192 protein-coding genes, 2 tRNA genes and 1 other RNA gene (1 of these 195 running past the window's edge) are annotated in these 224,095 nt (G+C 35.3%); 87 read left to right on the top strand and 108 right to left on the bottom strand.

What is annotated here, in order from left to right; translation table 11 throughout:
* The 9 genes from HM983_RS14630 to HM983_RS14670 form a co-directional block, all read right to left on the bottom strand.
* Positions 1–1,852 carry the 5' portion of a PIG-L family deacetylase gene (locus tag HM983_RS14630; protein WP_179346486.1) on the bottom strand. 665 nt of this gene lie to the left of the window's left edge, so only the first 1,852 of its 2,517 coding nucleotides appear in the window; it begins with the start codon at positions 1,850–1,852; its stop codon lies off the left edge, out of view.
* 166 nt (positions 1,853–2,018) lie between these two features.
* A complete protein-coding gene (gene corA, locus HM983_RS14635) occupies positions 2,019–3,098 on the bottom strand; it encodes a magnesium/cobalt transporter CorA (protein WP_179346487.1) in 1,080 nt (359 codons plus the stop codon).
* A gap of 47 nt (positions 3,099–3,145) precedes the next feature.
* Positions 3,146–3,688 (bottom strand): mechanosensitive ion channel family protein, encoded by a 543-nt coding sequence (locus HM983_RS14640; RefSeq protein WP_179346488.1) that lies wholly within the window; start codon positions 3,686–3,688, stop codon positions 3,146–3,148.
* Positions 3,689–3,736: 48 nt separating this feature from the next.
* On the bottom strand, positions 3,737–4,663 hold the full coding sequence (locus tag HM983_RS14645) for a septum formation inhibitor Maf (RefSeq protein ID WP_179346489.1): 927 nt from the start codon (positions 4,661–4,663) through the stop codon (positions 3,737–3,739).
* A complete protein-coding gene (locus HM983_RS14650; protein ID WP_179346490.1) occupies positions 4,660–5,040 on the bottom strand; it encodes a hypothetical protein in 381 nt (126 codons plus the stop codon). Before HM983_RS14650 ends, HM983_RS14645 begins: the two co-directional genes overlap by 4 nt.
* Positions 5,041–5,093: 53 nt before the next feature.
* Positions 5,094–5,687 carry a Maf family nucleotide pyrophosphatase gene (locus HM983_RS14655; RefSeq protein WP_179346491.1) on the bottom strand — a complete coding sequence of 198 codons (594 nt, stop codon included), beginning with the start codon at positions 5,685–5,687 and terminating at the stop codon, positions 5,094–5,096.
* 4 nt (positions 5,688–5,691) lie between these two features.
* Positions 5,692–6,615: a geranylgeranylglycerol-phosphate geranylgeranyltransferase gene (locus tag HM983_RS14660; protein ID WP_179346492.1), complete on the bottom strand. Its 924-nt coding sequence runs from the start codon at positions 6,613–6,615 to the stop codon at positions 5,692–5,694.
* Between the two features lie 52 nt (positions 6,616–6,667).
* Complete coding sequence (locus HM983_RS14665; protein ID WP_179346493.1) at positions 6,668–7,198, bottom strand: KdsC family phosphatase; 531 nt, start codon at positions 7,196–7,198, stop codon at positions 6,668–6,670.
* Complete coding sequence (locus tag HM983_RS14670) at positions 7,195–7,968, bottom strand: Rossmann-like and DUF2520 domain-containing protein (protein ID WP_179346494.1); 774 nt, start codon at positions 7,966–7,968, stop codon at positions 7,195–7,197. The genes HM983_RS14665 and HM983_RS14670 overlap by 4 nt, the downstream gene beginning before the upstream one ends.
* 99 nt (positions 7,969–8,067) lie before the next feature.
* Between HM983_RS14670 and mscL the strand changes: the two genes are divergently transcribed.
* The 5 genes from mscL (at position 8,068) to bshB1 (ending at position 14,227) form a co-directional block, all read left to right on the top strand.
* Positions 8,068–8,511, top strand: a complete 444-nt coding sequence (gene mscL, locus HM983_RS14675) for a large conductance mechanosensitive channel protein MscL (protein ID WP_179346495.1) — start codon at positions 8,068–8,070, stop codon at positions 8,509–8,511.
* Between the two features lie 108 nt (positions 8,512–8,619).
* Positions 8,620–11,823, top strand: coding sequence for a cytochrome c biogenesis protein CcsA (gene ccsA, locus HM983_RS14680; protein WP_179346496.1), 3,204 nt, complete (start codon positions 8,620–8,622; stop codon positions 11,821–11,823).
* 144 nt (positions 11,824–11,967) lie between these two features.
* Positions 11,968–12,156, top strand: a complete 189-nt coding sequence (locus HM983_RS14685) for a hypothetical protein (protein ID WP_179346497.1) — start codon at positions 11,968–11,970, stop codon at positions 12,154–12,156.
* A 188-nt stretch (positions 12,157–12,344) separates the two neighbouring features.
* The gene (locus tag HM983_RS14690; RefSeq protein ID WP_179346498.1) at positions 12,345–13,502 is read left to right on the top strand and encodes a trans-sulfuration enzyme family protein; all 1,158 of its coding nucleotides are present in this window, start codon (positions 12,345–12,347) and stop codon (positions 13,500–13,502) included.
* A gap of 8 nt (positions 13,503–13,510) precedes the next feature.
* On the top strand, positions 13,511–14,227 hold the full coding sequence (gene bshB1, locus HM983_RS14695; protein WP_179346499.1) for a bacillithiol biosynthesis deacetylase BshB1: 717 nt from the start codon (positions 13,511–13,513) through the stop codon (positions 14,225–14,227).
* A gap of 42 nt (positions 14,228–14,269) precedes the next feature.
* Here bshB1 and HM983_RS14700 read toward each other — a convergent pair.
* The 5 genes from HM983_RS14700 to HM983_RS14720 form a co-directional block, all read right to left on the bottom strand.
* Positions 14,270–14,345, bottom strand: a tRNA-His gene (locus tag HM983_RS14700).
* A gap of 125 nt (positions 14,346–14,470) precedes the next feature.
* Positions 14,471–16,048, bottom strand: coding sequence for a M28 family metallopeptidase (locus HM983_RS14705; RefSeq protein WP_179346500.1), 1,578 nt, complete (start codon positions 16,046–16,048; stop codon positions 14,471–14,473).
* 123 nt (positions 16,049–16,171) lie between these two features.
* On the bottom strand, positions 16,172–17,203 hold the full coding sequence (locus HM983_RS14710; RefSeq protein ID WP_179346501.1) for a M28 family metallopeptidase: 1,032 nt from the start codon (positions 17,201–17,203) through the stop codon (positions 16,172–16,174).
* Between the two features lie 65 nt (positions 17,204–17,268).
* Complete coding sequence (locus HM983_RS14715; protein WP_179346502.1) at positions 17,269–17,604, bottom strand: FUSC family protein; 336 nt, start codon at positions 17,602–17,604, stop codon at positions 17,269–17,271.
* Positions 17,605–17,610: 6 nt separating this feature from the next.
* The gene (locus tag HM983_RS14720) at positions 17,611–18,390 is read right to left on the bottom strand and encodes a DUF3108 domain-containing protein (protein ID WP_179346503.1); all 780 of its coding nucleotides are present in this window, start codon (positions 18,388–18,390) and stop codon (positions 17,611–17,613) included.
* Positions 18,391–18,555: 165 nt separating this feature from the next.
* Between HM983_RS14720 and HM983_RS14725 the strand changes: the two genes are divergently transcribed.
* A tRNA-Ser gene (locus tag HM983_RS14725) sits at positions 18,556–18,640 on the top strand.
* 693 nt (positions 18,641–19,333) lie between these two features.
* Here HM983_RS14725 and HM983_RS14730 read toward each other — a convergent pair.
* The 3 genes from HM983_RS14730 to HM983_RS14740 are packed head-to-tail and all read right to left on the bottom strand — an operon-like array spanning position 19,334 to position 23,151.
* Positions 19,334–20,062, bottom strand: coding sequence for an MIP/aquaporin family protein (locus HM983_RS14730; RefSeq protein ID WP_179346504.1), 729 nt, complete (start codon positions 20,060–20,062; stop codon positions 19,334–19,336).
* A gap of 7 nt (positions 20,063–20,069) precedes the next feature.
* Entirely contained in the window at positions 20,070–21,572 is a 1,503-nt protein-coding gene (gene glpK / locus HM983_RS14735) for a glycerol kinase GlpK (RefSeq protein ID WP_179346505.1), read from the bottom strand.
* 13 nt (positions 21,573–21,585) lie between these two features.
* Entirely contained in the window at positions 21,586–23,151 is a 1,566-nt protein-coding gene (locus HM983_RS14740; protein WP_179346506.1) for a glycerol-3-phosphate dehydrogenase/oxidase, read from the bottom strand.
* A gap of 129 nt (positions 23,152–23,280) precedes the next feature.
* On the opposite strand from HM983_RS14740, the gene HM983_RS14745 reads away from it, so the two are divergent.
* The 4 genes from HM983_RS14745 to HM983_RS14760 all read left to right on the top strand — a co-directional run bounded on the left by HM983_RS14745 (position 23,281) and on the right by HM983_RS14760 (position 27,891).
* Positions 23,281–24,054: a DeoR/GlpR family DNA-binding transcription regulator gene (locus HM983_RS14745; RefSeq protein ID WP_179346507.1), complete on the top strand. Its 774-nt coding sequence runs from the start codon at positions 23,281–23,283 to the stop codon at positions 24,052–24,054.
* Between the two features lie 301 nt (positions 24,055–24,355).
* On the top strand, positions 24,356–24,985 hold the full coding sequence (locus HM983_RS14750; RefSeq protein WP_179346508.1) for an NAD(P)H-dependent oxidoreductase: 630 nt from the start codon (positions 24,356–24,358) through the stop codon (positions 24,983–24,985).
* Positions 24,986–25,054: 69 nt separating this feature from the next.
* Positions 25,055–26,248: a DegT/DnrJ/EryC1/StrS family aminotransferase gene (locus tag HM983_RS14755; RefSeq protein ID WP_179346509.1), complete on the top strand. Its 1,194-nt coding sequence runs from the start codon at positions 25,055–25,057 to the stop codon at positions 26,246–26,248.
* Between the two features lie 86 nt (positions 26,249–26,334).
* The gene (locus HM983_RS14760) at positions 26,335–27,891 is read left to right on the top strand and encodes a family 16 glycosylhydrolase (RefSeq protein WP_246277528.1); all 1,557 of its coding nucleotides are present in this window, start codon (positions 26,335–26,337) and stop codon (positions 27,889–27,891) included.
* On the opposite strand, the gene ribB is transcribed toward HM983_RS14760, so the two are convergent.
* The 7 genes from ribB to tpx form a co-directional block, all read right to left on the bottom strand.
* Complete coding sequence (gene ribB / locus HM983_RS14765) at positions 27,888–29,036, bottom strand: 3,4-dihydroxy-2-butanone-4-phosphate synthase (RefSeq protein WP_179346510.1); 1,149 nt, start codon at positions 29,034–29,036, stop codon at positions 27,888–27,890. The genes HM983_RS14760 and ribB overlap by 4 nt on opposite strands.
* Before the next feature lie 29 nt (positions 29,037–29,065).
* On the bottom strand, positions 29,066–31,048 hold the full coding sequence (locus HM983_RS14770; protein WP_179346511.1) for an LptF/LptG family permease: 1,983 nt from the start codon (positions 31,046–31,048) through the stop codon (positions 29,066–29,068).
* 62 nt (positions 31,049–31,110) lie between these two features.
* Entirely contained in the window at positions 31,111–31,752 is a 642-nt protein-coding gene (locus tag HM983_RS14775; protein WP_179346512.1) for a LolA family protein, read from the bottom strand.
* Positions 31,753–31,775: 23 nt separating this feature from the next.
* Positions 31,776–34,187: a DNA translocase FtsK gene (locus HM983_RS14780; RefSeq protein ID WP_179346513.1), complete on the bottom strand. Its 2,412-nt coding sequence runs from the start codon at positions 34,185–34,187 to the stop codon at positions 31,776–31,778.
* A 52-nt stretch (positions 34,188–34,239) separates the two neighbouring features.
* The gene (locus HM983_RS14785; protein WP_179346514.1) at positions 34,240–34,980 is read right to left on the bottom strand and encodes a M15 family metallopeptidase; all 741 of its coding nucleotides are present in this window, start codon (positions 34,978–34,980) and stop codon (positions 34,240–34,242) included.
* A gap of 80 nt (positions 34,981–35,060) precedes the next feature.
* Positions 35,061–35,429, bottom strand: a complete 369-nt coding sequence (locus HM983_RS14790; protein WP_179346515.1) for a diacylglycerol kinase — start codon at positions 35,427–35,429, stop codon at positions 35,061–35,063.
* 39 nt (positions 35,430–35,468) lie between these two features.
* The gene (gene tpx, locus HM983_RS14795) at positions 35,469–35,969 is read right to left on the bottom strand and encodes a thiol peroxidase (protein ID WP_179346516.1); all 501 of its coding nucleotides are present in this window, start codon (positions 35,967–35,969) and stop codon (positions 35,469–35,471) included.
* A gap of 435 nt (positions 35,970–36,404) precedes the next feature.
* On the opposite strand from tpx, the gene HM983_RS14800 reads away from it, so the two are divergent.
* Positions 36,405–37,028, top strand: coding sequence for a peptidase M48 Ste24p (locus HM983_RS14800; RefSeq protein ID WP_179346517.1), 624 nt, complete (start codon positions 36,405–36,407; stop codon positions 37,026–37,028).
* 77 nt (positions 37,029–37,105) lie between these two features.
* Entirely contained in the window at positions 37,106–39,175 is a 2,070-nt protein-coding gene (locus tag HM983_RS14805) for an HAD family hydrolase (RefSeq protein ID WP_179346518.1), read from the top strand.
* A 45-nt stretch (positions 39,176–39,220) separates the two neighbouring features.
* Here the strand turns inward: HM983_RS14805 and pheT are convergent, their stop codons facing one another.
* On the bottom strand, positions 39,221–41,647 hold the full coding sequence (gene pheT, locus HM983_RS14810; protein ID WP_179346519.1) for a phenylalanine--tRNA ligase subunit beta: 2,427 nt from the start codon (positions 41,645–41,647) through the stop codon (positions 39,221–39,223).
* Between the two features lie 118 nt (positions 41,648–41,765).
* Here pheT and HM983_RS14815 point away from each other — a divergent pair, with 118 nt between their 5' ends.
* From HM983_RS14815 to HM983_RS14830, 4 genes are all read left to right on the top strand, one after another.
* Positions 41,766–42,980, top strand: coding sequence for a peroxiredoxin family protein (locus tag HM983_RS14815; RefSeq protein ID WP_179346520.1), 1,215 nt, complete (start codon positions 41,766–41,768; stop codon positions 42,978–42,980).
* Between the two features lie 184 nt (positions 42,981–43,164).
* Positions 43,165–43,317: a YqaE/Pmp3 family membrane protein gene (locus HM983_RS14820; protein WP_179346521.1), complete on the top strand. Its 153-nt coding sequence runs from the start codon at positions 43,165–43,167 to the stop codon at positions 43,315–43,317.
* Between the two features lie 25 nt (positions 43,318–43,342).
* Positions 43,343–43,984 (top strand): SDR family oxidoreductase, encoded by a 642-nt coding sequence (locus HM983_RS14825; RefSeq protein WP_179346522.1) that lies wholly within the window; start codon positions 43,343–43,345, stop codon positions 43,982–43,984.
* A gap of 73 nt (positions 43,985–44,057) precedes the next feature.
* Positions 44,058–44,618, top strand: coding sequence for a type 1 glutamine amidotransferase domain-containing protein (locus HM983_RS14830; RefSeq protein WP_179346523.1), 561 nt, complete (start codon positions 44,058–44,060; stop codon positions 44,616–44,618).
* A gap of 94 nt (positions 44,619–44,712) precedes the next feature.
* On the opposite strand, the gene recG is transcribed toward HM983_RS14830, so the two are convergent.
* Positions 44,713–46,815 carry an ATP-dependent DNA helicase RecG gene (gene recG, locus HM983_RS14835; RefSeq protein WP_179346524.1) on the bottom strand — a complete coding sequence of 701 codons (2,103 nt, stop codon included), beginning with the start codon at positions 46,813–46,815 and terminating at the stop codon, positions 44,713–44,715.
* A 181-nt stretch (positions 46,816–46,996) separates the two neighbouring features.
* Here recG and HM983_RS14840 point away from each other — a divergent pair, with 181 nt between their 5' ends.
* Together HM983_RS14840 and HM983_RS14845 are read left to right on the top strand one after the other, a co-directional pair.
* Positions 46,997–48,958, top strand: a complete 1,962-nt coding sequence (locus HM983_RS14840; protein WP_179346525.1) for a M1 family metallopeptidase — start codon at positions 46,997–46,999, stop codon at positions 48,956–48,958.
* Positions 48,958–49,851 carry a patatin-like phospholipase family protein gene (locus tag HM983_RS14845; RefSeq protein WP_179346526.1) on the top strand — a complete coding sequence of 298 codons (894 nt, stop codon included), beginning with the start codon at positions 48,958–48,960 and terminating at the stop codon, positions 49,849–49,851. The genes HM983_RS14840 and HM983_RS14845 overlap by 1 nt, the downstream gene beginning before the upstream one ends.
* Before the next feature lie 90 nt (positions 49,852–49,941).
* Here HM983_RS14845 and HM983_RS14850 read toward each other — a convergent pair whose 3' ends face one another.
* Both HM983_RS14850 and HM983_RS14855 read right to left on the bottom strand, forming a co-directional pair.
* On the bottom strand, positions 49,942–50,463 hold the full coding sequence (locus HM983_RS14850; protein ID WP_179346527.1) for a DUF7935 family protein: 522 nt from the start codon (positions 50,461–50,463) through the stop codon (positions 49,942–49,944).
* 10 nt (positions 50,464–50,473) lie between these two features.
* Entirely contained in the window at positions 50,474–52,036 is a 1,563-nt protein-coding gene (locus HM983_RS14855; RefSeq protein ID WP_179346528.1) for an FMN-binding glutamate synthase family protein, read from the bottom strand.
* Positions 52,037–52,085: 49 nt separating this feature from the next.
* On the opposite strand from HM983_RS14855, the gene HM983_RS14860 reads away from it, so the two are divergent.
* Complete coding sequence (locus HM983_RS14860; RefSeq protein ID WP_179346529.1) at positions 52,086–53,678, top strand: AsmA family protein; 1,593 nt, start codon at positions 52,086–52,088, stop codon at positions 53,676–53,678.
* Here HM983_RS14860 and HM983_RS14865 read toward each other — a convergent pair.
* Complete coding sequence (locus tag HM983_RS14865) at positions 53,675–54,943, bottom strand: amidohydrolase (RefSeq protein WP_179346530.1); 1,269 nt, start codon at positions 54,941–54,943, stop codon at positions 53,675–53,677. The two genes, HM983_RS14860 and HM983_RS14865, sit on opposite strands and share 4 nt — an antisense overlap.
* A 133-nt stretch (positions 54,944–55,076) precedes the next feature.
* Here HM983_RS14865 and HM983_RS14870 point away from each other — a divergent pair, with 133 nt between their 5' ends.
* On the top strand, positions 55,077–57,407 hold the full coding sequence (locus HM983_RS14870) for an ATP-dependent helicase (RefSeq protein ID WP_179346531.1): 2,331 nt from the start codon (positions 55,077–55,079) through the stop codon (positions 57,405–57,407).
* Between the two features lie 2 nt (positions 57,408–57,409).
* On the opposite strand, the gene HM983_RS14875 is transcribed toward HM983_RS14870, so the two are convergent.
* From HM983_RS14875 to HM983_RS14885, 3 genes are all read right to left on the bottom strand, one after another.
* Complete coding sequence (locus tag HM983_RS14875; protein WP_179346532.1) at positions 57,410–58,351, bottom strand: glycogen-binding domain-containing protein; 942 nt, start codon at positions 58,349–58,351, stop codon at positions 57,410–57,412.
* Entirely contained in the window at positions 58,348–59,322 is a 975-nt protein-coding gene (locus HM983_RS14880) for a hypothetical protein (RefSeq protein ID WP_179346533.1), read from the bottom strand. Before HM983_RS14880 ends, HM983_RS14875 begins: the two co-directional genes overlap by 4 nt.
* A gap of 70 nt (positions 59,323–59,392) precedes the next feature.
* A complete protein-coding gene (locus tag HM983_RS14885; RefSeq protein ID WP_179346534.1) occupies positions 59,393–60,256 on the bottom strand; it encodes an alpha/beta hydrolase in 864 nt (287 codons plus the stop codon).
* A 48-nt stretch (positions 60,257–60,304) separates the two neighbouring features.
* On the opposite strand from HM983_RS14885, the gene HM983_RS14890 reads away from it, so the two are divergent.
* Positions 60,305–60,925 carry an L-threonylcarbamoyladenylate synthase gene (locus tag HM983_RS14890; RefSeq protein WP_179346535.1) on the top strand — a complete coding sequence of 207 codons (621 nt, stop codon included), beginning with the start codon at positions 60,305–60,307 and terminating at the stop codon, positions 60,923–60,925.
* Between the two features lie 98 nt (positions 60,926–61,023).
* Here the strand turns inward: HM983_RS14890 and HM983_RS14895 are convergent, their stop codons facing one another.
* A complete protein-coding gene (locus tag HM983_RS14895) occupies positions 61,024–62,235 on the bottom strand; it encodes a multidrug effflux MFS transporter (protein ID WP_179346536.1) in 1,212 nt (403 codons plus the stop codon).
* Between the two features lie 91 nt (positions 62,236–62,326).
* Between HM983_RS14895 and HM983_RS14900 the strand changes: the two genes are divergently transcribed.
* The 3 genes from HM983_RS14900 (at position 62,327) to HM983_RS14910 (ending at position 67,087) form a co-directional block, all read left to right on the top strand.
* The gene (locus HM983_RS14900; RefSeq protein ID WP_218841872.1) at positions 62,327–62,770 is read left to right on the top strand and encodes a DinB family protein; all 444 of its coding nucleotides are present in this window, start codon (positions 62,327–62,329) and stop codon (positions 62,768–62,770) included.
* Between the two features lie 117 nt (positions 62,771–62,887).
* Complete coding sequence (locus HM983_RS14905) at positions 62,888–65,779, top strand: PEP/pyruvate-binding domain-containing protein (protein WP_179346537.1); 2,892 nt, start codon at positions 62,888–62,890, stop codon at positions 65,777–65,779.
* 3 nt (positions 65,780–65,782) lie between these two features.
* Positions 65,783–67,087 carry a serine hydrolase gene (locus tag HM983_RS14910; RefSeq protein ID WP_179346538.1) on the top strand — a complete coding sequence of 435 codons (1,305 nt, stop codon included), beginning with the start codon at positions 65,783–65,785 and terminating at the stop codon, positions 67,085–67,087.
* Here HM983_RS14910 and HM983_RS14915 read toward each other — a convergent pair.
* From HM983_RS14915 to HM983_RS14960, 10 genes are all read right to left on the bottom strand, one after another.
* Entirely contained in the window at positions 67,084–69,867 is a 2,784-nt protein-coding gene (locus HM983_RS14915; protein ID WP_218841873.1) for an NTP/NDP exchange transporter, read from the bottom strand. The two genes, HM983_RS14910 and HM983_RS14915, sit on opposite strands and share 4 nt — an antisense overlap.
* 76 nt (positions 69,868–69,943) lie before the next feature.
* Positions 69,944–70,942, bottom strand: a complete 999-nt coding sequence (locus HM983_RS14920; RefSeq protein WP_179346540.1) for a serine hydrolase — start codon at positions 70,940–70,942, stop codon at positions 69,944–69,946.
* Between the two features lie 263 nt (positions 70,943–71,205).
* The gene (locus HM983_RS14925) at positions 71,206–71,832 is read right to left on the bottom strand and encodes a hypothetical protein (protein ID WP_179346541.1); all 627 of its coding nucleotides are present in this window, start codon (positions 71,830–71,832) and stop codon (positions 71,206–71,208) included.
* Between the two features lie 223 nt (positions 71,833–72,055).
* Positions 72,056–73,597 (bottom strand): acyl-CoA carboxylase subunit beta, encoded by a 1,542-nt coding sequence (locus HM983_RS14930; RefSeq protein WP_179346542.1) that lies wholly within the window; start codon positions 73,595–73,597, stop codon positions 72,056–72,058.
* Positions 73,598–73,752: 155 nt separating this feature from the next.
* Positions 73,753–75,192 carry an acetyl-CoA carboxylase biotin carboxylase subunit gene (gene accC, locus HM983_RS14935; protein WP_179346543.1) on the bottom strand — a complete coding sequence of 480 codons (1,440 nt, stop codon included), beginning with the start codon at positions 75,190–75,192 and terminating at the stop codon, positions 73,753–73,755.
* A 122-nt stretch (positions 75,193–75,314) separates the two neighbouring features.
* The gene (locus HM983_RS14940) at positions 75,315–75,791 is read right to left on the bottom strand and encodes an acetyl-CoA carboxylase biotin carboxyl carrier protein subunit (protein WP_179346544.1); all 477 of its coding nucleotides are present in this window, start codon (positions 75,789–75,791) and stop codon (positions 75,315–75,317) included.
* Between the two features lie 70 nt (positions 75,792–75,861).
* A complete protein-coding gene (locus tag HM983_RS14945) occupies positions 75,862–76,539 on the bottom strand; it encodes a PrsW family intramembrane metalloprotease (RefSeq protein ID WP_179346545.1) in 678 nt (225 codons plus the stop codon).
* A complete protein-coding gene (locus tag HM983_RS14950; RefSeq protein ID WP_179346546.1) occupies positions 76,536–77,093 on the bottom strand; it encodes an NUDIX hydrolase in 558 nt (185 codons plus the stop codon). Before HM983_RS14950 ends, HM983_RS14945 begins: the two co-directional genes overlap by 4 nt.
* Before the next feature lie 8 nt (positions 77,094–77,101).
* Positions 77,102–78,247: an aminotransferase class V-fold PLP-dependent enzyme gene (locus tag HM983_RS14955; protein ID WP_179346547.1), complete on the bottom strand. Its 1,146-nt coding sequence runs from the start codon at positions 78,245–78,247 to the stop codon at positions 77,102–77,104.
* Positions 78,248–78,354: 107 nt separating this feature from the next.
* Positions 78,355–79,443 (bottom strand): M42 family metallopeptidase, encoded by a 1,089-nt coding sequence (locus HM983_RS14960; RefSeq protein WP_179346548.1) that lies wholly within the window; start codon positions 79,441–79,443, stop codon positions 78,355–78,357.
* 125 nt (positions 79,444–79,568) lie between these two features.
* Between HM983_RS14960 and HM983_RS14965 the strand changes: the two genes are divergently transcribed.
* From HM983_RS14965 to trhA, 4 genes are all read left to right on the top strand, one after another.
* The gene (locus HM983_RS14965) at positions 79,569–80,459 is read left to right on the top strand and encodes an ABC transporter ATP-binding protein (RefSeq protein WP_179346549.1); all 891 of its coding nucleotides are present in this window, start codon (positions 79,569–79,571) and stop codon (positions 80,457–80,459) included.
* 25 nt (positions 80,460–80,484) lie between these two features.
* Positions 80,485–84,132: an ABC transporter permease/M1 family aminopeptidase gene (locus HM983_RS14970; RefSeq protein WP_179346550.1), complete on the top strand. Its 3,648-nt coding sequence runs from the start codon at positions 80,485–80,487 to the stop codon at positions 84,130–84,132.
* A gap of 224 nt (positions 84,133–84,356) precedes the next feature.
* Positions 84,357–85,034, top strand: a complete 678-nt coding sequence (locus HM983_RS14975; RefSeq protein ID WP_179346672.1) for a DUF4294 domain-containing protein — start codon at positions 84,357–84,359, stop codon at positions 85,032–85,034.
* Positions 85,035–85,664 (top strand): PAQR family membrane homeostasis protein TrhA, encoded by a 630-nt coding sequence (gene trhA / locus HM983_RS14980; protein WP_179346551.1) that lies wholly within the window; start codon positions 85,035–85,037, stop codon positions 85,662–85,664.
* Between the two features lie 19 nt (positions 85,665–85,683).
* Here trhA and HM983_RS14985 read toward each other — a convergent pair whose 3' ends face one another.
* The 11 genes from HM983_RS14985 to HM983_RS15035 all read right to left on the bottom strand — a co-directional run bounded on the left by HM983_RS14985 (position 85,684) and on the right by HM983_RS15035 (position 93,883).
* Positions 85,684–86,151 (bottom strand): DinB family protein, encoded by a 468-nt coding sequence (locus HM983_RS14985; RefSeq protein ID WP_179346552.1) that lies wholly within the window; start codon positions 86,149–86,151, stop codon positions 85,684–85,686.
* A 293-nt stretch (positions 86,152–86,444) separates the two neighbouring features.
* Entirely contained in the window at positions 86,445–87,323 is an 879-nt protein-coding gene (locus HM983_RS14990) for a cyanophycinase (RefSeq protein WP_179346553.1), read from the bottom strand.
* A gap of 188 nt (positions 87,324–87,511) precedes the next feature.
* The gene (locus HM983_RS14995) at positions 87,512–88,246 is read right to left on the bottom strand and encodes a fibronectin type III domain-containing protein (RefSeq protein ID WP_179346554.1); all 735 of its coding nucleotides are present in this window, start codon (positions 88,244–88,246) and stop codon (positions 87,512–87,514) included.
* A 181-nt stretch (positions 88,247–88,427) separates the two neighbouring features.
* On the bottom strand, positions 88,428–89,192 hold the full coding sequence (locus tag HM983_RS15000) for an SOS response-associated peptidase (protein WP_179346555.1): 765 nt from the start codon (positions 89,190–89,192) through the stop codon (positions 88,428–88,430).
* A 172-nt stretch (positions 89,193–89,364) separates the two neighbouring features.
* Positions 89,365–90,285 (bottom strand): hypothetical protein, encoded by a 921-nt coding sequence (locus tag HM983_RS15005; RefSeq protein ID WP_179346556.1) that lies wholly within the window; start codon positions 90,283–90,285, stop codon positions 89,365–89,367.
* A gap of 159 nt (positions 90,286–90,444) precedes the next feature.
* Positions 90,445–91,047, bottom strand: coding sequence for a short chain dehydrogenase (locus HM983_RS15010; RefSeq protein ID WP_179346557.1), 603 nt, complete (start codon positions 91,045–91,047; stop codon positions 90,445–90,447).
* 11 nt (positions 91,048–91,058) lie between these two features.
* Positions 91,059–91,328: a hypothetical protein gene (locus HM983_RS15015; protein WP_179346558.1), complete on the bottom strand. Its 270-nt coding sequence runs from the start codon at positions 91,326–91,328 to the stop codon at positions 91,059–91,061.
* A 43-nt stretch (positions 91,329–91,371) separates the two neighbouring features.
* Positions 91,372–91,674 (bottom strand): ArsR/SmtB family transcription factor, encoded by a 303-nt coding sequence (locus HM983_RS15020; RefSeq protein ID WP_179346559.1) that lies wholly within the window; start codon positions 91,672–91,674, stop codon positions 91,372–91,374.
* A gap of 329 nt (positions 91,675–92,003) precedes the next feature.
* Positions 92,004–92,432, bottom strand: a complete 429-nt coding sequence (locus HM983_RS15025) for a DUF4268 domain-containing protein (protein WP_179346560.1) — start codon at positions 92,430–92,432, stop codon at positions 92,004–92,006.
* A 35-nt stretch (positions 92,433–92,467) separates the two neighbouring features.
* The gene (locus HM983_RS15030) at positions 92,468–93,142 is read right to left on the bottom strand and encodes a ZIP family metal transporter (RefSeq protein WP_179346561.1); all 675 of its coding nucleotides are present in this window, start codon (positions 93,140–93,142) and stop codon (positions 92,468–92,470) included.
* A gap of 9 nt (positions 93,143–93,151) precedes the next feature.
* Positions 93,152–93,883 (bottom strand): class I SAM-dependent methyltransferase, encoded by a 732-nt coding sequence (locus tag HM983_RS15035; protein WP_179346562.1) that lies wholly within the window; start codon positions 93,881–93,883, stop codon positions 93,152–93,154.
* A gap of 55 nt (positions 93,884–93,938) precedes the next feature.
* Here HM983_RS15035 and HM983_RS15040 point away from each other — a divergent pair, with 55 nt between their 5' ends.
* A complete protein-coding gene (locus HM983_RS15040) occupies positions 93,939–95,096 on the top strand; it encodes a THUMP domain-containing class I SAM-dependent RNA methyltransferase (RefSeq protein WP_179346563.1) in 1,158 nt (385 codons plus the stop codon).
* A gap of 146 nt (positions 95,097–95,242) precedes the next feature.
* On the opposite strand, the gene HM983_RS15045 is transcribed toward HM983_RS15040, so the two are convergent.
* The 7 genes from HM983_RS15045 to uvrA all read right to left on the bottom strand — a co-directional run bounded on the left by HM983_RS15045 (position 95,243) and on the right by uvrA (position 106,474).
* Complete coding sequence (locus tag HM983_RS15045) at positions 95,243–95,719, bottom strand: hypothetical protein (protein WP_179346564.1); 477 nt, start codon at positions 95,717–95,719, stop codon at positions 95,243–95,245.
* A 78-nt stretch (positions 95,720–95,797) separates the two neighbouring features.
* A complete protein-coding gene (locus HM983_RS15050) occupies positions 95,798–98,209 on the bottom strand; it encodes an alpha-ketoacid dehydrogenase subunit alpha/beta (RefSeq protein ID WP_179346565.1) in 2,412 nt (803 codons plus the stop codon).
* Positions 98,210–98,362: 153 nt separating this feature from the next.
* Positions 98,363–101,155: a gluzincin family metallopeptidase gene (locus tag HM983_RS15055; RefSeq protein WP_218841874.1), complete on the bottom strand. Its 2,793-nt coding sequence runs from the start codon at positions 101,153–101,155 to the stop codon at positions 98,363–98,365.
* 44 nt (positions 101,156–101,199) lie between these two features.
* Positions 101,200–102,468, bottom strand: coding sequence for a hypothetical protein (locus HM983_RS15060; RefSeq protein ID WP_179346566.1), 1,269 nt, complete (start codon positions 102,466–102,468; stop codon positions 101,200–101,202).
* A gap of 22 nt (positions 102,469–102,490) precedes the next feature.
* Complete coding sequence (locus tag HM983_RS15065) at positions 102,491–103,180, bottom strand: LOG family protein (protein WP_179346567.1); 690 nt, start codon at positions 103,178–103,180, stop codon at positions 102,491–102,493.
* 173 nt (positions 103,181–103,353) lie between these two features.
* Entirely contained in the window at positions 103,354–103,521 is a 168-nt protein-coding gene (locus HM983_RS15070) for a lmo0937 family membrane protein (protein WP_179346568.1), read from the bottom strand.
* A 124-nt stretch (positions 103,522–103,645) separates the two neighbouring features.
* Complete coding sequence (gene uvrA / locus HM983_RS15075; RefSeq protein WP_179346569.1) at positions 103,646–106,474, bottom strand: excinuclease ABC subunit UvrA; 2,829 nt, start codon at positions 106,472–106,474, stop codon at positions 103,646–103,648.
* Between the two features lie 270 nt (positions 106,475–106,744).
* On the opposite strand from uvrA, the gene HM983_RS15080 reads away from it, so the two are divergent.
* The 3 genes from HM983_RS15080 to HM983_RS15090 all read left to right on the top strand — a co-directional run bounded on the left by HM983_RS15080 (position 106,745) and on the right by HM983_RS15090 (position 108,583).
* Positions 106,745–107,704 (top strand): hypothetical protein, encoded by a 960-nt coding sequence (locus HM983_RS15080; RefSeq protein ID WP_179346570.1) that lies wholly within the window; start codon positions 106,745–106,747, stop codon positions 107,702–107,704.
* 293 nt (positions 107,705–107,997) lie between these two features.
* The gene (locus HM983_RS15085) at positions 107,998–108,135 is read left to right on the top strand and encodes a hypothetical protein (protein WP_179346571.1); all 138 of its coding nucleotides are present in this window, start codon (positions 107,998–108,000) and stop codon (positions 108,133–108,135) included.
* Positions 108,136–108,292: 157 nt separating this feature from the next.
* Positions 108,293–108,583, top strand: coding sequence for a DUF2188 domain-containing protein (locus tag HM983_RS15090; RefSeq protein ID WP_179346572.1), 291 nt, complete (start codon positions 108,293–108,295; stop codon positions 108,581–108,583).
* 1 nt (position 108,584) lies between these two features.
* On the opposite strand, the gene HM983_RS15095 is transcribed toward HM983_RS15090, so the two are convergent.
* From HM983_RS15095 to HM983_RS15115, 5 genes are all read right to left on the bottom strand, one after another.
* Entirely contained in the window at positions 108,585–109,316 is a 732-nt protein-coding gene (locus HM983_RS15095; protein ID WP_179346674.1) for a hypothetical protein, read from the bottom strand.
* 56 nt (positions 109,317–109,372) lie between these two features.
* Positions 109,373–110,323, bottom strand: coding sequence for an ATP-grasp domain-containing protein (locus HM983_RS15100; protein WP_179346573.1), 951 nt, complete (start codon positions 110,321–110,323; stop codon positions 109,373–109,375).
* 138 nt (positions 110,324–110,461) lie between these two features.
* On the bottom strand, positions 110,462–113,743 hold the full coding sequence (locus HM983_RS15105; RefSeq protein ID WP_179346574.1) for a S41 family peptidase: 3,282 nt from the start codon (positions 113,741–113,743) through the stop codon (positions 110,462–110,464).
* A gap of 207 nt (positions 113,744–113,950) precedes the next feature.
* Complete coding sequence (gene ggt / locus HM983_RS15110; protein ID WP_179346575.1) at positions 113,951–115,654, bottom strand: gamma-glutamyltransferase; 1,704 nt, start codon at positions 115,652–115,654, stop codon at positions 113,951–113,953.
* Positions 115,651–116,253: an acyl carrier protein phosphodiesterase gene (locus HM983_RS15115; protein WP_179346576.1), complete on the bottom strand. Its 603-nt coding sequence runs from the start codon at positions 116,251–116,253 to the stop codon at positions 115,651–115,653. The genes ggt and HM983_RS15115 overlap by 4 nt, the downstream gene beginning before the upstream one ends.
* Before the next feature lie 68 nt (positions 116,254–116,321).
* On the opposite strand from HM983_RS15115, the gene glmM reads away from it, so the two are divergent.
* Genes glmM through HM983_RS15130 form a run of 3 tightly spaced genes read left to right on the top strand, consistent with a single transcriptional unit; the run spans position 116,322 to position 119,930 of the window.
* Positions 116,322–117,710 carry a phosphoglucosamine mutase gene (gene glmM / locus HM983_RS15120; protein WP_179346577.1) on the top strand — a complete coding sequence of 463 codons (1,389 nt, stop codon included), beginning with the start codon at positions 116,322–116,324 and terminating at the stop codon, positions 117,708–117,710.
* 33 nt (positions 117,711–117,743) lie between these two features.
* Complete coding sequence (locus HM983_RS15125; RefSeq protein WP_317166972.1) at positions 117,744–118,382, top strand: transglutaminase-like domain-containing protein; 639 nt, start codon at positions 117,744–117,746, stop codon at positions 118,380–118,382.
* A gap of 45 nt (positions 118,383–118,427) precedes the next feature.
* Positions 118,428–119,930 (top strand): aminotransferase class V-fold PLP-dependent enzyme, encoded by a 1,503-nt coding sequence (locus tag HM983_RS15130; RefSeq protein WP_179346578.1) that lies wholly within the window; start codon positions 118,428–118,430, stop codon positions 119,928–119,930.
* A gap of 29 nt (positions 119,931–119,959) precedes the next feature.
* On the opposite strand, the gene HM983_RS15135 is transcribed toward HM983_RS15130, so the two are convergent.
* A complete protein-coding gene (locus HM983_RS15135; protein WP_179346579.1) occupies positions 119,960–120,850 on the bottom strand; it encodes a lysophospholipid acyltransferase family protein in 891 nt (296 codons plus the stop codon).
* A 55-nt stretch (positions 120,851–120,905) separates the two neighbouring features.
* Here HM983_RS15135 and HM983_RS15140 point away from each other — a divergent pair, with 55 nt between their 5' ends.
* Entirely contained in the window at positions 120,906–121,559 is a 654-nt protein-coding gene (locus HM983_RS15140; protein ID WP_179346580.1) for a rhomboid family intramembrane serine protease, read from the top strand.
* 21 nt (positions 121,560–121,580) lie between these two features.
* Here HM983_RS15140 and HM983_RS15145 read toward each other — a convergent pair whose 3' ends face one another.
* A complete protein-coding gene (locus tag HM983_RS15145) occupies positions 121,581–122,744 on the bottom strand; it encodes a TlpA disulfide reductase family protein (RefSeq protein ID WP_179346581.1) in 1,164 nt (387 codons plus the stop codon).
* Positions 122,745–122,924: 180 nt separating this feature from the next.
* On the opposite strand from HM983_RS15145, the gene mnmE reads away from it, so the two are divergent.
* Positions 122,925–124,319 (top strand): tRNA uridine-5-carboxymethylaminomethyl(34) synthesis GTPase MnmE, encoded by a 1,395-nt coding sequence (gene mnmE, locus HM983_RS15150; protein WP_179346582.1) that lies wholly within the window; start codon positions 122,925–122,927, stop codon positions 124,317–124,319.
* 62 nt (positions 124,320–124,381) lie between these two features.
* On the opposite strand, the gene HM983_RS15155 is transcribed toward mnmE, so the two are convergent.
* The 4 genes from HM983_RS15155 to HM983_RS15170 form a co-directional block, all read right to left on the bottom strand.
* Complete coding sequence (locus HM983_RS15155; RefSeq protein ID WP_179346583.1) at positions 124,382–126,121, bottom strand: alpha-amylase family protein; 1,740 nt, start codon at positions 126,119–126,121, stop codon at positions 124,382–124,384.
* 3 nt (positions 126,122–126,124) lie between these two features.
* On the bottom strand, positions 126,125–127,063 hold the full coding sequence (locus tag HM983_RS15160; protein WP_179346584.1) for a carbohydrate kinase family protein: 939 nt from the start codon (positions 127,061–127,063) through the stop codon (positions 126,125–126,127).
* Between the two features lie 14 nt (positions 127,064–127,077).
* Entirely contained in the window at positions 127,078–128,424 is a 1,347-nt protein-coding gene (locus HM983_RS15165) for an MFS transporter (protein WP_179346585.1), read from the bottom strand.
* A 124-nt stretch (positions 128,425–128,548) separates the two neighbouring features.
* Positions 128,549–131,179 carry a TonB-dependent receptor gene (locus HM983_RS15170; protein WP_179346586.1) on the bottom strand — a complete coding sequence of 877 codons (2,631 nt, stop codon included), beginning with the start codon at positions 131,177–131,179 and terminating at the stop codon, positions 128,549–128,551.
* Between the two features lie 167 nt (positions 131,180–131,346).
* Between HM983_RS15170 and HM983_RS15175 the strand changes: the two genes are divergently transcribed.
* The 9 genes from HM983_RS15175 (at position 131,347) to HM983_RS15215 (ending at position 142,286) form a co-directional block, all read left to right on the top strand.
* Complete coding sequence (locus HM983_RS15175) at positions 131,347–132,372, top strand: LacI family DNA-binding transcriptional regulator (protein WP_179346587.1); 1,026 nt, start codon at positions 131,347–131,349, stop codon at positions 132,370–132,372.
* Between the two features lie 121 nt (positions 132,373–132,493).
* Positions 132,494–132,907: an HYC_CC_PP family protein gene (locus HM983_RS15180; RefSeq protein WP_179346588.1), complete on the top strand. Its 414-nt coding sequence runs from the start codon at positions 132,494–132,496 to the stop codon at positions 132,905–132,907.
* A gap of 108 nt (positions 132,908–133,015) precedes the next feature.
* The gene (locus HM983_RS15185; protein ID WP_179346589.1) at positions 133,016–136,768 is read left to right on the top strand and encodes an efflux RND transporter permease subunit; all 3,753 of its coding nucleotides are present in this window, start codon (positions 133,016–133,018) and stop codon (positions 136,766–136,768) included.
* Positions 136,765–137,985 carry a TolC family protein gene (locus tag HM983_RS15190; protein WP_179346590.1) on the top strand — a complete coding sequence of 407 codons (1,221 nt, stop codon included), beginning with the start codon at positions 136,765–136,767 and terminating at the stop codon, positions 137,983–137,985. Before HM983_RS15185 ends, HM983_RS15190 begins: the two co-directional genes overlap by 4 nt.
* Before the next feature lie 16 nt (positions 137,986–138,001).
* Positions 138,002–138,511, top strand: coding sequence for a DUF3347 domain-containing protein (locus tag HM983_RS15195; protein ID WP_179346591.1), 510 nt, complete (start codon positions 138,002–138,004; stop codon positions 138,509–138,511).
* A gap of 135 nt (positions 138,512–138,646) precedes the next feature.
* Positions 138,647–139,231 carry a DUF2911 domain-containing protein gene (locus HM983_RS15200; protein WP_179346592.1) on the top strand — a complete coding sequence of 195 codons (585 nt, stop codon included), beginning with the start codon at positions 138,647–138,649 and terminating at the stop codon, positions 139,229–139,231.
* Positions 139,232–139,255: 24 nt separating this feature from the next.
* On the top strand, positions 139,256–139,744 hold the full coding sequence (locus HM983_RS15205) for a DUF305 domain-containing protein (RefSeq protein WP_179346593.1): 489 nt from the start codon (positions 139,256–139,258) through the stop codon (positions 139,742–139,744).
* A gap of 6 nt (positions 139,745–139,750) precedes the next feature.
* Positions 139,751–140,542, top strand: a complete 792-nt coding sequence (locus HM983_RS15210; protein ID WP_179346594.1) for a cation transporter — start codon at positions 139,751–139,753, stop codon at positions 140,540–140,542.
* 10 nt (positions 140,543–140,552) lie between these two features.
* The gene (locus HM983_RS15215; RefSeq protein ID WP_179346595.1) at positions 140,553–142,286 is read left to right on the top strand and encodes an efflux RND transporter periplasmic adaptor subunit; all 1,734 of its coding nucleotides are present in this window, start codon (positions 140,553–140,555) and stop codon (positions 142,284–142,286) included.
* Between the two features lie 377 nt (positions 142,287–142,663).
* Here the strand turns inward: HM983_RS15215 and HM983_RS15220 are convergent, their stop codons facing one another.
* On the bottom strand, positions 142,664–144,088 hold the full coding sequence (locus HM983_RS15220; protein WP_179346596.1) for a phytoene desaturase family protein: 1,425 nt from the start codon (positions 144,086–144,088) through the stop codon (positions 142,664–142,666).
* A 223-nt stretch (positions 144,089–144,311) separates the two neighbouring features.
* Between HM983_RS15220 and HM983_RS15225 the strand changes: the two genes are divergently transcribed.
* The 3 genes from HM983_RS15225 to HM983_RS15235 are packed head-to-tail and all read left to right on the top strand — an operon-like array spanning position 144,312 to position 146,639.
* Positions 144,312–145,640 carry an MBL fold metallo-hydrolase gene (locus tag HM983_RS15225; protein ID WP_179346597.1) on the top strand — a complete coding sequence of 443 codons (1,329 nt, stop codon included), beginning with the start codon at positions 144,312–144,314 and terminating at the stop codon, positions 145,638–145,640.
* A 23-nt stretch (positions 145,641–145,663) separates the two neighbouring features.
* Positions 145,664–146,224, top strand: a complete 561-nt coding sequence (locus HM983_RS15230) for a YeeE/YedE family protein (RefSeq protein ID WP_179346598.1) — start codon at positions 145,664–145,666, stop codon at positions 146,222–146,224.
* A 1-nt stretch (position 146,225) separates the two neighbouring features.
* Positions 146,226–146,639, top strand: a complete 414-nt coding sequence (locus HM983_RS15235) for a DUF6691 family protein (protein WP_179346599.1) — start codon at positions 146,226–146,228, stop codon at positions 146,637–146,639.
* 73 nt (positions 146,640–146,712) lie between these two features.
* Here the strand turns inward: HM983_RS15235 and HM983_RS15240 are convergent, their stop codons facing one another.
* Positions 146,713–147,387 carry a HupE/UreJ family protein gene (locus HM983_RS15240; RefSeq protein ID WP_179346600.1) on the bottom strand — a complete coding sequence of 225 codons (675 nt, stop codon included), beginning with the start codon at positions 147,385–147,387 and terminating at the stop codon, positions 146,713–146,715.
* A 1-nt stretch (position 147,388) separates the two neighbouring features.
* Positions 147,389–148,474 carry a DUF4198 domain-containing protein gene (locus tag HM983_RS15245; protein ID WP_179346601.1) on the bottom strand — a complete coding sequence of 362 codons (1,086 nt, stop codon included), beginning with the start codon at positions 148,472–148,474 and terminating at the stop codon, positions 147,389–147,391.
* A 271-nt stretch (positions 148,475–148,745) separates the two neighbouring features.
* Between HM983_RS15245 and HM983_RS15250 the strand changes: the two genes are divergently transcribed.
* Positions 148,746–149,612, top strand: a complete 867-nt coding sequence (locus HM983_RS15250) for a phospholipase A (RefSeq protein WP_179346602.1) — start codon at positions 148,746–148,748, stop codon at positions 149,610–149,612.
* A 56-nt stretch (positions 149,613–149,668) separates the two neighbouring features.
* Here HM983_RS15250 and HM983_RS15255 read toward each other — a convergent pair whose 3' ends face one another.
* Complete coding sequence (locus tag HM983_RS15255) at positions 149,669–150,577, bottom strand: mechanosensitive ion channel family protein (RefSeq protein ID WP_179346603.1); 909 nt, start codon at positions 150,575–150,577, stop codon at positions 149,669–149,671.
* 2 nt (positions 150,578–150,579) lie between these two features.
* Complete coding sequence (locus HM983_RS15260; RefSeq protein ID WP_179346604.1) at positions 150,580–152,391, bottom strand: SLC13 family permease; 1,812 nt, start codon at positions 152,389–152,391, stop codon at positions 150,580–150,582.
* 212 nt (positions 152,392–152,603) lie between these two features.
* Between HM983_RS15260 and HM983_RS15265 the strand changes: the two genes are divergently transcribed.
* On the top strand, positions 152,604–152,966 hold the full coding sequence (locus HM983_RS15265; RefSeq protein WP_179346605.1) for a DUF4870 domain-containing protein: 363 nt from the start codon (positions 152,604–152,606) through the stop codon (positions 152,964–152,966).
* Positions 152,967–153,081: 115 nt separating this feature from the next.
* Positions 153,082–153,864 (top strand): DUF547 domain-containing protein, encoded by a 783-nt coding sequence (locus HM983_RS15270; protein WP_179346606.1) that lies wholly within the window; start codon positions 153,082–153,084, stop codon positions 153,862–153,864.
* A 114-nt stretch (positions 153,865–153,978) separates the two neighbouring features.
* Here HM983_RS15270 and HM983_RS15275 read toward each other — a convergent pair whose 3' ends face one another.
* From HM983_RS15275 to HM983_RS15310, 8 genes are all read right to left on the bottom strand, one after another.
* Positions 153,979–154,728 carry a head GIN domain-containing protein gene (locus HM983_RS15275; RefSeq protein ID WP_179346607.1) on the bottom strand — a complete coding sequence of 250 codons (750 nt, stop codon included), beginning with the start codon at positions 154,726–154,728 and terminating at the stop codon, positions 153,979–153,981.
* A 38-nt stretch (positions 154,729–154,766) separates the two neighbouring features.
* Positions 154,767–155,864 (bottom strand): acyloxyacyl hydrolase, encoded by a 1,098-nt coding sequence (locus HM983_RS15280; RefSeq protein WP_179346608.1) that lies wholly within the window; start codon positions 155,862–155,864, stop codon positions 154,767–154,769.
* Positions 155,865–155,995: 131 nt separating this feature from the next.
* Positions 155,996–157,114 (bottom strand): DNA polymerase III subunit beta, encoded by a 1,119-nt coding sequence (dnaN, locus tag HM983_RS15285; RefSeq protein WP_179346609.1) that lies wholly within the window; start codon positions 157,112–157,114, stop codon positions 155,996–155,998.
* A gap of 131 nt (positions 157,115–157,245) precedes the next feature.
* Positions 157,246–158,931, bottom strand: a complete 1,686-nt coding sequence (gene gldG, locus HM983_RS15290) for a gliding motility-associated ABC transporter substrate-binding protein GldG (RefSeq protein WP_246277530.1) — start codon at positions 158,929–158,931, stop codon at positions 157,246–157,248.
* Complete coding sequence (locus HM983_RS15295) at positions 158,903–159,397, bottom strand: hypothetical protein (RefSeq protein ID WP_179346610.1); 495 nt, start codon at positions 159,395–159,397, stop codon at positions 158,903–158,905. The genes gldG and HM983_RS15295 overlap by 29 nt, the downstream gene beginning before the upstream one ends.
* Positions 159,398–159,399: 2 nt before the next feature.
* Positions 159,400–160,122, bottom strand: coding sequence for a gliding motility-associated ABC transporter permease subunit GldF (gldF, locus tag HM983_RS15300; protein WP_179346611.1), 723 nt, complete (start codon positions 160,120–160,122; stop codon positions 159,400–159,402).
* 41 nt (positions 160,123–160,163) lie between these two features.
* Positions 160,164–160,460 carry a putative quinol monooxygenase gene (locus HM983_RS15305; protein WP_179346612.1) on the bottom strand — a complete coding sequence of 99 codons (297 nt, stop codon included), beginning with the start codon at positions 160,458–160,460 and terminating at the stop codon, positions 160,164–160,166.
* 3 nt (positions 160,461–160,463) lie between these two features.
* Complete coding sequence (locus HM983_RS15310; RefSeq protein ID WP_179346613.1) at positions 160,464–161,300, bottom strand: SAM hydrolase/SAM-dependent halogenase family protein; 837 nt, start codon at positions 161,298–161,300, stop codon at positions 160,464–160,466.
* Positions 161,301–161,421: 121 nt separating this feature from the next.
* Between HM983_RS15310 and HM983_RS15315 the strand changes: the two genes are divergently transcribed.
* Both HM983_RS15315 and HM983_RS15320 read left to right on the top strand, forming a co-directional pair.
* Positions 161,422–162,375: a PhoH family protein gene (locus HM983_RS15315; protein ID WP_179346614.1), complete on the top strand. Its 954-nt coding sequence runs from the start codon at positions 161,422–161,424 to the stop codon at positions 162,373–162,375.
* A gap of 75 nt (positions 162,376–162,450) precedes the next feature.
* Positions 162,451–163,401, top strand: coding sequence for a phosphoribosylaminoimidazolesuccinocarboxamide synthase (locus HM983_RS15320; protein ID WP_179346615.1), 951 nt, complete (start codon positions 162,451–162,453; stop codon positions 163,399–163,401).
* A 1-nt stretch (position 163,402) separates the two neighbouring features.
* Here the strand turns inward: HM983_RS15320 and HM983_RS15325 are convergent, their stop codons facing one another.
* Both HM983_RS15325 and HM983_RS15330 read right to left on the bottom strand, forming a co-directional pair.
* The gene (locus HM983_RS15325; RefSeq protein ID WP_179346616.1) at positions 163,403–163,978 is read right to left on the bottom strand and encodes a c-type cytochrome; all 576 of its coding nucleotides are present in this window, start codon (positions 163,976–163,978) and stop codon (positions 163,403–163,405) included.
* Positions 163,979–163,997: 19 nt separating this feature from the next.
* Positions 163,998–166,838, bottom strand: a complete 2,841-nt coding sequence (locus tag HM983_RS15330) for an ATP-binding protein (protein WP_179346617.1) — start codon at positions 166,836–166,838, stop codon at positions 163,998–164,000.
* Between the two features lie 243 nt (positions 166,839–167,081).
* On the opposite strand from HM983_RS15330, the gene HM983_RS15335 reads away from it, so the two are divergent.
* Complete coding sequence (locus tag HM983_RS15335; protein WP_179346618.1) at positions 167,082–167,576, top strand: hypothetical protein; 495 nt, start codon at positions 167,082–167,084, stop codon at positions 167,574–167,576.
* A gap of 130 nt (positions 167,577–167,706) precedes the next feature.
* Here HM983_RS15335 and HM983_RS15340 read toward each other — a convergent pair whose 3' ends face one another.
* From HM983_RS15340 to rlmD, 4 genes are read right to left on the bottom strand one after another with little or no spacing between them, the layout of a single operon-like run.
* Positions 167,707–168,450, bottom strand: a complete 744-nt coding sequence (locus tag HM983_RS15340; protein WP_179346619.1) for a DUF6048 family protein — start codon at positions 168,448–168,450, stop codon at positions 167,707–167,709.
* Entirely contained in the window at positions 168,431–168,997 is a 567-nt protein-coding gene (locus HM983_RS15345) for a DUF6452 family protein (RefSeq protein WP_179346620.1), read from the bottom strand. Before HM983_RS15345 ends, HM983_RS15340 begins: the two co-directional genes overlap by 20 nt.
* Positions 168,998–169,014: 17 nt before the next feature.
* On the bottom strand, positions 169,015–169,377 hold the full coding sequence (locus tag HM983_RS15350; protein ID WP_179346621.1) for a four helix bundle protein: 363 nt from the start codon (positions 169,375–169,377) through the stop codon (positions 169,015–169,017).
* 36 nt (positions 169,378–169,413) lie between these two features.
* On the bottom strand, positions 169,414–170,868 hold the full coding sequence (gene rlmD, locus HM983_RS15355) for a 23S rRNA (uracil(1939)-C(5))-methyltransferase RlmD (protein ID WP_179346622.1): 1,455 nt from the start codon (positions 170,866–170,868) through the stop codon (positions 169,414–169,416).
* A gap of 241 nt (positions 170,869–171,109) precedes the next feature.
* On the opposite strand from rlmD, the gene rocD reads away from it, so the two are divergent.
* Positions 171,110–172,390, top strand: a complete 1,281-nt coding sequence (rocD, locus tag HM983_RS15360; RefSeq protein ID WP_179346623.1) for an ornithine--oxo-acid transaminase — start codon at positions 171,110–171,112, stop codon at positions 172,388–172,390.
* Between the two features lie 74 nt (positions 172,391–172,464).
* Here rocD and HM983_RS15365 read toward each other — a convergent pair whose 3' ends face one another.
* Together HM983_RS15365 and HM983_RS15370 are read right to left on the bottom strand one after the other, a co-directional pair.
* On the bottom strand, positions 172,465–172,800 hold the full coding sequence (locus HM983_RS15365; protein WP_179346624.1) for a CCC motif membrane protein: 336 nt from the start codon (positions 172,798–172,800) through the stop codon (positions 172,465–172,467).
* Between the two features lie 11 nt (positions 172,801–172,811).
* Entirely contained in the window at positions 172,812–173,105 is a 294-nt protein-coding gene (locus HM983_RS15370; RefSeq protein WP_246277531.1) for a DUF2752 domain-containing protein, read from the bottom strand.
* 92 nt (positions 173,106–173,197) lie between these two features.
* On the opposite strand from HM983_RS15370, the gene HM983_RS15375 reads away from it, so the two are divergent.
* Both HM983_RS15375 and HM983_RS15380 read left to right on the top strand, forming a co-directional pair.
* Positions 173,198–173,422 (top strand): hypothetical protein, encoded by a 225-nt coding sequence (locus HM983_RS15375; protein ID WP_179346625.1) that lies wholly within the window; start codon positions 173,198–173,200, stop codon positions 173,420–173,422.
* Positions 173,403–173,957: a Smr/MutS family protein gene (locus tag HM983_RS15380; protein ID WP_317166973.1), complete on the top strand. Its 555-nt coding sequence runs from the start codon at positions 173,403–173,405 to the stop codon at positions 173,955–173,957. The genes HM983_RS15375 and HM983_RS15380 overlap by 20 nt, the downstream gene beginning before the upstream one ends.
* Positions 173,958–173,959: 2 nt before the next feature.
* Here HM983_RS15380 and HM983_RS15385 read toward each other — a convergent pair whose 3' ends face one another.
* Entirely contained in the window at positions 173,960–174,871 is a 912-nt protein-coding gene (locus tag HM983_RS15385) for a hypothetical protein (protein ID WP_179346626.1), read from the bottom strand.
* 87 nt (positions 174,872–174,958) lie between these two features.
* Between HM983_RS15385 and HM983_RS15390 the strand changes: the two genes are divergently transcribed.
* On the top strand, positions 174,959–176,104 hold the full coding sequence (locus tag HM983_RS15390) for a cysteine desulfurase family protein (RefSeq protein WP_179346627.1): 1,146 nt from the start codon (positions 174,959–174,961) through the stop codon (positions 176,102–176,104).
* Here HM983_RS15390 and HM983_RS15395 read toward each other — a convergent pair.
* Positions 176,094–177,902, bottom strand: a complete 1,809-nt coding sequence (locus HM983_RS15395) for a T9SS type A sorting domain-containing protein (RefSeq protein ID WP_179346628.1) — start codon at positions 177,900–177,902, stop codon at positions 176,094–176,096. The genes HM983_RS15390 and HM983_RS15395 overlap by 11 nt on opposite strands.
* Positions 177,903–178,042: 140 nt before the next feature.
* On the opposite strand from HM983_RS15395, the gene HM983_RS15400 reads away from it, so the two are divergent.
* Both HM983_RS15400 and HM983_RS15405 read left to right on the top strand, forming a co-directional pair.
* On the top strand, positions 178,043–179,470 hold the full coding sequence (locus HM983_RS15400) for a cell wall anchor protein (protein ID WP_179346629.1): 1,428 nt from the start codon (positions 178,043–178,045) through the stop codon (positions 179,468–179,470).
* Between the two features lie 111 nt (positions 179,471–179,581).
* Positions 179,582–180,382, top strand: coding sequence for a hypothetical protein (locus tag HM983_RS15405; RefSeq protein WP_179346630.1), 801 nt, complete (start codon positions 179,582–179,584; stop codon positions 180,380–180,382).
* Here the strand turns inward: HM983_RS15405 and HM983_RS15410 are convergent.
* Positions 180,379–182,844 carry a TonB-dependent receptor gene (locus HM983_RS15410; RefSeq protein ID WP_179346631.1) on the bottom strand — a complete coding sequence of 822 codons (2,466 nt, stop codon included), beginning with the start codon at positions 182,842–182,844 and terminating at the stop codon, positions 180,379–180,381. The two genes, HM983_RS15405 and HM983_RS15410, sit on opposite strands and share 4 nt — an antisense overlap.
* Positions 182,845–182,942: 98 nt before the next feature.
* A complete protein-coding gene (locus tag HM983_RS15415) occupies positions 182,943–184,634 on the bottom strand; it encodes a peptidoglycan DD-metalloendopeptidase family protein (RefSeq protein WP_179346632.1) in 1,692 nt (563 codons plus the stop codon).
* A gap of 176 nt (positions 184,635–184,810) precedes the next feature.
* On the opposite strand from HM983_RS15415, the gene HM983_RS15420 reads away from it, so the two are divergent.
* From HM983_RS15420 to rny, 4 genes are all read left to right on the top strand, one after another.
* The gene (locus HM983_RS15420; RefSeq protein ID WP_179346633.1) at positions 184,811–185,101 is read left to right on the top strand and encodes a hypothetical protein; all 291 of its coding nucleotides are present in this window, start codon (positions 184,811–184,813) and stop codon (positions 185,099–185,101) included.
* An 18-nt stretch (positions 185,102–185,119) separates the two neighbouring features.
* Positions 185,120–185,407, top strand: coding sequence for a cell division protein ZapA (locus HM983_RS15425; protein ID WP_179346634.1), 288 nt, complete (start codon positions 185,120–185,122; stop codon positions 185,405–185,407).
* A 60-nt stretch (positions 185,408–185,467) separates the two neighbouring features.
* Positions 185,468–185,613, top strand: a non-coding RNA gene (ssrS, locus tag HM983_RS15430) — 6S RNA.
* Positions 185,614–185,671: 58 nt separating this feature from the next.
* On the top strand, positions 185,672–187,249 hold the full coding sequence (gene rny, locus HM983_RS15435; protein WP_179346635.1) for a ribonuclease Y: 1,578 nt from the start codon (positions 185,672–185,674) through the stop codon (positions 187,247–187,249).
* 199 nt (positions 187,250–187,448) lie between these two features.
* Here the strand turns inward: rny and xerA are convergent, their stop codons facing one another.
* On the bottom strand, positions 187,449–188,357 hold the full coding sequence (gene xerA, locus HM983_RS15440) for a site-specific tyrosine recombinase/integron integrase (RefSeq protein ID WP_179346636.1): 909 nt from the start codon (positions 188,355–188,357) through the stop codon (positions 187,449–187,451).
* A gap of 220 nt (positions 188,358–188,577) precedes the next feature.
* On the opposite strand from xerA, the gene HM983_RS15445 reads away from it, so the two are divergent.
* The 3 genes from HM983_RS15445 (at position 188,578) to HM983_RS15455 (ending at position 190,061) form a co-directional block, all read left to right on the top strand.
* Positions 188,578–189,099 (top strand): hypothetical protein, encoded by a 522-nt coding sequence (locus tag HM983_RS15445; protein WP_179346637.1) that lies wholly within the window; start codon positions 188,578–188,580, stop codon positions 189,097–189,099.
* 75 nt (positions 189,100–189,174) lie between these two features.
* Positions 189,175–189,591: a type II 3-dehydroquinate dehydratase gene (gene aroQ / locus HM983_RS15450; RefSeq protein WP_179346638.1), complete on the top strand. Its 417-nt coding sequence runs from the start codon at positions 189,175–189,177 to the stop codon at positions 189,589–189,591.
* The gene (locus HM983_RS15455; protein WP_179346639.1) at positions 189,588–190,061 is read left to right on the top strand and encodes a porin family protein; all 474 of its coding nucleotides are present in this window, start codon (positions 189,588–189,590) and stop codon (positions 190,059–190,061) included. Before aroQ ends, HM983_RS15455 begins: the two co-directional genes overlap by 4 nt.
* A gap of 69 nt (positions 190,062–190,130) precedes the next feature.
* On the opposite strand, the gene lpdA is transcribed toward HM983_RS15455, so the two are convergent.
* On the bottom strand, positions 190,131–191,507 hold the full coding sequence (lpdA, locus tag HM983_RS15460; protein WP_179346640.1) for a dihydrolipoyl dehydrogenase: 1,377 nt from the start codon (positions 191,505–191,507) through the stop codon (positions 190,131–190,133).
* 278 nt (positions 191,508–191,785) lie between these two features.
* Between lpdA and HM983_RS15465 the strand changes: the two genes are divergently transcribed.
* Positions 191,786–192,358, top strand: a complete 573-nt coding sequence (locus HM983_RS15465; RefSeq protein ID WP_179346641.1) for a hypothetical protein — start codon at positions 191,786–191,788, stop codon at positions 192,356–192,358.
* A 60-nt stretch (positions 192,359–192,418) separates the two neighbouring features.
* Here the strand turns inward: HM983_RS15465 and HM983_RS15470 are convergent, their stop codons facing one another.
* Together HM983_RS15470 and msrB are read right to left on the bottom strand one after the other, a co-directional pair.
* The gene (locus HM983_RS15470) at positions 192,419–192,970 is read right to left on the bottom strand and encodes a DUF1572 family protein (RefSeq protein WP_179346642.1); all 552 of its coding nucleotides are present in this window, start codon (positions 192,968–192,970) and stop codon (positions 192,419–192,421) included.
* An 11-nt stretch (positions 192,971–192,981) separates the two neighbouring features.
* The gene (msrB, locus tag HM983_RS15475; protein WP_179346643.1) at positions 192,982–193,467 is read right to left on the bottom strand and encodes a peptide-methionine (R)-S-oxide reductase MsrB; all 486 of its coding nucleotides are present in this window, start codon (positions 193,465–193,467) and stop codon (positions 192,982–192,984) included.
* Between the two features lie 157 nt (positions 193,468–193,624).
* On the opposite strand from msrB, the gene HM983_RS15480 reads away from it, so the two are divergent.
* The 7 genes from HM983_RS15480 (at position 193,625) to HM983_RS15510 (ending at position 204,048) form a co-directional block, all read left to right on the top strand.
* A complete protein-coding gene (locus HM983_RS15480; RefSeq protein WP_179346644.1) occupies positions 193,625–195,028 on the top strand; it encodes a glycogen synthase in 1,404 nt (467 codons plus the stop codon).
* A gap of 4 nt (positions 195,029–195,032) precedes the next feature.
* Positions 195,033–196,298 (top strand): glucose-1-phosphate adenylyltransferase, encoded by a 1,266-nt coding sequence (locus HM983_RS15485; protein WP_179346645.1) that lies wholly within the window; start codon positions 195,033–195,035, stop codon positions 196,296–196,298.
* A gap of 3 nt (positions 196,299–196,301) precedes the next feature.
* The gene (glgB, locus tag HM983_RS15490; RefSeq protein WP_179346646.1) at positions 196,302–198,209 is read left to right on the top strand and encodes a 1,4-alpha-glucan branching protein GlgB; all 1,908 of its coding nucleotides are present in this window, start codon (positions 196,302–196,304) and stop codon (positions 198,207–198,209) included.
* 155 nt (positions 198,210–198,364) lie between these two features.
* Positions 198,365–200,776 (top strand): glycoside hydrolase family 31 protein, encoded by a 2,412-nt coding sequence (locus tag HM983_RS15495; protein ID WP_179346647.1) that lies wholly within the window; start codon positions 198,365–198,367, stop codon positions 200,774–200,776.
* 87 nt (positions 200,777–200,863) lie between these two features.
* The gene (locus HM983_RS15500; protein ID WP_179346648.1) at positions 200,864–201,694 is read left to right on the top strand and encodes a M48 family metallopeptidase; all 831 of its coding nucleotides are present in this window, start codon (positions 200,864–200,866) and stop codon (positions 201,692–201,694) included.
* Positions 201,695–201,820: 126 nt separating this feature from the next.
* A complete protein-coding gene (locus tag HM983_RS15505) occupies positions 201,821–203,122 on the top strand; it encodes an MFS transporter (protein WP_179346649.1) in 1,302 nt (433 codons plus the stop codon).
* Positions 203,122–204,048, top strand: a complete 927-nt coding sequence (locus tag HM983_RS15510) for a hypothetical protein (RefSeq protein ID WP_179346650.1) — start codon at positions 203,122–203,124, stop codon at positions 204,046–204,048. Before HM983_RS15505 ends, HM983_RS15510 begins: the two co-directional genes overlap by 1 nt.
* Positions 204,049–204,076: 28 nt before the next feature.
* Here HM983_RS15510 and HM983_RS15515 read toward each other — a convergent pair whose 3' ends face one another.
* Entirely contained in the window at positions 204,077–204,736 is a 660-nt protein-coding gene (locus HM983_RS15515; RefSeq protein WP_246277532.1) for a head GIN domain-containing protein, read from the bottom strand.
* 361 nt (positions 204,737–205,097) lie between these two features.
* Between HM983_RS15515 and lon the strand changes: the two genes are divergently transcribed.
* The 4 genes from lon (at position 205,098) to cmk (ending at position 210,121) form a co-directional block, all read left to right on the top strand.
* Positions 205,098–207,551, top strand: coding sequence for an endopeptidase La (lon, locus tag HM983_RS15520; RefSeq protein WP_179346652.1), 2,454 nt, complete (start codon positions 205,098–205,100; stop codon positions 207,549–207,551).
* The gene (locus tag HM983_RS15525) at positions 207,535–208,299 is read left to right on the top strand and encodes a LysM peptidoglycan-binding domain-containing protein (RefSeq protein WP_179346653.1); all 765 of its coding nucleotides are present in this window, start codon (positions 207,535–207,537) and stop codon (positions 208,297–208,299) included. The genes lon and HM983_RS15525 overlap by 17 nt, the downstream gene beginning before the upstream one ends.
* A gap of 72 nt (positions 208,300–208,371) precedes the next feature.
* Positions 208,372–209,403, top strand: a complete 1,032-nt coding sequence (gene porQ, locus HM983_RS15530) for a type IX secretion system protein PorQ (protein WP_179346654.1) — start codon at positions 208,372–208,374, stop codon at positions 209,401–209,403.
* Positions 209,387–210,121, top strand: coding sequence for a (d)CMP kinase (gene cmk, locus HM983_RS15535; protein ID WP_179346655.1), 735 nt, complete (start codon positions 209,387–209,389; stop codon positions 210,119–210,121). Before porQ ends, cmk begins: the two co-directional genes overlap by 17 nt.
* 42 nt (positions 210,122–210,163) lie before the next feature.
* On the opposite strand, the gene HM983_RS15540 is transcribed toward cmk, so the two are convergent.
* Both HM983_RS15540 and HM983_RS15545 read right to left on the bottom strand, forming a co-directional pair.
* Positions 210,164–210,769, bottom strand: a complete 606-nt coding sequence (locus HM983_RS15540; protein WP_218841876.1) for a hypothetical protein — start codon at positions 210,767–210,769, stop codon at positions 210,164–210,166.
* A gap of 119 nt (positions 210,770–210,888) precedes the next feature.
* Positions 210,889–211,266 (bottom strand): LysM peptidoglycan-binding domain-containing protein, encoded by a 378-nt coding sequence (locus tag HM983_RS15545; protein WP_179346679.1) that lies wholly within the window; start codon positions 211,264–211,266, stop codon positions 210,889–210,891.
* Positions 211,267–211,543: 277 nt separating this feature from the next.
* Between HM983_RS15545 and rpsA the strand changes: the two genes are divergently transcribed.
* From rpsA to HM983_RS15570, 5 genes are all read left to right on the top strand, one after another.
* Positions 211,544–213,388 (top strand): 30S ribosomal protein S1, encoded by a 1,845-nt coding sequence (gene rpsA / locus HM983_RS15550; RefSeq protein ID WP_179346657.1) that lies wholly within the window; start codon positions 211,544–211,546, stop codon positions 213,386–213,388.
* A gap of 184 nt (positions 213,389–213,572) precedes the next feature.
* Entirely contained in the window at positions 213,573–214,112 is a 540-nt protein-coding gene (pyrR, locus tag HM983_RS15555; protein ID WP_179346658.1) for a bifunctional pyr operon transcriptional regulator/uracil phosphoribosyltransferase PyrR, read from the top strand.
* A gap of 85 nt (positions 214,113–214,197) precedes the next feature.
* The gene (locus tag HM983_RS15560) at positions 214,198–215,127 is read left to right on the top strand and encodes an aspartate carbamoyltransferase catalytic subunit (protein ID WP_179346659.1); all 930 of its coding nucleotides are present in this window, start codon (positions 214,198–214,200) and stop codon (positions 215,125–215,127) included.
* A gap of 3 nt (positions 215,128–215,130) precedes the next feature.
* On the top strand, positions 215,131–215,463 hold the full coding sequence (locus tag HM983_RS15565) for a ribonuclease Z (RefSeq protein WP_179346660.1): 333 nt from the start codon (positions 215,131–215,133) through the stop codon (positions 215,461–215,463).
* A gap of 47 nt (positions 215,464–215,510) precedes the next feature.
* The gene (locus tag HM983_RS15570) at positions 215,511–216,416 is read left to right on the top strand and encodes a ribonuclease Z (protein ID WP_179346661.1); all 906 of its coding nucleotides are present in this window, start codon (positions 215,511–215,513) and stop codon (positions 216,414–216,416) included.
* On the opposite strand, the gene HM983_RS15575 is transcribed toward HM983_RS15570, so the two are convergent.
* Positions 216,406–216,822 (bottom strand): hypothetical protein, encoded by a 417-nt coding sequence (locus HM983_RS15575; RefSeq protein ID WP_179346662.1) that lies wholly within the window; start codon positions 216,820–216,822, stop codon positions 216,406–216,408. The genes HM983_RS15570 and HM983_RS15575 overlap by 11 nt on opposite strands.
* 82 nt (positions 216,823–216,904) lie before the next feature.
* Between HM983_RS15575 and pdxH the strand changes: the two genes are divergently transcribed.
* Positions 216,905–217,552, top strand: a complete 648-nt coding sequence (gene pdxH, locus HM983_RS15580) for a pyridoxamine 5'-phosphate oxidase (protein WP_179346663.1) — start codon at positions 216,905–216,907, stop codon at positions 217,550–217,552.
* Positions 217,553–217,765: 213 nt separating this feature from the next.
* A complete protein-coding gene (locus HM983_RS15585) occupies positions 217,766–218,263 on the top strand; it encodes a CAP domain-containing protein (RefSeq protein WP_179346664.1) in 498 nt (165 codons plus the stop codon).
* A gap of 556 nt (positions 218,264–218,819) precedes the next feature.
* On the opposite strand, the gene HM983_RS15590 is transcribed toward HM983_RS15585, so the two are convergent.
* From HM983_RS15590 to HM983_RS15600, 3 genes are all read right to left on the bottom strand, one after another.
* On the bottom strand, positions 218,820–220,724 hold the full coding sequence (locus HM983_RS15590) for an OmpA family protein (protein ID WP_179346665.1): 1,905 nt from the start codon (positions 220,722–220,724) through the stop codon (positions 218,820–218,822).
* Positions 220,725–220,737: 13 nt separating this feature from the next.
* Entirely contained in the window at positions 220,738–221,673 is a 936-nt protein-coding gene (locus tag HM983_RS15595) for a PorP/SprF family type IX secretion system membrane protein (RefSeq protein ID WP_179346666.1), read from the bottom strand.
* 10 nt (positions 221,674–221,683) lie between these two features.
* Positions 221,684–224,095: gliding motility-associated C-terminal domain-containing protein (locus HM983_RS15600; RefSeq protein ID WP_179346667.1), on the bottom strand; the 2,412-nt coding region annotated here is incomplete at its 5' end.

The following is a 224,095-nucleotide window of genomic DNA, read 5'->3' on the forward strand; positions in this document are numbered from 1 at the left end:
TTACGACTTTACTTTCACTTGGCATCAATACGGTTTGAAATGGAATATGTGGGTAATCGATTTCTATCAATTCATCTGTGAAAAATTCACCATCAATATTCACCATGGGTGTAATTAAGCCTTCACTTTGGTTTTTTGGAGGAATCACTGTGAATACGACCGTTTGCTCATCTCCCTTGTTAGCAATTTCTACTTTTTGCTTTTCTGGATAAAAGCTCCAACCATTTGGATATGCCATTTGTACATAGCCATCAATATTATTTTTACCAGCTTTTACAATTACTTCAATATCTTTTTGTTGATCGTTTTCGAAAATGAATACCTTGTTTTTGATACTTGCTGAAACTTGAGGAATGATTTCAAAAGGTCTGTATAATTCCCCTTTATCGGGTTTGGAGTAGCGGTAAATTATAGGTTTAGAGAATGTAATTGGTACCTCTTGTATACTTAAATTGAAAAGCACAGATACAGCTCTAGGAGTTTCAGGTAAACCTATCAATTCTTGGTTTGATACGCTGTACATACCAAGCGTACTATTTTTATTGAGCCAATATGGTGTTGTATAATTAATATCAGATGGAATTCTCATATTTTCTTTAAAATCCAAACTCTGATTAGCGGCCATTTCCATGTTTTTTGAGATATCCTCATTCATGGTAGAAAGTTGATAGGAGACCAGTTTTATATCCGAGTTGCTTCGATTTAATATTTCGAGATTCAATTCTATGGTAGAATTGGGCGAAGCAGTAGGAGAAGACGCAGAAACCTCTAAGTACAGGCCAGCACAGGCTTGGATTATTGTTTTGAGGTCTTTGGTCTTTATAGTTTTCCAATGCTGATTCTCAATATTTTGAAGCAATTTGTAAGCTTCTAATAGTTGAGGTAAATGTGAGGATGGGTTTCTAAAATTAAAGTTGTTTTCAACTTGCATCAAAATTTCTCCAATAGCATTACCTCCTTTTATTCTATTCCACGATGTATCGATACCATCAAATACATTTGTTTTGTTTTCAGGTTGATCACCTTTTAAAAATTCAAGATATTCATCTTGCGAGCCACGACTTGATAAGCGTCCAAATCCTTGACTTAAATGTTGGCTGCTTGCAATGGAGGCAATTTCGTTATTGGATAACCCTTTACTTGGATAGTATTCGCCAATATCGAAAACAGTGAGTTTTTCTTTGTCTCTATCAAAATCTTCTTGATTTCTGTAAAACCATGAAGATGTATTAAAATAAAGACGTTTGGGTTGCCAAGTTTCGGTAAACTTTAATTGAGAAGTAAATTTTGAAGCATCATTTGACAAATCAAAAGCTTCAAAACTTAACATTGCAGAACTTGTATGATGTCCGTGAGTTGATCCGGGAGTTCTGTGATTGAACCTATTAATAATAACATCTGGTTTAAATTCTCGGATTGCCCAAACCACATCAGAGAGCACTTCATTTTTATTCCAAATTTCCAAAGTTTCGTCTGGATGTTTAGAGTAACCAAAATCGTTGGCTCTTGTGAAACGTTGTTCACCACCATCGATTCGTCTTGCTGCCAACAATTCTTGTGTTCTGATGACTCCCAAAAGTTCTCTGATTTCTGGACCAATTAGGTTTTGGCCGCCATCTCCGCGTGTTAACGATAAATAAGCTGTACGTGCCTTTACTTCGTTAGACATATAAGAAATCAATCTCGTATTTTCATCGTCAGGATGTGCCGCGATATAAAGTACCGAGCCTAAAACATTGAGTTTTTGAATGGCATTGTGAATTTCTGAAGAACTATATGTTTTGGGTTGTTGGGCTTGTAAGTTAATTATGGTGCTTAAGAAAAGCAGAAGACAAAGTCTTAATTTGTGCATAGCAGTATGTAGTTTGTTGCGTTTCAAATATATGAAAGTTGGAAACTTATGAGAATGGTTTTAGGTTTTGTTTAACTTGTTATAATTGTTAAACACAGATTTAAAAATTAATACGAGTTTCATTAGATCGGTTAGGTTTTTAAAATCAGTTTGATTGCTAATTTCTCTACAACCACTTCCTCCGTTTAAAGTAAATAAGCAGGCCAATAAATATGAGGACCATTACTCCTAAAAGTACAAAGTAGCCATAGCGGTATGTGAGTTCTGGAATGTATTCAAAATTCATACCGTAGATGCCTGCCAAAAATGTCAATGGAATAAAAATACTTGATATAATGGTTAGTACTTTCATTACTTCATTCATTCTATTGCTAATGGTGGTCATGTACATATCCATTAAACTCCAGATCATCTCACGATAAATATCTATATTTTCCGATACTTGTATTAAATGGTCGTAAATATCCCTATAATAGGTTATTGTGCGTTTGTAGATGAGGTGGTGTTCAATCTTTTCAACACGGCTTATGACTTCTCGGAGCGGAAAAATAGCCCGACGTACTTTTAGTATTTCGCGTTTTAATTCCTGAATTTCTGAGCTCACATCATTCTCGGCATCGCCAGCAAATAGTTGGGTTTCCAAATCTTCAATTTTATTACCCAAAGTTTCAATAATGCTAAAATAATTATCAACTACTGCATCAATAAGCGCATACATTAAATAATCGGATTTCTGGCCCCTGATCCTACCTTTACCGTGACGCAACCGATCTCTAATGGAATCAAAAACATCACCTTCTGCTTCCTGAAATGTGAGCACATAATTTTTGCCAAGTACAAAACTGACTTGTTCTATAACAATCTGTTCTTGTTCATCATAATAGAGCATTTTAAGGACCACGAAAAGATAATCCTCGTATTCATCGATTTTAGGTCTTTGCGTAGTATTTACGATGTCTTCTAAAACAAGTGGGTGTAAATCGTATTGACTGCCAATTCTTTCAATCTCTTCGACATAATGTAATCCATTAACATTAATCCAGGTAACGGAGTCAGTGTCTTTAAAAGGAATTGCGTCTTCGGCCTTAAGTAGGACAGTTTCTTCAATTTCATCCTTGCTGTAATCAAACGATTCTATATGAAGGGCCTTGTCAGATTTTTTGCCTGTGTAAACTAAAGTCCCAGGGACCTGACCAATGTGTTTTTTGTAGTTTTCGGTTCTTTTTTTCTTGAATTTCAGTTTCATATAATGGCAGTACGGGTTTTAAATATGATGCAATTATAATCGACAATTTACAAAATACTGCTATCATCAATGTCGTTCAAGGCGTCTTTTTCTATCAATGTTACAGCCTTTTGTATAATGAGGTTATTGGGATAGGTAGTAAGGTTACCATTATCCTCTCTTAACATGAGCTGAAATGCTCTAATGTCTTCGATAATTGCTTCGATTGGTGCATCTTTATCGTGAATCTTAATTTTATCTCCAACTTTGTATGGAAATGAAAAGAACATAATTACACCAGATGTTATATTGCTCAAAATGGACCAAATTGCAAAGAGACCAATGCCAATGACAGCAAAAACGGAAGAAAATACAAGCGTAATTTGTTGCGGTTCTACACCCCAAATATACGTTTCGACAAGTATAGCGATAAGTACTAAAGTTACTGTAACATAACGACCAATCAATATAGCACGAGCTTCGGTGGTACCACTTCTTTCGCCAATTTTTCTAACGGTAATTACAATAATTTTTCTAATAATAAGTAGTACTACGAGAAGTATCGTAGTATAGATAATTTCGTATAGGTATGGTTGAAAAAAGTTACTCATTTAAAAACTGTTGGTTCAAACAAATATAGTTCGGATTCTGTTAATGCGCTATTGCAATTTTAAGCTTTGCCTCAACGTTTCATCACTATTGCCATTTTTGGTCCAGTAAGCAGATTTTATTGATTCTAATTTTGTTGCTTTAGTTGTTAATGTTTTTGCTGAAGCTCCAAATCCACTGACCATCGTTTCTTCCCATCCGGAAATTCCGTAAGGAAACTCTGGGTTAAAGTATAAGGTCAATGATCGATTTAAATCCGGATAAATGATTGTATAGCTATCATTTTTCAATTCTGCCTGAGCATTGTAAGCTTTAATTTCCTTATGTGCCAAACGTAAGTATTCCAGAGATGGAATTATATTAATATTTCCCGTCGGAAGACTTTGTGGATCGATTCTCAGTTTCGTCCATAATTCGTTTTCAGTCAAAGCTTTTTCTAGATTAAAATCTTCGTCGGCTTCACCCTGAAAATAGGAATGCGACATTACCTCAAAATCAGCTCGGTTATTAATTTGTGCGTAAACCTGCCCGCACCACTCCTGAACTGATGCCGAAATTTTAATGGCATGTTCATTGTTTGTCACAGGGTAAAAGGTACTCTGCATAATGGAATAAGGATAAATTCCCGTATTAAAATTTTTAGTGGCATTAAGTTTCAATACCGAAATATTGTTTTCACTGTAAGTGTCTGCCTTGACTTGTGCTTCGGGTAAAAAGTCTTCTGTGACATAAATTAAAACTGCCGTGCCGTCTCTCATTTCGCCGTAACGCGCTTGTTCTAATTTGTATGACGTGATTTCGGCCTCGCCAGCGTACCAATAATCTTTAAATTCTTTTGAGAGTTGAGCTTTACTTGCGAGTTGTTCGTTTTCCGGACGAGCAGCTTCGCTTAATTTTGATGTGGTCTCAACTGTTTCTTTGCAGGAAAAAGCTAATATTATTAATAGAACTAAACTATAAATTTTAAAAATTTTCATCTGTTTTGTTTTTCTATTGTGATGTGCAACGCTTTTCTAAAAGGTAAGTTTAAATATTTATAAATCATAATTGCAGACATTATAAAATTTACAATCCAGATAGAGATACCTACAAAAATTAATTGTTTTGCTTCACTGCTAAATTCTTTGAATTCATTAAATTCTGATAGTAATGCACCTAAAAAATAAAGATTGACCATAAAGAAAATTGCACCTATTAATATTCCTGAAATTCTGTTTTTAAAGATTAGCTGAAGTATTATAATAGTGGCAATGGCAATAAAAATGGGGTTGATAAAATATGGCGGTGCATATCCTGCTAAAATCAATAAAATGATTAGGTAGTATTCAGGTGATTTAAACAGTAGTTTTTTCATTTTATGAAGTTTCGGCTCTAAATTCTTATCAACTTAAACATAAAGTTACGAACCTAATTACCTTCAGCAATAACGTTTAACGTTTCATAAAGCAAATGGGTCGGCAAACCGACCACATTGTTGTAAGAACCTTCAATGTTTGTGATGCCAATTGCACCAATCCACTCTTGTATGCCGTAAGCACCAGCTTTGTCTAACGGTTTGTAAGCTTCAACGTAATATCTTATTTCTTCGTCCGTAAGTTTTTTAAAAGTGACCTTTGTGATGGTATGAACAACTTCTTGCTGTGATGCTCTTGTGAAACATATTGATGTAACGACTTCGTGGGTTGCATTGCTCAAACTCTTAATCATATTGAGGGCATCTGATTCATCAGTTGGTTTTTCTACGGCTTTACTATCGTGCCAAACAATGGTGTCACTCGTGATGAGAATGTCCTTCTCTTTCAATTCTTCTTTAAAAGCTTCAGCCTTTAGTTTCGCTAAATAATTTGTGATTTCTTGACATTTTAAATGGTTTGGGTAAACTTCGTCAATGGGTTTTAGTCGGACCTCAAAATTGAGATTCAATGTTTTAAAAAACGCATGACGACGTGGCGAGGCGGAAGCCAGAATAAGATTGAAATTTTTTAGTTTTTCGTTCAGCATAAGATTAAATCACAAATTTATAGAGTGCCAATGACAGCATTCCCGTGAGCATGATCAGTTTTAAAATTTGGCTTATGTGGTTGTATTGCCCTTTATGTTCGGCATTAAAGATTTTGATACAAACGTAAATTAATGGTGCAATGACCAATATAAGAAAATAGCCTATGACCAATTGTTGGGTGAACAGGTAGGTGATGACGTAATAGATCACGGAAAAAAGCGTCAGTAACACCACAATAAATGCCACTTTATTAGCGCGCTCGCGACCAATGGCAATAGGCAATGTGTTCATTCCGGCTTTATGGTCACCGTCAATATCTTCGATATCTTTTATGATTTCACGAACGAGATTAATTGCAAAAGCAAAAATCGCATAATCCCTTATAATATTGAAAAACAGAATCTGTACGCTTTTGTTGTTAGCATTCATGATTGGAAATAATTCAAAAATCCCAATTGTTAAAATGGATAATGCTATAACGACTGAAACTACAATATTACCAACCAATAGCATTTGTTTTAGAGCTGAAGCATAAATATAGAGTAGTGCTGAAGCGGCAAAAAATACCACAAACAAGGCAGATTTGCCAACGTGATTAGCCAGATAAAACCCTAAAACAACTCCGATAATATTTAACACCATAAATATAGTAAAGCCATTTTTTTCTGAAATTTGTCTGTTTATGATTATTTTTTCAGGTTTGTTTATGGCGTCAGTCGTGAGATCATAAATATCGTTAATCACATAACCTCCTGCGGCAATACACATTGTTGAAAGGACCAACAGCGCAAAATGAAAATGATCCAAACTGGTCATTACTCCATGAGATTCAGTAAAGGGTAGCAACAACGCATACTTAATTAAGTATTGCACCAGAGCAATCATTAAGAGGTTTTTCCAGCGGATGAGTTTGAAGAAGGATTGCATTTAAAGATATAAAAATTAAGAATTTCTGAAAACTGAGACTGTGAATTAAAAACTAATCATACTTAGCACTAAAATTTCCATTCCATTTATCCTGAACTTTCATTACTTGCTCAATCACATCTCTTACAGCACCTTTACCACCGTTTTTGTGCGACACATATTTTGAAATGGATTTAATCTCTGAAACCGCATCTTGAGGACAACAAGGCAAAGCAACCATTGCCATAACCGGATAATCTGGAATGTCATCTCCCATATAGAGCACTTGGGTTTTTGAAACATTATGTTTTTTCAAATAGGAGTTAAGTTGTTCAATTTTATTATGTGCTCCTAAAAAAATATCTCTTATACCCAGCCCTGAAAGTCGTTTGCGCACTCCTTCGTTTGATCCACCCGAAATTATGCACACATTATAACCTGCATCCACAGCGGTTTTTAGTGCAAAACCGTCTTTGATGTTCATTGTACGAAGAAGTTCTCCATCGGTTGTTACGGAAACGTTTCCATCGGTTAATACTCCGTCCACATCAAAAATGAACGTCGTAATGTCGTTTAGATATTCTTTATAGCTTTTGTCGCTCATTCGTTTTTGTTTTTTAAGCCGTGTGTTTGTTGAATAGATTCCGTTAACAATTTATAAATTTTTTGATGGTCTCTGTTCTCAAGCTGATTCAAATGTCGGTTTATAGTTTTTTTATCATTTCGCTTTGCAGGTCCTGTTTGTGCCATATAGGGCGAGATGTTTTGAACTTTTTTAGCAGTCTCTGAAATTAACGGTTTCAAAATATCAAACTCTATGTTTTTATTATCCGTAATCTCATGTGCAATGCGGTAGAGTTGATTTACAAAATTATTGATGAATACAGCCGATAGGTGCAAGGTCTGTCGTTGTTCAGTATTGATTTTATACGATGGACTACCAATAGCTTTGGCTAAAGTTTTCAACAGCTTATTATTGGATTTTTCTAAAGCTTGGTAACAGATGGGAACTTGTGAAAAATCCACTTTAGCATCTTTAGAAAACGTCTGCAGAGGATAGAAAACTGCACGCTCATTTTTCTTGTCTAAATCATGAATGTTCACGCTTCCCGAAGTATGTGCGACCAAACGATTTTTAAAAGGTAAATTTTCAGAAAGTTTGCCAATGCTATCATCACTAATTGCAATGATATAAATGTCGGCAGTTCTTAATTCATTTAGTTCGTCAGTAATTTCAACTTTATTAACATAAGAAGAGATAGAAGCTTTAGTACGATTGTACCATTGCACCACATCTACATTTTCAGCCTTGTTGAAAGCTTTAAAAAGATGGGTAGCTACATTGCCTGCGCCAAGTAAAACAACTGAAATCATGCTGTAAAAATAGGTAAGAAAAGACACTTGGACGGACTCAATGAGCAAAAATTATCAACTATATTTGCGCTTCAAATTCTCAAAATCAATATCAACAATATGAAACTACTAAAAGAATTTAAGGAATTTGCCGTAAAAGGTAATATGATGGAAATGGCCATAGGCATTATAATTGGAGCATCTTTTAACAAGGTTATTGATGTGCTTGCCAAAAAGGTATTATTGCCACCATTATCGTTGCTCTCAGACGGTGCAAATTTCCAGAACAAAAAAATTGTTTTGCGTGAAGCCCTTTTAGATGCTTCTAACATGGTAATAACAGAAGAAGTGGCTATTGCTTATGGTGAATTGGTTGGTGTTTTTTTAGATTTTTTGATTATTGGTTTTACAGTTTTTATTGTGGTAAAGTTTATGAACCGATTGAAGGATAGAGCACAAGACACCAAAGACCCAACTGTAAAAACACCAAAGGATATACAATTGTTGTCTGATTTAAAAGAGTTGATGGAAGAACAAAACAAATTATTGAAAACGGGTGTATAGCCCTTATAAATATTATCACAAAACTTTAACGATTTCATCTTAATTTTTGGGTCTTCCGAATAGGTAAAAAGACGTATCTTTGCACGAGCTAAAAACAGCCCATCTGCTATGCAAAAGAAAATCGCTAATATTCTATTTTCCACAAGACTTACCGCCGTTTTATTCATTGTTTTTGCCGTTGCTATGGCCACAGGTACCATATTGGACAGAAATATGGAAACCTCGCCAACGCCCTACACACGAGAGTTAATTTATAATGCTTGGTGGTTTGAGGCGATAATGGTCTTTTTTGTTATAAATTTTGTGGGTAATATATTTAGGTTTAGACTGCACAAAAAAGAAAAGTGGGCAACGTTAACACTTCATTTGGCATTTATTCTTATTCTCGTCGGTGCATTCATTACACGTTACACTGGTTTTGAAGGCATGATGAACATTAGGGAAGGTGCTACAGAAAGCGAGTTTCTTTCAGAAAAAACATACATAAAAGCATACATTGTTGGAGATTATAAAATTGATGGTGTTTTACAACGCTATAATTTCGAAGAACAAGTAGACTTTTCCCCAAGACTTGACAACGACTTTGATGAAACGGTTGACTACGCTGGCACACCTGTAAATTTTCAACTGCAGAAATTCGTAAAAGGTGCTGAAAAGGATATCATTCCGGATGAAAGTGGTGAGCGCTATCTTAAGATGGTCGAGGCTGGTGACGGAAGACCACACAATCACTTCTTAAAAGATGGAGAAGTGTCTAGCTTACACAATATTTTAGTATCTCTCAATAAAGAAGTTGATGGAGCTATTAATATATCTGAAACGGAAGAAGGCATGTTTATAAAATCGCCCTACGATGGTGAATTTATGACTATGGCGACCGGACAAACGGGTCAATTAGTGAAGGACAGTTTGCAACCTTTGGCATTACGTTCTCGATATGTCATCGGGAATATGCAGATTGTTTTCCCAAAACCTGTAGTTAAAGGGGTTTTTGATATTGTGAAAAAACCAGTCATTCTAAAAAACGATGAAGATGGGGTAGTGCTAAATGTTACAGCTAACGGTGAAACGAAGCAAGTTAATTTACTAGGTGGTAAAGGAAATTATAGTGGATACGAAGATGTAAATGTTGGTGGTTTGGATGTTTCTGTTCAATATGGCTCCAAGGTTTTAGAATTGCCATTTCAAATAAAGTTAAATGATTTTATAGCTGAAAAATATCCTGGTACTGAAAAAGCATATTCTTCTTACGAAAGTAAAGTGACCGTTATAGATAATGATGATGAAAATTTTGACTATCACATTTATATGAATAATGTCTTAGATCATGATGGTTATCGTTTTTTTCAAGCGAGTTTTGACCCAGACGAAAAAGGAACCATACTTTCCGTTAATCATGATTTATGGGGAACTTATGTGACTTATGCAGGATATATGTTGTTATATTTTGGATTAATGGCCATTCTTTTTGCCAAGAATACACGATTTGATGATATAAGGAATCGACTTAAAAAGATTAAAGTCAAAAAAGCAAAAATGGCCACTGTCATTTTAATGCTTTTAAGTTTTTCTACTTTCGCTCAAGAACATTCTGAGGACGATGGTCATGACCATTCTACAAAAACAGAAAAGCCTTTAAAGGTACAATTGGATTCTGTTCTAAAAGCCAATATTGCACCAAAAGAGCATACAGATAAGTTTGCAGAAATGGTGATTCAGGATTACAGTGGCCGTATGATGCCTATCCATACATATGCTTCAGAAATGCTCCGAAAAATTAGTAAGAGTGACGTTTATGAAGATTTAGATGCCACCCAAATTTTCCTGTCAATACAGGAAAGTCCTATGTTATGGTATAATATGCCAGTGATTTATTTAACTCCTAGAAAAGCAGACTCTATTAGAACCATTATTGGGGTTCCAAAGGATCAAAAATATGTAAGTCTTCTCGATTTCTTTACTCCAAAGGGTAGAAATAAATTGGGACCTTATATAGAAACTGCTTTTAAGGCACAAGTGCCAAATGGTTTTCAGAAGGAAGTTAAGAATACCTATGGCCGTTTAAATTTATTGTCTGATGCAATTGAAGGGCGTTCAATGAAAATATTTCCCGTTCCTAATGATGATAATAATACATGGATTTCTTCATTTCAGTATAGAAATGGTGACTATAAAGACGCCATAAATGATTCACTTTACGGCGGCTTTGTTAGTAAGGGATTCAACTATTACCTGATGACCTTAAATAAGGCCAAGCAAACAGGCGATTTTACCAATGCTAACAAATTGTTGGATGATTTTAAAAAAACCCAACAAAAGCTTGGAGGCGAAGTGATGCTGTCCGAAAAGAAGATTGAAACTGAAATCCTTTATAACAAATACGATATTTTCAAAAAATTGTTTAGCTGGTACATGTATGCTGGAACACTGCTTTTTGTATTGCTTATTTTTCAAATTTTTAAATACCGAAACAACGCTCTTAAAATTGCTATAAAAATATTGATAGGCATAATAATTTTATTATTTGCTCTTCATACGGGCGGTTTAATTGTGCGTTGGTATTTATCTGGTCACGCACCATGGAGTGATGCCTACGAATCCATGATTTATGTGGCATGGGCAACAATGCTGTTTGGATTGTTATTTGGTAGAAAAAGTGATTTAACTATTGCTTCGACTGCTTTTGTGACATCAATGATTTTAATGATTGCACATTGGAATTGGATGGATCCTGCAATTGCGAATCTTCAGCCAGTTTTAAATAGCTATTGGTTAATGATTCACGTAGCTGTTATTGTAGCAAGCTACGGACCATTTACTTTAGCGATGATATTAGGTGTTGTGGCATTATTGCTTATGATTCTTACCAATAAAAATAATAAAGAACGTATGCTACTCAATATAAAGGAACTCACAATCATCAACGAAATGGCATTAACAGTTGGGTTGGTCATGCTTACCATCGGTAATTTCTTAGGAGGAATGTGGGCTAATGAAAGTTGGGGACGTTATTGGGGCTGGGATCCAAAAGAAACTTGGGCTTTAATAAGTATTATGGTTTATGCTTTTGTGATTCATATGAGATTAGTACCAGGATTAAGAGGGCGTTGGTTTTTCAATTTTATGTCTATCATTGCTTTTGGAAGTATTTTAATGACCTATTTTGGTGTTAATTTTTATCTATCTGGGTTGCATGCTTATGCAAGTGGAGATCAAATTTTAAGTTTTCAATTCATTGCCATTACTTTGGGTGTGGTAGCTTTACTTGGCTTTTTCGCATATAGAAAACACCGGATTTATTATAAAAAGTAAATTTTTTATTTTTTTGAGTTAAAATTTTTGAATTCCTTCTTTTAGTTTTAACAAAAAATTAAGAAATGGTTGTGTCGAATTCATTGAAGTTATTTAATAATGATTTAATATTTAGTAACTTTCAGTTTTTAAACCAATCATTTCATGAACTACTTCAAAAAATTAGGAACTGGAAATCTCATTATGCTCATGCTATGTGTGGCAATCATTTTGGTTGCAGAGTTTTTGTTTCTCAGTGGCGATCGCATTCATGGTCTCTTTGTGGGACTTTGGGCGCCTACACTTTTAGGTATAATGATTTATCTAAAGCTTATAGACCATGGTAGCAGATGATATAGTTTTTTGGTTTTCGGTCATTGTAGTCATTTGCGTTGCCATTTGGGCTTTTCTTATGATTCGGGCATACAATCGAGTGAGTAAGGATAAATAGAATTCTCTAAATCTTCTTTATTATTATCATACTGGTATAACGTACTATTATTTTCTTTTTCGTTAATTTTAACTATTCTAAAATTTAATTAATGAATAAAGAAAATTTAGGCCTCAATACAATTTGTACTCACATTGGTGAAGTACCAGACGAACAGTTTAAAGGTGCTGTTTCTCCAATGTATCTCAGCTCTTCTTATGAGTTTTTGGATGTTGATGTAAAACGTTATCCACGTTATTTTAATACACCGAACCAAGAACATCTATCTAAGAAAATTGCTGCTCTAGAACACGCTGAAGACGCAATGATATTTGGTTCTGGTATGGCAGCGATAAGTACAATGTTTTTAGCGTTTTTACAGCATGGAGACCATTTAGTCGTGCAAAATACGTTGTACGGTGGAACCGTAAATTTTATAAAAGAGGAATTCCCAAAATATGGGATTGAGTATACTTTCACAGATGGTTATTCGGCTAACGATTTCGAAAAAGCCTTAAAGTCAAATACAAAGTTGATTCATATTGAAACGCCGTCAAATCCATTAATGACTATAACAGATATTGCGGCAATTGCCAAATTGGCAAAATCTAAGTCCATTTTAACATCTATAGACAATACGTTTGCTTCACCGGTAAATCAAAATCCAATTGATTTAGGAATTGATATGGTTATGCATTCGGCCACCAAATACATGGGAGGCCATAGCGATATATGTGCAGGTGCAGTTGCAAGTTCATCTGAACATATTGAAAAGATTTGGAATGTTGGAAAAAACTTAGGAGGAAGTTTAAGTGATATGACTGTTTGGCTGTTGGAACGCAGTATGAAAACTATGGGATTGAGAGTTAAAGCACAAACCGCAAATGCTATGGAAATGGCGCAATGGTTAGAAGCGCATTCAAAAATTTCAAAAGTATATTATCCAGGTATAGAATCCCATCCAGAATATCAATTGGCAAAATCCCAAATGAAAGGATTTGGAGCGATGCTATCCTTTGAGCTGACGGATGATTTAGATTCCTATCAGTTTCAAAAACATTTAAAATTGATAAAATCTTCCATGAGTTTAGCAGGTGTTGAGAGTACTGTGATATCACCACACTTAACATCTCATGCATTATTAACGCCAGAGGAGAGAGAAAATGTTGGTATTAGTGACCAATTAATACGTTTTTCTGTTGGTATAGAGGAGGTTAAAGATTTAAAAACTGATATTGATCAAGCAATTGATTGTATTTCAAAATTATAGAATAACCTATGAAATTAGATATACTCGCCATTGGCGCACACCCAGATGATGTTGAATTAAGTTGCAGTGCTACTTTGGCCAAAGAAGTTTCAAAAGGCAAAAAAATAGGAATTATAGATTTAACTCGTGGTGAACTAGGCACAAGAGGTACGGCAGAAACAAGAGATAATGAAGCGAAGAATGCTGCAGAGATTCTAGGAGTACAGACAAGATTAAATATGAAATTTTCTGATGGATTTTTTATTAATGATAAGGTACACCAATTAAAGCTCATTGAGCAGATTAGACGTTTTCAGCCAGAAATAGTTATTTGTAACGCTATTGAAGATAGGCATATTGACCATGGTAAAGGCAGTCAATTAGTGAGTGACGCTTGTTTTTTGAGCGGGTTGAGAAAGATTGAGACTGTTTATAATAAAACATCCCAAAAACCTTGGAGGCCAAATGCCGTTTATCATTACATTCAATGGAAGGATATTGAGCCAGATATAGTAGTTGATGTTACTGGTTTTATGGATAAAAAAATGGCTTCGGTAAAAGCTTATAAAACACAGTTTTTTGATCCTGATAGCAAAGAACCGCAGACACCAATAAGTAGTGCTAATTTTACAGACAGTATTATTTATAGAGCCAGAAATTTAGGAAGACTAATCGGTAAAGAATACGGAGAAGGATTTACAGTTGAGCGCTATCCTGCTGTTGATAGCCTTTTCGATTTGATTTAATGCACAAAAAAAGCTTCTCTATTATAGAGAAGCTTTGTTTTTGGGTGGAAGACCGGGTTCGAACCGGCGACTTTCGGTACCACAAACCGACGCTCTAACCAGCTGAGCTACAACCACCATTTTAATTTGGACTGCAAATGTAATTTATTTCCTATTTTCTCCAAAGTGTTTTTTCAACTTATTTAAATAAAAAAAGCCTTTCAAAAAATTTATGAAAGGCTTTTTAATTAATCTAACGTTGAGTTACTCTGTCGCTTTATCTACAACAATTCTTTCGTCTCTATTTGCAATTTCCCAAGCTGTATGAAATACTAATCGAGTTCTATTCTCTAGTAGATCATACTCAATCTTATCTGGTGTATCACTAGGTTTATGATAGTCTGCATGTGTACCATTAAAATAAAAAATCACAGGAACATTGTTTTTGGCAAAATTGTAATGATCAGATCTGTAGTAAAAACGATTCGGATCATTCTCATCATTATAGGTGTAATCTAATTCTACATTTGTATATTTTTTATTTACTTCTTCTGAAATATTGTGTAAATCCGTACTCAATTTATCACTTCCAATAAGATATACGTAATTTCTATCTCCTTCTTTTCTGTTTGGGTCAATTCTACCGATCATATCAATATTTAGATCTGCGACTGTATTTTCTAAGGGAAATATAGGGTCGTTATCGGTGTAATATCTAGAGCCTAAAAGTCCTTTTTCTTCTCCTGTAACATGTAAAAATAAAATAGATCGTTTTGGACCACTTCCTGCTTTTTCTGCCATTTTAAATGCTTCAGCAATTTCTAAAATAGCAACAGTACCTGAGCCGTCGTCATCTGCACCGTTGTAAACTTGTCCGTCCTTAATACCTTCATGGTCTAAATGCGCTGAAATAACGATAATTTCATCAGGTTTTTCAGAACCTTTGATGAAGGCTACAACATTCTCTGACATGACTTCTTCAACTTGATTCTCAACTTCCAAAGTTAATTTAGCATCTAAAACTTTAGGTGTGTCGTTTTCCAAAATTGATGGGTTTAATGCTTTACCTAAATTTTCATTTATCATGAGCATGGCCATGCCTTCCTCATTGCTCTTTAGAGCTAATCTACCAGAAGCGCCTGATTCTGCTTGTCTTTGGAAATAAGGTGCATATCTACCAAACATATTGTTATCCATTAGAATCAGTGCTTTTGCGCCGTTATCCTTCGCGGCATCCCTTTTGCTCGAAATGGATTGGCGACCATTTGTCCATTTGGTATCATCGGTAGTACCTGATGTAATGTAGTTGCCCTCAGCATCTTTAGGCTCTCCAGCTTTTGCCAAAACTAATTTACCATTCACCTCGACATTGCTATAATCTGAATAATTTTCAGCATCAATTCCGTACCCAACATAAACGATGTCATCTGTAGTAATATTCATACTTTTAGATGCCGCAAGGACGATGTGATCTTCAAAACTGTTGAAAGATTTTCCGTTAACGCTTAGTTTGGCTTCAGCTACGCTTTGTTTCTCCAAGGGTACTTCCTGAAAATAGTCATTACCACCGAGTGGAGTAGGGATGCCCATTGAGATGTATTGATTTTTTAAATATTCAACAGCCATCTTTTGACCTTTTTCGCCAGTTTCTCTTCCTTCAAATTCATCTGAAGCATACTTATAAAGCATTTCCTTTAACTCGGCAGAAGTAATGGTTGAAGCAAACTCGGTTGGACTTGCCATTTCCATTTTTGCTTTCGTTGAAGAATTTGTACTTTTTGAGGATGTTCCGCAGTTAAATAACATGGCAGAAACACCAAATACTAAGAGTAGTTTTTTCATTTTTATATAAGTGATTATAAATTAAAGTGAGATAAAGCTGGCTTTAAATCAGTTAGTATGTAATAATACAAAAATATTGAATACAGCTTAGTTGGCTTAGATTTCTTTTAACAGAATTTAACATCAAATAATCTCAACTTCGAGGCGATGGTCTGCATTGGCGATATACCATGCTGTTGCAAATATTAATTTTGTTCGTTTTGCCAACAGAGTATAGTTAATTTTATCTGCTGTATCCGATGGTTTTGTATAGTCTTCGTGCTCACCATTAAAAAAGAAAATTACAGGAACCCCTTCTAACGCAAAATTGTAATGGTCAGATCTGTAATAGTATTGATTATGATCGTTCTCTGCGTTATATTTATAATCTAGGTCTAAATTTGTGAAAGTCGTATTAGCTTTTTGAGCTACAAAATGCAATTCTGTACTCACTCTGTCTGAACCGATAACATAGATGTAATTTTCATTCTGTTTATGTCTGTCGTCCACCCGACCTATCATATCAATATTAAGGTCGACTACGGTATTTTCAATAGGAAAAATTGGGTTTTGTGTATAATACCGAGATCCGTGAAGACCGACTTCTTCAGCTGTAAGATGCAAAAAAACAATACTTCGTTTTGGTCTATAGCCGTCTTTTACAGCTTTACTAAATGCTTCTGCCATCTCCAAAACTGCTGCAGTACCTGAGCCATTATCGTCTGCACCATTATATATTTCTCCGTTGATAACACCTTCATGGTCTGAATGTGCCGAAATAAACACATATTCATCAGGAAATTCTTCACCCTCTATATAGGCGATGATATTTTGTGAATCATTTAAATTTTCTGGAAGAATCTCTTTAGGAACTTTTTGGTAATAATCAGGTAACGATTTAGGTGCATTTATATCTTGTGAGATATAGTAGTTTCGGATGTAGCCACAAACATCATTATGTCCATCTTCACCGGTTTTTCGACCATTATACTTATCTGAAGCAACTTCCTCAACGTGAATTTGTAGATCTGTAGGTTGTATTGTTTGTAGATAATTGTTTATTAAATTTTCATCTTCGAAAGAAATACTCTTTTTTAGATTATCGATTTTTTCACTGTGCCTGAGCGTTGCACATGATCCAACAAGTATAAGTGCGGAAGCAATTAAAACTTTCATAATGAAATATTTGCGCTAAAATAAGTTAAAAAACTGAAAAAATTTTCTTGCTATTAGAATAGAAATTAAAAGTCATCATCAATTTCAATATCCTCTAAAATATCTTTAGAATCTTCCAAATTTTCTTCTGCTCGTTGTTCAAGTTGTTCTGTGTCGCCTAATTCTGCAGTGCTGAATAGATTTTTGTAAATGGTTAAACTCAATGATATAATAATCAAAAGAAAAATATACTGAATGGTCTTGGTTTTTTTCTTGTCTCTCTTAGAAATGAGAACAACAATCAAACCACAAAGAAATGCTACTATAATCGGTGCAATTGCTAAGTTTGATAATGGAGTGACAGCCAGAACTACTGCTAATAACGCACTGACAAAACCTAACACGATAAAAACTTTTTTCATAACCAATTAATTTTTGAGACCAGATGCTGATATTAATTTCAGTTCGCCATTACCTACTGGTATTTTAAATTTAGCATATACGGGCGTTTTGTTAGCATCCGCAGTTAGCCACAACAGATTAGCATTATTGCCTTTTAGAACGTCACTTCCTTTAATTGAAAGAGCCAGTTTATAACATAACTTATTTCCGATTTTTGTAGACAAAGTTTCTTTACCGATTAGTTGTACAGTAACGATAGTTTCTTTATTATCAAAGAGCACGATGAAATTCTGTTGGTCACCAACGTTTGCTTTGTCAATATCTAAATTTCTTATATGGTATAGTGTAGATACAATGTCCTTGGTGTTTGTGCTGATTTTTATTGATTTATTCTCATCCCAAATTTCACCGTTATTTTTCTTTTTCCGTTTAAGACTTTTAACCAAATTTGATTTGTGATCATAGGTATACTGCATAAATTTGTAATACCCACCTTCGCTTATATCTCTTTTGTAAAGGTATGGAGTCAAGGTTTTTGGGTGCACGTAGCTTTCGTATAAATCTCTAATTTTAAAAAAATTATCCATTTTACTATACGTGGCAGCAGAGCACTTTAATCGCATTAAAGTATTTTTTGAAGTTTTTACTTCACTTGTTTCCATTGTTACCTGTGCAATATCGGTCATAAGTCCAGACATATTGTAGGATGCTGAATACACTAATTTTTCACCGTTTGCTATTGTTGTATTCTGAGCCCAAGCCAAAGAACTAAAGAAAGCTAAAAAAATAATCAGAAAATTTTTCATATTTATTGATGTAATAATAGTATCATTTACTGTGCCGAAAAATACGATTCAAAATTAAATGAAGCTAATTTTTATTTTTCAATTAGTAGTATTGAATTTTAATTAAAAAACTAGATAAAAAACTTTGACTAGAATAAAAAGGACTATATATTTGCACCCGCTAAAGGAGAAATGGCAGAGTGGTCGAATGCGGCAGTCTTGAAAACTGTTGAGGGTCACACCTCCGGGGGTTCGAATCCCTCTTTCTCCGCGAAAATTAAGCCAAATGTCCTGCATTTGGCTTTTTTATTGTTCTATACTGAAGAAGATAAGCGAATAATTCTTAGAGTTTAGAAATTTGATTTTTATAAGAAATTTAATTGCAATTTTTAACTGATGAGCTTTGTTATTTTATTTGTTTCTCAAATGTAATTTTATCGAAAGTATTTAATATAGCTGTGATCAAATCAATACAATTAAGAAAATAGTTGCAATTTTAATTAAAACAATAATCGTGAGGATGTTTTTTGATCTCAAGTTCTTAGGAGGATCCACTATCCAATTATTAATTCTGCAAAAACAGCAAAATGGTCTTAAGGAAATTTAGAAATAATAGTGCGGACAGCATCTAATGTTTAATTATTCTAAGATGGATGTGCATTCCAAACGCACCTATTAAATTCTAAAAGATTTTTGTTGTCGGTAATATAGGTAAAACTGTTGTCGCTTTAGCTTATCAATCAGATTTGGTTGTCGTCACCATATTCCATACTTGTAAATTTTTCAATTAGCGGTTATTATTGTCCATAGCCTTGAGGCACAGTTAGGTTAGGATTTGAAAAAAAATTAATTTCATAGGACAAGATTCAATTTATCAGTCTAAAGGTTAGGCGTCTTTTAGTAAGCGAACCAGCAAAATTCGAAATTTGATCAATCTAATTGGGTTCAAATTTTGTGAACGATATTATGATAAAAAAAGCATAAGTGCCGCCGCAAGTGCGCCGCCAACTAGTGGGCCAATTACGGGAATCCATGCGTACGACCAGTCACTTGGAGCTTTATTCTTTATTGGTAAAATAGCATGCATAATTCTTGGGCCTAAATCTCTAGCAGGATTAATAGCGTAGCCAGTTGTACCACCCAGAGAAAGACCAATAGCCCAGACCAAAAAGGTAACGGGTAATGCTCCTAAAGAGCCCAAACCTACCACGGTTTCTGTATCGTTTATGGTGGCGTCTGTAAAATACAGAATTGTAAATAATAGAACAAAAGTGCCTACTGCTTCGCTGAAAAAGTTCGAGAATGTATGTTTAATTGCTGGAGCTGTACAAAACACGGCTTTTTTAGTCTCAGCATCTTCGGTTACTTCAAAATGTTTTTTGTACATCACCCAAACTGTTGTTGACCCTATCATTGCACCAAGCATTTGAGCTACAATATACATTGGTACATCTGCCCAAGGAAGCGAGCCAGCTATGGCGAGAGAAATCGTTACGGCTGGGTTGATGTGTGCGCCACTGTATGGGCCACTGATGACAACGGCTACATAAACTGCCAGTGCCCAACCCGTTGTAATTACAATCCATCCGCTGCTATGGCCAAAGGTTTTGTTAAGTGCGACATTCGCAACTACGCCACCACCAAGTAATATTAAAATTGCAGTTCCAATAATTTCAGCTATAAATGGTGTCATAATAAATTTATTTTATGTTATTATCTGTCCAATATTCTAAAGCATCAATTGCTCTGTACCAACCTTTTATGTTTGCTTCGATTTTCTCTCTATTTGAGATTGGGTCAAAGCTTTTGTCAATTTGCCATATATTTTGTATTTCCTCAGGACTTTCCCAGAAACCAACTGCCAAACCTGCTAAAAATGCCGCACCCATTGCTGTGGTTTCTACCACTTTTGGCCTTATTGTTTTAGTGTTTAGTACATTAGATTGAAATTGCATCAGCATATTATTGATTGTTGCTCCTCCATCTACACGTAATTCCTTAATTGACATATCCGCATCTGCTTCCATGGCTTTTAAAATGTCCATAGTTTGAAATGCAATAGATTCCAATGCGGCTCTCGCGATATGAGCATCAGTACTTCCGCGAGTAAGTCCGAAAATAGTTCCTTTTGCATGTTGATTCCAATGTGGTGCACCAAGACCCGCAAAGGCAGGAACAAAATATACTCCATCCGAAGATTCAACAGAAGAAGCGAGTTGTTCTATGTCTGAAGAATTTCGAATAATTTTTAAGCTGTCTCTTAACCACTGTACTACAGCACCTGCGATAAAAATACTTCCTTCTAAAGCATAGGTGGTTTTTCCATCAATTTTCCATGCTACAGTAGTCAGGAGATTGTTTTCTGAAATAATAGGTTTATCGCCAATATTCATAAGCATAAAACAACCAGTACCGTAGGTGTTTTTTACCATTCCAGGCTTGGTACACATCTGACCAAATAATGCCGCTTGTTGATCTCCCGCAATTCCCGCGATAGGAATTTTAGAATCATAAAAAGTAGAGGTGGTGTGGCCATATATCTCACTGGATTGTTTTACTTCTGGCAACATGCTTTTTGGGATGTTTAGAAGTTCTAACAGCTCATCGTCCCATTGCATAGTATTTATATTGAACAACAGGGTTCTCGAGGCATTAGTAACATCGGTAATGTGTTGTTTTCCTTTAGTGAAATTCCAAATGATCCAGGAATCAATGGTGCCTAAAATTAAATCTCCGGCTTCAGCTTTTTTGCGTGCACCGCTAACATTATCAAGAATCCATTTTACTTTTGTGCCAGAGAAGTATGAGTCAATTACCAGTCCGGTTTTTTCTTTAATTAATTTCTCCTTGCCATCTTTTTTTAGTTGATCACAGTGATCTGATGTTCTTTTGTCTTGCCAGACAATGGCATTATAAATAGGTTGGCCTGTCTTTTTATCCCAAACTACAACAGTTTCTCGCTGATTGGTTATACCAATTGCAGCTATATTTTCAACATTTAAACCCTTCTTCGCAATGGCTTCAGCGGCAACTCCAGCTTGTGTGGACCATATTTCCTGTGCGTCATGTTCTACCCAGCCTGGCTTCGGAAAATGTTGTGTAAATTCTTTTTGCGCCATTGATACAATGTTTCCTTTTTTGTCAAAAACAATTGCTCGTGAGCTCGTGGTTCCTTGGTCCAAGGCAAGAATATATTTTTCCATAGTTAAAGATTGATTATTTTAGGACATATTGATCTGCCACAGTTAGAAATTCGGAAATTTGAATTTGGCGCCATTCATCTGTCTGGTTTAATTCTTTACGTAAAACTTCCCCAACATAAGGTGAAATTTCTATAGCGGCTTTAGCATCTAAAAATAATACTCTTACGCGACGTGCTAACACATCTTCAATCGTTCTGGCCATTTCATTTTTTATTGACCAAACAACTTCAGCTTTCGTAAATTCTAGCCTTGGATGAAGTGGTTCTGCTAAGGTTGGGTCTTCATCTATTAATTTTTGAATGCCATATTTGTCCGTCCCATAGAAAAAAAGCCTGTTAGATTTATCAACGGTGCCATTGGCTCCGTGAATGAGTAAATCTTCTGTCTTACAATCTCGCTGCTGTAGATTTTTAAGATTAATCATTTTATCAACGGTGTCTTGAGCCATTTTACGGTAGGTTGTCCACTTGCCACCTGTAATGGTAATCAATTCTGAATTTGAAACAATAATTTTATGGCTACGTGAAATTTCCTTGGTCTTCTCAGATTTATCTTTTGGTGCGGCCAACGGTCTTAAACCAGCAAAAATGCTCAACACATCGTCCTTGGTGACATGTTTATTTAGATATTTGTTAGCCGTATCAAGAATAAAATTAATTTCTTCCTTCAAAGGTTTTGGTTCTAAACTATGGCTGTCCAAAAGCGTGTCTGTAGTACCAACAACCACACGATCATGCCAAGGGACTAAAAATAAAACACGTCCATCGTCGGTTTTTGGAATCATAATGGCATCATTTCCCGGTAAAAAAGAACGGTCTAGAACGAGATGGATACCTTGGCTGGGACGTATTTTATCTTCAGCATGTTGGTTGTCCATTTTAAGAATTTCATCAGTAAAAACTCCGGTTGCATTTATAATGGTTCTACCGCTGAGTTCATATTCCTTAAGTGTTTCGGTATCAATAGCAATTATCCCATTTACCAAGTTCTTTTCGTCTTTGGTAAGGTTTTTTACTTTAAAATGATTTAGTAAGGTTGCTCCATTTTCTATCGCGGTTTGTGCAATATTAACTGCTAATCTAGCGTCGTCAAATTGACCATCATGATAGACAACGCCTCCTTTTAGTTTATCTTTCCGTACTGTTGAAAGTCTGTTTACTGTCTCTGATTTGCTGATGCCCATTGATTTTCCGAAACTCAATTTTCCTGCTAAAAAGTCATAAACTTTGAGTCCTAAAGTGTAAAACCATTTGTCCCACCATTTGTAATTAGGTATAATAAAAGGTTGATTGCCAACGAGGTGCGAGGCATTTTTTAACATTAGACCACGCTCATGTAGGGCTTCTTTTACTAAATCTATATGTCCTTGTGCTAAATAACGGACACCTCCGTGAACTAATTTTGTGCTTCTGCTTGATGTTCCTTTTGCAAAATCGACCTGTTCTAAAAGTAACGTCTTGTAACCTCTTGTGGTGCAGTCTAACGCAACTCCAAGTCCTGTTGCTCCGCCACCAATGATAATAACATCCCATTTTTTGGTGTGTTTTAGTTGGTCAATCAATAAGGATCTTTCGAACATTAAATTTTCTAATATATAGTTGAAACAAATATATGGTTTTTTTAAAACGAAATTAAACGAAATAAATAATAATCTATATAACATCAAAAAGGTTTCATATAATTTCGTTTTATTATATTTGTGTCATATATGAAACGACATCAAATTATATTAGAGAAGTTAAGGCAGGAAAAATACCTTGAAGTGGCAGATCTTTGTGAAAAATTTGATGTCTCTGCAGTGACCATTAGAAAAGACCTTAAATTTTTAGAGGAGAAAAGGTTGCTTTATAGAACTCACGGTGGAGCGTCATTGGATAATCCTTATATTAATGAGCGTGCGGTAGTTGATAAAGAGAAAATTTCTGTGGAAGAAAAAAATGGTATCGCTCAAATGGCTGCAAGTCGTATTGTGGAGAATGATTCTATAATGATAGCTTCTGGTACTACGGTACAAGCACTTTCAAAATTTTTAGTAGCCAAAAACAAGCTAACGGTGATTACTTCTTCGCTCTATGTAGTGTTAGAATTGCTACCATATAAAAATATAGATATTTTGCAGTTGGGTGGCTACATAAGGCATAGCTCGGCATCTGTTGTAGGTTCATATTCAGAATATATTCTCGATAACATATCATGTAGCAAAGTTTTTTTGGGTGTGGATGGTATCGACTTTGATTATGGATTGTCAACCACCAATCTTGATGAGGCTGAACTCAACAAAAAAATGATTACCGCAGCTCAAAAAGTTATTGTATTGGCTGATTCCTCAAAATTTGGAAAAAAGGGCTTTGCGAAAATTTGCTCGCTATCTAATATTGACGAAATCATTACTGACAAAGGAATTTCAGATTATAACGTTAAACGACTCAAAGAAAAAGATATAAAAATAACTATAGCTAATCTGCCAACAAGAATCAATTAGCAATAAAAAAAACAACCATTTTACTTCTGTTAAAAGTACCTGTTTACTAAGAGAATACTTAGAAGAGTGAGTCATTTGCTGAATATATTGCTCCCATACGTGATGATTTAAGTTTAAAAATTATTTCATATTGAAGAAGATCCGGAAGAACGAAACGACTTGGCAAAATCCTATCCTGAACTTATTGAAGAGTTTGAAGAGGCCTATAGAAATGGGTGTATTAAGAATATTAAATAGACTATATTTTAAAACTGAAATTTATTATAGTAGGTTGAATTGTGTACTTTTGTAAAAAAGTAATATGTCTATAATAGAACAGTTAAAATGGCGCTATGCGACCAAAAAATTCGACCCTACAAAAATTCTTTCTAAAGATAAACTCAATATTTTAAAAGAAGCTTTTAATCTAACAGCACTGTCTTACGGTCTACAGACGTTAAAAATGGTAGTTGTTAAGAATAAAGAATTACGTGAGAATTTAGTTGCAATTTCCTTTGGCCAACGGCAGGTTGTTGATGCCTCACATTTATTGGTTTTGTGTATTCAGAACCAGATTAATGAGGAAGATGTAAATCAACATTTTGATGCAATACAAGAGGTAAGAAAAACGCCTGAATCTATTCTTAAACCTTTCCGATTAGATTTAATGACCACAATTAACAATATGCCAATTGAAAAAAAATCAGATTGGGCTACAAAGCAAGCTTATATTGCACTCGGTAATTTAATGACTATTTGTGCTGTAGAAAATATAGATAGTTGTCCAATGGAAGGGTTCGACCCTGCTGAACTGGATAAGATTCTAGGTTTAGAAAAACATGATCTTAAATCTGTTTTACTATTGCCAGTTGGATATAGGGCAGAAGACGACATGTTCGCGGATTTTAAAAAAGTCCGTAAACCGCTTTCCGAAACCATCGTGGAATTATAGCTGCAAAACACTGTTTAGAAATCTCAAAATATTATCTTTAAACTATACCTAAAATTTTAGAAATAACTTATGCCAGGATTTGAATTATTTAGTGATTTAGAAAGAAAAGAAGTTAACGATGTTTTGGATAACGGAGTGCTGATGCGTTATGGATTTGATGGTATGCGCAACGGTCACTGGAAGGCAAGAGAACTTGAGTTTGAGTTGAGCGAATCTTTTGGCTCAAAGCACGTGCAATTAGTATCAAGTGGAACTGCTGCTGTTTCTGTGGCACTGGCTGCTGCAGGTGTTGGAGCAGGTGATGAGGTCATTATGCCAACATTTACGTTTGTAGCAAGTTTTGAAGCCATAATGATGCTTGGGGCCATTCCGGTTTTAGTTGATATTGATGACACTTTAACATTAGATCCTAAAGCTGTTGAAACTGCAATTACAGATAAGACAAAAGCCGTTATGGTGGTTCAGATGTGTGGTAGTATGGGCAATATGGATGCTTTGAGTGACATTTGTAGAAAACATAATTTGATTTTTATCGAAGATGCCTGCCAAGCTATTGGCGGAACTTATAAGGGTAAACCATTGGGTAGTATTGCCGATTTAGGGTGTTTTTCATTCGACTTTGTAAAGACGATTACATGTGGAGAGGGTGGAGCAGTAGTAACCAATAATATTGATTATTACAGAAATGCCGATCATTTTAGCGATCATGGTCACGACCATATTGGTAGCGATAGAGGTGCGGAAACTCATCCATTTTTGGGCTATAATTTTAGAATTTCAGAACTACATGCTGCTGTTGGTTTGGCACAAGTGAGACGACTGCCAGAGTTTATCGCTATTCAGAAAAAAAACTATACCATCTTGAGAGACGCGTTATCCGAAATACCTGAGGTTACATTTAGAACTGTACCTAAAGGTGGTGAAGAAAGCTACGCATTTTTAAATTTCTTTCTGCCAGATTTAGAAACAGCTCGTAAAGTCTCCACGGGCTTCAAGGAGAATGGAGTGGATGTTTGTTGGAATTATTATGACAACAATTGGCACTATATTAGAAAATGGAATCATTTTAAGGATTTAAAATCACTATATCCTATCTCGCCAGAAGTAAAAAATGGGTTAGAATATCTTAAAACAAAATCTTTTGAGCAATCTGATCATTTTATTGGTCGCAATATTTCTTGCTTGATAAAGCTTTCTTGGACTGAAGAAGAGATTAGGGATAGAGCTGCTAAAATGAAGAAAATCATACAAGGCTTAGTGTGATTCGAAATTAAGTCTAGATGTATGGTTTTTGTATAGCCCATTTATTGATAACAAGCCATGAAAGATCTTAATTTTGAAAATAAAAAATGCTATTAGATAATAGATCAATAATATTACTTGTTCTTTTTGTCAATGGCTTGATGGCTCAACAAATGCCAATTGATTTTTCAGATAATGCCGATAATTTTATTGGTTTTGCCAATAGTAGTTTTTCTTTTGCCACAGATCCTGAAGACTCGACCAATTCAGTTGGTCAGTTTTTTAATGACGGATCAGAATCTTGGCAAGGGTTTTATATTGATTTAGCTTCTCCTATAGATTTAAATTCCGAAAAAATTATAACCCTTTCATTTTATGCTTTCGATCCCAATGTCCACAATATATATGTGAAGTTAGAGCAGGGCAGTAATCCAGATATAGAAGTAGTTAGAAATACATCAACTATAGGGTGGACCAATAATATTTCTTTCGATTTTTCTAATGCTACAATTAGCGGAACATCGACTTCTGTTAATGCTACAGGAAGTTACTCAAGATTAACTATATTTATAGATGGAGGAGAAACAGTTTCAGGTACGTACTTAATTGACAATATTGACGATGGTTCGGAGCCAACTGATCCTTATGAACTGGATGTGATTTATAATGATTTAGTTTGGGCAGATGAATTTGATACAAATGGAACAATTGATAGCAACAATTGGTTCCATCAAACGCAATTGCCTGCTGGTGGCAATTGGTTTAATGGTGAAGAGCAACACTATACCAACCGCATTGAAAATTCTTTTGTTGAAGATGGATTTTTAAACATTGTAGCCAAAAAAGAAAGTTTCACAGATCAAGGTGAAACAAAGCAATATACGTCGGCTAGATTAAATTCTAAGTTTGCCTTTACTTATGGTAGAGTAGATGTTAGGGCAAAATTACCATTTGGAGAAGGCACTTGGCCCGCAATTTGGACCCTTGGAAAAAATGTAAATGAAGATGGAGGCTATTGGGATACTCAAGGTTTTGGTACAGTAAACTGGCCAGGCTGTGGTGAAATTGATATTATGGAACATGGCTTAGGCGAAACAAATCACGTTAGTAGTGCTTTGCATACACCCTCTAGTTTTGGTAATACCATAAATGTTAGATCTTACATTTTAAATGATGTTGCCAACGAATTTCATGTGTATTCCATGAACTGGTCTCCAGATCAGATTACGTTTTTAATAGATGGAGTAGGTTTCTATACGTACAATCCTGCGGTAAAGGATAGTGATACGTGGCCATTTTTTGAAGATCAATACTTGTTACTAAATGTTGCAATGGGAGGAATCTCCGGTGCTATAGATTCCAACTTTACCGAAAGCAGTATGGTTATTGATTATGTGAGGATATACCAGAATAGTGCATTGGGAATTGAAGATAAAATCTCGGAAGAATTCAGAGTATATCCTAATCCTGCGACATCTACTATAAAAGTGCAATCAATTAATCAAATTGACCGTATAGAACTCTATAATTCTTTAGGTCAATTGGTTTTGGTTAATAACCATGATATAAAAGAATTGAACTTAGAGGATATCGAAGCAGGGATATATTTAGTAAAAATATACTCAGAGAATACGACGGTTATAAAAAAGGTTGCGGTTAATTAATAGTTAACGTATTCAACAATTTCAAGACCATAACCAATCATTCCTACTCGTTTAGTTTGCAAACTATTGGATATTAGCTTCAACTTGCTGATTTTGAGATCATGCAAAATTTGAGCACCTATACCAAAATCTTTTGAATCCATTGCTATGCTTGGGGCTTTTATCAATTCACCTTCAACTTGATTTTCTTTTAAAACAGCCAATCTGGCTAAAAGATTCATGGATTGTGCCTGTTGATTAATAAATATTATGGCTCCCTTACCTTCGTTATTAATCACCTTGAACATATCATCCAATTTCTTGTCGGCATTGTTTGTGAGCGTTCCCAAAATATCATTATTAACCAATGTGGCATTAACACGAGTTAGGATAGGATCGTCTAATTTCCAAGTTCCTTTTGTTAGTGCAATATGCACTTGATTGTTGGTAGTCTGTTGGTACGCTCTAAGTCTAAATTTACCGAAACGAGTTTCAATATTAAAATCTTCCTTTTTTTCTATTAAAGAATCGTGCTCCATTCTATAGGCCACTAAATCTTCAATCGAAACAATTTTAAGATCAAATTTTTTGGCTACTTTGAGCAACTGTGGCAAGCGAGCCATAGTACCATCATCGTTCATAATTTCTACAATGACTCCAGCTGGTTCGAAACCTGCTAAGCGAGCAAAGTCAATTGCAGCTTCTGTATGGCCAGTTCTTCTTAAAACACCACCATCTTTGGCAACGAGTGGAAATATATGTCCAGGCCTGGCAAGTTCAAACGACTTAGTTTCCTTATTTATAAGTGCCTTTATTGTTTTTGCTCTATCACTAGCAGAAATTCCCGTGCTTACACCATTACCGCGTAAATCTACTGAAACGGTAAAGGCCGTTTCCATTGGGTCAGTATTATTACGTACCATCATGGTCAAGTCTAAATCCTTGCAACGCTGTTCGGTTAAAGGAGCACAAATTAGTCCACGTCCATGAGTTGCCATAAAATTAATGGTTTCGGGTGTGACGCTTGCTGCTGCTGCCAAAAAATCACCTTCGTTTTCACGATTTTCGTCGTCTACTACGATAATCACCTTTCCTTGGCGAATATCTTCAATAGCCTCTTCAATAGTATTTAATTGTGTTTTTGCACTAACGGAATTAGAAATCATAGTAGTTATTTATGCCTGCAAAGATAAGCTTATTTTATTTTTTGAATACAACTAAGGTAGAAGTCTTGCGCTGTTTTTCCTTTGAGATAAAGATGTTTTACTGGATAAAAAGGTATTGAAAGAAGCACCCATATCGGATTGATTTTCTTTTCTTTAAGGTCAATGGCATTATAGAACTTTGAATAATAAATAGTGTTGACCACTAAGTAAATAACAAAAAATACAAAAGCAATAATACTTAGACTTAGTGAAGCCTCGGCAATCTGAGGTAGTTTATTGTTCTTAAAAACAAAATGAAGAATCATTAAAATACCTCCAATACAAAAACTAACTAAAGATGTTTTTGAATAATCATTAAAATCCTTCAAAAATGTTTTGGCTTTAAAAATTTTATCAGGAATTTCAAGACCTTCGGACTGTAATGCTTCTAATGAAATAGGTCTATTTAATAAATTATGGAGGGCTATCTCTTTGGGTTTTTTATCAATATCAAACTCATCTTGCTTTTTAACAACGGCAACCAATTCTTCTATAGAATAGCGACTATAATAGTTATAGGATTTGGTATCACTTTCTGAAAGCTGTAATTTTTTGGCAGAAAACAGCCTTTTAAACGGTACCATAAGGGCATCAAATTGAAATACACCTTTGTCATTTGTAGCTCTTGAAGTGAGATAAATACTTAGTGGTAACATGATTCCTGTTGAAAGCCATGCACCAATTATAGGACTAAAACTTCCTTTTTCTGCACTGTTTTTTGCGAAAATTCCTAAAAAGTGATATGTCAAAAATAAAACTATGGCAATAACCATAGGCAGTCCTAAACCACCTTTACGTATCAAAGCACCCAAAGGAGCACCAACAAAAAATAGCACAATGCAGGCAATGGCCAAAACAAATTTATCTTGTAGTGCAATCACGTGCTTATTGAGCCTAGTTTCTTTAAGTTCAAGATTATTTGTGTTGGAATCTATGATTTGGCTTGTACTATTAGCCGAATTGATAGCAAGGTTTAAAATCTGAATCTTACTACCGATATTATATAATTGCAGAATATCGTTGCCATCATAAATCGAATCATTTTCATTCGGTTTTATGTTAAAACCTAAAGCAGAATAGGTCGATCGGTTGTAGAGTGTAGTTGCTAATGCATCGTAATCCTCTTTTTGTTTGATTTTTAGGCTATCAATGGTTTTATTGAGGCCATTAACATTAAGCATACTTGCTTTACCTGAAAAATTCATGTCATCAACGTCTTCTGTACTAAGAATCTCTAAATCTACATTAATGGTATAGGTATCAAAGTAACTTTTAACGTGTGGTTTTTTGATATTTTTACGCGTATCTCGATCTACTATTTCCTCATAATAATTGCCGTTAATAAGTTCTAGTTGTAGAATGTTAGAATCTTCGCTGCTCTTCAGCTCGCCTTTTTCGGCTATAATTACTTTGTAATTGCCTGATCTATTTGAGGTTTTTTCATGAATAATAACTTGTTCTAAAAACTGATCTCGGTCACCAGATTTTTTATCAACTTTAATATTTATGTTCCCAATCTCGTTAAACTGCCCTTCAGCTATAGCCAATGCTGGTTTTACTTTAGCAATATTTCGTCTTAAATTGTAGAAATTATATTCGCCCCAAGGAATTACATTATTGGCAAAAAAGAAAGTCGCAATGGCAAGTCCCACAATAAAAACGCTCAAACTTCGCATTGCTCGTTGAAGAGAGATGCCGGTCGATTTCATTGCAGCAAATTCATAGTTCTCAGCAAAGTTTCCAAAAACCATTATAGAAGATAACAATATCGTCAATGGCACAACCAAAGGAATAAGTTTTGGCATGTAATATAAAATGAATTTGGCGGTGACGGAAATGTCTAAATCCTTACCGGCAAGTTCGGTAATATACAGCCAGACCCCTTGTAAAACAAAGATGAACATGAATATAATAAAGACGCTAAAAAACGTCCTTAAAAAAGTGATAAGTATGTACCTATCTAATATTTTCACACATTAAAATATTAAGAGAGATCTCTTATTTATTGGATTTGTAGGCGAATGGTTATTAAACCTTAATCAATATTATTGATGTAGTAATCGCTATATTTACTTTTGTCAAATGTAAATAAGGTTTTTGATATAGGCTCATCGGTTTTAAAAGAATTAACAGTGAGTGTGGTTTTAGTTCCGTTTTTACCTACTTCAATTAAATTATATATATGCTTTGTCGTGGCATCTATCCCTAAAAGTACGTGCTTAATTTCAGCGTCACTGTCAATTGGGTTTAATTTTACATACTGTATTTTTCTACCCTTTAAATTTTGCTCAATATCCATTTTGTACGTGTAACCATCTTCGTAAAATGATAACATCTTGCTCGGCGTAATTGTGCTTTCGTCTTCACTATTATCAGAAGAAATGGTCACCTCTTCGTCTTCAGGACTTATTGTGTACAAGGTTTTGCCATCAAAAATACGCGTCACGCCCAAAATATTAAGAAGATATTTATCGCCTTCAATAACAACATTTCCACGTGTTTCTTGATTAATGTTTTCACTCACATTATTCAGCTCGTATTTAAAATCTAAACTAATATTGTTATAAGCTTTTATTTTTTGGCTTACTTCATTTAACAATGTCTTGGCTTTTGCATCACTCTGTGCAAATCCTGAAAATCCCATTGCTAAAATTGCTATTACTATTAATCTTTTCATTTGTGTATAGTTCTAATTTTTAGTTAATCTTCATTTTCGAGTAATTGATCTAAAGAGGCTAAATCTGGTACTAAAACTTGCCTCGCTTTACTACCTTCAAAATTACCTACAATTCCTGCAGCTTCCAACTGGTCTATAATTCGACCTGCTCTATTGTAGCCTAACTTTAATTTACGCTGCAAAAGTGAAGCAGATCCTTGTTGGGATGTTACAATAATTTCGGCAGCTTCCCTAAACAATTTATCTCTGTCTGACTTATCTATATCAAGATTTGTGCCACCTTCTTCACCAACATATTCTGGCAGTAAATGTGCATCCGGAAATGCTTTTTGTGAACCGATAAATTCAGTTATTTTCTCAACCTCTGGTGTGTCTACAAAGGCGCATTGAATTCTTATTAAATCGTTGCCTTGTGTGTAAAGCATATCACCACGGCCGATCAATTGATCTGCTCCCGAGCCATCTAGGATAGTACGTGAATCAATTTTACTTGTCACTCTAAATGCTATTCTGGCTGGGAAATTTGCTTTTATAATACCTGTGATTACATTTACCGATGGACGTTGTGTAGCAATAATTAAATGAATACCAATAGCACGTGCCAACTGTGCCAAACGTGCAATAGGTGTTTCAACTTCCTTGCCAGCCGTCATGATTAAATCGGCAAATTCATCTACAACTAATACAATATAAGGAAGAAAGGCGTGACCATCATTTGGATTGAGTTTTCGAGCCTTAAACTTTTTGTTGTATTCTGCAATATTTCTACAAAATGCGTTTTTGAGCATTTCGTAACGGTTGTCCATTTCTATACAAAGTGAATTCAATGTATTGATCACTTTAGTATTATCTGTAATAATGGCTTCTTCGCTATCTGGTAATTTGGCCAAATAATGACGTTCTATTTTGTTGAAAAGTGTTAATTCTACTTTTTTAGGGTCGACTAATACAAACTTAACTTCGGCTGGATGCTTTTTATATAATAAGGAGGTTAACACTGCATTTAATCCAACAGATTTACCTTGTCCCGTAGCACCAGCCATAAGCATATGTGGCATTTTTGCTAAATCGACCACAAAGGTTTCGTTGCTAATGGTTTTTCCAAAAGCGATTGGTAATTGCATTTCAGATTTTTGAAATTTCTGCGATGCAATCACAGAGCGCATAGAAACAATGGTAGAATTTTTATTAGGTACTTCAATACCAATTGTTCCTTTCCCAGGAATTGGAGCAATAATACGAATACCTAACGCTGATAATGAAAGCGCGATATCATCCTCTAGGTTTTTAATTTTTGAAATACGAATCCCTGCATCTGGTACAATTTCATAAAGCGTTACAGTTGGTCCAATAGTGGCCTTAATGCTGGTGATACCGATTTTATAATTACTGAGTGTTTCAACAATTCTATTTTTATTTTCCTCAAGTTCATCCTGGTCTATGGAAATACCTTCGTTATCGTATTTTTTTAGTAGATCTAACGGTGGAAATTGGTATTTACCCAATTCCAGCGTGGGATCAAATTGTCCAAAATCTTCAACCAACTTGTCGGCTAAATTATCTGTTTCTGATTTTTCTTCCGTTGTTTCTTCAACTTCAATTTTCAGTTCAGGTTCATCAATAGTTTCTTCTTTTGGTTTCTCGGCCACTTCCATTTTCAGATTCTCTAATTTTGATTCTGGTTGGGAATGATTTTTAATGGTTGGTTTTGTGTCTTCAAGCGGAACTTCAAATGAAGATTTTATAGCTTCAGCTTCTTCCGAAAAACTATTGTCGACTCCGACGACTGTAGTTGCTGTCTCGTCGGACTGTAAATCGTCTTTAATATTTCGTTTTGCATTTTTAAACAGGTTCACAAAGGTGTCTCCTGTAACTTTAAATCTAATAGCGAGATATGTAATTAATCCAAATAACAACAATAATGCCGTACCGATTTTACCAATGTAGTCCTGAAAGAACTGATTCATTTCAAAACCAATGGTTCCACCAAGGATATCATATTTATGGGTGAAAAATCCCAAAAGTATAGATAGCCAAATGACTATTAGAGTTCCCCAAATCCAATGCTTTCTTAGTTTAGCTTTTTTAAGGCCTAAAGTAACATATACGCCAGAGAGAAATAATAGACCAGAAAAAATGAAGGATGAAATTCCAAAACCTTTAACAATAAATAGATCGCTCACTTTTGCACCCAACAATTTTGCCCAGTTTTTGGCTTCAACATCGCGAGACGGAAATTGGGAGAGGATACTTTGATCTTCTTTTCCTGTAAACACAAACGAAAGAAAAGAGATAAATAAGAGTACGCCAAGAATTATTAATAAGCTACCAAATATTAGTTTTTGTTGATTGGATAACTGAAATGAAAGCTTCCTAAGTTTAACCTTATTTTTTGTTTTGGTTGTGGTTTTCTTTTTTGTACTGCGTTTTGCCATATAATGCCAAATTACTTTCGGTATAATTTATTTAAATTATTAAATCAATATATCAATTAAAAATTTGGGCCTTTCGAGCAATTCCGTTGACATATTCTTCAATCATTTTCATATTTTTTGCCAAATGATCTCCTTTAAAACCTCTGATATCATTATAGTTAATATTTAGGTTATAAAACTCTAAATAATCCTTAGCTAGGGGTAAATAGGACCAATGCCATTTTTCGAGATTATAGCCAGTTCTTCCATTATCTTTATCAGTATAAACTTGATAAAAACCGAATGTGCTCGCGTTTTTTGTTAACCAATCGTATACTACCTTGCCCTTTCCAGTTTCAAAATATGAATTTGTGAGATGGTTCAAGTCTAGATCCGTTCCCCAATGATGTCTAGAGGTACTCGGCATAGAACTATATTCAAGTATATGTCTAGCTCGTTTGGTTTCTTCTAGATTGTCGTATTTACGCCATTTTCGTTCCCAAATGGCTTTTTGTTCTTTAAAGTTACGAGTGCAGGAAATGATAAATAGGTTAATACCATCTTTTTTTGCAGCTTTATCCATTTTTAAAAAAGCATCATAAACTTTAATCTGAAGATAAATTGGTTTTGACGTGAATTTAGAATTGACTTTAGTGAAGGATTTGTGAGTTTTATAGTCAAATTTACCCAAAACAAAGTCTTCGTTTACTTGTAAATTATTATTAATGTGAGTGGATTGTAATGCAAAAACAGTTGTTGTGCCGAGACCAAAAAGGGACAGTGCAAATGCTAAGTATACTATTAGTTTATTCATATTACAGACCTACGAAAAGCTGAGTTTCTTATTGAAACAAAAATACAAATATGTAACGGTTATCCTAGTGGTTTTGGTATTTAAAGAATTTTAGGAATATATATTATTCCTGCAACAACAACTGCAATAATAGAAGCGATGAAAACCGCACCGGCAGCTACATCTTTTATGAGTCCGATTTTAGTATGAAATTCGGGATGGATAAAGTTGGCAATATGCTCAACTGCTGTGTTTAGTCCCTCGATGCTCATCACCAAGCCAATCATTGTAATCTGAAACATCCATTCCGTTGTTGAAATTTCATAGTAGAACCCTGCAATGGTGATCAAAATAGCGATAAACAATTGAATTTGAATACTTGCTTCAGTCTTTATAAGAATTAACATACCCTTGCAGGCGTAGCCAACACTCTTTAGTCTGTTGATAATAAAGGGTTCTTTTTTTTGCATGTATTCTGAATTGTTTTCAGAATTGAAATTCTAATAAATTTAAGACAGGGCCTCTAATGCGGCTTCATAATTAGGTTCGTCTACGATTTCGCTCACTTGCTCTGTGTGTTTCACTATGCCATCACTATCAAGAACTACAATACAACGAGAATGTAGGGTTTCTAATGGACCATCGGAAAATGTAAGACCATAATCTTTTCCAAAATCGCCGGTTTTGTAATCCGAAAGGCTCACAACATTTTCAATACCTTCGGCACCACAAAAACGGGCTAAAGCAAAGGGTAGATCTTTACTTATGCAAAGTACTTTCGTATTGCCAAAAGAGGCAGCCTTTTCATTAAAAGTTCTTACGGATTTTGCGCAAGTTCCTGTGTCTATACTAGGAAAAATGTTCAAAATTAATTGATGACCCTCAAAGTCTTTTAGTGATTTTTCGGAAAGAACTGTAGATGTAAGCTGAAATGAAGGTGCCTTGCTGCCAACTTTTGGAAGTTCGCCTAAAGTATGGATTTTATCTCCTTTTAGTGTAATAGTTGCCATAATGTAATGCTTGATTTATTGAAATTTAAAAATAGACATATTTCATGTCAATTGTATAAAATAAACTATAATCTTTGAAGTTTTCTAGTTAAGTTTTTAACCAGATTTTTCCAAATTGATATTGATCAATGTTATCTTATTGTTAATCGAATGTAAATTAATATGTCATTTCATCGAGATTTCTCGTCGTTGAGATATATTATTGAGAAGGTGTGATTTTATATTCTAGTTTTATACTTTATAATGAAATTTACATGCTATAATTCCCTGTTATTGGCATTAACAAAAGATAACTCCCTGTTGTCTTTATAATAATCAATAATATTTAATCATATGAATTTTGATTTGAACAGGTTTTCAATATTTCGTACGCTATCGATCTGCGTGGTATTATTGTTTATAGGACATTTGTTGAGTCTTTATATATTGACTGCTATGCCGCCTGAAAGTTTAGAAAGTGGCATTTATTGGAAATTGATGCATACTTTTAACTTTAATTTGGAAGCTAATTTGCCTACCTATTTCTCGTCACTGGTTTTAATGGGTAACGCTGGACTTTTATTCCTGATTGGACGCTGTTGGAAACGTGAAGGAAAAAAATATTGGAAGTGGATGGGTCTTGCCGTCATTTTCTTTATTCTATCTATAGACGAAATGATAAAAATCCATGATCATTTTAGGTCTCCAATGGAAAAATTTCTTGGAACATCTGGAATATTATATTATGCGTGGATTATACCATACGGCATTGTAACTGTCATTTTGGGTGTTGTTTATTTCAAGTTTTTTATGGCATTGCCAAAACGCATTTTATCATTATTTGTGCTATCTGCTATACTTTTTATTTCAGGTGCAATTGGTCTCGAAGCTATCGGAGGAATGTACGATGAACAATATGGTCAGGATAACATAACATATTATATATTATATACTGTTGAAGAATTATTGGAAATGTTCGGTTCAATCATTTTTTTATATTCGTTAATTATGTATTTAAATATAGAGTATCCTCATTTGAAAATTAAATTTGGTAAAAATGAATTGGAAGCTAATTCATAACAATAAGGATTTTTATATTGCACTTAATTGATGTATTGTAACCTATAAAAATCTTCAGTTTCAAATTATTCATAAAAATGAACAAAGCTATTTTAACCTACGTAGATAAAAATCCATCCATTACTACCGTATTTACTGATTATTTTGATACCATAGCGCACCGAACGGTTCATCCCAATAATATTATTAGGTTATGGGCTAAGTTTATGATTCGTGAAATGGGATTGAGTTTATCAATTGATGAATTATTCCTAATACGTAAAGAGGCCAAGTCATTTCTTGCAAAGAAAAATAATGTCGATGCCCACAAAATCCCTTACGAAAATCATAAGTATGAAGTTTTTAAGAGAATTGTAAATACTAATGCTTTATTAGCAGATCAAAAAGAATCGTTTTTTAAATACTTCGAACTTGCTGAAATAAGGGCAGAACAATCAGTGCAATTTCTCAATAAGGAAATGCTTAAAACCTTGGAGGCCTTTAAAACCAAGAATATTAAAATCTGTCTGGTATCTGATTATTATGCCTCAACCAACGTTTTGGTGGCACTATTAAAATATCATAAAATTGATCAGTTATTCGACCATATCTTTGCTTCTTCTTCTATTAAAACCAGTAAACAAGCTGGAGATATATATCCTTTTTTGCTAAAAAAATTATCACTAAAACCAGAAGAGGTCTTAATGGTGGGAGATAATAAGGTAAGTGATTACAAAAACTCAACCAATCAAGGTCTTCATGCCTATTTATTACCGCATGATAGATACCTAAAACAAAACAGATTAAATAATTATGGAAATGATGCAAAAGACTACCGAGCATTCATAGATTTTTATCTGAAGCAGTGCCAGAAAAAAGAAGCGGAGCCATTAAGTCAGTACATATTGATTTTTTACGTATTTATAGAACGGTTGTACGTCAAGTGTAAAGTTGATGGAGTAAAAAATTTATTCTTTTTGGCAAGAGAAGGGCAGTATCTCAAGAAGTTGTTTGATTATTATCAAGATTATCAAATACTCTTTGAAGGAGATCGAATAAAAACCCACTACTTTAGAACCTCAAGGCAAGCATCATTTCAAATTTCATTTAAACCTATAGATGAAGAAGATTTTAGTTTTCTAAAAAAGAAATTCAAAGGGTTATCTATTAATTATTTTTTGAAAGGATTTAATTTTTCTGAAGCTATTGTTAAAGATATTAAATCTTCTTATCCGTATGATTATGATAAAGTTATTACATCTTTTTTTGAATCAGAAGCATATAAAGGTTTGGCAAAAAATCAAACTTTCAGGAATTATTACGAAAAAAATAGAGTAGAACAGAAAGTAGCATTTGAAAAATACATTGCATCCTATAATGTAGATTTTCAAAGTGAAGGGATGAACTTAGTAGATATTGGATGGGGCGGAACGATGCAAGAATCATTATATAAATATTTTAATGAATCTTTAAAAGTTACAGGCTATTACCTCGGTTTGAAACTCATTTATGATATAAAGCCAAATACCAAGCGCTATGGATTAATATATAGTGTATATCCAATTAAAAAATACAAAGACGATATTTTGGATGTCAATGCCCAAATTTATGAACAACTACTTTCGGCAGATCATGGCAGTACTTTAGGCTATGATGCAAATTCCGAAACTTATACCGTAGAGTACCATCAGCCTATTGAGAAAGCACTTTACGAGAAGCATATTGCTAAACTACAAGACTACATGTTCATAGTATTTAAGAAATTACTTCGAGATTCTGAAAATATATGCTACGAGGATAAAATCGTAGATAAAAATTTGGTACGTTTATCTTTAAAAATAGGACTGTTTCAAACTAATAAAGAGCTCAAATTTTTAAATTTCCTAAATAAATCCTTATATAATAATATTGGTGAATTTAAAGTTGGCATAACATATAGTGCAAAAGATGTTGGAGGCTTATCTAGCTTTATCAAAAAATTTGTAGTGAACCCAGAAAAAACGTTCCGTTACTTTACCAAATTAAATACAATGCTTTATAATAAAAATAGAGTATTGCCCAAATTGTTTCCAATGTTCTTGGTTTATGGCTACATTAGAATGAATGGTTATGTCAAAAGAAAAATTCTAAAGAAGCGTTTTTATTTTAAGTATGCCTCAATGGAATAAGACTAAAATTATTAAAAGCAATTTCCAAAAATTCACTGAAATGTTTTAACGTAACTCAGCACCAACTTTACTTTCAAAATTAGCCTGAAGCTTGCTCATTATTTTGTCAATCTGTTTATCCGTAAGCGTTTTGTTTTCATCTTGAAGTATAAAACTTATAGCGTAACTTTTCTTATCACGTGGAAGATTTTCACCTTCGTATACATCAAACAGGTCTACACTTTTAAGTAATTGTTTTTCGGTTTGTTTGGCGATAGTTTCAATATCTTCAAACTTGATATTGCGATCCAATAATAACGCAAAATCACGTCTAACTTCCGGATATTTAGGAATTGGAGAGAACTGAACATTATTATGTTTGGCCATGGCAATTACATTGTCCCAATTAAAATCTGCGAACAATACAGGTTGGGAAATGCCAAAATGTTTTAATATTGATTTTTTTATCAATCCAAATTCAACAATCTTCAGTTTGCCTATAGAATATCCGATGCCTTCACTTAGAGTATCTCTTTTTAAGGCAGATGTCTTAAAACGTGATAGTCCTAAACGCTCCAAAACACCTTCAATCGTACCTTTTAGAAAAAAGAAATCGCTTGGTGTATTGGGAGAATTCCAACGTTCTTTAGATTTATTTCCTGTAACAAATAGAGAAAGGTGTTTGTTTTCTTCACGTTGCTCTGAATATTGATGATATGTTTTTCCAAATTCAAACAACTTTAAATCTTCACGCTTTCTATTGATGTTATGTGCAACTGCCTCTAGTCCTGAAAATAATAGCGATTGGCGCATTACTCCCAAGTCATTGCTCAATGGATTAAGCATTTCAACATTATGCTCAGCACTTAGTTGTTCGCTCAATTCTATATATTTTGGAGAAGTTAGCGAATTGGCCATAATCTCATAAAATCCTTGGGATGCCAATTGGTTGCCTATAATATTCTGAACTTTATAATCTTCAAATCTTGAGGAATTGGAGATAGAGGCATTGAGCTTTTCTGTTGTCGCTATATTATTATAACCGTAAACTCTCAAAATTTCCTCAATGATATCAGCCTCGCGCTGCACATCATTTCTATAAGCAGGCACGGTTAGACCTAATCCCGTTTCAGTAACATTATTGACTTTTATATCCAAAGAGGAAAGAATGCTCTTGATTGTTTCTCGCGGAATTTCTTCGCCAATCAATTTTTTAGCATTATCAAAACTTAATCTCACCTGAAAATCTTCAATTTTCTTTGGGTATGCATCAACAATATCGCTAGAAATTTCACCTCCGGCAATATCCAGTATTAGAAGTGCGGCGCGTTTTAGCGCGTATTCAGTAATATTTGGGTCAATACCTCTCTCAAATCTAAAGGATGCATCAGTGTTTAACGCATGTCGTTTTGCGGTTTTGCGAATGCTTATTGGGTTAAAGTAGGCACTTTCAAGAAAAATACTTGTTGTATTTTCTGTAACACTAGAATTTGTTCCTCCAAAAACTCCGGCTATACACATTGGTTTTTCGGCATCGCAAATCATTAAATCATCTTCATGAAGTTCTCGTTCCACTTCATCCAAAGTAGTGAACTTGGTGCCAGCCTCACATGTTTTTACTACTATCTTGTTACCGGCAACTTTATTGGCATCAAACGCGTGAAGTGGTTGGCCTAATTCGTGCAAAACGTAATTGGTAATATCTACAATATTGTTTTTTGGTGTTAACCCAATAGATTTAAGTCTGTTTTGTAACCATTCTGGGGATGATTGGACTTTAAGTCCAGAAATGGTAACACCACAGTAACGTGGAGCTTTTTCTTTGTTCTGTACGTCTACATCTATTTTAAGCGAACGTGCGTCGACGTGGTAAGAACTAACTGAAGGTGTTATTAATTCCAATGAGACTTCACGTTGCAAAAGGCCTGCCTTTAAGTCCCTGGCAACGCCATAATGACTCATGGCATCTGCACGGTTGGGAGTTAATCCAATTTCAAAAATATAGTCGGTTTCGATATTAAAAACTTTTGAAGCTGGAGTTCCAACTTTTAAGTCGTCATCCAATACCATTATACCATCGTGCGATTCACCTAAGCCTAATTCGTCTTCAGCGCAAATCATACCATGGCTTTCTTCGCCTCGTATTTTTCCTTTTTTAATTTTCCAAGCTTCGCCTTCTGCCGTATAAAGTGTGGAACCGATAGTTGCAACAGGGACTTTTTGTCCAGCAGCTACATTTGGCGCACCACAAACAATTTGCACTGGGTCTTTTTTACCAATATTGACAGTCGTTAATTTTAAGCGGTCTGCATTTGGATGTTGCACACAGGTTAAAACTTCGCCGACAATGATGCCCTCAAGTCCTCCTTTTACGGATTCAAAACGTTCAATTCCTTCAATTTCCAGACCGAGGTCTGTAAGTAGTTCGCCAGTTTTTTCAGCGTTCCAATCTATGTTTATAAACTGTTTGAGCCAGTTGTACGAAATTTTCATAGTCTAAATTCAATCAAGATGCAAAGATAGCAAAAGCAATAAGTCAATGAAATAACGGTTTGCTTTTTTATGTAAGGTCTATGTTATAATTTCGAACTTTATTGAAAGCTATTTAATTATGAAAAAAATATCAATTTTGTTAATTACTATTTTGTTTCTGAATTGTAATAAGGAAAAACAAGCTAATGAACTGCAAGTTGGAACGTATAGAGCAGTTTTAGAGGTTCAGGATAACGAGGAATTGCCATTCGTTTTTGAAGTAGAATCGCCTAAAAAATTAAAAATCTATAATGCTGAAGAAGTAATTGAAGTCGACGAAATCGAATATAAGAATGATTCCATATTTATTAAAGCACCTGTTTTTGAAGGCATAATAGCCGCAAAGTTTGATGGTGATCATCTTAAAGGCAGTTTTACAAAAGAAAGTTTAGATAGAGTAGTGCCCTTTTCTGCTGAATTTAATAATGAATTAAGATTTGATTCTGAAACAAAACCGACTCAAAACGTTTCTGGTACTTGGGAAACTGTTTTTAGTGAAGGTATACAAGACGACGAATATATTGCCAAGGGAATTTTTAATCAAAAAGGTAGTAAAATCACAGGAACTTTCCGCACAACAACTGGAGATTATCGATACCTTGAAGGTGTGATGGATGGAGATGTAATGAAACTTTCAACATTCGATGGCGCGCATGCCTTTTTGTTTACGGCAAAAGTTTCTGATTCTACCATGAAAGGCACCTTCTATTCTGGGAACCATTGGAAAGAACCATTTGTGGCCAAGCGCAACGAGAATTATGAATTGCCAAGTGCTAATGAACTCACTTTTATCAAAGATGGATACGATGGTTTAGAATTTTCTTTCCCCAATGAAAAAGGTGAAATAGTTTCCATCAGCGATGATAGATTTAAGGATAAGGTTGTGGTAGTGCAAATAATGGGAACATGGTGCCCAAACTGTCTTGACGAAAGTAAATACTACACTAAATTTTACGAAGAAAACAACGACAAGGATTTTGAAATGGTAGCGTTAGCCTTTGAGTATGCCAAAACCGAGCAAAAGGCTTTCAAAAGCATTAATAGACTGAAAGAAAAACTGAATATTAATTATCCTATACTATTAGCACAATACGGAACTTCAGACAAAGCAAAGGCCCAAGAGAAACTCCCAATGCTTAATCATGTATTGTCTTATCCAACCTCAATTTTTATTGATAAAAAAGGGAATGTGCGCAAAATACACACAGGATTCAATGGGCCTGCTACAGGCCAAAAGTATGTTGAATTTAAGGACGAGTTTGAAGGTTTTGTTAGCGAATTGTTGCAAGAATGAGAAAATGCCCAGCATTGGGCGTCAGCTACACTGTTCTGTTTAAATTAAATTTTCTATTAAATGAATTTTTCATTTGAGATTTTTAATTGTTGCTATTCTTTCATATACGCTAACAATAGAATGTTTCAAGCAAAGGTCACGGCTTTTTCTATTGTAAATTTGGTTATAACCAAAAAATAGAATTATGTCGATATTAACAATTATACTTTGCATTTTATTACCACCATTAGCTGTATTTCTTAAACACGGCTTGGGAACAGAATTTTTAATCAGCCTATTATTAACTCTAATTGGTTGGCTGCCCGGTGTTATTTATGCATTTTATGTAAATAGTTAAGAATACCAACAATAGAAAAAAGAAAATGGAAAATATATTAGTAGCTGGTGCCAACGGTACTACTGGAAAACAAGTTGTTAACCTTTTAAAATCATCACAGTATTTTAACCCTGTAGCTATGGTTAGAAATGAGGATCAGATAAAACAATTTAAAGATGATGGAATCGATGTTGTTTTGGGTGATCTGCAAAAAGATTTGGCTCATGTTGTAAAAAATACGGACAAGATAATTTTTGCGGCCGGCTCTGGCGGGAAACAAGTAGTCGAAGTTGATCAGGAGGGTGCAAAACGCTTAATTGATGTATCTAAGATGGCGAATGTTAAAAAATTTGTTATGCTCAGCTCAATGGGAGCAGATAAACCTGAGGAGGCAGATGATTTACAGGAATATTTGAAGGCCAAACACAAAGCAGATGTTCATTTGCAAAACAGTGGATTAAATTATGCAATTGTACGTCCAGGCACTTTAAATAATAATAAAGGAAAAGGAAAAATTGAACTTAGTGAAAAGTTAAATAAACGTGGTGAGATCAGTAGGGCAGATGTGGCAAGGACATTAGTTCAAGCTGTTCATGATAATGCACCAAATCATTCGACCTTCGAAATTCTTGAGGGAGATATTTTAATAGGTAAAGCGTTCGATAAATTAAATGATAATGTAAGTTAGGCCTTTTGCCTATTAAAATTATTAACATTTAACACTTGAAAAAATTAAAGTAGAACAATAAATAAAAAATAAAATGGAAAATTTAAATAAGAAAACAGTAGCAATATTAGCAACCAACGGATTTGAAGAGAGCGAACTAAGCGAACCTAAAAAAGCCCTTGAAAAAGCGGGAGCTGACGTGCATATTGTATCGTTGGAATCTGGTGAAATTAAAGGATGGTCAGATGGTAATTGGAGCAATAGCTATAAGGTTGATAAAACTCTAAGTGAAGTAAATCAAAAAGACTATAACGCGCTGGTATTGCCAGGAGGACAGATTAATCCAGATGTATTGCGTAAGGATAAAAATGCAGTAGCATTTGTAAAGTCATTTTTCGAAGCTCACAAACCGGTCGCGGCAATTTGTCACGCGCCATGGTTATTGGTAGAAGCAGAAGTTGTAAAAGGTAGAAAAGTAACTTCTTACGATTCTATTAAAACAGATTTGATTAATGCAGGTGCCAATTGGGTGGATGAAGAAGTAGTTGTAGATGCAGGTTTAGTAACTAGTAGATCACCCGAGGATTTACCGGCGTTTAATGCAAAACTAGTGGAAGAGGTTTATGAAGGCAAGCACGAAGAGCAGACTGCATGATTAATATGAAATAGGTAATTGAATTTATTCAATTATTTATGAGGGAGACATCTATGGTTGGGTGTCTCTTTTTTATTTCTGTGTTCTGCTTTTATCAACTTATGTAGTTCCAAATGTTCCGGTATTTACTCATCTGTCTATAGGTGTTTAAAATCAATTTATGCTCCGGTGATTTGAGGCTTGGATCTACTTTCAGTACTTGTTTGGCATAATATCGTGCTTGTTGCAAAATATCTTTGTCTTTTATTATATCTGCAATCCTAAGATTTAATACACCACTTTGTTGCGTGCCCATTATGTCTCCTGGTCCTCGAAGTTTTAGGTCTACTTCTGCGATTTCAAAACCATCACTACTTTGTACCATAGTTTGTAATCGTGTTTTGCTGTCTTGGCTCAATTTGTGCCCTGTCATTAAAATACAATAACTCTGTTCGGCACCACGACCTACACGTCCACGTAATTGGTGCAGTTGGGATAAGCCAAAACGTTCAGCGCTTTCAATAATCATTACTGAGGCATTGGGAACGTTCACGCCGACTTCTATTACGGTAGTGGCGACCATAATATTAGTTTCGCCCTTAGCAAAACGTTGCATTTCGTATTCTTTGTCTGCCGCTTTCATTTTACCGTGTATTATGGAAATTTGATAATTTGGCAATGGGAACTCTCGTGAGATACTTTCGTATCCATCCATCAAATCTTTATAATCCATTTTTTCGCTTTCCTGAATTAATGGATATACGATATAAATCTGTCTTCCCTTGGCAATTTCATCCTTCATAAACCGAAAAACTTTCAGCCTATTATTGTCATATCTATGAACGGTTTTTATAGGTTTCCTGCCAGCGGGTAATTCATCAATTACAGATATATCCAAATCCCCATAAACGGACATTGCCAATGTTCGAGGAATTGGAGTAGCGGTCATTACAAGCACGTTAGGAGGAAGATCATTTTTATGCCACAATTTTGATCGTTGGGCGACTCCAAATCGATGTTGTTCATCAATAATTGCTAAACCTAAATTTTTGAATTTCACCTTATCTTCTAGCAGCGCATGTGTGCCTATAAGTATCTGCAAAGTGCCATTTTCTAGATTTTTGTGAATAGTTCTTCTTTGTGAAGTGTTACTTGATCCAGTAAGAATTGAAACACTGATTTTTAGTGGTTTACATAATTCTAATATTCCATTATAGTGCTGGACTGACAAAATTTCAGTCGGCGCCATTAAACAGCATTGAAAACCATTGTCAAGTCCCATGAGCATTGACATAAATGCAACTATGGTTTTTCCAGAGCCCACATCTCCCTGCAAGAGTCGGTTCATCTGAGCCTTGCTGCCTAAATCTGATCGAATTTCTTTTAGTACACGCTTTTGGGCATCGGTCAATTCAAAGGGTAAATGGTCATTATAAAACGTGTTGAAATAGTCTCCTACTTTATCAAAAACAAAACCTTTAATTTTCGATTTATGGATTAAATTCTTTAAAATTAATTGCAATTGAAGGTAAAATAATTCTTCAAATTTAAGTCGGAATTGAGATCTTAAAAGTAGTTCCGGAGTCTTTGGAAAGTGAATGTTAAATAGTGCATCAGACTTAGAAATCAGTTTCAATTCTTCCATAATTGAAACCGATAAAGTTTCGGCAAATCGTCCTTTGGTTTCCAGGAATAACTGCTGCATTATTTTGGTCAATATGCGATTGGTAATCCCTTTATTCGAAAGTTTTTCGGTAGAAGGATATATGGCTTGCATGGCAGACCTTAAGTTGCTTTCGTGTTCTGATTGCAATTCTATTTCAGGATGTGGCATGCTAAATTTGCCGTTGAACCAATTCACTTTCCCAAATATTACGTAGGTCTGATTGATTTTTAAACTTTCTCTAGTCCATTTTTGTCCTCTAAACCATACAAGCTCCATCATTCCCGTGTCGTCTTTAAAATTGGCGACCAATCGTTTTCCACGCTTTTGGGGCACTTCTCTAAAGTCGGTGATTTTTCCAACTATCTGAACTTCGGAGCTGTTTTGTAGCAACTCGTTGATTTTGTAATAGCGCGTGCGATCAATATAGCGATTTGGGAAAAGGTTGAGTAAATCTTGGTAGGTGTGGATTCCTAGTTCTGAACGTAACAAATCCGCCCTATTAGGGCCAACGCCTTTGAGGTAGTCGATGGGAGTTTGGAGATTCGCGCTCATGCTTGCGAATTTACCCAATTCCTTTGAGAAAATAAATCTCTTTTTGTTATTCAGATTTTAACAATCAGAGATCAATGAAGGAATCTCAAGAACTAAAGATTTTACTTGTGTTTATTAACACCGTTAGCGGAAAGACTACAATTTATTGTATTTTGGTCTTATTCTTGATTAAAATCTATTCATGAAGAAATTCTTAGTCATTTTTACCGTGTTTGTAGCGGGTTGTTCTTTTTCTCAGCAAACGGAAAATGTAGATTTTACAAACATTAAAGCTGCAATAGAACTGGTCCCTGATTCTTCCAAAGTTATCGGCAGTGTTTATTGTGAGTTCAAAATTCTTCGTGAAGTGGATTCGGTTTATTTAGATGCTATTGATATGGCTTACATTTTCCCAGAAAAGGATGAGAATGAGGTAGGCTTTAGTTATGATAGTGATAAGCTATGGTTAAAATCAAACTTCAAAAAAGGTAAAACTTATTCCGCGGTATTTAGATATGAAGCTGTTCCTAAAAAAGCGCTCTATTTTTTGAGAAAGAATGATAAATGGCAAATTTGGACGCAAGGTCAGGGAAAATATACCAGTAATTGGCTACCGAGTATTGATGATACTAACGATAAAATTGAGTTTGATTTAACGATTGAATTTAACAGCAATTATGAAGTCGTCGCAAATGGCGTGTTGAAAAACAGAAAAGTTGAGGGTTCAAGTATAGTTTGGCATTACGACATGCAAAAGCCTATGTCTAGTTACTTAGTTGCCTTCGCTATTGGCAAATACAACCAAACAACTGAAACCTCAGAAAGCGGTATTCCTTTAAAATATTACTATTATCCAGAAGATTCCCTAAAGGTTGAGCCGACCTATCGTTATTCCAAACAAATGTTCGATTTTTTGGAAAATGAGATCGGCTTTGCATATCCTTGGCAAAATTATAAACAAGTTCCGGTGCACGACTTTCTTTACGCTGGCATGGAAAACACTACGCTCACTATATTTTCTGATGCCTTCGTTGTGGATAATATTGGATTTAATGACAAAAATTACGTCAACGTTAATGCCCATGAACTGGCTCATCAATGGTTTGGCAATTTGGTAACTTCTACATCAGGTGAGCATCATTGGCTCCAGGAAGGTTTTGCAACCTATTATGCGCTTCTTGCAGAACGTGATATTTTTGGCGATGATTATTTTTGTTTTAAACTATATGAATCGGCATTAGATTTAGGCAGACAAGATATCGCGGGCAATGGTACATCTTTGCTCAATCCAAAATCGAGTAGCTTGACCTTTTATCAACGTGGATCTTGGGTGTTGCATGCATTGAGAGGTAAAGTTGGTGACGCCGTTTTTAGAAAAGCGGTAAAGAACTATCTAGAAAAGTACCAGTTCGCCAATGTAGAAACGTCAGATTTTATTAAAGAAATCCAGTCATTATATGGAAAATCACTAACCAGTTTTGTAAATGAATGGATTGAACAGGAAAAATTTCCAGTATATAAAGCTTTAGAGTTGTTGGAAAAAGAATCGGCTAAAATTCAGGAATATTTGATGGTAGATTGTGAGGCAAAAAACTCAAAATGTGCTGATTATTTAAAGTACGATGTGTCTGATGAGGCAAAAGTAAAAGTCATTTCGCAATTTCCGAGCTTGGTTAATAAAAATACGTTTAGAAGTAGTTTAAAAGTGCGTCAAGCGATTTCGCAATACATCACTAAGGTTCCAGTAGAATTAAAATCTGAGTACGAATCACTATTGGATGATAAATCTTATGTCACTGTTGAAAACGCTTTGTATAATTTATGGGTCAGTTTCCCTGAAGATCGTCCTAGGTATCTTTCTAAAACCAGAAACATAGAAGGATTCAATGATAAAAACGTACGTCTGCTTTGGATAATGCTTAATCTCAATACGCCATTTTACCAAACAGATAACAAACAAGGTTTGTATAATGAGCTTTTGAATTATACGGAAACACGATATAATGCCGACTTAAGGATGAAAGCATTTCAGTATCTTAAATTAATTAATTCATGTAACGAAAAATGTCAATCCAATCTGAAGGAGGCCAAATCGCATCATAATTGGAGAATGGTTAAGTTTGCAAAGGATATGTCAGAACAATTAGAACAAAATAAAGGATAATGCGCGCATTGGTGATTTCTGGTGGTGGAAGCAAAGGCGCATTTGCAGGTGGTGTGGCGCAATATCTCATGGAGCGGGAAAAACATAATTACGATATGTTTTTGGGCACATCAACTGGTAGCCTTTTGGTGCCACATCTGGCTGTTAACGAAATTGGTAAACTCTACGATATTTTTACCAATGTGCAGCAGCACGATATTTTTAGCATTAGTCCCTTTGTGCAGCGAAAAAAAGGAGATAGGGAATATGTTACTATCGATTTCGTGAACTCACTCTGGCAATTTATAAGAAGGAGGAGGACGTTTGGAGAGAGCAAAGCCTTAAAGCGAAATATTAGGCGCAATTTTACGCAAGATGAATATAGCAAAATTAAAAAAGAAAAGCATGATGTCGTAGTAACCGTGTCCAATCTATCAATGAATCGGGTAGAGTATAAGTCAATAAATGACTGTACTTATGATGAATTTTGTAATTGGATTTGGATTTCCTGTAATTACATTCCGTTTATGTCACTGGCAAAAGTCAATGGCTATGAGTACGCTGATGGAGGTCTTGGAAGTGTTATTCCTATTCGTGAAGCAATTATTAGAGGGGCAACAGAAGTAGATGCCATTGTTCTTGAAGCTGAAAATCTTGGAAAACAGAAAATTCTTGGGAAAAACCCATTTTCGTTAATGATAAGTTTGTTTGGACATCTTTTGGACCAGGTAGAACGCAACGACATCATCATTGGTAAATTGGCCGCCCGTAATAGAGATGTAAAACTAAACTTGTATTATACACCAACAAGTCTTACCGAAAATTCGTTGATATTCAGCAAACGCTTAATGGAAAAATGGTGGAAAGAAGGTTACGAGTATGCTGAAAAACGACACGACATTAGTACGCGATAAGTAACATTTAGTATTAAGCATGAATTCGTGCTGATAGGGTTGAAGAATTGTAATTAATTTTTCAATTTCTAACTCACAGATTGGCTCTCGCTACCACAACTCTCCAACTTCTTGTTTGATGAAAGATAAAGCCGTACTACTCGGTGCTGGCTTCTCCATAAGTTCGGTAAGAACTATTTCCCTAAGCTTGTTAGCAGAATCCGTTTTTTCCTGCATATTCGCTTTTCTGATCAGCTGAATTGTGGCATTTTTTGCTGCCGTAATAATGTTCCAGCATTCATCCGAAACGTAGATTTGCTGTGATAAATTATGTTCAAATTCTTGTTCGATTGAAGCTATAAGTAAAGATTCATAATTATCTTTATCAGAAGATGTTGGGTTAATTCTTGTTAATAATTTTGATGGCGATATGCGTTCTAAAAAAAGCGACATTCGTTCATAAGCTTGTAACCTGATTGGAAGTGTTTCTTTGTGAACATCACGATGCAAGAGATAGCGTCTTCTGCTACGTTCGTTTTCGATATGTTGTTTAAAAAAATAGTAGGCGATTAAACCTACAACTATTGCGGGTAGCAAGTTCAATAAATAAGGGATAAAATCTTCGATGTCCATAGAATAAATTTTAATAGTTCTCTGATTGTCCACCAAGGTGCATGCAATTTTTCAATTCTTGCATAGATCCAAATGGCACAGCGGTTTTTTGATATTGATAGGTGTTGCTTAACTCTTTTGAAAGGTTATGGTCGTCTACATTTACTTCTATATCATCCATGGTAAATTGGCAGGGATGTTCATAACCTGCTGCATGTGTAATTTCTACTAATTCCTTTCTAAATGTTTTAAAATATTGTCCCAGCCGTTCGGACTTTAAAGGTATATCGATGCCGCGTTGTAACCATTTGCTTTGAGTTGCGACGCCAGATGGGCAACGGTTGGTATGGCAAACCTGCGCCTGTATACAGCCAATACTCATCATAGCTTCACGAGCCACATTGATGCAATCAGCTCCCATGGCGAAGGCCATTGCGGCTTTTGCTGGAAAACCTAGTTTTCCACTTCCAACAAAGACGATTTGCTCAGATAGGCCTTTGCGCTGAAACAGTTTGTACAAATCCCCAAAACCATAAACCCAAGGCAAAGAAACATGGTCTGCAAAACTCGGTGGTGCAGCACCTGTGCCACCCTCGCCTCCATCAACAGTAATAAAATCTGGTCCTTTTCCGGTTTTGACCATGGTATCCGCTAGCTCTTCCCATTGATCTAACTTTCCTATTGCAGCTTTTATTCCCACAGGTAAGCCTGTCTCTTCTGCAATAGCTTCAATAAAATCGACCATTTCAGGAATGGTCTTAAATGCATTATGGTTGGGTGGGGATAATACGGTTTTGCCCACTTCAACTCCTCGTATTTCAGCAATTTCCTCACTTATTTTTTCGCCTGGTAACACACCTCCTTTACCTGGTTTTGCGCCTTGGGACAACTTAATTTCAATAGCTCTTAAAAAAGGATGGTCATCTACCATCTTTTTCATTTTTTCCATAGAGAACCCACCATCATCAGACCTTACTCCAAAATATCCTGTGCCAAAATGAAATACGACATCTCCACCATGTTTATGATAAGGTGATAGCCCGCCTTCTCCTGTATTTTGGTAAGCTCCTGCAATTTTAATTCCTTTGTTTAGAGATTCAATGGCTTTAGCGCTTAACGAACCATAACTCATTGCAGAAACGTTAATAATTGATGCTGGTCGATAAGGTCTCCTGCGTTTATTATGCAAACCCATTACTTTAGCGCAAGGTAAAAATGTCTTATCAATTGTATTTGGGTGGTCTTCAGTTATGCGGTATGGAAACATCGCATTATTAACAAAAATATGCTGATGACTATAAATATCTCTATCGGTACCAAAACCTTCGTAGTTATTCTCGTTTTTAGAAGATGCATAGACCCATCCACGTTCTATCCTGTTAAATGGAAGTTCTTCTCTATTGTTTGCCACTAAATATTGACGTAATTCCGGGCCAATACTTTCCAGCAAATACCTAATATGTCCTACGATGGGAAAATTTCTGCTTATGGTATGTTGTCTTTGAAAAATATCTCTCAAGGCAATGAGAGCAAAAATTATTAATATCCATGCCCACCATGGAACATGTGATAAAAAGCCTAAAACAGAATTCATAAATATTATTTGAAAGTAAAGATATTTAAATTTAATTGTTCCCAAAGTAATGAAATTATATCTTTATAGAATGCAGAAAAAATATAAAAAGAAAGTTCTTATAGTTGGTGTGGTGATTCTATTTCTCATATTAGCTTACTTTATAGTCAATAGCATAGCTAAAAATAGAATTGAGAACTATGTGAAAAACCTTCCTGATACTATAAAAGTTGATTACAGTGATATTGATGTAAGCATTATTGGCGGTGATCTAGAAATTACATCACCGAAAATTTTTATAACGGGAAAAACAACGGGCAAAACCATACTTGATGCCAATCTTGAAAAAATCAATATTGAAGATGTAAGTATTTGGAGCTATTTGTTTTCTGATAAAATTTCTATTCAAAACATTAACCTCAATCAGCCAAACATATCGTTCTACTATAATAAGAATGTAGATATGAAGGATTTAGGATCGTCTCAATCGAACTCAGAATCAAAACCAATAAACATCGATAATTTTAATATAAATGATGCTAATGTCATAATATATAATACTGCAAATGACTCTATTAAGTTTTCTGCCAATGCATTGAATTTTAATATGAAATCAATTCAAATCGATTCAACAACCAAAAATCAAATCATCCCATTTGAATATGAAACTTTTAATTTAAACGGAAATGCACTCTTTTTTCAAATGAGCGATTATGAAAACTTAACTGCAAAAACATATAAAATAACCGATACCACATCCTTAATAGAGGATATCAAATTAAAAACCAAATATTCAAGACAGCGATTATCGCAAATTATACCAAAGGAACGTGATCATTTTGATGTGGTCTTCGAATCCTTGAAAATTGAAAACCAATCCATCGACAGTAAAAATGATTCGGTTTTCTCGTTTGGAGCGGATAAATTGATTTTGGAATCTGCAGATGCCACCATTTATAGGGACAAACTCGTAAATGACGACAATACCTACAAACCGCTTTATAGCAAAATGTTACGGGACTTAGAGTTTGATTTGGGAATCGATTCGGTAAAAGTGAATAATGCTAAACTTACCTATGCTGAAAAAGTAAAGGCAGATAATAAAGCCGGTGAAATCCACTTCACAAACTTTGATGCAATAATTGCCAAAGTGGGTAATGTCTATGGAACATCTGAGCCAACTAAAATAAATGTAAATACATCATTTATGGGCAGTTCTCCTCTCAATGTAGATTGGTCGTTTACGGTTCAGGATCCATCAGATAGATTTGTGTTTAAGGCGGATTTAGGGTTTTTAAATGTGCCACAATTAAATGAATTTACAGAACCAAATCTCAATGTACAGTTGGAAGGAGATTTGCAACAAACCTATTTTACCATTAGCGGAAATCCATCCACATCTTCTATCGATTTAAAAATGAAATACGATGAATTTAAGGTTGCCCTTATGAAGGATGATGGTAAAGAAGAGAAAAACTTTCTTTCGGGAATCGTAAATCTTTTCGTCTCAAAAGACAGCGATGGAGATGAGGACGGCTTCAGATTTGGACATGCCGAAGGTGTTGAGCGTAACACCAATCAATCCATATTTAATTTTATTTGGATAAGTACAAAAGCCGGTTTACGTTCTGCGGTGGCAGGCGACGGTGATAAAGCTAATTAGTTGTTGAGATAATCCAAAGTTATGTTGGTAAAAGCTTTAACCCCTAACAACATACCACTATCATCAATCATAAAATCTGGTGTATGATGCGGAAATGATTCTGTGGTACCAGGTGTCATGCCACCCAAAAAGAAATATACTCCGGGTACTTCTTCTTGAAAATATGAAAAATCCTCTCCGCCAGTTGTGGCTTTCATGATCTGTACATTAGTTTCTCCTGCTGCTCTTTGTATAGACGGTAAAACCTGAGCTGTCAAATCTGGATCGTTAAATGTAATAGATGTATTATTTTGAAACGTAATGGTTGCATTACCGCCGTAAGCCTTAGCGATAGTTTCCACCATTTCTTTCATGCGTTTTTCAATATGGCTGCGCATTGCTGGGTCTAAGGTTCTGACAGTGCCAATCATTTCCGCAGATTCTGGAATAATATTAAATCGTGTTCCTGCAGTAATCTTACCGACTGTAATCACGGCGGCTTCATTGGTAAGTTGAGATTCTCGACTTATAATAGTCTGTAAACCATCGATAATTTTAGCTGAAATTAAAATCGGGTCCACACCAGACCATGGTTGTGAGCCATGTGTTTGTTTTCCTTTTACATCAATGACAAAACGCTCTACCGAGGCCATAATTCCACCAGTCTTGTATTTAATGGTGCCAACAGGTGTCTGGGAATTAATATGTAATCCAAAAATAGCATCTACATCTGGATTTTTTAGAACATTTTCTTTGATCATCAGTTTTGCACCTCCTTCTTCTCCAGGTGGCGGACCTTCTTCAGCAGGTTGAAAAATGAATTTTACGGTACCGTTAATTTTATCTTTGTGTTTTGATAGCACCTCGGCAGTAGCCATTAATATAGCGATATGTGTATCGTGACCGCAAGCATGCATTACTCCTGTTTCGGTGTTGAGAAATGTTGTTCTTACTTCAGATTTAAAAGGTAAATCATTCCGTTCGGTAACAGGAAGTGCATCTATATCTGCTCTTAATGCTACCACTTTTCCGTTATTATTCCCTTTTAAAATACCGACTACGCCTGTTTTTGCGATACCAGTTTCAACTTCCATTCCAAGAGATTTTAAATGTTCGGCAATCTTTTCGGCAGTTTTAAATTCGCGATTAGATAGTTCTGGATTTTGATGGAAGTGATGTCGCCATTCAATCAATTGGTCTTCAATATCAATAATATCTTGGTCCATTGAGTTTTGTGAATAACTAACAAGTGACAACATTAAAACGAGCAGCGATAGAAATTTCATATTAAATATTTTGTACTAAGATATTGAAATTAATTCAACCATAAATTCTTAATAGTTTGTTTATAATTATTACTATTTCTGTTCGGTAAAACCTAGGGTTATTATTAATTTCACAGCTCGAAAAAAATTGCATTTGGAAAAGTATCTCAGTCAGCTTAATGAAGCCCAATTAGCACCTACGTTGCAGAAGGATGGCCCAATGATTGTCATTGCTGGTGCAGGTTCTGGTAAAACACGTGTACTCACATACCGTATTGCTTATTTAATGAGTCAAGGTGTCGATTCTTTTAATATTTTGGCATTGACCTTTACTAATAAGGCTGCCAAGGAAATGAAAGGCAGAATTGCAGAAATTGTTGGTGATGGTGAAGCCAAAAATTTGTGGATGGGCACATTTCACTCAGTTTTTGCAAAAATCTTACGTTTTGAAGGTCATCATCTAGGTTTCCCAAGCAATTTTACCATTTACGATACCCAAGATTCGCAAAAACTACTAGGCTCTATTATTAAGGAAATGGGTTTAGATAAAGACATCTATAAAACCAAACAGGTTTATAGTAGAATATCGTCTTATAAAAATAATCTCATCACTGTAAAAGCTTATTTTAAGAATCCAGAACTCATGGAGGCAGATGCAGCCACGAGAAGACCAAAAATGGGTGAGATTTACGCGGAGTATGTTGATCGATGTTTCAAGGCAGGAGCTATGGATTTTGATGATTTGCTGTTGAGAACTAACGAATTGCTTACTCGCTTTCCAAATGTTTTGGCACAATATCAAAATAAGTTCAGATATATCTTGGTGGATGAGTATCAGGATACCAATCATTCGCAATACCTTATTGTGAGAGCCTTATCAGATCGTTTTCAAAATATCTGTGTGGTGGGCGATGATGCCCAAAGTATTTATGCTTTCCGTGGTGCAAACATCAATAATATACTGAATTTTCAAAAGGACTACGATAATGTAAAAGTCTATAGGCTGGAACAGAATTACCGTTCTACAAAAAATATTGTTGGTGCGGCAAATTCTGTCATTGAACATAACAAAACTAAACTTGATAAAGTGGTTTGGACCGCAAATGTTGAAGGTGAACAAGTGATAGTACATCGTACCATGACTGATGGTGACGAGGGCCGTTATGTAGCTAGCACTATTTGGGAAACCAAAATGAACGATCATTTACCGAATAGTGATTTTGCGGTTTTGTATAGAACCAATGCCCAATCACGTGCTATTGAGGATGCGTTGAGAAAACGGGATATTCCGTATAGAATTTATGGTGGACTTTCATTTTACCAACGTAAAGAAATTAAAGATGTTACTGCTTACTTACGGCTAATTCTCAACCCTGCCGATGAAGAAGCGCTAAAACGCGTAATAAATTATCCTGCTCGCGGTATTGGTCAAACTACTGTAGATCGATTGATTGTTGCTGCCAATGGTATGGGAAAAACAATATTCGAAATAATTCAGAATATTGACAGCATTAACATCAACATTAATAACGGTACTAAAAATAAGTTGAAGAATTTTGCCACACTTATTGAGAGTTACCAAGTGATGAACCAAACAGCCAATGCATTTGAATTGGCAGAGCATGTGACCAAAACTAGTGGATTGATCCGTGAGTTGAATAAAGACGGCACTCCGGAGGGTGTGACCAAAATGGATAACGTTCAAGAATTATTAAACGGTATTAAAGATTTTGTCGAAGGGCAGATTGAAGTGGCCGATAGCACTGGATCTCTGGCCGAATTTTTAGAGGATGTGGCTTTGGCAACAGATTTGGATGCAGATAAAGGCGATCCGGATCATGTGGCTTTAATGACCATCCATTTGGCAAAAGGTTTAGAATTTTCCCATGTGTTTATTGTAGGTATGGAAGAAGACCTATTCCCAAGTGCCATGAGCATGAATACCAGAAGTGAGCTTGAAGAAGAACGACGTTTGTTTTACGTGGCACTGACGCGTGCCGAGAAACAGGCCTATTTAACTTATACAGTTTCCCGATACCGTTGGGGAAAATTGATTGATGCCGAGCCTAGTCGTTTTATTGAAGAAATTGACGAAAAGTTTGTAAATATCACTACACCGTTGAAAGAACAACGATTCAACCCAATGTTGGATGCTTCAATTTTTGGGGACGTAGAACCAAATAAAATTAGGTTTGCAAAACCAAAATCAAGAAATGTTCAGAAAAAGGAATCTCGAAAAAAGCCTGAAGGGTATAAAATAAGCGCACCTAAAAAGCTAAAACCAGTTGGTAAGTCAAATGGAGGTACTAATTTATTTGATAGTAAATTGACTGTAGGTAATGTGGTGAATCATCAACGTTTTGGTAGAGGTGAAGTTGTAAAAATTGAAGGAGCAGGTGGTGATGCAAAAGCTGAAATTAAATTCCAAAATGGTGATACCAAAAAACTGCTACTCCGATTTGCTAAGCTTGAGTTGATTAGTTAAGACTATTTTACCATACAGACAGAGTTTATATTTCCCTTGCCGTCGTATTCTTTTATTTTGTTTGCTGGGTCCGTAATCCAAGTGCCATCAACAATAAATTTATAATGATGTTTTCCTGAAGACAGACGTTTTGTGTAGGTCCAACAATCATCAATTTTCTCCATTTTCAACTCCTCTAAAGCCCAATTATTGAAGTCTCCAGATAATATGACGCTTTTAGCATTGGGATAATCACATAAGCGGAATTCAACATTTTTTTGAATATCTATTACCGAATTATAACCATTGTATTCGTTTTTAACTTTCGAAGGATTTTGAGGGTCTTCAATCCAGTTACCATCTACAATAAACTTATATTGATATACGTCGGGTTGCAATTGTAATGTAACTTCCCAACCGTCTTCCGTTCGTTTCATTTTAAATCCAGATTCGTCCCATCGATTAAAGGTACCACTCAAAATAACCTTTTCGGCATCTTTATGTCCGTTGAGTCTAAATCTAACATTGCCATATTCTGTCGCAAACGCACTGTAAAGTTTTAGATTATACGTCATTAATGGAAGGCCGCCCCAATCTCGTGCATCGACGATATTACTAAATTCGTCTGATGGTTCTGCCCAGTGTATGCTATTAACGATAAACTTGAATTCCCAACCAAATTCCGAAGAAAAAGCAGATAAATCTTTTTTAAGATGATAGATTGAATCGTTTACTCTATTCATTTTCCATTGATCCCTTGCCCAATTATTAAATTCTCCCGAAACAAATACATCATTTATAGGGTCTATAATATTGTTAATGTTTGGATAGTCATTCACATTAAAAATAAAAACAACGGTTTCACCTTCAATTTTATAACCTTTTTTTGTGCTATTTTGAGCGTAAGTGGTTAATACAAATAGAATTGAAAAAATGAGTGCGATATGTGTTTTTAAAACTGTCAATGCTTAACGATTGGATTATCTATAAAATAAAGTATCCTTTTTTTATAATTAATAATTGTTCTTTTTTGCGCAAAAAACTCAAATCCTAGAATACCATCTAGATGAGTGCCGAAAGCGTTATTCATTTGTTTTAAGTTGGTCAGTACTGTTTTCATTGGTCCAAAATAAATAGAATCATTTAGTTTTACTCTAAACAATTTGCCTGCCAAAACCTGTTTTTGTTTGCCACTGGCTCCGGTTAATTTTAGTGGATTGCCCGGATAAAAGTACTTTAATATTTCTGAATCAATATTTTTATTGAGTTGATTGTATTCTGCTGCGGTGTCTAATCCAAATTGCACAGGTTTATTTTCTACGTAGGCATTCAAAATTATAGTATGCCGTTTTAGCTTAAACTCTACACTATCAGTTATTGTTTCTGCATAAACTTTCTGCGAGAGACGCTCACCATATTTATCCGTTTTAGTGAGGGTAATTTGGCGTAAATGCATATCTATAAACACTTCAAAATCTTTAAGAATACTGTAACCAATAATACCTAATAAATTAATTTTTTTTGTTTTTTCGATGTGTGATAGATCAAGAATGTCGGCATTCAGCTTTGCTAAGTTAATATCTTTAATATTTAATGCTTTAAGGTATTTTTCTTTGACATCCTTTATTGTTTGATGCACTCCATTTTTCTCCTTTCCTCGGTCTAAATATTTACGAGGTGCTTTAAAATGTACGCTGTTTAGTAATAATGTTTCGGAACCCGTATCTACAATAAAATTTCCTATTTTATCTAATAATTCAGCTTCGACCACTATAAGTTGATCGACAACCTTAAAAGGAATTCTTGTTGTAGTTACGTTTATAATTTCCGCTTTCAAAAAAATAATAGGAGGTTGTGCTTCTGTAGGATGATTTTCAGTAGCGAAAAGTTGAGCACTAAATACAAGCGCAATAATTATTTTGATGTACAGATGCATACATTAAAGACTCTAATATAGCCTTAAATGTTACAGAAATTTAAAATTTTAACAATTGAAAATCGGCTAATTACAAATGCGTTTCAATAAAAGCTTGCAGTTTTAAGGATGTATCCAATAAATTAAGGCCAGTCCAACCGTGACCTTCATTTGGATATAAAGTAAATTCGTGTGCTATATTTAGTTCAACTAATTGATCGCGCAAATCCGTTCCCTGGGTGGTTGGGATTAACGGGTCTTGGCCACCATAAAACAAAATAGTTGGTGGAGCTGAGGATGTAACACGATGAAACGGACTTACTTCTTCTAAAAAAGAAGTAGATAATTCTGCTCCAAAAGTTGCAAAGAGCTCATTATAAACAGGATTATTGGCGTTGGTGTAAGCTGGATCTGTAAAATTTGTAGGTCCAACTACACTACAAACCATTTCAACTTGATTGTCATCATCAAAAGCATAGCTCCATAATAATGATAAATGTGCACCAGCACTTACTCCAATAAAACCTAAATCATCTGATAGGACATAATAATCTTCGTTATCTTCTAAATAATCAACCACAGCGGTTATGTCGTTAATTTGCATTGGGTAAGGCGAATTATTTTCATCTGCCAATCTGTAATTCATATTTACAATTGCATAATCAGGCATCTGCGTTTTAATGTAATCCCTAAATGCATTCATATCCGCTTTATCACCAGATGTCCATCCGCCACCATGTACTAAGACTAACATTTTGGTTGTGGCAGTTCTGTTGGCAGGCAAATACAAATCAAAAACCTGATCGCTATCAATCCCGTATGAAATATTGAACTCCTCATAAATTTGAGAAGGGTCAAGTGATGTTATATTTGAGTTGGTATCATCATTTTTTGAGCAAGCCATTAAAAATGTTGCAATGACTGTAAAAACGAATAGAGTTTTAATTTTTTTCATATTGAAAATAATAGTTAAATTGGTAAACGCTTAGATAACTTAAAAATTATGGCAGAGCTTATAAAAATATATCCAGAAAATCCTAACCCGAAGGAAATTCAGAAAGTGGTTAAAACTCTTAAGGATGGCGGTTTGGTAATTTACCCAACAGATACAGTTTACGGTTTGGGCTGTGATATCACGAACATAAAAGCCTTAGAGCGAATTGCTTTGATAAAAGGTGTAAAGCTTGAAAAGTCGAATTTTTCTTTTGTTTGCGAAGATTTAAGTAATCTTAGTGATTATGTAAAACAGATTGACACCACAACGTTTAAAATATTGAAACGTGCTTTACCTGGACCTTATACTTTTATTTTACCAGGTTCTAGAAATTTACCAAACCCTTTTAAAAAAAGAAAAACTGTGGGAATTAGAGTACCAGATAATTCCATAGCCTTAGCTTTAGTAAAAGCCTTGGGCAATCCAATTGTTTCAACATCTATCAGAGATGAGGATGATGTTTTGGAATATACCACAGATCCAGAATTGATTCTCGAAAAGTGGGATAAATTGGTGGATATAGTTATTGATGGTGGTTACGGTGACAATGAAGCTTCTACAGTTATTGATCTTTCTGAAGATGTGCCTATCGTAATAAGAGAAGGTAAAGGGAGTTTAGAAATATTTTAATTACTACAAAAATAGGGTAGAGGAGAACTCGTTTACCGCTTTAGCATAGGCTAGTAAAAAAAATCTTTATGACATTCTTCATAGAATAATAGACCGCTTCAAGCTTTGCTAAAAGCTCTTATAAATTTTGGACTATCGCTATAAAACAAGGCTAAAGATATTATTCCGCAAACCAAAAACCCTACAAAAAGTGGAGCTACGGAATCGATTACAAACCCACCAATATAATTGGCAATCGGTACTGCCATTACTGTTGAAATAAATCCGTTCAAAGCAGAACCAATTCCTGCGATATGTCCAATTGGTTCCATGGCCAAAGACCTTAAGTTTCCAAATAAGAATCCGATACAGAAAAACTGAACAGCAAAAAAGCCAATTAAAACTTCAACACTTGGATTTTGTCCTGACCTAAAAAGAATTATAAACAATAAAGAAATGATCACAAAACTCAGCATTGCTATATGTACAATCTTACGCGTACCAAATCGCTCGACGAGTTGGCTATTCAGAAATGTAGCTAAACCAACTGATATAGCTAAGCTGGCAAATATCAGCGGAAACTCTTCAGCCAAATTATATTGATTTTCAAATATTTGCTGCGATGTACTCAAATAAACCATAAAAGATCCTGTAATCAGTCCTGACAGTAAGGTGTAGATAACGGCAGACTTAATCTTCAGAAATTCAACTGTTCCTGTTTTATAAATTGAAAACTTAAATTTCCTTTTGTATCGTTCGTGTAAAGTTTCGGGCTGTCTTAACCAAAACCAAATCATGACTAAAACCCCAAAAATTAGATTGAAGATAAAAATGGATTTCCAATCGTAAATTTTCATTAAAAACTGTCCAAGTGTTGGTGCTACTACAGGGACGAGAATAAACACCATAACAACGATGGATAAGATTTTAGACATATGATCGCCATTATAAGAATCCCTTACCATGGCAATAGACATAGTTCTTGGTGCTGCTAAACCAATACCTTGCAGCACTCTTCCAAAAAGCATGATTTCAAAATTTTTGGTGGTAATACAGATAATAGATGCGATAATAAAAATGACAAAGCCGATATATACAATTGCCTTTCTGCCTAAACTATCTGACAACGGTCCAAGTAGCAATTGTCCAAAGCCCAAACCTAGGAAAATAAAAGTCACCAATTTAGGATATTCGGTTGGGTCGCTCACATTGAGATACCCTCCAATATCGGGCAATGCTGGTAATAAAGCATCAATAGATAATGCCACAATAGACATTAATGCAGCCATTAAAACCACAAATTCAAGTTGCGAACGATCTTGTTTTACCATGTCGCAAAAGTAAGGTATTAATTAGCTATTTTTAATGTTGAAAATTTGTTTTGTTGATATACGTATCAATATTCTTAATACCTAAAAAATTATGCGACAAAGTCTGGTAAAATTATTTAATCGTGATCTTAATAAATTAAAAGAAGAACTACAATTATATAAAAATGAAAGCAATTTGTGGAAAGTGGAAAAAGCCATTACAAATTCAGCTGGTAATTTAGCGCTTCATTTAGTGGGCAATCTAAATACCTATATTGGTGCGAACTTAGGAAATTCAGGATATATAAGGCAAAGAGATTTAGAATTTTCAAATAAGAATGTTCCTCTTTCTGATTTAATTTCATTAATTGAAGACTGTCGTTTTACCGTAGAGAAAGTTCTGGAATCATTATCTAATCAAGATTTGAAAAAAGAATATCATCAAAACCCATTTAAAGATACAATGACCACTGAGTATTTTCTGTTGCACCTTTTAGCGCATTTATCCTATCATTTAGGCCAGATTAACTACCATCGCCGTTTGGTTGTCTCATAAAATGAGTTCTTTCGTATTTTATCCATAGAAATTTTGATTCATTAGCTGAAATGGCCAGATGATTCAATATATTAAGTTTTTATTGCATTAACTTTACGAAGCATAAAAATCATTAAAATGAGAACCCTAATTGCCCTTATTATATCAGTTATTTGCATTCAGCCTTTTTTTGGTCAGAAACAATCGAACAGTGAAGTTCAAAAATTGATTCAAGAATATAAAAACGATATCCGAGGACCTTATTACCGGATCAAATGGTTTTGCGAGGATGGTAGTATAAGGGATCCAAAAGACCCTTGTCCAGATAAAGTTGAAGGAATTCAGCACGCTACATTTAAAGAAAGTGCTTTAAAACTTAGAAAAACAAACGACTTATATTTTGGGGAAATTCTTGCTGCAAATGAAATCCAACCGTTTTTGGATAGGGAAGAGAACTTTAATCGCCTAAAACAATACCAAATTAATAAATACCTTCAAAGTATCGATAATGGTTGGGTATTGCGAAAAGGTCAATTTTACCGAGGAGCCATTCAATCTGAAGATGAAGAAGCATGGGGAAGAAATTTTTTCGAAACGATTCTAAGGGACGAAAAATTGTTGAAAGAGAATTATTATCTCATTAGGCAAGCTTTAAAAGATATTCCGCATAATGGTGATACCAATATTGCACAGTTAGTGCGAAGCCAGTCTAAATTGATTTCTGAAAAATACGAGCCGTTTATGGATCTAAGAATTAAAATTCACGGTCAGCCAGAAGTCACCGACATTAGTAAAGTAGAGCGTTTTTATTCTGAAAATAATTCAAAATTAAGCAGTGATCTTAAAAAGGATTTCGATGAGTTAATTTCTACCATGAAGACTAATTACGCACCATTGGATTTTTCGGAATTGGAACAGCAAATCAACAGCCTACCTAATTCAAGCTCAGTAACTAAGCGCATGGAAGAGTTTATTAAAACCAATAAAAATGCTTCAACCGAGATCGCTATCATAAACATTACAGAAACTCTGAATACGATCCGAGAAGGGATTTTGTCGTATGCGTCCGCAAAAGACCGATTAACAATTTTAGACATTTCTAATGATCTCGAACACTTTCTTTTAACCAAAACTCAAGAATGGCAACCAGAAAATCTTCAGGAAAATCTGCATAAAATCATGACTATGATTTGTGCTGCAGATGGCACAGGACTTATTGAGGGTTGGGAATATAATGCGATTGAATATCAGCTCAACGAAATTTATTCAAAGCAAGATTTGAAGGTGCAGGATTTATCCGAATTTCTGAACATTTCCCGCAGTGTGGTAGAGTGGTGTTCTGCTACGGTAAAAGCAAATTACACCGAAGTTGTAAATACATATGCGGCTTTCGAACCATTGGCTTACGGATTTATAGACGATAAAGTGAGAAGTAGTGTGGCTTTAAGTTTAGGCGAATCCGTCAGTAATTTAGGTACCTTTTTTGCTAATGCAACAGATCTTAATAATAATGTTGTGGGTGTCGATAATACAAGCAGTTTTAGAGGGTTAAATCCTGGCTACGCCTTTGGTAAATTGGTGGTGGTAGATGGCAATCCTGACGATATAGAGGTGAACCCAAAAAACATATATATTTTTGAAAGACCACCTGCAGACCTCAAGCCTGTTGCAGGTATAATGACCGTTTCCGAAGGTAATTTGGTCTCTCATGTTCAGCTGTTGGCTCGAAATTTAGGTATCCCAAATGCCGCTTTGTCTTATGATAATTTAAAAGAACTAAAAGACTACAATGGAGAAAATGTGTTTTACGCTGTTTCTAACAGAGGCAACATTATTTTAAAGCAAGAAGACGATATGACTTCTGTTGAAAAAGATCTTTTTAGCAAACAAGAGCGTAATAAAAATGTAATAGAGGTTCCAACAGACCAAATAAACCTAAGTAAAACTTCGGTCGTAAATATGCGTAATGTAGACGCTTCTGATTCAGGTAAGTTGTGTGGACCAAAAGCCGCAAATTTAGGGGAACTCAAAAAGATGTTTCCCGAGAACGTTGTTGAAGGATTAGTAATTCCTTTCGGGATATTTAGAACGCACATGGACCAGCAAATGCCTAACGAATCTAAAACTTATTGGCAGTATCTAAATGACACCTTTAAAATGGCCAACACTATGAGAGAGGAAGGTACAAGCGAATCTACGGTTGAAGATTTTCAACTTTCAGCATTAGATAAATTGCATAAATCCATTATCAATATGCCATTGAAGGATGAATTTTTAACCGATTTAAAACAACAATTTGTTTCAGTCTTTGGAAAAAATATAGGTAACGCACCAGTGTTTCTTCGTAGTGATACTAATATGGAAGATTTAAAGGAGTTTACTGGAGCAGGATTAAACTTGACGCTTTTTAACATTAAAGATGAAGATGAAATTCTTCAAGGTATCAAGCGTGTTTGGGCCTCTGCTTATACGGAGCGTAGTTTTAAATGGAGACAGAAGTATTTATCAAATCCAGAAAATGTATTTCCTTCTATTTTGATTATTCCGAGCGTTGATGTAGATTATTCTGGTGTAATGATTACAAAAGGTATTAATTCCGGAAATGATAACGATCTTACCGTTGCTTTCAGCAGAGGAGCAGGAGGTGCAGTAGATGGGCAGTCTGCCGAAACCCGATTAATTACAAATGAAACAGATATGGTATTAGCTCCTGCGAGACAGCCAGATTATATACGTTTGCCAGAAAGTGGCGGCACTAAAAAATACTACACATATTTTGATGAACCGATTTTAAATCAAAAAAACATTGAAGATATTAGAGATATCGCTAGAAAAGTGAGAGCTAAAATGGGGTCGGAAAGCAGTGGTCAGGCTTTTGATGTGGAGTTCGGATTTCAGAATGATAAATTATGGCTTTTTCAAATTAGACCATTTGTAGAAAATAAAGCAGCTAAAAGTTCAGACTATTTGGCTTCCATTGCTCCAAAAATTGATAATGATAAAGAAGTGAATCGCACAGCAAAACTATAAATCATGAAAAAGTCTATAAAAATATTAATCGTATTAGCCGTAGCCGTGTCTTTCGGTTTTACATTCTATCCTATTGACGGTTATACAAAAACGGGAATTAAACGATTGTACCAAATTCAGAAATTTCAGGAAGACAGCGTACCCTATAAAAGAATACCTGCGGGAGCTTACAAAAAAATGGAAGATATAAAACTGAATCTTACTTCCGTAAACGATAGTCTAGATGATGTTTTGGTCGAGGATAAGGAATTCGCCAAAAGAATAAATTCTTTGTTTCCTAGTGGTAACTATTCCGCAGCGGTAATGGATATGACAAATCCAGACGATCTAAAATATGCTGCATACAGAGAAAATGCTGGTTACCAACCCGGAAGTGTAGGTAAAATAGCTGTCTTAAATGCCGTTTTTGATCAATTGGCGAAAATTTGTCCGGACTCTTGGGAGGACCGTGTTATGTATTTAAAAGATATTAAAGTATCATCCAGATATTGGGGAACTGGAGATCATCATACAGTGCCTATTTACGATATTGAGAAAGATAAATTGGTAAAAAGACAAGTTGTTGCGAGTGATGTATTCTCATTGTACGAATGGTTGGATCATATGGTGTCCGTAAGTAATAATGGTGCGGCAAGCGTTATGTATAGAGAAGCTATGCTTATGGCCGCATTTGAGGCAAATTATGTCAATCTCACCGAAGAACAAGCTGAAACATATTTCAAGGAAACACCGAGAGATTCACTTACCAATTTGGCACATTCCGTTGTCAATGACCCTTTGCGTAAATTAGGAATTACTGAGGACGATTGGCGTTTGGGAGGTCTGTTTACCAATGGGCCAGGTAAATATGTTGGTCGCAAAGGCGGTAGTATTGGTACACCAAAAGGCTTGATGAAATTTTTGGTAAAAATGGAACAAGGAGAAGTAATTGACGAAAACTCCAGTCTAGAGATGAAGCGCTTATTATATCTTACCGATAGAAGAATTAGGTACGCAAAATCACCTCGTTTGGATAGTGCGGCAGTTTATTTTAAATCTGGAAGTTTTTATAAATGCGACCGTAATAAAGACCCAAATTGTAAGGCTTATGCAGGTAATGTATTTAACTATATGAATTCGGTTATTATTGTTGAGCACGACGATGGTGTAAAATATATTGTCTGTTTAATGACAAATGTGTTAAACCGTAATTCAGCAGGTGCACACATGTACTTAGCCAGCAAGATTGACGATTTAATTACTATGGATAATACTAAGCCAGAGGTTAAAGAAGTACCGTATAAAGATGAAGAAGATACTGGTAATTAAGTATGTAGTTTATGCGTTTGTTCCTTTAATACAGCTAGTGTTTCAGTAGCAAAAGTTTTTATCTCTTTATTTTTTTGGAGTGTTTGCTGATGGACTAGCGTTGTATAAGACTGGTCTTTAAGTATACGGATAAGGTGAAGTACTTCTAACTTAATACGTTTTCCACGTTTTTTTAATAGTGATTGTAATAATAGATGTTCTGGTAGAATTTCAATTTGAATGATTTTATCCGTATCTACATTTTTATTGTCAACATTATAATATTCAATTAAAGGCAGTATTTGTATCTTGATTTGGCTTTGTAATAAGTTATCCAAGAATTCCATAGCATTCACTTGTGCTTCTTTGACGTCACTTATCAAACCAGAATAGCTTACCTTGATATCCGCTTCATCATAAAGTAGTCCCAAAACTTGAAATACTGTCTTAAGACTCATATCCAATTGTTCTTCGAGTACAGATATGATACTCTTTCTTGCAATTGACAGTTCTATTTCTTTATCTGAAGGCTGGTCATATCCAACCGCATTGTTTAGTGCGCGCAGAGATGCTAATGCTGTTAAGGTTTCTTTACCATATTTGCATTCGCGAATAACTTCTTTCTTAAGCCTCCTTTTGCTAATAGAAATAGATTCGTTTTTAGACTTTAATTTATTTAAGGCTCTTGCCGATTCATATCTAATGATGATGTCTTTACTCTTTAAAAAGCGTAAAAGAATCTTAACTGATTTTTGAGTTTTAAAAGAACCTATCAATGAAGGGATATGGCGCTTGGAATCGTTGGTCAATTCCTCATTTTGCTCTAATTTTATAATCGTATTTGTAATATTGCTACCGTAATTTTTCAGGGCTTTTTTTGCAGCTTTGCGATAAATCTTAACCGATAAAAATCCTAAAAGTGTTCTGCTGTAATCCTCGCTAGAAGTAATACCTGCAGCTTTAATAGCGTGTTTTACTATATATGGATTTCTGTTTTGAAGGTTGACCGAAATATAGGAATAGTGTTTTTCAGTTTTAGAATATGCAATAGTCAGTAATAATTTGGCAATATCCTCTTGTCTACTCACATCATCGTTGAGAAGTAGCTCATTCAATCTATCATTGATGCGTTTTTCGAGATGAAAACCTCTAGCTAAACTATAATTATCCATAACTTCCTGTGATAAACACAATAAGGCAGCGCTTGAAATCATCGGATCTTCATGGTCAAGATATTCAGTAAAAAAATCATTATGCGATATATTTGATCTTTCTAAAATATAGGTTAATGCTGTATGTACGAGCTCATCATCATCAGAAAAAATAAAGGTTTTTATCGTTTCTAGAGCCGCTCCTTTATCATAAATATAAAGTTGTTTTATAGTTTCTGTTTTGACCTTATCTGAAGGAAAATTAAGTAGATTTAAGATTTCGGGTTTTAGAGCTTTAATTTTATATGCACTCAATCTATCAAGAACAGCAAGTATTTCATCTTCGTTATTCGATTTTAAAATCTGTCGCGTGTAATTAATAGTTTTTTCTTTTTGAAGACTGCGATTGCCAAGTGATTCGGAAGATAAATTCCGCTGAATATTCAATCGAAAAGAGTTAAAATAAGCTTCACGAAGTTTATAAATAAGTATAATCCAAGCAAAAGTGAGCAACAGTACAATGATACTAATGTACCAAGTCGGCAAATCAAAACGCTGAATCAGTAAAATAAGCATTAAACCTGCTAAACCAGTGGCTATGCTATCTACCGCAACATCAATAAATGATTTTGCCTGGTTTTTGATATTAAAAGGTACTGGCATTATCGATAATTCCACAGCCGCTTTATTTATGGATTGCTTAAAACCTCCATCGATACCTTTAATAATAACTAGTACCCATAATTCAGGAAAAGTTAAAAACAATAAACTACCAAATGCAATACCCAAGGGCAAAATGAGTAGTGTTGAAGACACACCAAGTTTGCTCAGCACCCTATTAGTTAAAAACAACTGAATGCAAAGAGCAACAGCATTAAATGTTGAAAACCAAAAACCGAAAAAAGAAGCCAGTTCATCTGGATCTGGAATTGCCTTATTGGCAAAATCACTAAATTGAAAATCTACTAATTTTGCTACTATGACACCCAAACCTGTAATTAAAGCTAAATACGTTAAATGCTTTGATCTTGAAATAATTTTAATGGCAGGCTCATGGGAAGAACTATCTTCTTGATATTTACGTTGTGCCCTTATATGCACATTCAACTTTTTAATTCTAAGCGTCCATATTTTATGGAGTATTGGAATACATGCCAGTAGTAAAACAGCGGCAACAATTATAGCGGTAACATTACCAAAACTTGAAACAATGATACTGGTTAGGTAACCTCCAAATACACCGCCAGCAATAGCTCCAGCACCAATAAATCCGAATAACCTTTTGGCTTCTCTTGAGTTAAAAACCAAATTTGCCAAAATCCAAAATTGTGACGTTGTTATTACAGCAAACAATGCTACACTGATGTAATAGACATAAAGCAACCAATGAGTTAAATTGAGTGTTTCTATTATTATACCCAATACCACAAAACTTAAGGCAAAAACAATAAGCGAAATAGTGGTAACACGTTTAAACGAAAATTTCTTAACCCATTTGTTGTAGAAGTAGGTAGTTACGACCGCTACTAAGGCAACCAGAAGATAGCCATACGGCAGTTGTTCGGCACCCAGTTCGGAAAGAAAAAGTGCATTAATAATCGGTTTGATAATCAACAAAACTGTGATCACCAAGAAGATATATATTTGCATTAAAAAAGAGATGTATATTTCGCCATCTCTTATTCCAAAAGTTTTATTTAAAAATTGTCTAACCACTAAATTGGATTCAGGCTTTACCTTGCTTCTCCAAAGTTCGGGCTTTTTTCATTATTTTTTCAAGAGGAACGACTAAATCTCTAATTATTTTCTCGCCATAATCATTGTCAATCAGCGCAACGATGATATAGCGTCGTTTTGGCCCCCAAACTAGAGCCGAATCTGAGTGGTAATTTCTCCAAGAACCAGATTTTCTATAAATATCGGCTTTAGGAGCAATTCTATCTAAGGTATTCACAAATTTGTGATGTAAAGCTGGGTTTTTCATAATTTCCAGCATTTCTTTAGAACGCTCATCGTTAATTAAATTACCCATGACCAATTGATAATAAAAACTACAAACTTGGTTGGTTGTTGCTGCATGACTCAGATTTTTTAAAGGTTCTCTGTTAGTGTCTCCACCGCCTCCATAACGTTTACCTACCCAAAGTCCGCCACCAGTTTCTTCATCATATAGCGCGTTTTGTGGGGAACGTAATACCTCTTCAATTTTAGCATAGCCTACACGATCTATCATACGAGTTGTAGCCGCGTTATTGGATCTACTAATCATGATTTTCATATCATTTTGAATCTCCTCAGAATCTTTCAATTCACCTTTATCAAGTGCATCCATGGCCGCAAGTAATACTGCAATTTTTGGTAAACTAGCTGCATACATCATATTGTTATCATTGATGCCTGCATACTTAACATTATTTAAATCGGTTAAATCTACAATACCAATAGCCATAGCATCCTTATTGATTAAAGAACGCCACAATTTATTTTTATTAACTTCCATCATGAGTGTGTTCTGCAGAAGATTATCTCTTAAATCCGAGATTTTAAAAATAGTATCGACTGAGGTAACAGGAAGTGTGATATTTGATTGTTGATGGAAGACATTTTGTGAGTTGTCTGCCAATAATTTTGTCTCTTGTGGTTGATGTTTTTTTGGTGATTTTGTTGTTTGTCCTTCACAATTAAAAAAAGCCAAAAAAGATAATGCTAAAAAAAGGTGTTTCATTGACATTAAGTTATTAGTTTAAAAATTCAATCATATACGTGCAATATGTGTACCATGGATGCTATAAATGTAAATATTATAAATGAATTAACATTTATTTTTAACTTTTTGATTTTTAGTAGGTAATGAGACCCTTTTCTTAGGTGTGGTGGTGTTGATATTGAATTCTTGTCTCAAAATTCAAGCTGAAAATACTTTATGATCTTAAAAAGTAAGCGAGAATTATCATTTGCGTTTAGTCAAAATTTGCTTGGAATTGTCTATTATTTGGATTTTTCCTCAAGATATTCGCGTATATCTGTTCTCAATTTTCCAATTTTTTGTTTTCCATAGAATGAGGCTTGGTACCTATCTTGTTTTCCGACTGCTATTTTCCAAAGATAACTTTTAATCAAATTTCGCTCTTTTTCCTTAAGTTCTAAGGGAAGTTTAATTCCTTTAATATTATTAAGACTATCGTATTCAAAATGAGGTGCTATAGCGTCATTAATTTTATGAAAGTAATTTTGCGTAAATTTATATTCACTATGTTCTTCATTAAACTTTCTTGCTAATTCATAATCTACTTCATATAAATCTATGATTTTACTCCTCAAAGAATCATTTGTAACAGTTTCTAGACCTCTTGATTTTAAAGATTCATATCCAGATTTGTTTTGAACTACTATACTTTCTCTAGAGAACAGAAAATAATACGTAACTAAAGAGTCATTTTTAACGATTTTTCCATCTATTATGTCATTAAAATACTTGAGTCCTCTGAAGGCTATTTTAAAGTATTGCTCGTCATTAGCAAGGTCTAAACTATCACGCTCTAATCCCTTATAAATTTCTTCTAGAATCTTGTTCTCCGCAATACCATCTTTTCTTTCATCGTTCCATCTATCCATTATAAAGGCAAGGCATACAGCAAGAAATATTGAGAGAAATTCGAACAGATATTTTCGCCAATTTTTAACTCTGAATCGTTTTTTAATTTTCAAGTTTAGTATTTTTGAATTATGAAATTTAATGCACTTACCCAAGAACAAATCCAGGCTTTAATTTGTGCTGAGAGACTTAAAATTAATTGTTAAATAAAATAATTAAAAGTGCTTTGTAAACGGTCATTCATCACAGAGGTATATTCCCATGCTTTCGTTCTGGTCGGTTAACTTGTTTATTTTTAAGCATGCTAAATGCTTTTATTAATTTACGTCTGGTATTTTGTGGCAGAATTACTTCATCAACAAAACCACGTTCCGCCGCACTGTATGGGTTAGCAAATAATTCTGCATATTCGTTTTCTTTTTCTTTCCATTTGGCTTCTTTGTCCTCTGCGCTTGAAATTTCTCTTTTAAAGATAATTTCTGCAGCACCTTTAGCGCCCATAACTGCAATTTCGGCATTAGGCCAAGCGAAGTTCATATCTGCTCCAATGTGTTTGGAATTCATGACATCGTAAGCACCACCATAGGCTTTTCTGGTAATAACGGTTACTCGTGGTACGGTTGCTTCACTAAAAGCATACAGTAATTTGGCTCCATTTACTATAATACCATTCCACTCTTGATCCGTTCCTGGTAAAAAACCTGGTACGTCTTCCAGCACCAATAATGGTATATTAAAGCAGTCGCAAAAACGAACAAATCGAGCACCTTTTTTAGAACTGGCAACATCTAAAACTCCTGCTAAAAACATGGGTTGATTGGCGACTATACCAATAGACTTTCCTCCAAGTCTTGCAAAACCTACAATGATATTTTCTGCATAATCTTTATGGATTTCGTAAAATGAATCCTCGTCAATTATGCCTTTAATGACATCGTGCATGTCATAAGGCTTATTCGGATTTTCTGGAACAATGTTCATTAAGGTTTCCCTTATTTCATTGTTAATTTCAATGTCTAAATCTTCAGGCTTTTCTTTGTTATTTTGTGGCAGGTAGCTCAACAGTTTTTTGATGTCCTCCAAACATTCTACATCATTTGAAGAAGTTTTGTGGGCCACACCAGATTTTGAAGCGTGCACACTTGCACCACCTAATTCTTCGCTAGTGACTTCCTCGTTGGTTACGGTTTTTACAACATTTGGTCCAGTAACAAACATATAGCTTGTATCTTCAACCATCAAAGTAAAATCAGTCATTGCTGGTGAATATACTGCACCACCTGCGCAAGGTCCCATGATAGCAGAAATTTGTGGAATCACACCAGAGGCTTGTACATTTCTGTAAAAAATATCTGCATAACCGCCTAATGACCGTACACCTTCTTGTATTCGTGCTCCACCAGAATCGTTTAAGCCAATGATTGGTGCTCCAACGTTGACAGCCATATCCATAATTTTGCAGATTTTTTCAGCATGGGTTTCTGATAATGAGCCACCAAAAACGGTAAAATCCTGAGCGAAAATGTAGATTAAATTCCCGTTCACCGTGCCATATCCAGTAACTACACCGTCACCATAAAACATTTGTTTATCCATGCCGAAACTTTTGGTGCGATGTGTAACCAAAGCACCAATTTCCTCAAAAGAACCTTCGTCCAAAAGATACATTACGCGTTCTCTAGCGGTGAGTTTTTTCTTTTGATGCTGTTTGTCTATTCGTGCTTGTCCGCCTCCCAGTTTTGATAAGGCTAATTTTTCTTTTAGCGATTTTATTTTTTTGTCCATAATTTTCTTTTGTCATTCTGAACTTGATCCAGAATCTAACTTTGATTATTTATCTCGTATTGCTTTCCGACAGTCTTTCGATGTAAATTTCTTTTCTCTCTCTCAGTTATGCTCAATTACTTGTTGAAAGCGCAAACTGAGTTTGGTTGCTGAGATTAATTAGAAAATCGAAGTAATTTCTGTTCTTCCAAATAACGTTTCAATGCAATTTTAGCGGCAATCTCAGCTTCAATTTTATGTTGTTCTTCCAGCAAATCTGCAGAATAATATTTTTTAACAAAATGAGTGTCAAAATTACCACTTCTAAAGGCCTCATGCTCACATACAAAACGGCCGAATGGTAAGGTGGTTTGCACGCCTTCTACATGATAATTGTCAATAGCTTTTAGCATTAATTGAATTGCTTCATCCCTTGTTTCTCCATAAGTAATCAACTTCGCTAACATTGGATCATATTGAATGGGAATGTCCATTCCTTCTTCAAAACCATTATCCACTCGGATATTTTTTCCTTCGGGTAATCTGTAAACATCTAAATGACCAACACTAGGTAGAAAATCATTCATTGGGTCTTCAGCATATACACGAAGTTCTAACGCGTGTCCATTAATTTTTAAATCTTTTTGTTTGATTTGAAGTGCTTCGCCTCGCGCAACTTTTATTTGAAGTTCCACCAAATCTACACCAGCGATTAATTCAGATACTGGGTGTTCTACTTGTAATCTTGTATTCATTTCTAAGAAGTAGAAATTGTGGTCATCGTCCAACAAAAACTCAACAGTACCAGCACCAACATAATCACAAGAGCGTGCCACATTAATAGCGGCTTGACCCATTTCATCACGAAGTTGTGCTGTCAGAACTGCCGATGGTGCTTCCTCAACTACTTTTTGGTGACGACGCTGTATGGAGCATTCCCGTTCAAAAAAGTGTAAATAATTACCGTGTGTATCTGCCATTACCTGAATTTCGATATGTCGAGGGGAGGTCACATATTTCTCAATAAAAACGGAACCGTCACCAAACGCAGATTTGGCTTCGCTTATGGCTCTATTCATTTGTGATTCAAACTCAGCTTCGTTTTCTACGATCCGCATTCCTTTACCGCCACCACCAGCGGAAGCTTTTATCAAAATAGGAAACCCAATTCCTGATGCAATTTCTTTGGCCTTAGATATATCCGTAATGGCTTCATCTGTACCTGGAACCATGGGAATATTATAGGCTTTTACCGTTTCCTTTGCCGCTAGTTTGCTTCCCATAACCTTTATTGCCTTGGATTTAGGTCCGATAAATGTGATGTTGTTGGCTTCACAAAGTTCTGCAAAATCGGCATTCTCACTCAAGAATCCATAACCTGGGTGGATGGCATCTACATTAAGCTTTTTGGCAACATCGATAATTTTATCTCCTCTTAAATAAGACTCATTGGATGGTGCAGGACCAATACACACTGCTTCATCTGCAAATCGTACATGTGGCGCATTTCTATCTATTTCAGAAAAAACTGCTACGGTTTTAATACCCATTTTTTCTGCGGTGCGCATCACTCGTATGGCAATTTCCCCTCGGTTGGCTACTAGTATTTTTTTCATTTTATGCTTAACTTTTTTTCAATATCTGTTTCTATGAAACGAAATATCTTTTTGAATTTTTTTTTTTTCAATTTAGGGTTTTTAAATGGCGCTTCTGCCGCGCTCAGGATAATGGTTGGGCTTTATTCAAATTCAATTAAAAGCATGTTCTTATCCACCGTTTCACCTTGTTTCACTTTTATGGATTTAATTATACCTGCTCTTGGTGATTTTAAAATATTTTCCATTTTCATGGCTTCAAGTATAAGTAATGCATCGTCTTCTTCCACTTTATCTCCAATTTTTACGCTGATTTCTAATATTAAACCTGGCATGGGTGCTTTGACCTCGTTAACTTGCTTGGAAGCTCCAATTTCAAAACCTAGAGCTTCAATCTGTTGGTCTAGTTCATCAAAAATAGCTACTGAATAAACAGTATTGTTCACTTTAACATTATAGGATTTCTTGTGAAAATCGGAATGTAAAACTTCGGCCTCGGTGGATTGATGGTTTTGAATGATGTGATAATTGTTTTGGGCAGTTTTGATGACATCCTCATCATTGATATCTTCGTGCTTAAGCTCGAAGCTATAATTGTCATTCACTTTTATTTTGAACATATATAAGGTTTTCTTTAAATATTGAAGATGCTTCTAAATTAAAAAAATTAAAGCACACCATAAATAGTCTTTACGGAATTTTAAATTCTGAATTATTCTGATGCCGTTTTATTGCTTTTTTGGACAATATAATGGCAATGATTAACGAAATAAATGCACCTATGGAAATGCCTGGAATAAAGTTTATAAACAGGAAGAAATCATAAGCGCCGTGAAAGAGTACAGCTAGAAACAGTCCGACCATATTCCATTTTAAACGATTGTTAGAAAATTTAGCCTTTCCCATAAAATAGCCCATTAAAATCCCAAAGGTAGCATGTGCAGGCACAGCTGTAAATGCTCTTAAAACAGCTGTGGTGTAGCCGCCTTCCAATACATATAGGATATTTTCGGTGCACGCAAAACCCATGGAGACCATGACAGCATACATGATGCCGTCGTAAGGTTCATTAAATGCTTTTCTTGGCTGGGCAAAATATTTAACTATAATATATTTTGAAAATTCTTCAGATAAAGCCACCACAACAAATGCTTGTATAAATTGTTGCCAAATACTAAATTCGTCTGTCACTGGCAAAAAGTGTCCAGTAAATAAATAAATTGTAGTTACTATTATTATACTCACAATGGCACCAAAAAGAAAACTTAAAATTAAAAGTCCAACTGGTTCTTTCTCATATTTATCTTGAAAATAGATGTAAAGAATGATGGTTAATATTGGTGCTACTGCAAATAAGAGTAAATTCATTTATTGAGTTTTTTCTTTATGGCGTTTAAAATAAATTGATAGTAGGATTTGTTGGTACTAACAAAATGACTGTTGGTTGTGCTATTTTTTAAAAGTGACTCAAACTCAGCAAAGCTAACTAATTTTAAATCTTCGACTTCTTCAGGTTGCGGAATGAGGTCTCTCAATGCTACTTTTAATTCTGAAATATAGACATTATGAAATTCGTAATCCTTGATTTTACCGTTGTTATATTCTGATTTATGAAGTTCTACACCAATTTTTTCGAGATGGTCGCTTTTTAGTTTAATTCCTATTTCCTCTTCCGCTTCTCTGAGAGCAGCTTGCTCAATGGTTTCTTTAGCATCAATATGTCCAGCGACGGAAACGTCCCAAAGCAATGGAAAAATTGCTTTTTTTCTTGAACGTTGTTGCAGAAGAATTTCGCCCTTTTTGGTATATAGCCATAAGTGGATGGTATTGTGGTACCATCCATTTTTATGTGCTTCGGACTTAAGAGCTGTCCTTCCTGTTGGGTTACCTTTATTATCTACAATATCAATGTATTCGTCCATAATATGACTTATAAACTCTTTGAAATTGCCTCAACTAGTCGTTCAAAATGCAATTTAGTATTAAAGACATGACAGGAAATACGAATATATCTTCCACGAAAAGACACATGGATATTCGCATCTTTCAAATTCTGTTTAAGTTTCTCTAAATTTAAATTTTCAGGAATTTTAATACCAAACATATGTTTGGCTCTGTCCTTTGGTGCATCAGAATGAAAACCTAATTTTGAAAGTTTCACCAATGCATCGGCTGAAATGTCGTGACAATAATCCTGTAATTCTTGAGGATTGATTCTTGAAATCTCTTTCAGTGCAGCAATTTGCATTTGTACATAAATAAAACTGCCGCTTTGTCCCATGGCATAACGACCCGCTAAGGGTTGGTATTCTGATTGATAATCGGTCAATTTAGAAAAATCCTGACTTTCTAGACGGTTGGCCCAATTTTCTTCAATTGGTTGTCCGTTATCAAAATACGCGCCATAATAAGCATAAGCACAGCCATAAGGTCCAAACAGCCATTTGTAACCAGCGCAGATTAACGCATCCGGTTCAATATCCTTAATGGAGAAGGGGAGTGCACCAATAGACTGACTGCCATCAATAATCAATAATGAATTATGTTGTTTTGTTTTTTCTCGGATTTTTTTCAAATCAAAAAGAATTCCGTTTGCCCAATGGATATGTCCCATTGCAACCAGAGCTGTTCTATCGCTAATGGCGTCAAGAATATGACGATTCCAATCTGATTTGTTTTCAGGCTCTTTAACGGTAATAATTTTTGCATTGTATTGATTTGCCAATCGTTTCCAGATGTATACATTGCTTGGAAACTGCTCGTCGATGATTAAAATTTCGTCATCTTGTTTCAACTCAATGTTATTCGCTACAGTTGCCAGCCCATAAGATACTGACGGAATCGTAACCACGCGATTGTAATTGTCACAATCAATAATTTCAGCAAATAAAGTTTTCAGCTCTTTTACAGGCTCAAACAAATTTGACGCTGAAATAAAATCTGGACGGCTTTTAGCCTTTACAGCTTTAACGCCCGCTGTTTCAACAGATGTAAAAGCAGGTGAGAAACTTGCTGTGTTAAGGTACACAACATCTTCAGGAAAGTTGAATTGATTTTTTAGGTTGGTTAAAGGCATGGTGTTAATTCATTAAACTCAAAAAAATTTTATAATCCTATTCTAAAAAATTAACACACCTAAAGTCCACTCTAGTGAACTTTAGGGATGTTTTCGAATTTAAAACTTCATTCAAAATAACTAAAAGTTTCTCCGTCCTTAATTTTTAAAAGTGTTTCGTAAATCAATTTAATCACATTTTCCACATCATCTCTATGCACCATTTCTACTGTAGTGTGCATATAGCGCAACGGTAAAGAAATTAAAGCTGAAGCTACGCCACCATTACTGTAAGCAAAAGCATCTGTATCAGTTCCGGTTGCTCTGGATAACGCTGCTCTTTGAAAAGGAATCATTTTAGCTTCGGCCGTATCTGTAATTAAATCGCGTAACTTTTGCTGAACCGCAGGAGCGTATGCGATCACTGGGCCTTTTCCTATTTCGGCCAAACCTTGTTTTTTCGGCTCGATCATCGGTGTGGTTGTATCATGTGTAACGTCAGTTACGATTGCTACATTTGGCTTTATGGTTTCTGTAATCATTTGTGCACCACGCAGTCCAATTTCCTCTTGAACGGAGTTGGTTACATACAAACCAAAAGGCAATTTCTTTTTGTTTTCGTGAAGTAGTCTTGCTACTTCGGCAATCATAAACCCACCCATTCTGTTATCGAGGGCTCGGCAGACGAATTTATCTTTGTTGAGGACATGAAATTCATCAGGATAAGTTATAACACAACCTACATGAACACCCATTTTCTCAACCTCCTCTTTATCCTTGGCACCAATATCAATACAGATGTTATCAGGTTTTGGAGCATCCTCCTTGGACTTGTTTCTGGTATGTATAGCAGGCCAGCCAAAAACACCTTTAACAATTCCGTTTTTAGTGTGGATATTTACAATCTTACTTGGTGCAATTTGGTGGTCACTTCCTCCATTTCTTACCACATAAATTAAGCCTTTATCTGTGATATAATTCACATACCAGGAAATTTCATCTGCATGGCCTTCGATAACTACTTTAAATTTCGCTTTAGGATTGATAACGGCTACTGCAGAACCGTAAGTGTCTGTAATAAATTCATCTGCATAAGGTTTAAGGTAATCCATCCAAATTTTTTGTCCTTCCCATTCGTAGCCGGTAGGTGACGCATTATTTAGATATTTTTCAAGAAAATTCAGTGATTTTTTATTCAGTATGCTTTTGGTAGCCATATAAATTTATTTTGCGTTTTTGTAAAAATAATAGGATTATATCAGACAATAAGTGCTTTGAAAATCTTTTTGTAACAATTTCATCTATTTTTACACCAATAGAGCTATAATCTTAAACCAGAACGATGCAATTAGTTATTTCCAATCTTACAAAAACATACAAAAATGGTGTAAAAGCCATAGATAACCTTAATCTTGAAATCGGCACAGGAATGTTTGGTCTTTTAGGTCCTAATGGTGCTGGAAAATCCTCTCTAATGCGAACCATTGCAACATTGCAGAGTCCTGATTCTGGATCGATTATGTTTGGTGATATTAATGTTTTGGAGAATAAAATGGCACTGCGAAAAGTTCTAGGTTATTTGCCACAGTCTTTTGGTGTATATCCAAAAATGTCGGCTGAGGCTTTATTGGATTATTTCGCAGCCTTAAAGGGTATAGGTTCAAAATCAGATAGACAGGCACTGGTTAAAGAAGTTTTGGACATTACTAATTTATATGACGTTCGTAAAAAGCATGTTGCAGGGTATTCTGGCGGAATGAAACAACGTTTTGGTATTGCACAGTTATTATTGAATAACCCCAAACTTATTATAGTAGATGAGCCAACTGCAGGATTGGATCCAGCCGAACGTCATCGTTTTTTGAATGTATTGCGTGAAGTTGGTACCAACTGTACGGTTATTTTTTCGACACATATTGTAGAAGACGTAAAGGAACTATGTAACGATATGGCGATTTTAAACGGAGGAAGAATACTGAAACAAGCCACACCATCAAAAGCAAGAGCAGAATTGCAAGGACGTATTTGGACTAAAATTATTAATAGGGAAAATTTAGAAGCCCATGAAGCTCAGTATAATGTGCTGTCATCTAATTACAATGAAGACAATTCCTTAAACATCAGAGTGTTTGCCGATATGCAACCCAGTGAGGATTTTAAGCATTCCGAACCTCAGCTCGATGACGTGTACTTTATTGCACTAAAACAAGACGAACCGATTAGTGCAGTTTAATTTTTCATTCTAAAAAAGTACATCTATGTTTTCTACTATATTCTTCCACGAATTAAAATATTGGATTAAGCGCCCTGCAACCTACATTTACATGGCAATTTTCTTTGTATTGGCACTTTTTATAGCTGCCACTAGCGCAGGTATTTTTGATAGCATTACTGCGACAACAGGTTCGTCACGAATTGTGAATTCACCTATTGGCATCACCAACCTCTTTAATGGTTTAGCTATTTTAATTTTCTTTTTGTTCCCATCCATTATCGGAGCTTCTGTTCATAGAGATTTTAAGAGCGAAATGCATACCATTTTATATTCTTATCCTTTTACAAAGGCCAATTATTTGTTTGCTAAATTTTTTAGTGCGATTGTAATTGTGACGCTCATTGTAATGACAATTGGGGTTGGTATGGCCATTGGTTTCAGGCTTCCGGGTACCAACTATGATATTGTCACCACTTTTAATTTTAAATCTTACTTTAACGCCTATTGGGTGTATATTTTACCGAATATTTTATTGTTTGGAGCTATTGTTTTTGCAGTTGTCACTTTCACTCGAAATATAGCCGCAGGTTTTATTACAGTCATATTGCTATTGTTTGTTCAGGGAGTAACTGAAAGTTTACTATCCGATCCGGATAGTCGTTATTTGGCGGCATTGTTAGACCCTTTTGGTGCATCTGCATCCGATTATTACACGCGTTACTGGACCGTTTATGAACAGAATGAAATGGATATTCCTATTAAGGAAGTCATTCTCTATAACCGTTTAATATGGTTAGGAGTGGCAAGCTTAGTGTTTGGTTTGGTTTATCGATTCTTTACATTCAGCCAAAATCCACTTTCGATTTCTTTTTTCAAAAAACGAATGGGTGAGCGCAGTACCAAAAAGAATTTCGGTGGTATCACTAAAATCAAATTGCCAAAGGTATCGTATGATTTTTCCTTTGTACAAAATTTAAAAACGACTTGGAGGATATCTAATATTGAATTTAAATATATCGTGAAAAGCTGGCCGTTTATAAGTATTGTGCTTGTTGGGCTCATCATTGTTCTTATCGCGCTATCCGATTTTGGAAATCCTACGGGAACGTCATCGTATCCGCGAACTTGGCTTATGTTACGTGGAGGAGGCGCTTTTGTTATTGCAATTAACATCTGTACTTTTTTATATGCTGGGATGTTGGTAAACCGTAGCAAAACAAACAATATAAATGGATTGGAAGATGTGACACCTATACCTAACTGGTCGTTGTTTTTATCCAAGTTTATAGCTATTGTGAAAATGCAAATTTTGTTACTTTCGGTCGTGATGGTTGCTGGTATCTTGTTTCAATTATATAAGGGTTATTATGAAATTGAATTAGGACTTTATATTAAAGAGCTATTTGGTCTTAGACTTATTAATTACGTGATTTGGGCATTTTTGGCCTTAATGGTTCAAACATTAATAAGAAATCCTTACCTCGGACTATTTGTACTATTGGTTATTGCAATCGGTATTCCATTTTTGAGTCTTGCCGGAGTCGAGCAACCCTTATTTAAGTATAATGAAGGTACAGGATTTAGTTATAATGATATGAACGGTTACGGAGATTCACTAGCAAGGTACCTCGCTTACAAATTTTATTGGGTCATTGGCGGCTTAGTTTTAATGTGTATTGCTGCCCTGTTTTGGGTGCGTGGTTTGCCTCATTCTTTCAAAGAACGATTGAACATTGCAAAAAGGCGCTTATCAACACCTATGGTAGCTACAATTATAGTTTTGTTGATCGGTTTCTTTGCTATGGGCTTTTCTATTTATCATGCTACAAACATTGAAGAAACGCGTTATTCTTCTAAGGAACTAGAGGAACTTCGGGTTGAATGGGAGAAGAAGTACAAACAGTTTGAGAACTATGCGCAACCAAGAATAGTTGCTGTAAATACCAATTTGGACTTATTTATTGAAGACCGAAATTTTGAAGCCTCAGGCATATACACTATGGTTAATAAAACGGAAGAAGCCATTGACAGTATCTTCGTTAACCATAACGACTATGAAAGTACGTTTGAATTTAATAAAGAAAATATATTGGTTTCTGAAGATACACTCTACAACTTTGATATTTATAAGTTGAAACAACCAATGATGCCTGGTGATTCCATGGTTTTAAAATTCACCGTAAAAAACAAACCCAATACGTTATTCGCCTCTAACTCGCCAGTTCTAAAGAATGGGACATTTATAAATAATATGGAGCTGTTTCCTAGTTTGGGATACAATGGTGGCGAACTTACAGATGACAAAACGCGCGAAAAGTATGGATTACCACCAAACAAACTTAAGCCGCATCCATCAGATTCGACCGCTCTTGGAAATACTTATATTTCAAAAGATAGCGACTGGATAGATTTTGAAGCAACCGTTAGCACCAGCAAAGACCAAATTGCCATTGCACCAGGTTACCTTCAAAAAGAATGGATAGAAGATGGCAGACGCTATTTTCATTATAAAATGGATAGTAAAATTCTAAATTTCTATGCATTTAATTCTGCCGAATACGAAGTGAAAAAAGACAAGTGGAAAGATGTTGACCTTGAGATATACTACCACAAAGGTCATGAATACAATTTGGAAAGTATGATGGAAGGTATGAAGGCATCTTTGGAGTACAATAGTGAAAATTTCAGCCCATATCAGCATAGACAATTGAGAATTGTAGAATTTCCAAGTGGTGGCTTTGCACAATCATTTCCTAATACCATTCCGTTTGGTGGTGATACAGGATTTATAGCAGAGGTTGATGATAGCGAAGATGGTGGTTTAAACTATATGTATGCAATCACCGTCCATGAAGTAGCGCACCAATGGTGGGCGCACCAAGTGATAGGAGCAGATGCTTTGGGAGCGACCATGCTTTCAGAAAGTCTTTCGGAATATGTAGCGCTCAAAGTTCTTGAGAAAGAGTTGGGTAAAAGCCAAATGCGAAAATTCTTGAAGCGATCGTTGGATGATTATTTATTCCAGAGAACCTTTGAGGTTAAACGTGAGAAACCTTTAATGTACAATGATGGTCAAGGCTATATTCGCTATCAAAAAGGCTCATTGGTATTGTATGCTCTTAGTGATTATATTGGCGAAGATGTTTTGAATAATGCATTAAAAACTTATGTAGAAAAGGTAAAATTTCAAGAGGCACCTTACACGACTTCCATTGACATGGTCAACCATATCAAAGCCGTAACTCCGGACAGTTTACAATACGTGATCAAAGATATGTTTGAGACTATTACGTTATATGATAACAGGATTACTGAAGTTACAACAACGGAATTAGATAATGGAAAATATCGGGTCGATATTGAATTTCAGGTGAGTAAATATAGAAATGACGAAAAAGGAAAGCAACTATATTCTGATGAAGGAAACGAGGCCATCACTTATGAGCCAGAAGGCAAAAAGAAACCTATCTTATCACTGCCTCTTCAAGATTATATAGAAATAGGTGTGTATGCAGAGCAAGAGGTCGATGGTGAAATGAAAGAAAAGCAATTGTATTTAAAAAAACATAAAATTACTTCCATCAATAATAAAGTATCAGTTACCGTAGATGAAAAACCAATAGAAGTAGGTGTGGACCCTTACAATAAATTGATTGATAGAAATTCTGGTGATAATCGTCAGAAATTGTAAAAAACTTCAACTTGAATAAATAAGGCCTTTTGGATTTAACTCTACGAGGCTTTTTTTTGGAACCGACACGACATTTAAATCATGCTTGATTTTCAAAAAATTTTAAATTCAAACTTATTCAATACATAATATTAATACAGTTTTAAGGTTAATGGTAGTATAAATTATTAATTTTGAATAGTGCAAAATTCCGTTTTGGAACGGTTTTGGAAGTACCATTAACAATGAGATATTTTACCTATATATTCCTATTTTTTTCAATGAGTATTTCGGCTCAAGTAGAGCCTGTTAAACAGGATACGACTGAGGTTAAATATATCTATATTGAAGGTGATTCTATCCCAAAACTTGCAATAGATCTAGATGAGGTTTTAGTGCTTCCAAAGCTTAATTTTAAAAATAAAGATGAACGGATTCGCTATATCATTTTAAGACGAAAAACCTTAAAAGTATATCCATATGCCAAATTGGCCGCAGATCGCTTAACGGATTTGCAACAACGTTTAGACAGTCTTGAGAAAAATAGAGACAAGCGCAGATATGCGAGAATCATTCAAAAATATATTGAAGATGAATTTTCTGCCGAATTAAAGAAACTCACCAAAACTGAAGGTCAGATTTTAGTAAAGCTCATCCACAGACAAACAGGTACTACCACTTTTGACATAATAAAAGAATTGCGTAGTGGTTGGAGGGCATTCTGGTTTAATAGTACAGCTAATTTATTCGATATTTCGTTGAAGAAAGAATTTGATCCATTAGAAAGCGAAGAAGATTATTTAATAGAAGATGTATTGCAGCGTGCTTTTCAAAATAGGCAGTTAAAGCGACAAGAATCTGCCTTTGAAATAGACTTTTATGTAGCTGCAGATAAATGGGCAAAGTCAAAAGCTAAAAGTTAAATGCGTATACAGACCAAACTCGAGGAACAACTCAATGCATGGTCGCATGGCTTAGGTGTCGTGCTCGGTATTGTAGGACTCATTCTTTTAATTTTATATACAGATGCTTTAAAACCCTGGAGTTTGTTTAGCGTTGTGGTTTATGGGTTGTCCATAATCATATTATTTTTAGCTTCCACACTCTACCATTCCGTATCTGGAGAAAAGCGAAAGCATTATTTTAGAATAGTTGACCATATTAGCATTTATCTCCTAATTGCTGGTACTTATACACCAGTACTGCTTATTACTTTGAGCGATAGTCTAGGTTGGACACTTTTCTGGATTGTTTGGAGAATTGCTGCATTTGGTGTCGTCCTAAAACTATTTTTTACTGGTAGGTTCGAAATTTTCTCTACGCTATTGTATTTAGTTATGGGTTGGCTCATCGTTTTTGACTATTCAAATTTATCTGATGCCATTGGTCCAAATGGTGTATTTTGGTTATTTGCAGGTGGATTGTTTTATACGGTAGGTATTGTGTTTTATGCAATTCAAAAAATGCATTATAACCATGTGATTTGGCATTTATTTGTTTTGGGTGGTGCAATTTGCCATTTTCTAATGGTTTTTTGGTATGTCATCCAGTGATTTAAGGGGAAGGCCTTTATCATCCTTTTTTAATCATTTTATTCAAAATAACAATCTGTCCTAAATGGTAATGGGTGTGCTCAATTAATCCTAACATATTCTTCCCATAATCACCATACTTCGCGTCCGTAAAATCATCATCTAATTTCTCATTCGGAAAATTTGATAATAAATCTATAAATTCTTCCGCTTCTTGCCATAACTGTTCTTTAAAATCATTCCATTCTTTTTCCGATGTTAATTCTGGATGATCAAAACTGTATTTATCTCTAATTTCCAATGCTCCACCTTTAAATACATTTGTCACTCCTTTGATAAAATAATGTATATGAAAGGTGAGTGCGAGAATGGAATTGAAACCTTCTAATTGTTGTTTGGCGGTATCAAAGTCTATACCTGATAAGGTATCTTTAAAGTTAACGTCCGTCCAGTTACCACCAAAATAAACTTGTTGTAAATGTGTGGCGAGTTGTTTTGAAGTTGGCATAGTAATATGTTTTTAATACATAGCTTGGGTTTGCAGACTGTTTTGGAATTTTCTGTATAGTATCCCATTGTACGCAAATCTCCCGCTTCTTATCAAATTTAAAAAATCTATAATGACTTATAAATTATTAATTGGTCAAATTCCTTTTTAAATACAACTATCAAATTACCTTCTAAGTGCAAGCTTCAAACTCATGGTTTTCAACTAACTTTTTCATTGCACCTATTGCATTGCTCAAATAAACCATTGGTAGTGTGAAGTGACATTTTATTAAAATTAGTAGAATTGAAATTTTAATTCCAAATTACTTTTCTTTCTCTTAAATTGTATTTATCACCTTTTTTTAGAAAATAGAATAATTGATCTTTACTGGGTAATTTTTTTTGTGAATCACCTGAATAAAGGTCAGATTGTTCAATTGACCAGAATGACTCGTCGTAGATAAGCACATAGCTTTTTCCGATTACTTCGAGTATATCTCCTTTAACTATAATTGCGGTGCTCTCATCAATTCCGACACCTAATAGCTCGGGTTTTTCTTTAAGAATTGTAAACATATCAAACTGTCTGTTTCTGGTTAAGACGTGTTGATCAATTGTAATATTGGAGATAAACCCAAAACCAACTTCGTGGTCTCCCATCATAATTTGATTGTTTTTGGTATCTCCTCTTGCCAGATAAGAACCTTGAATAGTTGCACCAGCAGAGGATCCAGCAATAACGCCACCTCTATCCAACAACTTAAATAGTTCCTCTTGTACTCTTGTATTTAGATAACTATCTGCAATTCGCCAGTGTCTACCTCCCGTAAAATATACACCTGTGGCTTCTTTGAGCGGCTTTATAAATGCATCTGTATTTACCAATATAGAATCGCTAGTATGTAAAATGGTAATCTCGGGAATACCGTATTCTACAAAATTGTTTTTTAGTAATGTGGTATCTATTTTGTTGTCTCTAACAAATGCGGTTGGGATCACTACTATTTTTGCAGCATCTCCACCAGCCAGATCACGAAATTCTTTCATAATTTCGGTATCACCTATTTGTCCTCCACCAATAGCTATAAGGGTCCCATTTTTATGACCTGTTGTGATTTTTTTCTCTTGTGTTAGCCCTCTATATTGGATGAGGAATAGGGTAATAAATAGAAGTAAAACATGTTTAGTCATTGGAAAATTTTTAAAACTACTTTTCAATAGTATGGTTTAAGAACTGATAGAATTAATTTGTTAAAGTTAATGCTGAATAAATATTATTCGGCAAAATCCTTAATGATATTACTCTAAACTCTATAACCCTTGAAGAAAAAAGCGTTTTATGTTCTAAACCGTAATTTCAAAACCCTTTTAAATTTCTTCTAACTGCGTGTTATTGTTATTGTCGCTGTCCGTCCTGCAGCTGCATTTTCGTATCTAGAGCGAACGATTGGAACATTTGGACTATTATTGCAGTTAATGTAAGCCTGTGCTTGAATTGGAAAATAATCACCGGACCCTAGTATTTTAAGAGTATTTGCAATTTCGGTAGAACTATTATCCCAATTGACATTTTTGCCAGGGAAAGTAAAACCATCAACTACTACAGATGAAAATACGGCTTGATATGATACCGTTCCTTCATATTTAGGCACTTCTGCTCCCAATATAAAAGTAACGCCTGGCCCGCCACCTACACAAGTGTTAGATGTTTCTTCTTCAATTACCGAAAGTGGAATTTCCATAACAATCACTGAAGATTCGGTAGTAAATAAAAATTCAGCTCTTGATGTACCACCACGTCCATCTCTTGCCTCTACATATCCTGCATAGTTTGTTTCTGGGTCAAGACCACTGAATGTGTAGGTAAAACCTGGTAGGTTAGTGATAATTTCTTCGTTTTCTAAAAATATAGCATAAGTTACTGTGTCGCCATCAATGTCATTAGCACTGGTCCAATCTACAGTAGCACCATCGAATGTGATATTAATAACGTTGGCAGAAAAGTTACCTGGATCACTATTTTCAAGGGAATTGTCGTCAGAAGATGAACAATTTGTTAAAATAATACTACTTAGAAAGAACAGTACTATTAATGTTTTGCTTAAAAGTTTCATAATGTTTTATAATTTATTGGTTTACAAAACATCGTAAAACAGCTAAAATGTCATCAAACTTAGATTCTTTTCAAAAAATTTAAATCAGTAATTAAGCACACAATAACCGAAATGAAAATCCGCTAGAATTTTCTACATATTGATAGGCCAAGCAATGTATCATTCACACTGTTAAGTAACTTTAAAATTTCAGTTCGGCATATTCGACCTTGTCCGAAATTTCTTTTTTATTTCCTATGTATTCCTTTCCACGTAGTTTGCTCACTGTGTGAGCTTTTAGTTCATCTTCGGGATAACTTCTTATCAATTCTTGGATTTTCTTTTTGTCCAAATCGTCTTCTACAGGATTTAACCATTGATCTTCTAATTGATCCAACAATATTAAAGGCATTCTCGGACCCTTTATTTTTGGGTTATTATGGATTTTATCCATCAGTGAATTTCCTTCTGTAGTGACTATAGAAAATGTGTTCATTTTCCCTTTGGTTTCAGGGTTTTCCCATTCACTCCATAATCCAGCGAGTGCGATAGGTTTTTCGTCTTTTCTTTGGATGAAAAATGGATAAGTCTTTTTATTAAAGTGATGGTGTTCATAAAATCCGTCGATATAAATAATGCATCTATTGCTTTTGGCAGATTGTCTAAAAGATGGCTTTTCGAAAATTGTTTCACCACGAGCGTTTAGAGTATTGTTCCAAAATTTTTTCATCTGCTCTTCATCTTTTACCCATTGTGGTACAAGTCCCCAAGTTGCTACAATCGGAAATTCTGGTGAGTCATCTGTATAAATAAGTAACTCAGGATGACTAAATCCAGAAACATGATGCAATGGCAAATCTGTAAATGGAATTAGTTGCTCCATGATTTCCTCGACAGCGATTAAATCTCCTTTTCTTTTAGCTCTATTGAGTTGAGCTTCATAACTTGCTTTTATATCGTAGCACATATTTTTTCTAATATTGTCTAGCCGTTCCTTCTAGGCTTTAGTTGCGAGCGTAGTGATAATGATTTTTGATTAAGAACTAACGTTGTCAATTCCCAATGGTTTTGGATAATTCGGCCGTCTTTGGCGGTAAATCGAATCCGTCTTAATGGCGGTTTTTAAATTATTGCAACTGTTATTTATTTTTCCAATTTGTCAAAATATCAGCTATTTCTTTTCCAACTTCTTTTTCTAAACGAGTTGATAATTCCGAATCAGAAAGTTTATCGTTTTTGCTCAAATCGGTATTAATCAAAAAATTGAGAAGCTTTATTAAAATATCGCTTGTGCCGGAATCAATTATCGACTTTGCATTTTGATAAAGTTGTATTTGAAACCATTCATAATTTTGAGGCGTCAGTTTTTGAACATATTTTTCTTCAAAGTCTTTGAGTGTTTTAAATTCTGCCATTCTATCGCCAGATTTTATTACAAATGCTGGATATGTATCCATTATTTCATAAGAAGAGTTAGATTTATTTTTTATAAAAGAATACATACTCATTGTGGCAAATAACTCTTGTAACCACTTTCTTTGCGGTTGAGTCCCTTGCTTAAAATGATAAAGATGGGCTAATTCGTGAATGGACAAGGTCTCTCGGTAAAAAAGGTCCAAATCAATATGCTCACCGTAAACGGGTTTTAAAGAACTCCAATAGTGTTCAGGTAACTGAATAATCATTTTTTCCACTTCTTTCGAAATAACTGATTTATCTAATCCAAGTATTACATTTCCATTTCCAGCTTGAGGTAAACCTGGTGGTGGGAAGTAAGCGTATTCACTCCACGCTTTATTTTCAATGAACAAAACAGCAAATTCTAAATCTGTTTGAAACATTTTATCAAAATACAGTTTGGCACTGTTTAAATTTCTAAGAGTTTCTTCTTGGGTTTTTAAAGAGTCATTTGAAACCAAAGTTTTAAAAGAATAATCTGTTTCTAATTCTATTAACCCTCTATGAATAGAAGTGTCAATCCAAATTTCTTGACCTTGCAATTGCATTGTGATACAACAAATCAAAATCGCAATAAAATGAGTAAAAGTTGATTTTTTCATAGTTGTGTTTTAATTGGAGGCAACAGTTTTGGTTATGATTTCGTTGCATATTTCAGTACCTAATTTAGTAAATACAAATTGATTAAAAAATCCTAGAGGAATTTTGTTAGTAGGCGTGTATTAACAATTAATTTTATACGGTGTTTTCAATTGGTTTTTTCAGTCATAAATTCTAATTATTTCGCCATTTCCTTTTCCGTTTACACTTCTAACATATCCGTTAATTACTTTTTTCATTGGTATTGGATTGTGTCCAGGAAAATAGTCTTTGTACTTTTCGTAAGCATCTTCTACCATTCCAGAAGAAACAACATTAACTCGTATTCCATTCTCAATTTCAAGTGCCACAGCTTTCACAAAACTATGTATTCCACCATTTACCATTGCAGCACTTGTTGTTTTTACAACTGGGTCGTCTGCCAAAATTCCTGTTGACAATGTAATCGAACCATTTGGATTTAAATAATTCTGTCCAATGCGTACAAGGTTGACTTGTCCCATTAATTTACTTTTTAATCCAATGTAATAGTCGTCTTCGGTAAGTTCATTAAAATTTGCCCATTTCGCTTCTCCAGCGATACAAATTATGGCATCCACATTGCCAATTTTATCAAACATTGATTTTATTGATTTACTATCAGCAATATCAACATTGACATCTCCATTGGTTCGTCCAGCCATTAAAATTTCGTTCTTTTCTCTAAAATGTGAAACAACGGTTTTTCCTATTGTTCCGTTCCCTCCAATTATTAAAATTTTCATTGTCTTAGTTTTTAAGTTAAGCATTGAGCTTTGTTACATTTCTCTTTTTTATTTATTGACTTATATATCGTTAAAGTAGCAATGATACTCCAAAGTAAATTGGTTACAAATGGTGGAATTGCATTGTAGTAATAACAGTTTATGGCTATTAGAAGTCCTCCAAAGAAGTTCAAATATTTGCCATAGTTTAAATACTTTTTATTTTCGATTAAGGTTAGGGCATAGGCAAAGATTATCAATCCTGAACCAGACCAACCTAAAATGTCGATTATTGTTTTCATAGTTTGTTATATTGCGAAATGTCGATATGTTTAAATAAATGTTTTAAGTTAGAAAGTCAGTAAATTGGTTAATGATTTTTTCGTTTCTTTTCAAATAAGACCATTTTCCGTGTCTTGTTGATATTAAAAGTCCACATTTCTCCATATTAGTCAAATATGTTGAAATAGTGGATTGTGATAATCCAGTTTTTTCTTGAATATAAGTAACGCAAACTCCATCATTAAAATGTTTTAATGTCTCGTGTGGTGGGAAATGTTTTTCTGGTTCTTTAAGCCATTCCAATATCTGAAATCTGATTTGGTTCGATAAACATTTACCAATTTCTGTCGCTATTTTCAAATTCATACTACAAATATATCTATAATTCGCGATATATAAAAATAAAAATCTAGTTTTATTTGAAGCACGATTTTTCTTGCCTGTTATTAACGGACCAGTAAACGAAACGGAGGGTGTAAAAAGACCCTAACTTTTCGCATAATATATTGTCCATGAAGTGTTTTTCAATTCCACATTTCAAATTTCAAATTATAACCCTTTCTATATTGATTTATATCCTAATCTTTCAGATTATTTGATGCGTTTTTTTGTTATTGCCAACTTTATATATATAACAATTTTCGCCTTTTTATTAATGGGATAAGACAACATTATTACATCACCGATAGATTCTATCAAGGTTGAATGATTTCCTTAAAGTCAAGGAAAAATGCTTCGAACAAACTCATATTTTTATTGAAAAATTCCATCACATCGCGCCAGGTGTTTTTATTGTGAATAGATACTTTTTGGTCTATCTGCACGTAGATACGTGAAATTTCCTTTCCATTTTCTAGATAATATTCTTCTTCAAAAATAGCTTCGGGTAGATACTCATTTTTCAGAACGTTTTTAAGCGCTAATAACTTTTCCCAAATATTAATACGGTTTTCAAGGTCATCTTCCAAATCTAGTGCGACGATCGCAGTTTTATTATCAAAGTGAAATTTAAATGAAAATCCCTTGATTTTGGTATCATACATAATCCATTTTCTGGGAAAAGATTTACCAAAACTGGTCCAGAACTGCTGTCGTAGTTTTTTTGATTCTTCTCTGCTAAACATTTAGAAATTGATTAAAGACAGATTAACACACCGCACTATATATAATAGGCAATTACGATACCTAAACAAATTGCCACTAATTTTGACAAGTTAAATTTATGACCTTCACCAGTTTCAAACAAAATTGTGGTAGATATATGTAAAAAGATTCCGATAACAATCGCATTGACCAAGTAAACATAGTTAGATAAAAATGCCAATGTATTGGCCGTATAAGTACCCAACGGTGTCATAGCGGCAAATACGACTAAAAAGCTTGTAATCTGAAATTTACTATAATTAGATTGTAATAAAAATGTAGTGATCAATATAGCAATTGGAATTTTATGGACAAGGACTCCATATACCATATCATTATGCTGATGAATAGGAAACCCTTCTAGAAAACTATGGATACAAAGACTGATGAATAGCAACCAAGGAAATGCACTCGAATTTTTATGGATATGAACATGTCCGTGTTCTGCACCTTTAGAAAAGAATTCCAAAATAACCTGAAGTAAGATACCGCACATAATAAACAAACCGGTTTGTTTTGCATTTATGTGTCCATAAACCTCTGGTAGCAAATCGAAAAATGTAAGTGCCAATAAAAACGCACCACTAAAACTGAGTAATAATTTTGTGCCGAAAGGCTTTTGTTTTCTAGTTAATAATGCGATAGCCGCTCCGATAATAATAGCCAGAATGGGAAGTAAGTACATATTCATGCCAGCAATTTATTTAAAAATTAAGATAAGACGTTCTGAATTTTGAGGATGGTACTTTTTTAATTTATAATCGCCAAATACGTCTAATAGATGTACTCCAGCTTTCTCAAACAAAGCCTCAAAATCTGCTAATGTAAAAGCTTTTACCCGTTCTTGAAACTGATAAGTTTCGTCATTAATTTTAAAGTTGATGTCTTTTATAATATAACCGTCTTGTACGCTTCTTTTCTGATAAAAACTAATGCCATCCACTATCTTCACATCTTCTGCTACAAGGTTATCTATGACAGAGTTAACATTCATAAAATCAATAACACCAAAACCAAAGTCATTTAATTCTGTTTTTATGGCTTTAATAGTTTGAAGGTTGCATTCATCGTCTTCAAAATAACCGAAACTTGTAAATAGATTAAAAACTGCATCAAATTTTTCAGGATAAGGTTTGGTCATATCATGAACATCAAATTTTAATGTTTCTGTTTCAAACTGTTTGGCGTAGGCTATACTTTGCTCAGACAGATCCACACCTGTTACATTAAATCCCAAGCTGTTTAGGTAAATGGAATGCCGACCTTTTCCGCAGGCTAAATCTAGGATTTTCCCTCCTTCAGGAATATTAAGATAATTGGTGAGATTATCCATAAATGCTTGAGCTTCCTTATAATCCCTGTCTTTGTAAAGAATGTGGTAGTAAGGTGTATCAAACCATGAAGCGTACCATTGTTTGGTTGTTTGTGCCATAGTATTAAATGTCCTGCAAAAATAGCTTAAATTTGCATTTTATTAGACGTAGTTTATGGACAATAATTTTAAGATGGTAGCCAAAACCTTATTTGGCTTTGAAGATATACTGGCAAAAGAACTTACGCAACTCGGTGCCATGGAAGTGGAGAAAGGGGTACGTAACGTGAGTTTCGTGGGTGATAAAGGGTTTATGTACAAAGTTAATTTGGGCATAAGAACCGCTATAAAAATCCTGAAACCGATCAAGTCCTTTAGAGTGGTCAAGGAAGATGACCTTTACAAAAATGTGAAAAACATTAAGTGGGAAGAGTATCTAAAATCTTCTGGCTCGCTAGCTGTTGATGCGACGGTAAATAGCAAGGTGTTTACCCATTCGCAATACACTGCTTTAAAAACAAAGGATGCTATTGTAGATCGATTCCGGGATATATCTGGTGAACGTCCCAATGTAGATTTACGTTTTCCTGATCTTAAGATTAACGTCCATATAGACCGGCAGCGTTGTACCATTTCATTGGATACTTCTGGCGAATCGCTTCACCGACGTGGTTATAAAACGGCAACAAATATTGCTCCTATAAATGAAGTTTTGGCAGCAGGATTAATCATGATGAGCGGTTGGGATGGACAATCTGATTTTATGGACCCAATGTGCGGTAGTGGTACTATTTTGGCCGAAGCGGCGATGATTGCCTGTAATATTCCACCCAACTTGATGCGAAAAGAATTTGCTTTTGAACGTTGGGAGGATTGGGATGTTGATTTGTTTGAAACCATTGAAGAATCCCTTTTAAAGAAAACACGCGATTTTCATCATAAAATATTAGGTTATGATAAGTCGCCTTCTGCCATTGCAAAAGCGAAAGAGAATATAAAAAATGCGCATTTGGATGAATTTATTCATGTACAGCACGAAGACTTCTTCAAAACCCAAAAAGCGGGAACGGATAAGTTGCACATGGTATTTAACCCACCTTATGGCGAGAGATTGGAAAATTTAGATGTTGAAGAATTTTACGGTAATATTGGCACCACGCTTAAACACGGTTATCCAAACACTAATGCTTGGCTCATAACCTCAAACTTAGAAGCTTTAAAATATATTGGTCTGCGACCATCACGAAAAATTAAAGTGTTCAACGCTAAGCTTGAAGCACGATTGGTCAAATACGAAATGTACGAAGGTAGTAAGAAGGCGAGTAAACAGTAAGTCTCATTAATTCCCCATAGGGAAAAACTAAATGCCGAAGATTTAAAAGTTGTCACCTGTAGAGGGTTTTAAGGGTGATTCAAAAAAGCCAAGTAATAATTTTAGTATCTAAAAATCTTTGCGTTTCAGTGGCTTTGAAAGAAAATTTAACTTTCCAATCCTTCTAACTGTAAGTTATAATCATACTGCAGATCCTCATGTAGTACGCTGATTTTCTTCTTAATGGAGACAATCTGTCTATCGTAAAGGTTACTCAATGTTCTGTTGCGGTGAATGGATGGTTTTAGCTCATTTAATCGTTCGCAAAAGTAGAGTAGAAGCTCAACTTCTGTAGATTTCTTTAAAGAATACCTGCTGTAAACCCTAATCTGTCTTAGAATTTTTCGGATGGTTTTCTTCATGTAGAAATAGCTGTTGGTATTGATGCCTTCAAACAATTCATCCAACGAAGATTTTACACTTGCGATATAACCATCTTCATCATGTGCTTCAAACAAAAGGTAGGTGAGTAGAGCTTTATTCTCTTTTTTAAATTTCCCCAGACGTAAACACAATTCCAGTAGTTCCTCTTGGGAGTGGTGTTTGAGTTCCTTTTTTATAGTGACTATCGATTCGATTTTCATACTATAAAAGTAACTATATTTTGAATTTTGATAGAATGAAAATTAAAATGAAAAAATAACTAGAGACAGCGCTAAAGTTTATCTCAACTTTGGATAATCCGTAGGGCTCATTTCGTGCATGACATCATAAACTGTTTCAAAAATATCCTCAACTGAAGGCTTAGAGAAATAATCACCGTCTGTACCATAAGCTGGTCTATGAGGCTGTGCCGCCAAAGTTTTAGGTACGCTGTCTAAATATTGAAATGCATTCTGAACATTTAGAATTTGATCTAAAATATAAGCGGAAGCTCCACCTTTTACGTCTTCGTCAATAACGACACATCTATTGGTTTTTGAGATACTTTTTACAATATCATGATTGATATCAAACGGCAATAGGGATTGAACATCAATAATTTCAGCATCAATACCAACTTCCTGCAATTCTTTTGCGGCTTGTTCTACCAATCGCAACGTAGAGCCATATGAAATCAGGGTAATATCTGCACCTTCGCGTAACGTTTCAACTACACCAATTGGTGTTTTGAATTGACCAATATTGTTTGGCATTTTTTCTTTTAGTCGGTATCCATTTAAACATTCTACAATTAATGCAGGTTCGTCACTTTCAATAAGCGTGTTATAAAATCCTGCAGCTTTGGTCATATCTCTTGGTACAAGAACATGTATTCCTCTAATCAAATTTAGAATACCTCCCATTTGAGAACCAGAATGCCAAATACCTTCTAGCCTATGTCCTCGCGTTCTCACAATCAACGGTGCTTTTTGTCTACCTTTTGTACGATAATGAAGTGTAGCCAAATCGTCACTCATAAGCTGAAGCGCATAAAGAACATAGTCCAAATATTGAATTTCAGCAATAGGTCGTAAACCTCGCATTGACATACCAATCCCTTGACCAAGAATAGTAGCTTCCCTGATTCCAGTATCTGCAATCCTCAATTCACCAAACTTTTCTTGTAATCCTTCCAAGCCTTGATTCACATCTCCAATATGGCCTGCATCTTCACCAAAAATTAAGGCTTCTGGATAGTTAGAAAATAGGGCATCAAAGTTATCGCGTAAAATAATGCGTCCATCAACCAACTCGGCATCATCGTTATAGGTTGGATTAATTTCAGATTGATTTAGCGCCTTTTTATCCGATGAGCTTAGTAGGTGCGAACTGTATTTTGGTTGAATTTCCTTAATATAATTGTCAATCCAATTTTTAAGATCATTTTTTGCAGAAAACTCTTCAGTAACTATATATCGTAATGACTTGCGCGCTGCGGACAATAAATCACGTCTAAATGGTTCATCTATAGCATTGAGCTCATTAGTTAATTTTGAAATAAACACACCATTTGAGCTTACTGAAGCAACTTTTTCTAAAATTGAAACAATTTCTCGCTTCTCGGCTTTTATAGGATTAATGAAAGCGTTCCAAGCAGCTTTTTTACCGTCTCTAACGGCTTTTTTGAGGTCTTTCTCTATAGTGCTTAGCTCTTCATCCGTCGCTATATTATTAGCAATCATCCATTGGCGCATCTGAACGTTACAATCGTACTCACGTTCCCATGCCAATCGATCTTCATCTTTATAGCGTTCGTGAGAACCAGAAGTAGAGTGTCCTTGAGGTTGTGTCAATTGCTGCACGTGGATCATCACAGGTACATGCTCCTTTCTAGAAATCTGTGAAGCACGTTGGTAAATATCTATCAGTTCAGGGTAATTCCAACCGTCGACTCTAAATATTTCGTAACCATTTTCTTTTTCAGTACGTTGAAATCCTTTTAATATTTCGGATATATTTTCTTTAGTCGTTTGGTGCTTTGCATGTACGGAAATACCATATTCATCGTCCCAAATGCTTATCACCATCGGTACTTGTAATACGCCTGCTGCATTTATTGTTTCAAAGAATAGACCTTCGCTTGTACTGGCATTACCAATAGTTCCCCAAGCAATTTCATTTCCATTGTTCGAAAAATTGGTGGTATCAATACCTTTTACATTTCTGTATATTTTAGATGCTTGTGCGAGGCCTAATAGACGTGGCATTTGTCCTGCAGTTGGTGATATGTCTGCACTACTGTTTTTCTGTTCAGTTAAATTTTTCCAATTCCCATTTTCATCCAAACTATGAGTGGCAAAATGTCCTCCCATTTGTCTTCCGGCAGACATTGGTTCTTGTTCTAAATCAGTGTTGGCATATAGTCCAGCGAAAAATTGTTCAATGGTCAACTCACCGATAGCCATCATAAAGGTTTGATCACGATAGTAGCCCGATCTAAAATCACCATTCTTAAAGGCTTTGGCCCAAGCGATTTGTGGTACTTCCTTGCCGTCACCAAAAATACCGAACTTGGCTTTACCTGTAAGTACTTCCCGACGACCTAATAAACTACATTCTCGACTTGTCACCGCAAGTTTATAATCGCTTAGAACTTCAGATTTAAAGTCATTGAATGTAATTTCAGTTTTTGAGTCTGGGTTGGCCTTCATATATGTAAATGTTTCTGTAACAAAATTAATTAATTTAACAATTTTACGCAACTCATAAAACTGTTATAATATTGAATTATTATCAATAATATATCATATATATACATTATTATTCAATAAAATGTAAAAAATTAACTTTTCAATAAGAATTTGCTAATACCATTTTCGCCTAAATAGACCAAGAAGTACTTGTGGGTCTACTGATATGATGAATCGGATTTTTTGGTCGTAATTGGGTTGACCTATTTCCCAACCTAAATTTGAATAGATAGGAAGGTAAATTTCAAGATAGTCTTCAACTAAATTCAGTCGAATACCAGAATCATATACAAAATTGGCTGGACTGAATTTATTTTTTACCAAACCAACATCTCCATAGGCTTGAATGTAACGCCAGATTGAGGTGCTAAAATTTGCTGTGGTCATCCATTGATTGGCAAATGGTGTTTCTAATTGGGATTTAAAACCACCTTCAGTAATAATGAGCTGTTGACTAAAAAGACCTGCATCCTCAGAACGTCCTAAGTAATTAAGATCAAATAGATAATCCGTTGGTCTGTCTAAGGCAAAGCTGAAGAAATTTGAATTTGGATCGGTATCATTATTTAAAAATACACCAGCGAAAAACCTGAAATTTATATTTCTGTTACTCTTAGTAAGGTTTCTGATTTCGTAATTAACGGAAAATTTACTGAATTTTTGGGCAATCTGGAAATCTGTTGAAAATCTCGAATAATGAATAATGCCAGGATTCGCACGAGTATATCTTAAATTAAATACTCCATAATCCGGCTCATCAACCATGACAACAGCATCTTCTCCAATATCTCTTGAGATACTAACGTATCGTGCTGTCAGTGCGTCTACTCGGTCAGATCTTAAATCGTCATTATCTCTAAATCCCAATGTGATCGATGGCCTTATTCTTGTAAAATAGGCATCCTCGGCAAAAGATTGATAAGCTGTTGAAAGTCCATAAGTAATGTCAAAGAGACTCTTATTGTCTAGATTATGTGTATAAAACGCACTAAAACCTCCTGTAAATGATTTTGACCTCGTAGCGTATTGCGGTGAGAACTTGTAATTTAAGCGCTTGCGTAAAATTGTTTTATTATAAAACTTAGCGCCGAGTGTAAGACCGTCATAAATATTATTGAATTCTACCAATGGCATTAAAAACAACTGATTGTAATAAGGGTCTTCAATATCTTTAAACAATCTGAACTGCAAAGGTTTGTTGTTTAAAAAGAAACCATTTACCGCTCTGTAATTATCACGCTGGTTAAATTCCCAGATTACATTGTTGTAATCTAAAATTAAACGATCTGTAGAGTCTCGTGGAATGGTAAGGACTTTAGAGTCCTTTATGTTCTCAACCCATACTTTATCTATAATCGTATCATTACTTAATCTAAACAAGGAAACTGGCATGCGGTTATCTTGTTTGTTCTTTATGGTCAGGGTAATGGAATCTTGTGTAGTTTTAACGGACTGAATCTTGAAATCTATTTTTTTTCTTGAATTCACATAATCGGTAAAAAACCAGTCAATGTCTTTTTCTGTTTTTGATTTTAGGAAGCTCTCAAAGTCAGCGTGAGTTACAGATTGTAATTTATACGTTTTGATAAAATCCTTAAGAGAAGCATCAAAATCAATATCGTCTGCGAACCCTTTTAAATATTGAAGTCCGAGTCCCGCTTTATATTTTCCCGCAATGTTAGCATTGAATTTTATTAAAGAATCTCTAGAAGTTGTCAATGGCTGATCCTTATTTTTCCTTGCCATCTCCATAGAGTAGAGGAAGTACTGAAAATTAAAATCCAAATCAGCTGCGTGAAATGCCCTAATGCCCCAAACATCTGCTAATGTACCGAGCAGTTTCATGTCTGGATAATAGGTTTCTACATACTTTATAAGCATATAGGTTTGGATACCCTCACTTAACCAGTGTTCTTTTCTTGGATTTAACAACAATACATTGTCTAGATATTTTTTTGTAGCCGTTTTTAGAAGTTTCAATTCATATTGAAAATCATCAGGAAAAGGTCTCAAAAATGAAGGCAATTGATTAAGGCCGTACAAAGGGTTTCTATTGTAGTCTATTTGAGAAATGAGCAATTTACGATGCGGATACGATCCTAAATTTTCAGTTAGAAAACTAGTGATTCTATCTGTAAGAATAGCTTTGTCAGGTGCTGGTAAACCTTTCTCATTAATATTGGATACAACTATAAAATCATCGGTTTGGACTTGGCGATATCTCGGTAGTTTTCTTATTGATATATAAGTATCTACTCGATCTAGTCCGTAAAGCTCAGTGACCACAGTTTTTTGTTCTAAATTGGTGTTGATATCGGCAATATCCAATTCCGAAGTGATTCTAAAATTGATGGGATGCTTAATTATGATAGAGATGTCGGACCTGGGTACAAAAAGATCATCTAGATTTTTATTGCTGTAAAAGTGCCACTTGCCATCATAAACGGCAGGAGTGATGTACCAATGCTTTAATTCAAAATCTTGTGTTTCGGTAAAGCCATAATCCGTGAAGGTGGCATCGGGTAGAACTAAGGTATAATTAAGATTCAAGCGATAGGACTCACCTGGATTTAGTGGGTTTTTAAGTTGTACTTTAATGACATCTGGATGGTCTTTAAGATATTGGTATTCCAATCTGGTGTTGGCTTTGTTCTTTATGTAAGTCAAAAAAGTAAAACCACGTTGCTCATTTTTTGCTAAATGAAATTTAGTGGTAAACTCTTCTTCGAACCGTTTGGCTAAAGGTGTAGATTTGGTAGAATAACTATTGTTCCAATCACTCAGGTAAATTTCAGATAAAACATCTGTAGAGGTGTTTTTATAAACAATGACCTGCTCAATGGTGATGGTTTTTGTCTGTACATCGACATCTGCATCAATACCTATCTTATTCTGGGAGAATGCCAATAGGTGTAAGCAAGCGAAGCAAACACATATATATAGTTTTCTAATCAATTAGCAATTATAAATTTTATAGTTTTAAAATTCGGTAATGCTAAGAAATATAAACCGTTTTCCAAATCCGAAACATCAAAAGTTTGCAATCTATCTGTGTTCGTGGTCAAAGTTCTTATTGATTTGCCACTACTGGTATAGATTACGAGGTCTTGATTGAAGTATTCAGGAGAATCAACCAAAACGGTCAACTCTTTTGTATTTAAGGTTTTTTCTAATAGCAATTTTTTAGAAACGCTGTTATTTTCTAAATTAAGAAAAGTAGCATCCATTTCTAATGTTACAGTAACGGGAAGATGGTCACTAAAATTGTGCAGAGCATCCCTTATTTCAAAAGAAAATTCGGAATCTGTTGTTGCGCAATTACTCGAATTAATGGCACTGTTATAGCAGGAGGACAAACCGTTATTACCATACACTTGATATGAATTTGCTACATATCTGACATTTGCGGTGCTCAGCATATTTTCTGAGGTGAGTATAAAATCAAACCGATCATCAAAACCACCACTTGTGCCACCCAAACCACTTTGGGTTCGTGTAGATTGTGTAAAAACGTCTACAAAATTTGGATTATTATTCCAATCCCCAATTCTATTGGCAGGATCTACAAAAGTAATGTCATTAATTTCATCAAGTAATTCTTGAAAGGCCGCTTCCGTTGCTCTGTAAATGTTCAAATCACCACCTAGCACCACATTGGCATTTGCTGGCAACGTGTCTAGGTATGACTCCAGTTCCAAAACCATTTCAAAACGCCGTTGTTCATTACTAGGTCCGCTAGACGCTTTTAAATGACAGACAATAACATAGATTTCAACTGGGTTTGAAGATTGGTCAACAGTGTTTAGTTGTAATCGATAGACATTAAAATCCCTTAATTGCGTGGGTACAATGATCTGTTCTTCTATGCTGAATTTAGAACTGTCATAATATAGAAGATTCTGTAAATCATTCTGATCGCCTACATTATCATCTGAAGTATTGGATATATAAGTGGCCATTTCAAAATTTGAATTAATCGCAGTTCTAGTAATATTTAAAATGGTATTTGCTCCAGTTGAATTGTTGAGTTCACAAACCAAAAATAAATCCGGTTGGTAATCTGAAAGAATAAATGCCAAATCGTCCTCCCGATTGGGTACAGTATCTTCCAACGGATAGTTGAGCAAATTGTAGAACATGACTTTAAAGGTGTCCTGGGCGGTACCATGGGTGATTGTAAAACAAGCGGCCAATATAAAAATGAAACACTTCCTACTCATAGGATTTAGGGCTTTTAAAAGTTTAGAAATTAGGGCTCAGGTTATATTCTTTATAGAAATCGTTAAGAATTTCTATCACTTCATCTGCAGTATCAACTATGTGAATTAAATCCAAATCCTCTGGACTAACATTATTATTTGCTTCTAGCAGAGTTGTTTTTACCCATTCCATTAGTCCTCCCCAAAATTCTGTTCCAACTAGAATAATAGGAAACGATTCTATTTTATGGGTTTGTATTAATGTCATGGCTTCGAAAAGCTCATCGAGCGTACCAAATCCACCAGGCATTACCACAAAACCTTGTGAATATTTTACAAACATCACTTTACGCACAAAAAAGTAATCAAAATCCAAGCTTTTGTCACTGTCAATATAAGGGTTGTCATGCTGTTCAAAAGGTAAATCAATGTTCAATCCCACAGAAGTACCACCTGCATTATGAGCACCTTTATTACCAGCTTCCATAATTCCTGGACCTCCACCAGTAATCACACCATAACCGTGTTCAACAATTTTAGTAGCTACTTCTTCAGTGAGTTTATAATATTTATGATCTGGCTTTGTTCTGGCAGAGCCAAAAATTGAAACACAAGGGCCAATTTTGCTTAATTTTTCATAGCCATTTACAAACTCTCCCATAATTTTAAAAATGGCCCAGGAGTCGTTTGTCTTAATTTCATTCCAGCCTTTATGTTTTCTTTCTGTTCTCATTTATTAATGTCTTTATATATTCTAAATCCACATATAATGGATTATTACTGATTTCTTAATTGCAAAGCGAACAAATTTAAAGCAAAATGAAAGAACTATTAGCCAATATACCCAAAAAATAAAGCGCATGGATTACAAAATCTATGCGCTTCTCAATATATGTTGTGTGTTAATTAGAGTGGTTTTTTGCCCGAAATTATATTGTATAAAATAACAATTACAGCAATTACTAGCAAAATGTGAATAAGACTACCGGTACCAATTCCACCAACGATACCAAAAAATCCTAATGCCCAAATAATAATACAAATTACGGCTACAAGCCAAAGAATACTTCTCATAATGATTGTGTTTTTTGTGTTAGTTATATACTAATTTAACAAATTATATGAACAAATAGTGAATTTTTTTCAATCGAGTTAAATAAAATGTTGAATAGGTCATTAACAAAATACCAATCCAAAGTTATTGTAATTCCTTTTTTAGAAACTTTGCAGTATAACTTTTCTTATCTTTTATAATTTGCTCGGGCGTGCCTTTGGCAACAACTTTTCCGCCACCTTTACCACCTTCGTAACCAATATCGATAATATAATCGACAGTTTTTATAACATCGAGGTTGTGCTCAATAATCAAGACTGTATTTCCTTTATTAACCAATTTGTTGAGTACTTTCATTAAGACCCTTATATCTTCAAAATGAAGTCCTGTAGTGGGTTCGTCTAAAATATAAAATGTGTTTCCTGTATCCCTTTTACTTAATTCGGTAGCCAGTTTAATACGTTGTGCTTCACCACCTGAGAGCGTTGTACTTTGTTGGCCTAGTGTAATATAGCCCAAACCAACATCTTTAATTGTTTTTAGCTTACGGTATATTTTAGGAATGTGCTCAAAGAAAGTCACGGCTTCTTCAATGGTCATATTTAGCACATCACTTATGGATTTTCCTTTATATCGAATTTCCAAAGTCTCACGGTTAAAACGCTTGCCTTGACATGTTTCACATTCTACATAGACATCTGGCAGAAAGTTCATTTCAATTACACGCAAACCACCACCTTTACATGTTTCACAACGTCCGCCAGCTACATTGAAGCTAAAACGTCCAGGTTTATAGCCACGAATCATCGCCTCAGGAATCTGTGCAAATAATTTACGGATTTCGTCAAAGGTTTTGGTGTAAGTTGCTGGGTTGCTTCTTGGTGTTCTTCCAATGGGAGATTGGTTAATGTCAATCACCTTATCAATATGTTCCAGACCTTTAATACTTTTATAAGGCATCGGTTTTTTGACACCGTTAAAGTAATGCGCATTGAGAATAGGGTAGAGCGTTTCATTGATTAAGGTAGATTTGCCACTGCCTGAAACTCCGGTCACACCAATCATTTTCCCGAGCGGAAACTCAACATCCACATTCTTCAAATTATTGCCAGTACAGCCTTTTAGCACCAGCTTTTTCCCATTGCCTTTACGACGTTCTTTCGGAACTTCAATTTCTTTCTCGCCATTAAGATAGGCAGCAGTTAAGGTATGTTCTTTTAATAGTTGTTTGGGCGTGCCTTCACTTATTATTTCACCACCATGCTTGCCAGCAAAAGGGCCAATATCAATCACATGATCGGCACGCTCAATCATGTCCTTATCATGTTCTACAACAATCACAGAATTACCAACATCACGAAGCGATATAAGAGAGTTAATCAATTTTTCGTTGTCACGTTGGTGCAACCCAATGCTTGGTTCATCTAAAATATAAAGTACACCCACTAACTGTGAACCAATCTGAGTAGCTAATCTGATCCGCTGTGCTTCACCACCAGAAAGGGATTTGGAGCTACGATTGAGGCTCAGGTAGGTGAGTCCAACGTCCAATAAAAACTGAACCCTGTTTTTAATTTCTTTGATAATTTCTTCGGCTATTTTTCTTTGCGTATCGTTGAGTCGATTAGGCAACCCTTCTAGCCATGCTCCCAGTTCCACAACATCCATCATTACCAAATCTGCAATGCTCTTGCCATCAACTTTGAAGTAAAGCGATTCTTTGCGTAAACGAGAACCATTGCAAACTTCGCATTGTACTTTGTCCATATATTCTTTGGCCCAGCGAACTAATGAAGTAGAATCTGATTGGTAATGGCTTTCAATAAAATTAGCTACACCTTCAAAATCAATTTTATAATCACGTGTAACTCCTAGGATTTTACTTTCTACCGTAAACTTATCTTTGCCTCCATAGAGTATGATTTGTTTAGCTTCTTCAGGAATGTCTTTCCATGCGTCGCTCAACGAAAAATCAAAGCGTTGCGCAATGGTTTCAAATTGTTTAAAAATCCAACTTTTCTTTTGTGGACCATGGGGTGCTAAAGCTCCATTTTTTATCGAAAGTGTTTCATTTGGAACGAGCTTTCGGTCGTTGACTACATATAACTCGCCTATTCCGTTACAATTAGGGCAAGCACCTTTTGGAGAGTTGAATGAAAAGTTATTCGGTTCTGGGTTGGGATAGGAAATGCCTGAAGTTGGACACATGAGATTCCGGCTGAAATAACGCGGTTCATTGGTTTCCTGATCAATTACCATTAATACATCATCTCCATGATACATCGCAGTATTGATACTTTCCATCAAACGCTTTTCATTATCTTTACTGTCATCAATTTTCAGTCTATCAATAACAATTTCTATATCATGGGTCTTGTAACGGTCCAGTTTCATGCCTTTTTCAAGATCGACGATATCTCCATCGGTACGTACTTTGACAAAGCCTTGCTTGGCTATTTGTTCAAATAATTCACGGTAGTGCCCTTTTCTACTACGGATCACTGGCGAAAGAATATTTATGCGCTTCCCTTGATAAGATTCCAATATCAAATCCTTAATCTGTTCATCGCTATAGCTCACCATTTTTTCACCCGTCTCATAACTGTAAGCATTAGCTGCTCTAGCGTAAAGTAATCTTAGGAAATCATATATTTCTGTAATTGTACCAACGGTAGAACGAGGTGATTTGCTCGTGGTTTTTTGCTCAATGGCAATGACAGGCGAGAGCCCATCTATCTTATCTACATCAGGACGTTCAAGACTGCCCAAAAACTGACGCGCGTAAGCCGAAAATGTTTCAATGTAACGACGTTGCCCTTCTGCATAAATGGTATCAAAAGCCAAGGACGATTTTCCACTACCAGACAATCCAGTAATTACCACAAGTTGCTCTCTAGGTATTGTAACGTCTATGTTTTTAAGGTTGTGAACGCGTGCTCCTTTTACTTCAATGGAATCGTTGAATTGGGTCATAAATGAATTAAAATTCTTCTTTATTATAGCAAAGTTGCAAAGGTACGAATTATTGTTGTCAAAACTTACTCGTCTTTCTAATGCACCAAAGCAATCTGACGAATTGTTTGGATGTGGAAATAGCTTCGTTTGATTAGATGACGGCTGATTTATATTCTCGAAGCTATGTAATAGGATCGCTTTGAGTTTATCCTCTCAATGACAATCTGATATATTCTGCAAACTGACTAAAAACATGTATATTTAAAAACAAACATTAACCTTAAATCAATGAAATTGACAAAGTGCTTCACTCGATTATTTTACCTATCATTAATCCTGATCTTTGGTTGCAATGAGATCAATCCTGAAGGGGAAAAAGAAGTGCGTGAATTTGTTAAACAATGGAACAACAAGCACACGGAACTAAAGTCGGCATATTTAAAAGACGATTACATGGATGTTGTCACATACTACGGAAAAGAACGCACTAATACACAGGTACAACAAGATAAGATATTGTTATTCGAAAAATTTCCGGATTATGCGCAGCGCATCATTGAAAACGAAATTACAATTACAAAAGAGGCTTCGACCTATTTGGTTGCTTTTACAAAACGAGTGAAATACAATGGAGTAGAAGCAGATTTTACTTCGTTTCTTTCTGTGATCAGCAAAAACAATAAATTCAGAATACTTAGAGAAGGTATTTCTGAAAACTCAAAAAACCGTAATGCACCCGTTTTGCCTTATAATCGTGAAAATGATGTGGCAATTGTCAAGAACAAGCGTCTTTATGGCGATTTTAATGGAGATAACCTTTCAGATTTTGCCAGTGTCAAGTCTCCTAAGATAAAACCCACAACCGATACAGAAGTTAAAGGTAACGAAACGGTTGATTGTGTTGGTGAATGCGATAGTGTTATCATGTTTAGTCAAGTAGATTTAGAGCCTATTGTAGTAAAAGGAGCCTACCAATCACAATTAGAAAACCTTAAAGATTTAAATGGAGATGGAGCAGATGAAATAGGTTTTTGGGATATTAAACCCAAAAGTAAAAGTCTTTATATTTTTGATGCTACAAATGGTGAGTTATTGACCGAACCCGTATATATTAACACTGCTATTCATAGTAATTTAAGCCTTATTGATGTTTTTAAGAAGACAGGTCCTAAAAAGATTTCGGTAACTCATAGCGAAGAGGTGAATGGAGATTGGGTGTTGCAAAGTGAGAGTATTGTGTTGGATTAGCAAAATGATATTTTAAAAAAAGGTTGCGATAGTTTGGTTTTCCGGTCAATGGCGCCAAGAGAAGTTGAGTATCAGTTTATGGCCATATTGGTACATTCTTACGTTTCTATCAATGATCGTAAGCGTTTTGATTATATTTTTAAAAGTTGAACTGCCCATGCAAATGGATTAAATTATAGTTCAAACTTGTTATTACATCGAGAACCTAATTATTACTTTTAATTGATTAATATTACCCACGTAAATAAAAAGATTGCTTCGGCTAAAGCTTTGAAATAAAAATCTTAAATCATATGGAAAAACTACTAAGAATTATCGGTGCTGCATGGGGAGCCAAGAAGATAGGAGGAGGCAAATGTGGTTGTTTTGGCACTATAATAGTGTTTATAATATTATACTGGTTGTTGGGCTATGTATTTGAGATTTTTTAGACTGGAATTACTGATTTTTTGTTGGCTATTTACTTTTAGCTAACTCTCCATTTTCTAGAGTCGTCTTAGAATGAACTTTTACGGTTGATTTTAAACTTAGATACTTAGATCCATCTTTTGGTTATCTTGTTTGCCGCAATAACCATTGATTCATTTAATGTCCAATAAAAACAAAATAGTTGATGCCATAGCAGAACTGATTGAGGTGATTTTAAAAGGTTTCGGTTATCGTACTACTAAAAAGCGAACTTGGCACCAGCACGTAGTACCTTATGATGATGGTTGGGCAGTGCGACGTGAGGGTAATAAACGCGTGACTTCTAAGCATAGAAAACAAAGTACTGCGATTAACAAAGCAAAAATCTTAGCTAAACGCTATGACTCGGATGTCATTATTCATAGAGCCAGTGGAGGTATACGTGATAGGATTAGTTATAAAGATGATTAGATTAAAGTTTTCGGCCTACGATATTTTCAATTTCCAAACCAAACAACAATAATTTATGAAAGGATGGCAGTTGTGCACCGCTTTCTGTTATGGTCCATTGTTCCCATGTGGCTTCTAGTCCTCCAATGGGTATAATATCCACCCACATTTGATAACTTTTGGGTTTTCCTGTTTTGTCCAAATGCCATAAATAAGAATCGCCAGGCGTGGAACCTCCAGAAGTATAAGTGACCAATAAAGATTCTTTTTGGTTGTCGGTTATTACAATACTTCGTAATACACCCTTATCAAATACTTTGTACGGAGCGACTAACCAAAAAGAATCGTTATTAAAATAACTGGTAGCTTTATTAATGTAATCTTGCTTTTCAATACCATTATATTCTTGTTCCGCCACAAATACTTTTGAGTTATGGTTATTCTCAAAATCTAAAACTACTTTAAAATCATCCCAATATACCTCGCAGTGGTTTTCAGATTTGTGCCATTTGTAATGATGTCGGCCTTTGAAGGTCCATTCTAAATAATCAGTTTCTTCATAGGCTTCATGATCCAAGGCATCCAACATGCGTTGTGCTAATTCATCGGCTGGTGCACCTTTAATTCCAGTAGGTAGGTCTTCATTGTATTTAATGTACATAAAACCAAAAAATAGAAGTGTTGGCAAGGTGAAGAAGATGATGAGACCTCCTATAATTTTTAATATTTTTTTAAGTTTGTTCTGTTTTGCCATTGGCGTTTTTTCTGTCATTCCTGCTAAAGTAGGAATCCTTGTGTTTTTAAATATTGCTATAGGTTTCCATTTTGCTTCGATTCATTTATCCAAACAGTTCGGAGTGACAAGCGATTTAATTTTGCATTCACTGCTTTCGCCAAAACATCAGATGCTTCAGGATGATGCCGAAACCATAATTCTGGTTCAATGAGTTCTAATTCTGAAACTGCTAATTGGTTTTCGTTATTGGTAAATATATCCACACGTGCATATATAGGCAATTCAGGACAGCCTTTTACAGCGTGTTCTGCAAAATCAATTTCCGCTTGAGTAGGTGTGTAAAGGTGAACAGAGCCACCAAAATCATCTTGTACCCTAAAATCACCAGCTTTGGCTTTTTTTAAGACGGCATGTGTATATTGCCCACTAAAAACCATCATAGATATTTCACCTTCTTTCATTATATTATACTGAAAAGGTTGTAGCATCATGGCTTCTTCAGCAATAAGTTGATTAAAAATTGCTTCGTGTTGGTCTAAATTTTCGGTATTTAATTTATAGGTATGTCTTGCTGCACCGGAAATACAAGGTTTTAAAACTGTTTCTGTCCACTCAAGTTTTTTATGAAGTTCTTTTAAAGAGGTCTCGGATCCTCTTTCAATAAACTCTGTTTTGGCAATTCTAATACCATTGTCATTTAAATCGTTGAGGTAATGTTTATCGATGTTCCATCGAATTAGTTGTTCTGAGTTAATGAGCTCTGTGTGTTGGGCAACTTCACTTAGCCATTCTGAAAATTCATCGAAACGGGCAAAATAATCCCATGTACTTCTAAATAGTATGGATTTTGTTGTGGACCAATCAAAATGCTCATCGTCCCATGCTTTTCGTTCCACTTTTAAGCCTTCATTTTGTAATGCATTTACAACCAACGCATCTTCGTAAAATACGTTGTGTTGGTATGTATCTTTACTGTCTTTTAAGTAACGATGATCGGTTAGAACTACGATGTCGAGATTTGGCATAGGTTTGAAGACTTTATCTAAGTGTTTCGTGATACAACAATGTAAAAAAACAACTTCACTCGAACTGACTGTAAATTAATGTCACTTCGAGTGATTTTTGAATTTTGATAAAATTGTATGAGTAAATTTTTGTAGTTTCTAATTATCAGATTTATAACCTTCTGGACGTTTCCAGCGTACAGGTGCTTTAGGCTCTGGCATGAGTTCAAATTCATTATTTTCCAATAATCTCATAGCTTCCTCTACAGCACGTTGTAATTGTGGGTCATTTCCTTTTGAGGTTTCTTTTGGATGCTGAATTACTTCAATATCTGGTGCAACACCATCACCTTCAACAGCCCAGTTACCATCAACATCATAAAATCCTCCGCGTGGAGCGACCATACGTCCTCCATCGATAAATTGTGGTGTATCCCATGTGCCGACCAATCCTCCCCAAGTTCTAGTACCAATTAGTGGTCCGATGTCTTTCATTTTAAACATATATGGCAACAAATCACCGCCTGAACCTGCACGTTCGTTAATGAGCATTACTTTTGGTCCCCAAATACCTGCCATTGGCGTAGTCCAAGGTCTATTGTCATTTGCTTTACTATTAAAATAGCCAAACAATTCTCGTGACATGATATCGATCATATAATCGGCTGCAGAGCCACCGCCATTGTTTCGCTCGTCAATAACAACCCCTTTTTTATCCTGTTGAGAGAAATAATACCTGTTGAACGATGTAAATCCTCCACCACCTGTGTTGGGTACATATACATAAGCCAGTTTTCCGTTTGATAGTTCGTCAACCTTTCTGCGATTGCCTTCTACCCAATCTACACTTCTAAGACCACGCTCATTACTTACGGGCTTAACTAAAACCGTTCTGGCATCTTGCATATTTGGTTTTGAATTAATAGTTATATTAATTGCTCTTCCAGCAGTTTGTTCCAACAAGCTGTAAGGATTCATTTCAGCTGTTAACTTTTTTCCGTTGACGGCAAGAATGTAATCACCCTTGTTGACATTGATTCCAGGTTGAGCTAATGGTGCGTCCAGGCCTGGATTCCAACGTTCACCATTATAGATTTTTTTGATTTTATAATAACCGTTGTCCTCTTCAAAATCAGCACCCAATAATCCTACAGGCACCCGATCTACATTTGGAAAATCACCTCCAGATACGTAAGAATGACCGACAGCTACCTCGCCACTCATAATATCCACTACATAATTTAAATCTGTTCTGTGGCGTACGTGTTCGATCCAAGGTGCATACCATTCATAAACCTCATCCCAAGGCGCGCCATGAACGTTATCTACATACAGAAAATCTCGCATGTATCTCCAACCTTCCTTGAATATTTGATGTGCTTCGGCCTGTGGGTCTAACTTTACTTTTATATTTATTTTGAGATTATCCTTTCCTGGTTTTGGTGGCGATTTAGAATCCGTTAACACCCAATTCCCATTTTGAAATAATAAGATCGAATTTCTATCTTCTGATGCTACCATTTGGTTAACACCATCAGCGAAGTCTGTGGCTTTTCCTTCTTTTAAACTGTAGGAATGAACCTTGAGTCCATTTTCATTTGGAATTGCTTCAGCAACAAAAACCGTTTTTTCAGGCCCTTTTAACAAAGCGACGTAATTTCTAGCTGGTAACTCTAAAGCTACAGCTCTGTCAAAAATACCTTGTTCGGTAATGGTGACGCTAACCCCTTTCGCATCTTTCTTTTCGTCTTTTTTATCCTTGCCTTCTTTTTCATCAGCTTTCTTCTCCGCATCTTCGTCCTTCTTATCAGTTTCTTCCATATCGTTTTTAGGAAGCGTAGGTGCTTCGTCTTCTGCATTTAAAACAACCGCGTATAAATTACGTGTTAAGTCTGAAGCAGAATCGTAATTACTCATATCCAGCCAACCTGTTTGTAGTCCGTAATTAGTACTTGCCAATGTGTACAAATATTTACCATTTGAGTCCCAGACAGGGCTTATGGCATCTGCTATTGGATCTGTAATCTGTATGGTTTTTTTGCTCTCCACATTATAAGCATATATGGATTTAAAATGACTTTCTTGCTGTTTTGCAAAAGCAATCCATTTGCTGTCAGGTGACCAAACAGGATTCATAGAACGATTAGGGTGTGCGTATCGATCTGTAGCCACTATTTCCGCCTTTTCGGAATCTAAGTTAAGAATCCAAATGTTGTAGTGGGTGTCTGTGTAAGCCATGTATTTACCATCAGGAGACCAATCTGGTTGAAAATAGAATGTTGGGTCTGGTAATTTGATTGTTTTTACATTTTGACCGTATTGATCAGAAACCATCAATTGATACTCACCACTTTTATCAGAAAACCACGCGATTTTATCACCTTTTGGTGACCATATAGGATTTCTATCTGCTACTCCAGGTGAGTTGGTAAGGTTCATCCAAGTGCCATCTTCTTTTGGTACTGTAAAGATTTCACCACGGTGCTCAAAAATGGCTCGTATTCCATTTGGTGAAAGGTTTGGGTTGGATAAATTTCTTGCTGAAACATTGTCCCATTTAGGTCTATAGAAGTTTAAGTCGGCTTTAACGTCAATATTTAATTGTCTTGAATTGTTGGTTGAAGGATCATAAATATGAAGATAACCTCCTTGTTCATAGACAATCTTGTCATTACTCGAATCTAAACTTTTAACATCAAATTTTTTATGAAAAGTAATTTGTTTTTCCTCTTTTGTATTTGGATTAAAGGACCAGATATTCATCGTATAATCACGCTCGGACATAAAATAAACCATACCATCTAACCAAACAGGATCTAAATGGCGCTCTTGCGTAGGCTGTGAAGTTCTGATAAGTTCTTTCGTTTTTAAATCTACCACCCAAATAGGCATGGCTTGTCCGCCACGATAGTTTCTCCATTCGGCATCCCATCCTGTGATGGGAGTATAAGCCAAATGCTTTCCATCAGGAGACATTTCACCGTAGGCCGCTCTGGGAATATCCAGAGCTTCGGGAAGTCCGCCTTTAGTAGATACTGTAAAAAATTTATTAGTCATAGTCGGTTGCGACTCTCGGCCAGAGCGAAACAACACTTCGCCATCTGGAGTCCAACCTTGTACGTAATCACCATCTGGATGATAGGTGAGGCGTTTAGGTTCTCCACCATTGGCAGGTATGACAAATACATCGACGTTTCCGTCATACTCGGCAGTAAATGCAATCATTTTACCATCGTTTGAGTAATGTGGACTGGATTCGTAACCTTCGTCACTTGTGAGTCTTACGGCTGTACCACCATTTATGGATGATTTCCAAAGATCATTAGCATAGACAAAAACCACATCGTTACCATGTAAAGTGGGTTGTCTTAAAAGTTGGGTGCCTTGAGAAAAACTAAAAATTGAAAAGCAGAATGCGAGAGTAACAAATACGTGTTTCATTATTGGATTGGTTTAATTATGTAACTGATATAACGGCTTGAGGTGCTTAAATATACAATTTTGATTGAGTGGAATTTTTAAAATGATGTTAAAACATAAAGTGACTCGTGGTTCTTTTGTTGATCACAGTTGAATACGGAGGAATCTGCAATCACAATAGAACAAAATTAAATATCTGTTGAAAATGTGTTTATAATAACGTTACTATTAAAAACCAACAGCAGTATCATCACCACGTTTATCAGCACCACCTTCGTAGGTTCCGTCCTCCAGTTGAAGAATACCATCAACAATGCCTATAATTGGCGAACGGGTTTCATTGATATTGTAACCTAAATTTTGAAGCTGTTGAATTAATTTTTTGTCGAATGCATTTGGTTCCATCCTGATTTCATCTGGTAACCACTGATTGTGGAATCTGGGCGCATTGACTGCTTCTTGCATATTCATTTCAAACTCGTGTACATTTAAAATAGTTTGAAGTACAGAAGTTATAATTGTTGAACCGCCAGGTGTGCCAACCGACATATAGAATTCTCCATCTTTTTCAACAATGGTTGGTGTCATAGAACTCAGCATTCGCTTTTCGGGTTCAATACTATTAGCCTCTGCACCAATGAGTCCGTAATAATTGGGCTCTCCAGGTTTGCTGCTAAAATCATCCATTTCATTATTCAGGAAAAAACCTAATTCGTTTGCATAGAGTTTAGAGCCATATCCGCCATTTAACGTTGTAGTAACCGCAATGGCATTACCAAACTGGTCCACAATAGAGTAGTGGGTTGTTTCGTTGCTTTCGTAACCTATAATATTTCCGTGCGAAAGTGAATCGACAGAGGTTGGCTCAGAAAATGAAAAATCTTCCATTCTATTGTTAAGGTACGCTTCGCTAGTCAAAGTTTTTACCGGTATATCTACAAAATCTGGGTCACCTAAATAATAGCTTCGGTCTGCATAAGCACGTTTTTCGGCTTCGACCAAAACCTGAATGTATTTTAATGAATTATGACCGTAGTCTTTAAGGTCAAATGGTTGAGCCATTATCATGATTTGATTTAAGCAAATACCACCAGATGAGGGTGGTGACATTGACGTAATAGTTAAATCATCATATTCAAAAACTATTGGATCTCGCCATTTGGCTTCATATTTTGCTAAATCTTCTAAAGTGATAATGCTTCCATTTGCTTGCAAGAACTCCACCAATTTTTTTGCGGTTTCGCCATTGTAAAATTCGTCTCTTCCATGATTAGCAATACGCTGTAAAGTTGCTGCTAATGGATTATTTATCATTCGGTCTCCAGCTTTAAGCTTGTTATTATATGGGATTTCCTTCAGGTTAACTGCTTTAAACATACTATCGTAACCAGCAATTCTTTTTTCTTGATTTTTGGTGATGATGTACCCGTTTTTTGCAAGTTCAATCACAGGTGCTAAAATGGTAGCAACATCAAGTTTGCCAAATCGTTTTTGTGCTTCAAAAATACCCGCAATGGTCCCAGGTACACCAACGGCCATACCTCCCACAGTGCTTTTATTTTGAATAATGTCCCCATTTTCATCGAGATACATGTTTTTTTCTGATGCTAATGGCGCCTTTTCTCGGTAATCCAATGCGCCTTTGGTACCATCTGCCAAACGATAAACTAAGAATCCACCACCACCAAGATTCCCAGCATAAGGATAAGCAACTGCCAATGCCATTTCTGTGGCCATCATAGCATCAAATGCATTGCCACCCTGTTGCATAATGTCAGATCCAATTTTTGAGGCTTCCTCACGTGCACTTACCACCATAGCTTTATGTGCAATAAACCCTTTTTCCTTGATATTAAGCATTTGCTTTTCGGGTTCATTTTTACAACTCCATACCAATAATATTAGAATGCAGGATGAAAGAAAGTGTCTCATATATGATAAAGTTTTTCTATTTCTAAACGTTTGTTTGTGCTGAATTCTATCAGCTCTTCGAAAAAAAGAGTAAAATCTTTTTCAAAAGCATTGTAATGTTCCATGAGCTCTTTGGTCGCTAAATTCATTTTAGATTTTCCCTTAGTACGTCTGTTCATACCGTTAAGCACTTGTTGAATTCCATCAATAGAAGCATAACTTAGTAACCAGTTGCCCTCGATCATTATAGGTGTCATTTTCTTGAAGCGTTCCGGTAAATGATGTAAGTTTCTAATTAGACTTTCGTAAAAATCATCGATGTATTCTTTTAGTGGAATTTTAGAATAATCGTTCCAGTTTTTAGCTAAAAAATGATCGTAAAAAATATCCACTATCACTCCGCTATAATGCCCATAATTTTTGTGTAATCTTTTGGTACTTCTCCTTACGATAGGGTGCGCATCCGTATAGGTGTCAATCTCTCGATGTAACTGAATACCAGCTTGCATTGCCACGGGAAATCGTTTAAAGTTGCCACCTCTTACACCATCTCCGGCAAAGTTGCCGATAGTGAGTAGCTCGTCGTCACTAGACAGGTAAATATGGGCTAGGAAGTTCATGTGTCGAATTTACAAATTCATTATAACATTTTTACTATAACCACTATATTTGCTCAAAATCAAAATAAATGACCTTAATAAAATCCATTTCAGGAATTCGTGGTACCATAGGAGGAGCCGTAGAAGATAACTTAACTCCAATTGATGCTGTTAAATTTGCTGCTGCTTACGGTACGTGGCTTAGGCAACAACGCAATAAAGAAAATTATCGAGTTGTAGTTGGCAGAGATGCTCGCATTTCAGGAGAAATGATACAGAATTTAGTAATGAATACATTGGTCGGTTTGGGTATTGATGTCGTTGATGTGGGTCTTTCAACCACTCCAACCGTTGAAGTTGCCGTACCAATGGAGCATGCCGATGGAGGAATAATTTTAACGGCAAGCCATAATCCAAAACAATGGAATGCCCTAAAATTGTTGAATGCAAAAGGAGAATTTTTGAATGGAGCAGAAGGACAGAAAATTTTAGAGATTGCAGAATCTAGTGATATGATTTTTGCTGAGGTTGATGATTTAGGTAAAATTAGCAAGAACGAAGCCTATATAGATTTACATATCGATGAGGTTTTAGATTTACCACTAGTAAATAAAAAAGCGATTGAAGATGCTAATTTTAAAGTGGTAGTCGATGGAGTGAATTCTACAGGCGGTATTGCGATTCCGTTATTATTAGAGCGTTTGGGAGTGCATCCCGTAAAATTATATTGCGAGCCAACAGGCCATTTTCCGCATAATCCAGAGCCTTTAAAAGAGCACTTGGGTGATTTGGCAGATGCTGTCGTAAAAGAGAATGCTGATTTCGGGATTGTCGTAGATCCGGATGTGGACCGTTTAGCATTTATGGACGAAACTGGCGAAATGTTTGGTGAAGAATATACTTTGGTCGCTTGTGCAGATTATGTATTGAGCAAAAATCCTGGAAATACGGTAAGTAATATGAGTTCTACTCGAGCGTTGCGAGATGTGACCGAAAAGCATGGTGGAACTTACGAAGCTAGTGCAGTGGGTGAAGTGAACGTTGTGGAACTAATGAAGAAAAACAATGTTGTCATTGGTGGAGAAGGTAATGGAGGTATAATCTATCCAGAGTTGCATTACGGACGTGATGCCTTGGTCGGAGTCGCTTTATTCTTGAGTCTGTTGGCTGAAAAGAAAATGAAAGTAAGCGAATTGCGTGCTTCTTATCCTAATTATTTTATGAGCAAAAAGAAGATTCAATTAACTCCAGAATTGGATGTGGATGGAATTTTAAAAACCATGGAATCCAATTACAGCCATGAAAACTTAAAAACAATTGATGGTGTAAAAATTGATTTTGCAGAAAGTTGGGTACACTTAAGAAAAAGTAATACAGAACCAATTATAAGAATTTATACTGAAGCGCAATCGCAAAAAGAAGCCGATGATTTAGCAGATAGATTTATTGCTGAGATTGAAGCAATAGCCAATAATTAACTTGATATTATAACCGTAAAGAATTAGAGATAAATGATGAAATATTTGGCGTCTTCATATTATTTTGATTTTGAAAGTGATATTATTCAAAATATTATTTCCAAATATAAGTGTAGGCCATTATCTAAAGTGGACCAGTCAATTGCACTCTATACTAAAATACGGGACGATTATAAATATGATCCATACAATATCAGTCTTTCTAAAAACAATTATCGGTCTAGTATAATTGCTAATAAAACCACAGGAAATTGTGTTGAAAAATCAATATTATTAATTGCTTGTCTTAGAGGTTTAGACATACCTGCAAGACTTCATTTGGGCAAAGTTAAAAATCATATTGCAGTTGAGCGGTTAACAGAAAAATTTGGGATCAACGAATTAACGCCACATGGTATGGTTCAGGTTTATTTAAATGATAAATGGCTTAAAGTTTCTCCGGCTTTTAATAAGTCTTTATGCGAGAAGTTAAATGTTACCCCATTAGATTTTGACGGAAAAAATAACGCCTGCTTGCAAGAGTTTAATAAGGAAGGAAAACAATTTATGGAATATCTAGATGATTATGGCCATTTTGAAGATGTGCCTGTGGAATTTATGAAACAAAACATAAAAGTACATTATCCTCATATATTTGACACTAAAGAGAATATTACAGAATTTAAATTATAATAATAAAATAACTGCCTACTCTAGTTAAGCCAAAACATATAACTTATGATTTCTGAAACTAATACTATAGAAAAGACCGAACTTGAAACCTATTTCGAGCAATTCAGAAAACATATTATAGGTCAGGATCAAACCTTTGTTTCACCTTATGGTGAGCAGAGAATTATTTATACAGACTGGACAGCATCTGGCCGATTATACAGACCGATTGAGGAAAAACTTTGCAATGAGTTTGGTCCTTTTGTGGCAAATACACATACTGAAACAACTGTATCTGGTACGGCTATGACGAAAGCTTACCATAAAGCCAAACAAATTATTAAAGACCATGTTAACTGTAATGAGCATGATGTGCTCATAGTTTCGGGTAATGGTATGACAGGCGTGGTCAATAAGTTTCAACGTATACTAGGGCTCAAAATTCCTGAAAATCTAAAAAATTATACCAAAGTTCCGGATGAAATGCGACCTGTGGTTTTTGTAACTCATATGGAGCATCACAGTAATCAAACGTCATGGTTGGAAACCATGGCCAAGGTTGAGGTCATTCCGCCAGACGAGAATGGATTATTCAGTTTGGATAATTTAGAAAAACTACTTCTCAAGTATAAAGATTGTACCATTAAAATAGCTTCGATTATTGGTGGCTCGAATGTGACTGGAATTCAGAATCCACATCATGAAGTTGCTAAATTGATGCATAAGCATGGAGGTGTATGTTTTGTTGATTTTGCCTGTTCAGCACCTTACGTGGAGATTGACATGCATCCAGAAGATGAGGATGCACAATTGGACGCTATCTTTTTCTCTCCACATAAATTCTTGGGAGGACCTGGAACTTCGGGTGTATTGGTTTTTAATAAGAAATTGTATAAAAATATGATTCCTGATTGTCCTGGAGGTGGTACCGTAAGTTGGACTAACCCTTGGGGCGAGCACAAATACATAGATAATATAGAAGATCGGGAAGATGGTGGTACACCAGGCTTTCTTCAAACCATAAAAACGGCACTTTCCGTTAAATTGAAAGAGCAAATGGGAGTGGGCAAAATGCTAGAACGTGAACACCAATTGGTTTCTTATGTGTTTAAAAGGTTAAATGATAAATCTGATATTCATATTCTAGCAGGTCAGCACACAGATAGACTTGGAGTTATTTCATTCTATATTGACGACCTCCACTACAATCTAGGAGTAAAACTTCTCAACGATAAATTTGGTATTCAGACTCGAGGTGGCTGCAGCTGTGCAGGAACGTATGGTCACTTTTTGTTACACGTAGATCAAAAAACTTCGAGGGAATTAACCAGCGAGATATCTATTGGCGAATTGGTTAGAAAACCTGGTTGGATCCGTATGTCCATTCATCCAACAACCACAAATGATGAAATTAAATTTGTTTGCGATAGTATTTTAAATTTAGCCAGAAATCATGAGGATTGGGCTAAGGACTATGAATATTCGAAATGCAATAATGAATTCATTCATAAATCATTAGTGAATCAGCCTTGCAACACAACTAATGTTGATGTATGGTTTGATTTGTAGATAATCTTAGACACAGATTTTCTCTTTTTTTATTTGAATGCCACAGGTACTTTATCTCTATGTTTCCAACGTTTATGAGTCCATAAATAATATTCTGGAGCTTCGTGGATTTGCTTTTCAACTAATTTGAAGAATATATCTGTGATTTCATAATTTTCAAAATCATTAGGATGTTCTGTAATCGTTTCAAAGGTTGTTTCATAGTAGCCACGTTTGATTCGTTTTACTTTAAAAAAAACGACAACCATATCCAGTTTTTTAGCCAATGTCTCAGCACCAGTATACATTGGCACTTTTATGCCCATGAATTCATTCCAATGAAAAGCTTTGTTAGCTTTAGGAGATTGGTCTGACACAAATCCGTTGATGGTCAATTCACCTCTTTTTTTATAGTCGTTTAAAATCGTAAACGTTTCTTTTGTGGTAATTAAATGCGAATCGTATTTAGCTCTAATACCCTTAACTAAATGGTCAAAATGTTTGTTTGCCAAACGTTTATAGACTGCAAATCCTTTATGTTTTACATAGCTTTGTAGTATAAAAATCCACTCCCAACTACCGTAATGCGCGCACATTAAAATAATACTACGTTGTTTTATTTCAAGATCATTTATAACTTCGACATTTGGAAATTTGAATCGTTTTTGCATTTCGGCCTTAGAAATGGTTAAGGATTTTATGGCCTCAACAATCATATCACACAAATGATGATAAAACTTATTCATTATAGTTTTAATTTCCTTGTCTGATTTTTCTGGAAACACCAATTGTAAATTTTCTTTTACTACAGATGTTCTATAACCAAATATCTTATATACAAACAAATACAGAAAGTCTGAAAATGCATATAATAATCTGAACGGCAATATAGAAATGAGCCATAAAATAGGATAGATAAGGATGTAGGCGATAAGATGCATTAGGCGGTTGTTTTTGCTACGGCAAATATATTATATTTGAGGCAATAGAAGTTTTATGTACAATTTAGATTTAGTTACAGTAGTTATTATTGCGGCCAATGCTATTATTTCTTTTAAGGGTTTTGGTGACCGTCTTTTTTTTGAACGTTATAAATTTAATGTAGGTAGTATAAGACGAGGTGAGCAAATTAGAATGTTTAGTTCTGGGTTTTTACATGCCGATACGGCTCATTTATTGTTTAATATGTTTACGCTCTACTTTTTTGCTTATGTAGTTATTGGGCAGTTGGGCAATTTCAATTTTATTATTATTTATTTGGCCAGTTTACTTTTTGGAAATTTGTTATCACTTTACTTTCATAAAGATGAATATTGGTATAGCGCAGTAGGAGCTAGCGGCGCAGTAACGGGAGTGTTGTATTCAGCAATCTTATTATATCCAGAAATGAGTCTATATATGTTCTTTGTGCCTATACCTATACCTGGTTATATTTTTGGAATCGGTTATTTATTATATTCCATTTACGGTATGAAAAAGAGGATAGGAAATATTGGTCATGATGCTCACTTTGGTGGAGCTGTTGGAGGTTATGCAATTACGTTAATCTTAAAGCCAAGCTTGTTTGAAACTGATTTAGGTCACGTGGCATTGTTAGCAGTACCAATAGTAATCCTCTTTGTACTTCATAAAACAGGTAAGCTCAATTAAATTTAAAACAGACAGTAAAATTTACTTGTTTTGTTCCCCTAAAAGTTGATCAACCTTCGCACGGAGAGCTGGTCCTCTTAAATTTTTGGCCAGAATTCGACCTTCTTCATCTAATACATAAGTGGCAGGTATAGCTGTAATGTTATAAAGACTTGCTACAGGACCATTAAAATACTGTAAGTTCGAAACTTGTGGCCAAGTGAGCTTATCCTTTTCTATAGCATCTAACCATGCTTGTTTTGGATCTTGTTGGTTTGGTGCACCATCTAAGGAAACTCCCAAAATTTCTAATCCTTTATCATGGTACTCTTCATATAGTTTAACCAGATTTGGATTCTCTCTACGGCAAGGCCCACACCAGGCTGCCCAAAAATCGATAACAGTCAATTTACCCTTAACATCTTCTAAGTTAATATCTTCACCAGTTGGTGAAGGCGCAGAAAATCTTGGTGCCATTTCTCCACTTCTTAATCGTTTTGTTTTTTGAAATTGAATTTGGGCAATATCTATCTGTTTCAATACTGTGACGCCTTTGGAGGACTCTTTGATATCTGAATCAAGTTTTTGAAATACATCATTCAATCGATCTGCATCAACATCTGGTTTGTTAACTTCCATTTCTAATAAATGTAAACTGAGAAAAGATTCAGGATGTTCCTCTGCAAAATTAATGGCATAATTTTTAAATGAGCTTTTGTGCTCCTCAATGATTGGCAATAATGAATCTACGGCAATAGAGTCCTTATTTAGCATAGCGGTTCTATAGGCAACTATTTTTTTCCGTCCTATTTCTTGTAAGTCCAATATTCCGCTTTGAAAATTTTTATAATCGATATGTGTTTCAGATCCAGTGACTTTAGATTCGGGAAAAGTAATTGTGTTGACATCAATTTCAATTTCACCAGGTTCTAACATAAAGGCTAAATTTCCCATTAAACCATCGATAGTCAAAATTCTTACGGTTGGATAACCGATATCACCTTTAAATTGAAACTTTTCGTTCATCACAATGGCAGTATCCTTCACGATTTCTGTTCCGCTCGGATCAAATTCCTTTAAATAAGCCCTAATACCATTATATACATTTGGCGCATTACCTTCAATCACAAAAGCGGTATCGTTTTCATCTTTACATGAGGTCAAAACACAGCATACAATAAGGCAGATTAGGCTTAATTTTTTCATCGTTTTTTATTTTTTAATTTATCTGAATTATAAAATATATCATTATTAATATCAGTGCAAATATAAAAAGTACAAGATACAAGATGTATAATTTTTTGTAAATTATATCTTAAAAATAGAATTGTACTCTTCTGTTAGAATGATATAATTTACAATACTTTTGCAACAAATAATTGACTAATGTATAACGATACCATTGTAGCTTTAGCAACACCATCTGGTAGTGGTGCCATTGCTGTTATCCGTTTATCTGGCAAAGAAGCAATAACTACTGCAGCCAATAATTTTAGATCGATCTCAGGCAAGAAGCTGAAAGAACAAAATACACATACTATTCATTTAGGACATGTTGTAGATGGAGACAAAACCATTGACGAAGTTCTGGTTTCAGTTTTTAAAAATCCAAACTCTTATACAGGCGAGGACGTGATTGAGATATCTTGTCACGGTTCATCCTATATTCAACAAGAAATAATTCAGTTGATGTTGCGAAAGGGCTGTAGAATGGCTAGTCCAGGTGAATTTACACTTCGCGCTTTCTTAAACGGAAAGTTAGATTTAAGTCAGGCTGAAGCAGTCGCTGATTTAATTAGCAGTGATAATGAAGCATCACATCAGATTGCGATGCAACAAATGCGAGGTGGATTTTCATCAGAAATACAAAAACTGCGAGAAGAACTTTTAAATTTTGCCTCTCTTATTGAGTTGGAATTGGACTTTGCAGAAGAGGATGTTGAGTTTGCAGATAGAACTCAATTCAAAAAATTAATTGAACGCATCACTTTCGTTTTAAAACGTTTAATCGACTCATTTGCTGTTGGGAATGTAATTAAAAATGGAATTCCCGTCGCTATTGTCGGCGAACCCAATGTAGGAAAATCTACATTATTAAATGCGTTGTTAAATGAAGAACGAGCCATAGTTTCGGAAATTGCAGGAACGACTAGAGACACTATAGAAGATGAAATTTCAATTGGAGGAATTGGATTTAGATTCATAGATACTGCAGGAATTCGAGAAACTAAAGATGTAGTGGAAAGTATAGGAATTAAAAAAACCTTCGAAAAGATTGATCAGGCACAAGTCGTTATCTATTTGTTCGAGGCAGATGCACTTATTAATGATAGTGACAAATCAAAATCTATTCTAACGGAAATCGGAAAGATACAGAATAAGTATCCTCAAAAGCCTCTTATAGTTTTGGGCAATAAAGTGGATAAGATTAATGAAAAACAAATAGAAGAATTAAAATTACAAATTTCAGAATTAAGACTGATATCTGCTAAAACAGGTTTTGGCGTTGAGGATCTAACCGACACACTCCTCAATTTGATAAATACGGGAGCATTGCGCAATAACGAAACTATTGTTACTAATTCACGTCATTATGATGCGTTATTAAAAGCTTTCGAAGAAATCCAAAAAGTTCAGCATGGTCTGGAAACTGGATTGTCGGGTGATTTATTGGCCATTGATATCCGACAAGCACTTTATCACTTTGGAGAGATCACAGGTGAGATTACCAACGATGATTTGCTGGGTAATATTTTTGCTAATTTCTGCATCGGGAAGTAAATACACATAACGTTACAAAGTAAATTAAATTAAACTCTTTTTTTAAAAAGAGTTTTGCTATATCAATACTCATTTATGTAATTTACTCCAGATTCATTATAAGTAATAGTAAACTTATAAGAAATTAAATTGGCCTTTAATTCTACCATATCGTCATTGTTTTTCCAAGTCATAATAATCTCATTCTCTAGCGAATCATTAATCTGTAAATTACCCAAAAATGCTTTTGAATTGTTTCTCAATCGAATAAGTTCTAATTGATTTTTTACAATATCAGTTTTTATACTATTTTCAATATCACTTAAAGTTAAGGTTGTTCGATTAATTTCTTTATGTCCGCCATTTCCAGCTTCATCGGCTGCTTTATAATTGTTCTTTCCTGCAAATAAATCTAGATACCAAATTTGCGGAATACCTGGCATAAATAGTTGTATAGCTCTAGCTAAAAGTAATTTTTGTTTGTCTTCGCCTAAGGCACTAAAATAAGTGGCATTGACTTGGTAATACGAAATCTTATTTCCTTCTGAATCGTAAAGGTTCTTAACACGTCCACCACGATCTAAAATGAGATTCATTAGGTCATCGATTTCCTCATCAGTAAGTAATCCTATGTTGTACGTTCCGTTTATTTCTTTTCCTTTTAAATCCAATACAGGAATACCATCGTGGCAGCCCAACATGTTTACAACAGCATAGTTGTTATCAACTATTTCCTGTGCCCATTTTAGTAACGCTGAATTTGATTTTTTTTCCAAAGTGTGAATCACTAAACCTGGTAAGAAAAAATCGTAAATTTTATACCCTTTTTCTGAAACTTTGTGATGAAGACCAGCACCATATTCAGCATGGATTTCTGGCAGTAATTGTAAAGCTTTTTTGTCTGCAATTGATTTTATTCTATTGAGATAATCCCAAGTCCCAGGAACATTAAAAAAATTAGATTTCCCAATCTCCTTGTGCAAATAGGCAAATGCATCTAAGCGCAAAACCTTACATCCATATTTTTTCACCTTGGTTAAAGTTTCTTCATAAAAATCCCATACCAGTTCTGAATTGGCATTAACATCCATTTGCCCTAAATAGGTGCAATTTCTTTTAACAATAGTTAATATTTCTTTCTCTGTTTTTTCTTTAACGCCAAAATCTAAATCATCTAAGACTTCATTATTTTCAATGGCTGAATTGACCTTTTTAACAATCGCCTCTTTTTCTGTTTTACTTAATTCTTCTATTTGCTCTAAATCTGAAATATTGATTTTATTGTAAATGATTTTTTGATAAAAGGTGTTCCAGTAAGGTTGTTTTGAGCCATCTGGAAATGGCACTTTGAGAATTGGTAAACCTGATTTTCTCATAAATAATTTATTGAGAAATTCTTCATCGGGAATAATGATGCCGTCGCTGTTTAGTGTGCCGTGACCTTTCCAAAAGCTATTCCAATTGATAAAAAAATCCTTGTATTTGGAATTGGTTCCGTTTTTCAACAAATCCTTAAATTGAGGTGAGGCTACGGATAAATGGTTTAAAACAATATCGAATTTCAGTTGAATATTCAATTCATCCAAAGCTTTTAAATCAGCCTTAGAAACCAGGTATTCATTTAGGTTATAATCTATAATTGAAAACCCTCTGTCTAAATCACTATTGAAAAAAGTAGGCAAAATATAGAACAGGGAAAAAACATCTTTAAATTCGGCTTTTTGCAGCATTTGAATACAATCGCCAAGATGCTCTCCTATACTGTCTGGATAGGCATTGAGCATAACACCATTTTGAATCGTTTCGGCTTTATGGCTCATCATCTTTTAAAGTAATTTTGATAGAATATCAATATTATCCGGTAATCTGCCCACATTTTGAAGTTTGAGTGCGGCCAATTGCAATGCTATTTCTAAACATTCTTTCATTGGCGTTTCCTTAATGTATGCGAACAAAAATCCTGACCAAAATGCATCTCCTGCACCTGTGGCATCCATAACATTATCTATTTTTATAGCCGGAAGTGTTATAACTTCCTTTCCGCTTTGTGATAATTTTACGCCATTTACACCAAGTGTTAAACAAACAACTTCGACGCCTTGACTATGGAAAAATTCAAAAATCTCATCGTGTGGTAATTCTTTCCCAAAAAACCTGAGCATATCATCTTCACTAATTTTTACAAGTGGATTGAATTTACAATAGGCTTTAATGACATTGTTGGCCTGTTTTTTATCTTCCCAAAGCTCATCAGCATAATTGATATCAATACTGAGTTTACATCCTAAATTAAAAGCCTCTTTGGCCTTTTTTAAAATGACACTTTGCGCTGGATTTTTACTTAGTGCAAAACAAGTAGTATGGAATATTTTGGCCTGTTGCAATACATCTTTCGGGATTTGGTTTTCAGAAATTTCGCTATCTGCTTCACGATAGGCGATGAAATCTGGTGTTTTCTTCGACCTTGAAACAAAAATCACACTCGTAGGTTTATGTGAAATTTTTCTAATGGCATCTGTGTTTACTCCGACGCCTTTTAATCGTTCAAAAATATAGTCGCCAAAACCATCATCTCCAACTGTAGCGACCATCATGGATTTTAATCCTAATCTCGCCGAATTCATAGCTACATTAGTTGGCGAACCGCCTAGATACCTATGGTAATCCCGTGTTTTGTTGATGAGCACTTCGGTTTGATGGCCAATAAAGTCTATCAAAACCTCACCAACACATAAAATATCTATATCTCTATTATTAGCTCTCACAATAAATCGTCTTTTTAATCAAAAATTTCTACCTCACTTATATCATCATATAATTTGGACTCTGGTTGCTTTAATCGCAACGCTAAAATTCCTGCCACTATAAATAATACGCCACCAAATAAAAGGGCATTTACCGCACTATTTCCTAAGAGGTTCTTTACAATAGGACCAAATGTTACCGTTTGTATACCCATCGGTATTACAATCATCATGTTTAAAATTCCCATATAAACCCCGCGACGTTCTTGAGGTACAATTTTTGAAACCATTGTATATGGAATTCCCATCATTGCGGCCCAACCAATTCCGAAAAGCACCATTGGAAACAGCACAAATGTTTGGTCTTGAATATTTGGGACGGATAACATGGCAATACCGGTTAAAAATAAGCTGAACACATACACTTTTTTCCCTCCCCATTTTAATGCCAATGGCACCAAAGCCAAAGCGAAAACTATAGTTGAAATATTATAAGTAGTATTCATCTTAGCCGCTTGACTTAAGGCTTGGGATTTATCAAAATTTAAACTTTCCTCAAACATTGGCGAAATAAACTGCCAATAGATAAAAAGTGCATACCATTGAAAGAGATACACTCCTGCGAGTTTCCACATAAATTTCGGCATATCCTTTACAGCATCCACAATTTCCAAGAAGGGTGTTTTAATGCGCTGTGATAACGGTAAGCTGTTGTGTTTTTCAATTTCTTTTAATTCTTCCTCTTCTGGTGGAATTTCTGGCGTTTTTAAAACTGACCACAAAATGGTAGTTACTGATAAAACCGCTCCGATAAAAAATGAATAGTACAACCATTTTGGGATAGTTCTTACACTTTCATCAATAACTTCCTGACCACCAAACCAATCTTGAAATAGAAATATGGAAGCATTTGCCAAAACAATACCAGCACCAACAAATAAACTTTGCATCTGATAGCCAAAGCTCAGTTGCTTATTGGGCAATTTATCGCCAACAAAGGCTCGGTAAGGCTCCATTGCCATATTGTTGCCCACATCCAAAATCCACAAAAGACCTACAGCAAACCAAAGTGCTGGACTAAATGGAAAAGCGAATAAACACAAACTTCCAATGATTGCTCCTATTAAAAAGAAGGGCTTTCGTCTTCCCCAATTTGGCGACCAAGTTTTGTCTGATATGGCACCTATAATTGGCTGAACTATTAATCCTGTAACAGGACCTGCAAGATTGAGAAGAGGCAAGTCTTCTGGGCTGGCTCCCAAGAATGAGAATATTGGATTTACTGCTGTTTGCTGAAGTCCAAAACTAAACTGAATCCCGAGAAACCCAACATTCATATTGAAAATCTGCCAAAAGCTCAAACTTGGTTTTACCTTTCCCATAATTTTAAATTTTTTATAAAATTAGTTTAAAAAAGAGCCAATGATAAAATACTATTAACACGGACTCTTTTTACCAATCAATCAAACTTAAAAGTTAATTACTAAGACTAATCAAGTAATTCAATTAAAAATTATAGCTCAATCCTAATGAGATGGACCTTCCTGGGACTGGTCTAACTCTTAAAAAATTTGTCTGTCCTTCTACAATGCTTCCTTCCTCGGACTCTGTTATGCCTAAAGTATCAAAGATGTTGTTTGCAGATAAGTTTGCTCTTAGGTTTTCAGTTATACCAATATTTATAAAACTGTTTATGATAACAAAACCCGGTAGAACCAACTCATTGTTATCTTGTGCAAATGCTTCACTCTGACCAATAAAACTAAGGCCAATTGAGTTTTGTTTTGTGCTTCCAAAGTTATAGGTTGGGATAAAGTTGTAGATAAAGTCTGGTTGTCTGCGTGGTGTATTGCCATCGTTGCCGCCAGAGGTAATTTCTGCATCAGTAAAGGTTAGTCCACCTCTAAAACCAAAATCATTGATTCTGTAAGTTCCCTCTAATTCTATACCAAACGATTTATAATCATTTTCTATGATACTGTTGGTGGTTGCTTCAAAACCGCCTTCTTCAGTAGTATTTGCGAAGAACAATGTTGCGTATAACGACCCGTTTTCGAAACCTCTTTTATAACCAAATTCAGCTTGATTTATAAAATCCAATGCGTTAATGGCGTCACTATCCGTAAAATCCAAACCAGTAAATAAGATACGATCTGCTTTTGCCGATCCACCTCTACTATATCTTGCAAAAACAGCTTGGTTATCTTGAAGTTTATAATTAACACCTAATGAGTAAGACACATAGTCATAATCATAGTTTACCGTAGTTGGGTTTGCCAAGTCAATTGATTGCACTGTTTCCTCTGGCTGAGAAATATTACCATCATTATTAATATCAAAAACAGAAGTTACCGGACCTGAGAACGTTCCGTCAACTCTACCCTTATCAAAACGGATGCTCGCATCAATATTTAATTTTTCAGAGGCTTCAATCCCAACTGCTAAGTATGGTGCAGAAACATTGTAACGTGTGTCGTAATTTCTTTGACAGCAGTTACCGAAAAATGCTGCTCCGTAGCCTACAAGTCCATTTACCGATAGTGGGTCACCGTTAGTATCTAATGCATCAATAAGTCGTGCTTCATCTCCAACACCTTCAAGCAAATAAGAGTTCCACAACCAAGACATAGACACATTTTGTATTGCTTTAAAATATCCCGCAGTAATATTAAAGTTATCGAACCTCTTTGTTAAACGAATATCGTTCATAAAGTTGTTGAAGTTGTTCAATTTTGTGTCAAATAGAACCACCGGTGTAATTATTGAACTACCATTAACGGCACCATCACCATTTGCAAAGGCAAGAGAATCATAACCTCTATCGGTGGCAAAATCACTCGCCAAAAAGTCCGAAGCAGTCTGTACACTTGCAGGGAAAGGTGAATTAAAACCACCTTTATTAGAAGAGAATCTACCGTTATTTGTAACCTTATATTCATTCCCTAAATCAAAAGACAACTCCATTCCTATGGATGTAGAAACTGGGTTCATTCCATCAGAAACATCAGAAGTTCTCAATTGCCCATCTTCGCCCAAACCTACACTTTGCTGTAAAAATGGCGTATGTAATGTTTGGTTGTTGGCATCAAAATTAGGGATGTCCTCAAAATCTGGGTCATCATTTGTACCTGTTACCTGAATTGGATTTGGCAAATAAGCAATGGCTCTATCGTTTAAGTACTTTCCATAAAGTCTTACATAGCCGTTTTCAAATTCTTTAGTTAAATTTAGTTTAAATTGCCCACCATTGTTAGCAGTATATCCAGCATCTCTTATGCCTTCACCAACTCTGTAGAATCCACCCATGTGGAAATAAAGTCCTTCACCTATTGGCGAACCATAATCAAAATCAGTTCTAAAAGAATTGTAATCCAAACCAAAAGATGTTGCTAAAGACCCACCTTCAACTTTTCCTGTTTTGCTAATTAAATTGATAATGGCACCTGGAGAGTTAGAAGACAATGTTGAAGCAGAACCACCTCTAATGGCTTCAATTCTACCTATATTATTATCAAACCTAGTAAAGATGTCAGCTGTAGCAAAAGCTATATCACCAAATAATAACACTGGTAATCCATCTTCCTGAAGCTGTACATATTTAGAACCTCCCGAAGACACAGGTACACCACGTACTGCTATGTTTGCATTACCTTCCCCACCAGAAGATTCGGAACGAATACCTGGTATCGTCCTAAAAATCTCTGCAGTTGTCCTTGGAGCAGACTGCTTAATGGTATTAGGTCTCATTGTAGTAATAGAAACACTGGATTCAATTTTGGATCTTGGATTAGTAACACCAGTTACTATTACTTGGTCCAATGATTCCGCATCTTCAGCCATAGTTACATTTACTGTAACATTGCTACCATCAATGGTAACTGACTTTTTGAATGTTGTAAAACCCAAATACGAAGCGGTTAAGGTATAAGTACCATTTTCTACATTGGTTATTATATAGTTTCCGTCCATATCGGAAACCGCACCTTTTGTAGTTCCGTCTAAAATTACGTTTACACCTGGTAGTGGCATACCTTCAGTATCTTGCACAGTACCCGAAATATTGGATTGCGCAGAAACCAAGAATGACACCATGGTAAAAACCAGTAGTAAACCCCATTTGTTTTTAATCGATTTCATCTCTTTTAGTTGTTTAATTATTAGTTTATTGATTAAAATTTTATCGAATTTACATTTATGGTGCAAAAAAAATAAGAAAATGAAATCGAAAACGTTTTCGATTTAACGAAAACGTTTTCGATATCTAAAATTTATACTTTATCTTCATAAGTTTTTAATATTGAACTATGAAACCTGTAACCCTAAAACAAATTGCCGAAACTTTAGGTATAAGTATCACGACCGTATCCAAAGCGTTAAAGGATTATCCCGACGTTAGTAAAAAGACCAAACGCTTAGTTAAAGAACTGGCTGAAACCCTTAACTATAAGCCTAATGCTTTTGCCGTTACTTTAAGGACAAAAGAATCTAAAACCATAGGTTTAATTATTCCCGAGGTTGTGCATCATTTTTTCTCTAGTGTGATTAAAGGTATTATTGCTCAAGCTGAAAAAAAAGGCTATTTGGTTATCATTCTGCAATCTAATGAATCTTATGAGTTAGAAAAAAAGCAACTCGACTTACTACTTAGCAAACGAGTTGATGGTGTGCTTATATCGCTCGCAAATGGTACTGGCGACTTTAAGCACCTTAACGATTTGATGGCTCAAGATGTCCCTCTTGTAATGTTCGATAAAATAGCCAAAATTGTCAATTGTTCTAAAGTAATCATTAACGATAGAAAAGCCGCCTACACAGCAACAAAACATCTTATAAATTCTGGATGTAAACGCATAGCACATTTTAGAGGACCATTATTGCCACAAAATTCCATTGACCGCTTTCTTGGCTATAAAGAAGCTCTTACTGATAACGCACATACCTATGACCCTTCGTTGGTTTATATATTAGAAGATATGAGTTTTGATGAGGGCACTTATTTTGCAGGAGAACTCTTAAAAGACCACAATGATGTTGATGGAATTTTTATTAACACAGACTTGGTAGCCATTGGTGCTATAGCAGAATTTAACAAAAGGGGAGTTAAAGTCCCTGAGGATATTTCCGTCGTTGGGTTTAGCAACTGGTTTATGTCATCTGTTATAAACCCAAGCTTAACAACTATAGACCAGCCTGGTTATAAAATGGGTAAGACCGCATTTAAATTATTATATAAAGAAATAAAAACCAGGAAAAACAATCAGACCCTAACTTATAAAACAGTAGAACTTAAGACAGATTTAATCGTTAGGGAGTCGACTAATTTGTATTAAACAAATAAAGCTCAGGTATAAAACCGAAAGAAAAATAGATTAAATTTATGCGAATTTTCGCTTTTAAACTTCTGTTAAACAAAATATTGATTTGTTAAAATTTCGTAACTTCGCATTTACGATGAAAAAAGTATTGTATAAAATATTGTCATTTACGTTGGCCTTAGTAGTGATATTTTCTACAATGTCTTTCACGTTCAATCTGCATTATTGTGGAGGTACTTTAGTTGAAACTGTTCTATTTCAACAAGTAAAAGGATGTGGAATGGAGACGAGCAACCCATCTGCTGAAGGTTGTTCTATTACCAAAAAAAATTGCTGTGATAATAAGCAAGAAGTGGTAGATGGGCAGGATGAACTTCAAATATCTTTTGACACACTTTCTTTCGAGCAGCAGACGTTCATCGCTGCTTTTACATACTCTTATATAAATTTATTTGAAGGAACCGAATCTGAAGAAGTTCCTTTCAACGATTACCCGCGACCCTTTGTCAAACGGAATGTGCAAGTGTTGCACCAGACTTTCTTAATTTGATTCGTTAGATTTTTTGAATGAAGCCCAACAGCTACGCTGTCGTGGGCTAAAACTCGTGTTTACCATTTTCTGCAACACGTATTTCCAAATATCTAATAATCAAATAATATGCTGAATAAGAGCATTAAATTTCTAATAGAAAACAAACTTGTTGCCGTTCTACTACTTGCCCTATTTGTGGGTTGGGGCGTAGTCAAAGCACCCTTTAATTGGGAAACGGGCTTTTTGCCTTCAGACCCAGTTGCCGTTGATGCCATACCTGATATTGGGGAAAACCAACAAATTGTTTTTACCAAGTGGCAAGGTCGCTCGCCACAGGATATTGAAGACCAAATCACATATCCGCTTACCACTTCCCTTTTGGGTATTCCAGGCGTGAAAACCATCCGTAGTTCGTCTATGTTTGGATTTTCCAGCATCTATATCATTTTTGAAGAAGACATTGAGTTCTACTGGTCGCGCAGTCGCATACTGGAAAAATTGAACTCACTTCCTGCAAATCTTTTGCCTGATGGTGTCAATCCATCTCTTGGGCCAGATGCCACAGGTCTTGGACAGATATTTTGGTATACCTTGGAAGGTCGCGACAAAGACGGTAACGTGACTGGTGGATGGGATTTACAGGAATTGCGTAGCATTCAGGATTACTATGTGAAGTATGGATTGTCCTCTGCAAGCGGTGTTTCTGAAGTAGCTTCCATAGGTGGCTATGTTCAGGAATATCAAGTGGATATCGACCCAGAAAAAATGCGCCAATACAATGTGAGTATGGGCGATGTAGTCAAAGCCGTAAAGCAAAGCAATCAAGATATAGGCGCACAAACACTTGAAATCAATCAAGCCGAATATCTCGTGCGTGGATTGGGTTACGTAAAATCCATAGCAGATATCAAAGATGCCGTTGTAGATTCTGAAAATTTCACATCAATCCGTATCAAAGACGTAGCAAACGTACATTTGGGGCCTGCTGCCAGACGTGGCATTCTCGATAAGGAAGGTGCTGAAGTCGTAGGCGGCGTTGTAGTCGCTCGCTACGGTGCAAATCCCTTGGAAGTTATCAATAATGTCAAGGCTCAAATTGCTGAAATAAGCTCTGGACTTCCCACAAAAACATTAAAAGATGGTCGCACTTCGCAAGTAACCATCGTACCATTTTATGATCGTACTGAACTCATTCAAGAGACGCTGGGCACGCTCAACGAAGCACTTACTTTGGAAATCTTGATTACCATTTTGGTCATTATCATAATGGTGTTCAACCTACGTGCATCCATCCTAATTTCTGGCTTATTGCCCGTAGCTGTTTTGATGGTGTTTATCACGATGAAGCTCTTTAATGTAGATGCCAACATTGTCGCACTATCGGGTATCGCCATTGCCATAGGAACCATGGTCGACGTGGGCGTCATACTTGCTGAAAATATGATACGACACTTGGAAGATGAAAAGCTGCGCCTTAATGAAAATGGTAAGGAATACACCACAAACGAAATCATCTACAACGCAACTACCGAAGTTTCGGGTGCTATCCTAACAGCAGTTTTAACGACAATAATCAGTTTCCTGCCTGTATTTACAATGATTGGTGCCGAAGGAAAACTGTTCCGTCCGCTCGCCTTTACTAAAACAATGGCACTCACAGCATCGCTCATCATTGCGCTGTTCATCATTCCACCCGTTGCAGCATTTCTTTTTCGCGAAACGAGTTTGCGGGAACGGACACAGTACGCCATCAACGGCGCACTTGTTTTATTGGGTATTCTCGCCATTGTTTATGGATTTTGGTTGGTACTAATTCTTATCGCCTTTGCCATCACATCACTTTTAAAGATGCGTGGTACGCTTTCGCTAAAGCGTAAAAACCTACTGGATATCATCATCTCATCTGTTACCATCGTATTCCTGCTCGCTACCTACTGGCGACCATTGGGCTTTGACCGAAGCATAGTGATGAACTTGATATTTGTTTCTATCATCTGTTTTGGATTGCTCGGTGTATTCTCGATTTTAAGAATATACTATGAACGTATTTTGCGATGGGCGCTTCAGAACCGATATCTGTTCTTAATCGTTCCGGTTACGGTGCTCACGTTGGGTATTATCATAATGCGGAACACAGGTAAAGAATTTATGCCAGCGCTCAATGAAGGTTCATTTCTTTTGATGCCTACATCCCTACCACACGCAGGTGTAGAAGAAAACAAGCGTGTATTGCAACAGCTCGATATGGCCGTGGCAAGTATCCCTGAAATTGAAACCGTGGTGGGAAAAGCGGGAAGGACAGAAAGCGCACTCGACCCAGCACCACTCTCGATGTACGAAAATGTCATTCAGTATAAATCTGAATATATGCGGAATAGTTCAGGCGAGCGACAACGCTATAAGGTCAATGACGATGGATTGTTTATACTGAAGAACAACAAATTTATCATCAACCCAAACAATGAGATAGACGAAGGCGTCAACTATGCCGAAGCTTCGCTCAAGACTTCTGCCAAACGTGAAGATTTGATTGAAGATGACGACGGCGAATACTATCGAAACTGGCGACCGGACATTGAAAGTCCTGATGATATTTGGAACGAGATTGTACGTGTGACCAAACTACCAGGCGTGACATCTGCACCCAAGTTGCAACCCATCGAAACACGATTGGTAATGCTACAAACAGGAATGCGAGCACCTATGGGTATCAAGGTAAAAGGTCCTGATCTAAGAACTATAGAAAACTTCGGACTGCAACTGGAAGATATTTTGAAACAAGCTGAAGGCGTTAAGGAACAAGCTGTTTTTGCAGACCGAATCGTGGGCAAACCCTACTTGCTCATAGATATTGAGCGAGACCAATTGGCTCGATATGGTATATCCATTATGGACGTGCAGGAAATCCTTCAAGTGGCCGTAGGCGGTATGCCACTCACGCAAACCGTGGAAGGACGTGAGCGTTATGCTGTTCGAGTTCGCTATCCAAGGGAATTACGGGCAAATCCAGACGACCTGCGTAATATCTATGTTCCGGTTGAGAAAGGCAGTCCTGTACCGCTGGGCGAATTGGTTGAAATTCGATACGAGCAAGGTCCACAAGTCATTAAAAGTGAAGACACTTTTCTTATTGGCTACGTCCTATTTGACAAAATCGACGGCTTTGCCGAAGTAGATGTGGTAGAAAATGCCCAAGCCTTGATTCAAGAAAATATTGATAATGGTACGCTGGTTGTACCACAGGGTGTTAGCTATCGATTTACGGGAACTTATGAAAATCAGTTGCGAGCAGAAAAAACGCTGTCGGTTGTCGTGCCGCTTTGTTTGTTCGTTATTTTCTTGATTCTGTATTTCCAGTTCAGGTCGGTCTCTACGTCTCTTATGGTTTTTACCGCAATCGCCGTGGCCTTTGCAGGTGGCTTTATAATGATATGGCTGTACGGACAAGATTGGTTTTTCAACTTCGGCTTTTTCGGCGAAAATCTGCGGGACTTGTTCAATATGAAAACCATCAACTTAAGTGTCGCCGTTTGGGTAGGTTTTATTGCCCTATTTGGTATTGCAACGGATGATGGTGTGGTAATGGCCACTTATTTAGACCAATCTTTCAAAAGCAACGAACCAGATAATAAAAAAAGTATAAGGCTTGCCACTTTGGAAGCCGCAGGTAAACGTATCCGCCCGTGTTTGATGACAACCGTAACTACTGTGCTTGCCTTACTTCCCGTACTCACATCCACAGGCAAGGGAAGCGATATAATGATCCCGATGGCGATACCCATTTTTGGCGGAATGATAATCGATGTCACGTCCTATTTCCTACTGCCAGTCCTGTACAGCTGGAAAAAGGAATACCAACTTAAAAAAGCAAACAGATGAAAAAATTAAAATATATACTGCTGTTTTTGTTTGTTTCCGCTTTCGCGAAAGCGCAACAATTACAATCCTACATCCAAGAAGCCGAAGCCAACAATCCAGAAATTCAAGCCTTTGAATTGCGATACAACATTGCCGAAGAAAAGGTAAACGAAGCCAACTGGATTCCCAATACCGAAGTAAGTGCCGGCTACTTTGTGAGTGAACCTGAAACAAGAGTGGGTGCGCAACGTGCACGAATAGGCGTAAAACAGATGTTGCCGTGGTTCGGAACTATTACAGCTCGTGAAAATTATGCCACCGCAATGGCAGATGCCGAATATGTGGACATCACGATCGCAAAGCGCAAGCTCGCACTTTCGGTTGCACAATCGTATTATCGACTATATGCTATTAGAGCCAAGCAAGCTGTGCTAAATGAAAATATTCAGCTATTGCAAACCTATGAGCGACTTGCACTCACGTCTGTAGAAGTAGGTAAAGCGAGTGCCGTAGATGTATTGAGACTTCAGATAAGACAGAACGAGTTACAACAACAAAAGGAAGTGCTGGAAGAAGAATTTAAAGCGGAACAAACTTCTTTTAACAATCTGCTCAACCGTGATGCAATGATGACGGTTATCGTCGTTCCAGAAATGGAAATTCCACAAGAAGACCCATTTTATACTAATGAAGCGCTATCACTCAATCCTGAACTGCTTAAATACGATAAACTCTATGAATCAGTAGCACAATCTGAACTGCTCAACCAGCGTGAGAGTTTGCCTATGATTGGTTTTGGTGTAGACTACTTGCCCGTAACGGAACGCAGCGATGTCAACTTCAACGATAATGGGAAAGATGTATTGATGCCAATGGTGTCGGTTTCCATACCCATTTTCAACAATCGTTACAAATCCATTTCAAAACAAAATGAACTGCGACAGCAAGAAATAGAAACCCAGCGAGAACAGCGATTGAAAGTATTGGAATCTGCTTTTGCGAAAGCGCAATCACAACGCAACCAAGCGCGCATCGCTTACAATACACAAGTCCGTAACTTGAAACAATCCCAAGATGCCGAGGAAATTCTGGTAAAAAATTATGAAACTGGCACTATCGATTTTAATGATGTGCTGGACATTCAGGAATTGCAGTTAAAATTTCAAATGAATCGAATCGAGTCGGTACGAATGTACTATGCACAATCGGCCATAATCAACTATTTAATAAATCAATAATTTAAACAAATATCTTATGAAAAATGTAATTAGAACAACCGTAGTAATGCTTGCTTTGGTAAGCTTAATTTCCTGTAAGGATGAAACGAAAAAGGCTGAAAAGACAACAGATTCTAATACTGCTGTAACAACAGAATTGGCTTTTAAAGATGAAAGTGTAGAAAAACAATTTCAGCATTATATCCACCTTAAAACCGCATTGGTAAATTCAGATTTGGCCGAAGCGAAATCTGGTGCACAAATGCTTTCGGAAAATACAGATGATTCCACTTTAAAAGAATTGCTTTCTAAAATTTCAGCATCAAATGATATTGAAGATCAGCGTACTTTGTTTTCTGACGTAACAGAGAAAATGACAGCGATTGTCAATGCATCAATTTCGTCTGGCGAAGTGTACCAGCAATTCTGCCCAATGGCTTTTAATAATGAAGGTGGCTATTGGTTATCGACGGAAGAAGAAATTCGTAATCCTTACTTCGGCGACAGAATGCTTAAATGTGGCAAAGTGACGGAAACAATAAAATAATTGCAAGAAGTCGAAAATTACTGAATTAAGGCAAGTTAGTTGCAATGGCAGACAATGAACATTAATTCTGTATTGTTAATCGCCAACTCATTACGTCTAAAAAGTAAAAAATATAATCTAACTCATTGAATACTTATGAAATACAAAATTTTGATAATCCTATTGGTAGTGGCTTTCATCGGTTGTAAAAACGAAGAAAAGAACAATCCCGAAATAGAGACAGAGCACAATCATACCCAAAGTGAACCTAAATCTGAGAACAAAAAAACACTAAGTCCACATACATCGGCAATGGCGATGATAGGAGATGCACATATCCATATAGATTATTCGTCGCCAGGGGTAAGGGATAGAATCATTTTCGGTGGACTGTTGGCTTACGACCAAGTCTGGCAGGCTGGTGCCCATATGGCTACTTGGTTGGAAACAAATAAGGATTTAGAAATTTATGGCAAGGTATTGAAAGCTGGGAAATATGGATTTTTTGTAATTCCGAATCAGGAAGAATGGACCGTCATTTTCAACAATAATTGGAACCAACACGGTAAGGACGACTATACTGAAAATAATGATGTATTACGATTTAAAGTAACACCTGAAATTTCCGAAGAAATCAAGGAACATTTAGAATATAGTGTAAACAAAACATCTGAGAATTCTGGAACAATCTCAATGAGTTGGGAAAAAGTAACGATTGAATTTCCTTTTGAAGTAAAATAATAAGTAACAAAAAAACCACTAATTATGAACGCAAACGAACACTCAAATTCAGAAAAATCAAAAAATCACTACACACGTTTTGTGGCAATGTTAGCTTGCTCTTTTGTAGCCATGTACATCACAATGTATTTAAATACGTATGAATGGGACCACGTATGGTTTAGTCTTACTAGATTTTATATGGTCTGCTTAGGTATCGCAGCTATGGCCATCATTATGTTTGTGGCAATGCGTAGTATGTACAACAATAAAAAGAAAAATATTGCCATAGTCTTGGGAAGTATCGTTCTCTTTATTGGCGCATTGGGACTGGTACGTGACCAAAAGTCAACCGTAGGCGATGTACTTTATATGAAAGGTATGATACCACACCATTCCATCGCAATCCTTACCAGCGAGCGAGCCGATATCCAAGACCCAGAAGTCAAGAAATTGGCAGAAGAAATTATAAAAGCACAACGTAAGGAAATCGCTGAGATGAAAGCAATGATTGAGCGTTTAGAAAACGAGTAAAATAAAGTGGAAAAATCAATATTTAATATATCAAAAATGGATTGCCCTTCTGAAGAATCTATGATTCGGATGAAGTTGGATTCGGTTGGTCATATTTCAAAATTGGATTTCGATATTCCCAATAGAAAATTGACAGTTTTCCATAATGGAAACTTGGAAGAAATTCAGAAAGCCATTAAAGACTTAAAGTTTAATGATGAGTTGATTTCTTCAGAACCAACCGATGAAGTAATTATTGAAGACTCAAACAACCAGCGAAAGCTATTATGGTCAGTTTTGATTATCAACTTTGTCTTTTTTGTTATTGAAATGGCTACGGGATTGATTTCAAAATCAATGGGTCTAATTGCAGACAGTCTTGATATGCTGGCAGATTCATTTGTATATGGTTTAAGTCTTTTTGCAGTAGGCGGTTCCCTACTACTTAAAAAGAGAATAGCAACAACTGCGGGATATTTTCAGATACTTCTTGCGGTTATTGGAATTGTAGAAATAGTGAGAAGATTTATAAACCCAACAGAAGTTCCGAATTTTAAGACAATGATTATTGTCTCAATATTGGCACTATTGGCCAATGGACTATGTCTATTTCTTCTTCAAAAATCTAAAAGTAAAGAAGCGCATATGCAGGCCAGTATGATTTTCACATCAAATGATGTCATCATTAACTCTGGAGTTATAATAGCTGGGCTTTTAGTATTATGGACTGGCTCACGATTGCCTGATTTAATTATAGGTGCAATCGTTTTTATAGTAGTGGTCCGTGGTGCTCTCAATATTTTAAAATTAGGAAAATAAAATTATGAATATGAAAAAGACCATTTTATATATCGCATTAGCCGTTATAATAGGTTTGGGCGCAGGCTGGCTTATTTTTGGTAATGGCTCAGACGATGCTGCAAATAAGGATATGTCTGATATGTCTGACCACGACCATTCTGGCGAGAGCGCTGATCAGATGTGGACGTGCTCAATGCACCCACAAATTATGCAACCCGAAGCTGGTGATTGTCCTATTTGTGGGATGGACTTAATCCCTGCTGAAACTGGTGCAGAGGGTCTCGCAGCAAACGAGATAAAAATGACTGAAAATGCAATGGCGTTGGCAAATATCCAAACTACCATTGTAGGTAATGCAGAAACAAGCGATGATGATGGGGTGGTATCCCTTTCGGGAAAAATAGCTGCAAACGAAGAAAACAATACCGTACAATCCAGCTATTTTAAAGGAAGGATTGAACAACTCAACGTGAACTATGAAGGACAGCAAGTAAACCGTGGTCAGCTATTGGCAACCATTTACGCACCAGACCTTGTCGCGGCACAGCAGGAATTGATTACCGCAGCATCCCTAAAAGCATCGCAACCCGCTTTATACAAAGCCGTGCGCAATAAGCTCAAAAACTGGAAACTTTCAGATACGCAAATCAATGATATAGAAGAAAGTGGAGCGGTACGTGAGAACTTTCCGATTTATGCGACGGTTTCCGGAACGGTTTCAGAAGTAATGGCAGTACAGGGCGATTACGTAAATCAAGGTGAACCTATTGTGAAATTGAGCAATTTGAATTCGGTTTGGGCAGAATTTGATGCTTATGAAAATCAGATAGCACAGTTCAATGTTGGGCAAAAAATCAACATCACTACCAATGCCTATCCAAACAAAGAATTTGAAGGCACTATTTCTTTTATTGACCCTATTTTAAATAATACAACACGTACAGTAACGGTACGTGCAACTCTGCAAAATAGAGACGACCTATTTAAACCAGGAATGTTTGTGACGGGCAAAGTCATAGGCACAACGCAAACTATGGAAAATACACTTACCGTACCTGCAAGTGCTGTACTATGGACGGGCGAGCGCTCCTTGGTATATGTAAAAACCAATCCTAATGAGCCTGTTTTTGAAATGCAAGAAGTGACATTGGGCAATCGCTCTGGCGAAACTTACCAAGTCTCGGCTGGATTAAATAATGGCGATGAAATAGTAACCAATGGAACGTTTACCGTAGATGCAGCGGCACAACTACAGGGTAAAAAATCAATGATGAATCAGCAGATGATGCAGGATGAATCAGCTATGATGGACGATATGAAGATGAGTTTCAGTAACGGTTTTAGTTCTGCATTTAATGAAGCACTACCGTCATATCTCAAAATGAAAGATGCCCTTGTAGCAAGTGAAGCAAGTCAGGTTTCCGATTTCGCGAAAGCGACTTCAGAAAAATTAAAAGCAATTGCAACAACCAATTTAGGCACGATGGAAAAACAACATCTAAACAAAAGTATAGAGATGCTGGATGCCATTGCAAACAATGACATTCTGGAAAACCAGCGAGCACATTTTGTAATACTAAATGAGAATATCGTGCCTATTGCAATAAACATAGAAAACTCGACAAATTACTACGTCCAAAAATGCCCGATGGCAAACAACAATAAGGGTGCAGTTTGGTTAAGTACAGAAGAAGAAATAAGGAATCCATATTACGGTGATGCAATGTTGACTTGTGGAGAGGTAAAACAAGTTATAGAATAATTACAATAAAAACAGGTGTATTGAGAATACATGAAGCTGTTGTAACTTTTGGTTATGATATTGAAATGTTGCATGCGATGAACAAGCTTAGGATGATTTTACCAGGATGTTGAAAATACGACCGCAACGTGATAAAGGGAGAATCGGCTGAAACCAAAATTGATGAACATTCATATCACGACCAGTAAAATACTTTTAATGATGTCTTAAAGGCTTTAAACCCCTAAGAGGAATTGTTTATTTGATCTAATAATTATTAAATTAAATATCAAATTGAAGACTGCTAAATTTCATGGAACTATTGCTACTTTTTGTACCTCAAATCATTATAAGTACTATAAATACTAGGTAACTTAATTCTGTATCGGAAAGTAAATTTAGAATGTTATTTTCTTCAAAACGCTTTGTGCAGCCCAATAGCCACACATCCCATGTACACCACCACCTGGTGGAGTAGATGCCGAACATATAAAAAGTTTTTTATTAGGTGTGGTATAAGGATCCCATCGCAAAGCTGGTCGAGCAAACAATTGTCCCATAGTATTTGCGCCTCCTGAAATAGAACCTCCAACATTGTTGGGATTGTATTGTTCAAAACCCTTGGAATTAGTAATATACCTTTTCAAAATTAAATCCTTAAAACCTGGTGCAAAACGTTCCATTTGGTTTTCAATAACTGCTGTTAAATCTTTGGTCGAACCATGTGGAACATGGCAATAAGCATAACCTGTGTGTTTTCCCATTGGTGCACGTGTCGGATCAATTTCACTCTGCTGATTTACCAGCACATAAGGTTTTTCGCTATGAATATTGTTCCACGCTTGATATTCGCTTAAAGCTATTTCTTTATGCGTACCGCCCAAATGTACTGTAGCGGCATTATTACATCGCTGATCCTTCCAAGGAATGGCACCATCCAACGCCCAATCTATCTTAAATAATCCAGGCCCATATTTGAATCGGGAAAGCCGTGCTTTATAACTTGATGGCAATGCATCATCAGCGATTTGAATGAATTGTTTCGGGTCGGTATCAAATATATAAGCTTTAGCTTCTGGTAATTGGGATAAAGATTTGACAAGCGTATTAGTCTGTATTTCACCACCCAATGTTTTAAAATAAGCCGCCATCGATTGGGTAATTGCTGTGGAACCACCTTTTGCAACAGGCCAGTCCGTTAGGTGCCCTGATAATGCCAATAAAATACCAAAAGAAGAGGTGAATTTAAAGTCCAAAGGAACGATACTATGTGCTGCACAACCAGCAAACAATGCTTTAGCACGATCTTCTTTGAAATGTTTCTCCATTAAATATTTTGCTGAATGCATTGCTTTTAAGCCAAATTTTGCAAATAGAAAGGGATGTTTAGGAAAACTCAGTGGTTTTAATACATCATCAAGGAGTTGTTCACCTTGTTCAACAAATGGCCGAAACATTTGTTCCCAGGCCTTTCCATCAACACCAATACTTTCTGAAGTTTCCTGAAGTGAGCGCGATAGCAAAACTGCAGGCCCATCATCCAAAGGATGTGCGACTGATACGGATGGGTATAGCCATTCTAAACCATAATTTTCGAGTGGTAGAGTCTTTAAATAGGGTGATAATTTTCCAAGCGGATGTACTCCAGAACAAAAATCGTGTTTAAACCCTGGAAGCGTCAATTCATGAGTCTGGGTACCACCACCAATTTGTGATGAAGCCTCTAGAATTTTAACATTCAACTGATTTTGGGCTAATGCAATGGCAGCCGCAAGACCGTTTGGACCAGAGCCGATAACTACGGCATCATATGTTTTTGACATAAGTTAAAATTACTAAAGATATTATTTTAAAACGATTTTCTCAGATGTTGATATGGGTGGGTATTAAATCAAATATTTGTTTTTAAGTTTATCATCTTGAATGTTATATTATTTGTTTTCATCCTTCTTTCTTTATTGCATTATCCTTTTTGTTAAGTGAGTTAACATTTAACTAACGAACTTTATATTTTTAAAGGAATAAAATCAACTAAAAACAAGAATTATGAAGATAAAGCAGTTTGAATACAAACCTTTGTCACATTTTAGCTACGCCGTCATTAGTAATGGCAAAATGGTAATTATAGACCCAGAACGCAATCCAGAAATTTATTATGAATTTGCACAGGCAAATAACGCCAAAATTATAGCTGTAATTGAAACCCATCCACATGCGGATTTTGTAAGCTCACATTTGCAGATTCATAAAGAAACGGGAGCTACCATTTTTAACAGTGAGAAATTGGATGCCTTTTATCCGCATACCAATTTTGATGAAGGGGATGTGATACCTGTAGGGAATATTAATTTCAGGGCTATAAACACGCCGGGACATTCTCCTGATAGTATAACCATAGTAGCCAGCGAAGGTAATAAGACAGTGCTTTTTACAGGTGATACCCTTTTTGTTGGGGATGTGGGTAGGCCAGATTTGAGAAGTGACGGTGCCAATAAAGAACAGAAGCAGCAAGAGCTAGCGGAAGCGATGTACAACACTATACAGACAAAATTCAATGATCTTCCCGATGATGCCATTGTTTATCCCGCACATGGATCTGGCTCTCTGTGTGGAAAAAGTATGGGAGACGCGAATAGTAGTACATTAGGAGACGAACGCAAACAGAATTGGGCTTTCAAGACTACCGCCAAAACAGAATTTGTGAAAGAATTAGTGGAAAGTCAACCCTTTATACCATCTTATTTTGGATACAATGTCGATGTGAATAAAAGAGGAGCCGAAACATTACGAAAGGCTATTGCAAAGGTAGACTTTAAAATGACTGCTAACTTACGTGGATTAATCGTTGATGTTCGTGAGGAAAGTGAATTTAAAAAAGGACATCTTAAGGGTAGTATCAATATACAAGCCGCATCAGAATCTGCCCAATTTGAAACGTGGTTAGGAGCCATAGTTAAGCCAGAGGAAAAATTTAGCATTGTCATAAACGAACCTAAAGATTTGAGTACAATTTTAGAACGCGTTGCTAAAATTGGTTATGAAAACCAACTCCGAAAAGTAGTAACACTTCCAAGTATTAAATTAAAAGAAATAAGTCCTTTGGATTTAGAGGATTTTGAAAAGAATCCAAAAGATTACACCATTATAGATGTTCGCAACAAAAGTGAGGTAGAAGAAGGCAAAATTTTTGAAAGTGCCATTTCAATACCATTAAATACTTTAAGAGATAACATTAACCAGATTCCAACCGACAAACCTCTCGTAGTACATTGTGCTGGTGGTTATAGAAGTGCTGCAGGAAGTAGCATTGTTGATAAACATTTAGATAAAAATAAAGTTTATGATTTGAGTGACAGCGTCAAGGATTTTAAATAGTTACAACTTTAAATATTTCTATTATGAACATATTATATGAACCTTGGCCATGGTACGTAGGTGGCCCATTAATTACATTAGTCTTGTTTCTGTTATTGTTTGCAGGTAAACAATTTGGTATGTCTTCTAATTTGCGTACGGCCTGTGCGGCGATGGATGCAGAAAAATTGTCGGACTATTTCAATTACGACTGGAAATCTAAACGCTGGAATTTACTGGTTGTATTAGGAGCAGCTATCGGAGGATTTATCGCTTCACATTATATGAGCAATTCAACAGTTGAGATCAACCCTGAAGTGGCACAACAACTTGCCGCGGATTATCAGATTAGCAGTGCAGGTGAAGCTTATTTGCCTTCCGAGATTTTCTCATTAGAAGCTTTAGGCGACCCGTTTAATATTGCTATTCTTTTATTGGGAGGTATCATGGTAGGTTTTGGTGCTAGATATGGTGGAGGGTGTACGTCAGGACATGGCATATCTGGCTTGAGTAATTTACAAAGACCTTCCTTAATTGCCGTAATAGGATTCTTTATTGGTGGTCTTATCATGGTTCATTTATTGTACCCTTTAATTTTTGGATAGTATGAAAAATATAATATTTATAGTTATCGGCATTTTATTTGGCATTATAATGTATAAGTCCGAAGCAGCATCTTGGTTCCGTATTTATGAAATGTTTCAGTTTGGCTCGTTCCATATGTATGGTCTTATGGGTTCTGCGGTATTGCTTGGTATTCTTGGAGTACAAGTCATTAAACGTAAAAATATAAAACCACTTGATGGTAGTGACATGAGTTTAGAACCTAAGGACAAAAGTGTGACTCGCTATTTAGTAGGTGGAATTATATTTGGATTGGGTTGGGCCCTTGCTGGTGTCTGTCCAGGACCTATGTATGTTCTTGCAGGAGCGGGTTATGTTTCCATATTGATCGTAATAATAGGTGCGCTTTTAGGAACATTGCTTTATGGTGTTTTAAGAAAGAAATTACCTCATTAATTTAAAGTATGAGTTTTAGTGTTTGCAAGGTTTAATGATAGTTTGCAATTAAAGGATGACTATTATTAAATTTTTATTTCGAATATAAATAGATTTGATACATAAATAGTACGATTCCTGCTATAATCAAATATGTGTTAGAAGCCTTGTAAAATGCTTTATAGCTAGATTTTTCCTTCCATTTAGAAATTAGAAATATGATAGGAACAAGTGCGGCAATTTGACCCAACTCAACACCCATATTGAAACTTAAGATTTTCAGTAGAATTTGTTCTTCTCCCATATCAAATGATTGTAATCTGGTTGAAAGACCCAATCCATGAATAAGTCCAAAGATTAGAACCATTGCCAATAGGTTAGGAGCTTTGATTTTAAAGATTTTTTCAAATCCTTTTAAATTTTCAAATCCTTTGTATAAAACACTTAAAGCTATAATGGCATCGATAAGATATTCATTAACCTGAATTTCAAGAAATGTTCCACCTATGAGGGTAATACTGTGACCTATGGTAAATACGGTTATAAATTTGATAATATCCTTAAAACCATCGATAAAAAATATGACGCCTGCAAGAAATAGTAAATGGTCATAACCAGTAAGCATGTGTTTTGCACCTACCCAAACATAAGACAATAGTCCTCCATTATTTAATATAACTTGGTCGCCAGAACTTACATCATGGGCTAAAAGTATGGTTGGGAACAGCAATAAAACAGCTAAAATATTTTTTTTGGGATTTTGGAACATATTACTTTTTTCTGTTGAATAAAAAGAAAAGTAAAGCTAAAATAACAATACTTGCTATCCAAAAAATATAAGAAGGGAAGCCACCATCTTCATGCTCATGCTCATCTGATTCACCATCATGGGTGTGTGTACCCTCACCGTGTACGTGGTCTTCAGTATCATGACTGTGATCATCGGCGTTGTGACTATGTTCGTCTCCGTGACTCTCACCAATAGCAAAAGTTAGTGTTGCCCAATTAGATTCATGGGTGAGATTTTCATCTTGCACTTCAACCATTTTTATTGTTCGCAAATACCAAATACCTTGTTCGTTTATGTTAACGCTCACCACACCATATTCATTGGTTTTGAATTGTTCTGTTTTAGGATGCACATGTTCGGACGATTCAGAGGTGTCGTGCGAATGTGAATGCTCTTCACCATTATCATGGCTGTGGGTTTCCGCCTTATTATCAGAATTAGTTGCTTTGCCAACATAGACATAATGATTGCTTAATGGCTTACCCTTGTATAATAATTTCACTTCCAAATTATGACCAGGATGTATGTTATAAGGGTTTTGAAGTGGAATAAATTCAATCGGATAACCTAAATTGACATTATAATCGTTTGTTTTTTTATTTCCAACCTGAAAAATCGCCTTAACATGTTTAGAATATTTTTCGACGGCATTCTCATTTAGTGTTTTTGAAGCTTTACGTTTGTCTAAGATCTCTAAAACACCATCGCTTTTAAGGTACTTATTAAAATCTTCAGCAGTGAGTTCTATATCCCTTGCAGCGGTTGAAAGTCCAGCGACCCAAGTGCCTTCGTTGCCTGTCTTAAAATTGAGAAATGTAATATCATCTTTTTCGAACCATTGGGTGGAATCTACGGCAGTACGATTTCCGCTCCCGACTAAACTCACATCGGTCATTCTATTTCTGTCTATAACATTATCACTTTTTTCAAACGTACCATTAAATAGCTGTAAAACGGCTTGGGTATTGGGTTGTAAAAAGTAATTATCAAATTTTATGAACATATCGTGACTGCATAGTAGCACAAATGCGACTACAGAACATAGGATAACTTGAATTTTTTTCATAAATGGTGGATATTTTGTTTTTATCAAATATCAAGAAATTATAACATTTAAGCAATGTCTTTTATGGACAATCGCATTTAAGGAATTTCTGAAATCTATTTTTACATACGAGAATGGTCGTTAATAGGTTTTTATTTTGAGTGTACGGTTTAAAATCGGTGCTTAAAATATGACTTCTAAGTTTTTAAGACATTTTCTTCTTTATAAGAGTTAAGTCATTGTTGTTTAAAGCTGCAAATTTATAATCAAATAAAGATTTTCAAATCCCTCTATGAACGAATACAAGAACAACAATCTGGTTTTCATATTAATTTTCTCATTTTTAGTGCTACTGCTGGCTACGACCATTTTAAATGCTCAGGCCTATACTAAGGAAGAGATGAAAGATTCTATAAGCAAACTACCTTATTTCAGCATTCATAAAAATAATTATTTCATTTCTGGTGTGCCTACCAATAAAAGTATTAGCAGAACTACCGCAGATGCTAAATACCAGATAAGTTTTAAACAAATCTTAACCCGAAGCAAATTGCCATGGGATACGTATCTATTTCTAACTTACACTCAAAAAGCGTTTTGGAATGTATATAAAGAATCTTTTCCATTTAGTGATATCAATTTTAATCCTTCGTTAGCACTTGGTAAGGCGTTCTATGATAAAAATAATCGCTTAAAAGGTATTGGTAGGCTCTCGTTTGAGCATGAGTCCAATGGTAGAGACAGTATTTTTTCGAGAACTTGGAACCGGATAAGTCTGGAATACGCTACCAAAATCCGAAAAAACACCATTGCTAATTTGAAGGTTTGGATTCCTTTTTTGGATCAGGAAAACAACCCGGACTTATTGGAATTTGTTGGTTTGGGAGAATTAAGTCTTTCACATATTATCAAGCCCAATAAATGGATTGCAGATATAAGATTTAGAAAAGGGTTGAATTTTGAAGCTAAAGGTTCTATAAGATCGCGTCTATATTTTAATCCTTTTAAGAACAATGTTTCTAACCAATATATTATGTTAGAGTGGTTTGTTGGCCAAGCCGAAGGGCTACTTAATTACCGTCAGTCAAAGAGCACCATTAGAATTGGTTATGTAGTACGCACAAATGAATTTAAATGGTTAAAGGGTAAACCAAATTAGATTCACTGGCGGTGATGATAAATAAAAGGTTATAGCAGTTGTTAATTAATTTGTCGTCACTCTTTTTTATTAAAAATGTCATCAATGTTTTCCAATTGTAGCTTTGAAACATTGAGTGTTCTAATTGGAAAAGGAATCTCAATACCATTCGTATTGAAAAGATCATTTATTAATAGAATAGCCTTATCCTGAGCTGCATACATTTGGCTCTTTTTTACAAAATCAACCCAAAATCTTACCATAAAATCAATGGAACTATCATTAAACTGGGTATAATAGAACTCGATTCGTTCGTCATCATTTTGAGGAAATTCTGCTTCTAATTTCTTCAATACCATAGCTTTTACGTTATGTAAATTTGTTCCGTAGGCGATTCCGCAGGTAACAGATACTCTTCCTCTATTAACTAAAGAATAATTTACAAATGGTTCTTCAATGAACTTGGAATTTGGCATCACCACAAACTGACCATCTGGTCTTCTAAGAACCAAATTGCGCATACTAATTTCATGCACAAAGCCACCATGATCATTGGTTTCTACATAATCACCAATGTTGAGACGTGGTAAAAAAGATAGCAGAATTCCCGAAAATGTATTGGACAATGTACTCTGCAATGCCAAACCAATTGCTAGAGCCACAACTCCAGCACCTGCTAGAATAGAGGTTAATGCCTTATCTAAATCTAGAACACCTAAGGCTATAAAAAAACCACCTAGGACAATAACTACCTTGAGTGCTTTAGCAATTACGCGTCTTACGGAGCGATTTTGCATACGTTTTCTAAGGATTTTTAATAAAAGATTCCCCAAAAAATTGGCAAGAATATAGCTCCCTACCAATACGATTATTGCAATAGCTACATTTGGGAGTTTTAAAATGATAGCGTCCCACCACCCGTCAAGTTTGTCTAATAATTTTGGGATGGCTTTTTTTTCTTCCGAATTTTGAAATATAAATATCATAATTATAAAAGTGTTGATAGTAGCAGTGTTCCCACAATCCAAAGTGTAGTTGATAGAATACCACCAATAATTAAAAAATGTACGAATTTATAAGCACCTGTGCTGTAAATGAGTGTATTTGTTTGGTATCCGACAGGAGTAAAGAAGCTAAAATTAGCTCCGAACATTACTGCCAAAATAAATGGTTTTAAGTCTAAACCCAATCCAGTAGCTATTGCAATCGATATAGGTGTCATGATAATTGCGGTCGCATTGTTGGAAATTACTCCAGATAATATCATGGTTATCCCAAATAATAAACCCAGAACAATGAATGGTGCTTGGTTACTCATTAGCGTTAGTAATTGATTCGATAGCCATGTATCGGCACCACTGTTGGTCATTGCTATACCAAGAGGTATCATACCAGCTAATAGAAATATAATCTGCCAATTCACTTTTTGATACACTGTTTCTAGCTGAATGAGATTGGTTAATAACATAATTGCCACTCCAGTCAAAGACGAAGCTAAAATACTCAGAACACCACTTGCAGCAAGACCAATAACAGCAATCAATGTCAAAACAGCTAGTAGTCGTTTAGATTTTGAAACGTTAGGTTTAAATTCATGCTCGTTTAAAATAGCAATATTTTCAATATCGTATAAGTCTGATATTTTGTGTTCCTGCATTTCTAATAGAACACGGTCACCTGGTTTCAGATTAATATCCTTAATATTTTTACGCAATAAACGCTCTTTGGTATTTCTTAAATTTTTTCGTTTTTTAATAGCAATTGGAAACGCTCCCTGAAATGAAATTCTCCTTAACGTTTTAAGGGTTTTGCCTATAAGGTTAGAGCCTGGCAATATTAATACTTCGAGATAACTTAAATCGCTTTTCGGCTCTTCTACACCGTCACCAAAGTCCTCTTTTTGTTGATTTTGTCGTTTTTCATTTAATATGAAACCATTATCATCCATAAAACTTTGAAAATGCTCCAAGTTGCTCATTAAAACAAGATTGTCGTTAGCCATTAGCTTCATATATTGACCAGGAGCATTAATTACTTGTTTTCCTCTAATCAATTTTAAAACTGTGGCATCTTCATTTTTAAAAAATTCCAGCGTATTAAATGTTTTACCAATGGATGGTGAATCTTTGGCTACTTTAATTGTAAATACATATGAGTCGATATCATAATCCTTTCTCAAGTCAACGTTTTTATCTTTTGGAAGAAATCGTGATGCAATAGTCATTATAATGAGTCCAATGAGAAAGAAAGCTAAGCCGAAAATAGAAAATTCAAAAAAGCTAAAAGCTTCAGCTCCACGGTTTTTGGCAATGGCATTTACCAATAGGTTTGTAGAGGTACCCATAAGTGTGCAACTACCACCTAATATTCCAGCAAAAGAAATAGGCATAAGCAATCTCGAAGACGAAAAACCATGTTTCTCCGATAGTTTAGTCACAATTTTTATGAATATAATAACCACGGCTGTAGTACTGATAAAGGCTGAAATACTTGCCGAGATCACCATAAACACTGGCGTGAGTAAAATCAATGGTAAAATTTTAAGCTTTTTAATTCCGTCTGAAAGTAATTGAATGACACCATTTTCCTCAAGCCCGACAGCCAAAATCATAAGAGCAAGAATCGTTATTGTAGCCGGATTAGAAAAACCGCTAATGGCTTCCTCTGGAGTAGCTAGATTTAGTAAGACCAACGAAACAATCAGAAAGAACGAAATTTTATCAATCGGAAAAAATTCCGTTATAAAAAGCACTATAGTGACTATGATGATTATAAAAACAAGTATGATAGATAAATCCATAGTCTTTGCTACCTTAAATTAAAATAAATACAGTTAAAAGTTAATAATAATTCCTTATATTATGTTTGGTTTCAGTTAAAACCGTGAATTTTTTAAAATTAAATCTAAATTACTTTTTAACATTGAATACGCTTTAGGTATTAGATAAAATTTATAGCTTTATCTGTAACATTTTTAATCTATTTGCGTCATATATTATAAAATCATTAATCATGGAATCAAATTATCATACACTAAAACGCAGAGACAATCAGCTGCTCGTTATAACTCATTTATCGCAACTATTAACCTATGTTACAGGATTTGGTGGACTTATAGTACCATTAATAATTTGGGCGACACAAAAAGACAGAGTTTCAGAACTTGACGAACATGGTAAATCAATTTTAAATTTTCAGATTAGTATATTGATTTATTCAATTATAAGTATTCCTCTTATTCTTGTGTTTGGATTAGGTATATTAACACTTATATTAGTTGGTATTTTGGCATTTGTTATGCCAATTATAAATGCCGTAAAAGCTAGCAATGGCGAACGCCCAAGCTACCCATTATCCCTTAATTTTATTAGTTAGTTATACAGTCTTTAGGGATGTGATTAAAGGCTTGCCAAATGGCAAGCCTTTTTTCTGAGTTAATATTTATATGATTTGACTTATCACAGCATTGCAATATTTGCTATTATTGAATATGAAAAAGTTTAAGAAATATTACAGTTTAGTTTTAGCCATATTGTTAACCTTATCATCTTGCGTATCGTCACAAGGCATTGATGTCAAAACAGTGGATGATAATTTTGAAGGTGCTTCAGAAAATGTGTTAGACCATAGTGACTGGGACAAATTATTAAAAGCCCATGTTAAAGAAAATGGTCTCGTGGATTATAAAGGGTTTAAATCTGATAAGGAAAAACTAACAGCGTACACAACCTATTTGAGCCAACAAATGCCAGATAAAAGCTGGACTGCTGCAGAACAGTTGGCATATTTTATTAATGTTTACAATGCCAACACCATTAAATTGATTGTTGATAATTATCCAGTTAAAAGCATAAAAGATATTGATGCCACTATTTCACCATTTTTAAAGAATATTATAAAAATAGGAGATAAAGATCTGTCTTTAGCTGATGTAGAAAAAGGAATTTTACAAAAGATGAACGAGCCTAGAATTCATTTTGCTATTAATTGTGCCTCGATTTCTTGTCCTAAATTATTGAGAGATGCCTATACGGCAAAAAACGTAGATCAACTTATGGATAGAGCTGCAAAGGAGTTTATAAATTCTGATAAAAATGAAATATCCGAAAATAATGCCAAAGTTTCAGAGATATTTAAATGGTACAAAAAGGATTTTTTAAATGAGTCATCTTCGATTATTGATTACATTAATCAATATTCAGATACGAAAATTAACTCAAATGTTGAATTGGATTATATTGAATACAATTGGGATTTAAATGATGTCGAGTAGTATCTTAATTACTATTTTGGTCATTTCGAACTCATGTGAAATCACTTCAGGGCTAGTTAAATTTCAGATAGTGTAATTTGTAGCTTGGCAACGAAATGACAGAAATGATTTTTTCTAGTCTTCAATTATAACTTTACCAGTATACAATTCTTCAACATCAAAAATAGGAGGTGTATTAACCACAATCATATCGCCAGTACTGAGTAAACTTCCGGTTAATGACACTTGTGGATTAATGATAATGTCATTAGTGCCTCTATGGTAAACGTCTGCATTTTGAACTATCAGGTTTCTGCCCTCAAAACGTGCATCACCAAATGTAAAATTGAGGTCTAAGTTCGTCACATTGCCAGTTAAAAAGAAGTTGCTTAAATTGTTTTGGGTGATGGTTAAGTTTTCAACATCCAGATCCAATTCGAAATCGCCATCGGTATGGAAAGCATCTTCTTCTTCAAAATCCTCAGAAAGTAAGGTGAGATTAGCATAAGTGAGTTGATTTCCACTGACAACTTTTAACCCGGAACTGTTTCGTATTTCTGTAATATTGGGTGCACTAACAAATACTTTAGTGATGCCATAGTCTCTGGTAATATTGCATGCATTGTTGTTTTCGATAATTAACCTATTATCAGATACCTTGATATCGATATCATTCAATAGGTTTTCGCCTGTTTCTAATACAACCGAAAAAGACCCTTCTGAGATAATTAGTTGGGTGCGTTGAAAAACCGTGATTTTATCAAAGGCATCTAAAGTATAGGATTCTTGAATGATATCTCCGGCATTCTGAAAACAGTCTGGTGCATCTTCAGAATCGCAAGACCAAAGTGCAAAAAGAATAAATACAATTTTTAAATTTTTCATCTTACCATTTTAAAATTCAAGACACACTTTAAGCTTAATTATATTCTTAACCCAACTCCAAATTCAACAGCTTCAGCTTTGGCGCCATGTGAATGTACATTGATTACACCAAAAATTTTATCAGAGAAATAACGTTTTAGGCCTAAACGATTATACAAACGATTTTCAAACTCAACTGGCCAATATACATAATAGCCCAAATGCGTTATAAAGGCCACTTTGTTAAATCGTAATTCGTGACCAACGAAGACACCGACACGTTTAAAATCTGTATCACTTTCAATATTATTTTCAGGAAAAGCTATAGATTGGTGTTTAATGTATTCCTTTAAAAAATAGGAAACAAATAATTCAGATCCTGCTAAAAATGTGCTTTTGTGATTGATTCGTTTGTCCACAAAAGCGGTAAATACATAAAAAGGAAACTGTCCACTACCATTAATATCACTCTCATTTATACCACTTCTAAATACAAAATTGTACTTAAAAGGTTCTGAATATTTGGTACGTTCTCCTTCTGGTATATATTCTGGAAATTCTTCGGCATCAAATAGATAGTTAAGACCTGCTGAAAAAGCGAACGTATTAGTACTGTTATTTGGTGCTTTTAGATTGGCGTTAGAGTAGTGGATCACCGTAAATCCGGCATTTACACCTAATCCTTTTATGAGATTCTCTTTTATATAGTCGAATTTTAAATAGGTGGAACTTAATAAATGAGAACCATATGCATTATTAATAAAGTTATCTTCCTTATCATAGGGCTTGTTGGCATATGCTATACCTTGTCCGATGCGAAAGACCAAACTCCGATTCAGAAAATAAAAATTGAAATGACCGTACAATCCAATATTTTCTCCCAAAAATTCATTCTTCATATCTTGATAAGTCATAGAAAATCCCCAGTCAGGATAGTTGTATCGTCGTTCCCATTCGTTGAAACCATAGGTCTTACGGTTATAACTGAGTATCAAACCAGTGGGATGATCCGTAATTAAATGAGAAATATCAGGATTGTGCTCCATTATGGTCCCATAAAATGGACTAAGGTCTAGAGAGAAGGGTTTTTTTTCTTTATTCTGAGAGAAAGATAAGTTTACAATTAAACTAAAAACAACCAAAAAAAGGTATCTCATGAAAACGTTTTATGAAGTGATGAAGTTATAAAATTTGAACGAACTAGCGATTAGTTCTCATTAAATTATAAAAAGAAAAAAGGCTCACTATTACAGCGAGCCAATCCAATTATTGAGTTAGCAAAGTTTCTTTAGTTGTTGAGCATTACTGGCATTACCAACATGGTCACGTGCTCTCCTTCATCTAAACCATCAGTAGGTGTTAAAATACCTGCTCTGTTAGGTAAACTCATTTCTAACTGTACGTTATCTGAGTTTAAATTATTTATCATTTCTGTTAGGAATCGTGAATTAAAGCCAATCTGCATATCATCACCTTGGTAATCACAGCTAAGGCGTTCTTCGGCTTTGTTGCTATAGTCGATATCCTCTGCAGAAATATTAAGTTCTGCACCAGCAATTTTTAAACGTATTTGATGTGTTGTTTTATTTGAAAAAATGCTCACACGACGCACAGAATTTAAAAATTGTGTTCTGTCAATGATTAGTTTGTTCGGGTTTTCCTTTGGGATTACCGCTTCGTAATTAGGGTATTTACCATCAATTAAACGGCAAATTAACACTGAATTTTCAAAAGTGAATTTTGCATTGGATTCATTGTACTCTACCAACACATCATCGTCACTTCCTGCCAAAATACCTTTTAAAAGATTTAATGGTTTCTTAGGCATAATAAACTCAGCTGTTTCTGTTGCGCTGACATCGTTTCTGGTATATTTTACCAATTTATGTGCATCAGTAGCTACAAACGTAAGGTTGTCTTGTGAAAACTGAAAGAACACACCGCTCATTACAGGCCTTAAATCATCGTTTCCAGCTGCAAAAATCGTCTTGCTGATTGCAGTTGCCAAAATATCTCCCATGATAGTTGTCTTGCTCGCATCTTCAACAGACACTGCATTTGGGAATTCAGCACCATCGGCATACGCCAAGGCATATTTTCCATGGTTAGAGCTAATTTCTACAGTATTATTATCTTCTACTACAAAAGTTAAAGGCTGCTCTGGAAAAGTCTTCAACGTATCCAATAACAATCTGGCTGGCAATGCAATATTACCTTCGGAATCACTTTCAACATCTATAGTTGCAGACATTGTAGTCTCCAAATCACTCGCTGAGATTGTTAATTTTGATTGACTTAATTCGAATAAAAAATTATCTAAAATAGGAAGCGTATTGCTATTGTTTATAACACCTCCCAATATTTGAAGTTGTTTTAATAAATAAGTACTTGAAACTATAAATTTCATAGGATTGCTAAACGTTTTTATCTTGAAAAATTGTCTTACAAATATATCTTAATAGTAGGGTTTTCTAAAACAAACTTATTAACAAAAAAATCCCGCAAATGCAGGAAATGTATAATGAAAAAGAGGACCTATTATCGCGTGTATTTTCGTTTTCTAAAGTAGTTAAAAACAAATCCAAATAGTACTAATAGCACTAATGGTAAGGCAATATTTATGAGTTGCCAAGTACCCTTTTCTTCAGCCACCTTTTCTGTATCTAAATATGCAACGCTGATTTCTTTGCCTCTAATGTTTATAAGTCCGCTATCATCCAAAAGATAGTTCACCGTGTTCAATAAAAATTCCTTGTTGCCAAATTCCTTTCCTGATAATTGGTCAAAACCCAATTGTTGCGGTCTGTTGCGCACCACTTCGTTTTTTATGATGTCACCATCAGAAATGATCACCATTTTTGTAGGTCTACTTTTGGATTTAAAATCATTCACTTTAAATGGAAGTACACGCTTATCGTAAACTGAAGTAAATTTCCCTTCTAATAAAACAGCTAAATTTTGTGGCCCAGAATTATATGAAGCTTCTTCAGGCGATTTGGTCACGTCTGCTAATGAAATGGTTGTAGGAACACCTTCCAACTTTGAATTTGGTGAACTTTCTAACAATACCGTTTTTTTAATATCGTTCTTTAGTGTATCGATAGGACTAGCAAAATCAAATTTAACCAAATTAAGATTTTTGCTAATCGGATGGTTTGGGTTGGATGATGCCAATGGTGAATATTGCCATTGTATGGGTTGCAATTGTGCTTGGCTACCTTCGCCAATGGCCAGCATAATCGGTGCCGAAAATAAATCTTTGACTAAACTCGGATTAACGCGTACACCGTATTTGAAGAAAAAATCATTCAATCTTAAATCTTTAATAATGGACACGCCACTTCTTGAGGTATTATAAAGGCTGTCCTTGTCCATAATAACCGATTCGGTGAGCCAAAGACTTTTTCCGCCATGCATGGTATATTGGTCCAAAACCAATTTTTCGTTTTCGGTGAATGCTATACTTGGCTTGGCCGCAACAATTAAATCATATTGTTCTAAATTTTCTAATGTGCCTTGTGGATTCGTGCTAACACTATCTAAAGTAAATGGGCCAATATTGTAGTACGGTTGAAGCGTTTTTAGGAAATCAGCAATATAAATATCGCCCAGTTCTCCATTGCCTTTTAATATGGCAATTTTCTTGGCTTTGGGATTAACGAGTTTATTAAAAGCATCAGCAAAAGCATATTCCAAAGATTGTATGGAATTGGCTATTTGCTCTGGTAATGGTTCTGTTATACTTCGTTTGAGTAGTGGAATCTTTACCGTTTTATCTTTATAGCTGGCAAAAGCCCAAGGAAATATGATATCCTGAGTCACTTTTCCTGTACTGTTATCGGTGTTGATATAAGGTTCTAAACCTGACTTTGTCAGCTCTTCAATATTGCGTTGTCGTGTTTCTTCATCCTCAATAGGATTAATGTAGTTGACAACTAAATTGTTTGTTTCAAGTTGAAATTCTTCAATAATCTGTCTTGTTTCCGTTTGAAGTAATCTAAATTCCGATGGAAAATCACCTTCTAAAAATACATCGATAATTAGAGGTGACTCTAAATCATTTATCAAATTTGTGGAAACTTCAGATAGTGTATAGCGGTTATCTTCTGTCAGGTCAAAACGTTGATAGGCCTTACTCGCGATGAAATTAACGAGCAATAGCAAAACGATTGTTACGAGTGCATATGTAAGATTCTTATTCTTTTTCATCGTAGCTAATTGCATCTTGATAATGTTTCAATTGGACAACTATATCGTTTTTAAAAGTGAGCTCAACACATTCCTTTTCACTATTAAAAGCTCCAGGTTCAATACCTAGTGCGTAATTCCATTTCTTGTTGTCATGGCTATTGGTAAAAGGATTCCAGGATAACCATTCATATTGACCCAATTGATTTTTAATTTGTTCTTTCGACATTCCGATGAGCGTGTCGGACTCTATAGTGTTGTCAATCATTTCATAACGCAACGAAGGTTGTTCTTTCCAAGTTTCACTATTAAAATATTTTTGGTGATGGTAATTGCTTACAATATTCACAAAGGGATAAAATACATAGAAATATACAAAAGGCGTCAAGACCAAGCTGATTAGTGCGGTAAGCCATTTACGCTTGTCAACTGTATTTAAAAACAAAAAGAGCAGCACAAATACCACAATCATAAAAATGACTAAAAAAGGTGTGATAATCATGATTATTGTTTTTGGATTCTAAGTTTGGTGAATATTAAAAAAGCCACGGCTATACTAATAAAATAAACAAGGTCGCGTGTATCAATAACACCACGACTCATACTGTTATAATGTGCTGCCATGCCTAAATTTTCGAGATATACGAGGTCTCCAAATAGATTATAGTTTGAAATTCCCTCAAAACCGAAATAGAAAAAGAAACAGATAAATATAGCAATAATGAAAGCCACAATCTGATTGTCCGATAGGGTAGATGAAAACACGCCTATTGCGGTATAGGCACCGATTAAAAAAAGTAGACCGAAGTAAGAACCTATGGTACTGCCCATATCAATATTTCCTTTGGGATTACCTAATTGCGAGACGCTGTATACGTATAGTAGAGTGGGAAGCAGAGCCAAGAGAATCAATGCCAAAGCACCAAAATATTTACCCAATACAATCTGAAAATGTGATATGGGTTTGGTTACTAAAAGCTCTAAAGTGCCTTGTTTTTTTTCATCACTAAAACTGCGCATTGTGACTGCAGGTACCAAAAAAATAAGAATCCAAGGTGCCAACAAAAAAAAGGATGACAAACTTGCTACACCAGAATCCAAAATATTGAATTCACCTTTAAATACCCATAAAAATAGCCCGTTGAGCAAAAGAAAGACACCAATGACCAAATATCCGATTGGTGAGGCGAAAAAGGTGTTGATTTCTTTTTTAAGGATTGCTAGCATTGTTTTAAGTATTCAGTATTTAAGATATGTAAATGTCTCCATCATTTGAGTGAAGCAATTTTATCTACACTCCAAGCTTCAGGCTTTGCATTAAACAATGGCTTTGTGTTAGCCCAAATAGTTTTAAATAATTCAGAATACCTGTAATTATTAAGTTCTGTTTCAGAGTCCCAATAACTATACGTAAAAAAAATGTTTGTATTGTTTTGGTCTCTGTACAATTCTAAAAATTGACATCCATCAAAATTCCGAATTTTTTGTTTGTTCGCTTCAAAATTAGCCAAGAATTCTTCAATCTTGGAAAGTTCAAAACTCATTTTTACAATTCTTACTAACAAACTTTAAGATTTTAAAAAATTAACAGTAACCGTGTCCATAGTTTTTAAGCCCATTAAGGTAGATGCACTGCCAACCGTACTACAGTTACTCTTGTATACTGCGATTTCTAAATAATTTGAGGAATTAAATACGACTAAGCCTTTGCCCTCGTCATTTCTTTTATTTTCCTCGATTTCAAAATTAACAATGTCGCTATATTTTTGATGTATTTTTTTGAATTTATGGTTGCGTGCGGAAATTTCAAAATCACGCGTTTTTTGGATATTCTCAAAAAAATTACGCTTAATATTGGTGACTACATTTCCGTAGTTATCTATGTAAATTACACTACCAATAATTTGATTTTGCTCGTCATTAACAAAAGGAATTAAATTTTTAATAGGCTTTATTGTGTTAATAACTTTTCCGATCACTTCTAATGTGCCACCCCTTGCAATGTGGCATGCCACTTTTACAAAGACATCAAGTACGGGAAAACTGGTTTCAATTTTATCGTGAATGTTGATTTCTACAATTTTAGCTGGAGCAATTTCTGCACATATCATACTCATAATGCCATTGTTAGCGCATATAAAGTAATGGTCATCCAGACTGACTGCAATGTGTTTGTTTTCAGGGCTTAATTCAGAATCGATTCCGATAATATGTATCGTTCCTTTGGGAAAACTGCTGTAAGCATTCAGAATAATATAGGCGGCCTCAGAAATATTAAAAGGCGAAACAGAATGTGATACATCTACAATTCTCACATCCGAAAGTTCGCTATAAATAGCACCTTTTATGGCACCGGCAAAATGGTCTTTTTCGCCAAAATCAGTCGTTAAAGTGATTATTGCCATGGATTGATTGTTGATATTTTTTTAAGAATTATGGTTGTAAAATTGTTAGCTTTGTTGTTAAACAATACGTACACAAAACTAATAAAAGAAAACAGATTAAAACACTAAATACAGCACGCTTTTGAACGAACTTATCCTAGAACTCGAAGAAATAACTCCAAAAGAATTCTTCGGCGCACAGAACGCCAATATTGAACTCCTAAAAAAATATTATCCTAAACTCAAAATTGTAGCCAGAGGCAATAAAATTAAGGCTTATGGTGACGAGGATCTTCTCGAACAGTTTGACCAAAGAATGACTATGCTCATGCAACATTTTGGCAAATACAATAAGCTTGATGAAAATGTAATTGAACGCATATTAACTAGCAATAGTAGCGACGATTACAATACATCTGCAAAAAGCGGTGAGGTTATTGTCCACGGTGTTGGAGGCAAGTTAATAAAAGCGCAAACGGTCAATCAGCGGAAACTAGTAGAAAGCATGCGTAAAAACGATATGGTGTTTGCTATTGGCCCAGCCGGTACAGGTAAAACCTACACGGGAGTGGCATTAGCTGTAAGAGCTTTAAAGAATAAGGAGGTAAAACGTATAATACTCACGCGTCCTGCGGTTGAGGCTGGTGAAAACCTCGGATTTCTTCCAGGCGACCTAAAAGAAAAGTTAGACCCATATATGCAACCTTTATACGATGCCCTTAGGGACATGATACCTGCCGAAAAGTTAGAAAGTTATATTGAAAAAGGCGTCATACAAATCGCTCCATTGGCATTTATGCGAGGTCGTACGCTCGATCACGCATTTGTAATTTTGGACGAAGGGCAAAATACTACGCACGCACAGATGAAAATGTTCTTGACTCGTATGGGTAAAAACGCCAAGTTTCTATTAACTGGAGATCCTGGTCAGGTTGATTTACCACGTCGTACTATTTCTGGACTAAAAGAAGCACTTCTGGTGCTCAAAGACATTGAAGGTATCGGAGTCATTTATTTAGATGATAAAGATGTTATACGTCATAAATTAGTTAAGAAAGTGATTGCAGCTTATAAAAGTATTGAGAATAGAGATTAGGAACTAGTCGTAGTTTGCAGTAACAGTTTACAGGTATGCAAATAAACAGTTAAACGAATAACGTTTAAATATAGAATGAGTAACACAATAACAAATACCAACTTCAATTTTCCAAACCAAAAAAGTGTTTATAAAGGTAAGGTGCGTGAAGTTTACAATATAAATGACGAGCAATTGGTCATGGTCGCTACAGATAGATTGTCAGCGTTTGATGTGGTTATGCCAAAGGGCATTCCGTACAAAGGGCAAATCCTGAATCAGATTGCGACAAAGATGATGAAAGAAACCGAAGATTTGGTTCCGAATTGGTTGGTAGCGACTCCAGATCCTAACACAGCCGTTGGGCATTTGTGTGAGCCTTATAAGGTAGAAATGGTAATCCGTGGTTACATGTCTGGCCATGCCGCACGCGAATACAAATTAGGTAAAAGAAAGCTATGCGGAGTTGAAATGCCAGATGGTATGAAAGAAAACGACAAGTTTCCTGAACCTATTATCACTCCAGCTACAAAAGCTGAAATGGGAGATCATGACGAAGATATTTCAAAAGAAGATATATTAAAACGTGGTATCGTATCAAAAGACGATTACGAAGTTCTTGAAGATTATACCAGAAAGCTTTTTCAGCGTGGTACAGAAATCGCAGAAGAACGAGGATTGATTTTGGTAGATACCAAATACGAATTTGGTAAAACGAAAGACGGAAAAATTGTTTTAATAGATGAAATCCACACACCGGATTCCTCACGTTATTTTTATGCGGAAGGTTATCAAGACCGACAGGATAGAGGGGAAGCGCAAAAACAACTCTCAAAAGAATTTGTTCGTCAATGGTTAATTAGCAACGGATTTCAAGGATTGGAAGGTCAAATAGTGCCTGAAATGAGCGATGATTATATTAAAACCGTTAGCGACCGTTATATTGAACTTTATGAGAACATTACTGGTGAAACTTTTGTAAAAGCAGATGTTTCAGATATTCAAAACCGCATTGAGTCTAATGTTTTAGATTATTTGTCTAAATAAACTATTTTGGTGGTATTGGTCCAGGAACAATATTTTCAATAGGTTCAATAGATTTTAAGTAGTTGTATATGGCTTCAATATCAGCCTCACTGAGTGTTGCATAAGATTGCCACGGCATAGGCGGTAACAATGTTCTACTACCTTCTAAACCTTTGTATTTTCCTTTTTGCATCGCTAAAGTAAACTGCTCTAAACTCCATGTCCCTATTCCTGTGTTATCTGGTGTTAAATTACCAGCAAAGGAAATTCCCCAAGGTCCCATAGCAGCAGTTAAGTCTGGATGTGGAAACAGTACACCTTTCATTACAATTTCACTATCAAATGTTGGTTTTGGTCTATCCGAAGGATAACCTGATAACATCCTGCTCATATCTGGCTTTGGTCCTTGTTCCGTCATAATATTTGGTGTGTGGCAAGTATTGCAATCCATTACAGTTACTAAATATTTGCCGTGTTTTTTTGACGTGTCTTCAGTAACTTCTCCTGACACATAGCCTTCTTTAACTTGTGTTTTTTGTTCGTTTTTACAGTTTGTAAATAAAATTGTAATTAGGGCTAATGCGAAAATTGATTTCATAATAGATTGATTTTAATTGTTATATCTTACTTGGTAACTGACCAAACTTCTCTTTAAAGCTTTTGGTGAAATAGGAAAGGTTGGAATAGCCCACTGAATATGCGACTTCAGATACAGACCCTTCCTTTTGCGTCAACATCTTATGGGCTTCATTCAAACGTATTTCAACAATCAGTTGATTTGCTGATTTATTAACTAAAGCTTTTAGCTTTCTGTGGTATTGTGAGCGACTAAAGCCAACGGCACCGGCTAAATCCTCAACGCTCAAGTTTTCGTTATCTATATTTTCTTTTATATATGCTGCGGATTTTTGCAAGAATTGGTTGTCTAAATTACTCAGTTCTAAATCATCTACACTTGCCAGGTCTGAAGCCTTGAAGTAGTTCCATTGTCGTTCTCTATTAGCAATGAGATTTTTGATGTTGATCAATAGTTCATCCGCATGAAAAGGCTTTGTTAAATAAATATCCGCTCCTTGATTTAAACCTTCCATTTTATTGGTATGTCCTGCTTTTGCAGTTAAAAGAATCACTGGTATATGACTCGTTTTGGTGTTTAGTTTTAAGGAATGGCACATTTCGTAACCATCTTTTTTTGGCATCATTACATCAGATAATATCAAATCTGGAATATGTTCAATGGCCATGCGCTCACCTTGCCATCCATCTTCGGCCACTAACAATTGGTAACTTTCTCCCAATATATTCGTTATAAAATCCCTTAAATCAGCATTGTCTTCAACGATTAATATTAATTTATCCTTGGCTTTTGAATTAAATACTTTATCATCAATTTTTGAATCATCAAGAAAATCGTCTATTGTGGTTTCAGAATAATCCACTGCTTTAGAATTCGCAACCACAGAAATATCCTTAGGAAGATTCTCCATGGTGTAGGGTAGCCTCACCTTAATAGTGGTGCCTTTGTCTTTTCTGCTATTAATATTAATTTGTCCGTTATGGATGTCAATGATTTCTTTAGTCAATGCCAAGCCAATACCAGACCCCTTTGTCTCTGTGCGTTCGCTTCGATAAAATCGTTCAAAAACATGATTCATTTCTTCTGCAGACATACCAATACCTGTGTCAGAAACTACAATTGTAAAGTGTGTATCATCATAGTTCAGGGAAAAATTCACCATGCCACCTTTGAGTGTAAACTTAAAAGCATTAGATATTAAATTGCTTAGCACTTTCTGCAATTTATCCCTATCGTAAAATGCTATATTTATTTCTTCTGGAAAACTGGTAATTAGACTTATATTGGAACGTTCGGCCATACTTTCAAATGAAAACACTATGGATTTTATAAATTGAATTAACCCTCCTTGTTTTAAGCTTAAATGAATATTTCCACTTTCTAATTTTGAAAGTTCCAAAAGCTGATCTATTAAATTTTGAAGTCGTTCAGCATTATTACTTATAATATCCACTGTTTTTTTTGAAAGCACTACATCTCCATTTTCTGTGGTTTTAGATTGTTTTGCAAATTGCATCGGTCCAGAAATTAAAGACAAAGGTGTTCTAAATTCATGGCTAATATTTGCAAAGAATTTGGTTTTAACTTCGTCCAAGTCTTTGACCCGTTGCATTTCGGCGTAGGTTCTTTGGGCATCAAGTCGTTCGGCTTCATTAGCTTTATTGAGCACTTGCCGCCTGTACGCAATTCCGAATGAATAAATTATAATCTGTAAAAATATTCCCGTGGCATAAGGGTCAAAATATTGTATAGGTGTAATATAGCCCATTGACCAAAACAGCCCAATGATTAAAAAAGTAGATCCTATAAGCGAACCAAATCCAAAGTATTTGGCAAATTGATCGTTCTTGGTTAATAGAATAATTGAAACGATTAAACTAGCCACAGAATATATCATTAAGAAAATATAATGATAGCCAACATTGGTCATAAATACTGAAGATGGTGATATGGCTCCATAAATGGATGCCAAGATAATTTCGATTAAAACTAAACTCGCCATGACCCACATGACCTTATCCAAAACTGGAAATTTAATTTTAGAGTTTACGAAGGACCGTCCAAAATACCACCATGTATAAAATACTCCGCCAGCAATTAAAACAAAAACAGAAAATCTAAAATTAGGAATAGAGCCTAGAATAAATCCAACTGTCATAGCTTGGGTTAAAGTGCAGAATAAAAGCCAAACTGAAAACCATAAATATACTTTTTCCTTGAGGTAGAAAAATTGCAATAAATGGTATAGAAAAATCATAAAAGTAACTCCAAAGAAAAACAGATTAAAGCTGCGTTGAAAGCTAAAAAGTTTGTGGTAATTAGGCTGTGAAGGACTACGTGCAGACAAATTAAAGTATGCTGGATAACCAATCTGATTACCTTGAGCTTTAATGATCAGCGTGATTGCAGTATTAGTGGGTAAATCCGATAGTGAAACTTGATTGAGCGCCCAGTGCGCATCAACATCTCGTTCAGATTTAGCATACTCGACACCTGCTTTTTTATGGAATATTTGCTCGCCATTCACAAATCCATAAATATCTACCTTGCCGTTACTTTTGGTCCAAGCGGGTGGTCCGATATGTTTATCTTCAAGATGAAGAGTCCAGTTCTGTAATTTTTCAGGTGCTTCAATTTCTAGTTTGCCCCAATACGTTGTCCCAACACTAAGATATCTTGGTAACTCTGAGCCTTTTAAATAATTAAGATTATCAGCTCTTAGAATATCATTGGGTGTAAAATTGTTTAATGAATCTGGATAAACTTTCAGTTGAGACTGTAAATCATGAACAGGATAGTTAGTGTCCAATTCGTAAACCTCTTGCGCGTTGAAATAATTCAACACGAATATGAATAGAAAAAATGAGAAGCGCTTTTTCATTTATTGGTTTGTTTTCAAACCCACTAAAAAGGTACTAAAAATTCTTAATAAGCAGATTGGTCCTTCAAAATTGAAGATTGTGAGTCAATAGTACTAACACTATTGTTTCATTGACTGTAACTCATGTTGTATCAATAGGTTTTATCGGACTTTTGAAACAAATGTGTTAAGCTTTGCGACATGAATTTTAACCCTTAGCAACATTAAATTACAACTTTGTATTAATCAAAAAAATTATAAAAAATGAAAACACAATTAAGAATTTTAAGTTTAGCTCTTTTGAGTTTACTAGCTATAAGCTGCTCAAAGGATGATGACAATGGCCCAGAATTAGAGGCATGGGAAGTTGAGGTAAATGAGGTGAAATCTGCTACTTCTGCATATGTAGATATCAATGTTGCAACTAACGAAGGTCGTTTTGATGCTTCAGGTTATGTTCCTAATATGGGACATCATTTTATTAATCCAGCTTTAATAGATACTACATTCGATCTATTGAATCCTGAAGTCATATTATACGCACCAAATGAAGGTGGAGTGATGGAAATGGTAGCTATTGAATACTCAATCATACCTGAGGATCCTGAAAACCCAGGATCTCCACCAGAAGGATTTACAGGTTCTGCGGACGTATGGCATTTTAATGAAGAATTGGGACAATGGCAATTACATGTATGGACCATGTTAGAAAATCCAGACGGTATTTTTGCGATGTTTAACCCAGCGATTGGAGATTAAAAATATTACCTTAATTAATTTGAGTAAGTAAAAAGCTGGTTTTATAGTTTGTTATAGGCCAGTTTTTTTAATTCATTTTTAAATGAAATCCATGTTGAAGTGGAAAATTGATGTTAAAAGTAATAGTTTCTTACTCTTCAACTTCTTTTTCCTCAATTACAATTTTATCCTTCTTAAATATAGGAATTAGGTAAGATAAGTTATACCCAAAGCCAGCACCAAAACTACTGCTGTCGTAAGTACGGCCAAACCCGGGTAAATAAAGGTTTTCATAATTACCAGGTTGATCTTCAGCGACTAAAAACTTTAATTGTACATTAACGCCTGCAAAGAAGTTATTAAAGATTTCTGCCTTAAGACCAATTTGAAGTTCTGTCCATAATCCCGTTAGACCTTTAAACTCTGTATCTGGGTTTATGGTAATCTGTTCATTCCAATATTGATTGTTAACGTTATACACTCCATAGCTATTTAGGGTTTGGCTAAAGGTTGTCGCACCTATTCTTAAGCCACTATAAATCATGTTCTCCATGTCCAACCAATTTGTATAGAAATTGATGTCCACACCAGCTTTAAAATAACTTCCTTTAGTTGTATTGTCTATAGATTCACTAATTAAAGTTCTTTCTTCGTTTCCTAATTCTCCAGCCAAATAGAGCTTTTTGCTTAATCTGTAATCTCCCACAATTTCAAAACCTGTGTAATCGTCATCGACAAATGATCGGACAATTTTACCAATGTCGGCTCCCAGTCTAAGACCGTATTTCTGCTTAAAAACAAGAGTATCTTTTACCGTTTCTTTTTGGTTTTGGGCAATTGCAATTGTAGAAAACAAAAGCAATAGAACTGCGCTTTTAATGAAATATCTGTACATGTACGGTGTTTTCGTTTTCTATAGTTGTTGTAACTATGTTGATATTGTCTATCCAATTATCCTCATCAAGCTCTCGCGTTACTACTAAATCTGTAAAAATACTTTTATAGCCACAAGCTCTCGAGACATATTCAAAAATGTTAGTGTAATTAATTTCAATAATGTCTACATTGGATGCTGTAGCTTCATTTTCGTCTAATCTTAGATTCGTGTCTTTTTCTAAGATGAACCTTGTTGTCGAAGTTTCGTTTTCAATACCTATTCTCAACGGTAATTCAAGTGCGTCGACATTAGAGTTAAAAACCAACGTGGCATCATTAGATTCTAGTGGAGGGTTTTCAACAAGACCTTCACCATAAGCAGTCAATCGGGTTACACTCTTCAGGTTTTCTTGATCGGTCACATCGTAGAATTCAATTAGCAAGCGTGGTGTGGTTTGAGTGCTTTCTGCGCAGATATCGTCGCGTTCACAACCATTTAAGGTCATTACCAATAACAGTGCTATCCCTATAGGTATTGTAGTTTTTATTCTATTTACTAACTTCATAAGTTCAGTTGATGCGTTTATTTGTTTAGTTGGTAGTTTCGTAACGCATTAAGCATATTCGTTATCTTTTCGATTTTTTTGCGAGCTGATATATAATCATTCTCGCCAATAAAGTCTAAATTTTTACTGATTATAAGTTGATTTAATACTTCCATAGCAGAACTAAATGAAATTGTTGTAAAATGTGCTTTGTCTTTTTGGGTTTTTCTTGAAGTACCTTCAGCCAAATTAGAAGCTATTGATATCGATGCTCGTCGTAATTGACTTACTAAACCAAATTTTTCTTCAGAAGGAAAAGAATTTGTAATTGAGTAAATCAGTTTAACAAGTAAAACGGACTCTTGCCAAACTTCTAATTTTTCAAATGAATATGTTTTCATGTACTAATTAACAAATCAACGAATAAACAATCAACATTAACCTTTTTCAAACAAAACAACTGTTTCAATATGAGATGTATGCGGAAATTGATCAACCAAACTAAGTTTTTTAATCTCGTAACCAGATTGCATTAGTTGCTCTGTATCTCTCGCCTGCGTTGCAGGATTACAAGATACATAAACCAAACGTTCTGCATTGAGGTTTATTATTTTTTTAAGGGTTTTGGGTGCAATGCCAGCACGCGCAGGATCTAAAATTATGGTTCTGATTTTATTTTGGTATTCTGGATGCTCATTCAAAAATTTGCCCACATCTGCCGCATAAAATTTCAATCCATCAATTTCATTTCTTTTAGCATTTTCTTTTGCGTCCTTAATTGCGGAGGCAACGATATCGACGCCAACTATTTTGGTGTTAGTTGCTTTATTCGCAATGATTTGTCCAATAGTGCCTGTACCACAGAATAAATCAAGAACTACTGTATTATCAATCGCTTCTTTATTTTCCAACGCGTAATCCACAACTTTTGAATAGAGCTTTTCGGCACATTTCGGATTGGTCTGAAAAAAGCTTTTCATGCTGATTTCAAAATTAAGATCTAGAAGTTCTTCAACTATTTTTTCTTTACCATAAATTAGACTTATACTGCCGGTTGTAGCAATGGTTCTGTCGCCAATTTCATCATTAATTGTGTGAAGTAATCCAGCTACGCGATCTCCGAATAATTGGACCAAGTAATTGGCGAATTTATCCAAATTAAACTCATTTAAACCATGCGAGGTCGTTACAAGGTTAAATAACAACTCGTTCGTTTTAAAGGATTTTCTAACTACAAAATAACGAAAGAATCCTTCCTTTTTTGGAGCGTGCCATGGAGCCAAACCAGTAGCTTTGCAATATTCCCGTATATCTTTTAGATGATTTTCGAACTCAGCATCAAAAAGTCCTGAATCTTTTTCCAGATTGTCTCCACACCACCAGAGCCCACGTCTTTTAAAACCTAGGGTGAATTCATCTACGTCCGTTTTTGCTTCCCTATCATATCCGATGGCAGAGAAGCCATATTCCATTTTATTGCGATAGTGGAAGGTGTTTGGGGATTTTACAAATTCATCAAATTTGTCTTCTATATCTGAAACTTTTCCAATGCGTTTAAACAACTCTAGAGTACTCTGTTTTTTGAACTCATGCTGTTTGTCAATAGGTAATTGTATGTAAGGTGCGCCAGGAATATCTTGAAACGAAATTTCAATTTCATCTTCAGAAGATTTGAGAACGTCCAACAATTTTGCCTCAGCATATTTCTTACTGCTCTTTTTTACTTGTGCTTTAACTAGTTGCCCAGGTAGCGTGTTGGGTACAAAAACCACAAATTCACCATGCTCATTTCTAATACGTCCAATGCCTTTTCCTCCAAAAGCATAGTCCTCAATGGCGATTTCAATAATCTCACCTCGTTTTACAAATTTATTACGCTCTCTTCTCGGCATGTGTTATTTTAATTTGGCTGCAAAGATAACTGCATTTTTGGGAATGTTATTGGATAAAGTTAATCTTCTATTTTTTGTTCAAAAAGGAATTTACTAAATTTACACCTTCTAGGGATGATTTCTCTCCCACGCTGCTTTTTCTAGGTTTCACCATAACTTCAAATCATGGTACGCAGAACCTCTGAAAGAATAAAGGTGATGAAGGAATGGACATTTTATTCATATTAAAATTTTATTTAGAATGGCTATTTTAGAGCAACTCACGTCGCAACAAGCGATAGATTTAGAGAACAAGTATGGTGCGCACAATTACCATCCGTTACCTGTAGTTTTAAGCAGAGGAGAAGGAGTGCATGTTTGGGATGTAGAAGGCAAGAAGTATTACGATTTCCTCTCAGCATACTCTGCGGTAAATCAAGGACATTGTCATCCCAAGATTGTAGATGCGATGTATAATCAGGCGAAAACACTGAGTTTAACCTCGCGTGCGTTTTATAATGATATGCTTGGAAAATATGAAAAGTTCGCATCAGAATATTTTAATTTCGACAAATTACTACCAATGAACACTGGCGCGGAAGCTGTTGAAACCGCTCTTAAAATTTGTAGAAAATGGGCTTATGAGGTTAAAGGGATTGATGAAAATGAAGCTGAAATAATAGTATGCGAAAATAACTTCCACGGAAGAACAACAACAATCATATCTTTCAGTAATGATCCTGTTGCCCGAAAGAACTTTGGGCCATATACGGACGGATTTATTAAAATTGAATATGATAATCTTAAAGCTTTAGAAGAAACTTTAAAAAACAATAAAAACGTTGCAGGCTTTTTAGTAGAACCAATACAAGGTGAAGCAGGTGTTTATGTGCCAAGTGAAAATTATCTTACTGAAGCTAAGGCACTATGTGAGAAATACAATGTGTTATTTATTGCAGACGAAGTACAAACAGGAATTGCACGTACAGGAAGACTTTTGGCGACTTGTGGAAACTGTAGTTGCGAAAACAAAAATTGCTCAGGTACACCAGAGGTTAAGCCAGATATTTTGATACTTGGTAAAGCTTTATCTGGAGGTGCATACCCCGTTTCAGCCGTATTGGCAAATGACCCAATCATGAATGTGATTCGTCCCGGAAATCATGGTAGTACATTTGGTGGTAACCCGATAGCTGCAGCTGTTGCTATTGCAGCTTTAGAAGTAGTGAGAGATGAAGATTTAGCAGAAAATGCATTTCAGTTAGGTGAACTTTTTAGAAGTGAGATGAATAAATATATTGAAACTAGCTCTATCGTGAATTTGGTTAGGGGAAAAGGTTTGTTAAATGCTATAGTGATTAATGATGATGAGGATAGTGACACAGCTTGGAATATTTGTTTGAAGCTACGCGATAATGGTTTATTGGCAAAACCAACGCACGGTAACATCATTCGTTTTGCTCCACCTTTGGTAATGACAAAAGATGAACTTTTGGAATGTGTCTCAATAATTACAAAGACCCTTAAGGAGTTTGAAGCTTAGATAAGAAATGACAACATAAAAAAAAGCGATTTTCACAACTGAAAATCGCTTTTTTAAATTTATATAGTACACAATTACTGCTGTCCCATAATCTCTTCGAGACGTTCTTGCATTAATTCTTGATTCTGAATTGTTTCCCATCCAAAATAGGAAATAACCCATATGATGTAAATGACCATTAAAACACTTAAAACAATCCCAATGATTCCCATAATTTTTCCAGCCTTTACGTTGCCAAAACCAGAGTAGTTCTCAGGAGCTTCTTTATAAATATTAGTTGCTTTTCCTGCCAAGATAACCGCGACGATTCCAAAAATTAATCCAGGTAATCCATAGCAGCAGCAACCTATTATAGATAATATTCCCATTACTAGGACTAAGGTTGCATTAGGTAATTGTTGTTTTTCCATTTTTAGTTGATTTAGAAGGTTTTTATAATAAAACTTATTACAATTATACTAATATTTACAATAAAAAGCACAAGAATAATTTTATGACCATGTTTAAATTGAAACTTGATGTGTAACATCAAGAACAAAAACATTATGATTAATGAATAAATAGCGGGATACATATATAGTGCAGCAATAAAATCACCTTTAATCATCAATGCAATGGATCTTTGCATGCCACAACCTAGGCAGTCTATGTTAAATGTTTTTTTCCATAAACATGGCAACATATAATCGTCCAAACCTTTTACAGCTAAAATCATAATGCTAAATTAAGAATTTGCTAAATAGTATTAAAATTGCTTTTGTAAATTATGCAAGTCTTATTTTTGTCATCTAAATTGAATTTTAAAGAATGAATATATCCAGACTCATAAATACCGTATGTATAATTGCTGGTGGAGCAGTGGCACTCTACGCACAAGCAGAAGAACAACAAAATATGTATCTGCTAATGGGCGGACTTATTTTATTGATGTTTGGGATTTATAGAACTTCAAGAAACATTCCGAGTAAATTTGAGAAGGAAGAAGAGGAAACATTAATAAAAACAGAAAAAGATGATGAAGATAGGAGATAGAGTAGAAACCATCGATGATGATCTTTCTGGTGAGATTATCAATATTTCAGATGGTACAATCACGATTGAAGACGACGATGGGTTTGAACTTCAGTTTGAGGCTAATGAATTGATGCTTTCCAGAAACAAAAGCTCTCTGAGAAGTGCTGTTTTTGATTCTGACATTGAAGAGGTAAAGCGAGAAAAAGAATCAAAAAAAAGAAAAAACGTATCGACTGTAAAACCGAAAGAACGACATGCTCCAAAATTTGAGGTGGATTTGCATATTCATAATTTAACCGAATCCACTAAAAACATGACCAATTTTGATATGCTTAATCTACAGTTAGATACCGCAAGGGGTCAGCTGGAATTTGCCATTAGAAAGCGCATCCCAAAAATGGTGTTTATCCACGGAGTTGGAGAAGGCGTTTTAAAGCAGGAATTGGAAACATTGTTAAGCCGTTATAATAACATCCAATTTTACGACGCCGATTTTAAGACCTATGGCATCGGTGCAACTGAGGTGCGGATATTTCAAAATGTTGAGGCATAGCCTTATTCGTTTGGATCAAAAACTTCCGAAGTTATAGTTTCTTCATAAGTGCCAAAATCCAAGAATTGCGCATTCAGTATTTCTAAGCCTAAATTATCTATAGTGAATGTTGTTGTAATTGTTCTTGTAAAAAAGTTAGTTCTTAGTGGTGTTTCTCCAAAGGCCTGATTTGTACTGTTATCACGGTAACGCGGTAGCTCATCACCATCGTTTAAAAAATCATTAAGTGGATTTCCGTCTTCGTCCTCGTCTTCAAGTCTGGTTGGTGTGCCATCATCATCATCGTCATTTTCTAAGTAGTCTGGTATACCATCACCGTCAGTATCTCTTGGGTTTGTGAAAGGGTTGTTGTCACCATCTTCATTGTCATCTTCATCTTCTGTAAATACATTATCATTATCATCATCACGGTCAATGTAATTAAAGATACCATCACCATCGGTGTCCAATGAATCTGAAAAATCACCGTCACCATTTGGGTCAGCACCTTCATCCTCGTTTGGTATGCCGTCATCATCGCTATCTATAAAAGTAGCTATTGCCGTAACTGTCCCACCATTTGCTTCATAATCTTCAAGAATCATAATATCAGGATCTGGAATAGAGTTGCAAAATTCTGGCGTTTGATTATAGGTTCTATAGTTAAATCTAACTGAACCACCGTTTATTGAATAAGTGCGCACATAAGGTGTTTCAATCGGATTGAACAACAATTCATCATCAGCTGTTCTTGGGAAAATTAGACTTAAAGATTCACTAGGGTCAGTATTTATATCGTAAACAATATATTCTGAAGTAATATTTTCGCACACCTCTAAATTTCCATCAAATTCCAGATCAACATTAATTATATCTCCGTCGTCACAAGTAGATAGACAAAGAAGGCAAAAAGTAAATAATATAAGGCGATGCATAGCTTTAAGTTTTGAACAAAAATAACCGATTTGTAAAATTATAACGTGGGATTGACTAAATAATTTTATTTACGATATTTTTGTGATATGGAACACGTTTATCTTGACAATGCTGCCACAACTAGCCTTAGACCTGAGGTGATTGAACGAATGACTAAAGTTTTAAATGAAAATTATGGTAATGCTTCGTCTACGCATAGTTTTGGGCGCTCTGCAAAAGCTTTATTGGAACAATGTCGCAAAAATATTGCAGGCTATTTTAATGTTTCCGCTGCAGAAATAATTTTTACTTCTGGAGGTACAGAAGCCGATAATTTAGCTTTGCGCAGTGTTGTGAGAGATTTGGGTGTTGAAAGAATTGTTACTTCAAAAATTGAGCACCATGCAGTTTTGCATACTGTTGAACAGCTGCAAAAAGAGTATAACGTTAAAGTTGAGTATGTTAATCTGGATTCATGTGGAGTGGTAGATCATAATCATCTTGAAGAATTATTAAAAGTTGAAGATAAAACTGTAGTCAGTTTAATGCATATTAACAATGAAATCGGAAATATCCTTGACATCAAGCGAGTAGCGGATTTATGTAAATCTAATAACGCATTGTTTCATTCCGACACCGTGCAATCCGTTGGCCATTACTATTTAGACTTACAAGACATTAAAATAGATTTTTTAGCAGCAAGTGCGCATAAGTTTCACGGTCCTAAGGGCGTTGGTTTTTGTTTCATAAGAAAAGAATCAGGATTAAAACCCCTTATTTTTGGCGGTGAACAAGAGCGTGGTTATAGAGCTGGCACGGAGTCCATACATAATATTGTTGGTATGGATGAGGCTTTAAAAATTTCATATCAAAACCTCGAAACTGAAAGCAGCTATATTAAGGGATTGAAATCACATTTCATTTCAGCGTTAAAGAAGAAAATATCCGGAGTTAGTTTTAATGGCGGTTGTGAAGACAAAGTTAATAGTACTTACACTTTAGTAAACGTCTGTTTGCCGATAACTCCAGAAAAAGCACCAATGCTTCAATTTCAATTGGATTTAAAAGGAATTGCGTGTTCTAAGGGCAGTGCATGTCAAAGTGGAAGTAACCAGCAATCTCACGTACTTTCAGCTATTTTGGATAATGAAAAGTTGAAGAAGCCTTCCGTAAGATTTTCTTTTAGTAAGTTTAATACTAAAGATGAATTGGATTATGTGGTTTCTGTTTTAAAGAAATTTGTTAATTCTTAACAATTATTTTTTGTGTTTGACTGCTATTGTCAACTGAAGTCACATTCACTACATATACACCTTCACTAAAATTTGCCGTCGAAAGTTTATAGTTGTTTTTTATAGTGTCGTAAGATTGATTTGTAATTACTTTACCTGTAATATCAAAGACTTCAACCTTAGCAATCTCCAAATTATTTGGATTCAGAATGGTTAATTGTTTGTTAGTGTTGTCTTGTCTGATTTTTAATGTATTAATTAGTGAGTCTTCAATACTTAATAAATCTTGAGGAACAAATACAATTTCAAATCTGTTAGAATAATTGCCAGGTAAAATATTGATTTCATAATCTTGTTGTCTCAAATCTGCATACGTGTCATTTGCCAAATCGTGCAAATAAATGCCTTGAGTATCTTCGAAATTCTGAATATCAAAAATTCTGAAACGTAAAGGTTGTGCGACTTCAATATCAAGTGTTAAAGGTATGGTTAGGTTGTCTTCGAACGGAAAAGCTTGTCCGGAAAAAACTCTTCCTTCCGATTTAAAATAAGCATCATTCGGATAATTCTCTGCACGAATTAACTCTAAGCCTCTATCAAAACCATCAGTGGCACTCTCATGAAAATTCAAAACTAATTGTCTCGTGTATTGTGCGGCGTTCACTGTAAAATCTACATTAATTCTAAAACGCATATAATCATCTGGCACTAGAGTTAGGCCATTATCTTGTGTTTGAATTCTTTCAGTTTTAATATCACTCTCACTCTTTGAAACTTCGTCATTGTTATTTCTGAAAAAATAACTATCAGCACCTTCCTTCTCATAAACACGGTGTGAATTTTTGGTATAAACTGTACCAGATGAACCAACTTCACCTCTAACCATAAAACCTTGACCTATTGGGATATAGCGTCCTGCTGATTTTACGCCATCTCTTGGAGTCATTAAAGGGTAAACATTATCTTGAGCATCATAAGTCTTAAAAGCTGCTGGAGTATCTGTAATCATATCACCTGCCGCGTTGATTGTAAATTCATAATATCCACCAATATAATCTTCAAGATAATGAGAATTTGTGGTGCCATCTTGTTCCCAATAATATAATGTGCCATTAATGGCCGCAACATTATCAGCATCATGTATATACAAAGCAGCATCCATAGCACTTGGGTATGGATTTCCTACTAAAGTAAATTGATCGTCTAAAACTGTATTTGTAATGTCTCCATTATTTGGTTTACCTCTAAAATCATAGGTTTGATTACCAGCAGCAGCTGTGCCAATCCCTTTCATTGTATAGCCTAAACCTGGTGCAATATCGCCTGAGTTACCTGCATAAACCCAGTCACTATAAGAATCTGACGCCACAAATGTCCATAACCAACTGTTAGAAATAGTCAACGGACTAGCGAAACCATTTGCATTAGGAGTGAAATTACTGTTTTGACTATCAATAGGATCTGTAGTTGCTAATAAGGGATCATCCGTTTGATTTACACGAAATGCATTGTTTGAATTATTTGCATTCAAAATGCCGCCAACAGGTGAGCACCAATAGTTGTAGGTCCATTGGTTTACAGTTCCATTTTGGTAAACACTTAATTCACCAATGCCAGAATTACCTGTTAAACCATCACCTTGTACCAATTGAGATGCTTCCCTAAGATAAATTTTTGAATCTGCTTCGTTGAGATTAATATCATCTTTTACAAAAACAACCTCGTCTTTAACAAAGACAAAGGCATCATTTCTCACACTTAGTTGCGCGTTAGAAACTAAAAATACGAAGGTAAAAATGAATAAAAATATATGGCGCATAATAACACAATTTGGGGTTTTGTGACTTTAATAACGCGTGCAATATAAAAATAATTTTAATATTTCATCGGTATTATTTGCATTTTAACGAAAAATCATTAGATTTGCCCAGTTAAGCAACCCCTAAATTTACCCTAAAGATGAAAAACCCTACTTTTTTCGTTGTATTTTTTCTTACGTTTTATTTGTCTCAAGCTCAAGTTGGTATAGGAACGACTAGTCCCGATCCTTCATCTATTTTAGATGTACAATCCACAACTCAGGGTATGTTGGCACCAAGGATGTCCACTGCACAGCGTACCGGCATTTCAAATCCAGCAGAAGGACTTTTGGTTTATGATTTAGATCAAGGCTCTTTTTATTATTATCAAGCTGGCACATGGGATCAATTGGGTAATGCGGAGAAAAGAAATAATTATGTATTGGTAAAGACTGAAGCAGATTTACCAGCACCAAGTGGAGGAGTAATAACGTTAGATGAAAACACCCTTTATGAGATAAATGGTACGGTAGTTGTTTCCACACCTGTTAATCTTAATGGTGCTTATTTAATTGGTTTAGATACTAATGAAGATGTGTTGGCAAGGCTTGGTGGTACCTTGTTTATGGGTAATAAAGGAGGTAGTATACGAAATGTTACCTTGTCTGCTCCAGGTGGTACTATATTTGATTTGGACGATACTTCAAATAGTGAAACTTTTGTACTGCAAAGTAGTATCGTTGCAAACTCTACATCTGTAGGAACCATAAAAGGATTTTCATTACTCTTTTTTAATATTGTTCAATTTGCTGGCAATTCCGATGGTATAACTTACGAAAATATTGATGACATTTTATTAAATAATTTAGGATGGTTGTCAAGTAATAGCGGCACCTATGAAACGTTTATAGGCACTTTTGATTTAATTGAGAAGGTAAGTGGTTTTTCGAATGTTGATTTAGGTGATTTTGGTATAGATGTGAGTTCTAATCCCACGGTAAATTCTGGAATTATACTAGGTACTGCCTTTACAGGAACATCTACTACTTTTGTTAACAGATATACGGTTGGTTCTTTTACAGGATATAGTTTTACTAAGAAGTGGTTTGTAAACTGTCCTGGTATTCCATTGGAAGCAGACTTATCCGCATCAGGTAATTTTTATTTTAATGGTGCCTTAACGACCGGTTTTACACAAACTATCACTAATGGAACTGCAACAGAAGTTCAAGGTAATGGATCTTTTACAGCTAATAGTTTATTTAGATTTAATGCTGTTGGTGGAGGAAATGGCTTGCAGTATGACGGTGTAAAACAACGTGAATTTGTAATTAATGCGTCTTTATCAGTAAGAGTGAGCAACGCTCCAGGAAATTTTTATGCTTTTATTGTGGCTAAAAACGGTACCTTAATTACGGAATCAAACGCAGTTGTTTACATTGATAATGATAGTCAAATTCAGAATGTTGCCTTAAATGCTAGTGTGAGCCTTGCTCCCGGAGATGTAATTGAAGTTTATATACAGCGCTTAACTGGATCAGGTTCTGACACGTTAGCTGTTTTTTCTGAGAATTTGAGTATTAGATAATGAGATCACATTAGCTCATTTGATTTTAAAAGTTTCAATTTAGCGGTAAAATTTGTGTTTTGTCGGTACTATATATTTAAATGCTTAATCACAATATTATCCTAATTAGTTATGAAATTTAATTTACTGTTATTATTCTTTATTATTTGCAGTTATAGCTTAACTGCTCAAGTAGGCATTGGTACTACCGATCCAGACCCTTCATCAATTTTAGAAATGGATTCTGATTCTCAAGGCATGTTGACACCAAGAATGTTAACTACAGACAGAACATCCATAGCTTCACCTGCCACAGGGCTTTTGGTTTTTGATATAGATTTAAATGCATTTTATTTTTATAACGGCACGGTTTGGGAAGAAATGGAATCTACAGACGCGCCAAATAATAAAACAGCTGGTTGGGTTGCGCTCAATGATTTTGACAGTTCTTTCACCTTACCTTTTGTCAATTCTCCAGATTTAACAGATTACAGCAATTTTGTAGATTTAGATTTAGATTTTGAAAACGATCCAAGTGATTCTACTATAAGTTCATTTGCACCTACAGGAACTACAGCTGCTGATTTTTATGATAGTACCACTCACAAATTAACTCCGCTGGTAGTTGGTGACGCTGTTGTTCTCCGGTTATCTTTTGATGCTGTTCCTAATAATGGTAATGGTTTTATAGTTATTGCTATTGATATAGGGGACTCGAGCGAAATTATTATTTATGAAAAAACAATTCCGTTATTAAGAGGTAATGGGAGACTAAGTAAAATTAGCGAAACTATTTTATTATACCAATTAGGACTTTTTGACGCAAACGGTGCAAAAATTAAAATTGCTTACTCAAGAGCAAACCAAACTACTGGTAGTGACTGTGTAGTTAGCAAATTTGGCTTAGTGGTTTCTAAATTTACTAACGACTAAAACCTGGCGGACAACCTTAGATTAAAAACCCTTGGTGTCAAAAAATTAGGAATAGCAAATTGTCGTTTTGAATACACATCCCTAACCCAAGTATTGGTAATGGTGTTTTGGTTATTGAACATGTTATAGATTTCAAAGCCAATAGATAAATCCTTAAAGGTATTTTTCCAGTTAGACTTATAAGTCTTTTCAGAATCCACTAACACATAAGAAATACCCAAATCTGCACGTCTATAATCACGTAATCTAATCTGAAAATCATACGGGTCTGCATAACTTGGAGAACCTCCAGGAACTCCAGTGTTATAGACCAAATTCAAATACATTTTTAAATCTGGGATGTTTGGCACATAATCCTGAAACAGTACACCGAACTTTAATCGTTGGTCGGTTGGTCTGGCGATGTAGCCTCTATTGTCTATATTTTCTTCGGTTTTTAAATAACCAAAACTGAACCAAGATTCTGTACCTGGTACAAACTCACCGTTTAATCTTAAATCCAAACCATATGCATAAGCTACGGCATTATTCTTCGCACGATATCTAATTCTAACGTTTTCTAGTGTGTAAGGGTTCACATCAGTTAAGTTTTTGTAATAAGCCTCAGACACTAATTTAAATGGTCTATCCCAGATTTCGAAGCTGTACTCATTACCAAGTACAATATGAAAGGATTTTTGTGCTTTCACTTTTGGCTGTACAACACCAGAAGAATCTCTCAACTCGCGATAAAAAGGTGGCTGGTAATACAATCCACTAGCAATTCTAAAAAGCATATCTTTTTCCCAATCTGGTTTAATCGCAAATTGTGCGCGTGGACTAACTACAATTTGCGAATTCGATTCAATACCATCTCCATTGACCGTCCAGCTATGGGCTCTAACACCTGCATTGTAAAAAACCTCATTGGTTCCCCAAGTAGAGCGTTTGCTGTATTGGGCAAAAGCTTGTAAACGGTCTATTTGAACTTTGTTTAGTGCCCTAATATTTTCAAAAGCAGTAATTGGTCCAGAAAAAGGGATTTCAGGTTGAAAATTAGGACCTGTGAAATTTGGAGGTCTTATTGAGAATCCTGCCGAATCAATAACTTCATATTCTACCAATCTATCTCTAATATCTTCATGCGTGTATTTTACAGACCATTCTACGGTACTTTCGTCATCAATGTTATAATCGCCACGATGTTCAACATTCACAATAAAAGCATCCAAATCATTACGAGCGTGTGTGAGTTGTGAGCCAATGCCTTCACTGAATTCAACTTCCCCTAAATCTTCATCACCAATATTGGAATTCACTTCACCTAATCTATATTGTGCGAAAATGTCAAAATACTCCTGCTCTAAAGTATGGTATGCAGAGCCAATAAGTTTTAAAGTCAAGTCATCACTTAAAAAATAGTTGGCTTTAAATGCGCCGAAATAGGTTTGGTATCTATCGTCTTCTTGGCCATCGTAAAACACGAGTAGTGCTACAGGTTCTTCCAAGGTTCCAAAATTTGTCTGTCTGTTTTCGGGTTGAAATTTATAGCGGTTCAACGAAATATTTCCGAGAAAATTCAAATGAAATTTATCTGAAAACCGATAAGTCAAATACGTCTGTGCATCTGCAAAGACAGGTTCTACATTGCCTTCGGTTTCAAGGTTATTTAAAATTAGACTATTATCTCTATAACGCACGCCTGCAATGCCCGAAAACTTACCATTTTTACTAACGGTCTCTGCAGCAATACTGCCGCCCAATAGACTCAGGTCTGTTCTGATACCAAATTCGTAAGGGTTTCTGTAGGTAATGTCTAAGACTGAGGATAATTTATCGCCATATTTTGCTTGAAAACCACCAGCCGAAAAATCGACATTCTGTACCAAATCTGTGTTAACGAAACTCAGCCCTTCTTGATTCCCAGAGCGAATTAAAAAAGGTCGGTACACCTCGATCTCATTAACGTAAACTAAGTTCTCATCAAAATTTCCACCACGTACGGAATATTGTGTACTCAACTCATTGGAAATGTTAACTCCTGGTAAAGTTTTTAGAATATTTTCGACACCAGGTTGTGCACCTTTTATTGTTCTAATAACTTCAGGGGAAATGGTCGTAACCCCATCAACCGATTGGCGTGTATTAGTATTGATGACGACTTCTGCAATTTGTTCTATTTCAATTTTTAAAACAGGGTTGTATTCAATTTCCTGACCGTTTTCCAGTTTAAATTTCTGCTGAACACTTTTATGTCCGATATGTGTAAAGAGAACAACAACCTCTATATCTGAAGGAATTTTCAATTCGTAAAAACCGTTCGTATTTGTAGTCGTTCCTTCGCCTGGATTCGCTTTTATATTTACGTTTGAAACTGGTTGATTTGCTTCATCTAAAATAACACCTCTTATGGTTGCAGATTGCGAAAAAGAGAGCACACCAAAAAGCAAACAGAGGACAGAGGTAAGATGAAAGCGTTTCAAATACGAGTTTTTTGTTAGTTCAAGTACAACGTTCTAGAATTTGAGAATCAGTATTGATCCTTTACTCTAAAAGCAAGGTGTTCTTCAATTTTATTAATCTATTTTCTAAAAAATGTTGCTTCAAATGTAGAACTATTTCCAACATTATCGGTAACGATAACCTTTAATTCATTTTTGGTATCCTTCACTATGCCATCATTAAAATCATGCACCAAAGAATTGGTTTTATAATCATACTCCATTAATATCCACTCACCATTTACGGTCGCTCTGTATTTGCTAATTCCGGATAAATCGTCATCAATTTTCAATTTTAAATAACGGTATTTGCTCAACCATTTTTTATCTTGAAAATTTACAGGTTCAATAGTCGGTGCGGTTGTATCCATTGCCAAAGTATAGATGCCAAACGTTTTACTTCCAGCGCTTAAGATGTTGCCTTTACGTTTTGTAGTGACGTAGCTTGGTCTTTTGTAGTATCCATAAAGCCGTGCAATAAACAATTTGTCTTGATGCTCTGTTTTGTAGTTACTGATGTCGTAATTAATGTAAAAGTTTTTTTGAAGCGGTATATTGTCCTCGTGCAGAAATAATGTGTCGCTGCTCACTTTGAAGTCTATAAATGTATCGTCGTAAACTGTATTGTCATAAAAGTTAACTTTAAAGTTTCCATCAGTGAGTACTGTTGGTTGGTCACTATAAATTAGGGATTTTGATATATTATCTAAAGGTTGTGTTGTAGTTATATTCTCTGTTGTATTTCCATCAACAGGAATGTTTACCCAGGTCTCATTGTTCTTAAAATCTCTGATTCTAATTCTGTAAACGGAAGACGTGCTGTCTTCTACATTAACATACCCATTATCGTAAACATCTTTATAAAGACTTAACGGGTTATTCTTTTGAACAAATAATTTCTGAATACGCGATCGGTTTGTTTTAAAATATTCGTAGTCAATTAATCGCTTTATGTGTTTGGATTCGTCAAAGCTAAAACGCTTAAAATCAATCTCGAGACTTTTATTACCATTAAAAAAAGTTTGGATATTGCTTACGCCATTGTTGTTTGGTGCATAGTCCAACTTGTCGTAAGACACCACACCAAAACCAATATTACCATATGCATTTATTTTTTCAACTTCGTAACTGCCATTTTTCTTTGGGATTAAACGTAATTCAACACGTTCATTTTTACCGTTAATAAATGAATTTCCATCTTTTGGATATGCATAAACGCCAGAAACATAAGGTGATTTGGTGTCTTTTACGTCAATGCCAAAAAGCATCGGATTCATGGGTCTTTCTGCATTATCTCTAATCTCATAGTGCAAATGTGGTCCGCCTGAGCTGCCGGTATTTCCTGAGAACCCTATAATTTCATTTTTATCGATTAATAATTCTTCGGAATTTGGGAATACTTCTACCTCAAAACTTTCCTTTTCATATTGGCAGTCTTTGATGTATTGCTCTAATCGAGGTGAGAGTTGCTGCAGGTGTGCATACACTGTTGTATATCCATTGGGATGGGTAATGTATATGGCCTTGCCATAGCCAAAATGTGCAATTTTAATTCGGCTTACATAACCCTTGGCAGTACTGTAAACTTTAAGTCCTGTTTTTTGCCTAGTCTTAATGTCTAGACCAGAATGGAAATGTGATGAGCGTAATTCGCCAAAAGTACCAGCGAGTACAATTGGAATGTCCAAAGGATTGCTAAAATAATCTTGGGGATAATCAGATTGGGAAAAAACACTACTTGAAATTAATAAAAAGGCTAAGATTTTTCTCATAAAAATGCAATTGAAGCTAAAATATTAATTTGAAGACAATTTGCAAACGATAAAATGTCTTTATTTTTTTAACGAGTTAATTCTTTTGATGTTATGCAAATAAAAAATAATTGTAAAAGAATTGTGTTTTTACTTAAGGTATGTTAACTTTGTTTCAATAGTATTGAATTGCTTTAATGAGTAAAATAGAAGACATTGTTGATGCTTTAGAGAATAAAATCAGTAAGATTTTACATAAGCAGGAAGTCTTAAAACAGACCAATGCCAATCTCTCCAGTCAACTGGCTGAACAACAAGAAAAACTTCTGGAGCAACAAGAAGAGATTTCTTCTTGGATTGAGAAACATGAAACACTCAAAATAGCAAACTCAATGCTTGGTAGTGACGAAAATAAACGAGAAACAAAGCTCAAAATAAATGCAATTATTAGAGATATTGACCATTGTATAGGCCAACTCTCAGAATAAATTTGTAAATTAGATTCAATGTCAGATCAATTAAAAATTAAGCTTTCTATTGCAAATAGAGTTTATCCTTTGACAATAAATCCGAGTCAGGAAGAAGGTTTAAGGAAGGCGACAAAAAAAATTGAAGCCATGATAGGACAATTTGAGCAAAACTATTCAGTTAGGGATAAGCAGGATGTTTTGGCCATGTGTGCTTTACAATTTGCTGCTCAAGTTGAGCAAAAATCTATAGACAAAGAGTATGTGAACGAAGAAGTACAGGAAAAGCTAGAAGCTTTGAATGAACTTTTGAAAACTCACATATAACTCGTACGTTCTTTTAAATAAAATAAGGTTACTGCCTACATTAGTTATATTTTTTGACAAACTCAACGTTAATTCTTTAAAAAGGGTGAGTTAAAGTTGTAAGAGCGTGCCGCTAGTGCTTTATGCTGAATTTATTTCAGCACGTAAAGTATCTTAGGCGGATTTTCGATCAGCTTGTTAGCCCTAAACTTGTTTTTAAGGAGTTTAGTACAAAATCCAAAACTGATGTAGGCTTTTTTTATATACTAAACTAATATAATGAACATGGACACGAATACAATTTTATATATTGTTGGAGGAGTAGTTTTAGGTATCATACTTGGTTACATTATAGCCAAGGCCCTAGAAAAAGGAAAGGCTTCCAAGATAATTTCTGATGCTGAAAATGAATCTAAATCAATATTAAAACAAGCCAATATAGATGCTGAAGCATTAAAGAAAGACAAAATTTTACAGGCTAAAGAAAAATTTATTGAGCTCAAATCAGAGCACGAAAAGGTAATACTTTCCCGAGATAAGAAGATGGCCGAAGCGGAAAAACGTATTCGGGACAAAGAGTCGCAGATTTCTAGTGAACTCTCAAAAACCAAAAAATCCAATCAATCATTAGAGGATAAAATCAAGGACTATAATTTTAGACTTGAATTTGTTGAAAAGAAAAAAGAGGAACTAGAAAAAGCACATAAGAGTCAGATAAAACAATTAGAGGTTATATCGGCACTCTCAGCAGAAGAAGCTAAGGACCAATTGATCGAGTCCCTGAAAGAAGAAGCTAAGACGGATGCGATGGGATTTGTTCAGGATACATTGGAAGAAGCAAAACTCACTGCCCAGCAAGAAGCCAAGAAAATCATCATCAATACGATTCAGCGTATAGGAACTGAAGAAGCCGTTGACAATTGTGTGTCCGTTTTTAATATTGAATCTGACGATGTTAAAGGTAGAATTATTGGTCGTGAAGGTCGAAACATTAGAGCTATAGAAGCGGCAACGGGTGTGGAGATCATTGTAGATGATACACCAGAAGCCATTATTTTATCATGTTTTGATTCGGTAAGAAGGGAAATCGCCAGATTATCGCTTCACAAATTGGTGACTGACGGTAGAATTCATCCAGCCAGAATTGAAGAAGTAGTCAGAAAAACTGAAAAGCAAATAGAACAGGAAATTATAGAAGTAGGTAAGCGTACCGTTATTGATTTGGGTATACACGGATTACACCCAGAATTGATTAAAATGGTAGGTAGAATGAAGTACCGTTCTTCTTATGGACAAAATTTATTACAGCACTCACGCGAAGTAGCTAAACTTTGTGGAGTCATGGCTGCAGAATTAGGATTAAATCCAAAATTAGCGAAGCGTGCCGGTTTATTACACGATATTGGTAAAGTCCCATCTTCAGAAACCGATGTGGAAACACCACACGCTATTCTTGGTATGCAATGGGCGGAGAAACATGGAGAAAAACCCGAGGTTTGTAACGCTATTGGAGCTCACCATGACGAGATAGAAATGAATACGTTGTTATCTCCAATTGTGCAGGTTTGTGATGCTATTTCAGGTGCAAGACCTGGTGCAAGACGCCAAGTATTGGATTCTTACATTCAACGTTTAAAGGATTTAGAAGATGTCGCTTTCGGATTTACAGGTGTGAAAAAGGCATATGCCATTCAAGCAGGTAGAGAGTTGCGCGTCATTGTTGAGAGTGAAAAAGTTAATGATGACAGAGCAGCAAGTCTCTCGTTTGAAATTTCACAGAAAATACAAACGGACATGACTTATCCAGGACAGGTTAAGGTTACAGTGATCCGTGAGACACGTGCGGTCAATATTGCTAAATAACAATAGACCAAAAAGTTATTAAAGCATCTGATTATTATTTCAGATGCTTTTTTTTTTAACTTTATTATAATTAAAGAACCTCATATTATGAAACACGCTGTGGTTATGATATTGCTTTTGGTGGGTGTGCTCTCATGTTCTGAAGATGATAATGTAAGCTCAGAATCTTCTGAGAGCGAGAAATATATAAGAACATAAATTACTTTCTAGGATGGTATTTTTCCAAAACATTGCTTAAATGTGAACGATCCACGTGCATGTAAATTTCAGTGGTAGTAATGCTCTCGTGCCCAAGCATCATCTGTATAGCACGGAGATCCGCACCGTTTTCTAATAAATGAGTTGCAAAAGAATGTCTGAAGGTGTGAGGCGAAATGGATTTTTTTAGACCAGATATTTCAACTAGGTTTTTAATTATAGTGAATATCATTGCACGAGTTAATTTACCTCCTTTAAAATTAAGAAATACGATATCTCGAGAGTCTGGATTTGGTTCAATCTTATTTCTAATTGAAAGCCAGGTGTCAATGTATTTCTGTGTGGTTGTCCCAATCGGTACAAAACGTTGTTTGTCACCTTTTCCGGTAACTTTGATAAAGCCTTCATCAAAAAATAAATCAGAGATCTTTAAATCTGTCAGTTCACTCACACGTAATCCACAGCTATAAAGCGTTTCGATAATGGCTTTGTTTCTGTGTCCTAAATTGATTTTTCTAAAGGTGTAATCTAAATCAATAGCATCAATCAGCAGATCTATATCTTTTACAGATAAGGTGTCGGGCAGTTTCCTTCCGATTTTAGGTGACTCAATTAAATCCAAAGGATTATTTGTCCTATACCCTTCAAAAATTAAGTAATCAAAAAAATTGCGTAACCCAGAAATTAACCTCGCCTGTGACCTCGAATTGATTTTTTTGGAGACATTATAAATAAATCCTTTTATTGTATCATTTCCAATCTCTACAGGAGTAGCATTGATTTCGTTTTGGTTAAGATATTTTACGAGTTTTTTAATATCATAACTATAATTTACAATAGAATTAGAGGAAAGTCCACGTTCAATTTTAAGATAGTGCTGATATTCCGCAAGAGCTTGAGACCATTTCATAATTCAAATATCGCTAAATCTTATAATAAATACATATTTAATATAGCATTATACTTATACTAGATTAGCGCAAAATGTTAATAACTATAAAATTAATAATCTGTTTATAAGTGAATTAAAATTTTATGTTTATAAAAATGTTAATAACTCTGTCTTAAAAATTTTATAACATCAAAAAAAGTGTTTAGCTTGTATTAACCAATTTTAAAACTTAAATATTATGAAAAAATTATTTTTATGTGCTGCTGTTGCAGTATTTGCATTTACTAGCGTAAATGCGCAAGGTGACGATGATCACGGTGCAATACAAGAGGGTAAATGGCAAATTGAAATTAACACAGGTTCCTGGACTACAGGAAGTACTGCTTTTTCATTGACATCTGTTGATGGTGAAACTATGTGGTCAGCTGGAGCGGAAGGTGGTTATTTTGTGATTGATAACTTGGCTATTAAAGCTGGGTTAGGGTATTCTGATTTTGGTGATGATTTCTCATCATTTAATTACAAAATAGGTGCTAAGTATTACATTGCAAATGAATTTCCTGTCGGTGTAGATTTTACGGGTACTAGTTTCAAAGATGCTGATGAAAACCCATCTTATGTAGGTGTCGAAGGTGGTTATGCATGGTTTATTACCCCAAAAGTGAGTATTGAACCTAAGTTAAGATACAATGTATCGATGAACAGTGATTTTTATGATGATGCACTTCAGTTTTTAATTGGATTTGCGGTCCATTTATAAAGTGAGAAATATTTGTTTCAACCCGACATCTAAAATGTCGGGTTTTTTTATGCATTAGTTTTATATATTTACTTTATGAAAAAAATAATTATTATTAATGGTCCTAATCTGAACCTATTGGGAAAGCGTGAAACTAACATTTACGGTACCCTTACTTTTATGGAATTTTTTAATTCTATTATTAAAAAATTTGATAATGTTGAGTTGGTACATTTTCAATCGAATATAGAAGGAGAGCTTATAGACAAATTACAAGAAGTTGGATTTTCTTATGACGGAATTATCCTAAATGCTGCTGCTTATACGCACACATCCGTTGGTATTGGAGATGCTGTAAAAGCAATTGAAACTCCTGTTGTGGAGGTGCATATTTCCAATACATTTTCTCGTGAAGACTTTAGACACAAATCTTATATTTCTCCCAATGCTAAAGGTGTTATAGTCGGTTTTGGTTTGCAAAGCTATGAATTAGCCATACACAGTTTTTTATGAGATATTCAATTTTAGCCCTTTTTTTATTTGCGGTAAGTTTTTCTGGAAATTCTCAAACCCAATTTGGAGTTAAAGGAGGAGTAAGTGTTACTTTTTTTAAAATTGATGAAGGTAATTTTGGAGATAATCCTGATACTGAGGTTGGTTATTTTGGTGGTTTTTTTGTCGATTTTAAAATTGACAAAAGTTTTCATATTCAACCGGAATTAGTATATAAAGGAATTGGCGAACTCAATTTTATTAATGCTCCCATTTATCTAAAATACGACGTAAACAATAACTTTCATTTTTTGGTTGGCCCAAGTCTTAATTATTTCTTCGATATTTTTAATAATAAGTTTAAGGTGAGGGCAGATGTAAGTTTAGCTTATGATTTATCCAACAATTTAGATATTCATATGAAATACACCTTAGGCTTCGAAGAGTTGTCTCCTAATATTGTATTTCTCGGTTTAGGATATAGGCTTTAATACGATTCAAAATAAAAAAAGCGATTCTTTTGAATCGCTTTTTTTATTTAATTACTTTTTTCTTTTAGATTAAAGATGAATTACTTCGTCATAAGCATCTGCAACAGCTTCCATAACGGCCTCACTCATAGTTGGGTGAGGGTGCACAGCTTTTAAGACTTCATGTCCTGTGGTTTCCAGCTTTCTGCCTAATACAGCTTCTGCTATCATATCGGTAACACCTGCACCGATCATGTGGCAGCCTAACCATTCTCCATATTTTGCATCAAAAATCACTTTTACAAAACCATCTTTAGTACCAGCAGCACTTGCTTTTCCGGAAGCAGAAAACGGAAATTTTCCAATTTTCACTTCCAAACCTTGTTCTTTTGCTTGGGCTTCTGTGAGTCCAACACTTGCAACTTCAGGTGAGCAATAAGTACAGCCTGGGATATTACCATAATCTAGTGCTTCTACATGTTGTCCTGCAATTTTTTCTACACATAAAATACCTTCTGCAGAAGCTACGTGAGCTAATGCTTGTCCTGGAGTAACATCTCCAATGGCATAATATCCAGGAATATTGGTTTGATAATAATCGTTCACCAAAATTTTATCTCTGTCTACGGCGATACCCACATCTTCCAATCCAATATTTTCAATGTTAGATTTAATCCCAACCGCAGATAAAACAATATCCGCTTCTAGTGTTTCTTCTCCTTTTTTAGTCTTCACGGTTGCTTTAACTCCTGTTCCTGAAGTATCAACTTTGGTGACCTCAGAGGAAGTCATTATTTTAATCCCGGATTTTTTAAAGCTGCGTTCTAATTGTTTTGATACGTCATCATCTTCAACAGGAACTATTTTATCTAAAAATTCAACAATTGTTACTTCAGTTCCCATGGAATTATAGAAATAAGCGAACTCAACACCAATAGCTCCAGAACCTACAACAATCATTTTCTTTGGTTGCTTATCTAATGTCATGGCTTGTCTGTAGCCAATCACTTTTTTACCATCTTGCGGCAAACTTGGCAATTCGCGAGAGCGTGCACCAGTTGCTATTATAATATGATCTGCAGAATATTCCTTTCCATCAACATCAATTTTTTTACCGTTTTTTAGTTTTCCAAAACCTTCAATGACATCAATTTTGTTCTTTTTCATTAAAAATTTAACACCATTACTCATTCCGTCAGCAACTCCACGGCTACGCTTTACAACCTCATCAAAGTCGTGTTCTGCATCTTTCACTTTTAATCCGTAATCTTCAGCATGCTTCAGATATTCAAACACCTGGGCAGATTTTAAGAGTGCTTTAGTTGGAATACAGCCCCAATTAAGGCATACACCACCAAGACTTTCTTTTTCTACAACTGCAGTTTTAAATCCTAATTGAGAGGCTCTAATTGCAGTTACATAGCCACCTGGCCCACTTCCTAAAACTATAATATCGTATTTACTCATGCGTAATTTATTAGATGAATTTTGAGTTCACAAAAATATAAAAATCCAATAACAATAGTGTGTATTTAATTGGTAAATCATTTTCTGTACAGTTGAGCTACCTTTAAGTTTTAATATTCCATTGCCTTTTTTTAATTAAGTAAATATGAGGTATACTCTAGGTTATTTGGGATAATATATAAATCTTATGCGTTAAGGATTACAAAGACAATATTTTAAATTTGACACTAAGACTAAAAATATAGTCTAAAAATTAACTAATATAAAATCTCAAAAAAATGAAAAAATTTCTAATATTATTAAGTTTAGCTGCAATAATAACAAGTTGCAAAGTAGATAAAGAAGAGAGCGGTGAGTTGCCGTCAGTGGACGTCGATGTAGATGCCGACTCAGGTGAATTACCGGAATACGATGTAGACTGGGCAGATGTCAATGTTGGTACAAGAACAAAGATGGTAGAAGTACCTAAGGTTGTTATTGTAATGGAAGAAGAGGAAGTGGAAGTTCCTTACCTAGATGTTGATATGCCTGGTGAAGACAAAATGGAGAGATCTATTGTTGTCGAAGCAGAGGTTGAAGGTAAAGAGCACGATATAGAGATTCAAGAAATTAGAGCTAGTAATAACAGACTCTATGTTATCTCTACAATTGAAGAGATGGAAACAGATTTAGATGGTAAAACAATGAGAATTCAAGATCAGGTAGAGCTTAACGCACCCGATTTGGATGTAAAACATATTATCGTTGGTAAAAAAGTTGACCGTTCTTTTAATAATAATTACACTTATGTAAACTCAATGAACGATTTAGATGAAATGGCTAAAAACGCCAAAGTTATTTACAAAAAATAACTCCAAATAGATAAATAAAAAAATAGACCAAATGATTAATTTCATTTGGTCTATTTTATTTTATAAGTCTTTTGTGAAGTGTCTTCGTCCTTTTTCTTTGCTGAATTTTTTCTCATTATAACTAGAGGATGCTCCTTTAGGGATAGAAAGCGATTGCCATTCCTTACCTTTGTGTAGTTTGCCTATATAAACAATTTGTCCTACATGATAGGCATAATGCATCATCTGTCTATTAATGGCTTTAGCTATTGTATGCCCTTGGTTTCTTATATAAACAACTCGTTCAAAATCACTTTTAGTTAACGACTTTAAAGCTACAAAGAGACAAGCCCATCCTTTGTTCCAAGTGGTTGATAATTCTTCTTTAGAGTTAAAAGTATCTATAAATTCCGTGTCACGGTTTCTCCATTCTTTTTCACCGTCCTCTGTCATAAAATTGGTCCAACGGCTTAACATATTGCCAGTCATATGTTTTACGATAATAGAAATGGAATTAGAATCCTCTTCCAACTGCTTCTGAAGCTGTTCAAATGTAAGTTGTTCAAAAGTCTTTTCGCCAAGTGTCTTATAATATTCAAACTGTTTAATAACACTTGGCAAGAAACTTTTCATGTGCAATAAAATTATTTATCTGCAGGAACAAATATCAAGGCATCTCCATTGATACAGTGGCGTTTGCCAGTTGTTTCTTTAGGCCCATCATTAAATACATGGCCTAAATGGCCGCCACATGTAGCACAATGCTCCTCGTTTCTAGTATAGCCCAATTTGTTATCTGTGCCAAAAGCTACGTTACCTTCAATAGGTCTGTCAAAACTTGGCCAACCTGTACCGGAATCAAATTTGTGTTCGCTTTTAAATAATGGTGTGTTACATCCTGCACAGTGATAAGTACCGTCTTCATATTTCTTGTTCAAAGGACTGGAAAACGGACGTTCAGTACCTTCTTCTCTTAAAATGTAGAATTGTTCATCTGTTAATTCGGCTTTCCATTCTGCTTCAGTTTTAGTAACTGGAAATTTTTCTTGGGATTTGGTTTCCTTTTTTTGAGCCGAAGAATTACAGCTTAAAAACAACCCGATAGTCAATAATAATATAGTCTTTTTCATAATATAAATTTACAAATTTTGTACGTTGGTTTAGTCGTATTAACGTTAATTTAATTACGAAATCGTTTGATTTTATTTTTTCTTTAACATTAGGACTTTAAGTAAGGCTTATGACATAAAAATTGTTAAATTTATAACTTACAAGAAAATAAGTCAAATGAGAATTTTGCATGTTAGCGCAGAGTGTTATCCGGTTGCCAAGGTTGGTGGATTGGCAGATGTCGTAGGTGCCTTGCCTAAATATCAAAATGGACTAGGAGCAAAAAGTGCCGTTATCATGCCTTTTTACAATAATTCATTTAGTAAAAAACACAACTTTAAATCTACACATGAGGGAATTCTTATATTAGGCAATCAGCGCATACCTTACCAGGTTTTGCAAACTGAGCAGGCCGTTTTAGAATTCGATATTTATTTTGTTCATATTGAGCATTTGCTTTATCAGGATTATGTGTATTCGTCCAACGACATGGATCGGTTTTTGGCATTTCAGATTGCAGTAATGAATTGGATTCTTACTCTAGATAAAAAACCAGATTACATCCATTGCCACGACCACCATACAGGTCTTATACCTTTTATGGCACAGGAAAGTTATAATTACCAAAGTTTGAATAATATTCCAATTATAACCACGATACATAATGCACAATATCAAGGCTGGTTTGGTCATGAGAACTTATATAAGATACCAGAATTTAATATAAAGCAAGTAGGACTATTGGATTGGAAAGGTATTGTGAATCCACTTGCAGCAGCCATAAAATGCGCGTGGCGCGTTACAACGGTGTCACCAAGTTATATGGAGGAATTGAAACTCCGGGCTAATGGTCTTGAAAGCTTATTGAGAGCCGAAAGTGGCAAATGTGTTGGGATATTAAACGGTATTGATTCCAAGGTTTGGAATCCTGAAACTGATGATTATCTCATAAAGAATTATAAAAAATCTACTTTACAAGCCGGGAAATTAGGAAACAAAAAGTGGTTGTGTCAACAGTTTGATTTGGACGCATCAAAACCATTGTTCGTTTTTATTGGTCGTTTAGTTGGCGAAAAAGGAGCAGAGTTGCTTCCTGCGATTTGCTATGAAGCTTTAAAGAACAGACAAATTTCCGTTTTGGTATTGGGTTCTGGAGACAAAACAACTGAGAGCCAACTTATGAGTTTAATTCCTCATTACAAAGGCAACTATAATGCATTTATCGGTTATGATGAAAGGCTTTCACATATTATGTATGCTGGTGCAGATTTTCTGTTAATGCCGTCTCGTGTTGAGCCTTGCGGACTAAACCAAATGTATTCTTTGCGCTATGGAACAGTGCCAATAGTAAGACGAATTGGTGGACTAAAAGATACGGTTATTGATATTGGTGATGGAGGTTTTGGTATTTGCCATAATCAAGTGAGCGTTAGTGATGTTGTTTATTCCATTGATAGAGCTGTTGATTTTTATAATAACACTACCGCATTTAGAAAAAATAGAAAGCGAATAATGGAAATAGACCATTCGTGGAATGTTTCTGCTCAGGCATATATCAATTTATATAAATCAATAAACTAAGACTATGATTAATGACAAGGTGTTGGCTATAATACTAGGAGGCGGACAAGGTTCAAGGCTTTATCCTCTCACAGAAAAACGTTCTAAACCGGCAGTGCCAATTGCGGGAAAGTACAGATTGGTAGATATCCCTATTTCAAATTGTATTAATTCTGATATAAAAAGAATGTTTGTGTTAACGCAATTCAATTCTGCGTCGTTAAATAAACATATCAAAAACACCTTTCATTTTAGTTTTTTTAGTTCTGCCTTCGTAGATGTATTGGCTGCGGAGCAAACCATAAAAAGTGATCAATGGTTTCAAGGTACAGCAGATGCTGTACGGCAGAGTATGCATCATTTTACGCAACACGATTTTGACTATGCATTAATACTGTCTGGGGACCAGTTATATCAAATGGATTATAACCAGATGATAAAAGCTCACATTGAGTCTGAAGCAGATATTTCAGTTGGTACCTATCCGGTAAATGCAAAGGATGGCACAGGTTTTGGAATTATGAAAACTGATAAACATAATCAGATTACTTCGTTTATTGAGAAACCAAATTCGGATGTCATTGTAGATTGGAAATCTGATGTAAGTGAAGAAATGAAACAACAAGGTCGTCATTACCTTGGTTCTACAGGGATTTATATCTTCAACAAAGATTTATTGGTGAAATTAATGGATGATGAAAGTACTGTTGATTTCGGTAAGGAAATTATACCACAATCAATTGATAAGTACAAGACCATGAGCTATCCTTTTGAAGGATATTGGACAGATATCGGAACTATAGAATCATTCTTTGAAGCTAATCTTGGGTTAACAGACAATATTCCACAATTTAATTTATATGATAATGATGCTCGTGTTTATACTCGTGCTAGGATTTTACCAACTTCAAAAATATCAGGCACACAACTAGATAAATCCGTTATTGCGGAAGGTTGTTTGATAAGTGCTGCCAAAATTCAAAACTCAGTAATAGGTATTCGTTCGCGCATCGGTAAAGATTCGGTAATTACAAACACTTATATGATGGGTAGCGATTATTATGAGTCTTTAGACGATATTGCTAACAAAAAGACCGATATATTGGCAGGTATAGGGGAACGTTGTTTTATAAAAAATTGCATTTTAGACAAACATGTGCGTATTGGTGATGATGTAAAAATTGAAGGAAAACCAGATATGGAAGATACCGAAACCGACACCTATGTGGTCAGAGATGGTATTATTGTTATTAAAAAAGGAGCAACAATAGCTAAAGGAACCGTAATATAATTAATGGCACATGTAACCTCACATAGCTTATTTACGGATTTTGATATTGGTTTATTCAAATCGGGAAAACACTATAGACTTTATCAAAAATTTGGTTCTCACTGTATCACTTTAGGTGGTATAAAAGGAACATATTTTGCAGTTTGGGCACCAAGCGCAAAGTCCGTTTCCGTAATTGGTGATTTCAACTTTTGGACTGATGGCAAACATCAACTTAATGTGCGTTGGGATGAAAGTGGTATCTGGGAAGGGTTTATACCTAATATTGGAAAAGGTACTGTTTATAAATACAAGATTGAAAGTAATCACAACGGAATTATAACCGAAAAAGCGGACCCATACGGCAGAAGATGTGAGCATCCGCCAGCCACAGCATCCATAGTCTGGAATGACAACTACAATTGGAAAGACAAAAAATGGATGAAAAAACGCAAGACTAAAAACAGTCTTGACGCTCCATATTCAGTTTACGAAGTCCATTTAGGCTCTTGGAAAAAAAAGATGGATGAAAACCGCTCGTTGTCTTATACAGAATTATCCGAAGAATTAGTGGCCTATGTAAAAGACATGAATTTTACCCATGTAGAATTAATGCCTGTTATGGAGTATCCTTATGATCCATCTTGGGGCTATCAAATAACGGGTTATTTTGCACCGACCTCTCGTTATGGATATCCTGAAGAATTTAAATTATTAGTAGACAAATTACATCAAAATGATATTGGGATAATTTTAGATTGGGTACCATCGCATTTTCCTGAAGACGGTCATGGATTAGGTTTTTTTGATGGTTCAAATTTATACGAACATCCAGATAGACGAAAAGGATATCATCAAGACTGGACAAGTTTAATCTTTAATTATGGAAGAAACGAGGTAAAGTCATTTTTAATAAGTAACGCAATATTTTGGTTAGATCAATACCATGCAGACGGCATACGTGTAGACGCGGTTGCTTCAATGTTGTTTCTGGATTACAGTAGGGATGAAGGGCAGTGGGAGCCCAATATGTTTGGCGGTCGCGAAAATTTAGAAGCTATTTCTTTTTTACGCGAAATGAACGAGGCTGTTTACAGTGCTTTTCCTGATGTTCAAACGATTGCCGAGGAATCTACGGCTTTTCCAATGGTATCTAAACCTACTTCCGTTGGCGGATTGGGTTTTGGAATGAAATGGATGATGGGCTGGATGCACGATACATTAGATTATTTTGCTAAACCACCAATTTATAGAAAGCACCATCAAAATGATTTGACTTTTAGTATGACCTATGCTTTTTCTGAAAATTTTATGCTGCCTCTTAGTCATGATGAGGTCGTTTACGGAAAACGTTCTATTCTGGGCAGGATGCCTGGTGACGAGTGGCAAAGTTTTGCGAATTTGCGTCTGCTTTATGGTTATATGTTTACGCATCCTGGAACAAAATTGCTATTTCAAGGCTTAGAATTTGGCCAGAGTAACGAATGGAATTTTAAAGAAAGTCTAGATTGGTATTTGTTAAAGGATAATACTCATAAGGGAATTCAGTCTTTAATTAGGGATTTGAACATTCTCTACAAAAAGGAAGCTGCTTTACATGAGAAACAATTTTTAAATGAAGGGTTTGAGTGGATTGATTTTAGCGATGCAGAAAATTCTGTTTTAGTATACATCAGAAAAAGTGATGAGGCTAATAAAGATCTGATTATAGCAGCCAATATGACTCCTGTGCCAAGAGAAAAGTATCAAATTGGGGTTCCAATAAAAGGTAAATTAAAAGAAATATTTAATTCTGATTTGAAGAAATACAATGGAACTGGAGCCTATAAAAACAGACAAAAAACAACCAGAAAGAAGCCGTATCATTATAGAGATAATTCTATTGAAATAAATATTCCTCCATTGGGAATGGTGGTATTGAAATATGTATAATATCTCCTCAATTTGAATTAAAACGATGGATCATTTATGAATTTTATATGCCGAAAACGATATAGTTAACAATTCATAATAAATACTCGATCAAAGGCTTTTGTCGACATTAATTTTTCCGTTTTTTTACACTTTCTTTACTCTAAAATCAAGCTATGATTGTAAATACAGATTTAGAACAAAAAGGAAATTTGTTTCCTTCAAAAATAATAGACTTCCATAAAGATGTAGATACCTTGTATTTTTCTACGGATAATAATGTTATTCTACAGTTAACTGTTGTTAGAGATAGCGTTCTGCGCTTCAGGTATACTACAGTTGGTGCTTTTGACAATGATTTTTCTTATGCCATCACTAAATATGCCAATATTGGTTATAACAAACTGGATATTAAGGATACTAAGGATAATTACATTGTCACAACATCTAAATTACGTTGTGAAATTTCAAAGGAAAGTCTTCGTGTTTCTATCTATGATGCAAAGGACGATGTACTTATCAACCAAGATGAAATTGGCTTTCATTGGGAAGAAAGCTATGAGCATGGTGGAAACATCGTGAAAATGAGTAAAGTTTCCAACGACGGGGAGTGCTATTATGGTTTGGGTGATAAGCCCAATCATTTGAGCCTTAAGGGTAGACGCTATACCAATTGGGCAACTGATTCTTATGCATACGGTAAAGACACAGATCCAATTTATAAGGCTATTCCTTTTTATACAGGTTTGCATAGAGGTAAAGCTTACGGTATTTTCTTTGATAATACATTTCAATCGTCTTTTGATTTTTCGCAAGAAAGACGAAACGTTACCAGTTTTTGGGCACAAGGTGGTGAAATGAATTATTACTTTTTTTACGGCCCTAAAATGAATGATGTAGTAGAAAGTTATACAGATTTAACAGGAAAGCCTCACCAATTACCACCAATGTGGGCGTTAGGCTTTCATCAATGTAAATGGAGTTATTATCCAGAGAGTAAAGTCAAGGAAATTACATCAACCTTTAGAAAACTGAAGATTCCATGTGATGCTATCTATTTGGATATAGATTACATGGACGGTTTCCGTTGCTTTACATGGAATAAAGACTATTTTCCAGACCCTAAACGTATGGTAAAGGAATTAGCAGACGATGGCTTTAAAACTGTTGCAATTATAGATCCAGGTATTAAAATAGATATGGAATATTCTGTGTTTAGAGAAGCCATGGAAAACGATTATTTCTGTAAACGTGCAGATGGTCCATACATGAAAGGTAAAGTTTGGCCAGGGGAGTGTTATTTTCCGGATTTTACAAAACCTGAAGTCCGCGAGTGGTGGTCAGGATTATTCAAAGAATTAATTGAGGATATTGGCATCAAAGGCGTTTGGAACGACATGAACGAACCTGCCGTTATGGAAGTGCCAAATAAAACCTTCCCAGATGACGTAAGACATGATTATGATGGCAATCCTTGCAGTCATAGAAAAGCCCATAATATTTATGGAATGCAGATGGCACGCGCGACTTATCAAGGTTTAAAGAAATATTCATATCCAAAACGCCCTTTCGTTATTACCCGATCGGCATATTCTGGTACACAGCGTTATACATCGACTTGGACAGGAGATAATGTTGCTAATTGGGAGCATTTATGGATTGCTAATGTACAGGTGCAGCGTATGGCCATGTCCGGTTTTTCTTTTACCGGAAGTGACATTGGAGGGTTTGCTGAGCAACCACAAGGAGAGTTGTTCACACGGTGGATTCAACTTGGGATTTTTCACCCATTCTTTAGAGTACATTCTTCTGGAGATCATGGTGATCAAGAGCCGTGGGCTTTTGATGAAGACGTGACTGATATCGTTAGAAAATTTATTGAAATCAGATACCAATTATTACCCTATCTCTATACGGCTTTTTGGAATTACGTTGATCATGGTACACCTCTTTTAAAATCTTTGGTTATGTACGATCAGGAAGACGTACAGACTCATTATAGAATTGACGAGTTTATCTTTGGAGAACAGATTTTGGCCTGTCCTATTTTAGAACCGAATTCCAAAGGAAGACGAATGTACGTGCCAAAAGGAAAGTGGTACAATTTCTGGACAGATGAAGTTGTAAATGGTGGAAAGGAAATGTGGGTTGATGCCGATATCGATAGCATGCCTATTTTCGTTAAAGAAGGTGCTATTATACCAAAATTTCCGATTCAGCAGTACGTTGGTGAAAAAGAAATTAATGAAATCACGCTTGATGTATACTACAAAAAAGGTAAAGAGGAAAGTGAGTTCTATAGTGACGCCAATGATGGTTATGATTACACTAAAGGACGTTATAGTCTTAGGAATTTTAGTTTAACAGGTCGTTCTAATGATTTAATCATCAACCAATATAAAGAAGGTAAATACATAACTCAATACGATACATTTAAGATTCAAATTCATGGATTGCCTTTTGACATCAAAGAAATTGAATTAGATAATGAAATTATTTCACTTCAGGATTTGAAGATTAATGGAATTCATTCGTTTGTGGTTGACAAGAATTTTTCTGAATTACATATCATAGGAGATAACGAATAGTAATTGTTTGTGTCAACATACTTTGCTTATGTGCTATTTGTTTAGGTTTGATTTTCGTAATTTTATATGTATAAAAATAATTCAACTATGAACATAAAAAAAACAATTTCCTTAATAGCGGTCGTGGCTTTTGTGCTGTCTTGCGCAACAAATCCGTTTACAGGAAAGAAGACGTTGGCATTTGTAAGTAACGATCAATTATTTCCTTCTGCCTTTGCACAATATAATCAAGTACTTTCAGAAAATAAAGTAATTACGGGAACACAAGATTCCGAAATGATTAAACGAGTTGGTCAGCGTATAGCTGTGGCTTCTGAGCGTTATCTTAACGCTAATGGTTTCCAGGGCTATTTAGACGATTATAAGTGGGAGTATAAATTGATTGAATCAGAGCAAGTGAATGCGTGGTGTATGCCAGGCGGAAAGATTGCTTTTTACACCGGAATTTTACCAATAGCAAAAAATGAAACGGGAATTGCCGCAATCATGGGTCATGAGGTAGCACATGCTTTAGCAAATCATGGTCAGCAACGTATGAGCTCTGGTATTTTGCAACAAGCAGGAGGTATAGCTGTGGCAGTGGCTACAGGCAACGAGAGTGCCGAAAAACAACAAATGTGGATGCAAGCCTACGGATTAGGTAGTAACTTGGGCTTTGCACTTCCATTTAGTAGAAGTCATGAGACTGAAGCCGATAAAATAGGTATTTACTTAATGGCTATAGCAGGATATAACCCTGAGGAAGCACCAGAATTATGGAAACGTATGAAAGCCAATAGTGGCGGACAAGCACCACCAGAATTCTTAAGTACGCATCCACATCCAGACACACGTATTGATAATTTAAATTCATTAGTGCCTAAAGCGAAAGCTGAGGCGAGGAAATATGGTGTTACATCATATAGACCTATAAATTAATATAGGGTTAATAATATTTGATTACTTTAGAAGCTGCTCAATATGGGCAGCTTTTTTAGTAAAAATTGTTATTTGAGCAAATCTCGTTTAAAAGCGACAGCTCAACTTAATATATATTTAAAGCACATGAGCGAAATTAAAAAAGGAAGCAAAAAACTACTCAACGCCTGGGCATTTTATGATTGGGCGAATTCAGTTTATACCTTAACAATTGCTTCTTCAATCTTTCCTATATTTTATTCAGCATTATTTCTAAGTGAGATAAAAAAAGTTACTGCTTTTGGTTACGAATTTAAAAGTACGGCATTAATCACATTTGTTACGGCATTTACATTTTTAGTTGTAGCTGTTTTGTCGCCAATTCTCTCAGGTATAGCTGATTATGTTGGTAATAAAAAAACCTTTATGAAGTTTTTCTGTTATGTGGGATCTGCAGGTTGTATTGGTTTGTATTGGTTTAGTTTGGAGAGAATTCACTTGAGCCTATTATTTTATTTTATGGGATTAATCGGTTATTGGGGCAGTTTGGTATTTTACAATTCTTATTTACCAGATATAGCTTTTGAGGAGCAACAAGACAAAGTAAGTGCTAAGGGATTTAGCCTAGGTTATGTTGGAAGCGTGCTTTTGTTGATTGCAAATTTAGCTATGGTAATGAGCCAGGAAAACGGTGTTGATAAACTCCAGATGATGCGTTATTCCTTTATAACTGTCGGAATTTGGTGGGCACTTTTTAGCCAGTATACGTTTTATGTTCTACCAAAAGGTGTCTCCAAAGGTCATAGGGTCACAAGGTCTATACTGTTCAATGGATTCAGAGAGTTAAAGGGCGTTTGGAAACAACTAAAGCAAGATTTAAGACTAAAACGCTATCTCTATGCTTTTTTTGTTTTTAGCATGGCAGTGCAAACTATAATGTTAGTGGCTGTTTACTTCGGTGAAGAGGAAATTGCTTGGGGAAATGATGAAGCCAAGACTACAGGTTTAATTGTTAGCATTTTGGTCATTCAGATTTTAGCAGTTTTTGGAGCTTTTCTTACCTCCAGAGCTTCAGCAAAATTTGGAAATATTTCTACACTCATTGTTATCAATTTTATTTGGATGAGTCTCTGTTTTTATGGCTTTTTTATTGAAACGCCAACCCAGTTTTATATTACAGCTTCTTTAGTTGGCTTTGTAATGGGAGGTATTCAATCCCTAGCTAGATCAACATATTCTAAGTTTTTACCTGAAACCACAGATACCACTTCATATTTTAGTTTTTATGATGTGGCAGAAAAGATAGGGATTGTAATAGGTATGCTTATATATGGTTTTATAGATCAGATTACAGGTAGTATGCGTAATTCTATTCTGTTCTTATTTGTTTTTTTTCTTATTGGTATAGTTCTGCTCTTTAGAGTACCAAGGTTAAAAACTGAATTATAATGTGTGATTTTATAGACAGAATAAAAAAAATATCGTTTTGTTTTATTATTCTATTTCTATTAAATGGATGTCAAGATGAACCATTTGAATGGGATGCTTGTCAAATTGCGGTTATAAAAACTAATGAGGCCGCATCTAACTTAACAAATGCTTCCGATGAGAATTATACAGCCTACTGTCTCATATACCGTGATGCATTGTTAAAACAGATAGAAGTTTGTGGTGATCCTTTAGGTGAATTGCAACGCATTTTAGATGATCTTGGGGATTGCAGCGTGGATTATGATAGATTATGTGCTGAAGCTATCGCTGCCACCGAGATAGCCGAAGCCAATTTTAATAATGCTTCCGATCTCGATTATAAAAACCTATGTGAAAATTATAGAGCGGCGATCCTATATCAAATCGAGGTTTGTGGGGAAGATGAGAATCTGCTAGGAATAATTGAAAACCTAGGAAATTGTGAATTGCAAGTTGTACCTATTATTGGTATTTGGAAATTGCAATTTTGGCTTTCTGGTAATCCTTTGGATATAAATAACGACGGAATCGCAACTACTTCAATTCTATCGGAATTTGACTGCTATCAGAATGAACTCATTACATTTTTGGCCGACGGCACAGGTTCATTTTCTTACAACTCATACGCTACCATAACTTATACTCCAAATTTTGAAACAAGTGTTATTGATCAAGTAGACTATTTCGTAACATGTACCGATTTTGAGGATACTGTTAATTTTACATGGACACAAAGTGGTAACAATTTTATCCTAACACTTTTGGAAACTGAAGAAGTTATTTATTACTTAAGAGACTCTGATTTTCTTACTACGAATGTAACAAATGGATTTACGGCTACAAATACAAATGATAGTAGCCAAACTATTACTGAGGATATAAAATTCATATTCTCAAAACAATAGAAAAGTCTTTTAAAATAAACTACACTAATTAGCCTTTGATGTTTCCAGAACCTGTAACCTTGGTGTCTGTGGATTGAGGGTTTCCTTTATACGTTATATTGCCAGAACCTGTAACGCGTGCTTTAAGTTGTCCGATACATGTAACATTTATGTTTCCTGATCCAGAAATCGAAGCGTCTACATCAGAGGTTTTTAATCCATTACCATTAAAATTTCCAGAACCCGTTACTTTTGTATGGAGCTGATTGGTTGCCCCATTTAATTCTATATTTCCCGAGCCAGCGATACTACTGTCAATTGTACTTGATTCTATATTGAGTTCAATGTCTCCAGAACCCGATAATGAAATCTTAAAATCATTGGAGGTTATAATTTCCTTACTGGTAATATCACCAGAACCCGCAAGTGTAATCGAGTTGATGGTCTCGTAGGGTACGGTAACAAAAATTTTATCAGTTGGTCCCAAATTGTAGCCGTCTTCGGTTTTAACTACAAGAATGTTGTTTTGTACTTCAGTTATTAAATATTCCATTAAATTAGAATCTCCTTTAATAGTAATTTCACCTTCGGAACCTGAAACTAATTTGATGTGCATTGGACCAGATGCCCGCAATCCCTGATAATCTTCAGTGATTTTAATCATTGTTGTAATGTTTCCGTCACCTTTAACTTTTTTCCATTTACTCATTTGGGCACAGGATATTGTAGCTGAAAAAAGAAAAATTGAAAGCAAAATTGATATAACTTGTCTCATTGTATTTTTGATTAATTAGTATTTAAATATAATAAATAACAATGTATTTACATTTCTAATTTATCGAAAGCTAATAACTTTTTTAACGTGAATGTTAAAATTATGAGATGTAACACTTTTAAAATAAAAAGTATTAATTTTTATTAAAGTAATGGCACAACAATTGAATTTATAGAAATATAAAAAACACTAAATATTATGTAATCGTTTGATATTCAGTATTTAGTTGCAATTTAAAACATTTAATAAAATGCCAGAATGTAGTTAATAATGACAGAATGGCTCAAAATAATATATGGGAAAAAGAAATTTTATAAGTCTTGACAGTTTGTCATTTCAGGAGTTTGATGAAAATTCAGAATTAATTCCTTTAATGACACCAGAAGATGAAGAACAGATTAATAACGAATCTTTACCAGAATCCTTACCGATTTTGCCTTTAAGGAATACCGTTCTATTTCCTGGCGTTGTAATACCGATTACCGCTGGGCGAGATGCATCAATTAAATTAATAAATGATGCCAATAAAGGCGGTAAAGTTGTGGGAGTGGTTTCACAAAAGGATGAATCTGTTGAAAATCCAACAGAAAAAGATATCTACAAAACCGGTACAGTAGCAAGAATCTTGAAAGTACTTAAAATGCCAGATGGTAACACAACAGTTATTATCCAAGGTAAAAAACGTTTTGAGATTACTGAAATTGTTTCAGAAGAACCATACTTAACTGCAAAAATCGCGGATATTCCTGAAGCTAAACCTGCTCCAGACAATGAGGAATTCCGAGCAATAATCGATTCAATTAAAGACCTTTCGTTAGATATTATAAAGGAAAGTCCAAACATCCCAACAGAGGCTTCCTTTGCGATTAAGAATATTGAAAGTAATTCGTTTTTAGTCAATTTTGTATCCTCCAATATGAATCTTAAAGTGGAGGAGAAGCAAGAATTATTAAATATTAATGACCTTAAGGAACGTGCGCTTCAAACCTTAAAATACATGAATCTCGAATATCAAAAGCTAGAGCTTAAAAACGATATTCAGTCTAAGGTTCAGAGTGACATGAACCAGCAGCAGCGTGAGTATTTCTTGCACCAACAGATGAAAACCATACAAGAAGAACTTGGTGGAGGTGTGTCTTCTGGAGAGGAAATTGAGGACATGAAAACTCGAGCCAAGAAGAAAAAATGGGATAAAAAAATAAAGAAGCATTTTGACAAGGAATTGGCTAAGATGCAGCGCATGAATCCGCAAGTAGCAGAATATTCCATTCAACGTAATTACTTAGATCTTTTTTTGGATTTACCTTGGAATGAATTCAGTAAGGATAAGTTTGATTTAAAGCGTGCAATGAAGATTTTGGATCGTGACCACTTTGGTCTCGATGACGTTAAAAAGCGAATCATAGAATATTTAGCCGTGCTAAAACTTCGTAATGATATGAAGTCTCCAATACTTTGTCTTTATGGACCTCCAGGTGTTGGTAAAACTTCTTTAGGAAAATCTATTGCAGAAGCGTTGGGTAGAGAATACGTGCGTATTTCATTAGGTGGATTACGTGATGAAGCGGAAATCAGAGGACATAGAAAAACCTATATCGGTGCAATGCCAGGTAGGATCATTCAAAGTTTAAAAAAGGCAGGAACATCTAATCCTGTATTTGTTTTGGATGAAATTGATAAACTTTCTACTGGTAATCAAGGTGATCCTTCTTCTGCTATGTTAGAAGTATTGGATCCAGAGCAAAATAATGAGTTTTACGATAACTTTTTGGAAATGGGTTATGACCTTTCTAAGGTCATGTTTATTGCAACTTCTAACAGTTTAAATACCATACAGCCTGCACTGCGTGACCGTATGGAAATCATAAATGTAACTGGTTATACGATTGAAGAAAAGGTTGAAATTGCCAAGCGCCATTTATTGCCGAAACAATTAAAAGAACATGGGCTTGATAATACATCGTTAAAAATTGCAAAACCACAATTAGAGAAAATTGTAGAAGGTTACACACGCGAATCTGGAGTAAGAGGTTTGGAAAAACAAATTGCAAAAATGGTGCGATATGCTGCCAAAAATATTGCGATGGATGAAGAATACAATATCAAGATATCAAACGATGATGTTGTTGAAGTCTTGGGGAGTCCAAAATTAGAGCGTGATAAATACGAAAATAACGATGTTGCTGGTGTGGTGACTGGATTGGCTTGGACAAAAGTAGGTGGTGATATTCTTTTCATTGAGTCCATATTATCGAAAGGAAAAGGGAATCTTACCATCACTGGCAATTTGGGTAAGGTGATGAAGGAATCTGCGACCATTGCGATGGAATATATCAAATCTAATGCAGATGAATTTGGTATAAATCCAGAGGTATTAGAAAAATACAATGTACACATCCATGTACCAGAAGGTGCCACACCAAAGGATGGCCCAAGTGCAGGTGTGACGATGTTAACTTCTTTAGTATCTTTGTTTACACAGCGTAAAGTGAAAAAGAGTATCGCTATGACAGGTGAAATTACCTTGCGTGGTAAAGTATTACCTGTGGGCGGAATTAAAGAAAAAATATTAGCGGCAAAGCGTGCGCGAATTAAGGAAATACTACTTTGCGAAGAAAATAAAAGGGATATTGACGAAATTAAACCAGAATATTTAAAGGGTTTAACCTTCCATTACGTAAAGGATATGAGTGATGTGTTAAAGATTGCCATTACAAAACAAAAAGTAAAAAATGCTAAAAATCTATAGAATATCAGTTGTTGTTTTGTGTCTGTTCGCTTACAGCGCTATGGCACAAAACAATGCTAATTACAAAGATGTTCTATTGGACGGCAAACCTGCCAGGCTTAATTTGGTTACTGGAGAGATTGTTCTAAAAGATGTTAAAGACGCGGGCATTTCCGATACTTTAAGAGTTTTACGTCCTGAAATTAAGGATGGTCAAAGTGTTCTAAACGCCTTAAATACAAATGCTTTGGTTAGTGAAAACCAAAAATTTCATATCGTCAAGGAAGGGGAAAGGCTGTCTGATATTTCTCAGCGTTACAACATTTCATTAAACAGGTTGAGAGCATTAAATTCTTTGGAAACCACATTAATTGAAGAAAATCAAGTACTGCGCATTAGCGATTTTAGCGATGATAATTTGATAGAAAAAAATGAATCAAGTTCGGTTCAGCAAAAAGGCAATTTAACATATCATACAATTTCAAAAGGCGAAACACTTTATAGTTTGTCTAAGCGTTTTGGGATTGAGGTTGAAGATTTAAAACGAATTAACAATCTAAATTCAAATATCATAAAAGTCGGTCAAAAATTATCAATTGATAAAAATGCTATAAAAACTTTTAAAAGCCCATCAGTCTGGACGGTTTCCAGAGGTGATACACTATTTAGTATTGCTAGAAGAAATAACACTAAAATAGCCGATTTAAAAAGACTGAATAATCTTACCAGCGACCTGATAAAAGAGGGGCAGATACTAAAGTTAAAATAGAAACTTTCCACCATCAAAAATAAAGATCTTACAGCATCGTTATAAGATAGATTTAGTTACTTTGCAAAATCTATGATAAAGAGGATTACCAACTTATTTGTTCTATTGTTGGCATTGCCATTGTTTGCACAACTAGGTGGCGAATCTACTTATCAATTCCTCAATTTGGTTTCGTCACCTAGACAAGCCGCTTTAGGAGGTAAAATCATCACAAATTTTGATCACGATGTTACTGATGCTTTATACAATCCTGCTTCCATCAATTACCAAATGCACAATCAATTAGCTGTAAACTATTCTAGTTATTTAGGTGGTATAAGTTATGGTACAGCAGCTTATGCTTATACTTGGGATAGGCATTTGCAGACTTTTCATTTTGGTGTTACTTACATTAATTATGGATCTTTTGATGGTTATGACCTTCAGGGAAATTCTACTGGTACATTCACAGGAAACGAAGCTGCAGTTTCTGCTGGTTATAATTACAATATTCCTTTTTCAGATTTCTATGTAGGTGCCAATTTAAAAATTATCACCTCCCTTTTAGAACAATACAATTCTGTTGGTGGCGCATTGGATTTCGGAATTATGTATATTAACGAAGATATTGATTTTAACGCAGCTGTTACGGTTAGAAATTTAGGTACACAATTCAGTACATACGCTGGCCAGAACGAAACGTTACCTTTCGAAGTAAATTTTGGAATGTCACAAACTTTAGAAAATATTAATTTACGTTGGCATTTAACGTTAGATAATTTGCAGCAATGGCCAATTGGCGTTTCTAATCCTGCTCGAGCCACTACGGATCTAGACGGCAACCAGACCGAAGAAAAGGTAAGTTTTTTTAATCAAGCTCTGCGTCATTTAATTTTAGGTGCAGAACTTTGGCCAGACCGTGGATTTAATCTTAGAGTTGGTTATAATTTTAGGCGAGCGGAGGAATTGCGTATTGTCGATCAAAGGAATTTTTCAGGTCTTTCGGTGGGTGTTGGGATTAAAATGAATAAATTGCGCTTTAGCTATACGCATGCCAGATATACCAGTGCGTCTAACACGAGTTTTCTGGGGCTTCAAATAGATTTAGATGGTAGAAGGAGATAATAACAAAAAAGTACCGGACAATAAAATAACCATTGCTATAGACGGGTTTTCGTCAACGGGGAAAAGTACCATAGCAAAGCAATTGGCAAAAGCATTAAATTATATTTATGTAGATACGGGTGCCATGTACAGAGCTGTTACATATTTTGCGTTAAAACAAAATTATATTGGCGCGGAATTTTTTAAGATTGAAAAACTAATTGAAAATTTAGATCAAATTCAAATCACCTTCAAATTCAATAATAATCTTGGTTTTGCCGAAGTTTACTTAAATGGTGAAAATATAGAGTCTGATATAAGAACTTTAGAAGTATCTAAGTACGTCAGTCCTGTTGCAGCAATTTCTGAAGTGAGATCCAAATTAGTAGAACAGCAGAAACTCATGGGTAAGGACAAAGGAATTGTAATGGATGGAAGGGATATTGGTACTGTTGTCTTTCCTGATGCTGACCTAAAAATTTTCATGACTGCGTCTGCAGAGACTAGAGCAATGCGTCGTTACAAAGAATTGTTGGAGCGAGGTCATAATTTAAATTATAACGATGTACTGGAAAATGTAACCACGAGAGACCGTATAGATTCAACAAGAAAGGATTCGCCTTTGATGAAAGCTGAAGACGCGATTGAAATCGACAATTCTGATTTGACAATAGCTGAACAGTTGACAACGCTTTTAAAACTTTCTAAAGAAGTAATCGAAAAAGCAACTACAGATTAATTATAATAATTGCTGCAGTTGCTTCGTTATTTATTTTAGACCTTATTGACGTTCTGCAGTGCCATCTTCGTCTCTTAGTAATCTTCCTTGGCCATTCTCTAAAAGTCCTTCAATACTATTATTATCAAGCATAATTAATGCTTCTTGTGCGTTGGTTATGCCGTTTTCAGTCACATCTCCTGAAAATGCGTATAACAAAGTTGCGACGCCACCCTGTACCGTTACACCTAACTTGGCATAAGCCGAAAAACTATTGCCATTCCCTGAATAAAAAGTGTTAGTGACAGCTTCAGATTGAGAAGCGGTGCCTTGAGCAGTTCTTAATGTGAATTGTCTTTCATCCGGAATTAAATTAGAAAATTCTGCTTCAAAATTTAAAAATTGCGTCCCAATAGCAAAGTCTTCAGGAACGTTTGTTGCTAATAAAACAATAGGTTCATAAAGAAATTTCCCTTCGATATTTGGTGAGTCTTCCCCATCGTTAAAGTTAAAACCTAATTCTTCTAGCGTTGCAATTAAATCTGCTGTAACAAAGTTCTCTACCTGTTGTCTAATATCTTCTTCGTCAGAAGAATTGTCATCGTCTTTGCTACAGGAAAAAGATAAAACTAAAAGTAAAAAGAATCCTAAAAATTTAATTGATTTCATAACGTGTGTTTTATTGGTTTGTATAAGCACATCGAATTCAATTAAAATTGTCATCATAAAAAAAGTGGTAAACGGAAACGTTTACCACTTTTCTTAAAATTTAATTATTTTATCAATGATTAATCATTCGGTATAATCAATTCTTGTCCTGGATGAATTAAATCAGGATTCTTAAGAATATCTGTATTTGCTTGATATATTTTCTGATATTTTGAAGGTTCTCCATAGTATTGCTTAGCAATTTTACCAAGAGTCTCACCAGACTTTACAGTGTGTCTTGCATATACGGAAGAATCTGCAACTTTAATATCTGCCATGATATCAGATGGATTTTCACCACCGATTCTTTTAATTTCGTCCCATAACAAATCCTTTTCGTATTGTGTGCTCGCTGTACCCCAAACTTTAAGTTTTCCGTCTTCTACCTTAACGTCACCGTCTTTCATATTCAACTTCTGTCCTAAATCAAGAACATCTTGATATTTAGCTTTAACCATCATTTCAATTTTTAAGTGTTAGTAATATCGTAAATATATTAATTAATACCCAATATGTTAAAATTTGAATTGATTTTTACAACAATTTAACCAAATGATTCACAGTGATTTGTTTCAAATATTTATTTGGTAAAATTCTAATAATATTGTACTTTTGCACACCTTTTTGGCGGTTAAAGAAAATCGAAGAGGAAACGAAAAAAACAAAAAAACCTTCTACAGCTTGCTCCGCATCATTTTCTGATAAGTTAGTAGAATACAAATTTTAATTCAGCACATGTCTGAAAAAGAAACAAAACAAGCCGAAGTTGAAGCAACTGAAGCAAATGAAACAGCTACGGCTGTTGCACCTCATGTAAGTGAAGCGCAAAAAAATCCAGAAAAATTCTTAGAGGAGTTCGATTGGCACAATTACGAAGAAGGAATTGAGCAAGTTGAAGACAAAAAACTTGAGGAATTTGAAAAATTAGTATCTGAGAATTTCGTCGACACTTTGGACGATGAAGTAGTAGAAGGTGAAGTAATTCATATTTCTGATAGAGATGCTATTATTGACATTAATGCAAAGTCTGAAGGGGTAATCTCTCTTAACGAGTTCCGTTACAACCCAGATCTTAAAGTTGGTGACAAAGTAGAAGTATTAATTGATGTACGTGAAGATGCGACAGGTCAATTGGTATTGTCTCACAGAAAAGCTAGAGTAATCAAAGCTTGGGATCGTGTAAACAATGCACATGATACTGGAGAAATCGTAAATGGTTTTGTAAAATGCAGAACTAAAGGTGGTATGATTGTAGATGTATTTGGTATAGAGGCTTTCTTACCAGGTTCTCAAATCGATGTGAAGCCTATTAGAGATTACGATCAGTACGTAAATAAAACTATGGAATTTAAAGTTGTGAAAATCAACCACGAATTCAAAAACATAGTTGTTTCTCATAAAGCTTTAATTGAAGCTGATATTGAAGAGCAAAAGAAAGAAATCATTGGCCAGTTAGAAAAAGGACAGGTATTAGAAGGTATTGTGAAGAACATTACTTCTTATGGTGTGTTTATCGATTTAGGTGGTGTAGATGGTTTAGTTCACATTACAGATTTATCTTGGTCTCGTATCAACCATCCTAATGAGATCGTTGAGTTAGATCAGAAGTTAAATGTTGTAATCCTTGATTTTGATGAGAACAAATCGAGAATCCAATTAGGTCTTAAGCAATTGTCTAAGCATCCTTGGGAAGCTTTAGGCGAAGACTTAAAAGTGGGTGATAAAGTAAAAGGTAAAGTTGTTGTCATTGCTGATTACGGTGCGTTTGTAGAAGTAGAAGAAGGTGTAGAAGGATTGGTTCACGTTAGTGAAATGTCTTGGTCAACGCATTTACGTTCTGCACAAGATTTTGTATCTGTAGGAGACGAAATTGAGGCACAGGTATTGACTTTGGATAGAGAAGATCGTAAAATGTCTCTTGGTATTAAGCAATTAACGCCAGATCCATGGACTGATATTACATCTAAATATCCTGTAGGTTCTAAGCACACAGGTATTGTGCGTAACTTCACAAACTTTGGTGTATTTGTTGAATTAGAAGAAGGTATCGACGGATTAATTTATATCTCTGATTTATCTTGGACTAAGAAAATCAAGCATCCATCAGAATTCTGTAATGTTGGTGACAAGCTAGATGTTGTAGTTTTAGAATTGGATGTTGAAGGACGTAAATTATCTTTAGGTCACAAACAAACTGAGGAAAACCCTTGGGACAAGTACGAAACTGAATTTGCTTTAGGAACTACTCATACAGCTGCCATTACCGAAATGGTAGACAAAGGAGCAACAATCGATTTCAATGAAGATATTACGGCATTTGTACCGCAACGTCATCTTGAAAAAGAAGATGGTTCTAAACTTGAAAAAGGTGAAGAAGCAGAATTTAAGATCATTGAATTTAATAAAGAATTCAAGCGTGTTGTAGCATCGCATACAGCAGTATTTAGAGAAGAAGAAGCAAAAATCGTTAAGCAAGCTGTGAAAAAACAGGAAGCTCAAGCGGCAGAAGCTAAGCCAACTTTAGGTGATGCAAATGATGCTTTACAAGCACTTAAAGATAAAATGGACGGGAAGAAATAGTAAATTTCTGATAGGGTCATCCCGATAGTTGTTGGGAAGATTTCTCATCCTATTATATTTAAAGCCTCTCGAGATTCGAGAGGCTTTTTTATTGCTTATTGTCTCGTACCACCTTAGCGAGAAAAAACATTGCAATCCACATTTTTTCATTTAACTTTGTAAACCAAATAAGTTTGGAAGCATAATGAGTCAAAAAGTACTACTTAACTCTAAGGAAGTCAACATCACGCTACACCGATTGGCTTGCCAACTTATTGAAAATCACGATGACTTTTCCGAAACTGTATTAGTTGGCATTCAACCAAGAGGCAAGTTTTTAGCCGACCGTTTATCGCAAATGCTATCCGAAGAATATAAAATTAAAAATATCCAACTCGGTCATTTGGATATTACTTTTTTCAGGGATGATTTTAGACGAGGAGACAAACCTCTGGAAGCCAATACCACAATAATAAACTTCATTGTTGAAGATAAAAATGTCGTATTCATTGACGATGTTTTATATACAGGTCGAAGTATACGATCGGCACTAACCGCAATTCAATCATTTGGAAGGCCAAAAAATGTAGAATTGTTAACATTGATAGACCGTCGTTTTAGTAGACATCTACCCATACAACCTAATTATAGAGGGAGGCAGGTGGATGCAATAGACGAACAAAAAGTAAAAGTCAACTGGGTAGAGAATGAAGGTGAAGATGCAGTTTATCTAGTGGATAGATAAATCAAGCTAGAATTGTAAATTGAAAATTCTAGTTGAAAGGTGAAACGCTAAAGGCCATGAGCTAATAGTTAAAAGCTAAAGAAGAATGAACGAACTGAGTGTAAATCACTTACTTGGAATTAAATATCTAAATAAAAAGGATATAGATCTTATTTTTGAAACTGCAGATCAGTTTAAAGAGGTCATTAACAGACCAATCAAAAAAGTGCCTTCTCTTAGAGATATTACCATCGCCAACCTTTTTTTTGAAAACTCTACTCGTACTAAACTTTCATTTGAGCTTGCTGAAAAACGACTCTCTGCAGACGTAATCAACTTTTCAGCATCTCAATCTTCAGTAAAAAAAGGAGAAACACTTATCGATACCGTAAATAATATCTTGTCTATGAAAGTGGATATGGTAATAATGCGCCATCCCAACCCTGGTGCAGGTGTATTTTTGTCTAAACATGTAAATGCAAGTATTATAAACGCTGGTGATGGTGCACACGAGCATCCTACACAAGCTTTATTGGATTCTTATTCTATTAGAGAAAAATTAAAAACAGTAAAAGGCAAAAATGTGGTGATTGTTGGAGATATTCTTCATAGTCGTGTGGCACTTTCAAATATTTACGCATTACAATTACAAGGTGCAAATGTGATGGTTTGTGGCCCTAAAACTCTGCTTCCAAAATACATTAAAGATTTAGGAGTAAAAGTTGAAACTAATTTAAGAAAGGCATTAGAATGGTGTGATGTAGCAAATATGCTTCGGGTTCAAAACGAACGAATGGATATTAGCTATTTTCCTTCCACTCGAGAATATACTCAGCAATTCGGAATTAATAAAGAACTGTTGGACAGTCTCAATAAAGAGATTGTAATCATGCATCCAGGACCAATCAATAGAGGAGTGGAAATCACTAGTGATGTAGCAGACTCCAAACAATCTATTATTCTCAATCAGGTTGAAAATGGTGTAGCAGTTCGCATGGCAGTCATATATTTGTTAGCGTCTAAAATAAAACAGTAAATTATGATTATAGATAGAGACGGAAATATTACTATTATTACCCAAGAAAAGGCATCTATCAAAACGTTGGTGCATAATATAGAGCAAGGTTACAATAAACATAAAAATTATCATATTGTAGTAAATATTACCAGTATAGATAATGTAACATTAATGGATATTGTAGAGTTTCTTCGTTTAAGCAATAACCACAGAGCTGATAAAAAATCTTTTGTTATTGTTACCGCCAATGCTAATCTAGACGAAATGCCAGATGAGCTAGTAGTTGTACCGACTATGAAAGAAGCATATGATATTATCGAAATGGAGGATATTGAACGTGATTTGGGATTCTAAATAAGTTTAGAGTTTGTAAACTCTTACCATAAACCTGAAAAATATCCATGAAATTAACTATTCTCGGCTGTCACAGTGCCACTCCAAGAGCCAATACAAATCCGACAGCACAGATTTTAGAGATTAAAAACCATGTATTTCTTATAGATTGTGGTGAAGGTACCCAGGTAGAATTGAGACGAAACCGAATAAAGTTTTCAAGAATAAAACATATTTTCATTTCACATCTCCATGGAGACCACTATTTTGGTTTAATTGGTTTGGTGAATACATTCAGTCTTCTGTCTCGTGAAACTGAACTCAACATTTATGCACCAAAAGGTCTAAAGGAAGTAATTCTGCTTCAGATGAAACTTGCAGGAGGTTGGACCAAATACCCATTGATCTTCCATGAGTTGGAATCCAAAGAACCACAGCTCATTTATGAAGATGATAAGGTGACAGTTACCACAATTCCATTAGATCACAGAATATATACTAATGGCTTCTTGTTTAGAGAAAAAGAAAATGATCGTAAACTAAATATCGATGCGGTTAATGAAGCCAATATCAATGTAGCCTATTTCAGAAAGCTTAAACAAGGTGCAGATGTAGTAAATGAAGATGGTGTATTAATTGATAATAAGACAGTCACAATAGATCCAAAACCGCCAAAGAGCTATGCTTATTGTAGTGATACAGCCTATAATGAGCGTATAGTGCCCCAGATAAAAAATGTCACTGCATTATATCACGAATCTACATTTTTAGAAAAGAACAGAGATCTTTGTGAACCAACAAAGCACAGTTCAGCGAAACAAGCAGCAACCATAGCAAAACATGCGAACGTCGGTACCCTTATTTTGGGCCATTATTCTACGCGCTATGATGATATAAGGGAATTTAAAGTTGAAGCAGAGACAGAATTCGATAATGTGAAATTGGCAATGGATTCAAAAGTTTTTAATTTTTAAAATCGTCTAAATTTGAAATCCATTTAATTGCTTCATCAAGACTGCTACAGCGTTTCAAACTTTTTTTAAAAAACTGTTTTTCTAGCGTAGCATTTAAGTGATTCAGTTGATTATAAGATACGATGGCTGTAGCGACTAAAAAATCATAATCTTTACTTAATTCTGTCCAAATCTGTGGATCAAAGGAGTAGGAATTGTATCTATTGGAAATATAACCTAATTTTTGATCCTTCTTGAGATATTTGTTCAAACGATCAATAATTTCTACTGCGATAGATAAATCGACGTGAACACCTTCGTTTAATTCAGAAAGCACAAACTGTTCGGTAATATAGAAAGTGCCAAATTTAAACTCTTCTTTTTTGAAGGATAGATGCTTGGCATATTCAGTATTTTCAAATCTCATTAATCAATTTTAATACGTAAATTTATATGGAATTTACGATGCTTAAAAGCGAATAAGCAAAAAATATTAGATTAAATACATAATGGAAAGAGACTTAAGCAATTACAGGAAATCATATAAAAAAAACGAATTGTTATTAGAAAATACATCAGAAAATCCATTTGAATTATTTAGAGATTGGTTTGTAGAAGTAGATCAGTATAAAGAAATAGATGAGGCCAATGCTATGACTATTTCTACTATCGGTTTGGATGGGTTTCCAAAAAGTAGGGTAGTACTGCTCAAAAAATACACAAGTGAAGGTTTTATTTTCTATACAAATTATAACAGTGAAAAAGGAAAAGCAATAAGAGCTAATCCTAATGTTTGTCTGTCATTTTTCTGGCCAGCGGCAGAGCGCCAAATAATAATCAAGGGTCAAGCAGAAAAAGTACCCGAAAGTTTAAGCGATGATTATTTTGAATCGAGACCAAGAGGAAGTAAGCTGGGTGCTATAGTTTCAAATCAAAGTCAGCCGATTAAAGATAGAGATGTACTCGAAAAAAAATTAAAGTCCTTAGAATCTCAATTTGAAGGTAGGGAAATAGAACGACCAGAATTTTGGGGTGGTTTTATTGTAAAACCTATTGAATTAGAATTTTGGCAAGGCAGACCTAACCGTTTGCATGATAGAATACGCTATAAACTTGAAACCCCACAAAACTGGAAAAAGGAGAGGTTATCTCCATGATGCTTAATGTGTAATTTATTTTAAATCACTTTATCGATAAAAATTAAAAAAGAACGTTGAAGTGTCAAAAAATTAGCTCAAAAAGTGCATTTCATCGATGTTCTACATTAAAAATCGATTAAATGCATGCATTTCATCGAAATTATCTGCATTTCTTTTTTTTTTAGCCTATAGGTTGTTAGATTAGTAATCCCAAACCTAAACAACCTACATATGAAACTTTCTAATATAATGCCTTTTATGGCGATTGTTGCCCTTTTAAGTTTTAGTTCTTGTTCTACTGATGGTGATATGGACGAAAGTATCGAGGCAATTGAAGTGCCTGTTGCACCCCAAGCTAAACAAATTGAAATAGAAATAATGGAGTTGATCAACGCTTATAGAATCAATCAAGGTTTAAATCCATTAACAGACCACTCTACAGTAAAGGCTGTTGCTTTTACACATACAGATTATATGATTGAAGTAGATAATGTATCACATGATAATTTTTTTCAGAGAAAACAAAGCCTTCAAATTAATGCAGATGCAAACATCGTTTCAGAAAACGTAGCCTATGGTTTTAGTTCTGCCGAATCAGTTGTAAATGCTTGGTTAAATAGTGAAAGCCATAAAGATAACATAGAAGGTGATTTTACCCACTTTGATATTTCTGCTGAGCAGAATGATGCAGGTAAGTGGTATTTTACAAATATGTTTATAAAGCGATAAAACCGCTCTAAAAGTTGATTAATAGCAAAAGAAAACCGCAGTATTGCGGTTTTTTTTATGTTTATAGCTAACACAATTTTACCTTCATAAGAATTGGGTTTATGTGAGGCATTATAGTTATCTGACGTAATATCAATTTGTAAGATTTAAAACATTACCATTTAAAAGTATTAACTTTATTTATTGACTATAAACTATATGTTGTCATTTCAACTAGGGCATAACTTTAGGTAGTCTTAAACGGGTAGTGTTTATTCCTTTTGCAGAAATGATGAGATGATTAAGACTTAATAATATCTATTTATCTTTAACCATTACCTTTTTAAGATACTTCTTTGATAAATGTACTGACAATGGCTTGTCTTATTTTCAATCGTTAGAAGGGGTGTATTTTTGATCCATACCAATCTAAACCTTCAATTATAAAATAGAGTTTGAATATCAGAATTCTATTATTCAGTACTGCATACAACAAAATTTAAATTCGTCTACTTTTCAGAATAAAAAAAGCAAGCCTAATAGAGCTTGCTTTATAACTAAACAAATTGCTGTTGTTTTATTCTTTTACAATATAAAAATAAGAACGTCTGTTTATTTGGTGCTCTTCTTCTGTACATTTTACACCATTGGCACATTCGTTAAGTAATTGAGTTTCTCCATAGCCAATAGCACTTTCAATTCTAGAAGGATCAATTCCTCTGGAAATGATATAATCCCTTGTAGATTTTGCACGTCTGTCAGATAGTTTTAAGTTATAATTATCTCGACCTCTACTATCGGTATGGGATTCAATTTTAATCACCATATCACTATGTTTGCGCATTACATCTACAATATTTTCTAATTCGTATTGTGCATCGGTTCTGATGTTAGACTTATCAAAATCAAAGAAAATAGGGTTGATGACTATTTGACTATCAATAATTAGAGGTGTCAATTTTAAATCTACAGAGGTTACTGTACCAGAAATACCATCTGTAGTAGTTGATCTTTTATCTTCTTTGTAATCAGGTTTATTGCCAACCAAAGTATAGGTTTTATCACAATCTACTTTAAACATATATTTTCCGCCTGCTTTGGTAACAATTTCTTCCAGTACTTTACCTGTCTCATTAATCAACCTTACAGTTACTCCCGTTAAAATCATATTGGTTTTAGCGTCCTTCGCAACACCTGATATTTCCTGTTCACATGGCGAAGTGCCAAAACTGTATATATCGTCACTTCCTTTACCTCCTGGTCTGTTTGAAGAAAAATAGCCCGAATCAGAATTGGAGTTTATAAAAAAAGCAAAATCGTCGTAGCCACTGTTATATGGTGAACCTAAATTTTCAGGTTCTGAATTATTATTTTTTAAGAAGTTAGATTTAAATATGTCTAGTAGCCCTAAATTTAGGTGTCCGTCAGATGAAAAGTAAAAGGTACTGTCCTTGCTTACAAAAGGAAACATTTCACGTCCTTCAGTATTTATAGATTCTCCAAGATTTTGCGGGGAACCGTAGCTGCCACTTGGTTTTATTTCGACCGAATATATATCAGTTTGTCCAATGCCACCTTCACGGTCCGATACAAAATATAACGTTTTATTATCTGGACTTAAGGCCGGATGTCCTGTGGAATAAACTTCATCATTAAAAGGTAACTCTTCGATATCATTCCATGCGCCATCTATCCATTTGGCTTTATATAATTTTAAATGTGTAGTTCCCTCTTTATCGTATTTCAGTCTTTTACGTTTGTTAACATTATCTCTGGTAAAATACATGGTTTTGCCATCGTTTGTGATGGCCACGGATGCTTCGTGGTATTCTGAATTTATATCATTGGAAATGATTTCAGAAACATCTTCAAATTTAGGTATACTATCCCCTCGATGAAGTTTTGCTTGATACAGGTCTAGGAAAGGTTCTTGATTCCAGCTGTACACTTTTTTGTCATCTCCTCGGGAGGAGGCAAAATACAGTATGTCATCATAGAGGTAAGAACCAAAATCAGATTTTTCGGAATTAATATTCAAATTATTGATTTTGACCACATCATTTGATTTGTTGGTCAATTTATTGTAAATATCAACTTCGTCCGGGTTGTAACCTTTTAACCTACTATCGCCTTGTTGGACTGCGCTTAATTCTTTAAACCATTTGTCTGCCTCTTCGTATTTACCAATACTTCTTAGAGACTGAATATATTTATAAAGATATTCTGCATCGATTTTCTTATGTTGTTTCAATGCTTCACCGTACCATAATGCTGCTTTATCAGAATTGGAATTGTTATAATAGGCGTCACCTAATCGTGTTAAAACATGCACACTACTATCACCTTTTGCTGCAGCTTTCTCATAGAGTTCAATGGCTTTTACGTAGCCAAAATTCTCAAAAAATTTATCCGCTAACTTTGTTTGTCCAAAAGACATAGAAAAAGTTAGGATAACTAAAAGAGAAAAAATATTTGTTTTCATAATGTGTATCGATTTAGAAATAACGTGGTGATTTAATACGCTTGTTCTTGAAAATTTCGAACATAAGTAATACTTCATGTGTCCCACTAGTGTAAGGTCTTATATCAGAAATTGGGTATTCATATCCATATCCAATTCTCAATTGTTTTGAAATCTGAAAATCGGTAATTGCTCCAATTGCTGCTGCCGATTGGTCAATTCTGTAACCACCACCAATCCAGAATACTTCATTAAACAAAAAGTTTGCCGAAATATCAAATGAGAGCGGTGCACCATTAGTAGCTTTTAATAAAACTGATGGTTTAAGTTTTACGGACTGACTCAAATCAAAAACATAACCACCTGTAAAATAGTAGCTTATTCGTTCTAAAGCAACGTAGTCTACATTGCCACTACCACCTTTATTGTAATCCGTATTTAGAATTCTTGGTGCCGAAAGCCCAACATACCATCTGTTGGTGTGCCAATATAACCCAGCGCCTACATTGGGACTCCATCGGTTAGATACGTCGTTAAAAAATGGGTCATTTACAACCGACGGATCGTTTAATAATTCTTGATCTAGACTATAATGAGTAAACCCTGCCTTTATACCAAAAGCTAATTTACTTTTTTCACCAGTCTGAATTGTATATGAAAAGTCACCATATAAATATGAGAAATTCTCATAGCCCAATTCATCATTTATAAATGAAAGTCCTAACCCAATTTTTTGATTTCTCAAAGGTGCATGTATGGAAAGCGTTTGAGTTTCTGGTCCGCCGTCCAACCCGATCCACTGACTTCTGTGTAAACCAACGGCACTAAAAGTCTCTCTACTTCCTGCATAAGCAGGATTAATTGAAATAGTGTTGAACATGTACTGCGTGAATTGAGGCAACTGCTGAGAAAAAGCTGTTGAAGCACTCAACGCAAACAGTATAACACATAAATATCTGTTTAATTTCATCGTAGGTTTTTTATTTTGTTGCAACGTAGATAGGACCTGCAAAAGGTTCTAACCCACTGTTTCTTAATTTAATTATATAGTAGTACGTACCCGTTGGGACTTTCCCGGAAGCGCCTACAGAAGAGCTGTGTGCTTCACCGCTCCAATCGTTTTGGTAGTTTCTGTTTTCATAAATTTTAGCTCCCCAACGGTTAAAAATTTCAAGCTCAATTACAAATCCACATTCTTCAACTCCGCTCACAGTAAATAACTCATTGAAATTATCACCATTGGCAGTTACTGTTTTAGAAATAACTACGTTGTCCTTACCACAAGCCAATACTACACAATCATCATCGATAGTCACGTTAACCTGAATTTCTTTAGGACAAGGTCCTTCTGTTATTGAATATTGGAAGGTATACATACCAACCTCTACTGATGATGGATCAAAGAAACTTCCACTGATGTTAGCGTCACCGTCAATTACACTCCATTCACCATTCATATTAAAATCTCCTGATAACAAATCGAATAAGTCAAATTCCGAATCAAGTACACAACGTGTGGCATCAAAAGCATTAATAACATTACTGATTTCTACATTAATGGTTTGGGTGAATACAGCTTCATTGGCACAATCATCTACCACGGTCCAAGTTCTAATAATCTGATAATCTTGAAAGTCATTTGCTTGGGAAGAATCTTCGTTAAAAGTCACCGTAATATCATTAGAACAAGCATCTTGAAAAACAAGATTTGGAACTTCAGGAATATCATCACAAGCTACGGTAATTGTTTCGTCATATGGTGTTACCAACATTGGTGCAGTGGTATCTTGAACAGTAATAATTTGAATATGAATGTTGTCATTTCCACACGCATCAACAGTTGTCCATGTTCTTGTAATGATAGAATCCCCAATACAAGCACCATCTGTAATTTCCTCTTCGAATTCTACAGTAACATTTCCACAATTATCTGAAGCGGTCAAAGTTGATGCTTCTGGGATAGCGTCACATTCAACCGTCATATCCGTAGGCAAGCCTTCGTTGAAAGTTGGTTCCGACGTGTCCTGAACAGTAATTATTTGAACGTGTACAGTCTCGTTATCACAGCTATCAGACGCCGTCCAAGTTCTAGTAATAACGAATTCGTTATCACAAGTTCCAGCCTCAGTGGTTTCTGTCAGCTCAACGTTGGCAGTGCCACAGTTGTCTGAAGCGGTCAAAATAGGTGCAACTGGGATAGCGTCACATTCAACCGTCATATCCGTAGGTAAGCCTTCGTTGAAAGTTGGTTCCGACGTGTCCTGAACAGTAATTATTTGAACGTGTACAGTCTCGTTATCACAGCTATCAGACGCCGTCCAAGTTCTAGTAATAACGAATTCGTTATCACAAGTTCCAGCCTCAGTGGTTTCTGTCAGCTCAACGTTGGCAGTGCCACAGTTGTCTGAAGCGGTCAAAATAGGTGCAACTGGGATAGCGTCACATTCAACCGTCATATCCGTAGGCAAGCCTTCGTTGAAAGTTGGTTCGGTTGTATCGACTATATTAATTGTCTGCACTAAGTTCGTGGTATTGTCACACTCATCGATCAATGTCCATGTTCGGGTAATGGTAGATTCGTTTGCACAAGAACCAGCTGCAACAGTATCTGTAAATGTCGCCTCGAGACCAGTTGAGCAGTTATCGGCTTCATCTGTTACGTCACCTGTAATGGTTAAATCGGTTGCATCAACATCACATTCTATTGTAATATCAGCAGGTATTGTAAAAGTCGGTTTCGTTGTATCGACAACTGTAATCGTTTGTACCAAAGTGGTCGTATTGTCACACTCATCGATCAATGTCCATGTTCTAGTAATGGTCGATTCGTTGGCACAAGAACCAGCTGTAACAGTATCGGCAAATGTCGCCTCGAGACCAGATGAGCAGTTATCCGCTTCATCTGTTACGTCACCTGTAATGGTTAAATCGGTTGCATCAATATCACATTCTATTGTAATATCAGCAGGCACTGTAAAAGTCGGTTCCGTTGTATCGACAACTGTAATCGTTTGTACCAAAGTGGTTGTATTGTCGCATTCGTCTGTCAATGTCCAAGTTCTTGTGATGGTCGATTCGTTGGCACATGAGCCAGCGGTAACCGCATCGGCAAATGCCGCCTCGAGACCAGTTGAGCAGTTGTCCGCCTCGTCTGTCACGTCCCCTGTTATAGTTAAATCGGTTGCATCAACATCACATTCTATTGTAATATCAGCAGGTACTGTAAATGTAGGTTCCATTGTATCTACAACAGTAATTGTTTGTACCAAAGTGGTCGTATTGTCACACTCGTCTGTCAATGTCCAAGTTCTTGTGATGGTCGATTCGTTGGCACATGAGCCAGCAGTAACCGCATCGCTAAACGTTGCTTCAAGATCAGTTGAACAATTATC

This window comes from Winogradskyella ursingii (assembly GCF_013403975.1).
GTDB classification, from domain to species: domain Bacteria; phylum Bacteroidota; class Bacteroidia; order Flavobacteriales; family Flavobacteriaceae; genus Winogradskyella; species Winogradskyella ursingii.

Excerpts from the sequence above, each read along its gene's own strand:
- HM983_RS14945 (WP_179346545.1), bottom strand. The coding sequence starts at position 76,539 with ATGAATTTACTCTTATTTGCAGTAGCACCAATATTAACCATCATTCTT.
- porQ (WP_179346654.1), top strand. The coding sequence starts at position 208,372 with ATGATAAAGAGGATTACCAACTTATTTGTTCTATTGTTGGCATTGCCA.
- HM983_RS15405 (WP_179346630.1), top strand. The coding sequence starts at position 179,582 with ATGAAATTTAATTTACTGTTATTATTCTTTATTATTTGCAGTTATAGC.
- HM983_RS15375 (WP_179346625.1), top strand. The coding sequence starts at position 173,198 with ATGAATATATCCAGACTCATAAATACCGTATGTATAATTGCTGGTGGA.
- HM983_RS14920 (WP_179346540.1), bottom strand. The coding sequence starts at position 70,942 with ATGAAACACCTTTTTTTAGCATTATCTTTTTTGGCTTTTTTTAATTGT.
- gldF (WP_179346611.1), bottom strand. The coding sequence starts at position 160,122 with ATGCTAGCAATCCTTAAAAAAGAAATCAACACCTTTTTCGCCTCACCA.
- HM983_RS15230 (WP_179346598.1), top strand. The coding sequence starts at position 145,664 with ATGAACATATTATATGAACCTTGGCCATGGTACGTAGGTGGCCCATTA.
- HM983_RS15035 (WP_179346562.1), bottom strand. The coding sequence starts at position 93,883 with ATGGCACAAACAACCAAACAATGGTACGCTTCATGGTTTGATACACCT.
- HM983_RS14820 (WP_179346521.1), top strand. The coding sequence starts at position 43,165 with ATGTCGATATTAACAATTATACTTTGCATTTTATTACCACCATTAGCT.
- xerA (WP_179346636.1), bottom strand. The coding sequence starts at position 188,357 with ATGAAATGGTCTCAAGCTCTTGCGGAATATCAGCACTATCTTAAAATT.
- HM983_RS14670 (WP_179346494.1), bottom strand. The coding sequence starts at position 7,968 with ATGATTTCAGTTGTTTTACTTGGCGCAGGCAATGTAGCTACCCATCTT.
- HM983_RS15100 (WP_179346573.1), bottom strand. The coding sequence starts at position 110,323 with ATGCCAAATCTCGACATCGTAGTTCTAACCGATCATCGTTACTTAAAA.
- HM983_RS15185 (WP_179346589.1), top strand. The coding sequence starts at position 133,016 with ATGCTGAATAAGAGCATTAAATTTCTAATAGAAAACAAACTTGTTGCC.
- HM983_RS14690 (WP_179346498.1), top strand. The coding sequence starts at position 12,345 with ATGAATAAAGAAAATTTAGGCCTCAATACAATTTGTACTCACATTGGT.
- accC (WP_179346543.1), bottom strand. The coding sequence starts at position 75,192 with ATGAAAAAAATACTAGTAGCCAACCGAGGGGAAATTGCCATACGAGTG.
- HM983_RS14975 (WP_179346672.1), top strand. The coding sequence starts at position 84,357 with ATGAGATATTTTACCTATATATTCCTATTTTTTTCAATGAGTATTTCG.
- HM983_RS15135 (WP_179346579.1), bottom strand. The coding sequence starts at position 120,850 with ATGCATCTTATCGCCTACATCCTTATCTATCCTATTTTATGGCTCATT.
- HM983_RS14890 (WP_179346535.1), top strand. The coding sequence starts at position 60,305 with ATGGCAGAGCTTATAAAAATATATCCAGAAAATCCTAACCCGAAGGAA.
- ribB (WP_179346510.1), bottom strand. The coding sequence starts at position 29,036 with ATGATTTCTAATTCCGTTAGTGCAAAAACACAATTAAATACTATTGAA.
- HM983_RS15125 (WP_317166972.1), top strand. The coding sequence starts at position 117,744 with ATGATGAAATATTTGGCGTCTTCATATTATTTTGATTTTGAAAGTGAT.
- HM983_RS15445 (WP_179346637.1), top strand. The coding sequence starts at position 188,578 with ATGAAAAAATTATTTTTATGTGCTGCTGTTGCAGTATTTGCATTTACT.
- HM983_RS15310 (WP_179346613.1), bottom strand. The coding sequence starts at position 161,300 with ATGGCAATAATCACTTTAACGACTGATTTTGGCGAAAAAGACCATTTT.
- HM983_RS15010 (WP_179346557.1), bottom strand. The coding sequence starts at position 91,047 with ATGAAAATTTTAATAATTGGAGGGAACGGAACAATAGGAAAAACCGTT.
- HM983_RS14660 (WP_179346492.1), bottom strand. The coding sequence starts at position 6,615 with ATGCAATCCTTCTTCAAACTCATCCGCTGGAAAAACCTCTTAATGATT.
- HM983_RS15240 (WP_179346600.1), bottom strand. The coding sequence starts at position 147,387 with ATGTTCCAAAATCCCAAAAAAAATATTTTAGCTGTTTTATTGCTGTTC.
- recG (WP_179346524.1), bottom strand. The coding sequence starts at position 46,815 with ATGAGCGCGAATCTCCAAACTCCCATCGACTACCTCAAAGGCGTTGGC.
- HM983_RS14915 (WP_218841873.1), bottom strand. The coding sequence starts at position 69,867 with ATGCAAATATATATCTTCTTGGTGATCACAGTTTTGTTGATTATCAAA.
- HM983_RS15000 (WP_179346555.1), bottom strand. The coding sequence starts at position 89,192 with ATGTGCTACGATATAAAAGCAAGTTATGAAGCTCAACTCAATAGAGCT.
- HM983_RS14990 (WP_179346553.1), bottom strand. The coding sequence starts at position 87,323 with ATGACTAAACATGTTTTACTTCTATTTATTACCCTATTCCTCATCCAA.
- HM983_RS14895 (WP_179346536.1), bottom strand. The coding sequence starts at position 62,235 with ATGGTAAAACAAGATCGTTCGCAACTTGAATTTGTGGTTTTAATGGCT.
- HM983_RS15070 (WP_179346568.1), bottom strand. The coding sequence starts at position 103,521 with ATGAGAAGTATTCTTTGGCTTGTAGCCGTAATTTGTATTATTATTTGG.
- msrB (WP_179346643.1), bottom strand. The coding sequence starts at position 193,467 with ATGAAAAAGACTATATTATTATTGACTATCGGGTTGTTTTTAAGCTGT.
- HM983_RS15030 (WP_179346561.1), bottom strand. The coding sequence starts at position 93,142 with ATGAATATGTACTTACTTCCCATTCTGGCTATTATTATCGGAGCGGCT.
- HM983_RS15455 (WP_179346639.1), top strand. The coding sequence starts at position 189,588 with ATGAGATATTCAATTTTAGCCCTTTTTTTATTTGCGGTAAGTTTTTCT.
- HM983_RS15200 (WP_179346592.1), top strand. The coding sequence starts at position 138,647 with ATGAAATACAAAATTTTGATAATCCTATTGGTAGTGGCTTTCATCGGT.
- HM983_RS15115 (WP_179346576.1), bottom strand. The coding sequence starts at position 116,253 with ATGAACTTCCTAGCCCATATTTACCTGTCTAGTGACGACGAGCTACTC.
- HM983_RS15130 (WP_179346578.1), top strand. The coding sequence starts at position 118,428 with ATGATTTCTGAAACTAATACTATAGAAAAGACCGAACTTGAAACCTAT.
- HM983_RS15515 (WP_246277532.1), bottom strand. The coding sequence starts at position 204,736 with ATGAGTAAATGGAAAAAAGTTAAAGGTGACGGAAACATTACAACAATG.
- glpK (WP_179346505.1), bottom strand. The coding sequence starts at position 21,572 with ATGGAAAAATATATTCTTGCCTTGGACCAAGGAACCACGAGCTCACGA.
- mnmE (WP_179346582.1), top strand. The coding sequence starts at position 122,925 with ATGTATAACGATACCATTGTAGCTTTAGCAACACCATCTGGTAGTGGT.
- HM983_RS15350 (WP_179346621.1), bottom strand. The coding sequence starts at position 169,377 with ATGAAAACATATTCATTTGAAAAATTAGAAGTTTGGCAAGAGTCCGTT.
- HM983_RS15505 (WP_179346649.1), top strand. The coding sequence starts at position 201,821 with ATGAGCGAAATTAAAAAAGGAAGCAAAAAACTACTCAACGCCTGGGCA.
- HM983_RS14940 (WP_179346544.1), bottom strand. The coding sequence starts at position 75,791 with ATGTTCAAAATAAAAGTGAATGACAATTATAGCTTCGAGCTTAAGCAC.
- HM983_RS15325 (WP_179346616.1), bottom strand. The coding sequence starts at position 163,978 with ATGAAATCAATTTTCGCATTAGCCCTAATTACAATTTTATTTACAAAC.
- aroQ (WP_179346638.1), top strand. The coding sequence starts at position 189,175 with ATGAAAAAAATAATTATTATTAATGGTCCTAATCTGAACCTATTGGGA.
- HM983_RS15525 (WP_179346653.1), top strand. The coding sequence starts at position 207,535 with ATGCTAAAAATCTATAGAATATCAGTTGTTGTTTTGTGTCTGTTCGCT.
- dnaN (WP_179346609.1), bottom strand. The coding sequence starts at position 157,114 with ATGAAATTTATAGTTTCAAGTACTTATTTATTAAAACAACTTCAAATA.
- HM983_RS14880 (WP_179346533.1), bottom strand. The coding sequence starts at position 59,322 with ATGCATCTGTACATCAAAATAATTATTGCGCTTGTATTTAGTGCTCAA.
- HM983_RS15335 (WP_179346618.1), top strand. The coding sequence starts at position 167,082 with ATGAAAACACAATTAAGAATTTTAAGTTTAGCTCTTTTGAGTTTACTA.
- HM983_RS15255 (WP_179346603.1), bottom strand. The coding sequence starts at position 150,577 with ATGATATTTATATTTCAAAATTCGGAAGAAAAAAAAGCCATCCCAAAA.
- HM983_RS15270 (WP_179346606.1), top strand. The coding sequence starts at position 153,082 with ATGAAAAAGTTTAAGAAATATTACAGTTTAGTTTTAGCCATATTGTTA.
- HM983_RS14985 (WP_179346552.1), bottom strand. The coding sequence starts at position 86,151 with ATGCCAACTTCAAAACAACTCGCCACACATTTACAACAAGTTTATTTT.
- HM983_RS14855 (WP_179346528.1), bottom strand. The coding sequence starts at position 52,036 with ATGAATTCTGTTTTAGGCTTTTTATCACATGTTCCATGGTGGGCATGG.
- HM983_RS15465 (WP_179346641.1), top strand. The coding sequence starts at position 191,786 with ATGAAAAAATTTCTAATATTATTAAGTTTAGCTGCAATAATAACAAGT.
- HM983_RS14665 (WP_179346493.1), bottom strand. The coding sequence starts at position 7,198 with ATGAGCGACAAAAGCTATAAAGAATATCTAAACGACATTACGACGTTC.
- HM983_RS14825 (WP_179346522.1), top strand. The coding sequence starts at position 43,343 with ATGGAAAATATATTAGTAGCTGGTGCCAACGGTACTACTGGAAAACAA.
- HM983_RS15395 (WP_179346628.1), bottom strand. The coding sequence starts at position 177,902 with ATGCGCCATATATTTTTATTCATTTTTACCTTCGTATTTTTAGTTTCT.
- ccsA (WP_179346496.1), top strand. The coding sequence starts at position 8,620 with ATGCAAAAGAAAATCGCTAATATTCTATTTTCCACAAGACTTACCGCC.
- HM983_RS14750 (WP_179346508.1), top strand. The coding sequence starts at position 24,356 with ATGTCTATAATAGAACAGTTAAAATGGCGCTATGCGACCAAAAAATTC.
- tpx (WP_179346516.1), bottom strand. The coding sequence starts at position 35,969 with ATGGCAACTATTACACTAAAAGGAGATAAAATCCATACTTTAGGCGAA.
- HM983_RS15060 (WP_179346566.1), bottom strand. The coding sequence starts at position 102,468 with ATGAGTAGGAAGTGTTTCATTTTTATATTGGCCGCTTGTTTTACAATC.
- HM983_RS15265 (WP_179346605.1), top strand. The coding sequence starts at position 152,604 with ATGGAATCAAATTATCATACACTAAAACGCAGAGACAATCAGCTGCTC.
- pheT (WP_179346519.1), bottom strand. The coding sequence starts at position 41,647 with ATGAAAATTTCGTACAACTGGCTCAAACAGTTTATAAACATAGATTGG.
- HM983_RS14780 (WP_179346513.1), bottom strand. The coding sequence starts at position 34,187 with ATGGCAAAACGCAGTACAAAAAAGAAAACCACAACCAAAACAAAAAAT.
- HM983_RS15170 (WP_179346586.1), bottom strand. The coding sequence starts at position 131,179 with ATGAAATCGATTAAAAACAAATGGGGTTTACTACTGGTTTTTACCATG.
- HM983_RS15510 (WP_179346650.1), top strand. The coding sequence starts at position 203,122 with ATGTGTGATTTTATAGACAGAATAAAAAAAATATCGTTTTGTTTTATT.
- HM983_RS15250 (WP_179346602.1), top strand. The coding sequence starts at position 148,746 with ATGAACGAATACAAGAACAACAATCTGGTTTTCATATTAATTTTCTCA.
- HM983_RS15080 (WP_179346570.1), top strand. The coding sequence starts at position 106,745 with ATGAAATTGACAAAGTGCTTCACTCGATTATTTTACCTATCATTAATC.
- HM983_RS15085 (WP_179346571.1), top strand. The coding sequence starts at position 107,998 with ATGGAAAAACTACTAAGAATTATCGGTGCTGCATGGGGAGCCAAGAAG.
- HM983_RS15205 (WP_179346593.1), top strand. The coding sequence starts at position 139,256 with ATGAACGCAAACGAACACTCAAATTCAGAAAAATCAAAAAATCACTAC.
- lpdA (WP_179346640.1), bottom strand. The coding sequence starts at position 191,507 with ATGAGTAAATACGATATTATAGTTTTAGGAAGTGGGCCAGGTGGCTAT.
- HM983_RS14910 (WP_179346538.1), top strand. The coding sequence starts at position 65,783 with ATGAAAAAGTCTATAAAAATATTAATCGTATTAGCCGTAGCCGTGTCT.
- HM983_RS14840 (WP_179346525.1), top strand. The coding sequence starts at position 46,997 with ATGAAGAAATTCTTAGTCATTTTTACCGTGTTTGTAGCGGGTTGTTCT.
- HM983_RS15295 (WP_179346610.1), bottom strand. The coding sequence starts at position 159,397 with ATGATTATCACACCTTTTTTAGTCATTTTTATGATTGTGGTATTTGTG.
- HM983_RS14755 (WP_179346509.1), top strand. The coding sequence starts at position 25,055 with ATGCCAGGATTTGAATTATTTAGTGATTTAGAAAGAAAAGAAGTTAAC.
- HM983_RS15365 (WP_179346624.1), bottom strand. The coding sequence starts at position 172,800 with ATGGAAAAACAACAATTACCTAATGCAACCTTAGTCCTAGTAATGGGA.
- glgB (WP_179346646.1), top strand. The coding sequence starts at position 196,302 with ATGGCACATGTAACCTCACATAGCTTATTTACGGATTTTGATATTGGT.
- HM983_RS15275 (WP_179346607.1), bottom strand. The coding sequence starts at position 154,728 with ATGAAAAATTTAAAAATTGTATTTATTCTTTTTGCACTTTGGTCTTGC.
- pdxH (WP_179346663.1), top strand. The coding sequence starts at position 216,905 with ATGGAAAGAGACTTAAGCAATTACAGGAAATCATATAAAAAAAACGAA.
- glmM (WP_179346577.1), top strand. The coding sequence starts at position 116,322 with ATGACCTTAATAAAATCCATTTCAGGAATTCGTGGTACCATAGGAGGA.
- HM983_RS15190 (WP_179346590.1), top strand. The coding sequence starts at position 136,765 with ATGAAAAAATTAAAATATATACTGCTGTTTTTGTTTGTTTCCGCTTTC.
- HM983_RS15235 (WP_179346599.1), top strand. The coding sequence starts at position 146,226 with ATGAAAAATATAATATTTATAGTTATCGGCATTTTATTTGGCATTATA.
- ggt (WP_179346575.1), bottom strand. The coding sequence starts at position 115,654 with ATGAGACACTTTCTTTCATCCTGCATTCTAATATTATTGGTATGGAGT.
- HM983_RS15340 (WP_179346619.1), bottom strand. The coding sequence starts at position 168,450 with ATGTACAGATATTTCATTAAAAGCGCAGTTCTATTGCTTTTGTTTTCT.
- HM983_RS15245 (WP_179346601.1), bottom strand. The coding sequence starts at position 148,474 with ATGAAAAAAATTCAAGTTATCCTATGTTCTGTAGTCGCATTTGTGCTA.
- HM983_RS15570 (WP_179346661.1), top strand. The coding sequence starts at position 215,511 with ATGAAATTAACTATTCTCGGCTGTCACAGTGCCACTCCAAGAGCCAAT.
- HM983_RS14960 (WP_179346548.1), bottom strand. The coding sequence starts at position 79,443 with ATGGCTACCAAAAGCATACTGAATAAAAAATCACTGAATTTTCTTGAA.
- HM983_RS14970 (WP_179346550.1), top strand. The coding sequence starts at position 80,485 with ATGTTTTCTACTATATTCTTCCACGAATTAAAATATTGGATTAAGCGC.
- HM983_RS15040 (WP_179346563.1), top strand. The coding sequence starts at position 93,939 with ATGGACAATAATTTTAAGATGGTAGCCAAAACCTTATTTGGCTTTGAA.
- HM983_RS14925 (WP_179346541.1), bottom strand. The coding sequence starts at position 71,832 with ATGGATAGATGGAACGATGAAAGAAAAGATGGTATTGCGGAGAACAAG.
- HM983_RS15095 (WP_179346674.1), bottom strand. The coding sequence starts at position 109,316 with ATGGCAAAACAGAACAAACTTAAAAAAATATTAAAAATTATAGGAGGT.
- HM983_RS14785 (WP_179346514.1), bottom strand. The coding sequence starts at position 34,980 with ATGAATAAACTAATAGTATACTTAGCATTTGCACTGTCCCTTTTTGGT.
- HM983_RS14845 (WP_179346526.1), top strand. The coding sequence starts at position 48,958 with ATGCGCGCATTGGTGATTTCTGGTGGTGGAAGCAAAGGCGCATTTGCA.
- HM983_RS14850 (WP_179346527.1), bottom strand. The coding sequence starts at position 50,463 with ATGGACATCGAAGATTTTATCCCTTATTTATTGAACTTGCTACCCGCA.
- HM983_RS14805 (WP_179346518.1), top strand. The coding sequence starts at position 37,106 with ATGAACAAAGCTATTTTAACCTACGTAGATAAAAATCCATCCATTACT.
- rlmD (WP_179346622.1), bottom strand. The coding sequence starts at position 170,868 with ATGCCGAGAAGAGAGCGTAATAAATTTGTAAAACGAGGTGAGATTATT.
- HM983_RS15140 (WP_179346580.1), top strand. The coding sequence starts at position 120,906 with ATGTACAATTTAGATTTAGTTACAGTAGTTATTATTGCGGCCAATGCT.
- HM983_RS14685 (WP_179346497.1), top strand. The coding sequence starts at position 11,968 with ATGAACTACTTCAAAAAATTAGGAACTGGAAATCTCATTATGCTCATG.
- HM983_RS15380 (WP_317166973.1), top strand. The coding sequence starts at position 173,403 with ATGATGAAGATAGGAGATAGAGTAGAAACCATCGATGATGATCTTTCT.
- HM983_RS15215 (WP_179346595.1), top strand. The coding sequence starts at position 140,553 with ATGAAAAAGACCATTTTATATATCGCATTAGCCGTTATAATAGGTTTG.
- HM983_RS14745 (WP_179346507.1), top strand. The coding sequence starts at position 23,281 with ATGAAACGACATCAAATTATATTAGAGAAGTTAAGGCAGGAAAAATAC.
- HM983_RS15330 (WP_179346617.1), bottom strand. The coding sequence starts at position 166,838 with ATGAAAAAGCGCTTCTCATTTTTTCTATTCATATTCGTGTTGAATTAT.
- HM983_RS15560 (WP_179346659.1), top strand. The coding sequence starts at position 214,198 with ATGAACGAACTGAGTGTAAATCACTTACTTGGAATTAAATATCTAAAT.
- HM983_RS15470 (WP_179346642.1), bottom strand. The coding sequence starts at position 192,970 with ATGAAAAGTTTCTTGCCAAGTGTTATTAAACAGTTTGAATATTATAAG.
- HM983_RS15090 (WP_179346572.1), top strand. The coding sequence starts at position 108,293 with ATGTCCAATAAAAACAAAATAGTTGATGCCATAGCAGAACTGATTGAG.
- HM983_RS14645 (WP_179346489.1), bottom strand. The coding sequence starts at position 4,663 with ATGAAAATTTTTAAAATTTATAGTTTAGTTCTATTAATAATATTAGCT.
- pyrR (WP_179346658.1), top strand. The coding sequence starts at position 213,573 with ATGAGTCAAAAAGTACTACTTAACTCTAAGGAAGTCAACATCACGCTA.
- HM983_RS15260 (WP_179346604.1), bottom strand. The coding sequence starts at position 152,391 with ATGGATTTATCTATCATACTTGTTTTTATAATCATCATAGTCACTATA.
- HM983_RS15065 (WP_179346567.1), bottom strand. The coding sequence starts at position 103,180 with ATGAGAACAGAAAGAAAACATAAAGGCTGGAATGAAATTAAGACAAAC.
- HM983_RS14730 (WP_179346504.1), bottom strand. The coding sequence starts at position 20,062 with ATGACACCATTTATAGCTGAAATTATTGGAACTGCAATTTTAATATTA.
- HM983_RS14655 (WP_179346491.1), bottom strand. The coding sequence starts at position 5,687 with ATGCTGAACGAAAAACTAAAAAATTTCAATCTTATTCTGGCTTCCGCC.
- HM983_RS15390 (WP_179346627.1), top strand. The coding sequence starts at position 174,959 with ATGGAACACGTTTATCTTGACAATGCTGCCACAACTAGCCTTAGACCT.
- bshB1 (WP_179346499.1), top strand. The coding sequence starts at position 13,511 with ATGAAATTAGATATACTCGCCATTGGCGCACACCCAGATGATGTTGAA.
- HM983_RS14865 (WP_179346530.1), bottom strand. The coding sequence starts at position 54,943 with ATGAAATTTCTATCGCTGCTCGTTTTAATGTTGTCACTTGTTAGTTAT.
- HM983_RS15545 (WP_179346679.1), bottom strand. The coding sequence starts at position 211,266 with ATGGTTAAAGCTAAATATCAAGATGTTCTTGATTTAGGACAGAAGTTG.
- HM983_RS15020 (WP_179346559.1), bottom strand. The coding sequence starts at position 91,674 with ATGAATTTGAAAATAGCGACAGAAATTGGTAAATGTTTATCGAACCAA.
- HM983_RS15155 (WP_179346583.1), bottom strand. The coding sequence starts at position 126,121 with ATGATGAGCCATAAAGCCGAAACGATTCAAAATGGTGTTATGCTCAAT.
- HM983_RS14790 (WP_179346515.1), bottom strand. The coding sequence starts at position 35,429 with ATGCAAAAAAAAGAACCCTTTATTATCAACAGACTAAAGAGTGTTGGC.
- HM983_RS14650 (WP_179346490.1), bottom strand. The coding sequence starts at position 5,040 with ATGAAAAAACTACTGTTTAAATCACCTGAATACTACCTAATCATTTTA.
- HM983_RS15225 (WP_179346597.1), top strand. The coding sequence starts at position 144,312 with ATGAAGATAAAGCAGTTTGAATACAAACCTTTGTCACATTTTAGCTAC.
- HM983_RS15045 (WP_179346564.1), bottom strand. The coding sequence starts at position 95,719 with ATGAAAATCGAATCGATAGTCACTATAAAAAAGGAACTCAAACACCAC.
- HM983_RS15320 (WP_179346615.1), top strand. The coding sequence starts at position 162,451 with ATGAGTAACACAATAACAAATACCAACTTCAATTTTCCAAACCAAAAA.
- HM983_RS14715 (WP_179346502.1), bottom strand. The coding sequence starts at position 17,604 with ATGAAAAAAGTTTTTATCGTGTTAGGTTTTGTCAGTGCGTTATTAGCA.
- HM983_RS14885 (WP_179346534.1), bottom strand. The coding sequence starts at position 60,256 with ATGAAAAAAATTAAAACTCTATTCGTTTTTACAGTCATTGCAACATTT.
- HM983_RS14830 (WP_179346523.1), top strand. The coding sequence starts at position 44,058 with ATGGAAAATTTAAATAAGAAAACAGTAGCAATATTAGCAACCAACGGA.
- lon (WP_179346652.1), top strand. The coding sequence starts at position 205,098 with ATGGGAAAAAGAAATTTTATAAGTCTTGACAGTTTGTCATTTCAGGAG.
- HM983_RS15180 (WP_179346588.1), top strand. The coding sequence starts at position 132,494 with ATGAAAAAAGTATTGTATAAAATATTGTCATTTACGTTGGCCTTAGTA.
- HM983_RS14815 (WP_179346520.1), top strand. The coding sequence starts at position 41,766 with ATGAAAAAAATATCAATTTTGTTAATTACTATTTTGTTTCTGAATTGT.
- HM983_RS15165 (WP_179346585.1), bottom strand. The coding sequence starts at position 128,424 with ATGGGAAAGGTAAAACCAAGTTTGAGCTTTTGGCAGATTTTCAATATG.
- mscL (WP_179346495.1), top strand. The coding sequence starts at position 8,068 with ATGAAACTACTAAAAGAATTTAAGGAATTTGCCGTAAAAGGTAATATG.
- HM983_RS14720 (WP_179346503.1), bottom strand. The coding sequence starts at position 18,390 with ATGAAAAATTTTCTGATTATTTTTTTAGCTTTCTTTAGTTCTTTGGCT.
- HM983_RS14900 (WP_218841872.1), top strand. The coding sequence starts at position 62,327 with ATGCGACAAAGTCTGGTAAAATTATTTAATCGTGATCTTAATAAATTA.
- rocD (WP_179346623.1), top strand. The coding sequence starts at position 171,110 with ATGGCTATTTTAGAGCAACTCACGTCGCAACAAGCGATAGATTTAGAG.
- HM983_RS15015 (WP_179346558.1), bottom strand. The coding sequence starts at position 91,328 with ATGAAAACAATAATCGACATTTTAGGTTGGTCTGGTTCAGGATTGATA.
- HM983_RS14930 (WP_179346542.1), bottom strand. The coding sequence starts at position 73,597 with ATGGACAAAAAAATAAAATCGCTAAAAGAAAAATTAGCCTTATCAAAA.
- HM983_RS14775 (WP_179346512.1), bottom strand. The coding sequence starts at position 31,752 with ATGAAAAGATTAATAGTAATAGCAATTTTAGCAATGGGATTTTCAGGA.
- rny (WP_179346635.1), top strand. The coding sequence starts at position 185,672 with ATGGACACGAATACAATTTTATATATTGTTGGAGGAGTAGTTTTAGGT.
- HM983_RS14905 (WP_179346537.1), top strand. The coding sequence starts at position 62,888 with ATGAGAACCCTAATTGCCCTTATTATATCAGTTATTTGCATTCAGCCT.
- HM983_RS15050 (WP_179346565.1), bottom strand. The coding sequence starts at position 98,209 with ATGAAGGCCAACCCAGACTCAAAAACTGAAATTACATTCAATGACTTT.
- HM983_RS15595 (WP_179346666.1), bottom strand. The coding sequence starts at position 221,673 with ATGAAATTAAACAGATATTTATGTGTTATACTGTTTGCGTTGAGTGCT.
- HM983_RS15175 (WP_179346587.1), top strand. The coding sequence starts at position 131,347 with ATGAAACCTGTAACCCTAAAACAAATTGCCGAAACTTTAGGTATAAGT.
- HM983_RS15485 (WP_179346645.1), top strand. The coding sequence starts at position 195,033 with ATGATTAATGACAAGGTGTTGGCTATAATACTAGGAGGCGGACAAGGT.
- HM983_RS15370 (WP_246277531.1), bottom strand. The coding sequence starts at position 173,105 with ATGATTTTAGCTGTAAAAGGTTTGGACGATTATATGTTGCCATGTTTA.
- corA (WP_179346487.1), bottom strand. The coding sequence starts at position 3,098 with ATGAAACTGAAATTCAAGAAAAAAAGAACCGAAAACTACAAAAAACAC.
- HM983_RS14995 (WP_179346554.1), bottom strand. The coding sequence starts at position 88,246 with ATGAAACTTTTAAGCAAAACATTAATAGTACTGTTCTTTCTAAGTAGT.
- HM983_RS14705 (WP_179346500.1), bottom strand. The coding sequence starts at position 16,048 with ATGAAAAAACTACTCTTAGTATTTGGTGTTTCTGCCATGTTATTTAAC.
- HM983_RS15005 (WP_179346556.1), bottom strand. The coding sequence starts at position 90,285 with ATGAAAAAATCAACTTTTACTCATTTTATTGCGATTTTGATTTGTTGT.
- HM983_RS15280 (WP_179346608.1), bottom strand. The coding sequence starts at position 155,864 with ATGAGATACCTTTTTTTGGTTGTTTTTAGTTTAATTGTAAACTTATCT.
- HM983_RS15590 (WP_179346665.1), bottom strand. The coding sequence starts at position 220,724 with ATGAAAACAAATATTTTTTCTCTTTTAGTTATCCTAACTTTTTCTATG.
- HM983_RS14760 (WP_246277528.1), top strand. The coding sequence starts at position 26,335 with ATGCTATTAGATAATAGATCAATAATATTACTTGTTCTTTTTGTCAAT.
- HM983_RS14740 (WP_179346506.1), bottom strand. The coding sequence starts at position 23,151 with ATGTTCGAAAGATCCTTATTGATTGACCAACTAAAACACACCAAAAAA.
- HM983_RS15495 (WP_179346647.1), top strand. The coding sequence starts at position 198,365 with ATGATTGTAAATACAGATTTAGAACAAAAAGGAAATTTGTTTCCTTCA.
- rpsA (WP_179346657.1), top strand. The coding sequence starts at position 211,544 with ATGTCTGAAAAAGAAACAAAACAAGCCGAAGTTGAAGCAACTGAAGCA.
- HM983_RS15500 (WP_179346648.1), top strand. The coding sequence starts at position 200,864 with ATGAACATAAAAAAAACAATTTCCTTAATAGCGGTCGTGGCTTTTGTG.
- HM983_RS15480 (WP_179346644.1), top strand. The coding sequence starts at position 193,625 with ATGAGAATTTTGCATGTTAGCGCAGAGTGTTATCCGGTTGCCAAGGTT.
- gldG (WP_246277530.1), bottom strand. The coding sequence starts at position 158,931 with ATGCAATTAGCTACGATGAAAAAGAATAAGAATCTTACATATGCACTC.
- HM983_RS15575 (WP_179346662.1), bottom strand. The coding sequence starts at position 216,822 with ATGAGATTTGAAAATACTGAATATGCCAAGCATCTATCCTTCAAAAAA.
- HM983_RS15220 (WP_179346596.1), bottom strand. The coding sequence starts at position 144,088 with ATGTCAAAAACATATGATGCCGTAGTTATCGGCTCTGGTCCAAACGGT.
- uvrA (WP_179346569.1), bottom strand. The coding sequence starts at position 106,474 with ATGACCCAATTCAACGATTCCATTGAAGTAAAAGGAGCACGCGTTCAC.
- HM983_RS14800 (WP_179346517.1), top strand. The coding sequence starts at position 36,405 with ATGCCGCCTGAAAGTTTAGAAAGTGGCATTTATTGGAAATTGATGCAT.
- HM983_RS15345 (WP_179346620.1), bottom strand. The coding sequence starts at position 168,997 with ATGAAGTTAGTAAATAGAATAAAAACTACAATACCTATAGGGATAGCA.
- HM983_RS14950 (WP_179346546.1), bottom strand. The coding sequence starts at position 77,093 with ATGGACGAATACATTGATATTGTAGATAATAAAGGTAACCCAACAGGA.
- HM983_RS15385 (WP_179346626.1), bottom strand. The coding sequence starts at position 174,871 with ATGCATCGCCTTATATTATTTACTTTTTGCCTTCTTTGTCTATCTACT.
- HM983_RS15565 (WP_179346660.1), top strand. The coding sequence starts at position 215,131 with ATGATTATAGATAGAGACGGAAATATTACTATTATTACCCAAGAAAAG.
- HM983_RS15415 (WP_179346632.1), bottom strand. The coding sequence starts at position 184,634 with ATGAGAAAAATCTTAGCCTTTTTATTAATTTCAAGTAGTGTTTTTTCC.
- HM983_RS14710 (WP_179346501.1), bottom strand. The coding sequence starts at position 17,203 with ATGAAAGTTTTAATTGCTTCCGCACTTATACTTGTTGGATCATGTGCA.
- HM983_RS15105 (WP_179346574.1), bottom strand. The coding sequence starts at position 113,743 with ATGAAACACGTATTTGTTACTCTCGCATTCTGCTTTTCAATTTTTAGT.
- HM983_RS15425 (WP_179346634.1), top strand. The coding sequence starts at position 185,120 with ATGTCAGATCAATTAAAAATTAAGCTTTCTATTGCAAATAGAGTTTAT.
- HM983_RS14955 (WP_179346547.1), bottom strand. The coding sequence starts at position 78,247 with ATGCCTTTAACCAACCTAAAAAATCAATTCAACTTTCCTGAAGATGTT.
- HM983_RS15585 (WP_179346664.1), top strand. The coding sequence starts at position 217,766 with ATGAAACTTTCTAATATAATGCCTTTTATGGCGATTGTTGCCCTTTTA.
- HM983_RS15025 (WP_179346560.1), bottom strand. The coding sequence starts at position 92,432 with ATGTTTAGCAGAGAAGAATCAAAAAAACTACGACAGCAGTTCTGGACC.
- HM983_RS15195 (WP_179346591.1), top strand. The coding sequence starts at position 138,002 with ATGAAAAATGTAATTAGAACAACCGTAGTAATGCTTGCTTTGGTAAGC.
- HM983_RS15420 (WP_179346633.1), top strand. The coding sequence starts at position 184,811 with ATGAGTAAAATAGAAGACATTGTTGATGCTTTAGAGAATAAAATCAGT.
- HM983_RS15540 (WP_218841876.1), bottom strand. The coding sequence starts at position 210,769 with ATGAAATCAATTAAATTTTTAGGATTCTTTTTACTTTTAGTTTTATCT.
- trhA (WP_179346551.1), top strand. The coding sequence starts at position 85,035 with ATGCGTATACAGACCAAACTCGAGGAACAACTCAATGCATGGTCGCAT.
- HM983_RS14640 (WP_179346488.1), bottom strand. The coding sequence starts at position 3,688 with ATGAGTAACTTTTTTCAACCATACCTATACGAAATTATCTATACTACG.
- cmk (WP_179346655.1), top strand. The coding sequence starts at position 209,387 with ATGGTAGAAGGAGATAATAACAAAAAAGTACCGGACAATAAAATAACC.
- HM983_RS14965 (WP_179346549.1), top strand. The coding sequence starts at position 79,569 with ATGCAATTAGTTATTTCCAATCTTACAAAAACATACAAAAATGGTGTA.
- HM983_RS14860 (WP_179346529.1), top strand. The coding sequence starts at position 52,086 with ATGAAATTATATCTTTATAGAATGCAGAAAAAATATAAAAAGAAAGTT.
- HM983_RS15400 (WP_179346629.1), top strand. The coding sequence starts at position 178,043 with ATGAAAAACCCTACTTTTTTCGTTGTATTTTTTCTTACGTTTTATTTG.
- HM983_RS15145 (WP_179346581.1), bottom strand. The coding sequence starts at position 122,744 with ATGAAAAAATTAAGCCTAATCTGCCTTATTGTATGCTGTGTTTTGACC.